This is a genomic window from Citrobacter sp. CK202, assembly GCF_030333225.1.
GTDB lineage: Bacteria > Pseudomonadota > Gammaproteobacteria > Enterobacterales > Enterobacteriaceae > Citrobacter_B > Citrobacter_B koseri.
Map to the genome: position 1 here is coordinate 115,344 of NZ_JAOWGI010000029.1, position 185,227 is coordinate 300,570.

The following is a 185,227-nucleotide window of genomic DNA, read 5'->3' on the forward strand; positions in this document are numbered from 1 at the left end:
TGATTTAAGGCAGTTAAAGGCGTATTGGTTACACCTATAACTGGGTAACAATTTCGTATCGAATTGTTGATTTACGCCGCTATGTCGTTTATCTGATATGGCAAAATAACGGGATTATTGAAACAGGGAGTAAAGCTCGTGTTGGATAAACTGCGTTCACGCTTAGTACATTTTGGCCCGTCTCTGATGAGTGTTCCGGTTAAACTGACGCCCTTTGCGCTGAAGCGCCAGGTTCTGGAACAGGTTCTGAGCTGGCAATTTCGTCAGGCACTGGCAGATGGGGAGCTTGAGTTCCTCGAAGGCCGTTGGTTAAGTATTACGGTGCGTGATATTAACCTCAGATGGTACACCTCTGTTGAGAACGGCAAACTGATTGTCAGTCAGAACGCTGAGGCCGATGTGAGCTTTAGCGCCGATGCCAGCGACTTGTTGATGATTGCGGCGCGTAAGCAGGACCCTGATACGCTCTTCTTCCAGCGTCGTCTGGTCATTGAAGGCGATACAGAGTTAGGGCTGTATGTGAAAAACCTGATGGACGCCATCGAACTGGAGCAGATGCCGAAAGCGTTACGCATTATGCTGCTGCAACTGGCGGATTTTGTTGAGGCGGGTATGAAAACCTCGCCAGAAACCAAACAGACCTCGGTAGGTGAACCATGCTGATTCGAGTTGAAATTCCCATTGACGCGCCCGGTATCGACGCTTTGCTGCGCCGCACGTTCGAAAGCGATGCGGAAGCGAAGCTGGTGCATGACCTGCGCGAAGATGGCTTCCTGACGCTGGGGCTGGTCGCCACTGACGACGAAGGTCAGGTGGTTGGCTATGTGGCGTTTAGTCCGGTCGATGTACAGGGTGAAGACCTGCAATGGGTGGGAATGGCGCCGTTGGCGGTAGATGAAAACTACCGTGGACAAGGGCTTGCGCGCCAACTGGTCTACGAAGGACTGGATTCACTCAACGAGTTTGGCTATGCGGCGGTCGTCACGCTGGGCGAGCCGGCATTGTACAGCCGTTTCGGTTTTGAACTGGCGGCGCATTACGATCTTCATTGCCGTTGGCCGGGCACCGAAAGCGCTTTCCAGGTACACCGCCTGGCGGAAGACGCGCTGGACGGCGTGACGGGCCTGGTGGAATACCACGACCATTTCAATCGCTTTTAAGCGTTGGGGTTTGCAGGCTGGCCAGTAACGCCTCAAACCCTTCACCTTCTGTCACGAGGCGCTCCTTCTGGCGCTTTGTGAGTCTCTTGATGCGATACTCCATGCGCAGGGCAAGCGAGCGCTCGCCGACCCGCGCCGAAAACGCCAGGGTGAGTTCCCCTTTTCCGCGCAACGCTTTTGCGCCTTTACCACTTTGATGCTGCTTATAGCGGCGCGCTACATCGGTCGTAATCCCGGTGTAGAGGGCATTGTCTGCGGTGCGGATCAGATACAGATACCAGGGTGTCATCATGACCATTAGCGTGTTAATTTTCAGATGCCCAGTATAAGAGAGAATAACGATGGAAACACTCACCGCGATAAGCCGCTGGCTGGCAAAGCAGCATGTGGTCACCTGGTGCGTTCAGCATGAGGGCGAACTCTGGTGCGCAAACGCGTTTTATCTGTTTGATGCGCAAAAGGTTGCGTTTTATGTACTCACGGAAGAGAAAACGCGCCATGCGCAGATGTCCGGCCCGCGCGCGCCCGTTGCCGGAACGGTCAACGGTCAGCCGAAAACGGTGGCGCGGATTCGCGGAATACAGTTTAAAGGGGAGATCCGCAAGCTTGAGGGAGAGGAAAGCGATGCGGCGCGTCAGGCCTATCTCCGCCGCTTTCCTGTCGCCAGAATGCTGCCTGCGCCAGTATGGGAAATCCGCCTGGATGAAATCAAATTCACTGACAACACGTTGGGATTTGGCAAAAAAATGCACTGGCTACGCAGCCCGATCCGTAGCCTATAGTTAGATTAATGGTTGAGGTTATGGAGCGCGCGATGACTCAGGTGTTAATTACAGGGGCGACGGGGCTGGTGGGAGGACACCTCCTGCGGATGTTGCTTAATGAACCCCGGATTCATTCGATAGCCGCGCCTACACGCCGCCCTCTGGCGGATATGGTCGGCGTTTATAATCCTCACGATCCTCAACTGACCGATGCGCTGGCGCAGGTGACCGATCCGGTGGACATTGTTTTTTGCTGTCTGGGAACGACTCGCCGCGAGGCCGGAAGCAAAGAGGCGTTTATTCATGCGGATTATACGCTGGTGGTGGATACCGCGCTGACGGGGCGGCGGCTGGGCGCCCGACATATGCTGGTCGTGAGCGCAATGGGCGCAAATGCGCGATCGCCGTTTTTCTATAACCGGGTCAAAGGTGAAATGGAAGAGGCGTTAATCGCCCAGCAATGGCCGCGCCTGACGATTGCGCGTCCCTCCATGTTGCTTGGCGATAGAGCTAAACACCGGATGAATGAAACGCTGTTTGCGCCGCTGTTCCGGCTGCTGCCGGGAAACTGGAAATCCATCGACGCCAGAGATGTGGCGCGTGCGATGCTGGAGGAGGCTCTGGCGCCGGAGCAAGAAGGCGTTACCATCCTGACCTCATCCCGGTTGCGGGAAAGGGCGTTATAGCATCTGTTCACTGCCGGATGGTGGCTAACGCCTTATCCGGCCTGGGATTTCGTGGCGTTCTCCAGGCCCGGTAAGCGCGAGCGCCACCGGGCATTTTGCCCCCATCCGATAAAAAACGACGTTTCCAAACATTTCCCAAAGGCGTAGTATTCACGGGCTTAATTATCTCAATAACTTCCTGGGGAATGCTATGGCTGGTCAGTCTTCATCTCAGGCGGTGACGCCATTTCAATGGTGGAAACCCGCACTCTTCTTTCTCGTCGTTATCGTTGGCCTCTGGTATGTGAAATGGCAGCCTTATTACGGCAAAGCCTTCACGGCTGCGGAAACGCACAGTATCGGTAAATCTATTCTGGCGCAGGCGGATGCGAACCCGTGGCGAGCGGCCTGGGACTACGCGATGATCTATTTTATCGCGGTCTGGAAGGCGGCGGTGCTGGGGGTGATCCTCGGTTCGCTGATTCAGGTGTTGATCCCGCGTGACTGGCTGCTACGTACGCTGGGGCAGTCGCGTTTTCGCGGCACGCTGTTTGGCACCCTGTTCTCGCTGCCAGGTATGATGTGTACCTGCTGCGCCGCGCCGGTGGCGGCGGGAATGCGTCGCCAGCAGGTTTCTATGGGCGGCGCGCTGGCGTTCTGGATGGGGAATCCGCTGTTAAACCCGGCAACGCTGGTGTTTATGAGCTTTGTGCTCGGCTGGCATTTTGCGGCTATTCGTCTGGTTGCCGGGCTGGCGATGGTGCTGGTGGTGGCGACGCTGGTGCAGAAATGGGTGAAAGAGTCGCCGCAGGTAGACATTCCTCAGGAGATCGCCGTATCTGAACCGCAGGGCGGATTCTTTGCTCGCTGGGGAAAAGCATTGTGGGCGCTGTTCTGGAGTACGATCCCGGTTTATATCCTGGCGGTACTGGTATTAGGCGCGGCGCGCGTCTGGCTGTTCCCGCATGCCGATGGCGCAGTTGATAATACGCTGATGTGGGTTATTGCGATGGCCGTCGCGGGATGCCTGTTTGTAATCCCTACCGCCGCAGAGATTCCGATTGTACAAACGATGATGCTGGCAGGAATGGGAACCGCGCCAGCTCTGGCGCTGCTGATGACCTTGCCGGCGGTGAGTCTGCCGTCGCTGATTATGCTGCGTAAAGCCTTCCCGGCAAAAGCGTTGTGGCTTATAGGTGTACTGGTGGCGATTTCTGGGGTGATAGTGGGAAGCATTGCGCTGGTGTGAAGTGGAAATGCCGGGGGCGCTGGCGCTTACTGGGCCTACAAATGGCACTTCCCGTAGGCCGGATAAGGCGAAGCCGCCATCCGGCGCAATGCCCGGTGGCGCTGGCGCTTACCGGGCCTACAAATGGCACTTCCCGTAGGCCGGATAAGGCGAAGCCGCCATCCGGCGCAATGCCCGGTGACGCTGGCGCTTACCGGGCCTACAAATGGTACTTCCCGTAGGCCGGATAAGGCACAGCCGCCATCCGGCTAAAACGGCGGGTTATTTGATAAACGTAAAGGCGGTGGTGACGCGTTTCACACCGCTGACCCGGCTGGCGATGTCCGCAGCGGCTTTTGATTCACGCTCGGTGACCAGACCCAACAGGAAAACTTCGCCATTTTCGGTCGTCACTTTTACGTTGGACGATTTCACCTGATCGCTGGTCAACAGCTGCGAACGCACTTTGGTGGTGATCCAGGTATCGTTCGAAGCCGTCCCAAGACCAATCGGCTGGCCCTGACGGATTTCGTTATACACTTCTGTCGCCCCATCGACACCCATCGCAATCTGTTTTGCCCGCGAGGAGAGTTCGCTATTCGGCGACTGACCCACCAGTAATACCTTGCCCTGATACGCCGTTACGTTGATGCGCGCTTCTTTCTTGATTTGTTCGTCTTTCGACAGCGCGCTGTTTACGCGCAGCTCCAGGGTTCCATCATCCACCTGGGTGCCAACGCTACGTGGATCGGTTGCGGCTTTCGTACCCACAGCGGCGGTTCCAACCACCGCGGCAGCGACGCAACCTTGCAACAGCAACGCAGAAATAAGGACTGCGAGTGGCGAAAATGCCTTCATATGTACTCCTTAATCATCCTGGTGAGGGAAAAGCGTGTTGTCGATCAAATCGCACAAGCAGTTTACCGTCAGCATATGCATTTCCTGAATGCGCGCGCTGTGGTGCGAGGGAATACGGATTTCAACATCCTGCGGCCCTAATAACCCGGCCAGCTCGCCCCCGTCATAGCCTGTCAACGCCACAATGGTCATATCCCGAGTGACGGCGGCCTCAACGGCCTTAACGATATCGCGACTGTTGCCACGCGTAGAAATCGCCAATAAAACATCACCGGCATGGCCCAGCGCACGGACCTGTTTTGCATAGATTTCATCATGCAGGCGATCGTTGGCAATCGCTGTTAAGACCACATTATCGGTATTAAGTGCAATAGCGGGTAAACTGGGACGTTCTGTTTCAAAACGGTTGATCATGCTGGCAGCAAAATGCTGTGCGTTGGCGGCGGAAGTACCATTACCACAACAGAGAATTTTGTTGCCGTTGAGCAGGGAGTGAACCAGCGTCATGGCGGCACGGGAAATTGCATCCGGGAGAGCTTCTGCCGCAGCAATTTGCGTTTGAATGCTTTCTGTAAAGCAGACTTTAATTCTATCGAGCACGCTAATCCTTAAATCTTCAATTATGAGCGGTCGTTAAAGGCATCCTTAAACCACTCAACATCATTTCCGGTGAAGGCTAACACATCGAACCGGCAATCCACAGTATCAAAACTCCCATTGTGGCGAGCAAGCCACAAGCGGGCGGTCTGTAATAATTTGTGTTGTTTGCTCCAGGTCACACTGGCGGCCGCGCCGCCAAACTGTGCCGAGCGGCGATAACGAACCTCAACAAAGACCGTGGTTTTTCCGTCACGCATTATCAGATCGATTTCGCCGCCGCGCTCACGCACGTTGGCGGCAATAAAACGCAGTCCCTTGCTCTCCAGCCAGCGGCGTGCGGCGGCTTCCCACACGTCGCCGGTCTGTTTACTCGTTAACTGGCGGGGACGATTTGCCCTTGCTGGTATTTGAGCCATGATAACTTCCTGTTAATCACGCAATCCTGTGTGGCGGTTAACGCCCCGGTATTACCGTTAATTTCGAAACCCGGCACCTGGCGCATCTGCGAGAAGTGGTTCGCCAGCGACCACGCGTCTACGCCCATCGCGTACATACGGGCAAGGGAGTAGTCGTTGCGTACGGCGCCGAGCGCCTGCTGCATTAACGGCATGTTGCTACCGGCCAGCATTGGGATCTCGCTGTACTGCAAGCCTTCCATCTCCAGACGGAAGTCGGGGCCGGAAGTGCCCTGCGTGCTGCGCGAGCTGGCGTACAGCGTTGCGCCGCTTTGGCTGCCGTTACGCATGGCGATCATCGGTTTAATGAACCCGATCTCTTCCGGCGTCGCCAGAATGTAGACCGCGTCAACGCGACCGCCGCTGCCAGTGATCTGCGCGTCTGTCGGCGGTGCCGGAATCGTCAGGCCGCCAATGGTGACGCCCGGCTGTGAGGGCTGGCTTGCGGCGACAGGGCTGCCCGTCAGGGCAATGCCGGAGCCGCCGTTGACGCCCATTCTCAGTTCAGCGGTAGAACCGAATTTCTGCTGCAACACCGTGCCGCCGCCCAGCTTCTGCCACTCCTGAGCGAAAGCGTTCGCCACGCGATCGCCCAGCCCGCTGCGTGGAATCAGCAACAGCGGATTTTGTTTGCCCTGGTCGTGAATATGATGCGCCGCGTCGCGGGCTTCATCTTCAGGTGAGAGGGCAAAGTAGCAAATATTGGCGTGGTTCTGCACTTTTTCTGGCTGATTAAGCGCCAGGACATTCAGCGGCGTATTGCTTTTGATCAGCTCTTCAACGTTATTTTTCAGCAGCGGGCCGACAACAATGCTGGCGCCGTCCTGCTGAACCTGCGTGAGGATCTGATCCAGCGGTTGAGAGGTGGTGTCGTAGATTTTCAGTTCAGCGGAAGGGTTGGCCGGCGCGCTCGCCGTAGCGGTCTGCGCCGGGGTGCTTACCGGTTGTTCGGCAGGCTGCGTTTGTTCGTCGCCGGTCAAATCGTTCACCGCCGCCTGAGAAGGGCTGGCGACGCCGTCAGCGGCTTGCGGCTGGGCAGGTTCTGCCGACGCTGTCGGTTCCGCGACAGGCTGCGCGTCCACCGGTTGCGTCCCCAGATTTTTCGCCGCTTCAAAACCTTGCTGAATGGTGCGGCCAAAAATGGCGGCCTGGCCGTTCAGCGGCAGCAGCAGGGCGATTTTGCTGGTGGAAGCCGGTTTAAAGCTTTGCACATTGACCAGTTGTGTAGGCAGCAGTTTTGCCCCTGGGTTTTGCGGGTAGCGTTTTTGCCAGTCGGCAATCCCGGCTTTCATCATGTCCGGGTCGTTACGGTTATCGAACCAGACACGCTGTAAATCCAGCCAGCCTTGCAGGACGTTTTCATCGGCGTTAATGACCAGCGCCTGAGCCTGTTCCTGGGTCATAGAGGAGAGCGCTTGCCAGGTGGCGTCCATGTTCTTCTGCTTGTCTTTTGCAGACAGCAGCGGCTCCTGGGCGATTAACGCGCGCAGCAGTGAAAGAGAAGGGCGGCCCTGGCTGGCATCAATTTTCGCCTGCCAGTAACGCGCCTGTTGGTTCTGATCCAAATCAGCCGGAGTGAGTTTTTCCAGCAGCGCCTGCGCGCCGGCGATATCTTTCTGCGCCAGTTTGATCTCAACCGCCAGCAGCGACTGTTCGCGACGCTGCGCATCGTTCAGGTTTTGCGGCAACTGGTTGAATAATTCGATGGCATGCTGGCTTTTGCCTTCTTTCAGCAGTGCACGAATGGCGAGTAATTGCCAGTTGGTCTTGCTATCATCTGAACTTTGCTGCATTTGTTGCAGATAAAAGCCGGAATCAGCTTGTGCCGTGCCCTGCATATGGGCAGCACTTTGATCCGGCGCCTGGGTGCCACAGCCCGCGAAAATCAATGCTGCCAGAATGACAGGCAGCGCGCGCGCGGCTTTCAAACGAGAAAATGTTGAGGGTACCATACTGTATCCAGTGATATTTTTTACGCAATGCTCAATATTAAATCGGCAATACGGACGACACAATGAAACAAAACGAATCGGCGGATAATTCTCAGGGCCAACTCTATATTGTACCTACTCCTATCGGGAATTTGGCTGATATTACCCAACGAGCGCTAGAAGTTTTGCAAGCCGTTGATTTAATTGCCGCTGAAGACACTCGTCATACCGGACTATTGTTACAACACTTCGCGATTAACGCCCGCTTGTTCGCTTTACATGACCACAATGAGCAGCAAAAAGCCGAAACGCTGGTGGCGAAGCTGAAAGAGGGGCAGAACATTGCGCTGGTTTCTGATGCCGGAACGCCATTGATCAATGATCCGGGTTACCATCTGGTGCGCACCTGTCGTGAAGCCGGCATCCGTGTGGTTCCGTTGCCGGGGCCGTGCGCCGCGATTGCCGCGCTGAGCGCCGCCGGGTTGCCGTCCGATCGTTTTTGCTATGAAGGTTTTCTGCCCGCGAAATCGAAAGGCCGCCGTGATGCGCTGAAAGCGATTGAAGCAGAACCACGGACGCTGATTTTTTATGAATCCACACACCGCTTGCTGGACAGCCTGGAAGATATGGTCGCCGTGTGGGGAGAATCTCGCTATGTGGTGCTGGCGCGTGAGCTGACCAAAACCTGGGAGACCATTTACGGCGCGCCGGTCGGCGAACTGCTGGCATGGGTGAAAGAGGACGAAAACCGCCGCAAGGGGGAAATGGTACTGATTGTCGAAGGGCACAAAGCCCAGGACGATGCGCTTCCCGCCGACGCGCTGCGAACGCTGGCGTTGTTACAGGCGGAACTGCCGCTGAAAAAGGCCGCCGCTCTTGCCGCCGAAATCCACGGCGTGAAAAAGAACGCGCTGTATAAGTATGCGCTGGAGCAGCAGGGGGAGTAACAGTGAGCACCTACCAACCACCTTTCGTCATCACTCCATTGATCCTCAATCAAGTCATTGAGGTTGGTGAGTTGATGGGGCATTGGGCTGCGATGGCTGGTAGGACATCTCCTCTTTTGCGCAAAGAGAATCGTATTCGCACTATTCAGGCCTCTTTAGCGATTGAGCATAATTCGTTGACTACGGAACAAGTCACCGCTCTGATGGAGGGGAAACGTATTCTGGCTCCTGCTAAAGATATACAGGAAGTTAGAAATGCGATTCTGGCCTATGAAAAGATGTCGGAATGGAAAAGTGAAAAATTATCTGACCTTTTACAAGCACATCGGGTCCTTATGCTCGGTCTGGTCGATAATCCGGGCCAGTTACGTACCGGAAATGTTGGTGTTTACAGGGAAAAACAGCTTATTCACATGGCTCCTCCGGCCTCACAAGTTTTTCGTTTGATGAATGATTTACTTGGCTGGTTAAAAACGACAGAGCTCCACCCACTGATTGCTGGTGCTGTTTTCCATTATGAGTTTGAATTTATTCATCCTTTTGCCGACGGAAATGGACGTATGGGGCGGTTGTGGCAGACATTAATCCTACGTGAGTGGCGATCGGAATTGGCGTGGCTACCTGTAGAGACGCTGATCCACTACCAACAGGACCGATATTACCAGGTGTTAGGGCAGTGCGATCGGCAAAGTAGCTGTACGCTATTTATAGAATTTATCCTGGAAAACATCATCTCTGCTTTGCAGGAGGGATTGGGAAAATCACCAGCCCTGTCGGAAGAAATGTCGGAAGAAATGTCGGAAGAAATGTCGCCTGATTTACTGGATATAGAAAAACGCATTCTACAAATCTTGTCGAATCATCCGGGCAGATCCGCCAAAAGTATCGCTGATGAGTGTGAGCTCTCAGCCCGAACCGTAGAACGCTATCTGAAAGCGTTGCAGCTAAAAGGCAAACTGCAACGCGTTGGCGCGACAAAAGGGGGGATGTGGCGGGTAATTTAAACGACCAGCAGTTCAACGCCTGTTTTGGCCAGCGCTGATTTATCCTGTTTGCTGATGCTGTCGTCGGTTATTACACAGTTAATCTTCTCCATTGGAAGTACCTGATTAAAACCACGTCGGTTAAATTTTGTCGCATCCAGTACGGCAATGACCTTATGTGCCGCAGCAGCCATCACGCTACTAATCGAATAGCCTTCATTGAAAGTTGTAATGCCGTTAGTTGCATCAATCCCATCAGCCCCAACAAACATGAGATCCGCACTGATCCCATGTAGCGAGCGTTCCGCAATTGTGCCATGCATGGAATGCGTTTTGTGTCGCACGGTACCACCACAAACGACCAGGGTCAGGTCTTTATTGTCGGATAAGGTAAATGCGGCAGGTAAGCTATTTGTGATAACGGTGATATTGCTTTTTCGGGTTAATGCTTCAGCAATCAGCAATGTCGTACTTCCGCTATCCAGAATAATGGTCATCCCTTCTTCAACCATCGAGGCTGCGGCCTGGGCAATCCGTTTTTTAGGGTCGCTGGCGAGTTGATAGCGATCTTCGAGTATGACTTCCTGATTGTCGCCTTCAGCCAGATGACTTCCAGGTTTTGCCGCGCCGCCATGAAAACGTGTGACAAGCCCTTTTTCTTCCAGCAAACGCAGGTCGGCGCGGATAGTGACTTCAGAGATACCAAAGGTATTCGAAAGATCCATAACCAGTACGCTACCCTGCGTATTAATCAGATCGACAATTTTGTTCCTTCTCTCAAATGAGTTCATATTGATTTGCCTGACAATTAACTGTGACTAGTTTAATCGAAGGATTGCGAAAGGTGAACGCTAAATTTCGAAAGTAATTGTGAGCCAGCGCAGGTTGCTGGCTCATGATGTCAGGAGAGCTTAAGTAAGATTTTTCCCTGCATTGGCGCGCCGTTAAGCGCTTTCACTGCGTCGGCAAAACTATCAGCATCACCGCGATGGGCAATTAACGGTTCAAGTTGTAGACGTTTTTCCGTGAGTAAACGCGCTGCGGTTTCCCACTCTTCACCAGGCCAGGGACTGGAATAGTTCATCCAACTACCAAGTATTGTTAACTCTTTACGCAGAATTTGCCCAAACACGCCTGATGTCAGCGTCAGGTCATGGTGCAATGTTCCTACCAGAGCTAACTGGGCGCGTGGCCCTGCTATTTCGATGGTCAGGGAGACCGTTTGCGGCGTACCTGCTGTCTCCAGAATCAATTGATCAAACTGAATATCAGATAGTGCGGTGTAGATCTCTGACGCGGTCATTTCACGACTGTTAAAGGTGTACGTTGCGCCCAGCTCTTTAGCCAGTTCAAGTTTCTGGGGATTAATATCAATTGCTGTAACGCTTTTGGCTCCCAACTCACGGGCGCACTGCATCGCCAGCAGTCCAATGGTACCTGCCCCTACGATAATAACGTTTTTACCTTTACAGCCTTGCGCCAGGTGAAAGGCGTGTAACCCTACGGTGATGGGTTCGATAAATGCGCCATCTTCAATTGGCATATCGGAAGGAAGCCGGAAGAGGTTGGCGCGTTTAACGACAACGTATTCAGCATTGCCCCCTTCACTACGTGAACCGACAAACTGGTATTGCTTGCATAATGAAAAATATCCCTGTTCGCATTGCGGGCAGTGAAAGCAAGGAAGAAGCGGAACACAGGCGACAGCATCGCCAGGCTGCATATCGGTAACACCTGAACCATAAGATTCAACGTAACCGCTAAATTCATGGCCTAACGTGATTGGATAATAATGCGCTCCGTGGGCGAAAATACGGGGGATATCTGAACCACAAAGACCCGAGCTGATAACCTTGATTAATACATCATCATCGGCCTGTATTTGCGGTATGGGACGTTCTTCAACGCGCACGTCTCCCTCAGCGTGAATCACCACTGATTTCATAAGTTTCTCCAAAGATGTTAAGGGGGAGCGAATGCTCCCCTGGAATTAAGAGGCTGTTTGACTTTGCTGGGTAGCTGCTGCTTTTTCAGCGGCCATAAAGTTACGGGCTCTGCGCCAGGTCAACAGAACGCCGGTAAAGTAGATGGCACCGATAACCACGAGACCAATAACATTTTGCCAGGTGAAAAGTTCAATGAGTAACCAGGTGACTGGAGAACCCCCCTGGTCCATGGAAGCTACCATGCCGCCAGTCTTCAGAGCCCCGGCATTAGCGGCGAGTTGGGTATGCAGGCCGATAGTTTGTGTGGCGATCCATAGCGTGATACCCATGATAATGACACCGGATATCAACGTGCGGAACAGGTTACCCTGATGTACTGCTACCGCCATTGCGACAAAGAAACCGATAGTGGCGAGATCACCGAATGGGAGTACCTGATTACCGGGCACCAGTACCGCGATCAGAATAGTCAGCGGAATAAAAATCAGGCTGGCGGAAACCACTGAGGTGTGGCCTAGTAATAGTGCAGGGTCCAGGCCAATCAGGAATTCCTGCCCGCCAAATTTAGCTTGCAGACGTTTGCGGGCATGCCTGGCAATAGGCGTTAAACCATCCATGATCGGTTTAATCACCCGTGGCATCAGGAGCATGACTGCTGCTGTTTTTACAGCCAGTTGCAGCACGCTTTTCACGTCATAGCCTGCCAACATACCGATAACGAGCCCCATGACGAAACCGACAGTAACGGGTTCTCCGAAAGGACCAAAGCGTTTTTGTACATCATCTGCGCTGAAGTGAATGCGATTCAGACCCGGAATTTTTTCAATGATCGTATCAACCAGTACCGCTATCGGGCCAAGATAAGCAGACGAACCATGTGGGATGGCGATCCCCTCCAGACCAAAGAAATCGCGGGTATCTTTGGCAAACCAGTCACCCAGTTTGTAGACAAAGGCGGCATGAACAACGACGCCCAGGATACCCAACCAGTAAGAACCTGTCGCAAGATGCAGCATGGCGCCAGTAAATGTCATGTGCCAAATATTCCAGATATCGACATTCACAACGCGTGTCATTCGCGTGATCAGCATGATGACATTAACGCCAATAGCGACAGGGATGGCGATCAGTGCAATTTGCGACGCCCAGGTCATCGGAGACGAACCCGGCCAGCCGATATCAATAACATGCAGGTTTATCTGGAACTGTTCTGCCATGGCTTTTGCCGCAGGTCCGATAGAGTCGAGCATCAGACCAATCACCAGCCCAATACCAACAAAACCAATGCCGATGTGCAGACCGGATTTAAAACAATCCCCGAGCTTCATCCCCAGTAATTTAGAGAAGACGATAATCACTAGAGGCAGCATTACCGTGGGTCCTAAGTCCAGGATATAACGCATTATTTCGCTAAACATGACGTTACCCCTTAAGGATGCTCAGGATTTTTTGCTGCAATGCTTCAATACCCACGCCAGAAACAAATGGCATGCCGTGAACGACCGGGATATCGCCAAAGGTACGGTCAACGCGGGCGGTGGTACAAATAAGATCCGCGCCATCCATATAGGTTTCGATCTCCGTGACCCGGCATTGCACGAGATCAAGATCGATATTGTGAGCTTCACATAATTCTTTAATTTCTTCTGCGGCCATGGTTGAGGTCGCTACCGCACCGCCACAGGCCACGATTACTTTACGTTTCATAGGGTATTCCTTTTATTATCAGTTTGTTATTAGGCCTGGGCGCACGGCTCAGACTCAAGGATGGTTTCCCGGAAGAGCGTAGCCAGCTCGGAATCAGGTGCGCTCAGCAAGGCGTCAAGAATGCTCGGATTTTGTAGCTCACTAAAAAGACGGCGCAGAAGCTTCAGCTGTGCCGCAGGGTTTTCAACGATAAGTGCGATGATTAAAGAAACGGCGATCTCTTCGTCATCGTCGGCCTGTTGAAACTTCACCGGATTATCCGGCCGAATCAGATAGATTGCGGGTGATTTAGCATGAATGGCTTCGCAGTGCGGAATGGCGACGGCATGGCGTTCCAGCGCGATCCCTGTCGGGAAATTCGCCTCGCGTTCTACCAGTGCCTGCGGATAGCTTTCATGTACAACACCTTTTGCCAGCATCTCCTCTCCAATGTGTGCCAGCACTTGCTGGCACGAGTTAAAGTCAATTCCGGTTCGGACAAAAAGTTGGCTCATATATTCTCCGAATATCAGGCGGTTTCAGGCACACAACCAAAGCGGTAGGCACGCAGAACGTCCTGGATTTTGTCGATAATCAAGTTATGAGGTGTGGCGGTTAGTACCCCTTCGGACAGACGTTCAAACTGTACGGGCATAAACTGACTGATGAGTCCTGGCGGTAATGAAACCCCGTTCAGATTGGCAATTAATTTCTCCACACTTTGACGAATGCGTGGATGCGGCCAGTAGTAGCGAATACGATCGGATAAGCTGAAGTGAATATCGATCATCGCCTGGCTCCAGGTCGGACGATAATACTTCTTCCAGTAACCTGGCTCGTTAAGCATCACTTCATCGATCACTTCCAGTACCCGGCTGCGTTGTTCTGGAGAAATCAGTTCGTTCTCCATTTGCGCGAGTGCAAAAATCGCTTCACGTAAAGCAAAGGTCAGTGCCGGGCCGACTTTCAGAATGGCGTAGTGATCGCGTACCAGTGCGCGGTAGGCGTGACGTGTTTGATAGTCGGTAGAGTGGGCCTCATACACCATCGGCGTGTCTTTAATCCATGCGGAAAGCGCTTCAGCGGCCTGCGGTTGATAATGAATAATTTGGGAGTGATCGAATTCCACGCCAGGCTGTACCACAATGGCGATAATGCGAGTTAATGCTTCCTCGAGCCCTAATGCGCGAAAGGCGACCTGGTGCGTTTCCAGCGTACGGGCGGCATCTTCTTCACGCGTGACGTGAACGCGGCCGATGCTACTGGCTTCACCGCCGGGAACAGGAACTTCAGTGCCAATGACATAGGTTAAATGGCGCTTTTGTTCTTCAGTGGCCGTTGTTTCAGCGGCCTGGCAAAGTACAGCTGCGCGTTGGGCCACGACCATAGGATCAAGTGGGGTTGGATCGTCGGCACATGACATTGATGCATCCAGGTGGATTTTGCTAAAACCTGCGGCGACATAAGCCTTAATTAACTCAACAGATTTCTCCATTGCGGCGGCTGCGGATTCATTCTGCCAGCAGTTAGGCCCCAGGTGATCGCCACCCAGAATCAATCTTTCACGCGGGAATCCTGTTTCCTGTGCAATGTTATAAACAAAATCGCGGAAGTCGGCGGGTTTCATGCCGGTATAACCGCCGAACTGATTAACCTGGTTGGATGTTGCTTCAATCAAAACCTTATTGTTTGTCGCGAGATCAAAGCGTAGCGCCGCTTCAATCACTAACGGATGTGCTGAACAGACGGAACAAATGCCTGACGCTTCACCTGCCTTATGACGAGAGATTATCTCTTTCACATCTATCTCCGATATCTTTTGTTTATCTTCATAATATTTTTGGATTGAAGGCAAAGGGTAAAAGCGACTTTCGTGATCCAGCTATAAAAAGATACCCCTGACCAAAATCCTTACAATTCATGTAAATGAATGAGTTAAGAGGCTGTGATATAGCAGCCTTATAGCCTTCCTTCGCAACCGCAGTCGGTGATGACTTTACGTACGACATCTTTCATTGCGGCTTTGGCCGGAACCATGTAGTGCCGTGGATCGCTGGCATCGGAATGTGTACGCAAATAATTTTTCAGGGCGTCGGAAAAAGCGATTTTTAGCTCGGTTGCGACGTTGACTTTACAAATACCCAGTGAGATAGCCTTGCGAATATCACTGCCAGGTAGCCCTGATGCGCCATGTAAAACTAAAGGGATATCAACATGCTGTCGGATCTCTGCCAGGCGTTCGAAATCCAGTTTCGGTTCTGCGGTATACAGACCATGTGCGGTGCCAATCGCTACGGCCAAAGAGTCGATACCTGTTTTAGCTACAAATTCTTGAGCCTGTTCTGGATGGGTATACAAAGCATCTTTGCCATCCACGATGAGATCATCTTCCTGTCCGCCCAGACGCCCCAGTTCTGCCTCAACACTGACGTCATAACGATGGCAGTAATCCGTTACGTTTTTCACTAAGGCGATGTTGTCTGCAAACGGCAGGTGCGAGCCGTCGATCATCACTGAGCGAACGCCTGCCCTGACTTTCTCTTCGATATCCATTGTTTTCTCATGATGATCGAGATGAATGGCCAGAGGATGGTTCCAGGTTTTTGCCAACTCGCTGGCAATTGCCACGATATTACTGACGCCAGCGTAGCTGAAGGTTCCTGGTGTTCCGGCAACGATCAATGGCGCGCGCATTTCAGCGGCGGTTTCCACCACGACCTGTAATGTTTCGAGGTTGTGGATGTTGAATGCGGGCACCGCGTAACCTTCACGCTGAGCTTTCTTTAGCATCGTTTTGGTTGAAATGATAAACATCCTTCCTCCGAATTCTTTCGTTTGTTTTCTTCGAAAGAAGATATAGGGTTTCGTAATGTTGTTTTGTGATTTTGATCTAATAAATGAAAGTTTCGAAAGTATCTGGAGGGTTGCGAAAGTCGTGCGATGAAAAGCGCTGTAAGAATGAAGCAAGGGTTGGGGGGCTTATCAATTCAGACGTAGAGAGAGGGAGGCAGCAGAAGATATAAAATGTAGGTCTTCAAAATGGAGAGTCTTTAAAAAGCGTTGCCGGATGGCGATGCGATCCACATCCGGCCTTTTTTCGTCATCAGGTCACTGGCGCGGGGTTAAACACGGCCAGCTGGTTATGCAGCCCCCATTGGTCTGAGAAGGTTTTCTTACGACCGCTCGCGACGTCCAGAATAAAGTGGAACAGCTTCCAGCCCACGTCCTCAATGCTCTCTTCCCCTGTGGCAATGGTGCCCGCGTTGATGTCCATCAAATCAAACCAGCGATTCGCCAGTTCTGTGCGGGTCGCCATTTTGATTACCGGAACCGCCATCAGGCCATATGGCGTTCCGCGACCGGTTGTGAACACCTGCACGGTGATCCCGGAAGCGACCTGCTGCGTGCCGCAGACAAAATCACTGGCGGGCGTGGCGGCGTAAATTAAACCGCGTTTTGTCGGTCGCTGACCGGGGGACAGCACTTCCACAATCGCGCTCTGCCCGGATTTTGCGATAGAGCCCAACGCTTTTTCCACCACGTTCGCGAGACCGCCTTTTTTGTTGCCCGGCGACGGGTTGGCGCTGCGGTCGGTTTTCCCCATATCAAGATAATTATCGTACCAGGCCATCTCTTCCAGCAGGCGTTTGCCGACCTCTTCGTTAATTGCGCGTGGCGTGAGAAGGTGGATCGCATCACGGACTTCGGTGACTTCCGAGAACATCACCGTCGCGCCGCAACGCACTAACAGATCCGAGGCGTAACCCACCGCCGGGTTGGCCGTCACGCCGGAAAACGCATCGCTGCCGCCGCACTGCATTCCGACCACCAGTTCGGAAGCCGGGCAGGTTTCACGCTGGCGCTGGTTGAGCTTCGTCAGGTGGCGTTCGGCCACCTGCAAAATATCCTCGACCATCGACTTAAAGCCGACGTGCTGCTCATCCTGCAAACGCACAATACTGGCGCTGTCCACCGGAATCCCTTTCACATCTTCCGTGCCTTCCAGCAGACGTTCCGGCTGAAGTTTTTCACAGCCAAGGCCGATGACCATAACTTCGCCGCCGAAGTTCGGGTTCAACGAGATGTTATGAATGGTGCGGATAGGAACCACGGCCGCTGGCGCGTTGATCGCCACACCGCAGCCGTACAAGTGGTTCAGACCGACAACGCCGTCTACGTTCGGGTATCCAGGCAGCAGGTCACGCTCAATGATCTTCACGACATAATCCACGACGCCCGCCACGCAGTGTACGCTGGTGGTGATGCCGAGCAGGTTTTTGGTGCCGACGCTGCCATCCGCGTTGCGGTAGCCTTCAAACGTGTAGCCTTCCAGCGGCGGCAGCGGTTCCGGCACTTTCGTCGCCAGCGGCAGGGTGTGTAACGGCGGCGCTTTCGGTAGCTCAACCAGCGACTCATCTATCCAGCTGCCGCGTGCGATGTCGCGAACGGCATAGCCGATCACCTCGCCATAACGCACGATTTCGCCGTGGGCAGGAATCGCCTCCAGCGCCACTTTATGCCCCTGAGGAATATGTTCAACCAACGCCAGACCGTCCGGGAAACGCGTTCCGGCTTGCAGACCATTGTCATTAACAATAATTGCCACGTTATCGGTGTCATGCACTTTAATATAAAACGCGGTTGGCGATTCTTGTCTAATTTCGATATCGGCCATTGTCCAGTATTCTCCAGCCAGGTGGTGATAATAAATGTGTTAAAGAGAACAACTGCTTTTTATTGTCAGAATTAAAAATACGTTGCTGCTAAATAAAGAATGCCAGGAGTTTTTGTTTAAAAATGTGATCGCGATCGGCCATTATTCCCGATGGTACGGGCGCTGGGCGAGTAATGTACAAATCTGTGCATCACCGCCCATGACGTTGTGCAAATGCTCAAAATATTATTCATTGTGAATATTAAAATTGAGCAATACAACAATGTTTAGCGGCGTAAGTATGATTATACTGATTCACGACTTTCATTATCCGCTATCGATAAAATATCAGCGTAATTCCTTAGATGAGCAAATCGAAATATCTCCCGGAATTGCGGAAATAAATAATGATTCATCCAGGGTATAAATGATGAGTAACGATATCTTCCCGAACAAATTTAAAGCTGCGCTGGCAGCGCAACGCATTCAGATCGGCTGTTGGTCCGCGCTGGCAAACCCCATCAGTACGGAAGTGTTAGGGCTGGCAGGTTTTGACTGGCTGGTGCTGGATGGCGAACATGCGCCGAACGATATCTCAACTTTTATTCCACAACTGATGGCGTTGAAAGGCAGCGCCAGCGCGCCGGTGGTACGGGTGCCGACGAACGAGCCGGTCATTATTAAGCGTCTGCTGGATATCGGTTTCTATAACTTCCTGATCCCGTTTGTCGAGACGGAAGAAGAAGCCGTTCGCGCCGTGGCCTCGACGCGTTATCCGCCGGAAGGCATCCGTGGGGTCTCCGTTTCCCATCGCGCCAATATGTTTGGCACCGTGCCGGATTACTTTGCCCAGTCAAATAAGAACATCACCATTCTGGTGCAGATCGAAAGCCAGCAGGGGGTGGATAACGTTGATGCTATCGCGGCCACTGAAGGCGTTGACGGTATTTTTGTCGGCCCAAGCGATCTGGCTGCGGCGTTAGGTCATCTTGGTAACGCCTCTCACCCGGAAGTACAGAAAACCATTCAGCATATCTTTGCCCGCGCCAAAGCCCACGGTAAACCGTGCGGCATTCTGGCGCCGGTCGAAGCCGACGCGCGCCGCTATCTGGAATGGGGCGCGACGTTCGTTGCCGTGGGGAGCGATTTGGGCGTGTTCCGCTCCGCCACGCAAAAGCTGGCTGACGCCTTTAAGAAATAACCACCACTGAAACAAGAGAGAGAAGATTATGACGATGAAAGTAGGTTTCATTGGCCTGGGCATCATGGGTAAACCAATGAGCAAAAACCTCCTCAAAGCCGGTTACTCGCTGGTGGTTTCTGACCGTAACCCTGACGCGATTGCCGAAGTTATTGCCGCAGGCGCAGAAACCGCAGCCACGGCAAAAGCCGTTGCCGAACAGTGCGATGTGATTATCACCATGCTGCCGAACTCGCCGCATGTGAAAGAAGTGGCGCTGGGCGAAGGCGGCATTATTGAAGGCGCGAAGCCAGGCACCGTTTTGATCGATATGAGCTCTATCGCTCCGCTGGCAAGCCGTGAAATCAGCGACGCGCTGAAAGCAAAAGGTATCGATATGCTGGATGCGCCGGTAAGCGGCGGCGAGCCGAAAGCGATCGACGGCACGCTGTCGGTGATGGTTGGCGGCGATAAAGCGATTTTCGATAAATATTACGATCTGCTAAAAGCAATGGCCGGTTCCGTGGTGCATACCGGTGATATCGGCGCGGGCAACGTGACCAAACTGGCTAACCAGGTGATTGTCGCGCTGAACATCGCAGCCATGTCTGAAGCGCTGACGCTGGCGACCAAAGCGGGGGTGAACCCGGATCTGGTGTATCAGGCGATTCGCGGCGGTCTGGCGGGTAGCACCGTGCTGGATGCGAAAGCGCCGATGGTGATGGAACGGAATTTCAAACCGGGCTTTCGCATCGATCTGCATATTAAAGATCTGGCGAATGCGCTGGACACCTCTCATGGCGTAGGCGCGCAGCTGCCGCTGACCGCCGCCGTGATGGAAATGATGCAGGCGCTACGTGCCGATGGTCTGGGCACGGCCGACCATAGCGCCCTGGCCTGCTACTACGAAAAACTGGCGAAAGTGGAAATCGCTCGCTAATGACGTCATGCCCGGTCGCGCGCGGCGGTCCGGGCCTATGACCCTGGCCGGATAAGTGAAACGCCATCCGGCGTTGTGCAGTAACAGGCTACAACTATGAAAATCGTAATCGCCCCAGACTCTTATAAAGAAAGCCTTTCTGCCGCTGAAGTTGCGCAGGCGATAGAAAAAGGATTCCGGGAAATTTTTCCCGATGCGCAGTATGTTTCTATCCCGGTCGCTGACGGCGGAGAGGGAACGGTCGAGGCCATGATTGCCGCCACGCATGGAACGCAGTATACCGCTTTTGTGACGGGGCCGCTGGGGGAGACCGTCATGGCCAACTGGGGCATGTCCGGGGACGGCAGCACCGCGTTTATTGAAATGGCGGCGGCCAGCGGGCTGGCGCTGGTTCCGCCAGAAAAGCGTAATCCGTTGATTACCACGTCGCGCGGCACCGGAGAGCTGATCCTGCATGCGCTGGAGCACGGCGCCAGAAGCATTATCATCGGCATTGGCGGCAGCGCGACCAATGACGGCGGCGCGGGCATGGTGCAGGCGCTGGGCGCCCGATTAACGGATGCGAACGGTACTGAAATTGGGAACGGCGGCGGCAGCCTGAACAGCCTGAATTCGATTGATGTCTCTGGTCTCGATCCGCGTTTAAAAACGTGTGCTATCCGGGTGGCCTGCGATGTGACCAATCCACTGACGGGCGAAAATGGCGCGTCGCGAATCTTTGGGCCGCAGAAAGGCGCGACCGAAAAGCTCATTCATGAACTGGATGGCAATCTTGCTCATTATGCCGACATGATTAAAAAGTCGCTGCGCGTGGATGTGGAAAATGTCCCCGGCGCGGGCGCGGCTGGCGGGATGGGGGCGGCCTTAATGGCTTTCCTCGGCGCAGAGTTGCGCAGCGGCATTGAGATAGTCACCACGGCGCTCAATCTGGAAGAACATATCCACGACTGCGCGTTAGTCGTCACCGGCGAAGGGCGCATCGACAGCCAGAGTATTCACGGCAAAGTACCGATAGGCGTCGCCAGTGTGGCGAAAAAGTATCATAAGCCAGTAATTGGGATCGCGGGGAGTCTGACGCATGATGTGGGAGTGGTGCATCAGCATGGTATTGATGCCGTGTTCAGCGTGCTTACCCGCATTGGCACGCTGGATGAAGCCTTTCGCGGCGCGTTTGATAATATCTACCGCGCCTCGCGAAACATCGCCGCAACGCTGGCGATAGGAATGCGCAGTGCAGGGTGACAATGGCGTACAAACCCTCTATACTGCGCGCCGAAGCTGACCAGACAGTCGCCGCTTCGTCGTCGTCCCTTTCGGGGGAGACGGGCGGAGGGGAGGAAAGTCCGGGCTCCATAGGGCAGGGTGCCAGGTAACGCCTGGGGGGCGCAAGCCCACGACCAGTGCAACAGAGAGCAAACCGCCGATGGCCCGCGCAAGCGGGATCAGGTAAGGGTGAAAGGGTGCGGTAAGAGCGCACCGCGCGGCTGGTAACAGTTCGCGGCACGGTAAACTCCACCCGGAGCAAGGCCAAATAGGGGTTCATAAGGTACGGCCCGTACTGAACCCGGGTAGGCTGCTTGAGCCAGTGAGCGATTGCTGGCCTAGATGAATGACTGTCCACGACAGAACCCGGCTTATCGGTCAGTTTCACCTCTTCATGTAAAAACCCGCTTCGGCGGGTTTTTGCTTTCATAGCGTTTGGGTTCCCGGTACTGCCTGATGGCGCTGCGCTTATCAGTCCTGTGGCAGAGTGCTTTGGTAGGCCGGATAAGACGCGTGAGCGTCGCCATCCGGCGGATTCCCCGCAGAAGGTGCCCGATCTCGCTGCGTAACATAATCTCCCCGCCAAAAGATATTTCTTGTTCTGTGACCACTAACACAAAACGCTGCGTGGTGATTTTTTAACCGGATAAAAGATTGGCAGTTGATCGCTATCACAAAATTACGCGCTACAAAAATTGACAATCACAGTGTTAATATATTGTTGGTAATGATAATGGCGTGTATTAAATGAATTAAATATTCGTGTGTGTAATGTTTTTTTACAAACAAATAAGAAGAAAAAATGTGATATGCCACAATATTTAATCCCAATAAGGGCGTAATTGTACTTATTTTTGATTAATTGTCCGTTAAATTTAAACGTAAATCTGCGTGTTAATTATGCGATAATTGATTGAATTATCGTCTTTCCCGATTTTGTAAAATAGCGAATGAAACGCATATGTTATCGCCATAAAATATTGTTATCCCCTCATGATTTTTTGACAAAAATCATGATAAAGTGCAGTCGAGTTCTTTCAACTTGTTGATAATAAATGGTTTATTTTTTAAAAAATAAGCTTACAAAATGTAAGGTCAGTTAATTTGTGAGTAGTCGCACATAACCATGTAACCTTTATTTGGTACACTTCATGCCGTCAACAAAGTAATTAGTGCAGGTCGATATGAATACTATTCTTCTCCCTAAAACACAGCACTTGGTGGTCTTTCAGGAAGTCATTAGAAGTGGTTCTATCGGTTCTGCCGCAAAAGAGTTAGGGTTAACTCAGCCTGCTGTAAGTAAAATTATCAATGATGTTGAGGCCTATTTTGGCGTTGAGTTAATCGTTCGCAAAAATACCGGTGTCACGTTAACCAGCGCAGGTCAGGTGCTGCTTACCTGGTCTGAATCCATCACCCGTGAAATGAAAAACATGGTGAACGAGATGAACAGCATGACCTGCAACACGGTGGTCGACGTTTCGTTTGGTTTTCCTTCGTTGATTGGCTTTACCTTTATGTCTGACATGATTCATAAATTTAAAGAGGTGTTCCCAAAAGCGCAGGTGTCGATGTATGAAGCGCAGCTCTCCTCGTTCCTGCCCGCGATTCGCGACGGACGCCTGGATTTCGCTATCGGCACGCTCAGTGATGAGATGAAACTACAGGATCTACACGTGGAGCCGCTTTTTGAGTCAGAGTTTGTCCTGGTGGCCAGTAAGTCCCGAACATGCACCGGCATCACCACACTGGAATCGTTGCAGAACGAACAGTGGGTGTTGCCACAAACGAATATGGGCTACTACAGCGAACTCCTCACCACGTTACAAAGAAATGGCATCAGCAGTGAAAACATCGTTAAAACAGATTCCGTTGTCACTATTTATAATCTTGTTCTCAATGCTGATTTTCTGACCGTCATTCCCTGCGATATGACATCTCCATTCGGTTCAAACCAGTTTATTACGATTCCAGTAGAGGAAGATTTACCGGTCGCGCGTTATGCCGCGATCTGGTCTAAAAACTATCGGATTAAAAAAGCAGCATCGGTTTTGGTGGAATTAGCCAAAGAATATTCATCTTATAATGGTTGCAGACGAAAGCAATTAATAGAAATTAAGTAACGGATTAAATTTAATTTAATCAAAAACTGATGCCATCTGTCTGAATATCAGACGTTGGTACTGACTATTTATTTTACCTTAATACCCAGGTTAAGAGGTTATAATGCATATTACATACGATCTCCCGGTTGCGATTGAAGATATCCTCGAAGCGAAAAAAAGACTTGCGGGGAAAATTTATAAAACAGGTATGCCGCGCTCTAACTATTTCAGCGAGCGCTGCAAAGGCGAAATATTCCTTAAGTTCGAAAATATGCAACGCACGGGCTCTTTTAAAATCCGCGGTGCGTTTAACAAACTCAGTTCATTAACGGAAGAAGAAAAACGTAAAGGCGTGGTGGCTTGCTCTGCCGGTAACCATGCGCAAGGGGTGTCTCTCTCCTGCGCGATGCTCGGTATCGATGGCAAAGTCGTGATGCCGAAAGGTGCGCCGAAGTCCAAAGTGGCGGCCACCTGCGACTACTCCGCTGAAGTGGTGCTGCACGGTGACAACTTCAACGATACCATCGCCAAAGTGAGCGAAATTGTTGAGACTGAAGGCCGCATTTTTATTCCACCTTATGACGATCCGAAAGTGATTGCCGGGCAGGGAACGATTGGCCTGGAAATTATGGAAGATCTGTATGATGTCGATAACGTCATTGTACCAATTGGCGGCGGCGGTCTGATTGCCGGTGTCGCGATTGCTATTAAATCCATTAACCCGACAATTAAAGTTATTGGCGTACAGTCCGAAAACGTACACGGCATGGCGGCATCTTATCATGCAGGAGAAATAACCACTCACCGAACGACCGGCACCCTGGCGGATGGTTGTGATGTTTCTCGCCCGGGTAATTTAACGTATGAGATTGTTCGTGAATTAGTGGATGACATTGTCCTGGTCAGCGAAGATGAAATTCGTAACAGCATGATTGCATTAATTCAGCGCAATAAAGTCGTCACTGAAGGCGCTGGCGCACTGGCATGTGCCGCATTATTAAGCGGGAAATTAGATAGCTATATCCAGAACAGAAAAACGGTCAGCATTATTTCTGGCGGCAATATCGATCTTTCTCGTGTATCGCAAATTACGGGCTTAGTTGACGCTTAAACCCGGCTATTAATCTTTTCGTTGAGGATAGGATATGAGTACTACTGATAGCATTGTATCCAGCCAGACAAAACAGTCGTCCTGGCGTAAATCGGACACCACATGGACACTGGGACTATTTGGTACTGCCATCGGCGCCGGGGTGTTGTTCTTCCCTATTCGCGCAGGATTTGGCGGGCTGATCCCGATTCTTTTGATGCTGGTGTTGGCCTACCCCATCGCGTTTTACTGCCACCGTGCGCTGGCGCGCCTGTGTCTTTCCGGTTCTAACCCTTCCGGCAACATCACAGAAACGGTAGAAGAGCACTTTGGTAAAACAGGCGGCGTGGTCATCACGTTCCTGTACTTCTTCGCTATCTGTCCGCTGCTGTGGATTTATGGCGTAACCATTACCAACACCTTTATGACCTTCTGGGAAAACCAGTTGCAGATGCCGGCGCTTAACCGTGGCTTTGTGGCGCTGTTCCTGCTGCTGCTGATGGCTTTCGTTATCTGGTTTGGTAAAGACCTGATGGTTAAAGTGATGAGCTACCTGGTATGGCCGTTCATTGCCAGCCTGGTGCTGATCTCTCTGTCGCTGATCCCTTACTGGAACTCTGCGGTTATCGATCAGGTGGATCTCAGCAATATCGCGTTAACCGGGCATGACGGCATTCTGGTTACCGTGTGGCTGGGTATCTCCATCATGGTGTTCTCCTTTAACTTCTCGCCTATCGTCTCTTCTTTCGTGGTTTCCAAACGTGAAGAGTATGAGAAAGACTTTGGTCGTGAATTTACCGAGCGTAAATGTTCACAGATCATCTCCCGCGCCAGCATGCTGATGGTGGCCGTGGTGATGTTCTTCGCCTTCAGCTGCCTGTTCACGCTCTCTCCGGCCAACATGGCGGATGCGAAAGCGCAGAACATTCCGGTGCTCTCATATCTGGCGAACCACTTTGCGTCGCTGTCTGGCACTAAATCAACGTTTGCTACGGTTCTGGAGTACGGGGCTTCCATCATCGCACTGGTCGCTATCTTCAAATCATTCTTCGGTCACTATCTGGGCACGCTGGAAGGCCTGAACGGTCTGGTGCTGAAGTTTGGTTACAAAGGCGATAAAACCAAAGTTTCACTGGGCAAACTCAACACCATCAGCATGATCTTCATCATGGGTTCCACCTGGGTTGTGGCATACGCCAACCCGAACATCCTGGACCTGATTGAAGCAATGGGTGCGCCGATCATTGCCTCGCTGCTCTGCCTGCTGCCGATGTACGCCATCCGTAAAGCGCCGTCACTGGCGAAATACCGTGGTCGTCTGGATAACGTGTTTGTGACCGTGATTGGTCTGCTGACCATCCTGAATATCGTGTACAAACTGTTCTAATCCTTTAGCTCAGGATGAGCGGAGTAGTGAAATGAATGAATTTCCGGTAGTTCTGGTGATTAACTGTGGATCGTCTTCCATTAAGTTTTCAGTACTGGATGCAACCCATTGCGATGTGTTAATGGCAGGAATTGCGGACGGTATTAATTCTGAAGATGCGTTTTTATCCGTAAATGGAGGAGAGCCAGCTAAGCTGGCTCACCACAGCTACGAAGGCGCATTAAAGGCGATTGCGTTTGAACTGGAAAAACGTAATTTAATCGACAGCGTGGCCTTAATTGGCCACCGTATTGCCCACGGCGGAAATATCTTTACGGCATCAGCCATTATTACGGATGAAGTTATCGAGAATATCCGCCGGGTTTCTCCTTTAGCGCCGTTACATAATTACGCCAATTTAAGCGGAATTGAATCGGCGCAGCATCTTTTCCCGGGCGTACAGCAGGTGGCGGTATTTGATACCAGCTTCCATCAAACGATGGCGCCTGAAGCGTATTTGTACGGCTTGCCGTGGAAATATTTTGAGGAGTTGGGCGTCCGGCGCTATGGCTTTCATGGCACCTCGCACCGCTATGTCTCGCAACGTGCGCATGACCTTCTTGCGCTACAGGAAGAGGACTCGGGTCTGGTTGTCGCGCATCTGGGCAATGGCGCTTCTATCTGTGCCGTTCGTAACGGTCAAAGCGTCGATACCTCTATGGGGATGACCCCGCTGGAAGGGCTGATGATGGGCACTCGCAGCGGCGATGTGGACTTCGGCGCGATGGCGTGGATTGCCAGCGAAACCAACCAGACGCTGGGCGATATGGAACGCGTGGTGAATAAAGAATCTGGTTTGCTGGGGATTTCCGGTCTGTCATCTGACTTACGTGTGCTGGAAAAAGCCTGGCATGAAGGGCATGAACGTGCGCAACTGGCGATTAAAACCTTTGTGCACCGTATTGCCCGCCACATTGCCGGGCATGCCGCATCGTTACACCGTCTGGACGGTATTATTTTTACCGGGGGGATTGGCGAAAACTCCGTGTTAATTCGCCGTCTGGTCATTGAACATTTGGTTGTTCTGGGCGTGAAATTAGATCACGAGATGAATAGCCTGCCTAATTCTCACGGTGAAAGAATTATCTCCAGCAAAGACACCAACGTTATTTGTGCCGTCATTCCAACGAATGAAGAAAAGATGATTGCCCTCGACGCTATTCATTTAGGCAAAGTTAACGCACCTGTGGAATTTGCATAATTTATTTGTTGTTCTGTAGAGAGACTATTTTTCATGAAGGTAAATATCGATACCAGCGATATGCTGTATGCCGAAGCCTGGCTTGGCTTTAAAGGTACGGACTGGAAAGAAGAAATTAATGTCCGTGATTTTATTCAGCACAACTATACACCCTATGAGGGAGATGAATCCTTCCTCGCGGAAGCCACGCCTGCGACTACCGCATTGTGGGAAAAAGTTATGGCGGGTATTCGTATTGAAAACTCGACGCATGCGCCAGTCGATTTCGATACCAATATTGCGACCACCATTACTGCCCATGACGCGGGTTATATTGAGCAGGAGCTGGAAAAAATCGTCGGTTTGCAAACCGATAAGCCACTCAAGCGCGCGCTGCATCCGTTTGGCGGCATCAACATGATCAAAAGCTCATTCCAGGCGTATGGTCGTGAAATGGATGCTGATTTTGAATATCAGTTTACCGAGCTGCGTAAAACCCATAACCAGGGTGTATTCGACGCGTATTCGCCGGATATGCTGCGCTGCCGTAAATCCGGGGTGCTGACCGGCTTACCGGATGGCTACGGCCGTGGGCGCATTATCGGCGACTATCGCCGCGTTGCGCTGTACGGTATCCGTTATCTGGTGCGCGAGCGTGAGTTGCAGTTTGCCGATCTCCAGTCAAATCTGGAGTGGGGGCAGAACCTTGAAGCGACGATTCGCCTGCGTGAAGAACTGGCCGAACACCGCCGTGCGCTGCTGCAAATGCAGGAAATGGCCGCCAAATACGGTTGCGATATCTCCCGTCCGGCGCGTAACGCGCAGGAAGCCGTCCAGTGGCTTTACTTCGCCTATCTGGCAGCGGTGAAATCGCAGAACGGCGGCGCAATGTCGCTGGGCCGTACCGCGTCGTTCCTCGACATCTACATTGAGCGAGACTTCAAAGCCGGGATCTTAACGGAAGAACAGGCGCAGGAACTGATCGACCACTTCATCATGAAGATCCGCATGGTGCGCTTCCTGCGCACGCCGGAATTTGACACGCTGTTCTCCGGCGATCCGATTTGGGCAACCGAAGTGATCGGCGGTATGGGGCTGGATGGCCGTACGCTGGTGACCAAAAACTCCTTCCGCTATCTGCATACCCTGCACACGATGGGGCCTGCGCCAGAGCCGAACCTGACCGTGCTGTGGTCAGAAGCGCTGCCGGTCGCCTTTAAAAAGTATGCGGCCCAGGTGTCGATCGTCACTTCATCTTTGCAGTATGAAAATGACGATCTGATGCGTGCTGACTTTGACAGCGATGATTACGCCATTGCCTGCTGCGTCAGTCCAATGGTCATCGGTAAGCAGATGCAGTTCTTCGGCGCCCGCGCCAACCTCGCTAAAACGCTGCTGTATGCAATCAACGGCGGTGTGGATGAGAAGCTGAAAATCCAGGTTGGGCCGAAAACGGCGCCATTAATGGATGAAGTGCTGGATTACGACACGGTGATGGAGAGCCTTGACCACTTCATGGACTGGCTGGCGGTGCAGTACATCAGCGCGCTGAATATCATCCACTACATGCACGACAAGTACAGCTACGAAGCGTCGCTGATGGCGCTGCACGATCGTGACGTTTATCGCACGATGGCATGCGGCATCGCGGGGCTGTCCGTGGCGGCGGATTCGCTGTCCGCCATTAAGTACGCGAAGGTGAAACCGGTGCGCGACCACAACGGGCTGGCAGTCGATTTTGTCATCGAAGGCGAATATCCGCAGTACGGCAACAACGACGAGCGCGTGGACAGCATTGCCTGCGATCTAGTTGAACGCTTTATGAAGAAAATTAAAGTGTTGCCAACCTACCGCAACGCGGTGCCGACGCAGTCCATTCTGACCATCACCTCGAACGTGGTGTACGGCCAGAAAACCGGGAACACGCCGGATGGACGTCGTGGCGGTACGCCGTTCGCGCCGGGTGCGAACCCGATGCACGGCCGTGACCGTAAAGGCGCTGTCGCTTCGCTGACTTCCGTCGCGAAACTGCCGTTCACCTATGCCAAAGACGGGATTTCCTACACCTTCTCCATTGTGCCTGCGGCGTTGGGCAAAGATGACGGCGTGCGGAAAACCAATCTGGTCGGCCTGCTGGACGGATACTTCCATCATGAAGCGCATGTGGAAGGCGGTCAGCACCTGAACGTCAACGTGATGAACCGTGAAATGCTGCTGGACGCCATCGAGCACCCGGAAAGCTATCCGAACCTGACGATCCGCGTGTCCGGCTACGCCGTGCGCTTTAATGCGCTCACCCGCGAGCAACAGCAGGATGTGATTTCACGTACCTTTACCCAGGCGATATAACGCCGGAGGCGCTATGAGAAAGATTATTGCCACCCAACATGCACCGGGAGCCATCGGCCCCTACGTACAGGGTGTGGATTTGGGCAGTATGGTGCTGACCTCAGGTCAGATCCCGGTATGCCCGCAAACGGGCGAGGTCGCGGAAAATGTCGTCGATCAGGCGCGTCAGAGCCTGGAAAACGTCAAAGCGATTGTGGAAGCTGCGGGCCTGAAAGTGGGCGATATCGTGAAGACCACTGTGTTCATTACCGATCTGAACGATTTCACCACCATCAACGAGGTGTATCAGCAGTTCTTTGATGAGCATCAGGCGACTTACCCTACGCGCAGCTGTGTGCAGGTCGCCCGTTTGCCGAAGGATGTGAAGCTGGAGATTGAAGCTATCGCGGTGCGTGGCGATACGCTGTAACCCCCTGCGGGGCGATCGTCAGGATCGCCCCGATCCCAAAAACGAGTGTGAAACTATTTGATGTCTGGTCTCCACTGAACGGCAATCCGAGGTTCTGGATATGATTAGCGCATTCGATATTTTTAAGATTGGCATTGGACCTTCCAGCTCCCATACCGTAGGGCCGATGAATGCAGGAAAATGTTTTATCGATCAACTGACCAGCAAGGGTGATTTACTTTGCACGACGCGTATTACGGTTGATCTGTATGGATCGTTATCGCTGACCGGGAAAGGTCATGCGACGGATACCGCCATCATGATGGGGCTGGCAGGTAACAGCCCGCAAAACGTGAATATCGACGCGATTCCCACCTTTATTGAAGACGTAACGCGCAGCGGACGCCTGCCGGTGGCCGAGGGAGCGCACGTTGTTGATTTCCCGGTAGCAGACAGCATTCTCTTTCACGCCGAAACGCTACCGCGCCATGAAAACGGGATGCGTATTACGGCATGGAACGGGCAAGAGACGCTGTTGAGCAAAACCTATTACTCCATCGGCGGCGGGTTTATCGTCGAAGAGGAGCGTTTCGGGCAGGCGCATGATGTCGAAACGCCTGTGCCTTATGATTTTCACTCGGCCAGCGAACTGCTGAAACTGTGTGAGCGAAACGGGCTTTCGGTCTCTGGCCTGATGATGCAAAACGAGCTGGCGCTGCGCAGCAAAGAGGAGATTGACGCCGGATTCGCGCGCATCTGGGATGTGATGCACGCCGGGATTGAACGCGGTATGAACACCGAGGGCGTACTGCCGGGGCCGCTGAATGTGCCGCGTCGCGCCGTTGCGTTAAGGCGTCTGCTGGTCTCCAGCGACAGCCTCTCCAGCGACCCGATGAACGTTATCGACTGGATCAACATGTTTGCGCTGGCCGTCAGTGAAGAGAACGCGGCAGGAGGACGGGTCGTAACGGCGCCAACTAACGGCGCATGCGGCATTATTCCAGCTGTACTGGCCTATTACGATAAGTTCCGCCGTCCGGTGAATGCCAACTCGATTGCCCGCTATCTGCTGGCTGCGGGCGCGATTGGCGCGCTGTATAAGATGAATGCGTCTATCTCCGGTGCGGAAGTGGGCTGTCAGGGTGAAGTTGGCGTCGCCTGCTCGATGGCGGCGGCAGGGCTGACGGAACTGCTGGGCGGTAGTCCATCGCAGGTTTGCATTGCGGCGGAAATCGCGATGGAGCACAACCTGGGATTGACCTGCGATCCGGTGGCCGGGCAGGTGCAAATTCCTTGCATTGAACGTAACGCGATTAATGCGGTAAAAGCGGTGAATGCGGCGCGAATGGCGCTGCGGCGGACGTCTGAGCCACGGGTGTCGCTCGATAAAGTGATCGAGACGATGTATGAAACCGGCAAGGATATGAACGATAAGTACCGCGAGACTTCGCGCGGTGGGCTGGCGATTAAGGTCGTTTGTACCTGAGGTGAATAGCCGTGCCTGATGGCGCTGCGCTTATCAGGCCTACGGTTTACGTACGTTTGCAGGCCGGAGAAGGCGCAAGCGCCGCCATCCGGCAATGAATTAATCAACATGGCATGATAAAAAGGTGCACTTTAGTGCACCTTTTTTGTTGTGATCTGCTTCAAAAATAGAAATTCAATTCTTTATTTTGCCGTAAAAGAGAAAATATTTCTTAACTTTTAGAAATTACAGGGGTTTGTTTGTGAAGTTTTTCTCTGATCCTGCGCGTATGATTCCCTCACTACTCCAATAACTCGCCTGCGCACGATGTACCGCGTATCGCCTTGATGCGGCACGGAAAAATAATAAAAAACTCTACCTACATATTAAGCGAGAACGTAATGGAAACGGCAACGAATAACAGCGTAATACTCGACGCATCAGCTCCGGCGCGCCGGGCAGGGATGACCGAAAGCGAATGGCGCGAAGCCATTAAATTCGACAGCACCGACACGGGCTGGGTCATCATGAGTATTGGTATGGCGATCGGCGCGGGGATTGTTTTTCTCCCGGTGCAGGTCGGTTTAATGGGGCTGTGGGTCTTTTTACTCTCCTCTATTATCGGCTATCCCGCGATGTATCTGTTCCAGCGCCTGTTCATCAACACGCTGGCGGAGTCCCCGGAATGTAAAGACTACCCGAGCGTCATCAGCGGCTATCTGGGGAAAAACTGGGGCATCCTGTTAGGCGCACTCTACTTTGTGATGCTGGTGATCTGGATGTTTGTCTACTCCACCGCCATCACTAACGACAGCGCCTCTTATCTGCACACCTTTGGCGTCACGGAAGGTTTGCTCTCCGACAGCCCGTTTTATGGACTGGTGCTGATTTGCATTCTGGTGGCGATCTCGTCACGCGGTGAGCAGCTTCTGTTCAAGATTTCGACCGGCATGGTGCTGACTAAACTGCTGGTGGTCGCGGCGCTCGGCGTCTCAATGATCGGGATGTGGCATTTGTACAACATTGGCGCGCTGCCGCCGATGGCGCTGTTGATTAAAAACGCCATCATCACCTTGCCGTTTACGCTGACCTCCATCCTGTTTATCCAGACCTTGAGTCCGATGGTGATCTCTTATCGTTCACGCGAAAAATCCATTGAGGTCGCACGGCATAAAGCGCTGCGCGCCATGAACATCGCGTTCGGCATTCTGTTTGTTACCGTCTTTTTCTACGCGGTCTCTTTCACCCTGGCGATGGGGCATGACGAAGCGGTCAAAGCCTACGAGCAGAACATCTCTGCACTGGCGATCGCCGCGCAGTTTATTAGCGGCGCGGGTGCGGGCTGGGTGAAAGTGGTCAGCGTGATCCTGAATATCTTTGCCGTTATGACCGCGTTCTTCGGCGTTTACTTAGGCTTTCGCGAAGCGACTCAGGGAATTGTGATGAACCTGCTGCGCCGCAGAATGCCTGTCGAGAAGATTAACGAACGCTTCGTGCAGCGCGGCATTATGGTTTTCGCCATCTTACTGGCCTGGAGCGCCATTGTGCTGAATGCGCCGGTGCTGAGTTTCACCTCTATCTGTAGCCCGATCTTCGGCATGGTGGGATGTTTGATCCCGGCCTGGCTGGTCTACAAAGTTCCTGCACTGCACAAATACAAGGGCGCGTCTCTGTATCTGATTATCGTCACGGGTTTGCTGCTGTGCGTTTCTCCGTTCCTGGCATTTGCTTGATCTTCCTGAAAGTAAGGTTGTTGTTATGTTTGAGTCTACAGAAAATCCGTTATGGCAGCGTTTTATCCTCGCAGTACAGGAAGAGGTAAAACCGGCACTGGGATGTACGGAACCTGTCTCTCTGGCGCTGGCGGCGGCGGTTGCCGCGGCTGAACTTGACGGCGAAGTTGAACGCGTTGACGCGTGGGTCTCGCCGAACCTGATGAAGAATGGCCTGGGCGTCACCGTGCCGGGCACCGGGATGGTTGGGCTTCCCATTGCGGCAGCGCTGGGGGCGCTTGGCGGCGATGCCAGCGCGGGGCTGGAAGTGTTGAAAAACGCCTCTTCGGGGGCGATTGCGGATGCGAAAGCGATGCTGGCTGCCGGGAAGGTGTCGGTGATGTTGCAGGAGCCATGCGACGACATCCTCTTCTCACGCGCTAAAGTGTACAGCGGCGATGCGTGGGCCTGCGTAACGATCGTCGGCGGGCACACCAATATCGTGCGCATTGAAACTCACACTGGAGTGATCTTTACGCAGACCGAAAGCGTGCAGGGGGAGGCGCAAGAATCGCCGCTGTCGGTCTTATCAAAGACCTCGCTGGAAGAGATTCTGGCGTTTGTGAATGCGGTGCCGTTTGCGTCAATCCGCTTTATTCTGGAGGCCGCCAGACTGAACGGCGCGCTGTCGCAGGAAGGATTGCGCGGCACCTGGGGGCTGCATATCGGGGCTACGTTGCAAAAGCAGTGTGCACGCGGTCTGCTGGCGGACGATCTGTCAACGGCGATCCTGATTCGCACCAGCGCAGCCTCGGATGCGCGGATGGGCGGCGCGACGCTGCCAGCCATGAGTAACTCCGGCTCCGGCAATCAGGGGATCACCGCGACAGTTCCCGTAATGGTGGTGGCGGAGCATGTGGGAGCGGATGACGAACGTCTGGCGCGCGCCCTGATGCTCTCGCACCTGAGCGCGATCTACATTCACCATCAGCTTCCACGCCTGTCAGCGCTCTGTGCGGCGACCACGGCGGCAATGGGGGCGGCGGCAGGAATGGCGTGGCTGATGGATGGCCGCTATAACACGATTGCGATGGCGATCAGCAGTATGATCGGCGACGTGAGCGGGATGATATGCGACGGCGCATCGAATAGCTGTGCGATGAAGGTATCGACCAGCGCGTCTGCGGCCTGGAAAGCGGTGTTAATGGCGCTGGATGATACGGCGGTGACCGGCAACGAAGGAATTGTGGCGCATAACGTCGAGCAATCTATTTCGAATTTGTGCGCGTTGGCCTGTCATGCAATGCAGCAAACCGACCGTCAGGTTATCGAAATTATGGCCAGTAAGGCGCATTAACCCGGTGGCGCGGGTTTGCCTGATGGCGCTGCGCTTATCAGGCCTACGGTAACTTGTGTTTGTAGGCCGGATAAGGCGTTTACGCCACCATCCGGCATTGCGTTTATCGGAAATCAGAAGCCGCCTTTTCAGGCGGCTTCATCTTCTTCCGCTAACCGGATCTCTGCATCCGCGACGATAGCTTCCAGTTCGGTTAGCATCTCCTCGTAGCCAAATTTCCCGGGCGCGTTTGCCGCATCCTGTGCTGCGGGTTGGGTTACGGATTGATGCTTTTTAGCCGATTTTTTGCTCACAGTCATAACTCCCTTATTTTTTCTGACTACACAGGCAAATCTATCAGTAAAGCGCGCAATGGCGTGTCGGCAACTAACGTTATGTTAGCTTCATCACGAATAAATGCGCCGTCGCCGCAGGTAAGCGCTTCTCGCTCCTCGTTATGCGTGACCGCATGAAACGTACCGTGAATCGACTGCAAATAGGCGCGTGGGCCATGCAGTTGAAAGCTCAGCGACTCGCCTTTTTTCAGCTCAATATGGTGCACCCAGACCTGCTGGCGTAATTGCAGGCTGTCCTGTTCTCCATCCGGGGAGGCGAGGAGTTGCTGTTTGCCCGCGGTTAGCGTGGTTTTCTGTACCAACGGGTTTTCCCGCTCAGGACAGGCGTCCAGCCATAGCTGCATCCTGGTAAGCGACTTATCTTTACTGAGATTATGCTCGCTATAGCTAATGCCCGGCTGCGTGGCGAGCAGCAGGGCTTCGCCCGCTTTCGCCTGGACATGATTGCCTTCGCTGTCGCGATATTCCGCTTCGCCTTCCAGAATCAGGTTTAAAATATCCACCTTCGGGTAGGTGCGCGGCTGGAAGGAGGCGCCCGGCGCCAGCACTTCCTGGTTGAGTACGCGCAGGGAGGCATAGCCCAGCAGTTTAGGGTCGAAGTAGTGTCCAAAGGAGAAGGTATAACGGGCCTGCAACCATCCGTAGTCTGCCTGTCCGCACTGTTTGGCTGTTCGGGTAGTAATCATAATTCTTGACCTCTCTTTACTTCCTTTTATGTTAAGGGGCTGGACGCTGCATTGTTAGCCAGATATTCTGCCCGGTATGTTCAAATTTCCTGAATGAGAACGATATGGCCAAAGAAAGGGCGTTAACACTGGAAGCGTTACGCGTCATGGACGCAATAGATCGACGCGGGAGCTTCGCGGCGGCGGCAGATGAGTTAGGTCGCGTACCATCCGCGCTCAGCTACACCATGCAAAAACTGGAAGAAGAGCTGGATGTGGTGCTGTTTGACCGTTCCGGCCATCGGACAAAATTCACCAACGTGGGGCGTATGCTGCTGGAACGCGGGCGCGTATTGCTGGAAGCGGCAGACAAGCTGACCACCGATGCCGAAGCGCTGGCGCGCGGTTGGGAAACGCACCTGACGCTGGTGACAGAAGCGCTGGTGCCGACCTCAGCCTTCTTCCCGCTGATTGACCGACTGGCCGCGAAAGCCAACACCCAGCTTTCGGTGATCACGGAAGTGCTGGCGGGCGCCTGGGAGCGTCTGGAGCAGGGGCGGGCCGATATTGTGATTGCACCGGATATGCATTTCCGCTCGTCGTCAGAAATTAACTCCCGCAAGCTGTATACGCTGATGAACGTCTACGTGGCGGCGCCGGACCATCCGATTCATCAGGAGCCGGAGCCGCTGTCTGAAGTGACCCGCGTGAAATATCGTGGTGTGGCGGTGGCGGATACCGCCCGCGAGCGACCGGTATTGACCGTGCAGCTGCTGGACAAACAGCCGCGCCTGACGGTGAGTACCATTGAAGACAAACGTCAGGCTTTGCTGGCCGGGCTGGGCGTCGCGACCATGCCGTATCCGCTGGTCGAACAGGATATTGCACAAGGAAGACTGCGGGTCGTCAGCCCGGAATCGACCAGCGAAATTGATATTATTATGGCCTGGCGACGCGACAGCATGGGCGAGGCGAAAGCCTGGTGCCTGCGGGAAATCCCGAAACTGTTTGCCAGCAGATAAGAGCGCAAGCCCGGTTTAGCCGGATGGCGGTGCAGGCGCTCGCGTAGGCCTGATAAGCGCAGCGCCATCAGGCATCTACTGGCTTCACTTCAGGGCAGAATTTTAGGGTCCTGCCCGAAGCGGTTTTCGCCTGGCGTACCGTTCTGGCAGTTAAAGAGGATGATGACCAGCCAGCCAATAACAGGGATGAGGAGCAGTAACAGCCACCATGCGGAACGATCGGTATCATGCAACCGACGGAACTGTACTGCCCACCACGGTAAGAAAATCAGAATGCCATAAATGGTTGTCAGCACGCCTTCACCCCCGGCGCGTTGCCAGCCAAACATCTTGTCCAGCACGCCCAACACGAACGTAAAAATGACGTTGACCAGAATAAACATCCAGTACTCTTTACGACGCGCGCGTCCGCCAAAGCCGATATAGTTCTTCAATACTTTTAAATACCAGTCCATTTTCGCCTCAACATACGGTCAATCACTTGTTTTTAAATAAGAATAGCCGTGAATGGAATGGTGGTAAATATTCGAATGATTAATGTGTTTAATGCATCGGGCGGGTAAGGCGAGTTAGCGCCGCCACCAGGCTGTTTCCTGGTGGCGGCGTAAGGGGATTATCCCGCTTTTGCAAAGCGGACGTCGCGCCCGTGAGGCTCATTGAGATCCTGCAACGGGCCAATGGAGATAATCCCCGTCGGGTTGATGGTTTTGTGGCTACGGAAGTAGTGGTTACGGATATGGTCGAAGTTGACGGTTTCCGCAATGCCGGGCATCTGCCAGATATCGCGCAGGAAACCATAAAGATTCAGGTAATCGCTGATGCGGTATTTGTCGCACTTGAAGTGCGTAACGTAAACCTGGTCAAAACGCACCAGCGTGGTCCACAGGCGAATGTCCGCCTCGGTTAACTGGTCGCCGGTCAGGTAACGGTGCTGCCCCAGGATTTGCTCCAGACGCGCCAGTGATTCGAACACTTTCTCTACGGCTTCATCATAGGCCTGCTGGCTGGTGGCAAACCCGGCTTTGTACACGCCGTTGTTGACGTTGTCATAAATCCAGCTATTGAGTTCGTCAATTTTTCCGCGCAGGGCCGTCGGGTAGTAATCCCCGGCTTTGGCGCCCAGCGCATCGAATGCGGTATTGAACATGCGAATGATTTCCGCCGATTCATTACTGACGATGGTGTGATTCTTTTTATCCCACAATACCGGTACGGTGACGCGACCGCTGTAGTGCGGATCGGCATGCAGATAGAGTTGATACAGAAACTCGTGTTGATACAGCGTATCACCGGTTGCCGCCGGGAAATTATCATCAAACGTCCAGCCATTCTCCAGCATCAGCGGATTCACAACAGAAACGGAGATAAACGGTTCCAGCCCCTTGAGCTTACGCAGGATCAGTGTGCGATGCGCCCACGGGCAGGCAAGTGAAACATACAGGTGATAGCGATCTTTTTCGGCGGCAAAGCCCCCTTCGCCAGTCGGGCCCGGCGCGCCATCAGCGGTGAGCCAGTTACGGAAAGCCGATACAGAACGTTGAAATTTCCCCCCCGTAGACTTGGTGTCATACCAGGTGTCATGCCATACGCCGTCAATCAGTTGTCCCATTTTCTCTCTCCTCCAGATAGCAAAAACGAGGAGAATATCCCCTCGTTTTTTGATTCAGTATAGCGTGCTTACCACTTTTTATTCAGGACGCGGTCGATGCTGAATGCACCCGGCCCCGTGATAGCCAGCAGCAGGAAACCGCCTGCGATGGTCAGGTTTTTCATGAACATCAGTGAGTTAACGCCTTCCGCAAAGTTGCTGTGGAAGATGAACGCGGTCAGCAGGGTAAAGCCTGCGGTAAACAGCGCCGTTGTACGGGTCAGGAAACCGAACAGAATCGCCAGACCGCCGCCAAACTCAAGCAGGATAGTCAGCGGTAACAGGAACCCCGGAACCCCCATCGCTTCCATGTATTGTTGGGTACCCGCATAACCGGTGATTTTTCCCCAACCTGCGGTGATAAACAGAATGGGCATCAGAATGCGCGCTACCAGTACACCAACATCTTCTAATTTTTTCATTTTACTCTCCAGGGAACCACTCAGGCTGCTGATTTCATTTTTTGTGCAATCACGCGGAATGTCGCGTCGTTGCGGTTGATGGAGAGAATCATAAACGTGACATGTAACAATTGTTAGCAAGGAAAACTGTCAATAATTTTCAAAAATTTTGAGTGACAGGGCACAGATTGCCGAATGGCGGTGTAAACACCTTATTGGATTAACAACAATACGTAGGCCCGATAAGCGTAGCGCCATCGGGCGTTATGCCGGATGGCGAGGAGGAAGGGGGCAGGAATCAGCCGCGCAGCTGCTGTTTTCGGATCGTGCTTTTGACCAGCCGCCAGGCGCTCCAGATGCCAAAACCGCGTTTTGCCCAGCGCACCAGCAGATTCGGGTGGCGAATTGTCCAGATAGCCATAACGCTGCTGCCGACCAGCGCCCAGGAACGCAGGCTGATCAGCGTGTTCCAGCCGCGATCCCAGCTGTCCGTCGCTTCCAGCCAGTCGCGACGACCGGCTGAAAGGTCCAGCCTTTGCTGCTGGATTTGGCTGAGCAGCAACGCCTTACGCTTTTGACGTTCGACTTTACTGCTCACGGCTTATCATCCTCCAGAATTTGCCGGTCGTTAGCCAGTTCATGACGCGTATGGCGTAACAGCGTTGACTGGCGGGCTTTGTGTAACGTCCAGAGTCCGCCGATCAGCGCCAGAACCAGCAACACAACGGTGGTGGCGATCATTGCATTGAGGCGATACTGAGGGTCAACCGCCCAGATGATAAGCACCATCAGGCTCATCAGACCGAACGCCGCGAAAAGCATGGTCAGCCCCAGCATCAGCAGAAGCTGAAAGAGATTCGCTTTTTCCTCTTCCAGTTCCACAACCGCCAGTCGCAGCCGGGTTTCTACCATCTCAACAAGGATAGTGACAATCCGCTGCCCGATGCCCAGAACGCTTTTGCCTGGCCCCTGCGCGTGATGAGAATCCGCCATAATTAACGACGCGTCAGCAGTACGCCCAGCACCACACCAACGGCTGCGCCAATGCCGACGCCCGTCCACGGGTTCTCGCGTACATAGTCGTCAGCGCGCGCTGCGGCTTCGCGGGTTTGTTTGGCAATCGCATCGCCGGTTTCGCCCAGACGGTTGCGGCTTTCTTTCAGCGCGCGCTCGGCTTTGCTACGAATCTTACTCAACTCTTCTTTCGACTTATCGCCAGAGGAGCTAAGCACCTCTTCGAGCGTATCAGCCAGGGATTTCAACTCAGCGCGCAGATGTTCCGTAGTGTTATCTTTCGACATAGTTTTCTCCAGGTGAGTGAGTCGTTAACGTTTGATTTGACTTAGTAGTCGCGTGCCTCAAGCTTTTTCAGGTCATCCTGAGCTTCAGCCAGCTTGCGTTCACGTTTCGCAATTTTATCCGCATCGCCTTTTTGTTTTGCTTCGACCAGATCACGCTGACGTTCAGCAATCTCATCTTTTTGTTTTGCGATCTTTTTCTGATGGTCAGCACGCAGTTTACTGTCGGTGCAGTTTGCTCTGAGTTCGCTGAGCGCTTTATTCAAACCATTAATGCGGTTCTGGTTGTTGTGCTTTTCGGCGTAGCTAATTTCCTTCTGTATATCCTGCTCTTTTTCCTGACAGAGGGTATTGGCATAGCTGCCTGCACTGAGCGTGAAAAGGGTAATGGCGAAAGCGATGCGGTATTTCATTCTTGAACCTTCCATTGTGATTCGAACCCGTTACCGGGGGACGATGATCCAGGTCATAACACGGCGGACAATAAGTCCGCCTTATTAATCATAGTCAGTAAACGGCGAAATCACCAAAGTGGGTGATATGATTCGGATTCCTGGACATTAACCGAAGCGATGTGGGTTATCCCGTAAGCGGGTCAACCACTGTACGGCCTGGCTGTCGCCGTTCTGTTGGGCGATGATATAGCCATGCGGCAACGTTCTGTCCAGCACGGCCTTAGCCGCCGCGCTTTGCGCGCTGGAGTCAAACGTAATAAGCAGCGCGTCATTTTGTGGCGTGATGCTTTTGAAGCGAATGCCGTTAGCGTCCAGATGATGCCAGATGGAAAAGCCGTCCGGCATACTGACGCCCTGATGGATGGCGCGAATGGCCAGCGTGGATTCCTGCTGGCGAATGGTCGACCAGACGAGAAAAAGCACGCTCATCAGCACGAGAAAAGAGGTTGTCCAGGCCAGTTGTCGAAGCGTTATGTGTGGTTTCACCATACTCTATCCCCGATTTCCGTATTTCTTTTTCCAGAGCACCACCAGCGAACCCGCCAGCCCAAAGACCAGCAGTACCACCGGCAGCAGCATCAGACATGACATCAGTTGGTCTTCATACTTCAGGAATACAGGCGTTTTGCCCAGCAAGTAACCCAGCGAGGTCAGGATCAGGACCCACAACAACCCGCTCATCCAGTTAAAGAATTGAAAGCGCGCGTTATTAAGGCCGGACAGACCCGCGATAGTGGGTAACAAGGTACGAACGAAAGCGATAAAACGGCCAATTAACAGCGCGGACAGACCATGTTTATGGAACAAATGGTGAGCGCGCTGATGATAATGCGCGGGCAGATGCGACAGCCAGTTTTGTACAATACGCGTGTTGCCCAGCCATCGCCCCTGAATATAACTGACCCAGCAGCCCAGGCTGGCGGCCACGGTTAACAGCAGGAGCGTTTGCGGAAACCCCATTGCGCCTTTGGCGATAAGTACGCCGACCAGCACCAGCAAACTGTCACCAGGTAAAAAGGCGGCAGGAAGCAACCCATTTTCCAGGAACAAAATCATAAATAGTACGAAATAAAGCATGCCAATCATGGAAGGGTTGGCGAGTGTTTCAAAATCCTGAGCCCACAGGGCATTCAGTAATTGAGTCAGTAGTTCCATTCAGTATTCCTGGAGAATCGGTTAACGTCACGCCGGTTTTTTGAGTTTGCAATACCGCAACATTATTCATTTTTTACTTGGGTTGCGGACGGGCGCAAAATCGCGGCCTGAACCATTCCTTGTTAAGTTGTGAAGTAAGCAAGCACTAACACACAAAAATTCAAAATGCATCTAATTGTAACAAAGGTCGACGTAGTCCGTTATAGAAATCGCACGTCGTTAAAATATGATTTTGCTTATCACAAAGGTGGGTGGCGAGAGGATTTACACAGGCTGACACTTTATATCTTACGCTTACTGAGCGGCGTCGCAGACAGGCGCCCTGATGCGCCTGCCAGCGTAAGATTGTCTATTTTGCCCCGTTAGCGGCGGTGTCCAGATGAACAACGGGATTTTCAGCAAAAAGATAGCGGTCGGCGTTAAATTCGAAATCGTCGCTGGTTTCGTTAAACAGCATCTGTTTGGTGTTCTCCAGATGCTGCCACATTGCCAGTTTCGCGGCATGAGGATCTTTGCGAATCAGCGCCTTGAGAATATGGTCATGATCGTCGCACCAGTTATCGACGGTGCGTGAATCAATATGATCGTGCAGTTTTTTCCAGTACGGGTTATGTACGCGCTGAGTCCACATTTTTTCGACAATGGCGGCCAGCGCGGTATTTTGCGTCGCCAGCGCGACCTGCACATGGAACTGGAGATCCCATTCGGAGTCGCGGAAACATTTTTCGTTACGCGCTTTCTCCTGGATTTCCATCAGCTTCATGATGTCCTGTTTCGTCACCTGCGTGGCGGCAAACTCGGCAATATTGCTTTCTATCAACTGGCGCGCCTGGAGAAGTTCGAACGGGCCATAATTGGCGAACTCAAGGTTTTCATCCGGGGCGACATAATATTTCGGTTGATTTGAAATGACGTGGATGCCGGAACCTTTGCGGACTTCTACGTAGCCTTCGACCTCCAGCATGATAATCGCTTCACGAACCACCGTACGGCTGACGTTTTTCTCATCGGCAATAAAGCGTTCGGCAGGGAGTTTATCGCCCACAAGGTAGACGCCCTGTTCGATGCGCTCTTTCAGGTCAGCAGCAAGTTGTTGATACAAACGTCGTGGTTCGGTGATTTCCATATGCGCTCCAGGCATAAGACGGCAGACTATATTTGTTATACCACTTTTGCGAGGCTGGCTCCACTTGTACCGTTGAAAAAGCCGCCTGTTTAACAGGCGGCTTTGGATGAGTAAACCTTGTTGGATGATGGCGCAGGTCAGGTCAACTTTGCGTTGCGGGGTGATTGACCTGCGACCCTGGCCCCGCCTCGCTGGCCGGTTTGTTTTGCAGCACCGTCCAGATAACCAGCGCGCCGAGCAGGTCGAACACCGCCAGTACCGCGAACAGCGGGCTGAAGCCGATGGTGTCAGCCAGCGCGCCGACCACCAGAGCAAACAATGTGCTCGCCAGCCAGGCGGACATCCCGGTCAGGCCATTCGCGGTAGCCACTTCATTACGGCCAAAGACGTCAGAAGAGAGCGTAATCAGCGCGCCGGACAGCGCCTGGTGAGCGAAACCGCCGATGCAAAGCAGCATGATGGCGATATACGGGCTGGTGAACAGGCCGATCATGCCTGGGCCAATCATCAGCAGCGCGCCCAGGGTAACGACCATTTTACGGGAGACGATCAGGTTTACGCCGAACCAGCGCTGGAACAGCGGCGGCAGATAACCGCCGATGATGCAGCCTAAGTCGGCAAACAGCATGGGCATCCAGGCGAACATGGCGATCTCTTTCAGGTTAAAGCCGTACACTTTAAACATGAACAGCGGGATCCAGGCGTTGAAGGTTCCCCATGCCGGTTCCGCCAGGAAACGTGGCAGGGCGATACCCCAGAACTGGCGGTTACGCAGGATCTGCGCGAGAGACATTTTCTTCGCAGTATTGTCTTTGTGCTGCGCTTCCTGACCGCCAATGATGTAGTCGCGTTCTGCATCCGTCAGCTTTTTCTGGTCGCGCGGGTGTTTATAGAACACCAGCCAGGCCATTGCCCAGATGAAGCTCAGCACGCCGGAAATAATAAACGCCATCTGCCAGCTATGCATCACGATAGCCCAGACGACCAGCGGAGGCGCAATCATCGCGCCGATGGAAGAGCCGACGTTAAAGTAGCCGACCGCAATAGAGCGTTCTTTTGCCGGGAACCATTCAGAGCTGGCTTTCAGGCCCGCCGGGATCATCGCGGCTTCAGCAGCGCCGACCGCGCCGCGCGCCAGCGCCAGGCCGCCCCAGCTTCCAGCCAGTGCGGTTGCGCCGCAGAATACGGCCCACAGAACGGCGAACATGGCGTAACCCACCTTCGTACCGAGAACATCCAGTACGTAACCGGCTACGGGTTGCATGACAGTGTAAGCAGCAGAATAGGCTGCGATGATATAGGAATACTGTTGTGTGGAGATGTGTAACTCTTCCATCAGCGTTGGCGCAGCCGCCGCCACAGTGTTACGCGTCAGATAGCCCAGCACGGTGCCTAATGTCACCAGTGCAATCATATACCAACGTAACCCTTTAATTTTACGCATGTAAAACCTCATCGTTTTGTTATTTCCGCAACAATCGCGGTTATCTTCCTGCGCTGAGCGGGGAAGTTATTGACGACGGGATAACCGAAAAAAAGCCGGTACGCCCCGAACGTTGCCATGAGTCATCGTGCTAATTCGGTTTCCGTACCGGTCAATTCGATGTCTTAACCATCGATAACTTTGCATTCCGTCGGCTTATGTATCGCGACGGCCAGAAAGATAACTTGTCATACAACTTCAAAAGGTGAGTGACATCACAAATGCAGGATTCTTAGTGTGGTCATTATTTCGATTTAGAAATACCAGCAATGGCGCGGCCTGGAGCGCTGTTTACTCTTTTAGGGGTAATTTATTTGTTGGTTTTTATTGATCCAACTCACGAAAATATCTTCAGGGTCTGGAAATTGGTGTGATAACTTTGACAACATCAAAACATAAGCAATCTGACGCACTCGTTGAGAGGAAGACGATAATGACCCCGTTTATGACTGAAGATTTTCTGCTGGATACCGAGTTTGCCCGCCGTCTGTACCATGATTACGCAAAAGATCAGCCCATCTTCGACTATCATTGCCACCTGCCGCCGCAGCAGATCGCGGAAAACTACCGTTTTAACAACCTGTATGATATCTGGCTGAAAGGCGACCACTATAAATGGCGGGCGATGCGCACCAATGGCGTTGCTGAGCGTCTGTGTACGGGCGATGCGTCCGATCGTGAGAAGTTCGACGCCTGGGCCGCCACGGTGCCGCACACGATCGGCAACCCGTTATATCACTGGACGCACCTTGAACTGCGTCGCCCATTTGGTATTACAGGTAAGCTGCTGTCGCCTGCGACGGCAGATGAGATCTGGGATCGCTGCAATGAATTGCTGGCGCAGGATGCATTCTCCGCGCGGGGAATCATGCAGCAGATGAATGTAAAAATGGTCGGCACTACCGACGATCCTGTCGATTCGCTGGAGCACCACGCCACGGTCGCGAAAGACAGCACGTTCACCGTTAAAGTGCTGCCGAGCTGGCGCCCTGATAAAGCGTTCAACATTGAGCAGGCAACCTTTGGCGATTACATGACGAAGCTGGGCGAAGCATCGGATACCGATATTCGCCGCTTCACCGATCTGCAAGCCGCGCTGACTCAGCGTCTGGATCATTTTGCCGCCCACGGCTGTAAGGTTTCTGACCACGCGCTTGACGTCGTTATGTTTGCTGAAGCCAGCGAAGCTGAACTGGACAGCATTCTGGCGCGCCGTCTGGCGGGCGAGACCCTGAGCAAGCATGAGGTCGCGCAGTTCAAAACGGCCGTACTGGTGTGGCTGGGCGCGGAATATGCGCGTCGCGGTTGGGTACAGCAGTACCACATCGGCGCGCTGCGTAATAACAACCAGCGCCAGTTCAAACTGCTGGGGCCGGATGTCGGCTTCGATTCCATCAACGATCGTCCGCTGGCGGAAGAGCTGTCAAAATTGCTGAGCAAGCAGAATGAAGAAAATCTGCTGCCGAAAACCATCCTGTACTGTCTGAACCCGCGCGATAACGAGGTGCTGGGCACCATGATCGGCAACTTCCAGGGCGAAGGGATGCCGGGCAAGATGCAGTTTGGTTCCGGCTGGTGGTTCAACGATCAGAAAGACGGGATGGAGCGTCAGATGACGCAACTGGCGCAGCTTGGCCTGCTGAGCCGCTTCGTCGGTATGCTGACCGACAGCCGCAGCTTCCTGTCTTATACCCGCCATGAATATTTCCGTCGCATCCTGTGCCAGATGATAGGCCGCTGGGTTAATGCGGGCGAAGCGCCGGCGGATATCCAGTTGCTGGGTGAAATGGTACGAAACATCTGCTTCAACAATGCGCGCGACTATTTCGCCATTGAACTGAACTAAGGTCTGGGGTTGATATGCAATACATCAGGATCCATACGCTGGATAACGTTGCGGTAGCGTTGGCCGATTTAACGCAGGGCGCTGAGGTCAGCGTCGATAACCATTCCGTGACGCTACGTCAGGATGTCGTACGCGGTCATAAGTTTGCCTTACGCGATATTGCGCAGGGGGAGAACGTCATCAAATATGGTCTGCCTATCGGCCATACGTTGGTGGACGTCGCGGCGGGTGAGCATATTCATGCCCACAATACCCGGACTAACCTCAGCGATTTGGATGAGTACAGCTATCAACCCGATTTTCAGGCCCCTGAAGTACAACCGGCGGATCGCGATGTACAGATTTACCGCCGTGCCAACGGAGACGTCGGCGTGCGCAATGAGCTGTGGATCTTGCCGACCGTCGGCTGTGTCAACGGCATTGCGCGGCAGATCCAGAACCGTTTCCTGAAAGAGACTTTTGATGCCGAAGGAACTGACGGCGTTTTCCTCTTCAGCCACACCTACGGCTGTTCTCAGCTTGGCGACGATCACATCAATACCCGCACCATGCTGCAAAACATGGTGCGTCACCCGAATGCGGGGGCGGTGCTGGTGATTGGACTGGGTTGCGAAAACAATCAGGTGGATGCCTTTCGCGAGACGCTGGGCGAGTTCGACCCTGAACGCGTTCATTTCATGACCTGCCAACAGCAGGACGATGAAGTGGAGGCGGGCGTTGAGCATCTTCATCAGTTGTATAACGTGATGCGCCATGACAAACGCGTGCCGGGCAAACTGAGCGAACTTAAGTTTGGTCTGGAATGCGGTGGTTCAGATGGGCTGTCCGGTATTACCGCGAACCCGATGCTGGGGCGCTTCTCCGACTATGTTATCGCTAACGGCGGGACGACGGTGCTGACGGAAGTGCCGGAAATGTTCGGTGCAGAACAGCTGTTGATGAGCCATTGCCGTGATGAAGAGACGTTTGAAAAACTGGTGACAATGGTCAATGACTTCAAGCAATACTTTATCGCTCATGACCAGCCGATTTATGAAAATCCGTCGCCGGGTAACAAGGCGGGCGGGATTACGACGCTGGAAGACAAGTCTCTGGGGTGCACGCAGAAGGCGGGTTCCAGCCAGGTTGTGGATGTGCTGCGCTACGGTGAGCGCCTGAAAACGCGCGGTCTGAATCTGTTAAGCGCGCCAGGCAACGATGCGGTCGCCACCAGCGCGCTGGCGGGCGCGGGTTGCCACATGGTGCTGTTCAGTACCGGCCGCGGTACGCCATATGGCGGGTTTGTCCCGACGGTGAAGATCGCCACCAACAGCGAACTGGCGGCGAAGAAGAAGCACTGGATCGATTTTGACGCCGGGCAGTTGATTCACGGTAAGGCGATGCCGCAGTTGTTGAATGAATTTGTGGATACGATTGTGGCGTTTGCCAACGGCAAGCAGACCTGCAATGAACGCAATGATTTCCGTGAGCTGGCGATTTTCAAAAGCGGCGTAACGCTGTAAAAAAATGCCGGATGGCGACGTGAACGTCTTACCCGGCCTACGAGTGGGAGTCGTTGTAGGCCTGATAAGCGTAGCGCCATCAGGCTTGTGGTTATTTAGCTACGCAGCGCGCTTTTCGCTAAACGCGCGTCTTCCGCCTGACATACTGCGGCGGTAAACATAACGTCGGTAGAGGAGTTGATTGCGGTCTCGCAGGAGTCCTGCAACACGCCGATAATGAAGCCAACCGCAACCACCTGCATGGCGATTTCGTTCGGAATACCGAACATGTTGCACGCCAGCGGAATCAGCAACAGTGAACCGCCCGCCACGCCAGAAGCGCCGCATGCGCACAGTGATGCCACCACGCTCAGCAGCAGCGCCGTCGGCAGATCAACCGGAATACCCAGCGTATACACCGCCGCCAGCGTCAGCACGGTAATCGTGATTGCCGCACCGGCCATATTGACGGTCGCTCCCAGCGGGATGGAAACAGAATAGGTATCTCTGTCCAGATTCAGTTTTTCGCACAGCGACATATTCACCGGAATATTTGCAGCGGAGCTACGGGTAAAGAAGGCGGTCACGCCGCTTTCACGCAGGCAGGTGAGAACCAGCGGATACGGGTTGCGGCGGATCTGTAAAAAGACCAGCAGCGGGTTGATGACCAGCGCCACAATCGCCATACAGCCAATCAGCACCAGTAACAGTTGCGCATAGCCCCACAGCGCTGAGAAGCCCGTAGTGGCGAGCGTTGAGGCGACCAGGCCAAAGATACCGATCGGCGCGAAACGAATCACCAGTTTCACAATAAAGGTGACGGCGTCGGACAGATCGTTCACCAGATTTTTGGTGGTTTGATTACTGTGGCGCAGCGCAAAGCCCAGGCCGATAGCCCACACCAGAATACCGATGTAGTTGGCGTTGATCAGCGCATGGATCGGGTTCGCAACGATGCTCATCAGCAGCCCGTGTATCACCTGGACAATGCCGCTCGGCGGCGTGATATCCGTGGCGCCAGTCGTCAGTTGCAGCGTGGACGGAAAGAGGAAGCTCACCACAACCGCCGTCAGCGCGGCTGAAAATGTGCCGAGCAGATACATCCACAAAATCGGGCGAATATTGGTTTTCTGACCGTGTTGATGGTTGGCGATAGACGCCATCACCAGCGTCAGTACCAGAACCGGCGCGACAGCTTTCAGCGCACCAACGAACAGGGTGCCCAGCAGACCCGTTGCCTCTGCGGCAGGTTTTGAAACTAAAGCCAGTAAAATTCCCAGTATAAGCCCAATTAAAATTTGTTTAACCAGGCTCCCTTGAACCAAACGCTGGAGTAGCCCCGATGAACGTTGCGTAGTCATTTCATGATCCTTTCAGTGTGATGTTGTTCATCCTTTGCACGCTCTGTTGGCGTATCTTTCAGGATGTAACAAAGTGTTTGCCTGAGTGAGTATAAGGAAAGATGGGGATTGGGAAAGCGTAAAATGCTGGAATTTACGTACTACGTCATATTTTTTAACTAAACATTTACATGTTATCGGGTAGTGCTGCGTGTACTCAACCCACGACCGTGGTTTTTGTAAGCCCGGCAGACATAGCGCTGCCGGGCAGGATCTTACTGTAGCTGCTGCTTTTTATCGTTCTGGCGATTTACCCACGCGTTAACAATCAGCGTGATCACCAGAATACTGAACACCACGCCCAGCGAGATGGCGATCGGAATGTGGTAGAAATCGACGATCAGCATCTTAATACCGATAAAGACCAGAATGACGGCCAGACCATATTTGAGCATCGAGAAACGCTCCGCTACCCCTGCCAGCAGGAAGTACATGGCGCGCAGACCCAGGATCGCAAACAGGTTGGAGGTCAGGACGATGAACGGGTCGGTAGTCACGGCAAAGATGGCCGGAATGCTATCGACGGCGAAAATCACATCGCTCAGTTCCACCAGAATCAGGACCAGCATCAGCGGCGTCACGAACAGCAAGCCATTCTTACGCACAAAGAAATGCTCGTTTTCGATGGTGTCGGTCATGCGAAGGTGGCTACGCAGCCAGCGAACCAGCGGTTTGTCGCCGATGCCGGATTCGTCCTCTTTCACCAGCGCCATCTTCACGCCCGTAAACAGCAGGAAAGCGCCGAACAGGTACAGTATCCAGTCGAACTGGGCGATCAGCCAGCTACCGGCGAAAATCATAATCGTACGCAGAACAATGGCGCCAAGTACGCCATACACCAGAACCCGGCGTTGCAGGGCAGGCGGAACAGAGAAGTAGCTGAACAGCATCAGCCAGACAAAGACGTTATCAACGGCCAGCGATTTTTCGATCAGATAACCGGTGAGAAACGCCAGCGCCTGCGGATCGGCCACCGCCCGACCCTGGGTCTCCGCCAGATACCACCAGAAGGCGGCGTTGAACAGCAATGAAAGTGTCACCCAGACCAGAGACCAGGCCGCCGCCTGCTTCATGGACATCGTATGTACGCCACGACGCCCCTGCAACAGAAGGTCGATAGCCAGCATAATCACCACAACGACAGCGAATCCGCCCCATAACAACGGTGTGCCGACAGTATTCATAGAATTTCCTTACACATAAAAAAAACGGCCAACGTCGAAAGACGTCAGCCGCTGCTTTTTATATGCATAGACCTCGCCTTCCGGCAAGGTCTCACTTACAACAAGAAAGTGATATGTACTCACTCCACGGGTGATGGCGAATCGGCTTCGTCATCAATCAAAGACATGAAGGCACATCACTTTCTTATTGCCCGGCGACCGGATGTGGTTTTTCACACATCGTAATGACGATCGACCGACAATGAAGTTACTCCCCTTTGCACGTAACAAAATATGACAGGCCATACGATCAGTCAATGGCCTGTTACATCTGTTTTACATTGTTTTACGCTGTGGCGTCATCAGCGGGGAAGACGACGCCCGTCTGCCGACGAATCTCCGTGAGCAGTTTGGCCGTGATACGGCTGACGGTCAGCTCGGGATGGTTCACCTCGTTGGTCTCGACCAGGTGTGCAAAGCGTTCCGCCTCATACAGCATCGTATTGATATGCTGAGGAACGGATAAATCCTGTGTTTTTCCGCCGCGTGGAATGAAGCACACTTTCTGACATTCCGAAATTTTCTCGATGACCAGAGAACCGGCTTCGCCCTGGATTTCGCTGGGCAGTACGGAATCACTCACTTTGGAATGCTGTAGGGTGACGCTGAAGTCGCCGTAATCCAGCACCGCCACGCCATGCGCATCGACACCGCTTTCCAGCAGACTGGCGGACGCCTGAACGTTTTGCGGTTCTCCCCAGAGCGCAACCGCTGACGCCAGACAGTAAAAACCGATATCCATAATGGAGCCATTCGAGAAGGCCGGATTAAAGGTATTGGGGTTTTCGCCGTCCAGATAGCGCTGGTAGCGCGAAGAATACTGGCAGTAGTTGATAAGGGCTTTGCGCATTCTTCCTGCTTTCGGCAGCGACTGCTGTAGCAACTGAAAATTAGGCAGGCTGGCGGTTTTAAAGGCTTCGAACAGGACGACCTGATTTTCACGCGCGCACGCGATGGCGGCGTCGACTTCGGCCAGATTCGAGGCCAGCGGCTTCTCGCAGATCACATGCTTTTTGTGGCTTAAAAAGAGCTGGGTCTGGGGGAAATGCAGCGAGTTCGGGCTGGCGATATACACCGCATCAATGGCGTCGCTTTGCGCCATTGCTTCAAGCGAAGTGAATAAATGCTCGACGGGATAATCATTGGCGAAGGTTTGCGCCTGTTCGAGGCGACGGGAATAGACTGCGGTTAACTTATATTTGCCGGTTTCATGGGCGGCATCGACAAACTGGCGGGTGATCCAGTTTGTGCCAATAACAGCGAAACGTATCATAAACGCCTTCAGGCTCCATAAAGGGATTCTTTCGTCAATTTAGCATGCCTTTATGACAAAGCCAGTGCGCTACTGCTCAGATTGCTTTAACGAAAGATGCGTTAACCACAGGCGGGTATCAAACTCAAGCTGGTGGTACTGCGGCTCCATATGACAGCACAGTTGATAAAACGCTTTGTTGTGCTCTTTCTCTTTCAGATGCGCCAGTTCGTGAACCACGATCATTCGCAGAAAAGGTTCCGGCGCATTGCGAAACACGGTAGCGACGCGGATCTCGGCTTTCGCCTTCAGCTTGCCGCCCTGTACGCGCGAAACGGCGGTATGCAGCCCCAGCGCATTTTTCAGCACATGGATCTTGTTGTCATACATCACTTTGTTGATCGGCGGGGCGTTACGCAGAAACTGGCTTTTCAGATCCTGGGTATACTGCCAGAGCGCTTTATCGGTCGCAAAATCATGCGTTCCCGGATAGCGTTTTTCCAGCACTGCGCCCAGACGCTGTTCAGCAATGAGCGTGCGTACCTGAGACAGTAAATTCTCCGGGTAGCCGTGGAGATAAGTAAGTTGACCCATCAAAGCCCCAAATTAAATCTAAAAAAAGAGTATACTCACGCACCCTTTCAGGGATAACAGCGAAATTTTACCATTCAGGAGGGCCGATGAGCCACGTAGACAACGGTTTCCGTTCACTGACACTGAAACGTTTCCCGGAAACGGATGACGTTAACCCACTTCAGGCGTGGGAAGCGGCGGATGAATATCTGCTGCAACAGTTAGACGACACGGAAATCAGCGGCCCGCTGCTGATCCTGAATGATGCCTTTGGCGCATTAAGCTGCGCGCTGGCTGAACATACACCATACAGCATCGGCGACTCGTATTTAAGCGAACTGGCGACGCGCGAAAATTTACGCCACAACGATATCGCCGAATCCAGCGTGAAGTTTCTCGACAGCACCGCCGCGTACCCGCCGACACCGGGCGTCGTGTTGATTAAGGTGCCGAAAACGCTGGCGCTGCTGGAGCAACAGTTGCGCGCGTTGCGCCAGGTCGTGACTCCGCAAACCCGTATTATTGCGGGAGCAAAGGCGCGTGACATTCATACCTCCACGCTGGAACTGTTCGAAAAAGTGCTCGGCCCCACGACCACGACGCTGGCCTGGAAAAAGGCGCGCCTGATCAACTGTACCTTCAGTAAGCCTGAACTGGCGGATGCGCCGCAGACGCTGAGCTGGAAACTGGACGGCACCGACTGGACTATCCACAATCATGCGAACGTTTTCTCGCGTACCGGCCTGGATATCGGCGCGCGCTTCTTTATGCAGCATTTACCGGAAAATCTGGAAGGGGAGATCGTCGATCTCGGCTGCGGTAATGGCGTGATTGGCCTGACGCTGCTGGCGAAGAACCCTCAGGCGAGCGTCGTGTTTGTCGATGAATCGCCGATGGCGGTCGCGTCCAGCCGTTTGAATGTGGAAACCAACATGCCGGAAGCGTTGGATCGCTGCGAGTTTATGATTAACAACGCCTTGTCCGGCGTGGAGCCTTTCCGCTTTAACGCCGTGCTGTGCAACCCGCCGTTCCATCAGAAACATGCGCTGACGGATAACGTTGCCTGGGAAATGTTCCACCATGCGCGCCGTTGCCTGAAGATCAACGGCGAGCTGTACATTGTGGCGAACCGTCACCTGGATTATTTCCACAAGCTGAAGAAGATTTTCGGTAACTGCACCACCATCGCCACCAATAACAAATTCGTGGTGTTGAAAGCGGTCAAAACCGGTCGCCGCCGCTAATAGCGTGTGCCGGATGACGGCTAACGCCTTATCCGGCCTACAACGTGCTACCCCGTAGGCCGGATAAGCGTAGCGCCATCAGGCAATGCCCCTTAAATCGCCAGCGCTAATTTTGTTCCCTGCGCAATTGCCCGCCGCGCATCCAGCTCCATCGCCACGTCGCATCCGCCAATCAGGTGTACCGTTTTCCCTGACGCGCGCAGCGGCTCCGCCAGTTCGCGCCGTGGCTCCTGCCCCGCGCAGATCACGACATGATCGACGTTCAGAAGCTGCGGTTCGCCGTTGATCAATACGTGCAATCCGTCATCGTCGATCTTCTGATAACTGACTGCCGGGATCATTTTTACGCCGCGGGACAACAGCGTTGCGCGATGGATCCAGCCGGTGGTTTTCCCCAGCCCCTGACCGGGTTTACTGGCTTTACGCTGTAGCATCACAATCTGACGTGGGCTGCGAGACAGATGCGGCCCTTCCGGGCGTAACCCGCCGGGCTGTTGCAGGCTGGTGTCGATCCCCCATTCCACGCAGAACTCGGCAATGCTCTGGCTGCTGGGATCGCCTGGCTGGCTGAGGTACATCGCGGTATCAAAACCAATCCCGCCGCAGCCGATAATCGCGACACGTTTCCCGACGGGAGTTTTATCGCGCAGCACCTCAAGATAGGTCAGCACTTTCGGGTGATCGATGCCCTCGATCGACGGTTTACGCGGTTCGATCCCGCAAGCGAGGATCGCTTCATCAAACGGTTGCAGATCGTCTGCGGTGACAAACCGGTTGAGCTTCAGCGTCACGCCGGTCACTTCGATCATCCGGCGGTAATAGCGCAGCGTTTCATAAAATTCTTCTTTGCCGGGGATCTGTTTAGCGATGTTGAACTGCCCGCCGATCTCGGCCAGGGCATCAAACAGCGTAACGTCGTGCCCGCGCGCCGCCGCGTTAATGGCAAATGCGAGACCCGCCGGGCCTGCGCCGACGACGGCCAGGCTTTTCTTATGTTCAGCCGGAACTATCGGCATTTTGGTTTCGTGACAGGCGCGTGGATTCACCAGGCAAGAGGTGACTTTACCCACGAAGATCTGATCCAGACAGGCCTGGTTGCAGCCGATACAGGTGTTGATCTCATCCGCCCGCCCTGATTGCGCTTTCGACAGCAGCTCGGCATCCGCCAGGAACGGGCGCGCCATCGACACCATATCCGCATCGCCGCGCGCCAGAATATCGTCTGCTACTTGCGGATCGTTGATCCGGTTGGTCGTGACCAGCGGAACGGTGACGTGGCCTTTCAGTTTGCGCGTTACCCAGCTAAAGGCGCCGCGCGGAACCGGCGTGGCGATCGTCGGGATACGCGCTTCGTGCCAGCCAATACCGGTGTTGATGAGCGTCGCGCCAGCCGATTCAATGGCCTGCGCCAGCTGTACGGTTTCGTCGAACGTCCCGCCGTTTTCCACCAGGTCGAGCATCGACAGGCGGTAGATAATGATAAAATCGCTGCCCACGCGCTGACGTACCGCCCGTACCACTTCCACCGCGAAACGCATACGCCTGGCGTAATCGCCGCCCCATTCATCGTCGCGCTGGTTCGTGCGCACGGTAAGAAATTCGTTGATCAGATAGCCTTCCGAACCCATCACCTCGACGCCGTCGTAACCCGCTTCCCGCGCCAGCTGGGCGCAGTGGGCGAAATCGTCAATCAGTTGCAGGATTTCATCGTGCGTGAGTTCGTGCGGCGTAAAACGGTTGATGGGTGCCTGGATCGCCGAAGGGGCGACCAGATGCGGCTGATAGCTATAGCGTCCGGTATGCAGGATCTGCAACGCAATTTTCCCGCCTTCCTCATGAACGGCGTCCGTGATCACGCGGTGGTGCGGCAGCTGGCTGGCGTCATTTAACGTGGCGCCGCCTTCCATTCCCACCCCGGACAGTGCAGGGGCAATCCCCCCGGTGACGATCAGCGCGACGCCATGCCGCGCACGTTCGGCGTAGAAAGCCGCCAGCCGTTCGGCGCCATCGGGGTATTCCTCCAGCCCGGTATGCATCGAACCCATTAGCACACGGTTTTTAAGCCGGGTAAAGCCCAGATCGAGCGGGGCGAAAAGCGACGGATAGCTCATAAGTGTGTCCAGTATGTAAAATTATTGTTATGTGGTCGGATGAGTTAATAATTTAGCCGTCGCGGCGTAAAAGGGAAAAGGGGAATGCGATGATTGTGATGGGATTCAAAAAAGGAGCGGGGGCAGAGAACGAATTTGCCGGATGGCGACGCTGGCGCGTCTTATCCGGCCTACGGATCGGATTCCTGTAGGCCGGATAAGCGTAGCGCCATCCGGCACGCATTTCAGATTACAGTTTCCTGAAGAAGTCGTTATATAGCATATACAGGTGCGCGGCGCTCCAGGAGAAGTTCGGCGCGCCCTGCTGTGCGCCGGTCAACGGGTTGTAGTTTTCCTGAATCGGCCCGTCGGCGGTCAGCCCTTTCGCATGCCTGAAGAAAGTATCCGCCAGCTTCAGCGCATCATCACGATAGCCGTAACGCGCCATGCCTTTTAATCCGAACCAGAACTGATCCACCCACACGCGTCCACGCCAGTAAATATCCGCGCCGAACGCCGGATTAGTCAGCGCGGCGGTGCCGAGCGGTACGAAAGTATTGAACTCTTTCGGGTCAAGCATCACCTTCACAACCGCATCGGCGTGAGCCTGCGTCGCAGCGCCGTTAAACAACGGCGACCAGCCTTCCGGCCCCTTGCCACGCTCAACGATCGGTTTCCCCGCACAGCCGTTTGCCAGCGGCTTTTCTTCAATCCGCAGATCATAGAAGAAGTGTGTTGCCGGATCGAACATACAGGTGTTGATGTAATCCGCGAGCTTTTGCGCCAACTGGCGATAGTGCTGCGCCTCGTTCGGCTTATTGAGGAGGGTCGCCATTTCCGCCAGATAGTGGTTGTCGCTGTACATGTAGCTCGCCTGATCGACTGACTCCTGTCGCAGCGAATAGCCCAGCAGCATGCCGTCCTGGCGACGGTTTTCCGCAAATTTCACCGTCCAGTCGCTGCGTTTGCCGCCGTTTGCGACATATTTATCCAACTGCGCTTTATCAATAAAACCGAACACTGCGGCGTCATCACGCCCGGACTCCCAGGAGGCGGCGACCTGCGCCGGAATTTCCAGGCTGTCGTACTGGCCTTCGCTGATGATGCGGGCATAGTTTCTCAGCCCGGATAACGTCTCTTCCTTGTCGCCCTGTTTTACCGTAAACAGCATTTCGCCGGTGTCGGTATTGTGGGCTTTGTCGCGGGTTGCGCCATATTCCGGGACGCCATTGCCGTTGTGATCGCGGTTACGCAGCCACCAGTCATGGTATGCCACCAGTTTCGGGTACATCTCTTCAAGCCAGGCTTTGTCTTTGGTGACGTTGTAGACTTCCATCACTGACCATGCCGCGAGGCTTGGTTTGGTGTTGCGCTCGTTCCAGTTGCCGCCATCGCCGCCGCGTTCCGGGCTGAGATTCCAGGCGATCAGGTCGGGAACGAAGCCCGCATCCTGTGGGCGAAGCGGATCGTCGGGTTGAATCTGCCAGGAGAAGACGGCGCGAATATTCTCTTTGGCGATTTCCGGGTTGAAATGCGCCATCGCAAAGGCCTGCTTCCAGGTGTCCCACGGCCAGGTCTGATTACCGGAAAACCAGCGGCCAGTGACCGATGGCGTCACGGTATGGTGTTTGATCGCGCCGCCTGGCGAGCGCCAGTTGCCGTTCAGCGTTTCAATGGCTTTAACCGCAACCCGCGTCTGTTCTGGCGTGGCGTCCGGGTTGGTTAAGCCTTTTTGCAGATAGCCCTCCCAGCGTTTTTGTGATGCGCTGAGATAGTCAGCCGGGCGAGCCAGAATGTCGCGGATCTGCGCCTGCTCGTTATCCACTTCCTGCGCGGTGAGCAGATGCGACCAGGTGGTATAAAACGTGGTGGAACCGTTGATGTGCGCCTTGCTGGTAAAGCGGTGGCCGTTGACCTTTGTGTCTGTCGGCAGGGACTTATGTATCTGATATTCAGATTCGCCGGAAGTGAGCAGATCCCAGGTGGAACGCACTTTGCCGAAGGTGACTTTCAGACCATCACGGGTGGCGATGATTTTTCGCTGATAGTCCGGGTATTCTCCATCAATGGTTTTATCGGAGATCGCTTTTCCCTCTTTCGCTTCCAGTTTTTCCAGTAACTCGCCATCCCACACCAGATCCAGCGGCGTCTTGCTGGTGATTTTCGTTTCCAGCAGGGCCGTGCGCGAACTGGCGAAGCGCAGCGTCATCTCAACCTGCACGTCCTTTGAGGATAATTTTTGGATCAGCGCGCCGGGAATGCTGTAAGCCTCAAGCGCAAAGTCAACCTGTTGGCCGTTTTGATACACCGACAGACGGTCAAAATGGGTGGCCATAAAGTTGATGTACTCTTCCGTCAGCAGTGCGACGCCGGGAAAGCCGCCCATCGTGGCCTTGCTGTCTGGCAGCAGGTATCCATGCCACGCGCCAAGATCGAAAAACGGATTAAAACGCTGGTGATCATCGTAATCGTAATCATGCATATAGCCCGGCGCGCCGGTGCGGTTAATGACATTTTTATAATCGTCCGCAGTGGCGGCATGTGCGGAGAGGCTTATCAGCAAAGCGCAGGTCAGCGGCGTCAGGGTCGTCGTGATTTTCATGGTGTTCATGTCCTTATTACCAGTAGAAATATTGCATCAGGAAAATCTGGTCGCTGGGATCGCCAGATGCGTTTTGCATATAGAACCGGCTGTCGAAGGCGGTGGCGAAACGCCCGCCGCCGTATTCGTACCAGACGCCAAACTGCATAAAAGAGGTGGTTTCGTCTGCGGCATGGTCTGGCCGGTGTCTGGCATAGCTGTAGGCCGTAGAGAGATAAACGCCTTTTAGCGCTTCGTACATGGCGCTGACCATAAAGCCGGTTTCGCTGCCCGGCACGTCCAGACCGTCGGCGCGACCAGTGTGGTGCCAGGCGCGGGCGGCCAGATTGGGAGAGAGAACGCCGGTCAGAAACAGTTGCCCGGTGCCGTCGGTAACTTCCAGGCCGTTCATCCAGGTGACGCCTTCGACAAGATCGTACTGGATATAACCGTTGATCATCGCCGGATAGGTGTATTTATCGTCATAGCGATCGTATTTGCCGAAATGCAGCCAGGCTTTCCCCTCATCGTGATGCCCGGCTGGCGTGGCGGTGACGCTATAACGGAAGGCGCCGCTCAGATTCTGCACCTTAATCGCGGTCATGATGTCACGGGTATTGGGGATGACGTAGCCCAGATCCGGCGTAAAATCGCCCCACCATTGCAGGTCATCCAGCGAGGAATCCTGACGCAGGCTCAGCATCAGTTCCGTGCCGTCATCAGTACGATAACCGCCATAAAAACGGTTGATACCGCCTTCGAACCCGCCCCAGCTATGATCGGGAACCCAGGCGTTACCCTGATGGTCGGCCTGCACCGTCCAGCCTTCGCCGTAAATCAGGCCAAACCATGAGCCGTATTTCATCTCCAGGCCGCCTTCAATATAGGTGCCGTCACTGTATTTATGTTTATCCTGTCCTTCTAAATCCATATATCCCCCCAGCCCCATCTCGCCGTAAAAACGAAAGGAGGGAGAGGTGACGGCTGGCGTTTTTGTGTCGTCATGTTCTGCCGGATGAACGTCTTCCGCAGCCAGGGGAAAAACACAGAGGAAGGGCAGGGCAATTATTGCCCTGCGAATATTTTTCATCATTTTCATGCTTCTGTCCTAAGCCAAAATAAATATTTTTTATTGTTATAGCCAATGTGAAAATGGTTCTTATAGTTATAAAATCAATCTGTTAATTAATGTTTGATGCGGGTGCGGCTTCAATATCCTGTTCTTCTTTTGTGAGTCCTTTAATGTATCGGCTGTATTTCCACCAGGCGAATCCGAGGAAAATAACAATACCGCCCACGTTATAGAAAACAATGGTCATAATATTGCCGCCGGTTGGGAAAGTGGAGGCAATAAATCCGATGGTAAATATAACAATTAACATCGACACGACGATAATACCGGTTCTTTGCGATCCCATACGGAAGTCTCGCGGTAAGTGCTCCATTTTTGCCCGCAGATTCAGGTAGGCCAGCATAATAAACAGTGGAGGCAGCATGGAGGCCGCTGCGGTCATATTAATGATGGTGTTCATTAATTCCTGAACGGTATTCGAGCCGAGCATCGGGATAATCATCAACGGAATGACAATCAGGAACTGAATCCAGGCGGCGCGGGCGGGGACGCCGTTTTCATTCAGTTCGACGGTTTTTTTGCCAAAAATCCCTGCGGGAATTTCGGAGAAGAAAATTTTAACCGGCGTTGCAGTCCACATCAGCAGGGAGCCGAACATCGCAGTAAAAGAAACCAGACCGACAAAGCGGTTTATCAACAGTTCGGGCAGACCAAACCAGGCTGCCAGACCGTGGAAGACCTGTACTGAACCGCCGGTAAATTTCAGCTCTTTACTGCTTACGAATACGTTGATCAGTACCGACGAAATGGAATAAAGCACGCCGATGAAAATCCCGGCCAGGATGATCACTTTTACAAATGATTTTGATCCGCCTTTTACGTCGTTAACATACACCGCAACGGATTCCGCGCCGCCTGCGGCCATAAAGATCCAGGTCGTAATACCGAGGAACGCCCAGTTAACGTTCGGGATCATCGCCTCCACGGTGATCGGATCGGCAGGCTGAACGCCGCCCACCAGCGCCGTACCGGCCAGTAAAATATAGGAAAGCGTCAACAGGAGCATCAGCGTGGAGGTGACGGAGGTGATTGGCCCCAGCATTTTCGCCCCGTTGGTGGAAACCCAGGTTGAGAAGGCGAACAGCACCATACTCAATACGGTTGTTGCGACCGGCGTCAGAATATATTCGTAGCCCAGGAACGCATATGAGGCATAGGCAATTACGCGCGGGAGCAGCGAGGTGAAAAAGAACAAGTTAACGAACCAATAGGTGTAGGCGGTAATAAATGCCCAACGTCCGCCGAGGGAGCTTTTTACCCAAGCATAAACGCCAGCTTCAGAGTTTTTATTTAATGAAACGAATTCTGCAATAATTAAACAGAAGGGGATAAAGTAGAAAATCGTTGCCAGGAAAAACATCGGCGCCGATGCCAGCCCCAGCTCAATATTATTATTGATAACGTTATTAAAACTGTAAACGGCGGCAAAGGTAAGCGAGAGTAAGCCGAATTTGCCGATTGTATTACGTTTGGTATCAGACATAACACATCTCCGATTCCTGATTTTTGTAGGGTAGTCAGCGGCACATCACAGGTGCCGCCCGTTATTTTTATTTGTTATGAAAATAACCATCTTCAATGGTCACTTTGAGTACGACTTTTTTTACCGCGTGATTACAGATAAAGCGGTAGGCTTCATGGTTGTCGCAAATCACCATCTGTCCTTCGTGAACCTCTACGGTGTTTCCGCAACCTTTCAGATATTCGCGATCGGTTTCATCGCGATAATATTCAACGACCTGCAACGTATCTTTGGCGGCATATTCAATTTTTTGTCGCCCTTGCAGGTAGTAATGCACTTCAACGTAACGGCGATGCCCGGTAAACAGCGCATCGGCGGCAGAGTCGGTTTCCACGCGATACGTCAGAGAATCTCCGATGGAGTGAGCGACGCCGGGCTGAATGTTGTCGATATTTTCAATCGCTTCAACGCAGCGCTGCCATTTGCGACCAGAGGCGTAGACCTGCCGGAACTGTTCTAAGTTATCGAGGAGCCTCATTTTTCATTCTCGCTATGCAAATTTGTGGAAAAGAAGTCCGTGCCGAAGGCATGGCTGGCGATAGCCTGGGCGGTCGCTTCGCCGCCAGACACCGGCAGCAACGTAAAGCCATAACGGAATGACCGGAACCAGACGCGCCAGGAATCGAGCACTTCGCTTCCCCAGGAGTTGGAACCCAGTCCAAGCAACTGATGATCCAGATTCAGGGTGATGTCGTCGCAGTGCTGCAATTCATTGCAGTGCTGCGCGGCAAAGAGGTTTTCTGGCGTGTAATGCCAGGCGCTGAAGTTGATGGGGCGTTGCGGTACCACCAGCAGACCGTTGCCGTGGCGGTTGGTTAGCGTCGCCCAGCGTACATGCTGGCGATTACCGTTGTTCTGCGGGAACGGGTAATTCTCAAACATGTCATCCACGGTGGAGCGCCAGATGTCGATGATGTTGGCCTGCTGACTGTCGGCATAGTTTTCTCCCGGGCCGCGACCATACCAGGCAACCTGATCGAAGGCGCCATTGATTCCCATCGTGAAGCCAATACACGGAATAATGTGCGGATATTCGCCGTAGGGTTCGCCGGAAAGCGCGACGTTTACCTGACCATCCATCGCAATGCGCCAGCGATACGTACAGCGCATGCCGAAATCAAATACCGGCGGAGCAATAAGGGTGTGGCTGGTAATCAGCACCGCATCTTCCGTTTGCTCGACGGTAAACGCCCGCAGATGCTCCTGCATGATGTGCAGATGGTTTGGTTGCCAGAGCCCGTCGAACTCCTGCTTGTGGTTATCAATTGTCGGCTTAAAGAAATTGATTTTTGGCGCGCGGGTCAGCAGCGCTTCACCATTAACGTTCCAGGCGGTTGGCTTCCCGTTCAGTTTTGAGAACGTCAGATGGAAGTTGTAGCCGCGCACGGTGCAACTCAGACGATCGTCTTCCAGCGTCAACGCGCGCGCGTTTGGCTGGCTAAACGGTACAGGAGGCACCGTTCTGGCCTTCAGCGGGAACTGACAGGCGGAGATATGATGCCCTGCGTCGCTGTAGAGTGTGGGGGAGTCTTTGGTCACGGTGACGTTAAGAAACGTTTCTCGCCCATCCAGCGCTGGCAACGTGCAGTGCAGTAACGCCTCGCTATTCGGCGCGACGTCGCGCAGTTTGATCTGCTGCGTGGAGAGCGTCTCCCCTTCGGCACGAACGTCAATATGCAGGGTATAGTCGTCAAGGGAGGTGAACCACAGCTTGTTTTCTACTTTCAGTTCGCCACGTTCCAGATCCTGCGCGTGGATTTTTACAGGTGCAATGACCTGCTTGTACTCCTTCAGACCCGGGCCCGGCGTCTGGTCAGGGTAAATCAGACCATCAAGGCAGAAGTTGTAGTTATTCGGGTAGTCGCCGTAATCGCCGCCAAATTTGTACCACACGTTGCCATCGTCGTCTTTCGCCTGAATACCGTGATCGCACCATTCCCAGACGTAGTGCCCCTGAATGCAGTCGTGCTGGTAAAAGACATTCTGATATTCGGTTAGCCCGCCGGGGCCGTTGCCCATCGCGTGGGCGTATTCGCAGATGATGCGCGGCTTCGGATGCGGGTACTCACCAAACTCGTTCATTAGCGGCACGCGGGTATACATGGTGGAGATGATATCCACCACTTCGGCGTCGCGGTCTTCTTCGTAGTGAATCAGGCGCGTGTCATCCAGCGCTTTGGCGGCGTGGTACATCGCGCGAATATTACAGCCGTACCCGGATTCGTTGCCCAGCGACCAGATGATGATAGAAGGGTGGTTTTTCTGCGCATGGATATGGCGCACGATGCGCTCGACGTAGACCGTTTCCCACGCCGGGTCGTCGGTGATGCGGCTGATATCGCCGATGTTAGCGAATCCGTGTGACTCGACGTCGGTTTCCGCCATCACAAACAGGCCGTAGATATCGCAGAGCTCGTAGAAACGTGGATCGTTAGGGTAGTGCGCGGTTCGTACCGAGTTGATGTTGTGTTGTTTCATTAACCGCAGATCTTTTTCAACGCGATCCATGCCGACAGCCCGACCTTTAAGATGATCGTTATCGTGGCGGTTGACGCCGTGCAGCATCACATAGCGGTTATTGATGTAAAACAGCCCGTCGCGAACCTGAATATCGCGAAAGCCCACGCGTTGCGGCACCACTTCAAGAGTATTGCCGTTAGCGTCTTTCAGGGTCATCACCAGGTGGTAGAGATACGGCGACTCAGAGGACCACTGGTGCGGAGTGCGAACGCCAACAGCAAAGTCGGTGCTGATGCGCTGGTCAATGGTCAGTGCGTTGATGGCGCCTGCATGTACAACATCCTCACCGTCAAACAGCGCATACTCCAGAGAAGCGATTGCCGGGTCGGCGGTCAGGTTTTCCAGAACCAGCTGGCAGGAGAGGGTGGCATTGCGATAATCGTCGTCAAAATCGGTGCGAACGGTGAAGTCCTGAATGTGGACGGTGTGTTTACCAACCAGATAAACGTCGCGGAAGATGCCCGCCGACCACCACATATCCTGGTCTTCAACATAGGTGGAATCTGCCCACTGCATCACGCGGACGCATAACAGGTTGTCGCCCGTCTTCGCGACTGCGCTGATGTCGAACTCTGTCGTCAGGCGGCTGCCTTTGCTGAATCCCACATAATGGCCGTTCACATAAACTTCGAAATACGTTTCGACGCCGTCGAATTTAATCAGCGTTTGCTTTCCTTGCCAGCCTTCGCTCAGCGTGAAAATGCGTTGATAAGCGCCGGTGGGGTTATCGCTGGGGACGTACGGTACATCGATCGGAAACGGGAAGCCTTCGTCGGTATATTGCAGCTTGCCGTGGCCTTCCATTTGCCACATCCCTGGAACGGTAATTGTTCCCCAGTCACGCATATACTCTGAGGTAAAGGCTTCCGGCACCTGAAGCGGGTGGTCGAAGAACTGAAAGTTCCACTGACCGCTTAGCGGCAAAAAATAGCTGCTGGTTTCGCGGGCGAATGTACGAGCCTGGGCTATTGAGTCATAAGAAAAAAAGTAGGCGCGTGGCGCCAGTCTGTTTTCGTGGGTCAGCTGAATGTTTTCCCAGCGATTCATAATGCCTCCCTGTGGAGCGAAGTCGGAACCCTTCAAGGCGATGGTAAGTGTGCGTTATGGGAAATGATTTTAGTAAAATATTTACTAAAATGTAGTAGGTAAAATGATTTACTTTAACTGGATCACGAAAATAAGCAGTGAGAAGAAAAACGGCGAAAAGCGGAATGCGCCCGGCTATCAGGAAAACCGGGCGGCGGAAAAGGGGGGTTAGCGGCTGGTGCCGCGCAGTTTAAGTTTACTGGGAACGAAGACCAGCAGCGGCAGTGCACGCCCGTCACGGGCTTTTTCGTACACCAGATTTACGCCCTGGCTGCCCATCATTTCGGAATGAATGCGCACCGTGGAAAGCGGTGGGAAGGTGAATCGCGCCGTCGGAATGTCATTCACGCTTATCAGGGAGATGTCGCGTGGGATCTCAAGGCCATGCTCATGGATTGCGCGTAACACGCCAATGGCTATCGAGTCGGAGGCGACAAACAGCGCGCGCGGATAATCCGCTTTAGCCAGCATTTGTTTCGCCAGTTCGTAACCTGATGAACTGGAAAAACCACCGCGCCAGATATCGTCTTCACGCACGACCTGCTTCAGGCGGCCATATTCGACAAACGCGGCTTCGCGGATATCGGCTTTGCCGGGCTCATCCTCCCCGCCAATAAAACCGATACGGGTTGCGCCTTGAGCAATGAAAAAGTCGATGATCTCTTTGCTGATGCGGGACAAATCGATATCGACGGCATCGTATTCACTGCCTGATTCGTGAAAGTCGATAAAGCAGATATTGTCAGTCAGCGCGGCGGCGGCGTCGCGTAAGGCGGCTGAAGGCTTGCCGACAATGAGAATGCCGGTGATGTTTTTAAGATCCGGCAACCCGCTGTGTTCGTAGCAGTTGGTCAGTTCAATCCCCAGTTTTTCACACTGTGTCTCAATCCCGTGGCGGATTGCCAGATAGTAGGGATCGTTAATTTCCAGCTCTTGCTGATAACTGTAGATGGCAAGGATGTGTTGCAGGCTGACCGTACTATTCTGGCTCTTACGGGCGCTGCTGGTTTTGTACTCCAGCTTTTCCGCGATTTCCAGAATGCGGTGTTTGGTCTCTTCTTTGACATTCAGCGTGGGGTCGTCGTTTAAGACCCGCGACACTGTCGCCAGGGATACGCCAGCTTCAATTGCGATATCTTTAAGTGTTGCCATGATTACCTTTTTCGACTTTCCCCTGAGTAGCCTTTTCATTGTAAAGGAAGTGCTTATCTATGCATCTGTTTTCAGTAAATAAAGCGCGTTTATTTGACGTGCCAGGGGTAAATTTCAGCTTAAAGAGTGTGATAAACGCAGCATTTCCCCTTTTTTAAGAACAGTGCCTGGAAAAATCATTGCTATGATTTAGTAAATTTTTACCAAAAGGAGAAAAAGATGGAGACGGTGGCCTTTGCGGATTTTGCCCGACTGGAGCTGCGTGTTGGAAAGATTGTACAGGTAAAGCGTCATGATAATGCCGATAAGCTTTACATTGTGCAGGTGGATGTGGGCGAGCGTACGCTGCAAACGGTAACCAGCCTCGTACCTTATTACCGAGAGGATGCGCTGATGGGGAAAACGGTGGTGGTACTGTGCAATCTGCAAAAAGCCAAAATGCGTGGTGAAACGTCAGAATGCATGTTGCTGTGCGCCGAAACCGATGACGGCAGTGAAAGCGTATTGCTGACGCCGGAACGCGTAATGCCTGCGGGTGTGCGGGTTGTGTGAACTTGCCGGATGGCGATGCTGGCGCATCTTATCCGGCCTACGGATCGGATTCCTGTAGGCCGGATAAGCGTAGCGCCATCCGGCGGTGTGTTATGTTTCCTCCACGCTCACCCGTAACGCCGCCAGAGCCTTGCGGGTCGCCTTTAACACCTGCTCACACTGCTCAATTGTTAATGTCAGCGGTGGTTCGATGCGAATCGTTTTCGAGTTGTTGAGCGTCCCGGCAACCAGTACCCGCTGGCGGAACATCTCGCTGGCGAAGTTGTAGCCGATTTCGTTGTCAACAAACTCAATCGCCATCAACATCCCTTTTCCGCGAGCGTCCTGCACCAGGTCAGGGTATTCCCTGGCAAGCTGGAGGAAGCCGTCCAGCAACATATCGCCTTTCTGCTCCGCCTGTGCCGGTAGATTCTGCTCCAGCAACACGTTAATGGTCGCTAATGCTGCCGCACAGGCCAGCGGGTTGCCGCCAAAGGTTGTGGTGTGCAGGAACGGATTATCGAACAGAACGGAGAACACCTCTTCGGTAGCGATGGTTGCCCCAACCGGCATCACGCCGCCGCCTAACGCTTTTGCCAGACATAAAATGTCAGGCTGCACGTTTTCATGTTCACAGGCGAACATCTTACCGGTGCGCCCCATGCCGGTCTGGACTTCATCCAGAATCATCAGGGCGCCAAACTCATCGCAGAGTTTACGCACGGCGGTCAGATAGCCCTGCGGCGGCAGGATCACGCCGCCCTCGCCCTGAATTGGTTCCAGAATGACGGCTGCCACATCGTCGCCGGTTTTTTTACACTCGCTAAGTGCAGTACGCATGGCCTCAATGTTGCCAAACGGTACATGGCGGAAGCCCGGCAGCAGCGGCATAAACGGCTTGCGGAACGTGGATTTCGCCGTGGCGGAAAGCGACCCCAGCGATTTACCGTGAAACGCGCCGCTGGTAGCGATAAAGGTAAACTTACCGCGCGGCGACTGATACGCCTTCGCCAGTTTCAGCGCCGCTTCCACCGATTCGGTGCCGCTGTTGCTGAAAAAACTGTACTTCAGTTTTCCAGGCGTGAGCGCTGCGAGCGTTTTAGCCAGCATGGCCCGGAGCGGGTCCAGTAACTCCTGGCTGTGCAGAGGTTGTTTTGCGAGTTGATTCTGTACGGCGGATACGACAACTGGATTACGGTGCCCCACGTTGAAAATGCCAAAACCACCCAGACAATCAATAAATTCCTGTCCCTGGGTGTCGACAAGCGTATTCAGACTTCCCGCTTGCCACTCTACGGCTCCGTAATCCCCGCCAGCGGTCACAGATTTTCGATACTCTAAAAACCCCGGATTAACATGCTCTTTGAAGTAATCAATCACCTCTCGGTTCAGTGCTTTCATTTCCTCATGATCAAGCGTTCGCTTTTCAATGAGATTCAGTGCGTGTGCGCTACAGGCCAGGGCCGATGCGCTGGAAGGTAACCTGTTCAAAATATGCTCCCGGAACTCGCGTATCACATGATACTGAGTTAAGTATTGCAGGGATTGCGCCATATCGGCGTGGATCATGAAAATCGGGATAAACACCAGGGAAAATATCAAGTGTGCAATATTTAATCTCATTCATTAACAATTGGTGATGTTTTGCGCAGTGCGTGTGTGGGGACGCGGGGGCTGACGGGCGGGCAGTCGCACCAGAACGGTGCGAGCGGTGTGCGTATATGGGGCGGAAGTTATAGTGGAACTGAATAGTTACTTAATGAAAGTATTTTAAATCAATGAATTAGAAAACATACAAATATTACGGTTTAAACGCAAATTGCGATCTAAATCAAATTTAACAACTAAAGATAAACAAATTATCGCCGAAATAACATCTGACAGAAAAGTTAACATTCAAGTAACCTGCACAGGACGCAACCATGTCTTCTCATCCCTACGTCAGCCAGCATAATTATCCGCTGGATGATGATACAACCCTGATGTCCACAACTGACCTGCAAAGCTATATCACCCATGCAAATGATACCTTCGTTCAGGTAAGCGGCTTTACGCTGAATGAACTGCTTACGCAACCGCATAATCTGGTACGCCACCCGGACATGCCGAAAGCCGCGTTTGCGGATATGTGGTACACCCTCAGGCAGGGTGAGCCGTGGAGCGGCATCGTGAAAAACCGACGGAAGAATGGCGATCACTACTGGGTGCGGGCGAATGCGGTGCCGATGGTGCGGGAAGGGCGCGTGACCGGCTATATGTCGATTCGTACCCGCGCGACAGATGAAGAGATTGCTGCCGTTGAGCCTTTGTATAAGGCGCTGAATGAAGGCCGCAGCAACAAACGTATCCACAAAGGACTGGTGGTGCGTAAAGGCTGGCTGGGGAAACTGCCGGCAATCCCCATTCGCTGGCGTGTACGCAGCGTTATGGCGCTAACGGGCGTGGTGCTGATGGCGGCGATGGCGCAAATGGGCGTTGCGTGGCCAGCGCTATTCGTGAACGCCCTGCTGATGCTGGCGGGAACGGCGGTGTTTGAATGGCAGATTGTGCGTCCGATCGAAAATGTCGCCCGGCAGGCGTTGAAAGTCGCAACGGGCGAGCGTAACAGCGTATCGCATCTTAACCGTAGTGACGAACTGGGGCTGATGTTGCGCGCGGTAGGCCAGCTTGGGCTTATGTGCCGCTGGCTGATTAATGACGTCTCAAGCCAGGTTTCCAGCGTCAGAAACGGCAGCGAGACGTTAGCGAAAGGCAATGACGATCTGAATAAACACACCCGCCAGACGGTGGAGAATGTGCAGCAGACGGTGACGACTATGAACCAGATGGCGGAGTCCGTGAAGAAAAATTCCACCACCGCGTCCGCCGCCGATAAATTATCCAGCGCGGCCAGCAGTGCGGCGACGCAGGGCGGAGAGGCGATGGAAACCGTCATTAAAACGATGGATGACATCGCTGACAGCACGCAGCAGATTGGCACAATCACTACGCTGATTAACGATATTGCTTTCCAGACGAATATCCTGGCGTTGAACGCGGCGGTTGAAGCGGCGCGAGCGGGCGAGCAGGGTAAAGGATTTGCCGTTGTCGCCGGGGAGGTTCGCCATCTTGCCAGCCGAAGCGCCAGCGCGGCGAATGATATTCGTAAGCTCATTGACGCCAGCGCAAGCCGGGTACAGTCCGGTTCCGAACAGGTTCATGCGGCAGGACGCACGATGGATGATATTGTGGCTCAGGTGCAAAATGTCACTCAGCTTATTGCGCAAATCAGCCACTCGACGCTGGAACAGGCGGACGGACTCTCCAGCCTGACCCGCGCCGTGGATGAGTTAAACCATATCACGCAGAAAAATGCCGAGCTGGTGGAGGAGAGCGCTCAGGTTTCAGCGATGGTTAAACATCGCGCCAGCCGTCTGGAAGACGCGGTAACGGTTCTGCATTAAATCAAATTCCCTTTATTTCTGCCGACAAACGCTTATCGAAGCCGATAAGCGTTTTGTCATAATATTGGGCTAACAATGTTAAGCACATATTAAATATTTACCATTTCGAGCTATTTCCTTATTTAAACCCGCTGCGTTATTTTGTGTGATTCTTCATTTTCCCGAACCTGAAAAATGAATTGTACAACGATCGGTCTGCCGATATTCATCGTTGAAAACTATTTACTGTAATAACTTGAAATAAAAAACGATCAATATCATAAAGTTAGCGCAACCGTAACCGATAACGAACCCTGTATAGAGGAAAAACAATCTCCAGGGGGAAATATGCTTTTGCATAACATGAAGATCCGCTCGAAATTATTTATTGCGTTTGGTTTGTTTATTGTACTGATGATCGTGAGTTCTGGCCTTTCGTTGTTCAGCCTGGATCGAACGAATACCAGTATGCAGAACATCATTACTCACGATTATCCCACAACGGTGAAAGCCAACCTGCTGATCGATAATTTTCAGGATTTCGTTAGCACGCAGCAGCTGATGCTGCTGGATGAAGAAGGACGCTGGAGCCAGGAGTCGCAAAAGCAGCTGGATGCGATTAGCCAGCGCATTACGGTATTGCTCGATGAGCTGTCCGCCAGCCGTCATGACGAGGCCTCAAAGGCCATTATCGCCGGAATTCGCGATGTACGTCAGCAGTATCTGGCCTCCCGGTTCCGTATTTTGCAGGAAATTCAGAACCATAATCGTCCGGCGGCGATACAGGAAATGATGACGACCACCGTCAACATACAGCAGGCGTATAAAGCTAAAGTACAGGAGTTGATCGCTATTGAAGATACGCTGATGCGCAATGCGGGCGCGTCGGTTGACCAGGATTTTCGCACCAACCGGGCACAGCTGATTCTCCTGGCGCTTATCAGCATTGCCGCCGGAGTGATAATGGGATGGTACATCGTGCGTTCCATTACCCGGCCGCTTAATGACGCCGTGCAGTTTGCCGGGGCGATTGCGGAGGGGGATTTGACCCGCACGATTCATATCGCGCAAAAGGATGAAACCGGCGTGCTGTTGCAGGCGCTGATGGAGATGAAAAACCGTCTGCTGGTGATCGTGCAGGAAGTTCAGAACGGCTCTGAAAATATCTCCAGCGCGGCGGCGCAAATTGTCGCGGGCAACCAGGATCTGGCGGCACGTACTGAAGAACAGGCCAGTTCTGTTGAGCAAACGGCGGCCTCTATGGAGCAGATTACCGCCACTGTCAAAAATACGGCGGACCACACCAGCGAAGCGACCCATCTTTCTGCCGATGCGGCCAGCGTGGTGAAAAATAACGGTGAGATGATGCGTCAGGTCACGCAAAAAATGCGCGTGATAAATGAGACCTCTAACCGCATGTCCGACATTATCAACCTGATTGATTCTATTGCCTTCCAGACCAACATTCTGGCGCTTAACGCCGCCGTGGAAGCCGCTCGCGCCGGGGAACACGGGCGTGGCTTCGCGGTCGTGGCGGGGGAAGTTCGTCAACTGGCGCAAAAAAGCGCGTCGTCGGCCAGTGAGATCCGCCACCTGATCGAAGACTCTACCAGCCAGACGCAGGAGGGGATGCAACTGGTGGAAAAAGCCAGTGCGTTGATTAATGGTATGGTGGATAACGTTGAAGAGATGGATGTGATTCTGCGTGAAATCGGCCAGGCCAGTCGCGAACAAACCGATGGGATTTCGCAAATCAACAGCGCGATTGGGCTGATTGACGCCACCACGCAACAGAACTCGTGTCTGGTTGAGGAGTCCGTTGCGGCAGCGGCGTCGCTGAATGAGCAGGCCCGGCACTTAAAAGAGATCGTGAAAGTGTTCCGCATCCGTGCGGAGGACGTACCGCCTGCTTAATCCAGTTGGCTGATTTCCAGCGCCGCGCGATCGATAACGCCGATTATCTGCTTAAGCTGCGCGTCGCTGATCCCGCCCTGATTCACCCGCAGATCCAACACGGCTTTGAAGTTGTCCAGCGCCCGTTTCATCTGCGGGTTCTTACGCAGTTCAAAGCCGACGCAGCGCGCTTTCATGCGTTCGTGGATGTGCTCCAGGTGTTCACGGTTCTCTTCCAGCCACCGTTGCCCCAGCTCTGTAATGGTGATCTGCTTACGCCCGCCGTCCTCTTCTTTGATAGTGATAAATTCCTGATCCTGAAGAAAATCCAGCGTTGGGTAAATCACGCCTGGGCTTGGGGTGTAGTTGCCCAGCGTCAGGTTCTCGATGGCTTTAATCAATTCGTAACCGTGGCTGGCCTCGCGGGTCAAAATTTCCAGAATCACCAGGCGTAGTTCGCCGTGGCCAAAAAAGCGCTGGCGACGTCCGCCGCCGCCGCCCCGGCCATGACGGTGCTCGCAGCCATGTTCATGGCCGTGGTGATGCTCTCTCTCGCAACCTTCATGATGATGTCGCATGATGTACTCCTGTTTTATTTAGATATATCTAATTTATATCTAAAACTTGTAATCTTGCAAGTCGATCGATTTTTATTTTTTTTAATTTATTGATTTTAAAGTGATTAGAATTGTTTTATATCGTGAGATATATCGAAGATTACTGTATCAAAAAAGTGCTTGCAATCTTCATAACTAACAATCATTATCATTTAAAATTTAATTTAGATATATCGTATTATCTGCATGAAGGCGAAAAAATGATAAATACATCCTCACGCTACCCACAGCGCGTTCGTAACGAACTGCGTTTTCGTGAACTTACCGTTCTGCGCATCGAGCGTATTAGCGCCGGTTTTCAGCGCATTGTTCTTGGCGGTGAAGCGCTGGAAGGCTTTAGCTCGCGCGGCTTTGACGATCACACCAAAGTGTTTTTCCCTGAACCGGGCAGCCTGTTCGTTCCTCCGACGGTAACTGACGAAGGGATTGTCTGGGGAGAGGGCGTACGTCCTGCTTCCCGCGATTACACGCCCTTATATGATGAAGGGCGGCACGAGCTGGCGCTGGATTTCTTTATTCACGACGGCGGCGTGGCGAGCACATGGGCAGTAAACGCTCGCGAAGGCGACACGCTCACCATCGGTGGGCCGCGTGGATCGCTGGTGGTGCCGGAAGACTATGCATATCAGGTTTATGTCTGCGATGAGTCAGGGATGCCAGCGCTGCGCCGCCGCCTGGAAGCGCTCGATCGCTTGTCCGTTCGCCCGCATGTTACGGCGCTGGTCAGCGTACAGGATGCCGCATATCAGGATTATCTGGCGCATCTTGATGGCTTTGCCATTGAATGGGTGGTCGGACACGATGAGCAGGCGATTGATGAGCGACTGGCGCAATTAACGGTGCCGGAAGCGGATTATTTCATCTGGATCACGGGTGAAGGGAAAGTGGTTAAGCATCTGAGCCGTCGCTTTGAGACGGAACAGTTTGATCCGCAACGGGTGCGCGCCGCAGCATACTGGCATCGTAAGCCGGCTTAATCATTCCTTATAGGTGGAAACTTAACCGGGCCACAGCGGGCCCGGTTTTCTGCTGACTATCAGGCGTTGTGACTTTCCGCCAGCGCTTTAAACACCATTGCCACGGCGTGTGCGCCAGGGTCCATATTGCCAAGCAGGCTTTCGCTGCTGAGGTAGGATGCGCGTCCGGCGTTGGCTTTGCTGGACTGACAGGTACGTTCTGCGCCATTTTGCGCGGCGGAAAAGGCCGCGTGCAGATCCTGTGGCTGCGCAAGCAGCGATGTCAGGGCCGGCTGTAAAGCATCGATCATGGTACGATCGCCTTCATCCGCGCCACCGTAATACTTCATCTGCGCCAGACCGGTATTCAGCGCTTCCGCCACACTGGCGCCTTGCTCCAGTTTCTGCCCCGCGGCGGTAAAGAAAATGGACATCAGCACACCGCTGGAGCCGCCCATGACGACGGTCAGGCGTTCGCCAATGAGTGCGAACAGCGTGGCGAGATGGTCGAGCGGCAACTGCTGGCGGTGTAGCAGGCCCGCGATTTCACGCGCGCCTGCCGCAAAAGTTGAGCCGGTATCGCCGTCGCCGACTTTGGCATCCAGCGCGTTAAGATCCATTTCCAGATCGGACAGCGTGCGGGTGACCTGCTCAACAATCCCGGCAACTAACGCGTTCTCTGAAGGCTGAAACTCTACCCGTGCGCTTTGCAATGAGGATGGCATAATGGTTATCTCACGCGGCGGCACCGGCGTTTGCCAACTGCTGGTTTCCACCCCGGAGAGCAACGCTTTTTCGATACTTTCTTCCAGCACCATTGCCGTCAGTGAAAAACCTTTCATGTCCAGCGCAGTCACTAGCGAAGCCGGGCCGATAAGCCAGTCGATGCGTTTATGTAGCGGGCTGCGCGCCAGTTCACGCGTGATGATGGCCATTTCCGCGACGGAGACGCCGCCAAGGTTATTGACCATCACCGCCAGCCGACCGGTCTCAGGCAGAGCGGAGAGGAGTTTGTCGGCCATCAGGCGCACAATCTGCACGCTGTTTTGGGTATCAATGACTGATGCGCCGGGTTCGCCGTGGATCCCCATGCCCAGCTCAGACTGATTAGGATGATGGCGTGGCGCGTTCTCCGTCTCCTGCGGCAGATGGCAACTGGAAATCGCAACGCCAAGACTCACGGTATTGTTGGCGGCATACTGCGCTTCACGCAAGACGGTCGCCAGGTTGTAGCCGCGTTCGGCAAAATAGCCAGCGACTTTATGAACCAGAATGGTGCCCGCGATACCACGCGGGTGCTTATTGTCTGGCAGCGAAATGTCATCCCCGACAATCAGCATTTCAACGTTGTAGCCCAGACGGCGCGCTTTCTCTGCCGCAAGGCCGAAGTTCAGACGATCGCCGGTATAGTTTTTTACGATTAACAGGCAGCCTGCGTCGCCAGTGACCGCCTGAATAGCGGTCAGCACTGCATCGACGCTGGGGGAGGCAAACAGATCGCCGCAGACGGCAGCGGTTAACATGCCTTTCCCGATGAAGCCAACGTGGGCAGGTTCGTGCCCGGAGCCGCCGCCGGAAATCACCGCGACGTTGCTACGGTTCAGATCGCGGCGAACCACGACACGAATCGCCGGATCGCTCTCCAGGCGCACCAGATTGTTCCACGGGCTGGAGATAATCGTTCCTTCAATGACGTCGTTGACGAGATGGGGTCGCTGGTTAAAAAAGAATTGAGTCATAACGGTTCCTGGAGAGTGGGAAAAACAGACCCCCGGCTGCACATTATGGTTGCGGAGGCGCTCATCATCGGGACGCTGCGGGGCAGGTCGGCGATGAGGAGATTCTGGCTGAGTTCATGAAGAAAAAAATTTGAGGAAAATGAGTTTCATTACGAAACGAAATTATTCTTTTACGTTCCGTAATGAAACGTTTTCTGATGAAAAAAAGCCAAAATGCGAGCCGGAGCGCGCCTTTTTCCCGCTCATTCACGCAGAAAAGTTGGCCAGGCAGAAAAATATTTTCCTGTTTTGTCGGCAGTCGGCGGCGAAAACCACGCATGATTCCGCTTTTTTCAGATGCATTATGAGAAGGCTGAACGGATCGGGATCGCAATCCTGCCGTTTTTTAGGGTTTATTGTTCCACTATGAAACGTGATGAATTTTTCTGTGTTCCATTTCAGAACAAAAAGAGGAAAGATTTTTTTGGCGATGCCTCGTCCTACAGTGATTGCATCGCTCCGGTATCGCTCCGTTTTCGCCATTAACACAGGGCCAAACAGAATAACGCCAGGGCTCACCATGTAAATACATGCACTTATTTGAGGATGACAGGAATGCTAAAAGTTATTCAATCTCCAGCCAAATATCTCCAGGGACCTGATGCTTCTGTCTTATTCGGTCAATATGCCAAAGACCTGGCGGACAGCTTTTTCGTGATTGCAGATGACTTCGTCATGAAGCTGGCGGGAGAGAAGGTGCTGAATGGCCTGAATAGCCACGAAATCCGTTGCCACGCAGAACGTTTCAATGGCGAATGCAGCCATGTTGAAATCAACCGTCTGATGGCCATTTTGAAACAAAAAGGCTGCCGTGGCGTGGTGGGGATCGGCGGCGGGAAAACGCTTGATACGGCAAAAGCCATTGGCTACTACCAGAAACTGCCGGTCGTTATTATTCCGACTATTGCGTCCACCGATGCCCCGACCAGCGCATTGTCGGTTATCTATACCGAAGCGGGCGAGTTTGAAGAGTATCTGATCTACCCGAAAAACCCGGATATGGTGGTGATGGACACGGCAATCATCGCCAAAGCGCCGGTGCGTTTACTGGTGTCCGGGATGGGGGATGCGCTTTCCACCTGGTTTGAAGCGAAAGCCTGCTATGACGCCAGAGCGACCAGCATGGCGGGCGGGCAGTCTACGGCGGCGGCCTTGAGCCTGGCGCGCCTGTGTTATGATACATTGCTCGCAGAAGGTGAAAAAGCGCGTCTGGCGGCTCAGGCTGGCGTTGTGACTGATGCGCTGGAACGTATCGTTGAAGCCAACACCTATCTCAGCGGCATTGGCTTTGAGAGCAGCGGTCTGGCCGGGGCGCATGCGATTCACAACGGTTTCACTATTCTGGAAGAGTGCCACCATTTGTATCACGGCGAAAAGGTCGCGTTTGGCACGCTGGCGCAACTGGTATTACAGAACAGCCCGATGGAAGAGATCGAAACCGTTCTGGGGTTCTGCGAGAAAGTGGGACTGCCGATTACCCTCGCGCAGATGGGCGTGAAAGACGGCATTGAAGGGAAAATTCAGGCGGTGGCGAAAGCGACCTGCGCGGAAGGCGAAACCATCCACAATATGCCGTTTGAGGTGACGCCGGACAGCGTTTATGCCGCGATTCTGACGGCGGATCTGTTAGGTCAGCAGTGGCTGGCGCGTTAATCCGCCTTGAGTTACGTTCTCTTCCCGAGATGAAAAGGCAGTTTCTCCTCCCCTCTGACCGTTCCGGCCGGAGGGGTTGTCTATGGTAAAACAGCGGAAAAGGATATGACGGCTCAGACGCAGGACATCGGGAAGGAAGTATCTTCCGTCATCGCTCAGTCATGGCATCGTTGCAGCAAGTTTATGCAGCGAGAAACCTGGCAGACGCCGCACCAGGCGCAAGGGCTGACCTTTGAATCGATTTGCCGACGCAAAACGGCGTTGCTGACGATAGGCCAGGCTGCGCTGGAAGATGCCTGGGAGTTCATGGATGGACGACCTTGCGCGCTGTTTATCCTGGATGAATCCGCCTGTATCTTAAACCGCTGCGGCGATCCCGGGACGCTGGAGAAACTGGCGGAACTGGGCTTTCTCGACGGCAGCTACTGTGCGGAAAGCATCATCGGCAGCTGTGCGCTGTCGCTGGCAACCATGCCGGGGCAGCCAACCAAAACGGCCGGAGAGCAGCATTTTAAACAGGCGCTGCACCCGTGGTCATTCTGCTCAACCCCGGTATTTGATAATCACGGCCGCCTGTTTGGCTCCATTTCGCTCTGCTGTCTGGTGGAGCACCAGTCAGTCTCTGATTTATCGCTGACGCTGGCGATCGCCCGTGAAGTGGGAAATTCACTGTTAACTGATAGCCTGTTGGCCGAGTCTAATCGTCATCTGAATCAGATGTACGGGCTGCTGGAAAGCATGGACGATGGCGTTATGGCGTGGAACGAGCAGGGCGTGTTGCAGTTTCTCAACGCGCGGGCGGCCACGATGCTGCATCTGGATACGCAGGCCAGCCAGGGGAAAAACATCCATGATCTGGTCAATTTGCCTGCCTTGCTGCGTCGCGCCATTAAACACGCCCGCGGGTTGAGCCATGTCGAAGTGACTTTTGAAAGTCAGCATCAGTTTGTTGATGCCGTCATTACCCTGAAACCGATTGTTGAGGAGCAGGGCAACAGCTTTATTCTGCTGCTGCACCCGGTGGAGCAAATGCGCCAGTTGATGACCAGTCAACTGGGGAAAGTGAGCCATACCTTTGAACAGATGTCGACGGACGATCCAGAAACGCGTCGGTTGATCCACTTTGGCCGCCAGGCGGCAAGGGGGAGCTTCCCGGTTCTGCTGTGTGGTGAAGAAGGAGTGGGCAAAGAGCTTCTCAGCCAGGCTATCCACAACGAAAGCGAACGCGCGAGCGGGCCTTATATCGCCGTAAACTGCCAGCTCTATGCCAATAGCGTGCTGGGGCAGGATTTTATGGGCAGTGCGCCAACCGATGATGAAAATGGTCGTCTGAGCCGCCTTGAACTGGCGAGCGGTGGCACGCTGTTTCTGGAAAAAATTGAATATCTGGCGCCGGAGTTGCAGTCCGCGCTGCTGCAAGTGATCAAGCAGGGCGTGTTAACCCGCCTTGACGCGCGACGTCTGATCCCGGTGGATGTGAAAGTGATCGCGACGACCACCGTTGATCTGGCGAATCTGGTCGAGCAGAACCGCTTTAGCCGTCAGCTTTACTATGCCCTGCATTCGTTTGAAATTATTATTCCTCCGCTGCGCGCGCGGCGTAACAGCATCCCTTCGCTGGTCTATAACCGGCTGAACGGCCTGAAAAAACGCTTTTCAACCAGCCTGAAGGTGGATGATGATGCGCTGGCGCAATTGGTGGCCTATTCCTGGCCGGGCAATGACTTCGAGCTGAACAGCGTCATCGAAAACATCGCTATCAGCAGCGATAACGGCCACATCCGCCTGAGTAATCTGCCGGAATATCTGTTTTCTGAACGCCCCGGCGTGGATACGACATCATCGCTGCTACCCGCCAGCCTGACGTTTACGGCTATCGAGAAAGAGGCGATTATCCATGCCGCCCGCGTCACCAGCGGACGGGTGCAGGAAATGTCTCATTTGCTGAACATTGGCCGCACTACGCTGTGGCGTAAGATGAAGCAGTACGACATCGACGCCAGCCAGTTCAAGCGCAAGCATCACGACTAGACCGGCTTTCGCCGGGTGCTCCCGGCGATATCCGCGAATTTTTCCGGGTTACAGCCCGCCCAACAGTTTGCAGCGTTCGCCCACAACCGAAATGGTATTGGGGCCGAAAAAGTTCACATTTGGCACCAGATAATCAAACATACGATAGCTCATAATAAGACCATCCAGGGTTCGGATGAGCATTCAGAGGAACAGCGCAACGTAGTTTCTGCCAATAACATATCCTGCTACGACGTACAGGGCTGAGGCCGCGATGAATTATCGCGCGGTGGTAAATGTTTTATTTCGAGTTCTTTATTTTGTCGCTCTCAGGTATTAAGTCAACAGGATAAAAATTGCTCAATTGATAACGCAATTATCTTCCGAACGTATTTTTTGATTAATGTCATTCGACATGATCACACTTTTCTCTACAGACCATTATTTGTGTTTCATACTGAAACTCATATTTTTAGAGGCGTATCAAACTGGAGCGTAATTAATTTTGTTTTTTCTCTCGGTGAACCCGGCACTGACCGCCTCCTCACCAGGCGTCTAATCCCCCCACACTTGCTGCGCTTGTTGTCTCCAGCCTTGCGGGCTATCTCGTTGATCTGTGGAGCAGAAGACGGATGGTGTTGTGACTCACCTCGAAACCTGGTTGAAAGAAAAGGATAAATTTAATGATTTCTTTGATATTAAGTTCAATCCAGGGGCATATTAGAGAGGTGTTTTTCAGATGGTTAATTTTAAGGACAAAAGTATGCCAGCAGTCATTGATAAAGCCTTAGATTTCATTAACGGTATGAATACATCCGCTTCAGTCCCACACCCAATGGATGAAAGTACAGCCAAGGGGATTTTTAAATATTTGAACGAGTTGGGGGTTCCGGCGAGAGCAGCAGATGTGGCAGCCCGAGGCGATCGGGAAGGGTGGAATGCCGGGTTTACGGAAAAATTGGTCGGGTGGGCTGAAAAAATTGCGTCAGGAGAACGGGTGCTTATTAAAAACCCTGAATATTTTTCTTTATATATGCGTGAGCAGCTTCGGGCACTGGTATAAGCTGAGCGCGCGCAAAAAGATCTATCTGCCCCGATGCTCTCGCCTTCAATTCGGGAGCATCTATTCCGGCCACCCAGAAAAAAGGACCTGCGATTTCTCGCAAGTCCTTGATATTTGGTGGCCCCTGCTGGACTTGAACCAGCGACCAAGCGATTATGAGTCGCCTGCTCTAACCACTGAGCTAAGGGGCCGTGGCGGTGGATTATAAAGTAACTCCGTGTTGCAATCCAGCCATAACCGTACGGATGCTGTTTTTATAAACAACGTATTTTCAATCCGTTATACTTTCAGCCTGATGTATCGTTCAGGAGTTAATATGGTTAAGGACATACTGGCGCGGGAGCTGAGAGTGGTATTTTGCGGCATCAATCCCGGCCTCTCTTCTGCGGGGACAGGGTTCCCGTTCGCGCATCCTGCCAACCGTTTCTGGAAGGTAATCCACCTTGCCGGATTTACCGGGCGTCAACTGAAACCGGAAGAGGCGCAGCATCTGCTGGATTTCCGCTGTGGCGTTACCAAATTTGTCGACAGGCCTACCGTGCAGGCGAACGAAGTTAAGCTTCAGGAGATGCGTAGCGGCGGCCATAAGCTCATTGAGAAGATTGAGCACTATCAACCTGCGGCGTTGGCGATTCTGGGCAAGCAGGCGTTTGAGCAGGGATTTAGCCAGCGCGGCGCGCAGTGGGGAAAACAGACGATGACCATTGGCGATACGCAGATCTGGGTGTTGCCGAATCCCAGCGGCTTAAATCGCATCAGGACGGAAAAGCTGGTGGAGGCGTATCGGGAACTTGATGAATCGCTGGTGGTTGATGGACTGTAAGCGGTAAAAAAAACGCCACCTTGCGGTGGCGTTGATGCTTATGCGGCGAGATTAATCGTCCAGGAAGCTACGCAGCACTTCAGAACGGCTCGGGTGACGCAGTTTACGCAACGCCTTCGCTTCGATCTGACGGATACGTTCGCGGGTAACGTCAAACTGTTTACCCACTTCTTCCAGCGTATGGTCGGTGTTCATATCGATACCGAAACGCATACGCAGCACTTTTGCTTCACGCGCCGTCAGGCCAGCCAGCACGTCGTGCGTTGCGGCACGCAGGCTCTCGGTGGTGGCAGAGTCCAGCGGCAGCTCGAGGGTGGTATCCTCGATGAAATCCCCCAGATGCGAATCTTCATCGTCGCCGATCGGCGTTTCCATGGAGATAGGCTCTTTGGCGATCTTCAGCACTTTACGGATCTTGTCTTCCGGCATCAGCATGCGCTCGGCCAGCTCTTCTGGCGTCGGCTCGCGACCCATTTCTTGCAGCATCTGGCGGGAGATACGGTTGAGTTTGTTGATGGTCTCAATCATATGCACCGGAATACGGATGGTGCGCGCCTGATCCGCGATAGAGCGGGTGATCGCCTGGCGAATCCACCAGGTGGCATAGGTGGAGAATTTGTAACCACGACGGTATTCGAACTTGTCTACCGCTTTCATCAGACCGATGTTGCCTTCCTGAATCAGATCCAGGAATTGCAGACCACGGTTGGTGTATTTTTTGGCGATAGAGATAACCAGACGCAAGTTCGCTTCAACCATCTCTTTCTTCGCACGGCGGGCTTTCGCTTCGCCGATGGACATGCGACGGTTGATGTCTTTTACCTGCTCGATGGTCAGGCCGGTTTCTTCTTCAATCTGTTGCAGTTTTTGCAGGCTGCGCTGAACGTCTTCAGTGACATCGTGCAGCTTTTCGGACCACGGCTTGTTCATCGCAATGGCGGCATTGAACCAGGTTTCGCTGGTTTCGTTGCCGGTGAACAGGGTGATGAAGTTTTTCTTCGGCATTTTGCACTGCTCAACGCAGAGCTTCATGATCAGGCGTTCTTGCGTGCGAACGCGATCCATCATGACGCGCATGCTGTTCACCAGGTAGTCGAACTGCTTCGGCACCAGGCGGAACTGCTTAAACACTTCAGACAGCTTCAGAATTTCGGTCTGCGCATCGGCGTGGCTGCGACCTTTCGCTTTGATGGTGTCACGGGTGACTTCGTACTGCGTACGCAGCTCTGCGAATTTTTCGCGCGCCAGTTCCGGGTCGATGCTGTTGTCGTCATCGCTGCTGTCGTCGTCTTCTTCTTCGTCTTCATCATCGTCGTCGTCCATCTCTTCCTGAGAGAGTTCAGAACCGACGTGCGTGGCGGTAGGCGCCATATCTTCTTCAGCGTTCGGGTCAACAAAGCCGGTGATCAGATCTGACAGGCGAGCTTCTTCGGCTTCAACGCGATCGTACTGTTCAAGCAGATAAGTAATCGCTTCCGGGTATTCGGCAACGGAGCATTGAACCTGGTTGATCCCGTCTTCGATACGTTTAGCGATGTCGATTTCGCCTTCACGGGTTAACAGTTCAACCGTACCCATCTCACGCATGTACATGCGTACCGGGTCAGTGGTACGACCGATTTCAGATTCAACACTGGATAAAACTTGAGCAGCAGCTTCTTCCGCGTCTTCGTCGGTGTTGTTGGTGTTTTCAGCAAGCAGCAGATCATCGGCATCCGGTGCTTCTTCCATCACCTGAATACCCATGTCGTTGATCATTTGGATGATGTCTTCGATTTGATCTGAATCGACGATATCTTCCGGCAGATGGTCATTGACCTCGGCATAGGTCAGATAGCCTTGCTCCTTACCACGGGTGACAAGAAGCTTCAGCTGTGACTGCGGGTTTTGCTCCATAAGACGGTATCCACACTTATTTCGTTTGATTGGTGTCGGCGGTGTATCTGCCAACCTTTAAAGCGAGGGCGTACTTATATTTTTGCCGCTGCCTCTCAGTGCGGCTGTCGGGGGCTTCCCGATCGCTATTCGGCACTTAAGCCGTTAAATACGTCATCCTTCAAGTTGTCTCTGCGTTAGCTGCGTTCTCTTGCTGCCTTAATACAACTTGAACGATTTTGTCTATCAATTCATTTTTTGGCCAGTTCCTGGTTCAGCGTCCAGAGTTCCCGGCGTTCTTCGTTGCTTAAACCGTGTGTGCGATCGCGAGCAATCAACTCTTCCTGGCGCAGCTTAAGCATCGAATCAAACATATGGTTGAGTGAGTCGGTGAAGGTTTTTTCAGCAATGTCCTTATCAGCTATATCGTCCCACATCGACAATTTTTCAAGGGTCGCAGCACTATTTGTGCCGCGATAATGTTCTAAAAGTTGGCCGGTGGTCAGACCTGGTTGAGACAAACAAGTGTTGACCAGTTCTTCAAATAAGCCAAGCCCGGGCAGCTTTTTTTGATCCAGACCGCCTAGCGGTGGTACTAACGGCGCCAAATCCGGGTTTTGTACCAGTAACCCTATAAGTATACGCATGGTCGTGCGTTTTAGCTGCGGAGCTGGGCGTACCGTGCCACTTTCTGCCTGTTTTGGCATTAAGCGGTCAAGCTGGCTATCGTCAAAGATGCCTAATTTCAGCCCCAGCATCTGTCGTAGCTGGATCCTGTGTGTATCTCCGGGAACCTGGTTAATCAGCGGCAGCGCCAGCGCGGCAAGCTGCGTACTTCCATCCGGCGTACTCAAATCAACCTGCGGCAAGAGGCTATTGAAGAGAAACAGAGAGAGCGGCAGAGCCTGCTCCATCCGTGCTTCGAATGCTTCTTTGCCCTCTTTACGCACCAGCGTATCCGGGTCTTCGCCATCAGGCAGGAACATAAAGCGCAACTGCCGTCCGTCGGTGATATAGGGCATTGCCGTTTCAAGCGCTCGCCATGCCGCATCGCGTCCGGCCCGATCGCCGTCATAACAGCAAATCACATTGTTAGTCGCCCGGAATAACATATGGATATGGTCGGCTGTTGTCGATGTCCCCAACGATGCCACGGCGTAGTTAATGTCGTACTGCGCCAGCGCGACAACGTCCATATAGCCTTCAACAACAAGCAGTCGCTGCGGTTCAGCGTTATGTTGCTGAGCTTCATAAAGGCCATACAGCTGTCGACCTTTATGGAAAATATCGGTTTCCGGGGAGTTCAGGTATTTCGGCGTATCGTTACCGAGTACGCGACCACCAAAACCAATCACCCGTCCTCGTTTATCGCGAATCGGGAACATCACCCGATTACGGAAACGGTCATAGGTTCTGCCCTGGTCATTGTTGACCAGCATTCCGGCATCCAGTAACAGCGCTCTGTTGTCGCTATTATTACCGAAACGTTTTAATGCGTTATCCCAGCCTGGCGGAGCGAAACCAATCGCGAAGCGTTGAACGATTTCAGCGCTAAGGCCGCGTTTTTGCAAATATTGGCGCGCAGGCTCTGCTGTGGGGTGGGCGAGCGACTGTTGATAAAACGCATTCAGCCCGTCCATTAACTGATAGAGGTTTTGCCGTTGATGGCGCTCTATCTGGCTAAGACCTGTCCCTGCTTCGTAGGGAATTTCCAGGTTGTGCATTGCAGCCAGTTCTTCGACGGTTTCCACGAAATCGAGCTTGTCGTAGTTCATGAGGAAATCGATCGCGTTGCCGTGTGCGCCGCAGCCAAAGCAGTGGTAAAACTGTTTTTCACCGTTCACGGTGAAAGAGGGGGTTTTTTCGTTATGGAACGGACAGCACGCGTGAAAATTCTTGCCCTGCTTTTTCAGCTTCACCCGCGCATCGATCAGATCGATGATGTCGGTGCGTGCCAGCAGGTCATTGATAAATACGCGTGGGATTCGTCCAGCCATATGCCCCTTTTATACACTTCATCTTTCAGGCGCCGCTTTGCCGCATCCTGAATGATTTTGTATATATGCCAATGCATAAACGAAAATAAGCCGCGCATTCCTTTCGGAAGCACGGCCTTACAACTACTACTCGGTCTGAATCGAGAGCTTACGCCCTCAACGCATTAGTACAGACGAGTGCGGCGTGCGTTTTCGCGAGCCAGTTTCTTCGCGTGACGTTTCACTGCTGAAGCTTTAGCGCGCTTACGTTCGGTAGTCGGTTTTTCATAGAACTCACGACGACGAACTTCCGCCAGAACACCTGCTTTTTCACAGGAACGCTTGAAGCGACGCAGAGCTACGTCGAACGGCTCGTTTTCACGTACTTTAATTACCGGCATGTGCCTCTCACCTTTGATTAAATCGGTTTGCCGCTGGCATCAGCGCCAGCTTATTTCAAAATGGTGCGGAATTTTACTGCAATTGCTGCTGCTTTGTAAAGCACCGACGCCTTTTTTGAAAGGGACTTTTATAAGGGTGAGGAGTATACACGAGGCTGTCGCCAGGGGCGAACAAAGTTTTACATCAACCCGCATTGGCCCTACACTGCGCGGTATCAGAGTGAGGTAAAACAAGTCATGCGTGTACTGGGTATTGAGACATCCTGCGATGAAACCGGCATCGCTATTTACGACGACGAAAAAGGTCTGTTAGCCAACCAATTGTATAGTCAGGTGAAATTACACGCTGACTACGGCGGCGTAGTGCCTGAACTGGCCTCGCGCGACCACGTACGCAAGACCGTGCCGCTGATCCAGACGGCGTTGAAAGAGTCGGGTCTGACGGCGAAAGAGATTGATGCCGTGGCCTATACCGCAGGGCCGGGTCTGGTGGGGGCGCTGCTGGTCGGCGCGACCGTTGGCCGTTCGCTGGCGTTTGCCTGGAATGTTCCGGCGATTCCGGTACACCATATGGAAGGGCACCTGCTGGCGCCGATGCTGGAAGACAATCCGCCGGAATTTCCGTTCGTGGCGCTGCTGGTCTCCGGCGGTCATACCCAACTTATCAGCGTGACCGGGATTGGTCAGTATGCGCTGTTAGGCGAATCCATTGACGATGCGGCCGGTGAAGCGTTTGATAAAACCGCCAAACTGCTGGGACTGGATTACCCTGGCGGCCCGATGCTGTCGAAAATGGCGGCGCAGGGCACCGCAGGGCGTTTTGTCTTTCCGCGTCCGATGACCGACCGTCCTGGGCTGGATTTCAGCTTCTCCGGGCTGAAAACGTTCGCCGCAAACACGATCCGCAGCAACGGTGATGATGAACAGACCCGCGCCGATATTGCCCGTGCGTTTGAAGATGCGGTGGTGGATACGCTGATGATCAAGTGTAAGCGAGCGCTGGATCAGACCGGCTTTAAGCGTCTGGTGATGGCCGGCGGGGTGAGCGCCAACCGCACGCTGCGTGCGAAGCTGGCGGAAATGATGCAAAAACGGCGTGGCGAAGTGTTCTACGCGCGGCCAGAGTTTTGCACCGATAACGGCGCGATGATCGCCTACGCCGGTATGGTGCGCTTCAAAGCGGGCGCAACGGCGGATTTAGGCGTGAGCGTGCGTCCTCGCTGGCCGCTGGCGGAGTTGCCTGCGGCGTGATTTTTTGCCCGGTGGCGGCTTCGCTTACCGGGCTTACAATACCGTAGGCCGGGTCAGGCGAAGCCGCCTCCCGGCGATAAAAAACGCTATACCCGCAACATCCCTTTATCTTCCAGAAACGCAATAATCGTCGCCAGGCCGTCACCGGTTTTCAGGTTGGTAAACGCCCACGGCCGATCCCCGCGCATGCGCATTGTATCGCGCGCCATTACCTCCAGCGACGCGCCCACATACGGCGCCAGATCCGTTTTGTTGATCACCAGAAAATCGGATTTGGTAATCCCCGGCCCGCCTTTACGCGGGATCTTCTCGCCTTCGGCCACGTCGATCACATAGATCGTCAGATCGGCCAGCTCCGGGCTGAAGGTGGCGCTCAGGTTATCGCCGCCGCTCTCGACAAAGATCAGATCCAGGTTGCCGAATGTCTCGCTTAATGCTTCCACCGCCGCCAGGTTCATTGAGGCGTCTTCGCGAATGGCGGTATGCGGACAACCGCCGGTTTCCACGCCGACAATCCTCTCCGGCGCCAGCGCGCCCGCTTCGGTAAGAATGCGCTGATCCTCTTTGGTATAAATATCGTTAGTCACCACCGCCAGTTGATACGTATCGCGCATCGCTTTGCATAACGCTTCCAGCAGGGCGGTTTTACCGGAACCCACCGGACCGCCCACGCCGACGCGCAGGGGATGTTTATAGTCGTTCATCGTGTCTCCTCAGGAGCGAAATAATCGGCAATATTGTGTTTCGTGACGGGCAGAAGCGATGGCGGTCAGCGGCGTGGATGAGCCCAGATCCGCATCCGGGCGAGCCAGCGCCTGCGCCATACCCTGCGCGTAATGGTCGCAAAGTGAAAGAATGAGTTGCTGCGCCGCCTGTTGTCCGAAGGGCACCAGCTTCACCCCCGCCATCACCGCGCTTTCTAACCAGCTGTAGCCGAGGCTTAACGCCAGATCCGTCAGCGGGATGCGCCAGCGCACGCCCAGCCACGCCATACCGCAGAGCTGGCTGTCGGCAAAAAGCGGACGCCACGTCTGCGGGCAGTCCGGCACCCAGTCCACCACCAGGCGTGTAAACGCCGCCCCCCGGCTGCGCTCTTCTTCGCGCAGTTCCCGGGTTTCCCGACAGGCCAGCAGATATGCGCTCCAGCGGCGAGCGGCGGTAACGTCATTCCGTTCACAGGCGTGGTATAACCGGGCGAAAATCGGCAGGTCGACGGTAAAAAAGTTCTGCTCCAGCTGTTGCGTTTGCCAGTGCGCAAAGTCTTCCGCGTTTTTCACCCAGCCGATCTCCACCGCCCACTCCAGCCCCTGAGACCAGGTAAACGATCCCACCGGTAAACTGCTGCTGGCGAGCTGCATCAGGCGCAGCCGTTGTCTGGCGTCAGTCATCAGTGGGCGTGGCCGTGGTGATGGCCGTGAGATTCGCTGGCATATGCCCCCGCCTCCGGTTCAAAGGGCAGATGCGCGAAAGTCACCTCTAAGCTGAACTGGCGCAGCATGTCGTCGAGTACGTGATCGTGGTGATAGCGCAGCTCGTCAGGCAGAATTTGCAGCGGAACGTGGCGGTTGCCCAGGTGGTAGCAGGCTTTGGCGAGCAGGAACGGATCGGCGCAGCGCACGACCGAAACGGCTTCGTTTGCGGCGATGATCTCCACCACCTCTGCGCCATCTTCCGTGCTCAGGCGATCGCCGCCGCGTAACAGCAAACCGCGCGGCAGCAGTAAACCGGCTTCGCGTCCGTCGCCCAGCACTACCTTCGCCCGGCTTTTGACGCGGACATCAATGGGGAGCGTCAGCGTTGCCGTGACGGCGGCGGGCGTTTCAATACGTTGCGTCAGATACAGCATGTCGTCTCCTCAAAATAAAAAATAACGCTGGGCCATCGGCAACACGTCTGCCGGTTCGCTGGTGAGCGGCTCACCGTCAATGCGCACCTCGTAAGTCTGGGCGTCAACGGTGATGTTGGGTTGCAGGCTGTTGTGGATCATGTCGGCTTTTTTTACCGTCCGGCAGCCTTTCACGACGGCGGTGGTGCTGCGTAAGTTGAGCTGCTGCGCAATGCCGTTTTCAACCGCAGCCTGAGAAAGAAAGGTCAGGCGACAGTGATGACGCGCCGCGCCAAGCGCGCCAAACATCGGCCGGTAATGCACCGGTTGCGGTGTGGGAATCGAGGCGTTGATATCACCCATCGGCGCGCAGACAATCATCCCGCCTTTAATGAGTGTTGCGGGTTTTACGCCAAAAAAGGCCGGAGACCAGAGCACCAGATCCGCCAGCTTTCCGGCCTCAACAGAACCGACCTCATGGGCGATGCCGTGGGTTAGCGCCGGGTTTATCGTGTACTTGGCGATGTAGCGTTTTACGCGCTGGTTGTCGTTATCGCCCGTCTCCTCCGCTAACGGGCCGCGTTGTACTTTCATCCGGTGCGCCACCTGCCAGGTTCGCAGAATGACTTCGCCCACTCGTCCCATTGCCTGGGAATCCGACGAGGTCAGGGAAAAGGCGCCGAGATCGTGCAGCACATCTTCGGCGGCGATGGTTTCCCGACGAATCCGCGACTCGGCAAACGCCACATCTTCGGCGATATCCGGGTCGAGATGGTGGCAGACCATCAGCATATCGAGATGCTCGTCAATGGTGTTGACGGTATAAGGCAGCGTCGGGTTGGTGGAGGAGGGGAGAATATGGGGATGCGCGCAGGCGGTGATAATATCCGGGGCGTGACCGCCGCCCGCCCCTTCGGTATGAAAGGTATGGATCGTGCGATCGCCAATTGCCGCCAGCGTGTCCTCGACGAAACCGGACTCGTTTAACGTGTCGCTGTGCAGCGCGACCTGAATATCCATCTCTTCAGCTACGGTCAGCGCACAGTCGATCGCCTCAGGCGTCGCGCCCCAGTCCTCGTGGATCTTCAGGCCGATCGCGCCGGCGGCAATCTGCTCACGCAGCGCGTCCGGGTTCGATCCATTCCCTTTGCCGAGAAAACCGATATTCACCGGCAGGCTGTCCGCCGCCTGCAACATGCGGGCGATGTACCACGGGCCAGGCGTGCAGGTGGTGGCATTGGTGCCCGCCGCCGGGCCGGTGCCGCCGCCAATCATGGTCGTCACGCCAGAGACCAGCGCCTCTTCCGCCTGCTGCGGGCAGATCCAGTGAATATGCGTGTCCACGCCGCCTGCGGTAACGATCTTTCCTTCACCGGCGATCGCCTCCGTGCCGACGCCAATCGGGATCGTCACATTGGGCTGAATATCCGGGTTACCGGCTTTGCCGATGGCGAAGATCCTGCCGTCTTTGATGCCGATGTCCGCCTTGACGATCCCCCAGTGATCGACGATCAGCGCGTTGGTGATCACCAGATCCACACACGCGCGAGCACGCATCTGCCCCTGGCCCATACCGTCGCGGATCACTTTGCCGCCGCCGAATTTCACCTCTTCGCCGTAGGTCGTGAGATCGTTTTCGACTTCGATCCACAGTTCGGTATCCGCCAGACGCACCCGGTCGCCGGTCGTCGGGCCAAACATGTCGGCGTAAGCCTGCCGGGAAATCTCAGTCATTGTCTGCCTCCAGAGAGCCAATTACTTCGCCGCGAAAACCAAAAATACGCTGTGCCCCGGCGACGCGCACCAGTTCGACCTCGCGTTTTTGCCCCGGCTCAAAACGCACTGCCGTGCCTGCGGGGATGTTCAGGCGAAAACCGCGTGCGGCTTGCCTGTCAAAGCGTAATGCGGGGTTGACCTCGTAAAAGTGATAGTGCGATCCGACCTGAACCGGGCGATCGCCATGATTCTCAACCACGATCGTGCAGGTTTCTCTGCCTGTATTGATCGCGATGTTTCCCGTGGAGATCCTGTATTCGCCTGGAATCATGGTTCCTCCTTTATACGATCGGGTTATGAACGGTGACCAGTTTCGAGCCGTCTGGAAAGGTGGCTTCAACCTGAATATCCGGGATCATTTCCGGCACGCCCTCCATCACCTGATCGCGGGTCAACACATGGCGACCGTCTTCCATCAGTGACGCCACGCTTTTGCCGTCGCGGGCGCCTTCCATAATGAAAGCGCTGATCAGTGCCACCGATTCCGGGTAGTTCAGCTTCAGTCCGCGCGCCAGACGACGCTCCGCCACCAGCGCGGCGGTAAAGAGCAACAGCTTGTCTTTTTCTCTGGGAGTCAGTTCCATAGTGATTCTCTTATGTCTGCCAGATACGGGGCAGGAGTGGCGGTTTTTGGGTCAGTTGTGGTCGTAAGGATTGCCAGACGGCGCGCATAACGCGCTGGATAAGCAGGTTGTCGTGCCCGAGGAAGCGCAGGGCCAGCAGTGAATCAATCAGCGTCGCGCCAGCGTAGTCGCCGAGGGGGGCAATTTGCTCGCGTATGCCGTCCAGCATCTTTTCCGTGGCGGGATAACAGAGCAGCGTACCGCTCCAGGGATGTCTGGCGACGGTGTGCAGGTTTCCTCCCTCAAGATGCAGCCTTTCTATTAATAGAGGCGTACCGTCCCGCCATACTTCCAGGCGGTTGCGCAGTGTGCCGTGGCTGAAGGTCTCCTGCATCACCGGTCGCCCCAGACAGAGCAGATCCCAGGCCAGCAGCCGGCTCTCTTGCGCCAGATGAAAGACCGACTGGATGTTAGCGTTCGCGCCGGGAAAAAGGATCGTATCCTGCGGCAGCCACTCCAGCGTGGCCTGCGGGGCGAGATAAAAATCCTGCCGCAGCTGCGCCTGAGGGCCGCGACTGCGGTAAAACTTCCCTGCGCCAGGCTGGGTGATTAACGCATGGCTGTCTGTTGCAAGCGTGGCGGAAATCGTGAGTTCATCGCCCCCGACAATGCCGCCCGGCGGATGAAGCAAATAGAGGTGGCAAACGTCGTCTTCCGGGTAAAACGGACGCTGTACCGTCAGCGGGCCGACGTGTCGCGCCGAAGTGAGCACTGTTTTATGCGCGGCGCGGGTAAACCGCAGATCCAGTTCGGCCTGCCAGCCCCGTGTGAGAGTCTTGTGCGCAACGGTGTCCAGAGCGTTTCCCTTATCAGCGTGAGGGGAGTGCATACAAAAAAGTATGCCTCAGCGCATCGGGAAAACGGTCATACGAGAAGCTTATGGAAAAAAGAGGCGACGTCATGCCGCCCCAACGAGGTTTACAGCAAAACGAGAGGCATCCAGATAAGGCCGGTTATTACCAGCAGAACCAGGAAGATCAGGCCAAAAATAGCGCCCAGCCGCCAGTAATCCACCGTCGGCAGATAACCGCTACCGTAGTAGATGGGGCTTGGGCCGGTCGCATAGGGGGTGAGAATGCTGCCCAGACCAATGGCGGCGCCGACCATCAGGCAAAACACCGGTAGGGGGATGTCCGGCATCGCCAGCGCGGCGGCAATCATCATCGGCGCCAGTGCGGAGGTATAAGCGGTGGCGCTGGCAAAAAAGTAGCGTAACAGATAAAACACCACGATGAGCGCGACCATCACCATCATCGGCGAATAGCCGCTTAGCCCGTTTGCCAGCAGTTTGCCAAACCAGGTGATAAAGCCAGTATTGTTCAGTCCGGTGGCGAGCGTAATCAGCGAAGCCAGCCAGAAGAAAACGTTCCATGCCGCTTTATTGCTGACGATGTCATCCCAGGAGATGATGCGTAATACCAGCATCAATGCCACCACGCTGTAACCGACCATTGCGGCATCAATGTAATCGCCGCCGAAGATCCACAGCACCAGCGCGCCGACCATCAGCACCAGCATCTTTTTCTCGCGCGAGCAGAGCGGGCCCATCTCCTTTAGCTCAGCTTCCGCCCAGCGCGGCACCTGGTCGCCCGATTTCAGCACCGGCGGATACAGCACGTAGGCCAGCCACGGAACCAGCAAGACCAGCAGAATGCTTAGCGGCAGCATTCCTGAGAACCAGTCGCCCCAGCTTAGCGCCGTATGGGATGCGTTTTTCATCAGGCCAATCAGCAACAGGTTAGGCGCCATCGCCGTCAGGAAAATGGCGCTGGTAACGCAGTCGGCGGTGATGCCCATCCACATAATATACGAGCCAATGGAGCGGGAACTGGCGTCGTTAGGCTGCGAGTTATAGAGCGGCGGCAGGTTGCGGATAATCGGGTAGATGATCCCGGCGCCGCGCGCGGAGTTAGACGGCGTGACCGGGGCGAGAATCAGCTCGGAAAACATCACCGCATAGCCAAGAAACAGCGTGCGATGGCCCATCTTTTTTACCAGCATCAGCGCAATTCGCCGACCGAGACCGGTTTTTTCATAGCCGGTGCCAAACATAAAGGCGGCGAAAATCAGCCAGATAACCGAGTTAGAAAAACCAGACACCGCCCACGAGAGGGCTTTGGCGGTAAATTTGAAGCCTTCCTGCGCGAGCTGATCGGGGCTGAACAGCAGCCACGGCGACAGAACGGCAATGATCGAAATCCCGATCATCGCCACGACCGCGCCCGGTACAGGTTCCAGAATGAGTCCCACAATGACGCCGGTAAAGACCGCAAAATAGAGCCAGGTGTGGCTCTCAAGACCGGTGGGGACGGGCAAAACAGCAATAATGGCGATGACCACCAGTGGAGCCAGGTATCGCCACCAACCAGATAAAGGTGCCATTGTCGTATCCCTGAGAAAAGGGAGAGGCGTAGCGCCTCTCCTGAAGGGTTATTTGATGTAGTGCACGTACTCGCAGATCTCGTCAACGATGGGACCGCGACGCTCGGCGAACTGTTTTTTGTTGTCGGCGATCAGGTTGTTGCCGTGGGTATCGATAGAGACAATCAGCGGCCCGAACTCTTTCACCCGGCAAACCCACAGCGATTCCGGCATGCCGAGTTCCGTCCAGTGCACCTCTTCTATCTCTTCGACCTGGGTCGCCGCCAGCACCGCGCAGCCAGCCGGGAAGATGACGTGCAGCGCTTTGAATTTCTGGCAGCCTTCTTCGGTCAGCGGCCCCATCCCGCCTTTTCCGACCACCAGCTTCACGCCGGTCTGCTCAATGAACTCTTTTTCAAAGGCTTCCATACGCATGCTGGTGGTCGGGCCGACGGAGACCATCTCCCATTTATCACCATTTTTACGCACAATCGGCCCGGCGTGGAAAATCGCTTTGCCGTTGAGATCGTAAGGAATGGGGCGCTTGAGTTCGATCAGGCGGCGGTGACAAACGTCGCGACAGGTCACCAGCGTTCCGGTCAGGTAGATCACATCGCCAACGCGGATATCTTCCAGGTCTTCGGCTTTGATCGGGGTAGTGAGGATCTTTTTCATAACGCGCTCCGGGTGTGGGACAGGTTTTCGAAGGAGAGGTCAGAATGAACCAGCAGCGTACCGCGACGGTGCGCCCAGCAGCCGGTGGAGACGGCCACGCCAATGGTTGACGGATGACGGGCGGCGGATTCGATGTGTACGCCCATCACCGAGCTGTTGCCGGTCAGCCCTTGTGGACCGATTCCCAGGCGGTTTAGCCCTTCTTCCAGCCGCAGCTCAAGCTCTGCCGCCTTTGGATTCGGATGACGGGTGCCTATCGGGCGCAGAATCGCTTTGCGGGAAAGCACGGCGGCGGTTTCGACGGAGGTTGCGATGCCCACGCCGACCAGTACCGGCGGACAGGCATTGACCGCCAGCGTGGAGATGTTTTCAAAGACGAATTTCACCACGCCTTCGTAGCCTTCGGAAGGCATCAGCACTTTGGAACGCCCCGGCAGCGTGCAACCGCCGCCCGCCATATAAACTTCAATTTCCGCATCGTCGCCATCGGGAATAATCTCCCAGGTGACCCACGGCACGCCGCTGCCGGTGTTTTTGCCGGTATTCACTTCGTCGAAAATTTCGACCGCGTTATGGCGTAGCGGCGCTTTTACGGTGGCGTCTTCCACGGCCTGCTTAAGAATACTTTGCAGCTCGCCCAGCAGCGGGAAGCGGGAACCGGCCTTCACGAAGAACATAATTTCACCCGTGTCCTGGCAGGCCGGGCGGTTCAGGTCGATTGCTTTCTGCATGTTATCGAACATCGTGTGGTAGATAATGTTTCCCATCGATGAGGTTTCGGCATCACGCAGCTGTTTTAATTTATCGACGACGTCGTCGGGCATTCGGGTGGAGATCATGGCGGTAAAATTAGCGACAATATCCGTCAACGTAGTAACCGCATTTTGGTTATTTTGATTGCTCATCATATCAACTCCAGTTCTTTTATTAATCTGGAAATAAATTCTCTGGAGTAAACTACCACTAAAGGTGTGGTTTTATATTTTTTGTCACTGTGTATATACAATTAACAGTTCGTGAATCACACCACAGAAAGGTGATGAAAATTGAGCAAAGGCAGGGTTTAACGACGTTAAGAGATTTACACTGCGCGTATTAAAATCACGGATAACCGACAGATGCTGAACAACTATCCCTTAGCCAAAGACCTACAGGTTTTGGTTGAAATTGTCCACACGGGAAGCTTTAGCGCGGCAGCGGCGGCGCTGGGGCAAACGCCCGCGTTCGTGACGAAACGGATTCAGATTCTTGAGACAACCCTTGCCACCACGCTGCTGAACCGCTCGGCAAGAGGTGTTGCGCTGACGGAAAGCGGGCAACGCTGCTATGAACATGCGCTGAAGCTCCTCACGCACTATCAGCGGCTGGTGGATGAGGTGACGCAAATTAAAACGCGCCCGGAGGGAATGATTCGCATTGGCTGTAGTTTTGGTTTTGGCCGCAGTTATATTGCACCTGCCATTACCGACCTGATGCGCAATTATCCTGAATTACAGGTCCACTTTGAACTCTTCGATCGGCAAATTGATTTGGTACAGGATAATATCGATCTGGATATTCGGATTAACGATGAAATTCCTGATTATTATATTGCGCATTTGTTAACAAAGAATAAAAGAATATTATGCGCGTCTCCCGCATATCTCCAGAAATATCCTGAGCCGAAAACCTTACAAGAATTAAGCGGTCATGATTGTCTGGTGACAAAAGAACGTGATATGACCCACGGCATATGGGAACTGGGGAACGGGCAAGAGAAAAAATCAGTGAAAGTAACCGGACACCTCTCTTCCAATAGCGGTGAAATTGTTTTGCAGTGGGCGCTGGAGGGCAAAGGGATCATGCTGCGTTCAGAGTGGGATGTGCAGCCGTTTCTGGCGAGCGGTAAACTGGTGAGGGTATTGCCGGAGTATGCGCAGAGCGCCAATATCTGGGCGGTCTATCAGGAACCGCTGTACCGCAGCGTAAAGTTACGGGTATGTGTGGAGTTTCTGGCGGCATGGTGCCAGAAGCGACTCGGCAAGCCAGACGAGGGATATCAGGTGGCGTGGTGAACCAATCTGTAGGCCGGATAAGACGCTTTGCGTCGCCATCCGGCGATGCGTATGTGCCTGATGGCGGCTTCGCCTTACCTGGCCTACGGCGTGGTGTAAAAAGCTACTGCGGATCTTTCTCGCGCTTCTTCTTGAGTTTCGTCCAGATCTTCGTCTCCTGACGACGCCACAGGCGCTGGATGTTGTCATGGTGGCGCAGCAAAATCAGGCAAGACAGCATAGAGACCGGGAAGGTGAACTGGGGTTTAAACCACCACACGTAGAATGGCGCAATCAGCGCGCTGACGATCGCGCCCAATGACGAGTAACCGCTCAGTAAGACGGTCAGCAGCCAGGTACCCGCCATCACGCCAGTTAAGTCCCAGCCGATGGGCGCGATCGCGCCGAATGCGGTCGCGACGCCTTTTCCGCCTTTGAAGCCAAAAAAGACCGGCCAGATGTGCCCCAGACAGGCGGCGATGGCAATCAGGCCCAACCAGAAAGGGGTTACACCTAATGCATAAGCGCCCCAGACCGGCAGCATGCCTTTGAGGACGTCGAAAATCAGTACCGCTACGGCTGCTCCCTTGCCCCCTATGCGTAACACATTGGTCGCGCCAGGGTTACCGGAGCCACTCTGACGCGGGTCGGGTAAACCTGCAATGCGGCAGACCAGAATGGCACTGGAAATTGAGCCGCAGAGGTACGCGAAGAGGATCATTCCAGGCGCGATTGCACTCATAAGCTGTTCCGTTTTGAAAATGTCGTGTTAAACGCTACTTCTGTGGATAATACGCATATTTCGCCGGAAGTGGTATCCGGGTTAGCCAAAAAGCAGGCAGGTCGTGATGGATATTGTATTTATAGAGCAACTTTCGGTAATCACCACTATCGGTGTTTACGACTGGGAGCAAACTATCGAACAGAAACTGGTGTTCGATATCGAAATGGCGTGGGACAACCGTAAGTCAGCCAGAAGCGACGACGTTGCGGATTGTCTGAGCTACGCCGACATTGCCGATACGGTAGTCAGCCATGTGGAGGGCGGCCGTTTTGCGTTAGTCGAACGCGTAGCGGAAGAGGTGGCGGATCTGCTGCTCAGCCGCTTTAACTCTCCGTGGGTGCGCATCAAGCTCAGCAAGCCCGGCGCCGTAGCGCGTGCGGCGAATGTTGGCGTTATCATTGAGCGTGGCAATAATCTGAAAGAAAATAATTAACTTCATAGTTTTTAAACCAAACGGCGATATATGGGTCTTAAAGCTGGAGTCATAACTGCTGTTCGTTTTTTTTGATTTAGGGGTTTATTGATGAGCGATATACACTCGCTGCTGGTGGCGGCAATTTTGGGTGTGGTCGAAGGATTGACGGAGTTTTTGCCCGTCTCCAGCACGGGCCATATGATCATTGTCGGTCACCTGTTGGGTTTTGAAGGCGATACGGCAGAGACGTTTGAGGTGGTAATTCAGCTGGGATCGATCCTGGCGGTGGTGGTGATGTTCTGGCGGCGTTTGTTCGGCCTGATCGGCATTCACTTTGGCAAACAACCGCATGAAGGCACCGGAAAAGGACGGCTGACGTTAGGGCATATTGTGCTGGGGATGATCCCGGCCGTGGTGCTGGGCCTGGTGTTCCATGACACCATTAAGTCTTTGTTTAATCCCGTCAACGTGATGTATGCGCTGGTCGTGGGCGGTCTGCTGCTGATTGCCGCGGAATGCCTGAAGCCGAAAGAGCCGCGCGCGCCGGGCCTGGACGATATGACGTATCGTCAGGCGTTTATGATTGGCTGCTTCCAGTGTCTGGCGCTGTGGCCGGGCTTTTCCCGTTCCGGCGCGACCATTTCCGGTGGGATGTTGATGGGGGTGAGCCGCTATGCCGCATCGGAATTCTCATTCCTGCTGGCCGTTCCGATGATGATGGGCGCGACGGCGTTGGATCTCTACAAGAGCTGGTCGTTCCTGACGGTGGAAGATATCCCCATGTTCGCCGTGGGATTTGTGACTGCGTTCATTGTGGCGCTGATCGCCATCAAAACCTTCCTGCAATTGATTAAGCGCATCTCGTTCATTCCGTTTGCGATTTACCGCTTTATCGTGGCTGCTGCGGTCTACGTTGTTTTCTTCTGATAACGCTTGATGCCGGATGGCGGCGTTTACGCCTTATCCGGCCTACGGTTCGATTTTGTTGCCGGATGGCGGCGTAAATGCCTTATCCGGCCTGCGGTTCGATTTTGTTGCCGGATGGCGGCGCAAATGCCTTATCCGGCCTACGGTTCGATTTTGTTGCCGGATGGTGGCGTAAATGCCTTATCCGGCTTGCGGTTCGATTTTGTTGCCGGATGGCGGCGTAAATGCCTTATCCGGCTTGCGGTTCGATTTTGTAGGCCGGATAAGCGGAGCGCCATCCGGCAACAAAACGGTGAGCTTACGCCTCGGGTTTCGGGCAACGCCGTTCCTTCCAGTTCGCCACCGCTGCAATTCGCCGTCTGGTGAGTTCTTCGCGGATCTCCGCGCCTTTAAAGCCTGCCTCCAGCACCTCTTTTGTCGGCACCGCCTGTGCGACCTGCCACGCTTCGCGCAGCCAGCGGCCTTGCGGATAGTCAGACGCCTCAAAACCGGTACGACCGCGCACGTCGGCCTCGCTGGTCAGGGCGATTTGCTCTACGCGCTGCGGCTTACGCCAGGCGTCAATCGAATCGAACAGCTCCACGATCGTTTTCGGCTGCAAAATCGGGAAGGTATGGATGAGATCGTGGAATTCCGCCACCAGTTTGGCTAAATCCCGAATCTCATTCGGCACACGCAGACGCTGGCATAACTGCTCGACCAGCTTTACGCCTGCCGGGCCGTGACCATGATGGCGCGGCCAGAGCGCTTTGGGCGTCAACCCTTTTCCAAGGTCGTGACAGAGCGTGGCGAAACGCACATCAACGTTCGGGCTGAGCATGGCGGCCATTGATAACGTCATCAATGTGTGGATGCCGGTATCGATTTCCGGGTGCCACTTTGCCGGAGCCGGAACGCCAAACAGCGCGTCCACTTCCGGGAACAGAACGCGTAGCGCGCCGCAGTCGCGCAGCACCTGAAAGAAAACCTGCGGATTGCGCGTGGTTAAGGCGTTCTCGGTCTCCTTCCATACGCGCTCCGGCGTGAGGTGTTCCAGTTCGCCTGCGGCGGTCATGTCGCGCATCAAGGCCAGGGTTTCATCAGCGATGCGGAAACTGAGATGCGCGTAGCGGGCGGCAAAACGCGCCACGCGCAACACGCGCAGCGGATCTTCGCTAAAGGCGGGGGAAACATGGCGCAGCAGGCGATTGTCCAGATCGCGACGCCCCTGATAGGGATCGACGATATGGCCGTCGTCATCCTGCGCGAGGGCATTAATGGTGAGGTCGCGACGTTGCAGGTCTTCTTCCAGCGTCACGTCCGGCGCGGCATAGCAGGTAAAGCCGGTATAGCCTGAACCGGATTTACGCTCGGTGCGCGCCAGCGCATACTCTTCACGTGTTTGCGGATGAAGAAACACGGGAAAATCGCGGCCTACCTGCTGGTAGCCCGCGTCAAGCATCTCCTGCGGCGTGGCGCCAACCACCACCCAATCTTTATCTTTGACCGGTAGCCCTAACAACGCATCCCGAACAGCACCACCGACCAGATAAATCTTCACGCCACTTTCCCTTCCTGAAAAAAATCATCCCTTAATCATATGTCAGTGCGGCAGAGAAGGCGATTTAGTTCATCCAGCGGTCCTTGCGTTTACGGCTTGGGATCATGTGCGGGAGAACCAGGCCGAGCAACAGGCCGAGCCCCAGCACGCCGCCGCCATACATAAACCACTGCATAATGATGGTGCGCTGCTTGTCATCAAGTTGCAGATTGGCGGCGCTGACTTTCTTCTGCGCCACGATCAGCTCGTTTTTCAGCTTCTGGTTTTCTTCTTTCAACCCGTTAATCACGCTGTCGCTCTGCGACACTTTTTGCTGCATGTCGGCCGTGCGCTGATTCCAGGTGGTATCAATATTGTTCAGCTTGTCGGTCAGCGTCTTAACCTGATTTTCCAGATCCGGTACGCGGATACGCAGGCTGGGCGAGCTGTTCAGCTCTTTCATCGGGATCCAGGCAGTACGACCTGTACTGTCTTTCACCTGAGCGTAATTCGTGTTGGCGTCAGTCTGTAATAATGTCACTTCCTCGCCGGCATTCACCGTACCCACGAGGCGATAATTATCTCCCGGACCGCTGCGGACCCAGGTATTCAGTTCGTCAGAGACATAGCGCTTCTCTTCTGCGTGGGAGACGGCAGTGGCGCTAAGTGCAAGTAAAGTTAATCCAATCAGGCGTAATTTTGGCATCAGGCTGTCGTTTTTGTCATAAAAAGTGGAACGATAGTAGTGGCATCAGTGTCTCTACGCAAAGCATTCGACATCAATCGGAATCATCTGTGTCATCTTTGCCACTGTTTTAAACTTTTACGCCCGTCAAATTGCTCGTTGCATGGCAATTTGGCGCAAAATACTATCTACTGACAAAAAAGAACGCGTTAAGTTCGCCGTCATTCTTCCCATATGTGACATAACCCATAAGTACAAGGCAATGGCTCAGGAAATCGAATTAAAGTTTATCGTTAATCACGACGCTGTAGACGCGTTGCGTGACCATCTGCAAACACTCGGCGGCGAGCACCATGCGCCCAGCCAGTTACAGAACATTTACTACGAAACGCCGGACAAGTGGTTGCGTGGCCATGATATGGGTCTGCGCATCCGTGGCGAGAATGGTCGTTATGAAATGACCATGAAAATCGCCGGTCGGGTTACGGGGGGCCTGCATCAACGGCCGGAATACAATGTTGCGCTGAGCGAGCCGACGTTGGATCTCGCACAGCTCCCGCAGGAGGTCTGGCCGAACGGCGAGCTGCCTGCGGATCTCGCTTCACGCGTGCAGCCGCTGTTCAGCACCGATTTTTACCGTGAGAAATGGCTGGTGGACGTTGACGGCAGCCGTATTGAAATCGCGCTCGATCTTGGCGAAGTGAAGGCCGGAGAATGTGCCGAGCCAATTTGCGAGCTGGAGCTGGAACTGTTAAGCGGCGAGACCCGTGCGGTGTTGAAACTGGCAAACCAACTGGTGTCGCAAGCGGGTCTGCGTCAGGGCAGCCTGAGCAAGGCCGCACGGGGATATCATCTGGCGCAGGGGAATGCTCCGCGTGGGATCAGACCTACTGCGGTGCTGAAAGCGCCAGCCAAAGCCAGCATTGAGCAGGGGCTGGAAGCGGCGCTGGAGCTGGCATTGTCGCAATGGCAGTACCATGAAGAGCTGTGGGTGCGTGGAAATGACGCCGCCAAAGCGGATGTACTGGCGGCGATGGGGCTGGTTCGCCATGCGCTGATGCTGTTTGGCGGTATTGTACCGCGTAAAGCAAGCGCTCACTTACGCGATTTGCTGACGCAGTCGGAAGCGACCCTTGTCTCTGAGGTTTCAGCCATCACGGCTATCTATAGCACGCAAACGGCGATGGCTAAACTGGCGCTGACCGAATGGCTGGTCACCAAAGCCTGGCAACCGTTCCTCGACGCCAAAGCGCAGGCGAAAATGGCCGATTCTTTCAAACGCTTTGCCGATATTCACCTGTCGCGCCACGCGGCGGAGCTGAAAGCGACTTTCGGGCAGCCGTTGGGCGATCGGTATCGCGATCAGCTTCCGCGCCTGACCCGCGATATCGACAGTATTTTGCTGCTGGCAGGTTATTACGACGCGAATGCGGTACAGGCCTGGCTGGAGAACTGGCAGGGCCTGCGCCACGCGATTGTGACAGGGCAGCGCATTGAAATTGAACACTTCCGCAATGAGGCGATCTTTCAGGAACCGTTCTGGCTGCATAGCGGAAAACGATAACCAGTAACGCCTGATGGCGATGCTGCGCATCTTATCAGGCCTACGGCGCACAGGTTTTGTAGGCCGGATAAGACGTTACGCCGCCATCCGGCAATGTCAGCGCCAGATGGCGATGCTGCGCATCTTATCAGGCCTACGACGCACAGGTTTTGTAGGCCGGATAAGGCGTTACGCCGCCATCCGGCAACACTCATCGGGATTAGTTAGCCATCTGAGGACACACCTTAAATGAAGCCGCTTTCTTCACCGTTACAGCAGCACTGGCAGACCGTGGTTGAGCGGTTACCAGAAATTCTGGCTGAAGCCACGCTTAGCGTTCAGGCGAAGTCAGTACTTACATTTAGTGACTTTGTGCAGGACAGCGTGATTGCGCATCCCGAGTGGCTGACTGAGCTGGAAAGCGCGCCGCCGCAGGCCGATGAGTGGCGGCATTATGCCGCGTGGTTACAGGATGCGTTGGCGCAGGTGACTGATGAAGCGGCGCTGATGCGTGAGCTTCGCATATTCCGTCGCCGCATCATGGTACGTATCGCCTGGGCGCAGGCGCTGTCGCTGGTGGAAGAAGAAAACATTCTGCAACAGCTAAGCCATCTGGCGGAAACGTTGATCGTCGCCGCGCGCGACTGGTTGTATGACGCCTGCTGTCGCGAATGGGGGACGCCCTGCAACCATGATGGCGTACCTCAACCGTTGCTGATTCTGGGGATGGGAAAACTGGGCGGCGGCGAGCTGAATTTCTCCTCGGATATCGATCTGATCTTCGCCTGGCCGGAGCACGGTTCCACCCGGGGCGGTCGGCGCGAGCTGGATAACGCGCAGTTCTTTACCCGCATGGGGCAGCGTTTGATCAAAGTGCTGGACCAGCCGACGATGGACGGCTTTGTGTACCGGGTGGATATGCGTCTGCGCCCGTTTGGCGACAGTGGCCCGCTGGTGCTGAGTTTTGCCGCGCTGGAAGATTATTACCAGGAACAAGGGCGCGACTGGGAGCGTTATGCGATGGTCAAAGCGCGCATTATGGGCGCTGCCGACAGTGCGTATGTCGATGAACTGCGCGCCATGTTGCGACCTTTCGTGTTCCGCCGCTATATCGATTTCAGCGTGATCCAGTCCCTGCGTAATATGAAAGGGATGATTGCCCGTGAAGTGCGCCGTCGCGGTCTGAAAGACAATATTAAGCTTGGCGCCGGCGGTATTCGTGAAATTGAGTTTATCGTGCAGGTGTTCCAGTTGATTCGCGGCGGACGGGAACCCTCGCTGCAATCGCGCTCGTTGCTGCCGACGCTGAGCGCGATTGATGCGCTGCACCTGTTGCCAGAAAATGACGCCGGACAGTTACGCGCGGCCTATCTCTTCCTGCGCCGTCTGGAAAACCTGCTGCAAAGCATCAATGATGAGCAGACCCAGACGCTGCCGGGCGATGAACTGAACCGGGCGCGCCTGGCCTGGGGAATGCGCACGGATGACTGGTCGCAGCTCACCGACATTCTGGCGGCGCACATGGCTAACGTGCGTCGGGTATTTAACGAACTGATTGGCGATGACGAAACCGATACTCAGGAAGATACGCTGTCGGAACACTGGCGCGAACTGTGGCAGGATGCGCTACAGGAAGATGATACCACGCCGGTGCTGGCGCATCTGTCCGACGACGATCGCGGACGCGTGCTGGCGTTAATTGCCGACTTCCGTAAAGAGCTGGATAAGCGCACCATTGGCCCGCGCGGGCGGCAGGTGCTCGACCATCTGATGCCGCATCTGCTTAGCGACGTGTGCTCGCGCGAAGATGCCTCTGTGCCGCTGTCGCGTATTACGCCGCTGCTGGTGGGGATCGTTACGCGTACCACCTACCTTGAATTACTGAGTGAATTTCCCGGCGCGCTGAAGCACCTGATTTCGCTGTGCGCCGCTTCGCCGATGGTGGCGAGCCAGCTGGCGCGTTATCCGCTGTTGCTCGATGAACTACTGGACCCGAATACGCTGTATCAGCCAACGGCGACCGACGCTTATCGCGATGAGTTACGCCAGTATTTGCTGCGTGTGCCGGAAGATGACGAAGAGCAGCAACTGGAAGCGCTGCGCCAGTTTAAACAAACGCAACTGTTGCGCATTGCGGCGGCGGATATCGCCGGTACGCTACCGGTGATGAAGGTCAGCGATCACCTGACCTGGCTGGCGGAGGCCATTATCGACGCCGTTGTCCAGCAGGCGTGGGGGCAAATGGTGGCGCGCTATGGGCAGCCGACGCACCTTGCTGAGCGCACCGGACGCGGGTTTGCGGTGGTGGGTTATGGCAAGCTGGGCGGCTGGGAGCTGGGCTACAGTTCCGATCTTGATCTGATCTTTTTGCACGATTGCCCAATGGACGTGATGACCGACGGCGAGCGTGAAATCGACGGCCGCCAGTTCTACTTACGCCTGGCGCAGCGCATTATGCACTTGTTCAGCACCCGCACCTCTTCCGGTATCTTGTATGAAGTGGACGCGCGGCTGCGCCCGTCCGGCGCGGCGGGAATGCTGGTCACGTCGGCGGAAGCCTTTGCCGATTATCAGAAAAACGAAGCCTGGACATGGGAGCATCAGGCGCTGGTGCGCGCCCGTGTGGTTTATGGCGACCCGCAACTGACCTCGCAGTTTGACGCAGTGCGTCGCGATATCATGACCCTCGCCCGCGAAGGCAAAACGTTGCAGACCGAGGTGCGCGAAATGCGTGAGAAAATGCGCGCGCATCTGGGCAACAAGCATCGCGATCGTTTTGATATCAAAGCCGACGAAGGCGGGATCACCGATATTGAATTTATTACCCAATATCTGGTGCTGCGCTATGCGCATGAAAAGCCGAAGCTGACGCGCTGGTCCGATAACGTGCGCATTCTGGAACTGCTGGCGCAAAACGACATTATGGATGAACAGGAAGCGCAGACGCTGACGCTGGCCTATACCACGCTGCGCGATGAGCTTCATCACCTTGCGCTACAGGAGCTTCCGGGGCATGTGGCGCAAGAGTGCTTCAGCAAGGAACGCGCGCTGGTGCGGGCAAGCTGGCAGAAGTGGCTGGTTGCCGGGTGAAGTGTGCTATTATCGCGCGCAAATTTTAAGACCCTCAGAGAATCTCTCAGGAGACAGGAATGAAAGTAACGCTGCCAGAGTTTGAACGTGCAGGAGTCATGGTTGTTGGTGATGTGATGCTGGATCGCTACTGGTACGGGCCGACCAGCCGTATTTCCCCCGAAGCGCCGGTGCCCGTTGTCAAAGTGGACACCATTGAAGAACGTCCGGGCGGCGCGGCGAACGTGGCGATGAACATCGCTTCTCTGGGCGCAAACTCGCGTCTTGTGGGTCTGACCGGTATTGACGATGCGGCGCGCGCGCTGAGCAAAACGCTGGCGGATGTGAACGTAAAATGCGACTTCGTTTCTGTGCCTACGCATCCGACGATTACCAAACTGCGTGTACTTTCCCGTAACCAGCAGCTGATTCGCCTGGATTTTGAAGAAGGCTTTGAAGGCGTCGATCCGCTGCCATTGCACGAGCGTATTAACCAGGCGCTGGGCTCAATTGGCGCGCTGGTGTTGTCTGATTACGCCAAAGGCGCGTTGGCCAGCGTTCAGCAGATGATTCAGCTTGCGCGTAAAGCGGGCGTCCCGGTACTGATCGACCCGAAAGGCACCGATTTCGAACGTTATCGCGGCGCCACGCTGTTGACGCCGAACCTGTCTGAGTTCGAAGCGGTGGCGGGTAAATGTAAAAGTGAAGAAGAGATTGTCGAACGCGGTATGAAGCTGATTGCCGATTTCGAATTTTCTGCGCTGCTGGTGACCCGTTCCGAGCAGGGAATGACGCTGCTGCAACCGGGTAAAGCGCCGCTGCATATGCCGACCCAGGCGCAGGAAGTGTATGACGTTACCGGTGCCGGGGATACGGTGATCGGCGTACTGGCGGCCACATTAGCGGCGGGGAACTCCCTGGAAGAGGCCTGCTATTTCGCGAACGCGGCAGCAGGCGTTGTCGTCGGTAAACTGGGAACATCAACCGTTTCGCCAATCGAACTGGAAAATGCGGTGCGCGGTCGTGCGGACACCGGCTTCGGCGTGATGACGGAAGCCGAGCTGAAACAGGCCGTGGCCAGCGCGCGTAAACGCGGCGAGAAAGTGGTCATGACCAACGGCGTTTTTGACATTCTGCATGCCGGACATGTGTCTTACCTGGCGAACGCCCGCAAGCTGGGCGATCGCCTGATCGTCGCGGTGAACAGCGATGCCTCCACCAAACGTCTGAAAGGCGAAACTCGCCCTGTGAATCCGCTGGAACAGCGAATGATCGTGCTGGGTGCGCTGGAGTCCGTTGACTGGGTGGTTTCTTTCGACGAGGACACCCCGCAGCGGCTGATTGCTGGCGTGCTGCCGGATCTGCTGGTGAAAGGCGGTGACTATAAGCCAGAAGAGATTGCCGGTAGCGAAGAAGTCTGGGCCAACGGCGGCGAAGTGCTGGTGCTTAACTTCGAAGACGGTTGTTCGACCACCAATATCATCAAGAAAATCCAGAAAGACAGCGATAAATAACCGCTGAACAGACGGCCCGATACGCACAGCGCCATCGGGCATCTGGCTTGTTCCCAAAGTGTGATGTCAGGCAACTGATATGCGCACTTTTTGCACAACCGTTCAACACATATAAGAGAATACTGAAATTAGAAAAAGCATATGGCCTTAACAGATATTTGATAACTGGAGGGTATGCTGATGAACGACAAGAACGTATATTCGTTAAACAATTTTGATTTTCTGGCGCGCAGTTTCGCCAGGATGCAGGCTGAGGGCCATCCTGTTGATATCCAGGCCGTTACCGGAAATATGGATGAGGCGCACCGCAGCTGGTTTTGCAAACGCTATGCGCTTTACTGCCAACAGGCGACACAGGCTAAGAAGTTAGAACTCGAACACTGAAAATATCAACGGGCCTTACGGCCCGTTGTGGTTTTTACTCTTGCGGATCGACAGGCGGGATGGCGGGCGCAGGTTTAACATCTACAGGTTTCTCACGCGCTTCCAGCTCGCTGAGGCGTTGCTCCAGCAGCGCCAGCTTTTCGCGGGTGCGCAGTAAGACCTGAGTCTGCACGTCAAACTCTTCACGGCTCACCAGATCGAGACGCGTCAGCTGCGATTGCAGCGTCTGACGGATTTTCTTCTCGATATCTTCCCCGAACTCCCGAACCCCTTTCGGCATCGACTCGTGAACCTGACGAGCGAGTTGCTCAATTTTTTTCGGGTCAATCATTGTGGTTTCCCTGAACTGGTAAGTGTCAGAACACATTGTAGTGCGATATGCAGGCGTCATAAACCAGAATTGTGTGTCGCTTAGCGGAGTAAAGGCGTTGATGAAGGTAATCAATAGCGTTATAGTTAACTCGCTTATTCTCAGGGCGGGGCGAAATTCCCCACCGGCGGTAAATCAGCGTATGGCCAAAAGATTTCGCGTTGCGGCAATGCAGCAGCGGCGTGAAAGATGAAGGACAGGTTGAAAGCCCGCGAGCGCTTCAGGTGCAAATCTGAAGGTCAGCAGATCCGGTGTAATTCCGGGGCCGACGGTTAAAGTCCGGATGGGAGAGAGTAACGATCCAGTCGGGCATGGGCCCGCTCACGTTATTTTTTTGCCGCTTGTCGGTACTCCTAAGACTGCCCTGATTCTGGTAACCATAATTTTAATGAGGTTTTTTTACCATGAATCAGACGCTACTTTCCTCTTTTGGTACGCCTTTTGAACGTGTGGAACATGCGCTATCCGCGCTGCGTGAAGGACGCGGTGTGATGGTGCTTGACGATGAAGATCGCGAAAACGAAGGCGATATGATTTTCCCGGCCGAGACCATGACCGTTGAGCAGATGGCGCTGACCATTCGCCACGGCAGCGGCATTGTTTGTCTGTGCATCACTGAAGATCGTCGCAAGCAGCTCGATCTGCCGATGATGGTGGAGAACAATACCAGCGCCTACGGCACCGGTTTTACCGTGACCATTGAAGCCGCAAAAGGCGTGACTACCGGCGTTTCTGCCGCAGACCGCGTAACGACCGTTCGCGCAGCCATTGCCGATGGCGCGAAACCTGCCGATCTGCACCGTCCAGGCCACGTTTTCCCGCTGCGCGCGCAGCCGGGCGGCGTTCTGACCCGTGGCGGCCATACTGAAGCCACCATCGATCTGGTGACGCTGGCCGGGTTCAAACCTGCTGGCGTACTGTGCGAGCTGACGAATGACGATGGCACAATGGCGCGCGCGCCGGAATGCATCGCGTTTGCCGGTAAACACAACATGGCAGTAGTGACGATCGAAGATCTGGTGGCTTACCGCCAGGCGCACGAGCGTAAAGCCAGCTAATTCTGTAGGCCTGATAAGCGAAGCGCCATCAGGCGATGAGATGATAATAAAAACCGAAGCCGGTTCGCAGGCTTCGGTTTTTTGTGTTTACAGAGGTCATTAATCCCGCCGTTTATCCCTTATATTTTACTTTTTTAAACATCCCATCTGTTAATAAAAGCCCAACCTTTTTCTCTATGATCAAAATCATATTCTCGATTTCATACTGTGCCAGTATATAGGGCTACCTCAATATAGGTAGAAAAGGTTTTAACGCTAATTGTTTGGTAATATTAGATTTTAAGGGTAAGAGGATGTTTATCGCCTGGTATTGGCTCGTCTTAATTTTTCTGGTGATCGTAGGGTATTTTTGCCATATGAAACGCTATTGTAAGGCGTTTCGGCAGGACAGAGATGCGCTGCTGGAAATCCGCAATAAATTACTTCGTCGCGATGATGAAGAACGCGTTATGACCAAAGAGCAGGAATAAGCGCTTCCTGCTGCCTCTGTTATCCGATTCCCATCGCCTGAAGCACGACAAGACTCAACCCCATCACCGACATTCCACACAGTACGCCGTAGCTGGGATTATTATTAGGGTCGATCTCTTTTGCCAGCGGCATCAGCTCATCAACGGATAATGCCACCATAATTCCCGCGACGGCGGCCATGATGGACGCCATAACGACCGGTGAGATCAGGCTGCCCAGAATAAGCCACGCCATCACACCGCCAAGAATTTCCGCCATCCCGGAGATACCGGCCCAGAAAATTGCTGTCCGTTTTGAACCGGTTGCGGCGTAGACTGGCCCGGCGACCGCTAATCCTTCAGGAATATTGTGCAAGGCGACCGCCAGGGCAATGCCAAAACCCAATTCGAGGTTGCTGCTGGCGGTGACGAAGGTAGCGATACCTTCCGGGAAGTTGTGCAGGCTGATGCCCAGCGTCAGCAGGATGGCGGTGCGTTTTATCGAGCCGGGGAGAGGACGTGCGGTTTTTTGCACTAAATCTTGTGGATGGGCGTGGGGAAGCAGCCTGTCGAGACCGAAATAACCCAGCAAGCCGATAATAAACATGCCGTAACCCAGCACCGGAGACATGCCATCTGCCGCCAGCGCGGCTGGCAGCATCTCCATCAGCGAGATCAGCAGCATAATGCCTGCGGCGAATCCCAGTGAAAACGCCAGTACGCGGTTGGACGGTTTTTGCCCCAGCACGCCAAGAAACGCGCCAATAAAGGTGGCGGCGCCCGCCAGTAAGGTCAGAATTAAAGGTACTGACATCGACAACTCCTTATGATTCAACTGTCCGAACCTGACCTTCAAAATAACTGATGATCTTCATCATGGTTATCTGAGTTCTTCATCCATCGAAAAAGCGTATTGTGATGATATCAAAATGACTCCCTCAGTAAGGATATCATCATGTCTTCAACACGTATGCCAGCATTGTTTTTAGGTCACGGTAGCCCGATGAACGTTCTGGAAGATAATGTGTATACCCGCGCCTGGCGGCATCTGGGGGATACATTGCCGCGTCCAAAAGCGATTGTCGTTGTCTCGGCGCACTGGTTCACGCGAGGGACGGGCGTGACGGCGATGGAAGCGCCAAAGACGATCCATGATTTTGGCGGCTTTCCTCAGGCATTGTATGACACGCACTATCCTGCGCCCGGTTCGCCGGAACTGGCGCAACATCTGGTTGAGTTGCTGTCGCCGACGCCGGTCGCGCTGGATAAAGAGGCGTGGGGCTTTGATCACGGCTCCTGGGGCGTGTTGAGCAAGATGTACCCGAATGCGGATATCCCGATGGTGCAGTTGAGCATCGACAGCACCAAACCGGCGGCCTGGCATTTTGAAACAGGGCGCAAACTGGCGGCGTTGCGGGACGAAGGCATTATGCTGGTCGCCAGTGGCAACGTGGTGCATAACCTGCGCACGGCGCGCTGGCATGGCGAGAATACGCCCTACCCGTGGGCAACGTCATTCAATGAGTATGTGAAAGCGAATCTGACATGGCAGGGGCCGGTAGAACAGCATCCGCTGGTTAATTACCTCGATCATGAAGGAGGATCGCTGTCGAACCCAACGCCGGATCACTATCTGCCGCTGCTGTATGTGTTAGGCGCATGGGATGGCAAAGAGCCGGTGACGATTCCGGTTGACGGCATCGAGATGGGCAGCCTGAGTATGCTGTCGGTACAGGTGGGATGATTAATGCCCGATGGCGCTACGCTTGTCGGGCCTACGGCACGAATTGTAGGCCGGGTAAAGCGGAGCCGCCACCCGGCACAAGAGACTATTCGACAAAGATATGCGGGTAGAAGCGGGACAGATCCTGGGTGATCAACGCTCTGTCTTCGCGAATACCGATCCCGGCTGGTTGATCGTTGATCAACCAGCTGCCAATCAGCATATAGCTGTCGCCAAACTTTGGCAGCGGACAGAACTGCTGCACAATCATGCCTTCTTCGCCGTAAGGGCCTTCCACCGCTTCGATCGTTTTCCCGTTCTCAATGATGGAGACGTTAGCGCCTTCACGCGAGAAGATCGGTTTGACGACGAATTTTTCCATTTGCGGATAGTCATCTTCCGCAAAATAAGCCGGCAGCAGGTTAGGGTGATCCGGGAACATTTCCCATAACATTGGGAGCAGCGCTTTATTGGAGATAATGCTCTTCCAGGCCGGTTCCAGCCAGCGAACGCCAGCATCTTCCAGCTTGGTGGAGAACATTTCACGCAGCATAAATTCCCACGGATAGAGCTTAAACAGATTGGCAATCACCTGATCCTGCAAGTCCGAAAACTGACCTTTTTCACCCAGGCCGATATCTTCAATGTAGAGGAACTCGGTGGCGATTTCAGCTTCGGCGGCGCAGTCCTGTAGATACTGGATCGTCCCGCGATCTTCCACGGTGTCGCGACAGCAGGTGAGGTGCAGCAGTTGGAAGCCATACTGCTCACGCAGCTCGGCGAAGCGTTCGATCAGCTTTTCTTGCAGACTGTTAAACTGATCGCTGCCTTCCGGCAGGTTGCCCGCATTGAGCTGGTCTTCCAGCCAGATCCACTGGAAAAACGCGGCCTCATACAGTGAGGTCGGCGTATCGGCGTTATTTTCTAAAAGCTTAGGCTCCCCCGTGCCATCCCACGCCAGATCGAGGCGGGAATAGAGCGACGGCTGCTGCGTTTGCCAGGACTGACGTACAAAGCCCCAGGTATGCTTAGGAATGCGAAACTTCGTCATCAGCTCATCGCTGGCGATCACTTTCTCCACGACCTTAAGGCACATCTGGTGCAGTTCAGCGGTGACGTCTTCCAGCTTCTCAACCTGGTCGAGCGTCAGCTTGTAGTACGCGTCTTCACACCAGTACGGTTCCCCGTACATCGTGTGAAAATTAAAACCGTATTCGGTGGCTTTCTCGCGCCAGTCCGGGCGCTCAGTAATACTGATTCTTTCCATGCGTCTTAGCCGCCCATCGAACGATTCGAGGTGCCGGTGGCGCTACGCTGCATCGTGCTTTGTTTTGCCACTGATTCGCCAAAACCACCACGGGTAACGGTTGTGGTTGTGGCGGGCTTCGGCGCCATCGCGGTTTTCGGTACGGTCATGGTACGGCCAGGCTGTGCGGCGCCGTAGTTCTTGCCGCTGGCGTCGGTGTATTTACCGTAGGCCGGGCTGGCCGGGTTTTTTGAACTGAACAGTGGTTGCTGAGCAAAGCCCGCGCCGCCGCCCATCATTCGGCCCATCATATAGCCCGCCATCAGCGGCATCCAGAAGCTGCCGCTGGATTGCGCCTGCGCCTGATTTTCCGGCGCCATGCCTGCCTGAGCCGGCGCCTGCTGGCACTGGCCTTCGCCGAATTCAGCCACGCAGTCTTCACGCGTCGCGTATTTCGGCGCGGTACGTTCCGCTTCTTTCAGGGCATTGTTGAATGCGGTCGTACATTCAGCGTTTTTGCCCGGATTCGCCGCCGAGCAGTCGTCGGCGTTTTGATACAGCGAAACCGTTTCGTCGCTTTTTTCACAGCCGGCCAGCATAAAGACAGCGGTAACCGCCAGAGCAACCGGAGTAAGATGACGTGCGCTCCAGCTTTTGCGGAACGAGGCGTGATGTATAGATTTTGTCCGTTTCATTTTTGTCTTCCAGGACCCAGTGGTAAACACAATAAATAATGCTCAGGATAGTGGATGGCTGGTCGAAATTGAAGCGAGAAGAGGCGAGAATGCGGCAGAATGGCGGGATCTTTACGTTGCCTTACGTTCAGACAAGGTTTAGCGCCCGGTGGCGCGACGCTTACCCTGCCTGCGATCAGGTAGGCTCAATAAGCGAAGCGCCATCGGGCAATTCATCAGTTACGGAACGGGTTGTTACCGTTGCTGCTGGTGGAACGTGCTGAAGCTGGCTGAACCGTACTGGCATTATAGCCATCCGCCGCTGCATCCTGCTGCGGGGTTTCCGGCGCGACGTTGTCCGGGGATGTCGAGATCGGTTTACCCAGCGCATTGTTCAGCGCCACCAGATCCTGCTCGTTCAACGTACCGAGAGCATTCTTGATGTTCAGCTGGTTAATCAGATAGTTATAACGCGCATTCGCCAGTTGTTGCTTCGCTTCATACAGCGCGGTGGTGGCATCCAGCACGTCAACAATGGTACGCGTACCCACGGAATAACCGGCTTCGTTTGCATCCAAAGAGCTTTGCGCGGAAACAACGGCCTGTTTGTAAGCGTTAATGCTGCTGATAGAAGCATTAATGTTGTTGAAGGAGGAGCGCACGGTCTGCACGACGCTGCGGTGCGCGCTTTCCAGCTGTTCGCTCGCGCCAACAAAGTTGTACTGCGCCTGTTTCACCTGAGAGTTGACCATCCCACCCTGATACAGCGGCAGCGAGAAGCTCAGGCCGATTTTGTTCTGGCCCATATTGCTGTCGTCATACTGCGTGCTGTTATGGGTTTTAGAGCCGCTATAAGAGGTGTCAGACACGCCGGTAGAAGCGGTTAAATCCAGCGTTGGCAGATGGCCGTCCTGCGCCTGGCGGATTTGCTCGCGCGCCAGATCCTGGCTCAGACGCGCCTGCAACAGCGTCAGGTTACGGTTTTCGGCCTCTTTCAGCAGCGCGTTAACGGCCTGCGGCTTATCGGTTTTAAAGTTCGTGACATTCAGCGAAGCCAGTTCCGGGTAGTAGTTACCGGTGACCTGGCGCAGTTCTTCTACGGCGTTATCCAGATTGTTGCGGGCGGTGACTTCGTTCGCCAGCACGGTATCGTATTGTGCACGGGCGTTTTGCACGTCAGTGATAGCGACCAGGCCGACGTTAAAACGCTGGGTGGTTTGATCTAACTGACGATAAACGGCTTCTTTCTGCGCCTGCGTATAAGAGAGAACGTCAATGGCGTTCAGGACTTTAAAGTAGGCGCTCGCCGTATTGAGGATCAGCGTTTGCTGATCGGTCTGGAACGTGACGTCCTGGATACCTGCGGATTTTTCCTGCAACGTCAGCGCGCGCCATTTTGACATATCAAAAAGGGTCTGGGTTAATTGCAGAGAGGCGCTGGTGGCGTTGGAGTTGATGCCATTCGCATCACGATAGCCGTTGCTGTAGGTGTAATCGGCACCTAAACCCAGTTGCGGCAGTAAAGGACTACGCGCTTCGTTAATTTTTTCGAATGCAGCATCGCGATCGGCGGCGGATTTACGCAATTCCGGGTTGCTCAGGCGTGCTTGCTGATAAACTTGCATCAGGTTCTCTGCCTGGCTCAGTGTGCTGAACCCCGTCAGGCTCAGGCCGATAAGGATGGGGAGCAATTTCTTCATTTGCATTCCTTGTTGTGAAGCAGTATTTAGCGCTGATCAAATTGTAAAAATAATTGCTGATTCTAGCAGAATCCGCCACTGCAAAAAGTTGGCGTTACGTGCCATCCGGCGTTAATTTGCACCAATTTATCACAAGGTCGCTGAAACGGCAGTCAAACGCCCTTGAAATTCACATTTTAATCACTATTGGTACCAGGACAGCACAATGCATAAACCAGACAACTCGCCAATGACTTTCTCCAAAAACGATGTAGAAATTATTGCACGAGAAACGCTATATCGCGGTTTTTTTTCACTGGATCTCTATCGTTTCCGCCACCGCCTGTTCAACGGTGAAATGAGCGGTGAAGTGAAACGCGAAATTTTTGAGCGCGGCCACGCCGCAGTGTTGCTACCCTTTGACCCTGAGCGCGACGAAATTGTACTGGTCGAACAGATTCGTATCGCGGCGTATGACACCAGCGAGACTCCGTGGTTGCTGGAAATGGTCGCCGGGATGATCGAAGAGGGCGAAACCGTTGAGGAGGTCGCTCGTCGCGAAGCAATGGAAGAGGCCGGACTTGAGGTCAAACGGACGAAACCGGTCATGAGTTACCTGGCAAGCCCCGGCGGCACCAGCGAGCGTCTTTCTATTTTAGTGGGCGAAGTGGATGCCACGACCGCAAACGGGATTCATGGTCTGGCCGATGAAAACGAAGATATTCGTGTTCATGTGGTAAGTCGGGAGCAGGCTTACCAGTGGGTAGAAGAGGGGAAAATCGACAACGCGGCTTCTGTCATCGCTTTGCAATGGCTGCAACTGCACTATCAAGAGTTAAAACACGAGTGGAAAAAATGAAGCGTTACACACCTGACTTCCCTGAAATGATGCGCCTGTGCGAAACTAATTTTTCGCAATTGCGCCGCCTGTTGCCGCGCAATGACGCACCCGGCGAAACAGTAAGCTATCAGGTGGCCAACGCGCAATATCGGTTAACGATCGTTGAATCGACCCGATACACTACGCTTGTTGCGATCGAGCAGACGGCGCCAGCCATTACGTACTGGAGCCTGCCGTCACTTACGGTGCGCCTGTACCATGACGCGATGGTGGCCGAAGTGTGTTCAAGTCAGCAGATCTTTCGCTTCAAAGCGCGGTATGATTATCCAAATAAAAAGTTGCATCAACGCGACGAAAAGCATCAAATTAATCAGTTTCTGGCCGACTGGCTGCGTTACTGTTTAGCACATGGAGCGATGGCGATTCCGGTTTATTAGCGTCGTGAAACCTAAGGACACCATTTGGAAAGCCTGTTAACCCTTCCTCTGGCTGGTGAGGCCAGAGTCAGGATCTTACAAATTACCGATACTCACCTGTTTGCCGAAAAACATGAAACGCTGCTGGGCGTGAATACCTGGGAAAGTTACCAGGCGGTGCTGGATGCGATTCATGCCGGGCAGCACGAATATGATCTGATCGTGGCGACAGGTGATTTAGCGCAGGATCAAACGGCTGCGGCCTATCAGCACTTTGCTGAAGGTATCGCAAGCTTTCGCGCGCCTTGCGTTTGGTTGCCGGGTAACCATGACTTTCAGCCCGCGATGTACAGCGCGTTGCAGGAAGCGGGGATCTCCCCGGCCAAACGCGTGTTTATCGGCGATCAATGGCAAATCTTGCTGCTGGATAGCCAGGTTTTTGGCGTACCGCATGGTGAATTGAGCGACTTTCAGCTTGAATGGCTGGAGCGCAAACTTGCCGATGCGCCGGAGCGCCACACCTTGCTGCTTTTGCATCACCATCCATTGCCTTCGGGATGCAGCTGGCTGGATCAGCACAGCCTGCGTAACGCGGCCGAACTGGACAGCGTGCTGGCGAACTATCCACGCGTCAAATACCTGCTGTGCGGTCATATTCATCAGGAGCTGGATCTTGACTGGAATGGCCGCCGCCTGCTGGCGACGCCGTCCACCTGCGTCCAGTTCAAGCCACACTGCGCGAACTTCACGCTGGACACGATAGGGCCAGGCTGGCGGACGCTGGAACTGTACGCCGGGGGTTCTCTGGAAACGCAAGTGCATCGTCTGCCGGGGACTCAATTCCGACCCGATACCGCTTCGGAAGGATACTGATGTCTACGCTTCTTTATCTGCATGGGTTTAATAGCTCTCCGCGTTCGGCAAAGGCATGTCAGCTTAAAAGCTGGCTGGCGGAGCGCCACCCTCATGTTGAGATGATCGTGCCGCAACTGCCGCCGTATCCTGCCGATGCGGCAGAGTTGCTGGAATCTATCGTGCTTGAACACGGTGGAGCGCCGCTCGGCGTCGTTGGATCGTCGCTGGGCGGCTATTACGCCACCTGGCTGTCGCAGTGTTTTATGTTGCCTGCGGTGGTGGTGAACCCGGCGGTGCGGCCGTTTGAACTGTTGACCGACTACCTCGGTCAGAACGAGAACCCCTACACCGGGCAGCAATATGTGCTAGAGTCTCGCCATATTTACGATCTTAAAGTCATGCAGATTGACCCGCTGGAAGCGCCGGATTTGATCTGGCTGCTGCAACAGACGGGGGATGAAGTGTTGGACTACCGCCAGGCGGTGGCGTATTACGCCTCCTGCCGCCAGACCGTTATCGAGGGCGGAAACCATGCATTCACGGGCTTCGAAGATTATTTCAACCAGATTGTCGATTTCCTTGGACTGCACAGTTTCTGACAATCAATTCGAATTGCTAATTTAAATCATGACGCAAACTTATAACGCTGATGCCATTGAGGTACTCACTGGGCTTGAGCCGGTACGCCGCCGCCCGGGGATGTACACCGATACAACCCGCCCGAACCATCTTGGGCAGGAAGTGATTGATAACAGTGTGGATGAAGCACTGGCGGGTCACGCAAAACGCGTGGATGTGATTTTACATGCCGATCAGTCACTGGAAGTGATTGATGACGGCCGTGGGATGCCGGTGGATATCCACCCGGAAGAGGGCGTTCCGGCGGTTGAACTGATCCTCTGCCGACTGCATGCGGGCGGTAAGTTCTCCAACAAGAACTACCAGTTCTCCGGCGGTCTGCACGGGGTGGGGATTTCCGTCGTCAACGCCTTGTCAAAACGCGTGGAAGTCACCGTGCGTCGTGATGCCCAGGTCTATAGCATCGCCTTTGAAAACGGCGAGAAAGTGCAGGATCTTCAGGTTGTCGGGACATGCGGTAAACGTAATACCGGCACCAGCGTTCACTTCTGGCCGGATGAAACCTTTTTCGACAGCCCGCGTTTTTCCGTCTCTCGCTTAACCCATATCCTGAAAGCGAAAGCGGTGCTGTGCCCTGGCGTTGAAATCACCTTTAAAGATGAGGTCAACAATAGCGAGCAGCGCTGGTGCTATCAGGATGGCCTGAACGACTATCTGGGCGAAGCGGTTAACGGCCTGCCGACCCTTCCTGAAAAACCGTTTATCGGTAATTTTGCCGGTGATACGGAAGCCGTAGACTGGGCGCTGCTGTGGCTGCCGGAAGGCGGCGAGCTGCTGACAGAAAGCTACGTTAACCTGATTCCGACAATGCAGGGCGGCACTCATGTGAACGGGCTGCGCCAGGGTCTGCTGGACGCGATGCGTGAATTCTGCGAATACCGCAATATTCTGCCGCGCGGCGTGAAGCTGTCTGCGGAAGATATCTGGGATCGCTGCGCTTACGTGCTCTCGGTGAAGATGCAGGACCCGCAGTTCGCCGGGCAGACCAAAGAGCGTCTCTCTTCGCGCCAGTGTGCGGCGTTTGTGTCGGGTGTGGTGAAAGACGCCTTCAGCCTGTGGCTGAATCAGAACGTTCAGTCTGCGGAGCTGCTGGCGGAGATGGCCATTTCCAGCGCCCAGCGTCGACTGCGCGCGGCGAAGAAAGTGGTGCGCAAAAAGCTGACCAGCGGCCCGGCTCTGCCGGGTAAACTGGCGGACTGTACCGCGCAGGATCTCAATCGTACCGAACTGTTCCTCGTGGAAGGGGACTCGGCGGGCGGTTCCGCCAAGCAGGCGCGCGATCGTGAATATCAGGCGATCATGCCGCTGAAAGGTAAAATCCTCAACACCTGGGAAGTATCTTCCGATGAAGTGCTGGCATCGCAGGAAGTACACGATATTTCTGTGGCGATCGGCATCGATCCAGACAGCGACGATCTGAGCCAGCTGCGTTACGGCAAGATCTGTATCCTGGCGGATGCGGACTCCGATGGTCTGCACATCGCCACGCTGCTCTGCGCCCTGTTTGTGAAGCACTTCCGCACGCTGGTGAAGCACGGGCACGTCTACGTCGCGCTGCCGCCGTTGTACCGTATCGATCTCGGCAAAGAGGTCTACTATGCGCTGACGGAAGAAGAGAAAGCGGGCGTGCTGGAACAGTTGAAGCGTAAGAAAGGCAAGCCGAACGTGCAGCGCTTTAAAGGTCTGGGTGAAATGAACCCGATGCAGCTACGCGAAACCACGCTCGATCCGAACACCCGTCGCCTGGTGCAGCTCACTATCAGCGACGAAGACGATCAGCGTACCAACGCCATGATGGATATGCTGCTGGCGAAGAAACGCTCCGAAGACCGCCGCAACTGGTTGCAGGAAAAAGGCGATATGGCGGATCTCGACGCGTAATCGACCATTGAATGCCTTATCCGGCCTACGCTCGCATTGTGCCCGTAGGCCGGATAAGCGAAGCGTCATCCGGCGTTACTGTCTATGCCGCTTGCGATACTGTAACGGCGTTTCGCCAATCCCTTTGCCAAAGGCACTAATAAAGTACGTCACGTCTGAAAACCCCACCTGTCGGGCAATCTCCCGCACACTCTCCTCGCTGTGTAACAACGCTTCGCAGGCTTTGCGTAACCGAAGGGTATTAAGATAATTGAGGATGCTTTCACCGGTTTCAAAATGAAAGCGCCGGGAAATGTAGCTTTTTGATTTTCCTGACTCTTCTGCCAGCTCGCTGAGGCTGAATTTACGGGTGTAATTCTCATCCAGCCAGAACATCACCTGGCTTGCTATTCCGGTGCCAATCTCCGTCATATTGACGTTATCTTCGGGCAACAGGCTAAATAAACTCAATAACAGGCAGGAAATCTGTTCGGCGTTAAGCGGCTTGAGCGCTGCCATTTTCTCGTAACGGCTGAAGAGAAAATCAACGTGCGGGTGAATATCCGCCACATCGAATACTCTGGCCTCGCCGCCACGTACGGTCAGACTTTGCAGACGCTGTTGATTAAGCGGAAAATCGCGCAGCACTTTCAGTACCGCATGCTGATCGAGGTGAATAATGGTTCGGCGGTAGTGGTCTTGCGCCTGCTCATCCACCATGATTTTATGCAGGGTAAAGGGCGGGAAAAAGAACAATCGACCTGGCCGCATGGTGTATTGCTGGTGATCGACGATCACCACGCCAAATCCTTCCTCCACATACAGCACCTCCAGACACTGATGCCAGTGGTGATAGCGAACCGAGTTAGCAAATAATCGACTAAATGACGCAATGGCGTCATTGAGCGCGATCAGCTCCAGATGTTCCTGAGATGAGGGTGCATTCATAGTGCAACAGATCTAAATTTTTGCCGCTGAATTCTGGTTTATAAACCTTGTTTTTAAATTTTTTCAATCACTGTTTTATTTTAATTCTATTGGTGTGATTGAGATAACATTTCCGCTTGTCGGCGATTCACTATCCTTTAGCCACTTAATTCAGAGGGGCAGAGTATGTGGTCGGCAACTGAAGAAAAATCAAATCCATTGTCATTCCGTGAAGACGTAATCAGCGCCGTCACAACGATGCTGAGCGCGCTGGATAAACAGTTTCCCGCAGGGGCGGCGCAGTTTTCACTGGGTGACACCTGCGCGCACTACAGTGTGGATATCGCCTGCATGGAAGGGCTCTCCAGAGCGTTATGGGGTCTGTTTCCTCTGATGGCTGGCGGCGCTGAGGTGCCGTTTGCTGATAAGTATATTCAGGCGATTAAACTCGGCACCAATCCACTCAGTCCGCACTACTGGGGCGATACCGACCCTTACGATCAGCGCCTGGTTGAGATGGCCGCCTACGGCCTCGGCCTGGCGTTGCTGCAAACGCGTTTAACCGACAAGTTCAGCGAAACGGAACTGGCGAATCTTCATCGCTGGCTAAACCAGATCACCGACGCGCAAATGCCGGACAGCAACTGGAACTACTTTGCGATTATCGTCCAGTTGGGTTTCAAACGTGCCGGGCTGCCGTTCGATCAGGCGGCGATCGACCGCCGTTTTACGATGATGGAAGCGTACTACCTGGGTGACGGCTGGTATGCCGATGGCCCCGGTCGCCCAAAAGATTACTACATCTCGATGGCTTTCCATTTTTACGGGCTGCTGTACGCCACGCTGAACCCGGAAGATGCTGCCCGTGCCGCCACCCTGCGCGAACGCGCTCGCCTGTTTGCCGCTGATTTTATCTACATGTCGGCAGCAGATGGCGCATCCGTACCGTTTGGCCGCAGTCTGACCTATCGCTTTGCGATGGTCGCGTTCTGGAGCGCGGCGGCGTTTGCTGAGCTGGATGTCTTCTCGCCGGGCGTGATTAAAGGGGTGATCCTGCGGCATCTGCGCTGGTGGCAGCAGCAGCCGATTGTCGATCGTGACGGCATTCTGACGCTGGGGTTTGCTTATCCGAATCTGGCGATGTGTGAAGATTACAACTCGCCGGGCTCCCCTTACTGGGCGCTGAAGGTTTTTTTGATCCTCGCCTTGCCGGACGATCACGCTTTCTGGCAGGCCGAAGAACTCCCGTTGCCGCAATGCGCAGAAAAACACGTTATTCCCCATGCCGCACAAATTTTGCAGCACAGTGAGAATTCGGACCATGTCACGATGCTGACTTCGGGCCAGCTTGAACTGAATAACTACGTTAACACCGAAGCGAAATACACGAAGTTTGCCTACTCCAGCCGTTTTGGTTTCACCATTGAACGCGGACGCTATGGCCTTAAACATGCGGCGTGCGACTCCATGCTGCTGCTGGCGGATGGCGACAACTATTTCCGTGGCCGCCGTTGCTGCGATGAAGTGCGGGTCGATGAGAACTTTATTTTTTCCCGCTGGTCTCCGTGGCATGACGTCACAGTCGAGACCTGGCTGGTGCCCTTCGGCGAGTGGCATCTTCGCCTGCACCGCATCCACAGCGCGCGAACGTTGCAAACCGTGGAAGGCGGCTTTGCGGTGATGAAAGCGGCGCATCAGCTCAGTGAGCGCGGATGCTACCTGGCGGCGGAGAACGGATGCAGCACGATCGTCGATCTGTCGCCCGCGCTGGCCCGCCAGCCGGACAGCATTATTACGCCGCCGAACAGCAGCATTATGTTTGCACAATGCGCCGCGATTCCACTGCTTACCACAGAAATTGCACAGGGAGAAAGCTGGCTGTGTTGCGCGGTTTCTGCTTCCGGGCAACAGAAAAAATATACGGCAATTCCGCAACTGCAAATAAACGATAACCAGGTGGTTATTCGCGAACCAGAAAGCGCACGCCAGTTATCGTTCTTTTTATAAAACTCTGGCCCCTACACGTTGGCGAGGATGGTATGAAAAATTGTTCAACAAATAACAGAACTGAATATTATAAAATCAGTAGCTTTATATTCCTCTATTTCTTTACCTGGTCTGCCAGTATTGGTTTACTGGCCATCTGGCTGGGGCAGAAAGCACAGCTAAGCGGCACGGTTATTGGTACGGTGTTTGCGGTAAACGGTATTTTTGCGGTCATTCTGAAGCCCATTTATGGCTACATTCTCGATAAAATCGGCATGAGCAAATACCTGCTCTATTTTGTTGTGATGATATCGGCACTAATGGCGCCATTCTTTATTTATGTTTATCAGCCATTATTGCTTTCAAACACCATGCTGGGCATTGTTATCGGCGCGATTTACCTGAGCTTTGCCTGGTATGCTGGCGTGGCGGCTTGTGAATCCTACTCTGACCGCTTCAGCCGTCTTAACGGCATGGAGTTTGGCCAAATACGCATGTGGGGCTCGCTGGGGTGGGCGGTGGCGTCGTCGTTTTCCGGCCTGCTGTTTAACCTCTCTCCGGCGTATAACTTCATTATGGGCAGCGTGGCGTCGGTGGTGATGCTGGTGGTACTGCTGAGTCTGAAAGTGAATGTGAATGCGGCAAACGCAGCGGACGTGCTGACAAAAGAGAAAATCGTCCCGGCGGATGTCTACGCTCTGTTGCGCAGCCGTAAGTTCTGGGCGTTCTGTCTGTATGTCGCCGGCGTGGCGTGGATGATGTTTATCGCAGAGCAGCAGTTCTCCCGCTACTTTGTCACCTTCTTCTCTGACGTTCATGAAGGCAACGCGGTGTTTGGCTATCTGGGAACCGTGCAGTCGGGAATGGAATTTGTCATGTATATGGTGGTTCCATTATTTGTTAACGCGATCGGCGCTAAACGCGGTTTGTTGATTGTGGGGGCGCTGGTTGGCGCGCGTCTGATTATTTCCGGGCTGTGTGATTCACACCTGCTCATCTCCGTACTGAAGCCGCTGTATGGTCTGGAAATCTGTCTGCTGTTGGTTTCGGTCTTTAAATACATTGCTGAACACTTTGATAAACGCGTCAATGCGACCATGTATTTATTGGGCTATCAGGCGATGCTGTATGTCGGCAATGTGGTGATCTCTTCACCTGCCGGATTAATGTATGACCGAATTGGTTTTGAGAAAACGTATATCATCATGGGGATGATTGCGCTGACCTTTACGCTTATTTCGGCATTTACCTTATCGGCATGTCAGAGTAAATCCCGCCATCGTACTGCTATTGAGATCGCCGAAAATAATACGGCGCATTAAATTTCATTGGGTTTAATTTAGAAGGAACCGAAATATGTTAAATCATATCGTTGAGGAAACGTTGCGCGCATTTCCTGGCAGCCCGGTTGACGCCGGAACTTTTCAGGATGAAATGATCGGCGCGCGTGAACACGTCCTCGAACTGATTAGCCGTCATTTAACGGAATTCGGTGAAAAATTTCCTGCCGAAACCTGCGTTAAAGGTTATTACCCGTTAACTGACAACGTTGAGTGGACTACCAGCTTCTGGACCGGGCAACTGTGGCTGGCGTGGGAGATGAGCGGCGAGGCGAAATATCGTGAACTGGCGGAAAAACATGTGCGTTCTTTTGGCCTGCGTATTGCCGGACGCCATGACACCAACACCCACGATCTGGGGTTCCTTTATACCCTGTCCTGCGTCGCAGCCTGGCGACTGACGGGCAACCGCGATGCGCGTGGTTTTTCGCTGATGGCGGCGGAAGCGCTACTGGAGCGTTTCCATGAAAAGGCGCAGATTATCCAGGCGTGGGGCGATCTTAACGATCCCGAACAGGCCGGGCGGATGATCATCGACTGCAACATGAACCTGCCGCTGCTGTACTGGGCGAGCGAGCAGACGGGCGATCCGCGTTTTGCCGAGGCGGCAAAAGCCCATGTGGCGCAGGCCGCGAAATACCTGATTCGTGAAGATGCGTCTACCTTCCATACTTACTACATGGATGTGAAAACCGGCGCGCCGCGTTACGGCAACACCCAGCAGGGTTATGCGGATGATTCATGTTGGTCGCGCGGTCAGGCGTGGGGGATTTATGGCTTCCTGCTGAGCTATATCTACACGGGCGACAAAGAGATGGTGGCGCTGTCGAAAAAGCTGGCGAACTATTTCCTTAATCGCCTGCCGGAAGACGCGGTCTGCCATTGGGATCTGGCGCTGGTGGGGACAGACGCGCTGCGTGACGCCTCGTCGGCGGCGATTGCCGTGTGCGGCCTGCTGGAGTTGATCAAACACCTGCCCGTGACCGATCCGGATCGTGAGCGTTATCAGCAGTGGGCGATGGGAATAATGTCATCGCTAACGAAGCGCTATCTGATGGCGAAAAATGAGAAGGGGAACGGGCTGTTGAAACATTCGGTGTACCACCTTTCGAGCAACAAAGGGGTCGATGAGTGTGCTAGCTGGGGGGATTATTTCTACGTGGAAGCGTTAACGCGTTTTACCCAGTGCTGGAAGCTGTACTGGTAACCATATTGCCCGGAATTGCCTGGAATTGCCCGGTGGCACTGCGTTTACCGGGCCTACATTCAGGGAATGCGCTGTCGTGCTGTAGGCCGGATAAGCGAAGCGCCATCCGGCATTTAGCGCAAAACTTAAACGCCTGACTCCAGAATACGGATACTTGTTTCCAGCACGTCGCCTTTAACGGCTTCGGCGTAGGCTTTCATATGCGGGGTTTGCAAATGCGCTTCGAGATGCGCAACGCTTTCCCACTGTTCAACCATCACGATTGAGTCAGGTGCGGTCGTCTGAAAGGCCACGCCCGCAGCGTGATCGACCATCGGCGCGTAGCCGTGGCAACCCTCTTCTTTCAGCACGGTCGGAATGATTTTGGCAAACTGATCCAGTACCGCCTGACGGTGATGTTGACCTGGACGGGTACGGATTTCAGCAATGACAGTAAGCATGGTTAACTCCTTCTAATTCCAGGCTACTAGTTAACCAAAAATCTCGCTCAGATGCTTGCGATATTCTGCGATATAACGCGGGACATCCGGCATTTTGATGACGTCATTGGTGATAAAGGTCGGCAGCGCTTCCATTCCGAGGAACTGATTGGCCTTGTGGAACGGCAGGTATACGCCATCCACGCCAACGCCGTGGAAGAACTGATCGTTGTCGGTGAAGGCCTCCATCGGTGCGTTCCAGGTCAGAGAAAGCATGTATTTTTTCCCCTGAATCAGACCGCCGGAACCGTATTTTTTTGACGCGTCCGAACGGGTGCGGCCATCGCTGGCGTACAGCGTACCGTGGCCTTCGGTAAAGACGTCATCCATGTATTTTTTCACGGTCCACGGCGCGCCCATCCACCAGCCAGGCATCTGCCAGATAACCACGTCAGCCCAGACGAAGTGCTGGACTTCGGCTTTGACATCGTAATCACTTTCAGCGCGGACGATTTTGACATCATGCCCGAGGTCGCGCAGAAGGCCATCCGCCACTTCGGTCAGGGTGTCGTTTAACTGACCATTGGAGTGCGCAAATTTTTTCGCCCCGTTGATAATCAGAATGTTGCTCATTATTTGTCCTCTCAGGAATGCGTTTGAAACAGATTTTACGCAGATGAGCGGCCCGGCGAAATGAGCAAAATGTGCAAAGTCTTTTGCTCATCGCGCAATAATCTCGCGATCACCAGGTTACTACGGCTTCAAAGCCTCCTTCCGGCGCATTGCCAAACGAGACGCTCATCCCATGCAGCGAGGCGATGCGGCGGACAATCGACAAACCCAGACCACTGCCGGTGACGCTCTGACCTGGCGGGCGATAGAATCGTTCGCCGATACGCGCCAGCACCGCCGGCGAAACGCCGGGGCCATTATCCCGGACGGTAAAATACCGGGCATTCAGCGTCACGTTCACCACGCTGCCCTGTGGGCTGTAACGAATGGCGTTATCCAGCAAATTGCGCACCAGCAGGCTGAGCAGCAGCGGTTGGCCCGTGCGCGTGACGTTGTGGGCGTTAACGTGCAGACGCACGTCAATATGCGCCTGCTGGGCCGGTTGCCAGATATCCATCACGGCGGATTGCAGTAGCGCCTCCAGCGAGACTTCCGCGACATCTTGCAGGTTATCGAACGAGTCGAGCCGTGAAAGAGTTAAGAGTTGGTCCACCAGGCGCGTGGCGCGCTCAATCCCCGTATGCAGTTGCATGAGCGCTTTTTGACGCGCCTGCGGGTCGTCGTCCGAGAGTTGCGCCACCTCGGTTTGTACTTTCAGCGCAGTGAGCGGGCTGCGTAACTCATGCGCCGCGTCTGACGTGAATTGCCGCTCGCGCACCATCATCGAATGCGTACGGGCAAATAACTGGTTGAGCGCGCCGACTAACGGACGAACCTCACTTGGCACACCCTTATCGTCAAGCGGCTCTTCCGATTCCGGGGAGCGCAAACGTAGCGCCTGGGCGAGCTTTTTCAGCGGCCTGAGCTCCCGGCTAAGCAGCACAATCAGGATGAGCAGCATCAGCGGAAGCGCGATCAGCCACGGCGTTAGCTGCGCGGTGACAATCGCCAGAGCCATATCCTCGCGATACTCCAGCTCCTGAGCGACGACGATACGGTACTTGCCATCCGCAGAGGTCAGCCAGACAAAACGCCATTTATCATCATCGCCATTCAGGTATCCGTCATCAAAACCTTCCCGACGGTAGCTGTAGGGAATATCCCGGCCATTATCGCCATCGTTCAGCACCATCCTGCCGTCGGCGGTATACACCGCAAAGGCCAGCACATCGTCATCGACATGACCATGCTTCAATTTTTTCGGCGTCTGCGCCATCCGTTCAGGCGCCGAGATTTCGTTGACATCCAGAGTAATAAGGCGCTTCGCAAACAGCATGAGCTGGGTATCAAACAGCTCGTCGACGTTGTCGGTCGTCTGTTTCCAGGCCACGAAGCTGGAGGCCACCCAGGTGATGGCGGCCAGGATCAGAAAAATAAGCGTGAGCCTGACGCGCAGGCTGAGACGTTGTGTGAGTTTCATGGGTTGCCCAGGGTGTAGCCGATCCCGTGTACGGTGCGGATAAAATCACTGCCCAGCTTACGGCGTAAGTGATGAACATGTACCTCAATGGTATTGCTGGAGACATCTTCGTCCCAGGTATACAGCTTCTCTTCGATGAGCTTACGCGGCAACACGCGCCCGACGTTGCGCATCAGCAGCTCCAGCAGGGCAAACTCTTTCGGCTTCAGGGGCAGCGGATCGCCTGCCAGCGTCGCGACCAGATTACCGGGATTGAGCGTAACCTGGCCGTGGCGCAGTTCGTTGCTCACCTGGCCGTTAGCGCGGCGTAACAGCGCCTCCAGGCGGGCGGCGACTTCAATCAGCGCGAAAGGTTTGCACAGATAGTCGTCCGCCCCCAGACGCAGCCCCTCCACGCGCTCCGCCAGTGCATCGCGCGCCGTCAGAATCAGTACGGGTTCGCGTTTTCCCTGTTCACGCCATTCGCGCAGGATATCCCGTCCGTCCATCCCCGGTAGCGTAAGGTCGAGGATCACAGCATCATAAGGCGCGCTGTAGAGCGCTTCTTTACCCTGACGACCTTCGGTGAACCAGTCGACGCTGAATCCCATTTTGCTTAAACCCGCCTTGATGCCGTCGCCAATCAGCGCGTCATCTTCTACCAGTAAAATACGCATATGTTCATCCCTGCGGTGACTCTTTCTCTCGCCAGTAAACCCTGTCGTGGCGCGCGTTGTACAGAAAAAAAAGTATCTTTTTTTGCCTTAAGAAGTTGTTAAGGATTACCTTATTTAATTGAGACGAAACAGCGTAAAAAGGGAGAGAGAGTCATGAAAAAATTGGCTGCAATGGTTGCCGTAATGGCGTTGTGTTCCGCTCCGGTTCTGGCGGCTCAGCAAGGTGGATTTTCTGGCCCGACGGCGACGCAAAGTCAGGGCGGCGGGTTTGTTGGCCCGAACGGGAGTAATACGACCGTAGAAAGCGCGAAATCAATGCGTGATGACGCCTGGGTCACGCTGCGCGGTAACATCGTTGAGCGTATCTCCGACGATCTGTATCTGTTCAAGGACGCCACCGGGACGGTGAATGTCGATATCGACCACAAACGCTGGAACGGCGTTACCGTAACGCCGCAGGACCTGGTTGAAATCCAGGGCGAAGTGGATAAAGACTGGAATTCCGTTGAAATCGACGTGAAGCAAATCACCAAAGTCGCCAAATAAACCCCATCAGGGCCGCACTCGCGGCCCTTTTTCTTTGTGACTCAACGCGCCAGATAAGGTAGTATCTGCGGCAATATTGCCTGACGGATACTGGGTTATTGTTCAGGCTAACAGTTGAGGAACCACGATTAATGAGCGATATGGCAGAGCGCCTTGCGCTGCATGAATTCACGGAAAACGCCTATCTGAACTACTCCATGTACGTCATCATGGACAGGGCGTTGCCGTTTATTGGTGACGGACTGAAGCCGGTTCAGCGTCGCATCGTGTACGCGATGTCTGAACTGGGGCTGAATGCCAGCGCCAAATTTAAAAAATCCGCCCGTACCGTCGGCGACGTGCTGGGTAAATACCATCCGCACGGCGACAGCGCCTGTTATGAAGCGATGGTGCTGATGGCGCAGCCGTTCTCTTACCGTTACCCGCTGGTTGACGGGCAGGGGAACTGGGGCGCGCCGGACGATCCGAAATCCTTCGCGGCGATGCGTTATACCGAATCCCGTCTGTCGAAATACGCGGAAGTCCTGCTGAGCGAACTCGGTCAGGGGACGGCGGACTGGGTGCCGAACTTTGACGGCACCTTGCAAGAGCCGAAGATGCTGCCTGCGCGTCTGCCCAATATTCTGCTCAACGGCACCACCGGCATCGCCGTTGGGATGGCGACAGACATTCCGCCGCATAACCTGCGCGAAGTGGCGAAAGCCGCGATCACCCTGATTGAGCAGCCGAAAACAACGCTTGAGCAGGTGCTGGATATCGTGCAGGGGCCGGACTACCCGACCGAAGCGGAAATCATCACCTCCCGTGCGGAAATCCGTAAGATTTACGAAAATGGTCGCGGCTCCGTGCGTATGCGCGCGGTATGGAAAAAAGAAGATGGCGCGGTGGTGATTACCGCGCTGCCGCACCAGGTGTCCGGCGCTCGCGTACTGGAGCAGATCGCTGCCCAGATGCGGAACAAAAAGCTGCCGATGGTTGACGATCTGCGCGACGAGTCCGATCACGAAAACCCGACTCGTCTGGTGATCGTGCCGCGTTCCAACCGCGTGGATATGGAGCAGGTGATGAACCACCTGTTTGCGACCACGGACCTGGAAAAGAGCTACCGCATCAACCTGAACATGATCGGTCTGGACGGTCGCCCGGCGGTGAAAAACCTGCTGGAGATCCTGACCGAATGGCTGGCGTTCCGTCGCGATACCGTACGCCGCCGCCTGAACTATCGTCTGGAGAAAGTCCTCAAGCGCCTGCATATTCTGGAAGGTTTGCTGGTGGCGTTTCTCAATATCGACGAAGTGATTGAGATAATCCGCCATGAGGATGAACCGAAACCGGCGCTGATGTCGCGTTTTGGCATCACGGAAACTCAGGCCGAAGCCATCCTCGAACTGAAACTGCGCCATCTCGCCAAACTGGAAGAGATGAAGATTCGCGGCGAACAGGATGAGCTGGCGAAAGAACGCGATCAATTGCAGGGCATTCTGGCCTCCGAGCGCAAAATGAACACCCTGCTGAAGAAAGAGTTGCAGGCGGATTCAGACGCGTATGGCGACGATCGCCGCTCCCCACTGCGCGAGCGTGAAGAAGCTAAAGCGATGAGCGAGCATGACATGCTGCCGTCTGAACCGGTGACGATCGTGCTGTCGCAGATGGGCTGGGTGCGTAGCGCCAAAGGCCATGATATTGACGCGCAGGGTCTGAACTATAAATCGGGCGACAGCTGGAAAGCCTCGGCGAAAGGCAAGAGCAACCAGCCGGTGGTGTTTATCGACACGACCGGGCGCAGCTACGCCATCGACCCGATTACGCTGCCGTCGGCGCGTGGTCAGGGCGAGCCGTTGACCGGTAAACTGACGCTGCCGCCGGGCGCGACCGTAGAGCATATGCTGATGGAAGGGGATGAGCAGAAACTGCTGATGGCCTCGGACGCAGGCTATGGTTTCGTCTGTACCTTTAACGATCTGGTCGCCCGCAACCGCGCGGGTAAAGCGCTGATCACGTTGCCGGAAAACGCGCACGTTATGCCGCCGGTGGTGATTGAAGATGAAACCGATATGCTGCTGGCGATCACCGCCGCCGGGCGTATGTTGATGTTCCCGGTCAGCGATCTGCCGCAGTTGTCGAAGGGGAAAGGGAATAAGATCATCAACATTCCGTCTGCGGAAGCGGCCAGAGGCGACGATACGCTGGCCCAGCTCTACGTTCTGCCGCCGCAAAGCACGCTCACGATTCATGTCGGCAAGCGCAAAATCAAACTGCGCCCTGAAGAGCTGCAAAAAGTGACCGGCGAGCGCGGTCGTCGCGGTACGCTGATGCGCGGTTTGCAGCGCATCGATCGTATTGAGATTGACTCGCCACGACGCGCCCGCGACGGCGACAGCGAAGAATAAGGCGATTTTAAGCGCCATCAGGCCATCTCATTGTGCCGGATGGCGGCGTAAACGCCTTGTCCGGCCTGCGGTTTTAACGATGCTGTCAGGCCGGATTAACAATAAAATTTCCCGTAAAACCGTTGTTTATTCGCGCATTGCGATTAACAATACGCTTTTCCAGAGAGCCGCTCTTAACAAAGCCCTAACCTGATATCAGGTGACGTAGAATGCGACGCTCTTAGGCCTTCAGAGGTTGTTATGCTATATATCTTTCGTCTAATCATTACCGTTATTTACTGCATTCTTGTCTGCATTTTCGGTTCGATCTACTGCCTTTTCAGCCCGCGTAACCCGAAGCATGTCGCGACGTTTGGCCATATGTTTGGCCGTCTGGCGCCGCTTTATGGCCTGAAGGTGGAGTGCCGTAAGCCTGCTGATGCCGAAAGCTATGGCAACGCTATCTATATCGCTAACCATCAGAACAACTACGATATGGTGACGGCAGCCAACATTGTGCAACCGCCTACGGTGACGGTCGGCAAAAAGAGCCTGGTCTGGATCCCGTTTTTTGGCCAGCTGTACTGGTTAACCGGTAACTTGTTAATTGACCGAAATAATCGTGCCAAAGCGCACGGCACAATCGCGGAAGTGGTGAGCCATTTTAAAAAGCGCCGTATCTCTATCTGGATGTTCCCGGAAGGAACGCGCAGCCGTGGCCGTGGCCTGCTGCCGTTTAAAACCGGCGCCTTTCATGCCGCTATCGCCGCCGGTGTTCCGGTGATTCCGGTGTGTGTTTCCAATACATCGAATAAAATTAAGCTTAACCGACTGAATAACGGTCTGGTGATTGTAGAGATGCTGCCGCCGGTGGACATCAGCCAGTTTGGTAAGGATCAGGTTCGTGAACTGGCGGCGCATTGCCGCTCGTTGATGGAACAAAAAATTGCAGAACTCGATCAGGAAATTGCAGAGCGCGAAGCGACCGGCAAAGTCTGAATCAGTGTGATCGCGTTTTTGTGGGAAACGACTTCCTGCGCACTCTTTGTCTGTTTTAAATGGAGCTTATATGTCACTCAGTCGGCGTCAGTTCATTCAGGCTTCGGGGATCGCACTGTGTGCCGGTGCCGTTCCGCTGAAGGCTAATGCAGCCGGTCAGCAGCAGCCTCTGCCCGTTCCGCCGCTGCTGGAGTCCCGTCGCGGGCAGCCGTTGTTTATGACGTTGCAGCGCGCGCACTGGTCCTTTACGCAGGGTACGCGCGCGCCCGTCTGGGGGATTAACGGGCGTTACCTGGGGCCGACGATTCGCGTCTGGAAAGGGGATGACGTTAAGCTCATCTACAGCAACCGCCTGACTGAAAATGTCTCCATGACCGTCAGCGGATTGCAGGTGCCGGGGCCGCTGATGGGCGGCCCTGCGCGGATGATGTCGCCCAACGCTGACTGGGCGCCGGTATTGCCGATTCGTCAGAACGCCGCCGTGCTGTGGTATCACGCCAATACGCCAAACCGTACCGCGCAGCAGGTCTATAACGGCCTTGCCGGGATGTGGCTGATCGAGGATGAGGTCAGCAAATCGCTGCCGATCCCCAATCATTACGGCGTGGATGATTTCCCGATCATTATCCAGGATAAGCGGCTGGATAATTTCGGTACGCCGGAGTACAGCGAACCGGGCAGCGGCGGGTTTGTTGGCGATACGCTGCTGGTCAACGGCGCGCAAAGTCCTTACGTGGAAGTTTCCCGCGGCTGGGTACGCCTGCGCTTGCTGAATGCGTCGAACTCACGCCGTTACCAGTTGCAAATGAGCGACGGTCGCGCGCTGCATGTTATTTCTGGCGATCAGGGCCTTTTACCCGCGCCGGTGTCCGTCAAACAACTGTCGCTGGCGCCCGGTGAACGCCGGGAAATTCTGGTCGATATGACCAACGGCGATGAGGTGTCGATCACCTGCGGGGAAGCGGCCAGTATTGTCGATCGCATCCGTGGCTTCTTTGAACCTTCCAGCATTCTGGTCTCTACGCTAGTGCTGACCTTACGGCCAACCGGGCTGCTGCCGCTGGTGACTGACAGCCTGCCGATGCGTTTATTGCCCACGGAGATTGTCAGCGGCGCGCCGATTCGCAGCCGGGATATCAGCCTCGGGGACGATCCCGGCATTAACGGGCAATTGTGGGACGTCAACCGCATTGATATCACCGCCCAGCAAGGTTCCTGGGAGCGCTGGACCGTTCGCGCCGATATGCCGCAGCCCTTCCATATTGAGGGTGTCTCTTTCCTGATCCGCAACGTCAATGGCGCCATGCCGTTCCCGGAAGATCGGGGCTGGAAAGATACGGTATGGGTGGACGGGCAGGTGGAATTGCTGGTTTATTACGGACAGCCTTCCTGGGCGCACTTCCCGTTCTACTTCAACAGCCAGACGCTGGAAATGGCCGACCGGGGGTCTATCGGACAAATGCTGGTGAACCCGGCACCGTAAATCTTCCCTCGCCCGCAAGGGCGAGAAGTGAATACCTTTCTCTTTCGTTCCGGCATATAATCCCCGGCCTTTGATTATTTTTTTACCATTTTTTTGGAAGCATTATGAGCGCAATATCCCTGATCCAGCCAGACAGAGATCTTTTCTCCTGGCCTCAATACTGGGCGGCCTGTTTTGGTCCCGCGCCTTTTTTGCCGATGTCACGCGACGAAATGGATCAACTTGGCTGGGATAGCTGCGACATTATTCTGGTTACCGGTGATGCGTATGTCGATCATCCGAGCTTTGGGATGGCGATTTGCGGTCGTATGCTGGAAGCGCAGGGTTTCCGTGTCGGCATCATTGCCCAGCCGGACTGGAACAGCAAAGATGATTTTATGCGTCTGGGGAAACCGAATCTGTTTTTCGGCGTCACAGCGGGCAACATGGACTCGATGATCAACCGTTATACCGCCGATCGCCGACTGCGCCATGACGACGCCTATACGCCGGATAACGTGGCGGGCAAGCGCCCGGATCGTGCGACGCTGGTCTATACCCAGCGCTGTAAAGAGGCCTGGAAAGACGTGCCGGTGATCCTCGGCGGTATTGAAGCCAGCCTGCGTCGTACCGCGCACTATGATTACTGGTCTGATACCGTACGCCGCTCGGTGCTGGTGGATGCGAAAGCCGATATGCTGATGTTCGGCAACGGCGAGCGCCCGCTGGTTGAAGTTGCGCACCGCCTGGCAATGGGGGAGCCGATCGGCCAGATCCGCGATGTGCGTAACACCGCGATTATTGTTAAAGAAGCCCTGCCGGGCTGGAGTGGGGTTGATTCCACGCGTCTGGATACGCCGGGGAAAATTGATCCGATCCCCCATCCGTATGGTGAAGATCTGCCGTGCGCGGATAACAAACCGGTTGCGCCGAAAAAGCAGGAAGCCAAAGCCGTGACCGTTCAGCCGCCGCGTCCGAAGCCGTGGGAGAAAACCTACGTGCTGCTGCCGTCCTTTGAGAAGGTGAAGGGCGATAAGGTGCTGTATGCGCACGCGTCGCGTATTCTGCATCACGAAACCAACCCTGGCTGCGCGCGTGCGCTGATGCAAAAGCATGGCGATCGCTATATCTGGATCAACCCGCCCGCCATTCCGCTCTCTACCGAAGAGATGGACAGCGTTTTTGCGCTGCCGTATAAGCGCGTGCCGCATCCGGCATACGGTGACAGCCGCATTCCGGCTTACGAAATGATCCGCTTCTCGATTAACATCATGCGCGGGTGTTTCGGCGGCTGCTCGTTCTGCTCGATTACCGAACACGAAGGCCGCATTATTCAGAGCCGTTCAGAAGATTCGATCATCAATGAGATCGAAGCGATCCGCGATACCGTACCGGGCTTTACCGGCGTGATTTCCGATCTCGGCGGGCCGACGGCCAACATGTATATGTTGCGCTGTAAGTCGCCGCGCGCGGAACAAACCTGCCGCCGCCTGTCGTGCGTGTACCCGGATATCTGCTCGCATATGGATACCAACCATGAGCCGACGATCAACCTCTATCGCCGCGCCCGCGATCTGAAAGGCATCAAGAAGATCCTGATCGCCTCCGGCGTGCGTTACGACATTGCTGTTGAAGATCCGCGTTATATCAAAGAGCTGGCGAGCCATCATGTGGGCGGCTATCTGAAGATTGCGCCGGAGCATACCGAAGAAGGGCCGCTGTCGAAGATGATGAAGCCGGGCATGGGCAGCTATGATCGCTTCAAAGAACTGTTCGACCTTTACTCAAAACAGGCCGGGAAAGAGCAGTACCTGATCCCGTATTTTATCTCTGCGCACCCCGGTACGCGGGACGAAGATATGGTGAATCTGGCGCTGTGGTTGAAACGCCATCGCTTCCGTCTGGATCAGGTGCAGAACTTCTATCCGTCGCCGCTGGCGAACTCAACGACCATGTATTACACCGGGAAAAACCCGCTGGGTAAAATTGGCTATAAGAGTGAAGACGTGGTGGTGCCGAGAGGCGACAAACAGCGTCGTCTGCATAAAGCGCTGCTGCGTTACCACGATCCGGCGAACTGGCCGCTGATTCGCCAGGCGCTGGAAGAGATGGGGAAAAAGCATCTGATTGGCAGTCGTCGCGAGTGTCTGGTTCCGGCGCCTACGCTGGACGAGATGCGTGAAGCCCGTCGTCAGAACCGCAACACGCGCCCGGCGTTGACTAAGCATACGCCAGTGGTGCATCAGCGTCAGACGCCTGCAAGCAATAAAAAACGCAGCAAGGTAGCCGGACGTTAAACCCGTTAGCTGTTTGCCGGATAAGGTGCCTGCACCGCTATCCGGCAAACGGACGGATTACGCGTTCGCTTCACGAATTCTGGCGGCCAGCGCTGCCAGTTTTTCGTCATCCGCTCGCTCGTGGTCATGCGATGACAAATAGCCTTCGTACTGTTCAAAGAATTTCGCCTGCCGCGATTCAATAGGCTTCCATTCGCTCAGGTTAGCGGTGCCGTGCATCGGGCTGAGCTTGCTGTGCACATGATCCACGCCAAATCCTTCAAAAAACATTCCCGTACGTCCCACGTCCGGGAAGGCGTTATCCAGCTTTTTCGCCACTTTTTGGGTGGCAAGCATCAGATCGGCCAGCGCCTGCGGCGGCAAGTCGAACGCATAGCTGGGATAATGCTTCTTCGGGATCACCACCGTAAAACCGTCGGTGTTCGGGAAGATGGAAAGGAAGGCCAGATGATGCTCGTCTTCCCAGATCTTATGGCAGGGGGCTTTACCCTCAACGATTTGGCAAAAAATACAGCTCATTCCTTTTCTCCGTTGCTGAGTTCACAATTTGCGTCGCGTACAGACTCAACACTTTCTACCAAACCCGCCTGGTAGTCAAAAAGCCCGACAGAAATGTCGGGCCGGAAAGGAAGGTTAGCCGCCGAATTGATCCGGGTCCGGCCCCAGGCGTTTACCCTGGTCAAGTTTGGCCACTTCGCTTAATTCGTCTTTGTCGAGACGGAAATCCCAGACGTCGAAGTTTTCCGCAATACGTGAAGGGGTGACGGATTTAGGGATCACCACCAGCCCGTTATCCAGATGCCAGCGGATCACAATTTGCGCCGGAGATTTACCGTACTTATCCGCCAGATCGCGAATGATTTTCTGATCGAAAACGCCTGCGCCGCCTTGCGCCAGCGGGCTCCAGGACTCGGTCTGGATCTTGTGCGTCGCATTCCAGGCATGCAGCTGACGCTGTTGCATCAGCGGATGCAATTCGATCTGGTTGATCACCGGTGTAACGCCGGTTTCATCGATCAGACGCTGGAGGTGGTTTACCTGGAAGTTACACACGCCGATGCTTTTCACCAGCCCCTCTCTTTGCAGTTCAATCATCCCTTCCCAGGCGTCAACATAATGGTCGATAGCCGGAACGGGCCAGTGCATCAGATAGAGATCGAGGTGATCCAACTGGAGCTTATCCAGGCTTTCCTGCAAGGCTTCTCGAGGGCGTTTCTGATCGTCATTCCACAGTTTGGTGGTAATAAACAGTTCTTCCCGGTCGATACCGGCATCTTTTAACGCTTTTCCGACGCCTTCTTCATTCTTGTACGCCGCAGCGGTATCAATGGAGCGATATCCCACTTCCAGCGCCTTATGAATGGCGGAAATTGCTTCCTCGTTGCTTGCCTTCCAGACTCCCAGGCCCAGTTGTGGCATTACGTTGCCATCCTGTAGCTTGATAACGGTTGGATTAGCCATGCGTTCCTCCTTTATGCGATCTCACCGGAGCAAACTCCGGTGAGGTTGTGTGACTTAAGTCTGGACGAAATGTCCAAAAACGAAAGCCAGAGGCGAAAAAACCTTAGCGAGCCGCTTCGTAAATCCGACGGCTGACATCCAGCGTAATGTCCTGATGTTCACCCAGATTTGTGCCGCCGTGCGCTTCCAGTTTTGCCAGCAATGCCGGAATGGAACTGCCGTCCAGACCGTAATCAGACAGGCGAGTCGGTACGCCCATTTGCTCAAAGAAGCGGCGGGTGGCGGCGATGGCGGCATCAATACGCGCATCGTCGGAACCGTCGGTGATATTCCAGACTCGCTCTGCGTACTGCAACAGTTTGGCGCGTTTGGTATCGCGTTTTTCATTCCACAGCGCAGGCAGGACGATAGCCAGCGTCTGCGCGTGATCAAGGCCGTGCATTGCCGTCAGCTCATGACCCAGCATATGCGTTGCCCAGTCCTGCGGGACGCCCGCGCCGATCAAACCGTTCAGCGCCTGAGTGGCCGCCCACATTACGTTGGCGCGAACATCGTAGTTTTCCGGCTCTTTCAGCGCTTTCGGGCCTTCTTCGACAAGCGTCAGCAGGATACCTTCGGCAAAGCGATCCTGAATTTTTCCGTCAACCGGATAAGTGACATACTGCTCAACGGTGTGAACGAATGCATCCACAACGCCGTTAGCAACCTGGCGCGGCGGCAGGGTGTAGGTATAAACCGGATCGAGCACCGCAAACACGGGTTGGACGAACGGCGTCATAAAGGCCAGCTTATCGCCGGTGGTTTTACGGGAAATCACCGCCCCGGAGTTAGATTCTGAACCCGTTGCCGGCAACGTCAGCACCGATCCCATCGGTACGGCGCTTTTCACGTCGTTGCCGCGGGTTTCCAGAATGCGCCACGGGTCCACGCCTTCGTCATATTGCGCCGCCGCCGCGATAAATTTAGTGCCATCCAGCACGGAACCGCCGCCGACCGCCAGCAGGAACGTCACTTTCTCATCACGTACAATGTTGACGGCGTTCATCAGCGTTTCATAAGACGGGTTTGGCTCGATGCCGCCAAATTCCAGCACGTCCAGACCTTTCAGCGCGTCATGTACCTGATCCAGTACGCCGGTCTTTTTCACGCTGCCGCCGCCGTAGGTGATCAATACGCGGGCGCCCTGAGGGATTTGATCGCGCAGATCGGCAATCGCGCCTTTACCAAACAGAATGCGGGTTGGGGTATGCAGATTAAAGTTGTTCATTGCTCGTTCCCTTATGTGGGTAAAAAAGTGGGCAGGCGAATGTCTGCCTGATGGTGAACATTGTGGTCGCCAGCCGCCTTCCTCTCAATGCTCATTTCTGCCAATGTCTTGCCCATTTCTCCAGAGCACTGGAGAAAAAAGATAAATTTGCGCACAATCAACGCGTCGTAAACCGATGAGAAAAAAGCGCGCCATGAACCGTGAAGCCATCTGCCTGTTGCTGACAGATAAAATTAAGCAGCTGATAAACAATCAAAATAACCTGAATGACTGCCTGCCCGACGTGCGTCTGCTCTACGGCACGGAGCCGGGGTTGCGCACGCCTGTGATGTATCAGCCTGGCATCATATTTCTCTTTTCGGGGCATAAGATCGGTTATATCAATGAACGCGTATTTCAGTACGATGCCAATGAATATCTGCTGCTGACAGTACCTTTACCCTTTGAATGTGAAACTTATGCGACGCCGGAAGTGCCGCTCGCGGGGATTCGTCTGAATGTTGATATCCTGCAATTGCAGGAGTTGCTGATGGACATTGGTGAGGACGATCTGTTTCAACCGTCGATGGCGGCAAGCGGGATTAACTCCGCCACGCTGTCGGATGACATTCTTTGTGCGGCGGAACGCCTGTTAGATGTGATGGAAAGGCCGCTGGATGCGCGCATTCTGGGGAAACAGATTATTCGCGAAATTTTGTATCACGTTCTGATGGGGCCGCGTGGCGGCGCGCTGCTGGCGCTGGTCAGCCGCCAGACCCATTTCAGCCTGATTAGCCGGGTGCTGAAGCGGATTGAAACCAAATACACCGAGAACCTGAACGTTGAGCAACTGGCGGCGGAAGCCAACATGAGCGTCTCGGCGTTCCATCATAATTTTAAATCCGTTACCAGTACCTCGCCGTTGCAGTACCTGAAAACCTATCGTCTGCATAAAGCGCGGATGATGATCATTCACGACGGGATGAAAGCCAGCGCCGCTGCGATGCGCGTCGGCTACGAGAGCGCGTCGCAGTTCAGTCGGGAGTTCAAACGCTATTTTGGCGTAACGCCGGGGGAGGATGCGGCACGAATGAGAATGATGCAGGGAAGCTAATCATGTGTAAGCCGGATAAGCGTGGGCGCCATCCGGCAATCAGCAAATCAGGCGCTGCAATACTTCTTCTTGATCACGACGAATAATGTGCCGATCAAACCGGCGGCCAGCAGGGCAATCGGCAGGATCATCAAAAACGTCATCACCTGATCCTCATGACGTTTCACGAACGGGATCATGCTGAGCGCGTAGCCGAAACTGGTCACCACGCCGACCCACAGCAGCCCACTCAGCCAGTTAAAAAACTGAAACCGGCGACTGGACAACCCTGAAATCCCCGCCATTGTGGGCAGCAGGGTGCGCACAAACGCCAGAAAGCGCCCGGCAAGCAGCGCCAGCAGGCCGTGCCGGTCGAACATACAGGTCGCGCGCTGATGGTATTTAACGGGAAGCTGCGCCAGCCAGCCTTTCACCGTTTGCGTATTTCCCAGCCAGCGCCCCTGAATATAGCTCAGCCAGCAGCCGAGACTGGCGGCTGTCGTCAGAATAAGGATCGTGGGGACAAAGTCCATGACACCTTGTGCAACCAGCGCGCCTGCCAGTAAGAGCAGGCTGTCTCCGGGTAAAAAAGAGGCCGGGAGCAGGCCATTTTCTAAAAATAGCGTGGCAAACATCACAAAGTAGACAACGCTAACAACGTGTGGGTCCGCCAGCGCGGCAAAATCGTGTTGCCAGAGCGCAGCGATAATATCTTGAATGACAGCCATGGACTTTCCTGTGGAACCGCGTTTATGGGGCTATTGTACTCCTGAATTGCCCGGGATGCCTTGATCCCGGACGCAACAAATGCAGACTTTTCTGCCCGGAGTGTCTGCAATTCTGTCCATGACCGGAAACTTTACACAATACGCGTGAATCCTGCGGCTAAATCTGCAATCAGATCGTCAACATTCTCTAAACCGATGTGCAAACGGATCAGCGTGCCGGTGAAATCAACGTCGCCTTCGGGACGAATGGCGGCGATATGTTCCGGCTGGTTAGGCAGAATTAAGGATTCAAAGCCGCCCCAGGAGTAAGCCATGCTGAACAAGCTGAAATTATCCAGATAAGCGGAAAGCGCCTCATTGCTCAGCCTTTTATTCAGCACAAACGAGAACAACCCGCTGCTGCCCGTGAAATCGCGCTTCCAGAATTCGTGGCCTTTGCTGCCAGGAAGGGCGGGATGATTAACGCGGGCGACCTGAGGGTGATTCGCCAGCCACTCGGCGACTTTCAGGCTGCTTTCATGATGCTGGCGTAAGCGCACGCCCAGCGTACGTAGCCCACGGCTGGTCATATAAGCGGTATCCGCGTCCAGCATTTGCCCCATCAGATAGGCGTTTTCGCGTAATTGCTCCCAACAACGCGCATTAGACACGGCTGTGCCGACCATCGCATCCGAGTGACCAATCAGGTATTTCGTTCCTGCCTGGATGGAGATATCGATCCCGAAATCCAGCGCCTTAAACAGCACGCCCGCCGCCCAGGTGTTATCAATCATAATGACAGCGTCTGGCGCAACGCGTCTTACCGCGCCGACAATCGCCGGGATGTCATGCACTTCCATCGTGATGGAGCCAGGGGATTCGAGAAACACTACTTTCGTATTGGGCTGAATATGCTTCACGATATCCGCGCCGACCAGCGGATCAAACCAGCCGGTCGTCACGCCGAGTCTGGCGAGAACTTTGGTGCAAAAATCCTGACTGGGTTCGTAAGCGGTGTTGGTCATCAGGACGTGATCGCCCTGTTCCACAAAGGCCAGAATCGTGTTGGCGACAGCCGCCGCGCCGCAGGGGAAGAGCGCGCATCCGGCGCCGCCTTCCAGTTCGCACATGGCTTCCTGTAGCGAAAAATGGGTTAGCGTTCCGCGACGGCCATAGAAAAGTTCGCCATTGGCGCGGTTGCGGGTGGCGTGCTTTTTGGCTTCTACGGTGTCAAATACCAGCGAGGAGGCGCGCTGAATGACGCTGTTCACCGATCCCAGCGTGTATTTTTTGCTGCGTCCTGCGCTCACCAGTTTGGTTTCAAGATGTTTTTCTGCCATGTTGGAGTACCCATTTTTATACGTCTGGATGTCTAAACTATCATGAATGATGAGTGACGCATCCTGAAGAATCGGCATAAAGCAGAAAATTTTCTCAAAATGACATCTGGTGACTTTTTTACTGCGTAAGCGCAAGGAAAAGAAACCAAAGGTGCGGCACTATGTAAATAGTAATGAGAACGACTATCAATTCGACGTCGTTTTGATATTATTACGCTCAGAATTTGTGATTTGCGTCCTGGAGATACAGAGTGGGTAATAATTTGATGCAGACGGATCTCTCCGTCTGGGGTATGTATCAGCACGCCGACATCGTGGTTAAGTGCGTGATGATTGGTCTGATTCTGGCGTCAGTAGTCACCTGGGCTATCTTCTTCAGTAAGAGTCTTGAGTTCTTTACGCAGAAGCGTCGGCTCAAGCGTGAACAACAGCAGCTGGCTGAAGCGCGTTCTTTAGACCAGGCCAGCAATATTGCCTCCGCATTCGCGGCAAAAAGTTTAAGCTCACAGTTGCTCTATGAAGCGCAGAACGAGCTGGAACTGTCGGAAGGCAGTGAAGACAACGAAGGTATTAAAGAGCGTACCGGGTTCCGCCTGGAGCGTCGCGTAGCGGCGGTTGGCCGTCATATGGGACGCGGTAATGGCTACCTGGCGACCATCGGCGCCATCTCTCCGTTTGTCGGTCTGTTTGGTACGGTATGGGGCATCATGAACAGCTTCATCGGCATCGCGCAAACCCAGACCACCAACCTCGCGGTTGTCGCGCCGGGTATCGCGGAAGCGTTGCTGGCTACGGCGATCGGCCTGGTCGCGGCAATTCCTGCGGTCGTGATTTACAACATTTTCGCACGTCAGATCGGCAGCTACAAAGCGACGCTGGGCGACGTGGCGGCACAGATTCTGCTACTGCAAAGCCGCGATCTGGATCTGAACGCGAGCGCTTCCGCTCAGCCGGTACGTACCGCGCAGAAATTACGTGTAGGATAATGCTCCATGGCAATGCGTCTTAATGAAAATCTGGACGATAACGGTGAAATGCATGAAATCAACGTGACGCCGTTTATCGACGTCATGCTGGTTCTGCTGATTATCTTTATGGTGGCCGCGCCGCTGGCAACGGTGGACGTGAAGGTGAATCTTCCTGCGTCCACCAGCACCCCGCAGCCGCGCCCGGAAAAACCGGTTTATCTGTCCGTGAAGGCCGACAACAGCATGTTTATCGGTAACGATCAGGTAACGGATGAAACCATGATCGGCGAGCTGAACGCGTTAACCGAAGGGAAGAAAGACACGACGATCTTCTTCCGTGCGGATAAAACCGTTGATTATGAAACAATGATGAAAGTGATGGATACGCTGCACCAGGCGGGTTACCTGAAAATTGGTCTCGTGGGTGAAGAGGTCGCGAAAGCGAAGTAATCGTTGTTGCTGATGGGCAGACAGACAGGCCGGGTAGGGCGCAAGCCGTACCCGGCTTTTTTATTGCCTGATGGCGCTGCGCTTACCAGGCCTGCATGATGTGGTATCGCTGGATTGCTGACTCGCCAGATTACTTCGTCGTGGAGAACCGTTTTTCATTCAGCGCGACGGTGGTGATATTGGTCGTTCGGTAATCGCCATCGGATAGCTTACGGGTCAGGCGTAGGGTCGCCGTTTCTCGCGCCAGTAAGTGTTGATATGTGCTCTCCAGGCGCGCCATGATTTTGTCCCGCATCTCGGGATGTTGCTCAATAATCGTATTGATAACCGAACCGTAGATCTCTTCTTTGACCTGGAGCGCATAGATTTCACGGCGATTTTGCCATTTCAGCCGCACTAACGCGGCGGGAATCGACACGATCTCCTGCGCCACCTGTTCGAGGGTCGCGTTTTTATTGGCGATAAGCGCTTTAAGATTTTGCTTTAAGATAAATTCATCGCTTTTATTATTATCTAAAGCTAAATAAACATTATTATCTTCAACGTCTTTCATATTATTTCTCTTCCAGAGAATAAAAAACGGGAGAGTTTTTCTCTCTGGTTATGAGATTAAGCCAAATTTCATTGCCGTGATCGTTTATTTTTGTTGTGGCATCTGCCAGAATTTTACTTAATGCCTGAGCATCAACATCGCCTTCCGCCTGTAGGCTATTAATAAGACGAGCAAACGTCTCAATTTTAGCTACGCGATAAAGCCGGTCTTTTAAATGACGGTCACGTTCTTCAAGTAACATGTTTTTAGATTGACCAGTCGGTGTGGCGCTAATTAAAATATCTGGCTCGTAATCGCTCAGCGTTTTCTTTCCCTGAGTCAAATTTTCACTATTTTCTACGGTCTCAGCATCGCCTGGCGAGGCAGATAAATGAAAACGAGTCGGCACAAGATGCTCGGGAAGCATGTTGGAATGTCCTTTACTATCAATAGTATATTGTTTTTTATAAGGCAGGTCTCGTTGACAATAGCATGGTGTAATTTTAAAATCAAAAAAAATGGAGTCGACATATGAACAGCATTTTTTATTCTATTATCACTCTGCTATTACTCACTGGTGGCGTGCTTTTCTTGATGCACGAATTTAATAAACAGCGCTCTGCTGAGGCGTCTAATCCAGTAAATCAAGCGGAACCCTTGTCCAAAGAGGAGGGCGAAGATCATTTTTCGTCGCTCATGAATACTATTACACCGGTATGGTACTGGCGAGTCAATCACGAATATATTGATTTTCTTCACGCAACGATAAAGCGGATGACGATGGCGGAGCTAAACGGAACGCCGGGGTTATTTGATGCGCAGCGCCGTTGCAGCGATCTCAACTCTGCGGTCTATAAATATTATGACAACATTAAAAAGCGTTGTCTGAACGGGGAAAAGGTTCCGCATTCCGATCTGGATGTGCTTAACTTGCGGCAATGTTTCCGGGAATTTAGCCTGGAGGCGTATCCCTCCTTGGTTGCTCTGGTGTGGCCTGAATATCAGCGGCCGCTAATCAAACCGGAAGAGGTTTAATAAACGCGCCTGACGTTGGCCGGGTAAGGCGGAACCGCCACCCGGCGCGCGTGCCCGAAAGCGTTATTTATCCGATGAGGCTTGCCAGAGGTTCAGCTCGCCATCCGCGACATGTTTATCGATTTGCGCTAACTCGTCAGCGCTGAATGTCAGGTTCGACAACGCCTGCACATTTTCTTCCAGCTGCTCTGGTCGACTGGCGCCGATCAGCACTGACGTCACGCGATTATCTTTCAACAGCCAGCTAAGCGCCATCTGCGCCATTGACTGGCCGCGACGTTGCGCCATCTCATTGAGTAAACGCAGGCTGTTCAGATTCGCTTCCGTCAGCATATTCTCCGTCAGACCGCGAACTTTTTTCCCTTCACGCTGCATACGTGAACCTTCCGGGATACCGTTTAGGTATTTTCCGGTTAACAATCCCTGAGCCAGCGGTGTGAACGCAATGCAACCCATGCCGTTGGCCGCCAGCGTATCCAGCAGGCCGCTTTTATCCACCCAGCGGTTGAGCAGGTTGTAGGACGGCTGATGAATCAGCAGCGGGATTTTCCATTCGCGCAGCAGTTCCGCCATTCGTTGAGTTCGCTCAGGCGAATAGGAGGAGATGCCGACGTAAAGCGCCTTACCGCTTTGTACCGCCTGCGCCAGCGCGGATGCGGTCTCTTCCATCGGCGTGTTTTCATCGACACGGTGGGAATAGAAGATATCGACATAGTCCAGCCCCATCCGCTTCAGGCTCTGATCGAGGCTGGCGAGCAGGTACTTACGCGACCCGCCGGAGCCGTATGGCCCAGGCCACATGTCATAACCCGCTTTGGTGGAAACGATCAGCTCATCGCGATACGGCGCAAAATCTTCCCGCAGCAAACGGCCAAAGTTCTCTTCTGCGCTTCCCGGCGGCGGGCCGTAGTTATTGGCTAAATCAAAATGGGTGATGCCTGAATCAAAGGCTTTACGCAGCAGCGCACGCTGTGAATCCAGCGCCTGAACGTGGCCGAAACTGTGCCACAAACCCAGCGATAGCGCGGGTAAACGCAAACCGCTTTTACCGCAGTAGCGATAAAGCATCTGCTCATAACGTTCGGGGTTGGCTAACCAGGCCATGTCATCTCCTTAGAGAAAGTGAATTTCAAAACAACGTTTCTATTCTAGCGGCTCAGCGGGGTTTATCCCGTTCGTCAGGTCACATTGATGCGAAAAATTGGGCAAAAACACGTCATTATGCTTTGCTTAAAAAAACATCAATTCAGGAGTGAAACTATGCCGCGTCTGACTGCCAAAGACTTTCCGCAGGAGTTGCTCGATTACTATGACTACTATGCACATGGAAAAGTCTCTAAACGCGAGTTTCTTAACCTCGCGGCAAAGTATGCCGTCGGCGGCGTGACCGCGCTTGCGCTGTTTAATCTCCTGAAGCCGAATTACGCGCTGGCGGTGCAGGTGGAATTTACCGACCCGGACATTTTGCCGGAATACATTACGTATCCGTCACCGAACGGGCATGGCGAGGTGCGCGGCTATCTGGTGAAACCGGCGAAGGCGACGGGGAAAACGCCTGCGGTCGTGGTCGTACACGAGAACAGGGGGCTGAATCCCTATATTGAGGATGTCGCACGACGCGTGGCGAAAGCGGGTTATATTGCGCTGGCGCCTGATGGATTAAGCTCGGTAGGCGGATACCCCGGTAATGACGATAAGGGCCGGGAATTACAGCAGCAGGTTGATCCCACAAAATTAATGAATGATTTCTTTGCCGCGATTGAGTTTATGCAGCGTCATCCGGCGGCCAGCGGAAAAGTGGCTATTACGGGATTCTGCTATGGCGGCGGCGTATCAAATGCGGCGGCGGTGGCCTATCCAGAACTGGCGTGCGCCGTTCCTTTTTATGGTCGTCAGGCTCCGGCGTCAGATGTACCTAAAATTAATGCGCCTTTATTATTACATTACGCCGAGTTAGATACCTCAATTAATGAAGGTTGGCCTGCCTACGAAACGGCGCTGAAGGCGAATAATAAAGTCTATGAAGCGTATATCTATCCTGGGGTGAATCATGGTTTTCATAATGATTCGACTCCCCGCTATGATAAGGCCGCAGCGGATCTGGCCTGGGCGCGCACTCTGGCCTGGTTTGAGAAATATTTACAATGAAAAACAAATGATTATTTCAGGTGCGGCATATTGCTTTGCGGCATAATAATGCCGTTATGCTTTATAAGCATTCACAGGAATAGCGGGCTGACGATGATTCGTATACTTAGTTAAGTAAAAAAACAATAAAGAAAGTATATATTCTGCATTCTCTGCCGATAACGAGGATAAGTGTCGCCTGATGGCGAATCCCTCAAGTACGGCAAGGAAATTCTTATGCGTTTGCTGCAAAACTTCACTATTCGTATTGTCATGCTGACAATATTGGGGCTCTTCTGTCTTCTTTGGTCGGGCGTTGGTTTATTCAGCGTCCATGCATTATCTAAAGTGGCGGAAGGGAATGATATCGATCGTCATATTGTGCGTCAGATGACGGTGCTAAGTCAGGGGAACGATCAGTATTTTCGTTTTGTCACGCGTTTAAGCCGTGCGATGGACGTTAAAATCGGCGGCGGTACGCCCGATTTTGTACCAGTACAGCAGGCGCTGGACAATATGAGCAAAAAGCTGGAAGAGATGAAAACGCTCTCTCCAGGGCCGATGGACCCGGAGATCGCCGCTGCGGTATTGGCAAACTGGCAGGCGTTGCTTGATAAGGGCGTCGCGCCGCAGATGCAACTGGCGCAGCAGGGTACGCTCACCGAATTTGCAGAACAGGCGAATAATGTCACCCCCGCCCTGAGCCGCGCCTTCGGCGCCAGCGCAGAACGTTTTAACAGCGCGGCCGGCACGATGCTGGACAGCACCCGCGTGATGGTGGACGGCAAAACGTCAATTATCCGCACCCTGATTATCACCGCCGTTATTCTGGGAATTGTGATTCTCTTCTTTACCGACCGTTACCTGGTCACGATGTTAGTGAAACCGCTGGCGCGCATTCGCCAACAGTTCCGCCAGATTGCGCAAGGCGATCTGAGCCAGCCGATTGAAGAGTTTGGCCGTAACTGTGTCGGTCGTCTGGTGCCGCTACTGAGCGCGATGCAGGATAGTCTGCGAGAAGCGGTCAGTTCGATTCGTTCAGGCAGTGACAATATCTGGCGCGGCGCGACAGAGATCTCCAGCGGTAACAACGATCTCTCTTCCCGTACGGAAGAGCAGGCAGCGGCGCTGGAAGAGACAGCTGCAAGCATGGAACAGCTCACCGCGACGGTGAAATTGAATGCGGATAATGCGCGCCAGGCCAGTCAGCTTGCTGATGCCGCTTCCGCGACGGCCGGAAAAGGCGGCACGCTGGTTTCTGAAGTGGTTGAGACGATGGACGGTATTTCAGCCAGCTCCAGACAGATCGCCGAAATTACGAATGTCATCAACAGTATTGCCTTCCAGACCAATATTCTGGCGCTGAACGCCGCCGTTGAAGCCGCCAGAGCCGGTGAACAGGGGCGTGGGTTTGCGGTCGTCGCCGGTGAAGTGCGTAATCTGGCCAGCCGTAGCGCCGGGGCTGCCAAAGAGATTGAAACGCTGATCGCTGAATCCGTGCGTCGCGTCGAGCAGGGTGCGCAGCTGGTGCAGGAGACGGGCGCGACAATGGAGGCCATTCTGCGCGGAGTAACCGAAGTCACCACCATCATGAAGCAGATCGCCGCCGCTTCCGAGGAACAAAGCAAAGGGATCTCTCAGGTTGGTGTGGCGATAACCCAGATGGACAGCGTGACCCAACAAAACGCCGCGCTGGTGGAGCAAGTTTCTGCGGCAGCGGCGGCGCTGGAACGGCAAACGGAAGAGCTGCAACGCTCTGTGCAACAGTTCCGCCTTTCTCATAATGACGCGCAAATCAGCCCGGCGAAAACGGTCTCTCCAGTCAGTCCGCGTGGGGCGTCTGCCGCGAAGTCAGGCGATGAATGGGTCGCCTTCTGATCCGGTAAAAAAAAGTATGTGATACCTCTGGCGTTCGCTTAAAAAATCGCTATATAATTTGTTATATAGCGATTGGAGGTATCATGGACAATCATTTTGGTAAGGGCCTGATGGCCGGATTAAACGCAACGTGTGCCGATAGCGCGCGTAACGTGGCGGGTTTTTGTTCTGATTATAAGCGCGGATTCGTATTAGGATTTTCGCATCGCATGTTTGAAAAAACCGGCGATCGACAATTAAGCGCCTGGGAAGCGGGGATTCTGACGCGCCGTTATGGCCTGGACAAAGATATGGTGATGGACTTCTTTCGGGAGAATCAATCGAATACGACTATCCGGTTCTTTATGGCGGGTTATCGTCTCGAAAATTGATCCGAAGGGGGTATTACCCCGGTTTAATTAATTACACTATTGTCTTACTCCTTCGTTTTGTTGTTCCGTCAAAGTATCATGGTTCAATAACCATAAAGAAAGTGTGGTAAATGGCGCGCCGATCGCAATAAGTTATTTGTGAACGGTGCAAAATAGAGCCAGGTCTTTGCAACGGAATAACAATAAAATGACTGGAGATAATACTCTCATCACTTCTCACGGCGTTAATCGTCGTGATTTCATGAAGCTTTGTGCAGCACTGGCCGCAACTATGGGGCTCAGTAGCAAAGCCGCCGCAGAAATGGCCGAATCGGTTTCCCGTCCGCAGCGCCCGCCCGTCGTCTGGATCGGCGCTCAGGAATGTACGGGATGTACCGAATCGCTCCTTCGCGCGACCCACCCAACGGTAGAAAACCTCGTTCTGGAAACGATCTCTCTGGAGTACCACGAGGTCCTCTCCGCCGCCTTCGGCCATCAGGTTGAAGAGAACAAGCATAACGCTCTGGAGAAGTATAAAGGGCAGTATGTGTTGGTTGTCGATGGTTCCATCCCATTAAAAGATAACGGTATTTACTGCATGGTTGCCGGCGAGCCGATTGTGGATCACATCCGCAAGGCGGCGGAAGGCGCAGCGGCGATTATCGCGATCGGTTCCTGTTCCGCGTGGGGCGGCGTCGCTGCCGCTGGCGTGAACCCGACCGGCGCCGTCGGGTTGCAGGAAGTCCTGCCGGGCAAAACCGTTATCAATATCCCGGGCTGCCCGCCGAACCCGCATAACTTCCTGGCAACGGTTGCCCACATCATCACTTACGGTAAACCGCCGAAGCTGGATGCCAAAAACCGTCCAACCTTCGCTTATGGCCGTCTGATTCACGAACACTGCGAACGCCGCCCGCATTTTGACGCCGGTCGCTTCGCCAAAGAGTTCGGCGATGAAGGCCACCGTGAAGGCTGGTGCCTCTACCATCTGGGCTGTAAAGGGCCTGAAACCTACGGCAACTGTTCGACGTTGCAATTCTGCGATGTCGGCGGCGTATGGCCAGTGGCGATTGGGCACCCCTGCTACGGCTGTAACGAGGAAGGCGTTGGCTTTCATAAAGGCATCCACCAACTCGCCCATGTGGAAAATCAAACCCCGCGTTCCGAGAAGCCGGATGTCAACCTGAAAGAGGGCGGCCACATTTCCGCAGGCGCCGTCGGGCTGCTTGGCGGCGTGGTTGGGCTGGTTGCCGGTGTCAGTGTGATGGCGGTACGTGAACTGGGGCGTCAGCAGAAGAAAGATAACGCTGACTCACGGGGAGAATAACCGTGAACAGACGTAACTTTATTAAAGCAGCCTCTGGCGGGGCATTGCTGCTGGGCGCGTCGCCGTCCATCAGCCATGCGGCTGCGGAAAACCGTCCGCCTATCCCGGGTTCCCTGGGGATGCTGTATGACTCGACGCTGTGCGTGGGCTGTCAGGCGTGTGTGACCAAATGCCAGGATATCAACTTCCCGGCGCGTAACCCGGAAGGGGCGCAAACCTGGTCGAATAACGACAAGCTGTCGCCTTACACCAATAACATCATTCAGGTGTGGCATAGTGGAAGTGGCGTCAATAAAGATCAGACAGAGAACGGCTACGCGTACATTAAGAAACAGTGTATGCACTGCGTTGACCCTAACTGCGTCTCCGTTTGCCCGGTATCCGCGCTGAAGAAAGACCCGAAAACCGGCATCGTTCATTACAACAAAGACGTCTGTACCGGCTGTCGCTACTGCATGGTCGCCTGCCCGTACAACGTGCCGAAATACGACTACAACAACCCGTTTGGCGCGCTGCACAAGTGTGAACTGTGCAACCAGAAGGGCGTTGAACGCCTGGACAAAGGCGGTCTGCCGGGGTGCGTTGAGGTATGTCCGGCGGGCGCGGTGATTTTTGGTACGCGAGAAGAGCTAATGGCGGAGGCGCAAAAACGCCTGGCGCTGAAGCCTGGCAGCGAATACCACTATCCGCGCCAGACGTTGCAGACTGGCGATACGTATCTGCATACCGTACCGAAGTATTACCCGCATCTGTACGGTGAAAAAGAGGGCGGCGGCACGCAGGTGCTGGTGCTGACCGGCGTTCCTTACCAGAATCTGGATCTCCCTCAACTGGCCGATCTGTCAACTGGCGCGCGTTCTGAACACATTCAACACACCCTGTATAAAGGCATGATGCTGCCACTGGCTGTGCTGGCGGGCTTAACCGTGATGGTTCGTCGTAATACGAAAAACGAGCATCACGACGGAGGAGACGATCATGAGTCATGATCCTAAACCGCTGGGCGGGAAAATAATCAGTAAACCGATCATCATCTTCGGGCCGCTTGTCGTCCTGTGCATGCTTCTTATTGTGAAACGTCTGGTCTTCGGGCTGGGATCGGTCTCCGATCTGAACGGCGGCTTCCCCTGGGGCGTGTGGATCGCTTTTGACCTGCTGATCGGCACCGGCTTCGCGTGCGGCGGTTGGGCGCTGGCGTGGGCGGTGTATGTCTTCAACCGGGGGCAATACCATCCGCTGGTACGCCCGGCGCTGCTGGCAAGCCTGTTCGGTTACTCTTTGGGCGGGCTGTCGATCACCATTGACGTTGGTCGTTACTGGAACCTGCCGTATTTCTACATCCCAGGGCACTTCAATGTGAACTCGGTGCTGTTTGAAACGGCGGTCTGTATGACCATCTACATCGGCGTGATGGCGCTGGAGTTTGCCCCCGCGCTGTTTGAACGCCTGGGCTGGAAAGTCTCGCTTAAGCGTCTGAACAAAGTGATGTTCTTTGTTATTGCCCTCGGGGCGTTGCTGCCGACCATGCACCAGTCGTCAATGGGATCGTTGATGATTGCCGCCGGTATTAAAGTACATCCGCTGTGGCAGAGCTATGAAATGCTGCCGCTGTTCTCATTGTTCACCGCTTTCATCATGGGTTTCTCCATCGTTATTTTTGAAGGCTCTCTGGTGCAGAGCGGCTTAAAAGGCAACGGCCCGGATGAGAAAAGTTTGTTTATCAAGCTGACCGGTACTATCAGCGTTTTCATCGCGCTGTTCCTCGTGTGCCGTTTCGGTGAACTGATTTACCGCGACAAGCTCTCTTATGCGTTTGCCGGTGACTACTACTCCTTGCTGTTCTGGGTTGAAGTCCTGCTGATGGTCTTCCCGCTGGTGGTGCTCCGTCTGCCGAAACTGCGCGGCGACTCGCGGATGTTGTATCTGTCCGCCCTCAGTATGCTGCTGGGCTGCGCAACGTGGCGTATGTCCTACTCGCTGGTGGCGTTCAATCCCGGCGGCGGCTACCACTACTTCCCCACCTGGGAAGAACTGCTGATTTCTATTGGTTTTGTGGCTATTGAGATTTGTGCATACATCTTACTCATTCGTCTACTGCCGATACTTCCTCCATTAAAACAAAACGATCACAATCGTCATGAGGCGAGCAAAGCATGAGCCAGAGAATTACTATTGATCCGGTAACCCGTATTGAGGGGCATTTACGCATCGACTGCGAAATCGAAAACGGTGTGGTGTCAAAAGCATGGGCATCCGGCACCATGTGGCGCGGCATGGAAGAGATCGTGAAGAATCGCGATCCGCGCGATGCCTGGATGATTGTGCAGCGTATCTGTGGCGTATGCACCACGACCCACGCGATCTCTTCCGTTCGTGCGGCGGAGAGCGCGCTGAAGATTGACGTTCCGGTCAATGCGCAGTACATCCGTAACATCATTCTGGCGGCGCATACTACCCATGACCATATTGTGCACTTCTACCAGCTTTCTGCGCTGGACTGGGTGGATATCACCTCTGCGCTGAAGGCCGATCCGGCGAAAGCGTCGGCGCTGTTGAACGGTGTGTCGAGCTGGCACCTGAATAGCGCGGAAGAGTTCACGAAGGTGCAGAACAAGATCAAAGACCTCGTTGCCAGCGGCCAGTTAGGGATTTTCGCTAACGGCTACTGGGGACACCCGGCGATGAAACTGCCGCCGGAAGTGAACCTGATTGCGGTCGCGCACTATCTGCAAGCGCTGGAATGCCAGCGTGACGCCAACCGCGTGGTGGCGCTGCTGGGCGGTAAAACGCCGCACATCCAGAACCTGGCGGTGGGCGGGGTGGCGAACCCGATCAACCTCGACGGTCTCGGTGTGCTGAACCTTGAACGCCTGATGTACATCAAGTCCTTCATCGACAAGCTGAGCGACTTTGTTGAGCAGGTTTACAAGGTGGATACGGCGGTAATCGCGGCGTTCTATCCAGAATGGCTGGAGCGCGGAAAAGGCGCGGTTAACTATCTGAGCGCGCCGGAATTTCCGACCGACGGTAAAAACGGCAGCTTCCTGTTCCCTGGCGGCTATATCCAGAATGCGGATCTGTCGACGTATCGCCCGATCGCCTCGCATTCCGATGAATACCTGATTAAAGGGATTCAGGAGAGCGCGAAGCACGCCTGGTACAAAGACGAAGCGCCGCAGGAACCGTGGGAAGGGACTACCGTCCCGGAATACACCGGTTGGTCTGATGACGGTAAATACTCGTGGGTTAAGTCCCCGACCTTTTACGGCAAAACCGTTGAAGTGGGGCCGCTGGCCAATATGCTGGTTAAACTGGCGGCGGGACGCGAGTCCACGAAGACCAAACTGAATGAAATCATCGCGATCTACCAGAAACTGACCGGTAAAACGCTGGAAGTGGCGCAACTGCACTCCACGCTGGGGCGTATCATTGGCCGCACCGTTCACTGCTGCGAATTGCAGGGTATTCTGCAAAACCAGTACAGCGCGCTGATCGCCAATATCGGGAAAGGCGACCACACCACGTTCGTTAAACCGGATATCCCGGCGACAGGTGAGTTTAAAGGGGTGGGCTTCCTTGAGGCGCCGCGCGGTATGCTCTCTCACTGGATGGTCATTAAAGACGGCATTATCAGCAACTACCAGGCGGTGGTTCCGTCCACCTGGAACTCCGGTCCGCGTAACTTTAACGATGAAGTGGGGCCGTACGAGCAGTCGCTGGTGGGGACGCCGATCGCCGATCCAGAAAAACCGCTGGAAGTGGTGCGTACCATTCACTCCTTCGACCCTTGCATGGCGTGCGCGGTGCACGTAGTGGACGCTGACGGGAACGAAGTCGTCTCAGTTAAGGTTCTGTAATGCGGATTTTAGTGTTAGGGGTCGGCAATATTTTGCTGACCGATGAAGCCATCGGGGTGCGTATCGTTGAAGCATTAGAACAGCGGTACATCCTGCCGGATTTCGTGGAGATCCTTGATGGCGGCACGGCGGGAATGGAGCTTCTCGGCGATATGGCGGACAGAGATCACCTGATCATCGCGGACGCCATCGTGTCGAGAAAGAACACGCCGGGAACCCTTATGATCCTGCGTGATGATGAGGTGCCTGCGCTGTTCACCAACAAAATCTCACCGCATCAGCTTGGCCTGGCCGACGTTCTGTCGGCCCTGCGCTTCACTGGTGAGTTTCCGAAAAAGCTGACGCTGATCGGCGTGATCCCGGAATCGCTGGAGCCGCATATCGGCCTGACGCCAACGGTTGAAGCGATGATTGAACCTGCTCTGGCGCAGGTTCTTGCCGCGCTGCGCGAGTCAGGCGTTGAGGCTATTCCACGGGAGGCTGCGCATGTCTGAGGAAATTTCAGGGTTCCCGTCCTCTCCGAGAATGCAGGTTCAGGCGGCGTTTGAAGAGATTGCCCGACGCTCAATGCACGATCTCTCGTTTTTGCACCCGAATATGCCGGTGTATGTCTCTGACTTCACCCTGTTTGAAGGGCAGTGGACGGGCAGCGTGATCGCGCCGTGGATGCTGAGCGCGCTGATTTTCCCCGGCCCCGACCAGCTCTGGCCGGTACGCAAAGTCAGTGAAAAACTCGGATTACGTCTGCCGTATGGCGCGATGACCTTTACCGTTGGCGAACTGGACGGGGTTTCGCAATACCTCTCCTGCTCGCTGATGTCGCCGCTCAACCACGGTATGTCGGCGCAGGAGGGGATGCGTCTGGCGGACGACTGCGCGCGGATGCTGCTGTCGCTGCCGGTCAGCGATCCCGATGCGCCGCAGCTGGCAGGGCGTCGTGCGCTGCTGTTTGGACGCCGGAGCGGCGAGCATGCATGAGCTGTCCCTGTGCCAGAGCGCGGTTGAGATTATCCAGCAGCAGGCGGAACAGCATGGCGTGACGCGAGTCACCGGCGTATGGCTGGAAATTGGCGCGCTCTCGTGCGTTGAAGAGAGCGCCGTGCGCTTCAGCTTTGATATCGTTTGCCAGGGTACGCTCGCGCAGGGGTGTGCGTTGCACATCGACTATAAACCCGCTCAGGCGTGGTGCTGGGATTGCAGCCAGGCGGTTGAAATCACGCAGCATGACGCGCAGTGTCCACACTGTCAGGGCGATCGCCTGCGGGTGGATACCGGCGACTCGCTGAAAGTGAAAAGTATTGAAGTGGAATAACGTCCAGGTGGTTAACTATGTGTATTGGAGTCCCGGGGCAGGTTCTGTCCGTTGGTGAAGATATTCACCAGCTTGCGCAGGTTGAAGTGTGCGGCATCAAGCGTGATGTGAATATTGCCCTGATCTGCGAAGACAGCCCTGCAACGCTGGTGGGGCAGTGGGTGCTGGTGCATGTGGGATTTGCCATGAGCATCATTGATGAAGAGGAAGCCAAAGCCACATTAGACGCGCTACGCCGAATGGAGTATGACGTTACCAGCGCCTGATAATCCCTGAAGGCAATCTATCAAGCGGCCTTGCAATCGTTGTATACTAATATATATATCGATTGTGAGGACATCTCCCATGTTTAAATCCTTACGCCAGCTCTCCCTGCTGGCGTTGCTTTTTTCCCTGCCGTTTATGGCTCAGGCCGAGCGTACGTTTACCGATCAGATTGGTCGCCAGGTTACCGTCCCGGATACGGTGGATCGCGTGGTGGTACTCCAGCATCAGACGTTGAATTTGCTGGTGCAGATGAATGCTACCGACAAAATTGTTGGCGTGATGGCGAACTGGAAACAACAGCTTGGCGACGGTTATACCCGCCTGGCGCCGGAGCTGACAACGAAAGCCGCGTTGGGTGATTTAACCCACGTTGATGCGGAAAAACTGGTCGCGCTGCATCCGCAGGTGGTGTTTGTCACTAACTATGCGCCGCAGGAAATGATCGACAAAATCAGCAGCCTGGGCATTTCGGTGGTGGCGATTTCTCTGCGCCATGATGCGGCGGGCGAACAGGCTAAAATGAATCCGACGATGACGGATGAAGAGCAGGCTTACGATCAAGGGTTGCGTGAAGGTATCACGCTGATCGGCGATATCGTCAATAAACCTGACGAAGCAAAAGCGCTGATTGCCGCAACGGATAAGGGGCGCAAGATGGTGAGCGATCGCCTGAAAAACATCCCGGAAGATCAACGCGTTCGCGCCTATATGGCGAACCCGGAACTGACCACCTACGGCTCCGGTAAATATACTGGCCTGATGATGGCGCACGCGGGGGCGTTGAATGTGGCGGCATCGACCATTAAAGGCTTTAAGCAGGTCGCAATGGAGCAGGTTATCGCCTGGAATCCGCAGGTGATTTTTGTTCAGGATCGCTATCCGAAAGTGGTGGATGAGATCCTGCAAAGCCCGCAGTGGCAGGTGATTGATGCGGTGAAAAATCATCGCGTCTATCTGATGCCGGACTACGCGAAAGCCTGGGGCTATCCGATGCCGGAAGCGATGGGCATTGGCGAGCTGTGGATGGCGAAAAAACTCTATCCGCAGAAATTCCAGGATATTGATATGCGCAAGGTCGCCAATGACTGGTATCAGCGTTTTTATCGCACTGACTATCAGGGCGTTGACTGATGAAAATCCTTGCCGCAGGCAGCCTGCGTGCCGTCTGGCAACCGCTAATGGCCTGTTTTCAGGCAGAGACGATCCGCTGTGATTTCGGCCCGGCGGGATTGCTGCGTGAACGGATTGAAGCCGGTGAGCCGTGCGACTTTTTCGCCTCGGCTAATGTGGCGCATCCGCAGGCGCTGCTGGCGAGCGGGCGGGCGTTGTCGGTTTCGTCCTTTGCGCTGAATCGCCTCTGCCTGACCGTGCGTGCTGACGCTATGCGGGAGGGCGACGACTGGCGGTCGCTGCTGATGCGCGAGGATCTGCGAATTGGCACATCAACGCCGGGCTGCGATCCTTCCGGTGATTACACGCAACAGCTTTTTTCGCGAATGGGAGCCGTCGGCGAGGCGATCCGCTCGCGTGCTGTGGCGCTGGTCGGCGGCCGGGATCCTTTGCCGCTTCCCGCCGGAGCGCTGGCGGCGCAATGGTTAATCGACCACGATCACACGGATGTTTTTATTGGTTATGCCAGCTATGCCCCCAGACTGCGGCAAATCAGTACCCTGCGCGTGGTTGATATTCCTGAACCGTATAATCCGATCGCTGAGTACGCGTTTGCCTGTCTGACGGCGCGCGGAAAACCGCTTGCCGAATTTCTGCTTTCCACTCCGGCAGGACTGATTCTCGTGCAACATGGGTTTAATTAAACGCCGACTATCACAAACCCGTGGGCCTGATAAGCGAAGCGCCATCAGGCAATATAACGCCTGATGGCGACATTAAAATCTCATCCGGCATCACGGTTTAGCTCTGACGCTTATCTTCGGTTTGTGTGTCGAAGTCGCTGGCGTCGTGACGCTCATGAAGCTGCTCGTTGAGCGGCCCGTTGGTGCGGTTCACAATGCGCCCGCGTTTGACCGCCGGACGTTCCGCAATCTCTTTCGCCCAGCGCTGTACGTGCTTATAGCTTCCCGCATCCAGAAATTCTGCGGCGTCATACACGTTGCCGAGCACGACATTGCCAAACCACGGCCAGACAGCCATATCGGCAATGGTGTACTCATCGCCCGCCACATACGGATGACGCGCCAGCTGCTTATCCAGCACGTCCAGCAGACGCTTGGCTTCCATCGTAAAACGGTTGATCGCGTACTCTATTTTCACCGGCGCGTAGTTGTAGAAGTGACCAAAGCCGCCGCCGAGGAACGGCGCCGCCCCCTGGAGCCAGAATAACCAGTTCAGGGTTTCGGTACGTTTAGCGAGATCCTGCGGCAGGAAATAACCAAATTTTTCCGCCAGGTAGAGCAGGATTGCGCCGGACTCAAAGACACGCAGCGGCGGGTTCTGCGAGTGGTCGCGCAGCGCCGGGATTTTTGAGTTTGGGTTCACATCGACAAAACCGCTGGAGAACTGATCGCCGTCGCCAATGCGAATCAGCCAGGCGTCATACTCTGCGCCCGTCACGCCCTGCGCCAGCAACTCCTCCAGCATGATGGTCACTTTCTGGCCGTTTGGCGTTCCCAGGGAGTAGAGCTGTAGCGGATGCTTGCCGACGGGCAACGTCTTGTCGTGAGTCGGGCCAGAAACGGGACGGTTGATATTGGCGAATGCGCCGCCGCCTGCGGATTTATCCCACGTCCATACTTTTGCGGGTTGATAAGTATTCTCTGACATGTTGACCTGCCTTCTGGGTTGGTGTGTTGAAGCAGTGTAGCAGTCGGAGGCCATGCGGTTTAACAGATTGGGACATTAAGCGCCGGTTTTTTCGCTGGAAGGGGAACACAATATAACTCGTTAATTGTAGCCCGCCTGTACTCCATCAAGAGGAAATCAATATCAGACGGAAATTGTTACCGTACTCGCCATTAAAAATTGGCAGTGAATAAGCAGTAACAATGAAAAATGGTGTTCCAGGAGTAAGCGGTTATCAGGGCCCGGCGGGCGGCTGGGGAGCCGTGAAGGCAGTCTCTGCGTCGGTGTTTTCCCAAAAGGCCGTCACGCGCGATATTATCGCGATGTTCAAAATGAATCAGGTCAAAGGCTTTGACTGCCCTGGCTGCGCATGGCCTGACCCTGGCCATCGGGCGCCGATGGAACTTTGTGAGAATGGCGTCAAAGCGGTCTCCTGGGAAACCACCAGCAAGAAAGCCTCACCAGCGTTTTTCCGTCGTCATCCGGTGTCCACCTTATGGCAGTACAGTGATTACGAGCTGGAAAATATTGGCCGCCTGACGCACCCGATGAAATATGATGCCGTAACCGATACCTGGCAAGCCGTGGAATGGGACATCGCGTTTCAGGAAATCGGCGAACGCCTGCGCAGCTACGATTCCCCGGAACAGGTAGAGTTTTATACCTCCGGCAGAACCTCGAATGAAGCGGCGTTCCTGTATCAGCTGTTTGCCCGCGAATACGGCAGCAACAACTTCCCGGACTGTTCCAATATGTGCCACGGCCCGACCAGCGCAGGGCTGACGCGCGCTATTGGTCTGGGGAAAGGCACCGTTGAACTGGCGGATTTTGACCACTGCGATCTGGTGATTTGCATCGGGCATAATCCGGGAACCAACCATCCTCGTATGCTGACCACGCTGCGCGATGTGGCAAAGCGCGGCGCCAAAATTATCGCCATCAATCCGCTGGCGGAACGAGGACTTGAACGCTTTAGCTTCCCGCAAAGCCCTAAAGAGATGCTCACCGGCCAGGCGACCGAACTCAGCAGCAGCTACTACCAGGTGAAAATGGGCGGCGATGCGTCGCTGCTCAAAGGCATGATGAAGGCGCTGATTGAAATGGATGAGGCGCGGGTGCTGCTAAACCAGCAGCCTTGCCTCGATCATGAGTTTATTGCTACGCATACCGCCGGTTATCAGGCGCTGTATGATGACCTGCGCCAGTGCAACTGGGCGGAACTGGAAGCGGATTCAGGTCTGACGCGCAGCCAGATGGAAGATTTAGCGCACAGCTACAATAAATCGCGCGCCACCATCATTTGCTACGGCCTGGGGATCACCCAGCATAAAAATGGCACCGGGAATGTGCAGCAACTGGTTAACCTGCTGTTGCTGAAAGGCAATATCGGAAAGCCGGGCGCGGGTATCTGCCCGTTGCGTGGGCATTCCAATGTGCAGGGCGACCGTTCGGTAGGGATTAACGAAGCGGCGTCAGACGCCTTCCTGCAACGCCTTGAAGCGCGTTTTGCCATTACCGTTCCTCGTCAACATGGCCGCGCCAGCGTGGAGAGCATTCGGGCGATAGAGCGGGGCGAGGCTAAGGCGTTAATCTGCATGGGCGGCAATCTGGCCGTGGCGATGCCGCAGCCGCAGCGGACGTTTGCGGCAATGCAAAAGCTGGATATGCAGGTGCATGTGGCAACCAAACTGAACCGCTCGCACCTGCTGCTGGCGAAGCATAACTATCTGCTGCCCGCGTTGGGCAGAACGGAGCGCGACCTTCAGGCGACGGGGATTCAGTCCGTCACCGTCGAGGATTCGATGTCGATGGTGCACGCCTCCTGCGGCTCTCTGAAACCGGCTTCGCCGTGGCTGAAATCGGAACCTGCGATTGTGGCGGGAATGGCACGCGCCACGCTTACGCGCTCGCCGGTGAACTGGGAAGAGATGGTGGGAAACTATGCTCTGATCCGCGACGCCATTGAAGCCGTTATTCCGGCGTTTCATGACTACAATGCCCGCATTGCCGCGCCGGGCGGATTTCGCATGGACACGCCTGCCTCGCGCCGTGAGTGGCATACCGGGAATGGCAAAGCCAACTTTGTCGTTAGCCAGCAGCGCGCCGTTGAGCGTCAGCAGCAACCCGCTGATGCGCTGGTGCTGGCAACGCTGCGCAGCCACGATCAGTACAACACCACCATTTATGGTCTGAATGACCGTTATCGCGGCATTACCGGCCGCCGTGACGTCGTGTTTTTAAATGCGGCGGAAGCCAGGGCGCGCGGGCTGGCGCAGGGCGATGTGGTGACCATTCAGGCGCTGGACGATCATGGCCGCCCCTGTGAGGATCGCGCGATGTGCGGGCTGACGGTCGTGATCTACAACATGGCGGCAGGATCGATTGGCGCCTATCTACCGGAAGCGAATGTGCTGTTGTCTCTGGATGCGGTCGATAGCGAAAGCCTGACGCCAGCCTATAAGAGCGTGCCGGTGGTTATCAATAAAACATAACATCGTTCCCGCTATGAATTTTTTGTCTCTGTGCGCCGTCTGGCCGGGTAGAGGTGTATGATGAATCGACCTCTGTCCGGTTAGTGTTATTGAGCAGGCAAGCAGAGCGAAAAATTCACGCCATACTGCTCAGGCTGTATTGTTTTGAGGTAAGGTGCATGAGCAAAGGAACGACCCGTCAGGATGCCCCATTCGGGACATTATTGGGCTACGCCCCCGGTGGCGTAGCAATCTACTCTTCAGATTACAGCTCCCTCGACCCACGGGAATACAGCGATGATGCCGCGTTTCGCAGCTACATCGGCAACGAGTATATGGGCCATAAATGGCAGTGCGTTGAGTTCGCCCGCCGCTTTCTCTTTCTCAATTATGGGGTTGTGTTCACGGATGTCGGCATGGCGTGGGAGATCTTCTCGCTGCGTTTCCTGCGCGAAGTGGTGAACGACAACATCCTGCCGTTACAGGCGTTTCCCAATGGTTCGCCCCGTGCGCCGGTCGCTGGCGCGCTGCTTATCTGGCAAAACGGCGGCGAGTTTAAAGATACCGGCCATGTGGCGATCATTACCCAGTTGCTGGACAACAAGATCCGTATCGCCGAACAGAATGTGATCCACACGCCGCTGCCTCCAGGGCAACAGTGGACCCGCGAGCTGGATATGGTGGTGGAAAACGGCTGCTATACCCTGCGCGATACCTTTGACGACACCACGATCCTCGGCTGGATGATTCAGACCGAGGACACGCAGTACAGCCTGCCTCAACCAGACATCGCCAACGATTCACTGAAGATTCGCGGCGCGCGGCTGGAAGAGAAAGGGCAGTTTGACGGCAAATGGCTGGATGAGCGGGACCCGCTGCAAAAAGCCTATGTGCTGGCGAACGGGCATGTGATTAATCAGGACCCGCATCAGTATTTCACCATTACGGAAAGCGCCGAGCAGGAGCTGATTAAAGCCACCAACGAGCTGCATCTGATGTACCTGCATGCCACCGACAAGGTGCTGAAAGACGATAACCTGCTGGCGCTGTTCGACATTCCGAAAATCCTCTGGCCGCGTTTGCGCCTCTCCTGGCAGCGTCGTCGCCACCATATGATCACCGGTCGTATGGATTTCTGTATGGATGAACGCGGCCTGAAGGTGTACGAGTACAACGCCGATTCCGCATCATGCCATACCGAAGCGGGGCTGATCCTCGAACGCTGGGCCGAAAAGGGCTACACCGGGAAGGGGCATAATCCGGCGGAAGGGTTGATCAACGAACTGGCGGGTGCATGGAAACACAGCCTCGCGCGTCCTTTCGTCCACATCATGCAGGATAAGGACATTGAGGAGAACTATCACGCCCAGTTTATGCAGCAGGCGCTGCGCCAGGCCGGGTTTGAAAGCAAAATTCTCCGGGGACTGGATGCGCTGCGTTGGGACGATGCCGGTCAGCTGATTGACGGCGATGGCCGCCTGGTGAACTGCGTCTGGAAAACCTGGGCGTGGGAAACCGCAATTGAACAGGTGCGTGAAGTCAGCGAGACGGAATACGCCGCCGTGCCGATTCGTACCGGCCATCCTGAAAATGAAGTGCGGTTGATTGATGTGCTATTGCGACCGGAAGTGCTGGTGTTTGAACCGCTGTGGACGGTGATCCCCGGCAATAAGGCTATTTTGCCTATCCTGTGGTCGCTCTTCCCGCATCACCGCTATTTGCTGGATACCGATTTCACGGTTAATGACGAACTGGCGCGCACCGGTTATGCGGTGAAACCGATCGCCGGGCGCTGCGGCAGCAATATCGATCTGGTGAGCCATCAGGAAGAGTTACTCGATAAAACCAGTGGGAAATTTGCCGCGCAGAAAAACATTTATCAGCAGTTGTGGTGTCTGCCAAACGTGGCCGGGAAGTATATTCAGGTCTGCACTTTCACCGTTGGCGGCAACTATGGCGGTACGTGTCTGCGTGGCGATGATTCGCTGGTTATCAAAAAAGAAAGCGATATCGAGCCGTTAATTGTGGAAAAAGGGGAATAGCCTCTTCTGAAAAAGAGCCTTGGGCGTGATGCGCCAGCGTCCGCCCTGGCCATTCAATGCCCGGAGATTCGTGACAGACGTTCTGTCGGGAGTATCAGGCAATCATCCGGCAGGATTAGGCTCACTCTGCCATTCATCAAGCCGCTACAGTTTCAGGTGGAAAACAAACAACTGGAGCTGCTATGAAAACCATCGGTTATGCTGCATTAAACGCGACTACGCCACTGGCCCCTTTTACGTTTGAACGACGCGCATTGCGTGCCAATGATGTGGCGATCGAGATCCTGTGGTCAGGCGTCTGTCACAGCGATCTGCATCAAACCCGTGACGACTGGAAAGAGTGGGGCGCGACGATTTACCCCTGTATTCCCGGACACGAAATTATTGGCCGGGTGATTGATGTCGGCAGTAAAGTGACGCGTTATCAGGTCGGGCAACAGGTGGCGGTCGGAACCCTTGTCGATAGCTGTCAGGAGTGCGATCAGTGCCGCAGGCACGAAGAGCAAATGTGCCGTGAGTTTCCGACGGTGACCTATAACGGGCGTGACCGCATCTCAGGAGACGTCACTTACGGCGGTTACTCGAAACATATCGTGGTTCGCGAGGAGTTTGTCCTGAATCTGCCGGAAGGCCTTGATCCGGCCAGAGCGGCGCCGTTGCTCTGCGCGGGCATCACCGTTTACTCGCCGCTGCGGACCTGGAACGTTGGCCCCGGCTCGCGCGTAGGGGTGATTGGCATCGGTGGCCTGGGGCACCTTGCGGTTCGTCTGGCGGCCGCTTTGGGCGCAGAGGTGACGGTTATCACCCGCAGTGAGTCAAAAGCGAAAGAGGCGCATGAGCTGGGCGCCGAACACGTTCTGCTCTCGACTTCCGCAGAGGCGATGAATAACGCGGCGTCCTCTTTTGATGTGATTATTGACACCATCCCGACGCGCCATGATGTTTCACCCTACGTTCAGCTACTTGATGTGGAAGGGGCGCTGGTTATTGTCGGTAATCTGGGGAATATGGAAGGGTTCAGTACCTTGCCGCTGATTCTGGGGCGTCGTCGCATCACGGGTTCACCGTCTGGCGGGATTGCACAAACGCAGGAGATGCTGGATTTCTGCGCCCGCAAAGGTGTGTACCCGGAGTGTGAGATCATCGATATCCAGCAGATTAACCAGGCTTTTGAGCGTATGGAGCGGGGTGATGTGAAATACCGCTTTGTGATTGATATGGCTTCACTGTCGAACTGACGGTAAGCAACGCATATCGGATCGGCTGTTTTGCGGTCCGATATGCGTGTATCAGCGCGGTATCCCGGTCAGCGTTCCCGCTTCCCGGACGCGTTCTGCGCCTTTCAGCGACTGCACTTTATCGCCGATTGGCGTGATGCCGAACAGGCGTTTGTACTCCCTGTGAAACTGACTGACGCTTTCATAACCCACTCTGATGGCCGCTGTCGAGGCATCCACATTATCTGACAACAACAGGCGTCTGGCTTCATGGAGCCGTAATTGCTTCTGATACTGCAACGGGCTCATGTTGGTCATGCGACGAAAGTGGTGATGCAGCGTCGAAACGCCCATTCCTGCAATCCCGGCCAGATCCTCCATTTTTAACGGTTGGGAATAGTGCGTGCGTAACCAGTTGATTGCGGAAGATATCCTCTGGCTGCTCGATCCCGTCAGTACGGTTTCCCGCAGCGTCATACCTGCCGGGCTGGTTAAAATGCGATACAGAATTTCCCGATGAATCAGGTTGCCGATATACCCTTTATCCTGCGGGTGTTCTGCGAGCGTGATGTAGCGCAGTATGGCGTCAAACAAAAAGCGGTCGGCATGGCTGAGCGAAAGTCCTTCGCCTGCGAATCCCACGTCATTGCCGTGCTGTTCCATATCAACCAATACTTCGCGCACAACAGATAAATCCAGTTCCAGCAACAGCGATATAAAAGGACGCTCGGTGCTGGCCTGCATCACTTCGGCGACGGTTGGCAGATTGACCGCCGTCAGAAGAAAACGGGATTCGTTGTACACATAGGCCGTATCGCCTAACGTGACGCGCTTTTCTCCCTGGAGGATCAGCGACACGCTGGGCTGGTAAATATAAGAAAGCGGCGGCATTGGGCCGTGGAGTTCAGCTACGCTCAGACCGGGGAACGGGCAGACGACCCGCTCCTGATGTTCGGTATATGTTCTGACTTTTGCGGTAATTTCGTGACGCAACGATGCGGTGTCCTGCCGCAGGCGATCATCCTGTGAGTTCGGGCGGTGATCCAGCATGGTCAGACTCCTCAACATAGGTTCGTATGTTTTAAACTGGAATGCAGCCGCCCGCGACTCCTTTTTTTGCTAATTGACTTGCCAGCTCATCCGTCGTGGTTGGTACATCAGCTATTCACAAAGGCCAGCAGGTCGGCGTTGACCCGATCTGCATGCGTGGTGGGGATGCCGTGCGGGGCTCCCTTGTACGTATTCAGCGTACCGTTTTTGAGCAGCCCGGCTGAAAGTACGCCGGAATCATGGTAGGGAACGACCTGATCGTCATCGCCGTGGATAACCAGAACCGGGATAGTGATGCGCTTGAGATCTTCCGTGAAATCCGTCTGCGAGAACGCGACGATACCGTCGTAGTGCGCTTTGGCTCCCCCCATCATTCCCTGACGCCACCAGTTCCAGATGACCGCCTCAGACGGACTGGAACCCGGACGGTTGTAGCCATAGAAAGGACCCGCAGGGATATCGTAATAGAACTGCGCTCGACTGGCGGCCAGCTGTGCCTGGAAGTCGTCAAACACCGACCGGGGCGTACCCTGCGGATTGCTGTCGGTTTTTACCATCAATGGCGGAACTGCGCTGATCAGCACGGCCCTGGAGACGTTATCTTCGCCGTGACGCACGATATAGCGCACGACCTCGCCACCGCCGGTTGAATGCCCGACGTGCATTGCGCCCTGGACGCCTAAATGCTTAACGACTGCGGCAACGTCATCGGCATAATGATCCATGTCATGACCGTCCCACACCTGGCTGGAACGTCCATGACCACGCCTGTCGTGCGCGACGACCCTGAACCCCTTGTCCACGAAAAACAGCATCTGAGCATCCCAGTCGTCGCTGGAGAGCGGCCAGCCGTGGTGGAAGAAGATCACTTTTCCCTCTTTCGGTCCCCAGTCCTTATAGAAAATATCAACGCCATCGCTGGTTGTTACGTAACCCATATCGTTTCTCCGGTTCAGTAAGTTGTTAAAGGGAGAGACTTGTCTTGCGCGTAGCGCCAGGACGTTGGCTCCCGGAAAAAGGAGAAACGTCAGGGCCTGCGCGCGCGTCCGGCAACGATCTTCTGTTGACCGTTTAGAGAGTATAAGTTTAAAGTTAACTTTAAGGTCAAGAGAGGTCTGTAAACGGTATGAAGATTGGTGAACTGGCAAAAGTAACGGGGCTTACGCCCTCCCGTATTCGGTTTTACGAAGCAGAAAGGCTGATCAGTCCTCCTCAGCGTCAGAGCAACGGGTATCGTAATTATTCGGCGGAGGTGGCGAATCTGCTGAAGATTATTGATAACGCTCAGCGTGCCGGTTTTTCACTTGAGCAGATCCGCTGCTTTTTACCGCAGGAGCAGAAAAAGTGGGATCATGAGGGGCTGATACAATCCCTGGAGAAGCGTATCGCGGAGATCGAACTCATGCAGAAGCAACTTGAAGAGAGCAAGAGCGAGTTGCTGAGTCTGATCGCCAGTATTGCAAACCGGCCTGACGGGATTTCCTGTGAGGACAACATGCAGCGGCTGATAGGGCAATTGCGTAATCCGGCGACCGCCACGGAAAACCGGTAAAATAAATGACGAGGGGACGTGGTTCAGCTTCGGTCTTGCCGCCCCCTCACTGTCTTATTGGTATGTCATGGTAAATGACAAAACGCCATTTGCTGCACCGGTCGTGATGGTGTCTCCGGTCTGGTAATAACGCGCTTTCAGCGGCACCGTGAATCCGCCGCCGGAGGATGAAGTGCCAACGGCGACATCAGAACCCAGCGCCATCGGCTGATTGTTATAAAGTAATTGGATTCCCACGCCCGTGGCGGCATTATTTCCGCCAATGGTTTTCAGCACGCCTTTGCTCGCATCAAAAATATCGCCTTCCATCTTAACGCTGACCTTTGTTCCGGCATTACAAACCATCGGCAGATCGAAAGACTGCGTGTGCGCGTCTCCCGGCGTGGTGCCTTTGCCATTAAAGGCTTGTTTATCCACGTCCTGCATATTCACGGGGATAAACGTCGTTTGTAGATTACAGGCTGGCGTGGTAACCGTGAACGCGTTGATATTGACGGAAGATTCGGGTGAATGCCACAGCAGCGCGTTATTTAACATAACCAGCGATCCCACGGTTCTTGCCGTTATGGTTCCAGACCCGGTTTCGGCTGCCGTCTTATAAAACGTCACGATAACCACGCCATCCAAATTGCTGTTTACCATCCCCGCCATATTTTCACAGAGCTTAGCGGTATTTATGTCTCCCCGTATGGTATTGCTTCCCGTAACGGTCACGATGCCTGCGGCACATTTTGTCGTTGCGGCGGACAGGGAATACCCCACGCCGCTAATGTTCGTTTTATATATCTGACGCCCGTTGAGTGACGAATCGAATGTGCCAATGGCTCTGATACCAAAAATCTGCCTGGATATAACGCCCTCAGCGGAGTCCCAACAGTTAAAGGCATTAATTGTCGGTGTAATAACCTGTGTTCCTATTATCGAGCCTACAGGGAGATCCCGCGAGATAGTTATATTCTGCGGCGAGATCGTTGTTGTTGACGTAACCGTAGTGCAGTTCCACGCCAGGGCGGTGTGTGAAAATAATCCTAGCGAGGTAAAAATTAAGCTGATTAAAATTCGATACATTTTTCTTTCTCTCCAGATCAGTGGCATTGCGCGATGACTGTTTGCGGTTTGTCAGCGATCTGCGTTATCTGATACGTTGCCTGACAACTTCCCTCGGCCCAGTTAACGATCACGGTTCCGTTTTCCGGTACGCCGTTGAGCCAGACGCGTTTGCGATCGTCAACCATTCCTTCTGGAATGTTGTCGTGATTTTTAATACGGGTCGTCGCGCCAAACGGAATCTCTTTCCCGGTGAACTGAAGCATGACCTTATAACCGGTGACGGTAGGATAATCAGCCAGCGCCAGCGCGCCTTTGGTCGGTACAACGGTGTAGGTGTCATTCAGCACATCGGTATGCGGGTTCAGCGATGCGGTATCCAATGACAGACTGTTCTGCCGATACGGCGTGACATACGGCACCACGGCAAAACCTCTGCTGTCGGTGTAAATCCCGCTGTTATTCGCCACTTTTACATCCGCCGCGTTGTCCGCTTTCACCAGTGCCATAGTTTCGCCAAGAGGCTGCGTGGCCGAGACGCCGTAAGGGTGAACCACAATGCCGCCCATCGCCCCAACCGACATCTGGCGGTTATCGCGAGAGTAGTTGTAACCAAGCTGATACTCGCCATGACGTCCCTTGTAATTGACGGAAGCGCTTCCCATCGCATCCGAGCCTTTGCTGTTGTAGCCCTGCTGCACGTTCCAGCTCAGGTTTTTATCTTCCAGCGCTGAACCGGATAACCCCACCTGCGAAGTCGTGTCGCCTTTTTTGTTGCTGTTCCCGGATACCGTCATCCAACTGTCTGGCAGGAAACGTGAGAGCGGAATCTGCATCGTCAGAGAGACGATATGATCGTTTTCATTGTGCCAGGGGCCGCGTGAATAGCTGTAGTTCAGGCCGTAGTTGATATTGTTTATGCTGGTGTTGTAACCCACGTTAACGCTGCGCTCGGTGTCGCCGCCCCAGTAATCCTGTTGCCAGGCGGAGAGGTTTATATTTCCCCAGTCGCCAAGTCGCTGGTTCAGCGTCACCTGTGCCTTGCTGCGTTTGTTCCGTTCATAGCGCCAGCTGTTGCCTTCACGTATTGTGTCGCTCCCCATTCGAAAGGTATTCACGTCCCCGTTCGCTTCCTGGAAATCACGAAAACCTGATGAGGAATAGCGATAGCCCATCAAACTGAATGAGGTGCCTGTCGAAGCAAAGTCTTTGGCGTATTGCGCGCGTAACGACACGCCTTCTTCTGTCTTGCCGGGCAGTTGCGTACGGGCGAAAGTGGCGTCAAAAGAGAGCGAGCCGAATTCACCGAACCCTTTTCCGATCCCCAGTGCTCCGGCCCAGTAATCTGCGGATGCCAGCGTGCCGCCATATATCGTGCTATCCCAGGGTAAACCGTAGCTCAGCGTGCCCTGTAGAAATTCCGGCTCTTTATCTTTGCTGTTTGCCGCGCGATATTTCCCTGCTGCCAGCGCATATTTGAACTGACCTTCGCGTTGCATCACCGGCACCGCGGAAAATGGCTGAATAAACTGATGCACCGATCCATCCGCCTCACGTACCGCCACTTCCAGATCGCCGCTGGCGGTGGTCGGGTACAGATCGTCAATCGCGAACGGGCCTGGCGGCACATAAGATTGCCAGATAACGTTGCCACCCTGACGAATGGTGACCTGCGCGTTGGTTTGTGCAATACCGCGTACCACGGGAGCAAAACCACGGACGCTTTCCGGCATCATGCTGTCATCTGAATAAAGCTGCGCGCCGCGAAAATTCACGCTGTCGAACACACCGGCCTGCGTATAACCATCGCCTATGCTGAACTGACTTTTCAGAGCCTTAATGTCACGCTCCAGCGATGTGCCAAGGGTGTTCCAGTGACCAGCGCCATCGTTGTTGTTATAAGTGGCGTAATGACGCAATCGCCAGGGCCCAACGTTAATACCGCTACGCAGGTTCAAATAGCTGTCGTTACTCGACTTGCCGCTGCCATGCGTGTTAGCGCCTGAGAAGTTGTAGTTCAGGAACAGCATATTCAGTCCATCATCCCACCGCTCAGGCGATACCGACCCCCGGGGATCGCGCTGTAGATACGCCTGCGGTACGGAGAGATCCAGGCGCATCCCGTCAAACTGGAAAATAAGCTGGCTGCCGGGAAGCAGTTTGCTGAGGTGTTCAACGTTCGCGGTATCTGCCATGTGCATCCATTCAGGTTGTGCATTGCGCTTAACGCCCCATTGCACCAGATCTGCACGAGTCAACACCGGTATTAACCCACTCTTACTGTCAATAAATGAAATATCCTGTGATGCCAGATAATTTCCATTTACATAGACATCAACGTGATAGACGCCAGGCACCTGCCCGTCAGCTTCATTAAAACGAGAAATATCAATATCACGCGGGATATTTCCACGGGTTTCAATAAAATCTGGAGAGAAATAATCGCCAGCCAGTACAGCAGGAGTATGCGTACACAGATAAATAAGTGTGGATAACCGAGTTAATTTAGCAAAACCCGAAACTGCATTGACATGAAACATGGCTTTGTAACCTACATTTTAAATTTATGTTCAGTCGTAATGCCTCCGAAGTCATTAATCGCACGCCACGATACTTCACCACCCGTTACCGCCGACTGAGGTAGCGATACCGTTTGAAATGGTAAAACCATTGGAGGTTTTGCTAGTTGTTTCCCATTCACCTTGATGTCGTATAGCGACACGCTATACGGCGAGGGGTTATGCACACTTAACTTTCCACCCACGCTTGAAAACGTTAGCTGCTGATACGCAAGCGAAGGGTCGCCTTTTAATCCTGCCGGACGATAAAACAGCTTCATTTTACTTTTGACCGCAATCAATAATTCATTTTTAGCATCCGGTGATGACGAAGGGATTGCTTTAATATTCAACCAGTAAACACTTTCTCTGTCCGTAGGGAGTGTGTCGCCTGATAACATAACGCGTACTGAATTCTGCGCCTGCGAATTTAATTTGAACAAAGGCGGTGTGGTGATGAATGCATTGTCACTGTCGTCGCCATTTTCACTTTTGCTTACCCATGACTGAATTAAATACGGCTTGTTATCTGGATTGTTAACGCTGATTGCCGCCTGATTGCCACTGCCGTTATAAATAAGCCGGGTGCCGCCTATTTCCACACCGCTTATTGCCGTTGCGGAGATAAACAAAAGACCAGCGGCAATCTTTTTATAGACTTTCTGAAACATGAAGAGATCCTGAGTGAATTACTCAGGGCCGCGAAGGGCCCTGCTTTTACTGGTAAATAACGGTAAACGCGGTTGAAGAGTTTGCCGTACCCGCGCCAACAGCGCCGGTTGCCATATATTTGGCAAAGTAAGTCAGTGTGTTATCAACATCTTCTTCCAGCGCTACGCTGGAGGATGCGGAACCCACGGGGATCAACGTTGAGTTGTCCTGCTCATAAATCGCGACACCAACATTCGATGCTGTCTGCCCATTGCTCAGTGCTAAAATAGAAGGGTTAATCGTGTCGGTGATGCCATCAAAACGAATACTGGCGTTGGAAATGCTGGCCGGGCAGGATTTCAGCACAATATTAAAACGCTTCGCCGCCGCCGTTGCTCCGCTACCGCCTGAGAATGCGGTTGTCGCGACAGTCCCCAGGTTGACAGGCTGCGCAATCGCAGAGGTATCCACAACACAGGCCGTACCGGTGATGCTGCCAGTAAAACTAATTACGCCGTCAGCAGCATTTGCTGCCTGAAATACAGAGAGCGATAAAATCGCGGAAATCAGTGCAATCTTTTTCATATAAGATCCAGTTAGTTAAGTTAATATTTAAGAAATAATATACTGATGCTTTAAATGTTAATTAATAATGTGCTAATTCCCTCCAGTGAAATACTTATCTGACGAATGACATTGTCTGATTAACGAAATGCTGTGTTCGCAGGTGTCCTGCTTATAACTTTCTACTCGTGCGATAGTTCGGTACAAAGATATACGATTGCCGACCTGAAGTTTAAAAACCAAACTGCGCCGGTGGGCATAAAATGTCTTAACCGTCATACCTAATTGTTTACCAATCTCATTCGCATCAAGCCCTTTTTGCATACATGAGAGCACTTCGCTTTCTCGCATTGAAAGCGTGTACTTCACCCGATAAATATATCGGGAATCATTGACAAACAGGCAGGACAGAATTTCATTAAGTCGGCTTCGCTTATCAACAAACGTAATACTCCGTAGATGTTTTAATGCATAGTAGTCAAGATCATTGCTTATAAACGCAATAATCTTCCTGTCTGCAAAAAAATGCTCTTTAACCTGCAGGAGGTTTGTTGTCTCAACATCTACTATGTAGTAATTTTCATCAATCAACTCCGATGTTAACAGCGTACTGATACCGACGATAAAAAAATAATCATCAGAAAAAACGGAGTTTGACAAATCCATAAAACTTCCCTTTTTGGCATGCCCTCTTTGGTTATTTAACGCCAGAAATTCACCTCATGTTTCTTTGTGAAATTTACAGAAAATAAAATCAGATGACACCACAAAAATAATGGATTTCGAATATAATCATAAAAACGATCGTTTCTTCTATTTGTTCCCTTTCAAAAGAACAACGATCCAGTGATTGCCGTCTTTATTGAAATAAAAAACTATTTATGTGCCATAAAGATGAAATTTAACACTATCACTATTGATAGGTGTGGTTTAATGGTTTGATGTCATTTGATAGTTGAAACTTGAAATGACGGTAAAAATGGATTTTTCTTAGGAAATATCCCAGGTTTAATTAACGAAATATATTCCGTCAGAACAAGGCTAATTTTACCTGGTTAACAACGGGACAACATCAGCGGCACCTTATTTTTCTGTCAGGCGCCGCCTACGCGTGTAGGAAGGTTATGGAATGAATGTTGCGATAGCCTGATCTAATTCATCAAGTAAGGCGTCGATGCGATCAAGGTCTGTGGCAAGGTCTGCGGCGGAAATGGCGTCAGGTAGTTTATCTTCCAGCGACTGCGCTACCTTCATCAATGCCTTAACGCCCAGCAGTTGGGCAGTCCCGTTAATGCGATGAATATGGCGCTTCACGGTCAGATAATCTTCAGTATGCGCCGCTTGTCGGGCGGCGACTAAATCACGGCGGTTCTCCTGCTGTGCATCTTTTAACGCTGTAAGCATGAGCGCCCGGTTGCCTTGCGCCAGCATACCCAGCATTTCGATATCAAACATCGTATTGGCTGTCTCACACATCCCTGAAAGGAAGTGCGAGATTTGCGATAACGTAATCGGCTTGAAAATACAGGCATTCATGCCTGCCGCAAGACAGCGTTCGCGTTCATGTTCTTGCGCTGAGGCGGTCAACCCCCAGATGGTGAGGTCGCGATTAAATTTCCGTACCTGACGGGTAAGTTCAATGCCGTCCATTGCGGGCATATTGAGGTCGGTAATAAGCAAATCATAATGTTGTTGCTGAAGGTGTCGTAAGGCTCCTTCGCCGTTTTCGGCTTCATCCGCAACAATACCTGACGTTGCAAGCTGGCGTTTCAGGAGCAGTCGACTGGAGGGATGATCGTCAACGATTAATACCCGCAGCGTCCCCTGAATAACGGGAGGGGGTGGGGGCGCGTCAATAGATATCGGCGTGATATCACGCGAGGTTTGCACGGGCAGGTTCAGCGTCAGGGTGGTTCCACGGTTTATTTCGCTTTGCAGCGCGATGGTTCCCCCCATTTGCGTCATCAATGCCCGGCTGATCGCTAACCCCAGGCCCGAACCGCGATGATGCTTACCCGCTTTCCCCTGACTAAAGGCGGTGAATAAACGGTTCTGTTCTTCAGTGCTAATACCCGGACCGGAGTCGCTCACCGAGAGCGCCAGCATCGCGTTGGACTTTGTCGCCGAAATCCTGACATACCCTTGCTGCGTAAATTTAACCGCGTTGCCAATGAGGTTGGTGAGTACCTGCCCCAGTAACTGGGGGTCCAGATGCATCGCCTCTTGCGGATCCAGCTGCGAGTCATAACGCAGGTCGATCCCTTTTTGGGCCGCCAGTGCGCTAAACAGCGTCATTTTTTCTTTTATCAGAGCATCAACATTTACCCACTGCGGAACGGTGTCTAAGAGTCCTGATTCAATCTTTTCCAGATCGAGGATCTCGCCAATCAGTTTTAACAATGATCGCGAGGCCTGGGCGGCCTGATCCACCGATGCTTTATCCTCAGGGCTGAAGCGAGCGGGGGAGAGCTGCAAGAGTTCCAGAAATCCCATAATTGCACTGACCGGCGTTCGGATCTCGTGGCTCATATGGGAAAGAAACTCCCGCTTCTCTTCATTGGCTTGCTGTGCCTTGTTTCGTTCCGCTTCCAGTAAGCGTTGAGAACGCTTCCTTTGGCGGACTTTCCGCGACAGGTAAACGGCCCACAGCAAGCTGCTCACCACCAGCAACGTCGCCAGTATCGCCACCAGATAAAACGGTCTGTTATACAACTCCCAGGTATCAATTTTGACGTCCGGCAGGCGTATCCATTTACTGACGATCTGGAAAATCTCTTTTTGCGGAATATCATCCAGGGCTTTGTCCAGGATCTGCCGAAGTTCCGGTTCGGAACGGGGAACGGCAAAACTGATTGCCGCTGGCGCTTCACCGGCAATCGGGAGCCAGGCGAGCTGATCGGGATAATAATGCTCGCTCATATAGCGGGCCGTCAGCTGATTTGAAATGGCTGCGTCCACCTTTCCCGTCGCCACGAGATTCAAGGCTACGCTGGAGTTTTCCACCTCTTTCCATTGGATGCCGGGGTGTTGGGCTTTAAGCTTTGCCAGTAACGCGTGGTCGGCGCCGATCGCCACATTCATCCCTGCCCGTAGCGTGGTTTCCTGCGTATTCTCTTTTCTGACAACGGTGACGAATTGGGTGGTAATAAAGGGATGGGTAAAGGAGAGCGCGTTTTCACGGCTCAAGTCGTAGGTTGCGGCCTGCACAATATGCCAGTTGTTTTTCTTCATTTCAGAAACCATTTCTTCGTTCGATTTGACGACAATGGTTTCAAACTGCATACCGGTTTGCAGACCGATCAGATTCAGGATATCCCCCACCACGCCCCGCGTTTCCTGGTTACTGTCGACCATAGTGTAAGGCGCAAACCACGGGTTAATGATGACACGCAGTGTGTTATGACTTTTCAGCCACTGTTTCTCTCGGTTGGTCAGGTTAAGCGGCTCTAACAGAAAGGACAGATTGCCTTTATCGATCATTGACTGGGCTATTTGCCCATGCACATTTTCATCGATGGCGCTGAGCGTGTTATTCACAATTGTCAGCAGACGTTCCTGCGTTGGCAAAAATAAAAAGGCGCTTTTTTTCTGTGGTTCAGGCCAGTATTTCACCGTCGTCAACGCGAGGCTAAATTCCTGCGATAGCCAGGTGCTGGTTGTCAGTGAGTCGCCAACAAACCAGGCGTTTTGCCCATGCGCGACGGAGCTGAGCGCTTCCTGATAGGTGGGGTAATTAATGATCTCTGCGTTAGGAAATGACTGCTGAATAAACCCCTCATCAGGATAGTGATTCACAGTAGCGACCCGGGTGCTTTGCGCACTCTGCAAGGGAACCATGACATTGGCTAACGACGTCACTAAATTTGGCCAGGAATGTACCAGCGGCTGTGAGGACAGAATGCCTTCTTCGGCGAAAGGGCGACTCTCCAGACCGGTCAATACCATATCGACTTCGCCCGCTTTCAGCGCATGAATTGCCGATTCCTGATTTTTCCAGGCTGTCACGCTGATGTGGGTGTTGAGCGAATGCTGAATCAGCGCAAGATAATCGGCATTCATCCCACGGTAACGTCCTGTAAGCGTGGTCTGCACGAGAGGCGATTGCTCTGGTTGATAAACCGCAACCTTAAGCGTTTTTTTCTGCTTCAGCCAGCGCTTGTCATCCTCACTCAGATAAACAGGAACCGGCGTAATGTAATTGTAGCCCGACAACTCCAGCTCAACGGGTAGCTCATCCTGGGCATGAACGCCACGCCCGGTAATCGATAAAACCATGAGCACGAATATGGGCCATTTATTCATCATCAGGTCAGCTTATTTTGGTGGGCAAATGAGAGCAGCTCAATTAATGATTTGCAGCCTAACTTTTCCATTAACCGTGTTTTATAGGTGCTGACCGTTTTGCTGCTGATATGCATTGCATCGCCAATTTGTGAATTATCAAGACCATTAAGCATATAGCCCATCACCTTCATCTCCTGTGCCGAGAGGGATTCCAGGCGTTGTGCATCGGTTAACGCAACTGAGGGGGCTTCAAGGAAAAAAGGAAAATAGCTATAACCATTTTGCGCTGCATTAATGGCGGCCAGAATGTTTTCCATATCCTGTTTTTTACTGATGAAAGCGTTAGCGCCCACCTGAGCGCAACGTTTGCTGTAGTAATGATCGTTTTTCGCGGACACGACGATCAGCACTCCGGTGAACTGCCGTGCTCTGAGCTTTTCTACCAGTTCGACGCCATTCACTCCGGGGATCTCGACATCCACGACAACAATATCCGCAGCCGTTTTTGTTAACGCTTCCAGCGCAGTCGCCCCGTCTTCATATTCGTTGATTACAGTAATGCGCTGTTTCTCCAGCACTCCACGGATAGCCAGACGCGCGAGGGGATGATCATCCACGATAATTGCAGTGCGTAACTTACTCATATTCATCCTGAAAGTTGTCATTCTGAATACAATATATACTAACGATAATAGCCTAAACGAGACGGGAGATGGATTTATATCGTGATGACTCAGGTGGTCATTGGCTACCAGACATACTGCCGTAATCGACTGATCGGTAGCGGACCTGGGGCTCTGCCGGGCCTTGGTGCAGCCACATCTGCAATGGATGCGCTGTCAAAAGATGAGTAGATGAATTTGATCATACTGTTCGAGCCTTCCTGAGCTAGCTACAGCTAACCGGTTTTATCACTTTCTACAGTTTTTATAAAAAATATAACACTATATATGATGTGACTTTTGGGTGTGCCTACTGATGCTTTCGCTGATTTTAACTATAAAAAGTGATTTTTACCTGTAATGTCAGATGAAAGTACTATTTAGCTATGGTGGGCTATTCTGGTCGAACCAGCACCCTAAAATAGCAGTTAAGGGCTTTTCGTGAGAAATAAAATCCTGGGCATGACAGGAAAATGGGGTAAATGATCGATGTATTGCTGCAATATGAATATTTCAAACTGTTAAATCTTGTTTCAGCAGGCAAATCTAGTGAGAAGTGATTCTCATTTAAGTATACAGACCAAAATACCGTTTTATTTAATGTCGATGGAAAGAAAGTAAAAACAAAGGGAATGGATCTGATTTGAACGATGTTCTCCGCCCCAAACCGATTGCCACTATTGAGGTAACCACTAAGGGTAATTGCGGCTAATTTTTATTAGTGGGCATTCAGAGCGATGGCTGTATCTCATTATTAATATTGCGATAAACACCTTTTATGTTGAGAGCTCTTAGCAATGTTAATTTTTTATTTTTACCGATGTATCGAAAGGGCTACTCGGTTGGTGAATGATTGCCTGCATAACATTACATTTACTATTCACTAAGGACAAAGGAAATACCGTTTGAAAATAAATACATTTGCGATTTTTATCCCGGCGATATTTATGGTTTCTTCTGCACATGCCGTTGAAGGGGAAACCAGCTCGGTTGTGTTCACCGGCAATATCGTTGAAGCAACCTGTGAACTGTCTTCCGGCTCCCGTAGTAAGGCTGTCGAACTTGGAGACGTAGCCACGACGGCATTTATTGCTGGGGCAGGCAGTACCACTGCACCTAAAGATTTCACCATCGATCTGGAAAATTGTGGGGAAAGCGCGGGGTCGGCTAGCGTAACATTCTCCGGCGATGTTCTGGCTGATGGCGAAGATGAGACTCTGAACACATCTGGTTTTGCCACTACAGGTGTGGGGATTCAGATCCTCGAGAACGGCACTCCACTGAAACTGAATGGTTCCCAGGCATCCAGCGCAAAACCTCTTGATGAGGGTAACAATGTCCTGCCATTCTCCGCCCGTTATATTTCAACGTTGGCAATAACCCAGGCCGGTGAAGCAAATGCGGTTGCAAACTTTACTCTGAATTACGAATAAAAAAATTTCACTTCCCCCTCTCCTGGGAGAGGAGGAGAGAGGGAGGTGAAGGAGTATGATTATGTTCCTGTTGGTACCGAATGTATTTATAACGGCTATCCTGTTGTTCGCAGGTATGATTATGCCAGCATTATCATACGCTGGTGGGATAGTGTTGAATCAGACCCGAATTATTTACCCTCTGAATCAGAAACAGTCCAATATTACGGTTCGCAACACCTCAGAGCTGGAACGATATATGATTCAGTCATGGGTGGAAGATGCTTCCGGTGGGAAAAACCGTGACTTCATCCTGACGCCTCCACTTTTTGTCAGCAACCCAGGGGATGAAAATGCCCTGAGACTGATGTTTCTGGGAGGAACGTTGCCCACTGACAGAGAGTCGCTTTATCGCCTGACAGTAAAAGCCATACCAGCCGTTAATAAAGATGAAGTGAAAGAACGGAATGTACTGATGCTGGCCACAGCAATACGAATAAAATTGTTTGTGCGCCCGGATGGACTACTGCCGCCCGTTGAAAAAGCGCCTTCTGAGCTGAATTTTAGTCGCAATGGTTCAGAGATTACAGTCAGTAATCCGACACCGTATTACATAACAATGGTGAAGATAACAGTAAACGGAAAAGTAGTCTCAAAGAACGTCATGGTTCCTCCTATGGGGCATGAAACATTTCCCTCACCCACACATACCTCGGTACTGACCTATAAGGTCATAAATGATCACGGTGGAATGTCCAATGAATTGACTGGCGAAATAAAATAATTTGCGTACTGGCTGTTGACTTACAGGGCATCGTGTAATGTATTTATTCAGAACGATAGCAATATTTATTCCGGTATCGTTTTTTCTTTTCCTGAAACAAACTGCTGCCGAAATGATTTTCCCAAAGGAGTTGCTGAATATCAGTAATGGTTCCATTGCGGATATATCGAACTTCAGCGCGGACGGGACACAATTGCCTGGAACATATGAGGTTGATATTTATTTGAATGGCTCATTTATCAACCGAAAAAGAGTTGAGTTTAATTCTTTACCTGCTAATTCCATGTCTGAGGCAGGAGTGAAAGATAAAACAGGACTTTTCCCCTGCCTGACATCAGGGGACTTAGGCATTATCGGAGTCAGAACTGAACTTTTTCCAGATATGAATGGACAGCAAAATAGTAATTGTATATTGCTGGCTAAACAGATCTCTGGTGCATTTTATAAATTTAACTTCGCAGGGATGCGACTCGATATCAGTATCCCGCAATTGTATGTGCGAAACACTTCCAGAGGTTACATAGATCCGGTTTTCTGGGATGACGGTATTAACGCTGCTCTGCTGAACTACAATTTCAGCGGCAGCAACCGTTTTACCCGTTCGGAAAATGACAAAAACTACTTTCTGAGTCTCAACAGTGGACTGAATGTTGGTGCGTGGCGACTGAGAGATTTTCATACGTGGACCTATTACGAAAGTCGGTATGGTCGCCGTCAGCAATGGCAGCGTATAAATTCCTATGTGGAAAGACCACTGGTTTCGATTAAAAGTGCGTTGTTAATCGGGGAAGGTACAACATCAGGCGATATTTTTGATTCTCTTCGCTTCAGAGGGGGGCAACTGACAATAGACGACAATATGTATCCTGACTCGATGAGAGGGTTTGCCCCTGTTGTTCGGGGGATGGCTGACGATAACGCTGACGTTACCATCAGCCAGAATGGTTATGTCATTTATAAAGCCACGGTTCCACCCGGACCGTTTGAGATTAATGATCTGAATCCGATGGCGGCCAGTGGGGATCTCAGTATCACTGTCAGTGAGGCAAATGGAAAAGTGAATGTATTCACCGTTCCGTACACCTCTATGCCCATTTTGCTTCGCAAAGGTCGGATGAAGTATGGTCTGACGCTGGCACGTTTTCGTGGCATGAGTAGCCGGTATGGTGATCCATTGTTTATGCAAGGAACACTGGTGTGGGGCGGCCCGGGAGGTACAACGTTTTATGGTGGTGCACAGTATTCACCGGATTACCTGGCCGTTCAGTCCGGTGCAGGTATTGATATGGGACGGCCGGGGGCGCTTTCCGTCGATATAACACATGCCAACAGCACTCTCGCAAATGGAAAGGATTATCGCGGTCAGTCAGTGCGTTTTTTATATTCACGTATATTTAATGATACAGGCACCCGACTTCGTCTGACGGGATATCGGTACTCGACAAAAGGTTTCCATACTCTGGAAGAAACAGCACTCAGGAAGATGAGAGGACGTCTGTATGACCATGACGAACTGGATCGGTATGGTCGGCCGGTAACGGATACCCACTCTGATTATTACGACCTGACCAACAGCAAACGTGCCCGTTTTGAAGCCAGTATATCCCAGCCAGTATGGCGCTATGGCTCAGTGTGGTTGTCTGGTGTCAGGCAGACTTACTGGAAGAGTAACCAGAGCCGTGATTCTGTTCAGATTGGATACAGCGGCACGGTTGGTTCTGTTAATTATTCAATAAACTACGGGTATACCCGCCAGAAGAATGCTGCTGTGCCTTCCTGGACTGACCGTACGATAGGGCTGTCTCTTTCGCTTCCACTGGGAAGATTACTTTCACCTGACTCCGGGAATAACAACACATATGCTTCGTTTTACGGGAGTCGTGATGGGAAAGGCCGGAACAGCCAAATGGCAGGGCTGAGTGGCACGTTGCTCGAAGAAAACAACCTCAACTGGAGCGTATCACAGAACCTGAGTGGTCAACGGAATGGTTCTGGTAACGCCAGCCTGGCCTATAGGGGGACATACGGTAATACCGGTATAGGATACAGCTACGGAAATGATTTTCAGCAGTTTAGTTATAGCATGTCCGGTGGTGCAATCCTGCATCGCAACGGGCTGACGATCGGACAACCATCCGGTGAAACAGCTGTGCTTATTTCCTCCGGTGGTGTGCAGGGCGTCAGTATTCAGAACGAACCGGGTGTCAGAACAGACTGGAGAGGCTATACCATCAAGCCCTACACTACATCCTACCGCGAAAACCGTGTTTCTGTTGACAGTAAATCACTGGACGATCACACGGATATTGTTGATGCCGGTACAGCCAGAATAATCCCGACAAAGGGGGCAGTGGTTCGTGTTGATTTTAATGTCCGCCGTGGCTATCGCATATTATTTACGCTGACACGTAATGGCAAACCACTTCCTTTTGGTTCTGTTGTCACAGGGGGCAGCACAAGTGGTTTGGTCGGCGATGACGGGCAGGTTTATCTGTCTGGAATGCCTGAAAGTGGTGAAGTTCAGGTGAGCTGGAGTAAAGATGTGAATCAGTCATGTGTGGTCAGCTATCATTTGACTGAAAAGTTACTCGCCTCACCCGTTGCCCGCGTTGACGGAATATGTCGATGAATTAACAGGAAAATTTTGTAATGAAAGTCAGAGGGATGTTTGGTGCGTTCTATATCATCGCGGGTATGATCACCATAATGGATTTATCCGCTGCGGTGGCTGCAACAACCGCGTCAGAGAGTATAAAAATTGTCCGCAGATGGCCTGCATCGACCTGTAAGTTTACGAATGAGGTACAGACGGTGTTGTTTGATGATATCTTCGCGAATGCCTTTAAGCGTAAACCGATACAGGGTCTGAAGTCTTTTTCTGTTGGTATAAATTGCGGCACGAACGTCAGTAAAGTGAATATTGTGCCATCAGGGGACCCGGATGATGTCGATATCAGTGCATTCAAGAATATTGGAGGTGCCAGTAATGTGGCATTACGTCTAATGGACACCAACAGTAATATTCTGTTACCTGATGGTACCTCCCGTGTTTCACTCATTCCTGAGCCCGTAGGCGAGGAAACTAGCTACACTTTTATAGCCGGATATGTGGCGATAAAACCCGAAAGCGTAGGCGCTGGTACATTCACAGCCTGGGTGAACCTGACATTTGATTATGACTGACATATATTCCGGTTTCAGGAAAGTCAACAGCAATGAATGAATATATCTAAATATTTTTATTCGTTAATAATATTGCTCCTGACTTCTCTGAAAACGTAAGTTTATTAACGCCAGTTGTTTTTTGTGTGCAAAAGATTATTCGAGAACAGATGATTGCAATTATGTTACGTATTTCCATCCTGCTAACCTCCATGTTTTCATTCGTGGTTAATGCCAGTATATCGATCCAATGTAGTTATCCTGATTCGATAGCTGCGTTGAAAGTGCATGAACTGATTACATCATTAGAAACGAACCCAAACGAAATAAGAAATTTTTGTATTCAACGTAATGATGATGGCAGATATGTTGAACTACGACTCATCGATATATCCAGTGGAATATCTTTCGGTAAACATGCATATCCTGCATGCGATATGAATACTGAAACATTTACACCATGGAACCCGAGTCTGGCTGAAATTACGCAAATGTATGATTGGGACACTGTATTGATGTCCCTCGTGGTACGCGCATTTACTTACGATGCCGAGGACAATACGGAATTAAAGCATATAGGTCAAACGATTTTAGAATCACGACAAACTTCAACAGTTGCTATAATCTCTCCCCAGAATCAGAACCTGAAAGAAACGTGGTGGGAATTGACAAGTATCGGAACTGTTGAGGGGGATGGGGACGGACTGATTTCAATAGAAAAAATTGAGGGGGACGATCTTGAGTGGTATTTAAATGACCAGCCTATTGTTAGTGCAGGGGGGAAAAACACAACCGAAGGCGGCGGTGGTGAATTAAAATATGGCTACATATCTAAACCTGGTGTCGATGGCGCGTCTTCGACATATAAACTGACATTAGATTGCCCTTAACTGTATCACCAGTATTCGTTAGTGAATACTGGTTTTGGGGCTGCAACAACAGGAGGGCGAGTTTACGCGACACATATATCCCTATTGCAGTTCACTGTCCATTTTGAGCCCTCCCAAAACGCAAATTGTATGTCTGGTCAAGAGACTACAGATAGTTTCTGAACCATTCAGTCTGAATGCAGATTACCTGTCTGAAGTGTTCCCCGCTATAAATGTCGTAATGACGGGCTTCATTCTCTTCATACAGTTTTTTCTCTTTTGCACCGACAGCATCAAACAATGCCCGTCCCTGTTCGGGAGGATTAACGGTATCTTTACCGGCAATAACAATCAGCGTGGGGCAGCTCACCTGTGCGGCATTCAGTGCGGGTTTGTACTGGAGCGTTTCCTTCACCGTAAGGAATGGTATTTTGATGTCCATCTTCGGATACTGTGCCCGGTTTTCCTCAAAAAAGGCCTTTGACTCTGCATCGTTTAATACACGGGTAACTCCGACAAACATCTCTTTTCCGGTGTTCTTTTGCTTCTCTGACATTTTGTCGAGGGTTGCGATAAACGCCTCTTTCTCTGCTTCATTCATATGACCGGTGACGATAACCTCGCCATCTGCAAAGGCAAGCTGACTGACAATACACTTGATCCCCGAATCCTGGGCTGCGGCACCAAAGACGTGGCATCCACCAAATGATGTCCCCCAGAGACCGATTCTTTCTCCATCAAGACCGGGTTGTTCCCTTGCCCAGTTAATAACGGAAAGGATATCGGCAATTTGCATTGAGGGAACCAGACGGCCACGTTCACCGTCGCTGTCGCCAAACCCACGATAGTCAAATGTGATCGTGGAAAACCCTGCACGGGTAAAGGCTTCAGCGAACTCAGGTAACAGAATGTCCCTGATGCCACAGAAGCCGTGGCACAAAATAATCACTGGATTTTTTGTACTGCTCGCAGGTGAGCGATGTGTCAGAACGATACCGTCAGAAAGCGTGTGTGTTGATATTTCCATACAAATATGCACCTTATTAAGCTAATAATAACGTTGGAAACAAATATCAGGGAAGTAACTTTTTAATAAAGTAAAAATAATCTGAAATAGATGTACATATAAAGCAGATATTTCCCTGGAAAGTAACTCGGCAAAAAAGATACTTTATTTCTCATTGTTAATCAATTTGTTATGTTGTAATAAAGTTTTAAGAAAATATCTTTGTACAGTTAAGAATAGGGAATTGGCGGTCGCTTTATTTTAAAGTTTAAACCAGGTCAATTAACATGGCGGTTACGGGATGACATTATGTCTTCGCGTGTCAGCAGGCAGTTCCTTCTGTGCATGCAGAGCGGCCAGCTAGGGGGGGCAGTCGGTTGTACGGCAAGCATTCTTCGTACGCTTCTGGCCGAGTAATTTTTCTGATTCATTGACAATGCTAAAACGTTACTTCTGGTAGGCAGGGAGCCTGAACTTGCCCGTGCGTACTGTGGATGTATAAATCCTGACGACATCGTTGCGTTTACAGTTTATCACGCCGGTGTTTTCTTCGGAGAACGGCAGTTGGAGTATGTTGAAAGCAATCTGGATAAGGTCAGGGACATGCTGGCGGAGCTGGATGTGGCATAAGATGAATCTTAAATTAAATCTAAGTTAATGAAATTAAAAACAGAAAAATGGGGGGGGGTTACAAAAGATTGATGGAGGAGGATCTGAAGGTAGATGCGTTCGTGCAGTAAAAATGCGGATAATGATAAATCCAAAGGGTGTTCGTACCATCCTCTGGATTTAAGTCCCGTGTTCAACTGATGCGGTAACACAAGTACCATCATCACGCCGTTCGGGGACTGCTGTCTTGCCCATCTGACCGCGTCAAAAGTTCGTCCCAGGATTTCTGCAATCTTTGCTGTTGGAACAATACCATAGTAGGTCTTTACGAATTCCAGTTCTTCGGGCGTCCACATTTTTCGGTGACTCCTGGCCTGTGGTTTTCCCATCAATTTACTTCCCGGATGAAATTATGTATTACAAAAATAATATTTATTCTGAACGTTCTGTTCTCGAAAGAGGATACTCATTTTTTAAACCCTACAGTATCCAGTCATATTAAGAATCTTTTCACTGTGTTTTGTTTTGTTTTGAGGACGATAGTAGCTTTAACGTCGCTTCCCTCATCATTGTTTGGTTCTGTCATCGGAGTCTGTTTTATGGAAATATAGAAATCACTATTTCTATATACTGAGTTATTTTCACCTGACGATATTTGTTTCAATATAGCTATTTCCCCATTTAATTTCATGATAGCAGTGTACGTACAATTTCTTCCATCCGGGGGACAGATATCTCCTTCAACATAGTTATAGAAATCCACTTTCTTATTATTAGCCAGGCTCAGGGTGCAAACGGGGTGCCCCAGGTCAGGAATCTCACCAACCTCAAAACTATTCATGACAATGCTGTCTGACTGTATTTTATCTGGTTCCGCTGCAATACAAGCAACAATACCCGACGACATCAGAGTTAAAAGAAGCGTTATCTTTTGGAACATTTTTATCAACTCCTTGATATCAGGGTTTGGGAAGATTATTTATACAGAATATATTTACACTCTATTTCATTGTAGTCATAGTCTATTTGAATCTGAAAAGAGAGATTGCAAGATATTATTCTTGTCTCGTCTGAATGTAATTTATAAAAATTATAATCACTAAAAAACCCATTGCTTATTTTATATATTTCGCAAAACTTCCATTCTTCATCAATTAATAAATAAGAAGAAAGACCTGCAACTTTCTCTTTGATAAACTCAACAACTTGTTGATAGTTATCAATTTTCAATTTAGTTTTTGAACTTATTTCCTTCTCTTTGAGAAAATTTATAATACCATCAGTTTCTTCCAGGGTAAGAAACTTACCATCTTCAACAACACCATTGGTAAATGCTTGTATTTTATTAAAATAATCACTTTTGCATACATTGGCCTGAGCTTTTCTATAGAGCAATGCTCGTTTATATTCAGATACACTCATTTGCATCCTCCTTTATCATAATATGCTTTCCCTTTACCATTACGTAATTGAGGCCGCCCATATTTATTCATTCGGGGATTTCCAAAGTTATCTGTTTTAACTTGTCCTGCTTCCCAATGTGGCTTATCTAGATAGCTAATATCCATTGTTTGTTCTTGCACAGATGATAAGCCAGTACCGCCACTTGGTTTCGGTGTTTCGTAAGAATATTCTCGACCAGAGCTATTTTGTGATTGACTGATCGGTTGCTGGTTGGTGGGTATCCCTGCTTGCCTCATAGCTTCACGACGAGCAGCGCGAGAAGAACCAAATGGATTGTTCTCACTGCCTATCGGTTCTCCACTTAAACCAAGCGGATCGATCCACAAAAGAGGATTAGGCGCATACTGATAAAGATTTAACCCGCCAAGTAGCCCTATCGGGTCATCCGAACAATCCTATCCCCTGAATCAATAGTACCGTCAATCTGCACCATAATCTGCTAAAACGCCCGCATCATGCAGACATACTACCACCATACCCCGATACTCCATCGCACTATTCTAAGGCCAAAGACAGGGTTTCCAAAGCATAGTGCCGCTATAAAGGCCGGGAAGAGTTAATTTCTTACCCGGCTACTTTTATTTTAATATTTCAGCATAGAAAAATATTTCTTCATAAGAAAAAATTATATTTTTTGTATTCGGAATATAAATAATACTCGCTTCATCACTAGGATAGAAAAAATCATCCCATGCTTTTATAAAAATATCTGAAGAAATGACAATAGCCGCTGCTCTCCGCCCCCAAAAGAATAAAATATCGGAGAACCCTCTTAACTTCTCGCGAAAAAAAAATGCAGATTCTTCTGCCTCATCAAAATCTAATTCCATTTTTTCAATGATACGACATTGCGATGGTTTAATACTCATTAACATATCAAATGGAAAAACTAGATCCCAAAGCTTCTCAGACTCGTCCCCATTAAGAAGCACAATCTTTCTTTTCTCATCAGGAGATAAACGACAATCTTCTGAATTCAGACGCCAGGCTATAGGGTAGAGAGCTTCATCAAAAATGATATCAGTCATAAAAAATATGTCCTTTTCCGCTACCAGGAGCCTTCTTACCTGAACCGTAATCCGACCATTTTATATGTGGCAGGTTATTCTCTGGCGCATTTATAGTATGAGACTCATTAGGATGATGTTCAAAACCAGTTTTATCAGGATAATTTTTACTTCCAAAATACTCTGGATACTCCGGGATTTTAGGTTTGGAGTCTTTCAATAGACTTTCTGCAGTACTCTTATCTGCAACCCTAAAATTAGGTTTACTACTGCCATTATTCCTCATCGTATCAACAGCCTGTTTCCACTCTTTAGAACCAGGTTTTATAACAGGCAGATTCGAAGCATCACCAACCTCATTACCAGTCAGACCACATCTTAATAACCCAAGCGGATCGAGCCATGACAGTGGATTAGGTGCATACTGATAAAGATTCAGTCCCCCCGCCAGACCTATCGGGTCTGCACACAAATACTGCCCTGTCTCGCAATCATAGTACCTGAACCGGTTATAGTACAGCCCTGACTCCGCATCCTCATACTGCCCCGGAAA

General features: G+C 53.4%; 172 protein-coding genes, 1 tRNA gene, 1 other RNA gene, 4 pseudogenes and 1 riboswitch. Of the genes and pseudogenes, 83 read left to right on the forward strand and 95 right to left on the reverse strand.

Annotated elements, in window-relative coordinates:
- Positions 1-138: 138 nt before the first annotated feature.
- A complete protein-coding gene (ubiT, locus tag OGX84_RS20305) occupies positions 139-663 on the forward strand; it encodes a ubiquinone anaerobic biosynthesis accessory factor UbiT (RefSeq protein ID WP_024130981.1) in 525 nt (174 codons plus the stop codon).
- Entirely contained in the window at positions 657-1,160 is a 504-nt protein-coding gene (locus OGX84_RS20310; RefSeq protein WP_012135286.1) for a GNAT family N-acetyltransferase, read from the forward strand. The genes ubiT and OGX84_RS20310 overlap by 7 nt, the downstream gene beginning before the upstream one ends.
- On the opposite strand, the gene OGX84_RS20315 is transcribed toward OGX84_RS20310, so the two are convergent.
- Complete coding sequence (locus OGX84_RS20315; protein WP_058669124.1) at positions 1,147-1,449, reverse strand: GIY-YIG nuclease family protein; 303 nt, start codon at positions 1,447-1,449, stop codon at positions 1,147-1,149. The genes OGX84_RS20310 and OGX84_RS20315 overlap by 14 nt on opposite strands.
- Positions 1,450-1,501: 52 nt before the next feature.
- Between OGX84_RS20315 and OGX84_RS20320 the strand changes: the two genes are divergently transcribed.
- The 3 genes from OGX84_RS20320 (at position 1,502) to OGX84_RS20330 (ending at position 3,838) form a co-directional block, all read left to right on the forward strand.
- Positions 1,502-1,942 (forward strand): YhbP family protein, encoded by a 441-nt coding sequence (locus OGX84_RS20320; RefSeq protein WP_012135284.1) that lies wholly within the window; start codon positions 1,502-1,504, stop codon positions 1,940-1,942.
- Positions 1,943-1,974: 32 nt separating this feature from the next.
- The gene (locus tag OGX84_RS20325) at positions 1,975-2,610 is read left to right on the forward strand and encodes an NAD(P)H-binding protein (protein ID WP_058668149.1); all 636 of its coding nucleotides are present in this window, start codon (positions 1,975-1,977) and stop codon (positions 2,608-2,610) included.
- Between the two features lie 190 nt (positions 2,611-2,800).
- Positions 2,801-3,838 carry a permease gene (locus OGX84_RS20330; protein ID WP_112001518.1) on the forward strand — a complete coding sequence of 346 codons (1,038 nt, stop codon included), beginning with the start codon at positions 2,801-2,803 and terminating at the stop codon, positions 3,836-3,838.
- A 261-nt stretch (positions 3,839-4,099) separates the two neighbouring features.
- On the opposite strand, the gene dolP is transcribed toward OGX84_RS20330, so the two are convergent.
- From dolP to OGX84_RS20350, 4 genes are read right to left on the reverse strand one after another with little or no spacing between them, the layout of a single operon-like run.
- Positions 4,100-4,675, reverse strand: coding sequence for a division/outer membrane stress-associated lipid-binding lipoprotein (gene dolP / locus OGX84_RS20335; protein ID WP_012135280.1), 576 nt, complete (start codon positions 4,673-4,675; stop codon positions 4,100-4,102).
- A gap of 9 nt (positions 4,676-4,684) precedes the next feature.
- Positions 4,685-5,275 carry a DnaA initiator-associating protein DiaA gene (diaA, locus tag OGX84_RS20340; RefSeq protein WP_012135279.1) on the reverse strand — a complete coding sequence of 197 codons (591 nt, stop codon included), beginning with the start codon at positions 5,273-5,275 and terminating at the stop codon, positions 4,685-4,687.
- 20 nt (positions 5,276-5,295) lie between these two features.
- Complete coding sequence (locus OGX84_RS20345; RefSeq protein ID WP_112001519.1) at positions 5,296-5,691, reverse strand: YraN family protein; 396 nt, start codon at positions 5,689-5,691, stop codon at positions 5,296-5,298.
- A complete protein-coding gene (locus tag OGX84_RS20350; RefSeq protein ID WP_286458328.1) occupies positions 5,649-7,682 on the reverse strand; it encodes a penicillin-binding protein activator in 2,034 nt (677 codons plus the stop codon). The genes OGX84_RS20345 and OGX84_RS20350 overlap by 43 nt, the downstream gene beginning before the upstream one ends.
- Positions 7,683-7,744: 62 nt before the next feature.
- On the opposite strand from OGX84_RS20350, the gene rsmI reads away from it, so the two are divergent.
- Both rsmI and OGX84_RS20360 read left to right on the forward strand, forming a co-directional pair.
- Entirely contained in the window at positions 7,745-8,608 is an 864-nt protein-coding gene (gene rsmI, locus OGX84_RS20355; RefSeq protein ID WP_047461036.1) for a 16S rRNA (cytidine(1402)-2'-O)-methyltransferase, read from the forward strand.
- Positions 8,609-8,610: 2 nt separating this feature from the next.
- Positions 8,611-9,612 (forward strand): Fic family protein, encoded by a 1,002-nt coding sequence (locus OGX84_RS20360; RefSeq protein WP_115614387.1) that lies wholly within the window; start codon positions 8,611-8,613, stop codon positions 9,610-9,612.
- Here OGX84_RS20360 and OGX84_RS20365 read toward each other — a convergent pair.
- From OGX84_RS20365 to garD, 8 genes are all read right to left on the reverse strand, one after another.
- A complete protein-coding gene (locus OGX84_RS20365) occupies positions 9,609-10,382 on the reverse strand; it encodes a DeoR/GlpR family DNA-binding transcription regulator (protein WP_047461039.1) in 774 nt (257 codons plus the stop codon). The genes OGX84_RS20360 and OGX84_RS20365 overlap by 4 nt on opposite strands.
- 110 nt (positions 10,383-10,492) lie before the next feature.
- Positions 10,493-11,536 (reverse strand): galactitol-1-phosphate 5-dehydrogenase, encoded by a 1,044-nt coding sequence (gene gatD / locus OGX84_RS20370; protein WP_112001522.1) that lies wholly within the window; start codon positions 11,534-11,536, stop codon positions 10,493-10,495.
- A gap of 45 nt (positions 11,537-11,581) precedes the next feature.
- Entirely contained in the window at positions 11,582-12,955 is a 1,374-nt protein-coding gene (locus OGX84_RS20375) for a galactitol-specific PTS transporter subunit IIC (RefSeq protein ID WP_112001523.1), read from the reverse strand.
- Between the two features lie 4 nt (positions 12,956-12,959).
- Positions 12,960-13,244 carry a PTS galactitol transporter subunit IIB gene (gatB, locus tag OGX84_RS20380; protein WP_058668144.1) on the reverse strand — a complete coding sequence of 95 codons (285 nt, stop codon included), beginning with the start codon at positions 13,242-13,244 and terminating at the stop codon, positions 12,960-12,962.
- 29 nt (positions 13,245-13,273) lie between these two features.
- Positions 13,274-13,738: a PTS galactitol transporter subunit IIA gene (gene gatA / locus OGX84_RS20385; RefSeq protein ID WP_112001524.1), complete on the reverse strand. Its 465-nt coding sequence runs from the start codon at positions 13,736-13,738 to the stop codon at positions 13,274-13,276.
- Between the two features lie 14 nt (positions 13,739-13,752).
- Complete coding sequence (gene gatZ / locus OGX84_RS20390; RefSeq protein WP_112001525.1) at positions 13,753-15,024, reverse strand: tagatose-bisphosphate aldolase subunit GatZ; 1,272 nt, start codon at positions 15,022-15,024, stop codon at positions 13,753-13,755.
- Positions 15,025-15,182: 158 nt separating this feature from the next.
- A complete protein-coding gene (locus tag OGX84_RS20395; RefSeq protein WP_047461058.1) occupies positions 15,183-16,037 on the reverse strand; it encodes a tagatose bisphosphate family class II aldolase in 855 nt (284 codons plus the stop codon).
- 289 nt (positions 16,038-16,326) lie between these two features.
- On the reverse strand, positions 16,327-17,898 hold the full coding sequence (gene garD / locus OGX84_RS20400) for a galactarate dehydratase (protein WP_104868151.1): 1,572 nt from the start codon (positions 17,896-17,898) through the stop codon (positions 16,327-16,329).
- A 409-nt stretch (positions 17,899-18,307) separates the two neighbouring features.
- On the opposite strand from garD, the gene garL reads away from it, so the two are divergent.
- The 14 genes and pseudogenes from garL to OGX84_RS22875 form a co-directional block, all read left to right on the forward strand.
- The gene (garL, locus tag OGX84_RS20405) at positions 18,308-19,078 is read left to right on the forward strand and encodes a 2-dehydro-3-deoxyglucarate aldolase (protein WP_024130976.1); all 771 of its coding nucleotides are present in this window, start codon (positions 18,308-18,310) and stop codon (positions 19,076-19,078) included.
- A 28-nt stretch (positions 19,079-19,106) separates the two neighbouring features.
- Entirely contained in the window at positions 19,107-19,997 is an 891-nt protein-coding gene (garR, locus tag OGX84_RS20410) for a 2-hydroxy-3-oxopropionate reductase (RefSeq protein ID WP_112001526.1), read from the forward strand.
- A 96-nt stretch (positions 19,998-20,093) separates the two neighbouring features.
- Positions 20,094-21,239 carry a glycerate 2-kinase gene (gene garK, locus OGX84_RS20415; RefSeq protein WP_047461065.1) on the forward strand — a complete coding sequence of 382 codons (1,146 nt, stop codon included), beginning with the start codon at positions 20,094-20,096 and terminating at the stop codon, positions 21,237-21,239.
- A gap of 32 nt (positions 21,240-21,271) precedes the next feature.
- An RNA gene (gene rnpB, locus OGX84_RS20420) (RNase P RNA component class A) lies at positions 21,272-21,650 on the forward strand.
- A gap of 794 nt (positions 21,651-22,444) precedes the next feature.
- Positions 22,445-23,383 (forward strand): transcriptional regulator TdcA, encoded by a 939-nt coding sequence (tdcA, locus tag OGX84_RS20425; RefSeq protein WP_047461068.1) that lies wholly within the window; start codon positions 22,445-22,447, stop codon positions 23,381-23,383.
- A 103-nt stretch (positions 23,384-23,486) separates the two neighbouring features.
- Positions 23,487-24,476: a bifunctional threonine ammonia-lyase/L-serine ammonia-lyase TdcB gene (tdcB, locus tag OGX84_RS20430; RefSeq protein WP_012135254.1), complete on the forward strand. Its 990-nt coding sequence runs from the start codon at positions 23,487-23,489 to the stop codon at positions 24,474-24,476.
- Positions 24,477-24,510: 34 nt separating this feature from the next.
- Complete coding sequence (gene tdcC, locus OGX84_RS20435; protein ID WP_012135253.1) at positions 24,511-25,842, forward strand: threonine/serine transporter TdcC; 1,332 nt, start codon at positions 24,511-24,513, stop codon at positions 25,840-25,842.
- Between the two features lie 31 nt (positions 25,843-25,873).
- Positions 25,874-27,082, forward strand: a complete 1,209-nt coding sequence (gene tdcD, locus OGX84_RS20440) for a propionate kinase (RefSeq protein WP_275147639.1) — start codon at positions 25,874-25,876, stop codon at positions 27,080-27,082.
- A gap of 33 nt (positions 27,083-27,115) precedes the next feature.
- Entirely contained in the window at positions 27,116-29,410 is a 2,295-nt protein-coding gene (gene pflB, locus OGX84_RS20445) for a formate C-acetyltransferase (RefSeq protein WP_112001527.1), read from the forward strand.
- Between the two features lie 13 nt (positions 29,411-29,423).
- On the forward strand, positions 29,424-29,819 hold the full coding sequence (locus tag OGX84_RS20450; RefSeq protein ID WP_012135250.1) for an enamine/imine deaminase: 396 nt from the start codon (positions 29,424-29,426) through the stop codon (positions 29,817-29,819).
- Positions 29,820-29,919: 100 nt separating this feature from the next.
- The gene (gene tdcG, locus OGX84_RS20455; RefSeq protein ID WP_112001528.1) at positions 29,920-31,284 is read left to right on the forward strand and encodes an L-serine ammonia-lyase; all 1,365 of its coding nucleotides are present in this window, start codon (positions 29,920-29,922) and stop codon (positions 31,282-31,284) included.
- A gap of 380 nt (positions 31,285-31,664) precedes the next feature.
- A complete protein-coding gene (locus OGX84_RS20460) occupies positions 31,665-32,996 on the forward strand; it encodes an SLC5/6 family protein (RefSeq protein WP_024130973.1) in 1,332 nt (443 codons plus the stop codon).
- Between the two features lie 25 nt (positions 32,997-33,021).
- On the forward strand, positions 33,022-34,332 hold the full coding sequence (locus tag OGX84_RS20465) for an L-cysteine desulfidase family protein (protein WP_071257772.1): 1,311 nt from the start codon (positions 33,022-33,024) through the stop codon (positions 34,330-34,332).
- Between the two features lie 15 nt (positions 34,333-34,347).
- Positions 34,348-34,428, forward strand: a pseudogene (locus tag OGX84_RS22875) (hypothetical protein); the annotation flags it as partial.
- A 32-nt stretch (positions 34,429-34,460) separates the two neighbouring features.
- On the opposite strand, the gene OGX84_RS20470 reads toward OGX84_RS22875, so the two are convergent.
- On the reverse strand, positions 34,461-34,625 hold the full coding sequence (locus OGX84_RS20470) for a protein YhaL (protein WP_047463896.1): 165 nt from the start codon (positions 34,623-34,625) through the stop codon (positions 34,461-34,463).
- Positions 34,626-34,651: 26 nt separating this feature from the next.
- Positions 34,652-35,353 carry a pirin family protein gene (locus OGX84_RS20475; RefSeq protein ID WP_071257775.1) on the reverse strand — a complete coding sequence of 234 codons (702 nt, stop codon included), beginning with the start codon at positions 35,351-35,353 and terminating at the stop codon, positions 34,652-34,654.
- Between the two features lie 104 nt (positions 35,354-35,457).
- On the opposite strand from OGX84_RS20475, the gene yhaJ reads away from it, so the two are divergent.
- Positions 35,458-36,354, forward strand: a complete 897-nt coding sequence (yhaJ, locus tag OGX84_RS20480; protein ID WP_012135243.1) for a DNA-binding transcriptional regulator YhaJ — start codon at positions 35,458-35,460, stop codon at positions 36,352-36,354.
- 89 nt (positions 36,355-36,443) lie between these two features.
- Here the strand turns inward: yhaJ and OGX84_RS20485 are convergent, their stop codons facing one another.
- The 11 genes and pseudogenes from OGX84_RS20485 to OGX84_RS20535 form a co-directional block, all read right to left on the reverse strand.
- On the reverse strand, positions 36,444-36,809 hold the full coding sequence (locus tag OGX84_RS20485) for a DUF805 domain-containing protein (RefSeq protein ID WP_012135242.1): 366 nt from the start codon (positions 36,807-36,809) through the stop codon (positions 36,444-36,446).
- 158 nt (positions 36,810-36,967) lie between these two features.
- Entirely contained in the window at positions 36,968-37,963 is a 996-nt protein-coding gene (locus OGX84_RS20490) for a glutathione S-transferase family protein (protein ID WP_049010352.1), read from the reverse strand.
- A 68-nt stretch (positions 37,964-38,031) separates the two neighbouring features.
- Entirely contained in the window at positions 38,032-38,424 is a 393-nt protein-coding gene (locus OGX84_RS20495) for a DoxX family protein (RefSeq protein ID WP_012135240.1), read from the reverse strand.
- A gap of 277 nt (positions 38,425-38,701) precedes the next feature.
- Positions 38,702-39,001 (reverse strand): YqjK-like family protein, encoded by a 300-nt coding sequence (locus OGX84_RS20500; RefSeq protein ID WP_012135239.1) that lies wholly within the window; start codon positions 38,999-39,001, stop codon positions 38,702-38,704.
- Positions 38,991-39,396 (reverse strand): annotated as a pseudogene (locus OGX84_RS20505) (phage holin family protein). The gene OGX84_RS20500 and the pseudogene OGX84_RS20505 overlap by 11 nt, the downstream one beginning before the upstream one ends.
- Positions 39,397-39,398: 2 nt before the next feature.
- Positions 39,399-39,704: an ElaB/YgaM/YqjD family protein gene (locus tag OGX84_RS20510; RefSeq protein ID WP_012135237.1), complete on the reverse strand. Its 306-nt coding sequence runs from the start codon at positions 39,702-39,704 to the stop codon at positions 39,399-39,401.
- 41 nt (positions 39,705-39,745) lie between these two features.
- Positions 39,746-40,114, reverse strand: coding sequence for a DUF1090 domain-containing protein (locus tag OGX84_RS20515; protein WP_049010354.1), 369 nt, complete (start codon positions 40,112-40,114; stop codon positions 39,746-39,748).
- 147 nt (positions 40,115-40,261) lie between these two features.
- Positions 40,262-40,645, reverse strand: a complete 384-nt coding sequence (gene mzrA / locus OGX84_RS20520; RefSeq protein WP_012135235.1) for an EnvZ/OmpR regulon moderator MzrA — start codon at positions 40,643-40,645, stop codon at positions 40,262-40,264.
- 3 nt (positions 40,646-40,648) lie between these two features.
- Complete coding sequence (gene yqjA / locus OGX84_RS20525; protein WP_012135234.1) at positions 40,649-41,311, reverse strand: DedA family general envelope maintenance protein YqjA; 663 nt, start codon at positions 41,309-41,311, stop codon at positions 40,649-40,651.
- Positions 41,312-41,660: 349 nt separating this feature from the next.
- Positions 41,661-42,437 (reverse strand): transcriptional regulator ExuR, encoded by a 777-nt coding sequence (gene exuR, locus OGX84_RS20530; protein WP_012135233.1) that lies wholly within the window; start codon positions 42,435-42,437, stop codon positions 41,661-41,663.
- Positions 42,438-42,579: 142 nt separating this feature from the next.
- Positions 42,580-43,881, reverse strand: coding sequence for an MFS transporter (locus tag OGX84_RS20535; protein ID WP_047463898.1), 1,302 nt, complete (start codon positions 43,879-43,881; stop codon positions 42,580-42,582).
- A 472-nt stretch (positions 43,882-44,353) separates the two neighbouring features.
- On the opposite strand from OGX84_RS20535, the gene uxaC reads away from it, so the two are divergent.
- Both uxaC and OGX84_RS20545 read left to right on the forward strand, forming a co-directional pair.
- Positions 44,354-45,766 carry a glucuronate isomerase gene (gene uxaC / locus OGX84_RS20540; protein WP_275165160.1) on the forward strand — a complete coding sequence of 471 codons (1,413 nt, stop codon included), beginning with the start codon at positions 44,354-44,356 and terminating at the stop codon, positions 45,764-45,766.
- Positions 45,767-45,780: 14 nt separating this feature from the next.
- Positions 45,781-47,268: a UxaA family hydrolase gene (locus OGX84_RS20545; protein WP_275165161.1), complete on the forward strand. Its 1,488-nt coding sequence runs from the start codon at positions 45,781-45,783 to the stop codon at positions 47,266-47,268.
- A gap of 95 nt (positions 47,269-47,363) precedes the next feature.
- On the opposite strand, the gene sstT is transcribed toward OGX84_RS20545, so the two are convergent.
- The 4 genes from sstT to OGX84_RS20565 form a co-directional block, all read right to left on the reverse strand.
- Positions 47,364-48,608, reverse strand: coding sequence for a serine/threonine transporter SstT (gene sstT, locus OGX84_RS20550; RefSeq protein WP_012135229.1), 1,245 nt, complete (start codon positions 48,606-48,608; stop codon positions 47,364-47,366).
- A gap of 254 nt (positions 48,609-48,862) precedes the next feature.
- Complete coding sequence (locus OGX84_RS20555) at positions 48,863-49,831, reverse strand: TerC family protein (protein ID WP_012135228.1); 969 nt, start codon at positions 49,829-49,831, stop codon at positions 48,863-48,865.
- A 325-nt stretch (positions 49,832-50,156) separates the two neighbouring features.
- Entirely contained in the window at positions 50,157-51,143 is a 987-nt protein-coding gene (locus tag OGX84_RS20560) for a Gfo/Idh/MocA family protein (protein WP_012135227.1), read from the reverse strand.
- Positions 51,144-51,212: 69 nt separating this feature from the next.
- Positions 51,213-51,716 carry a M48 metallopeptidase family protein gene (locus OGX84_RS20565; protein ID WP_012135226.1) on the reverse strand — a complete coding sequence of 168 codons (504 nt, stop codon included), beginning with the start codon at positions 51,714-51,716 and terminating at the stop codon, positions 51,213-51,215.
- A gap of 86 nt (positions 51,717-51,802) precedes the next feature.
- On the opposite strand from OGX84_RS20565, the gene rlmG reads away from it, so the two are divergent.
- The gene (gene rlmG, locus OGX84_RS20570) at positions 51,803-52,939 is read left to right on the forward strand and encodes a 23S rRNA (guanine(1835)-N(2))-methyltransferase RlmG (protein WP_200092918.1); all 1,137 of its coding nucleotides are present in this window, start codon (positions 51,803-51,805) and stop codon (positions 52,937-52,939) included.
- A gap of 92 nt (positions 52,940-53,031) precedes the next feature.
- Here the strand turns inward: rlmG and OGX84_RS20575 are convergent, their stop codons facing one another.
- The 7 genes from OGX84_RS20575 to ebgR all read right to left on the reverse strand — a co-directional run bounded on the left by OGX84_RS20575 (position 53,032) and on the right by ebgR (position 65,022).
- On the reverse strand, positions 53,032-55,050 hold the full coding sequence (locus OGX84_RS20575; RefSeq protein WP_275165162.1) for an NADPH-dependent 2,4-dienoyl-CoA reductase: 2,019 nt from the start codon (positions 55,048-55,050) through the stop codon (positions 53,032-53,034).
- A 229-nt stretch (positions 55,051-55,279) separates the two neighbouring features.
- The gene (gene ygjK, locus OGX84_RS20580; RefSeq protein ID WP_275165163.1) at positions 55,280-57,631 is read right to left on the reverse strand and encodes an alpha-glucosidase; all 2,352 of its coding nucleotides are present in this window, start codon (positions 57,629-57,631) and stop codon (positions 55,280-55,282) included.
- 16 nt (positions 57,632-57,647) lie between these two features.
- Positions 57,648-58,703, reverse strand: a complete 1,056-nt coding sequence (gene ygjJ / locus OGX84_RS20585; RefSeq protein WP_410735571.1) for a protein YgjJ — start codon at positions 58,701-58,703, stop codon at positions 57,648-57,650.
- Positions 58,704-58,791: 88 nt separating this feature from the next.
- The gene (locus tag OGX84_RS20590) at positions 58,792-60,225 is read right to left on the reverse strand and encodes an amino acid permease (protein ID WP_104868161.1); all 1,434 of its coding nucleotides are present in this window, start codon (positions 60,223-60,225) and stop codon (positions 58,792-58,794) included.
- A gap of 67 nt (positions 60,226-60,292) precedes the next feature.
- Positions 60,293-60,742: a beta-galactosidase subunit beta gene (locus OGX84_RS20595; protein ID WP_110493776.1), complete on the reverse strand. Its 450-nt coding sequence runs from the start codon at positions 60,740-60,742 to the stop codon at positions 60,293-60,295.
- On the reverse strand, positions 60,739-63,831 hold the full coding sequence (gene ebgA / locus OGX84_RS20600; protein ID WP_286458338.1) for a beta-galactosidase subunit alpha: 3,093 nt from the start codon (positions 63,829-63,831) through the stop codon (positions 60,739-60,741). The genes OGX84_RS20595 and ebgA overlap by 4 nt, the downstream gene beginning before the upstream one ends.
- A 207-nt stretch (positions 63,832-64,038) precedes the next feature.
- Positions 64,039-65,022, reverse strand: coding sequence for a transcriptional regulator EbgR (gene ebgR, locus OGX84_RS20605; protein ID WP_049009429.1), 984 nt, complete (start codon positions 65,020-65,022; stop codon positions 64,039-64,041).
- Positions 65,023-65,241: 219 nt separating this feature from the next.
- On the opposite strand from ebgR, the gene OGX84_RS20610 reads away from it, so the two are divergent.
- Complete coding sequence (locus OGX84_RS20610; protein ID WP_049009430.1) at positions 65,242-65,574, forward strand: tRNA-binding protein; 333 nt, start codon at positions 65,242-65,244, stop codon at positions 65,572-65,574.
- A 90-nt stretch (positions 65,575-65,664) separates the two neighbouring features.
- Here OGX84_RS20610 and ygjG read toward each other — a convergent pair whose 3' ends face one another.
- A complete protein-coding gene (gene ygjG / locus OGX84_RS20615) occupies positions 65,665-67,044 on the reverse strand; it encodes a putrescine aminotransferase (RefSeq protein WP_111925746.1) in 1,380 nt (459 codons plus the stop codon).
- A gap of 431 nt (positions 67,045-67,475) precedes the next feature.
- On the opposite strand from ygjG, the gene OGX84_RS20620 reads away from it, so the two are divergent.
- The gene (locus tag OGX84_RS20620) at positions 67,476-68,996 is read left to right on the forward strand and encodes a methyl-accepting chemotaxis protein (RefSeq protein WP_049010696.1); all 1,521 of its coding nucleotides are present in this window, start codon (positions 67,476-67,478) and stop codon (positions 68,994-68,996) included.
- Positions 68,997-69,323: 327 nt separating this feature from the next.
- On the forward strand, positions 69,324-70,889 hold the full coding sequence (locus tag OGX84_RS20625; RefSeq protein ID WP_275165166.1) for a methyl-accepting chemotaxis protein: 1,566 nt from the start codon (positions 69,324-69,326) through the stop codon (positions 70,887-70,889).
- Here the strand turns inward: OGX84_RS20625 and OGX84_RS20630 are convergent.
- On the reverse strand, positions 70,886-71,446 hold the full coding sequence (locus tag OGX84_RS20630) for a PadR family transcriptional regulator (protein ID WP_275165167.1): 561 nt from the start codon (positions 71,444-71,446) through the stop codon (positions 70,886-70,888). The genes OGX84_RS20625 and OGX84_RS20630 overlap by 4 nt on opposite strands.
- A gap of 239 nt (positions 71,447-71,685) precedes the next feature.
- Between OGX84_RS20630 and OGX84_RS20635 the strand changes: the two genes are divergently transcribed.
- Positions 71,686-72,462: a siderophore-interacting protein gene (locus tag OGX84_RS20635; protein ID WP_275165168.1), complete on the forward strand. Its 777-nt coding sequence runs from the start codon at positions 71,686-71,688 to the stop codon at positions 72,460-72,462.
- 59 nt (positions 72,463-72,521) lie between these two features.
- Here the strand turns inward: OGX84_RS20635 and OGX84_RS20640 are convergent, their stop codons facing one another.
- Both OGX84_RS20640 and OGX84_RS20645 read right to left on the reverse strand, forming a co-directional pair.
- Entirely contained in the window at positions 72,522-74,180 is a 1,659-nt protein-coding gene (locus OGX84_RS20640; RefSeq protein ID WP_275165169.1) for a glycerone kinase, read from the reverse strand.
- Between the two features lie 246 nt (positions 74,181-74,426).
- Positions 74,427-74,741 (reverse strand): hypothetical protein, encoded by a 315-nt coding sequence (locus OGX84_RS20645; protein ID WP_275165170.1) that lies wholly within the window; start codon positions 74,739-74,741, stop codon positions 74,427-74,429.
- A gap of 33 nt (positions 74,742-74,774) precedes the next feature.
- On the opposite strand from OGX84_RS20645, the gene OGX84_RS20650 reads away from it, so the two are divergent.
- Both OGX84_RS20650 and dhaR read left to right on the forward strand, forming a co-directional pair.
- Positions 74,775-75,872 carry a glycerol dehydrogenase gene (locus tag OGX84_RS20650; RefSeq protein ID WP_024130968.1) on the forward strand — a complete coding sequence of 366 codons (1,098 nt, stop codon included), beginning with the start codon at positions 74,775-74,777 and terminating at the stop codon, positions 75,870-75,872.
- Between the two features lie 105 nt (positions 75,873-75,977).
- Positions 75,978-77,903 carry a dihydroxyacetone kinase operon transcriptional regulator DhaR gene (dhaR, locus tag OGX84_RS20655; protein ID WP_012135209.1) on the forward strand — a complete coding sequence of 642 codons (1,926 nt, stop codon included), beginning with the start codon at positions 75,978-75,980 and terminating at the stop codon, positions 77,901-77,903.
- A gap of 54 nt (positions 77,904-77,957) precedes the next feature.
- On the opposite strand, the pseudogene OGX84_RS20660 reads toward dhaR, so the two are convergent.
- Positions 77,958-78,056, reverse strand: a pseudogene (locus OGX84_RS20660) (hypothetical protein); the annotation flags it as partial.
- 565 nt (positions 78,057-78,621) lie between these two features.
- Here OGX84_RS20660 and OGX84_RS20665 point away from each other — a divergent pair.
- A complete protein-coding gene (locus OGX84_RS20665; protein ID WP_081353156.1) occupies positions 78,622-78,945 on the forward strand; it encodes a DUF1889 family protein in 324 nt (107 codons plus the stop codon).
- A gap of 115 nt (positions 78,946-79,060) precedes the next feature.
- Here OGX84_RS20665 and OGX84_RS20670 read toward each other — a convergent pair.
- A tRNA-Ile gene (locus OGX84_RS20670) sits at positions 79,061-79,136 on the reverse strand.
- Positions 79,137-79,261: 125 nt separating this feature from the next.
- Between OGX84_RS20670 and mug the strand changes: the two genes are divergently transcribed.
- Positions 79,262-79,768, forward strand: a complete 507-nt coding sequence (gene mug / locus OGX84_RS20675) for a G/U mismatch-specific DNA glycosylase (RefSeq protein WP_012135205.1) — start codon at positions 79,262-79,264, stop codon at positions 79,766-79,768.
- Between the two features lie 51 nt (positions 79,769-79,819).
- On the opposite strand, the gene rpoD is transcribed toward mug, so the two are convergent.
- The 3 genes from rpoD to rpsU form a co-directional block, all read right to left on the reverse strand.
- Positions 79,820-81,694: an RNA polymerase sigma factor RpoD gene (gene rpoD, locus OGX84_RS20680; RefSeq protein ID WP_256372597.1), complete on the reverse strand. Its 1,875-nt coding sequence runs from the start codon at positions 81,692-81,694 to the stop codon at positions 79,820-79,822.
- A 200-nt stretch (positions 81,695-81,894) separates the two neighbouring features.
- Positions 81,895-83,640, reverse strand: coding sequence for a DNA primase (gene dnaG, locus OGX84_RS20685; protein ID WP_012135203.1), 1,746 nt, complete (start codon positions 83,638-83,640; stop codon positions 81,895-81,897).
- A 164-nt stretch (positions 83,641-83,804) separates the two neighbouring features.
- Positions 83,805-84,020, reverse strand: a complete 216-nt coding sequence (rpsU, locus tag OGX84_RS20690; protein ID WP_001144069.1) for a 30S ribosomal protein S21 — start codon at positions 84,018-84,020, stop codon at positions 83,805-83,807.
- Between the two features lie 237 nt (positions 84,021-84,257).
- Between rpsU and tsaD the strand changes: the two genes are divergently transcribed.
- On the forward strand, positions 84,258-85,271 hold the full coding sequence (gene tsaD / locus OGX84_RS20695) for a tRNA (adenosine(37)-N6)-threonylcarbamoyltransferase complex transferase subunit TsaD (protein ID WP_286458339.1): 1,014 nt from the start codon (positions 84,258-84,260) through the stop codon (positions 85,269-85,271).
- 86 nt (positions 85,272-85,357) lie between these two features.
- Here the strand turns inward: tsaD and ureG are convergent, their stop codons facing one another.
- The 10 genes from ureG to ttdA all read right to left on the reverse strand — a co-directional run bounded on the left by ureG (position 85,358) and on the right by ttdA (position 93,439).
- Positions 85,358-85,975 (reverse strand): urease accessory protein UreG, encoded by a 618-nt coding sequence (gene ureG / locus OGX84_RS20700; protein ID WP_012135199.1) that lies wholly within the window; start codon positions 85,973-85,975, stop codon positions 85,358-85,360.
- A gap of 9 nt (positions 85,976-85,984) precedes the next feature.
- A complete protein-coding gene (locus tag OGX84_RS20705; RefSeq protein ID WP_112001534.1) occupies positions 85,985-86,659 on the reverse strand; it encodes an urease accessory protein UreF in 675 nt (224 codons plus the stop codon).
- Positions 86,659-87,117, reverse strand: coding sequence for an urease accessory protein UreE (ureE, locus tag OGX84_RS20710; protein ID WP_012135197.1), 459 nt, complete (start codon positions 87,115-87,117; stop codon positions 86,659-86,661). Before ureE ends, OGX84_RS20705 begins: the two co-directional genes overlap by 1 nt.
- 9 nt (positions 87,118-87,126) lie before the next feature.
- A complete protein-coding gene (gene ureC, locus OGX84_RS20715) occupies positions 87,127-88,830 on the reverse strand; it encodes an urease subunit alpha (protein WP_112001535.1) in 1,704 nt (567 codons plus the stop codon).
- Entirely contained in the window at positions 88,823-89,143 is a 321-nt protein-coding gene (locus OGX84_RS20720; RefSeq protein ID WP_286458341.1) for an urease subunit beta, read from the reverse strand. Before OGX84_RS20720 ends, ureC begins: the two co-directional genes overlap by 8 nt.
- Positions 89,144-89,153: 10 nt before the next feature.
- Entirely contained in the window at positions 89,154-89,456 is a 303-nt protein-coding gene (locus OGX84_RS20725; protein ID WP_042289336.1) for an urease subunit gamma, read from the reverse strand.
- 10 nt (positions 89,457-89,466) lie between these two features.
- Positions 89,467-90,324 (reverse strand): urease accessory protein UreD, encoded by an 858-nt coding sequence (locus OGX84_RS20730; RefSeq protein ID WP_197982138.1) that lies wholly within the window; start codon positions 90,322-90,324, stop codon positions 89,467-89,469.
- An 89-nt stretch (positions 90,325-90,413) separates the two neighbouring features.
- Complete coding sequence (locus OGX84_RS20735; RefSeq protein WP_286458343.1) at positions 90,414-91,877, reverse strand: anion permease; 1,464 nt, start codon at positions 91,875-91,877, stop codon at positions 90,414-90,416.
- 48 nt (positions 91,878-91,925) lie between these two features.
- Entirely contained in the window at positions 91,926-92,531 is a 606-nt protein-coding gene (gene ttdB, locus OGX84_RS20740) for a L(+)-tartrate dehydratase subunit beta (RefSeq protein ID WP_012135191.1), read from the reverse strand.
- A complete protein-coding gene (ttdA, locus tag OGX84_RS20745) occupies positions 92,528-93,439 on the reverse strand; it encodes a L(+)-tartrate dehydratase subunit alpha (protein WP_375379925.1) in 912 nt (303 codons plus the stop codon). The genes ttdB and ttdA overlap by 4 nt, the downstream gene beginning before the upstream one ends.
- A 210-nt stretch (positions 93,440-93,649) precedes the next feature.
- Between ttdA and ttdR the strand changes: the two genes are divergently transcribed.
- Positions 93,650-94,585 (forward strand): L-tartrate utilization transcriptional activator TtdR, encoded by a 936-nt coding sequence (gene ttdR / locus OGX84_RS20750; protein ID WP_012135189.1) that lies wholly within the window; start codon positions 93,650-93,652, stop codon positions 94,583-94,585.
- A gap of 103 nt (positions 94,586-94,688) precedes the next feature.
- Here ttdR and plsY read toward each other — a convergent pair whose 3' ends face one another.
- A complete protein-coding gene (gene plsY / locus OGX84_RS20755; RefSeq protein ID WP_012135188.1) occupies positions 94,689-95,306 on the reverse strand; it encodes a glycerol-3-phosphate 1-O-acyltransferase PlsY in 618 nt (205 codons plus the stop codon).
- Positions 95,307-95,412: 106 nt separating this feature from the next.
- On the opposite strand from plsY, the gene folB reads away from it, so the two are divergent.
- Positions 95,413-95,781: a bifunctional dihydroneopterin aldolase/7,8-dihydroneopterin epimerase gene (gene folB / locus OGX84_RS20760; RefSeq protein WP_012135187.1), complete on the forward strand. Its 369-nt coding sequence runs from the start codon at positions 95,413-95,415 to the stop codon at positions 95,779-95,781.
- Positions 95,782-95,871: 90 nt separating this feature from the next.
- Positions 95,872-96,690 carry an undecaprenyl-diphosphate phosphatase gene (gene bacA / locus OGX84_RS20765; RefSeq protein WP_012135186.1) on the forward strand — a complete coding sequence of 273 codons (819 nt, stop codon included), beginning with the start codon at positions 95,872-95,874 and terminating at the stop codon, positions 96,688-96,690.
- A gap of 180 nt (positions 96,691-96,870) precedes the next feature.
- On the opposite strand, the pseudogene OGX84_RS22880 reads toward bacA, so the two are convergent.
- From OGX84_RS22880 to OGX84_RS20775, 3 genes and pseudogenes are all read right to left on the reverse strand, one after another.
- Positions 96,871-96,993 (reverse strand): annotated as a pseudogene (locus tag OGX84_RS22880) (hypothetical protein); the annotation flags it as partial.
- A complete protein-coding gene (locus OGX84_RS20770) occupies positions 96,989-98,230 on the reverse strand; it encodes a multifunctional CCA addition/repair protein (RefSeq protein ID WP_112001539.1) in 1,242 nt (413 codons plus the stop codon). The gene OGX84_RS20770 and the pseudogene OGX84_RS22880, both read right to left, overlap by 5 nt.
- Positions 98,231-98,294: 64 nt before the next feature.
- Complete coding sequence (locus OGX84_RS20775; RefSeq protein ID WP_012135182.1) at positions 98,295-98,915, reverse strand: TIGR04211 family SH3 domain-containing protein; 621 nt, start codon at positions 98,913-98,915, stop codon at positions 98,295-98,297.
- A 241-nt stretch (positions 98,916-99,156) separates the two neighbouring features.
- On the opposite strand from OGX84_RS20775, the gene OGX84_RS20780 reads away from it, so the two are divergent.
- The 4 genes from OGX84_RS20780 (at position 99,157) to glgS (ending at position 105,404) form a co-directional block, all read left to right on the forward strand.
- Entirely contained in the window at positions 99,157-100,458 is a 1,302-nt protein-coding gene (locus tag OGX84_RS20780; RefSeq protein ID WP_286458344.1) for a CYTH domain-containing protein, read from the forward strand.
- 228 nt (positions 100,459-100,686) lie between these two features.
- On the forward strand, positions 100,687-103,527 hold the full coding sequence (gene glnE / locus OGX84_RS20785; RefSeq protein ID WP_198447681.1) for a bifunctional [glutamate--ammonia ligase]-adenylyl-L-tyrosine phosphorylase/[glutamate--ammonia-ligase] adenylyltransferase: 2,841 nt from the start codon (positions 100,687-100,689) through the stop codon (positions 103,525-103,527).
- Between the two features lie 59 nt (positions 103,528-103,586).
- On the forward strand, positions 103,587-105,020 hold the full coding sequence (hldE, locus tag OGX84_RS20790; RefSeq protein ID WP_012135177.1) for a bifunctional D-glycero-beta-D-manno-heptose-7-phosphate kinase/D-glycero-beta-D-manno-heptose 1-phosphate adenylyltransferase HldE: 1,434 nt from the start codon (positions 103,587-103,589) through the stop codon (positions 105,018-105,020).
- Positions 105,021-105,194: 174 nt separating this feature from the next.
- Entirely contained in the window at positions 105,195-105,404 is a 210-nt protein-coding gene (gene glgS / locus OGX84_RS20795) for a cell surface composition regulator GlgS (protein WP_012135175.1), read from the forward strand.
- A 34-nt stretch (positions 105,405-105,438) separates the two neighbouring features.
- Here the strand turns inward: glgS and ubiK are convergent, their stop codons facing one another.
- Positions 105,439-105,735, reverse strand: a complete 297-nt coding sequence (ubiK, locus tag OGX84_RS20800; protein ID WP_024130961.1) for a ubiquinone biosynthesis accessory factor UbiK — start codon at positions 105,733-105,735, stop codon at positions 105,439-105,441.
- Positions 105,736-105,867: 132 nt separating this feature from the next.
- A riboswitch (FMN riboswitch) is annotated at positions 105,868-106,073 on the forward strand.
- 105 nt (positions 106,074-106,178) lie between these two features.
- Between ubiK and ribB the strand changes: the two genes are divergently transcribed.
- Both ribB and OGX84_RS20810 read left to right on the forward strand, forming a co-directional pair.
- Complete coding sequence (gene ribB / locus OGX84_RS20805; RefSeq protein WP_012135173.1) at positions 106,179-106,832, forward strand: 3,4-dihydroxy-2-butanone-4-phosphate synthase; 654 nt, start codon at positions 106,179-106,181, stop codon at positions 106,830-106,832.
- A gap of 293 nt (positions 106,833-107,125) precedes the next feature.
- Positions 107,126-107,302: a hypothetical protein gene (locus OGX84_RS20810; RefSeq protein ID WP_012135172.1), complete on the forward strand. Its 177-nt coding sequence runs from the start codon at positions 107,126-107,128 to the stop codon at positions 107,300-107,302.
- Between the two features lie 19 nt (positions 107,303-107,321).
- Here the strand turns inward: OGX84_RS20810 and zupT are convergent, their stop codons facing one another.
- Positions 107,322-108,095: a zinc transporter ZupT gene (gene zupT / locus OGX84_RS20815; RefSeq protein ID WP_024130960.1), complete on the reverse strand. Its 774-nt coding sequence runs from the start codon at positions 108,093-108,095 to the stop codon at positions 107,322-107,324.
- A gap of 141 nt (positions 108,096-108,236) precedes the next feature.
- On the opposite strand from zupT, the gene ygiD reads away from it, so the two are divergent.
- Positions 108,237-109,025, forward strand: a complete 789-nt coding sequence (gene ygiD, locus OGX84_RS20820) for a 4,5-DOPA-extradiol-dioxygenase (RefSeq protein WP_275165176.1) — start codon at positions 108,237-108,239, stop codon at positions 109,023-109,025.
- Positions 109,026-109,110: 85 nt separating this feature from the next.
- Here the strand turns inward: ygiD and OGX84_RS20825 are convergent, their stop codons facing one another.
- The 3 genes from OGX84_RS20825 to tolC form a co-directional block, all read right to left on the reverse strand.
- Positions 109,111-110,271, reverse strand: a complete 1,161-nt coding sequence (locus OGX84_RS20825; RefSeq protein ID WP_012135169.1) for a glutathionylspermidine synthase family protein — start codon at positions 110,269-110,271, stop codon at positions 109,111-109,113.
- Positions 110,272-110,276: 5 nt separating this feature from the next.
- Entirely contained in the window at positions 110,277-110,945 is a 669-nt protein-coding gene (locus tag OGX84_RS20830) for a DUF1190 family protein (protein ID WP_012135168.1), read from the reverse strand.
- A gap of 215 nt (positions 110,946-111,160) precedes the next feature.
- On the reverse strand, positions 111,161-112,630 hold the full coding sequence (tolC, locus tag OGX84_RS20835; RefSeq protein ID WP_012135166.1) for an outer membrane channel protein TolC: 1,470 nt from the start codon (positions 112,628-112,630) through the stop codon (positions 111,161-111,163).
- A gap of 199 nt (positions 112,631-112,829) precedes the next feature.
- Between tolC and nudF the strand changes: the two genes are divergently transcribed.
- Genes nudF through parE form a run of 5 tightly spaced genes read left to right on the forward strand, consistent with a single transcriptional unit; the run spans position 112,830 to position 117,235 of the window.
- A complete protein-coding gene (gene nudF / locus OGX84_RS20840) occupies positions 112,830-113,462 on the forward strand; it encodes an ADP-ribose diphosphatase (RefSeq protein ID WP_024130957.1) in 633 nt (210 codons plus the stop codon).
- The gene (locus OGX84_RS20845) at positions 113,459-113,881 is read left to right on the forward strand and encodes a DUF1249 family protein (RefSeq protein WP_012135164.1); all 423 of its coding nucleotides are present in this window, start codon (positions 113,459-113,461) and stop codon (positions 113,879-113,881) included. Before nudF ends, OGX84_RS20845 begins: the two co-directional genes overlap by 4 nt.
- A gap of 24 nt (positions 113,882-113,905) precedes the next feature.
- Positions 113,906-114,733: a 3',5'-cyclic-AMP phosphodiesterase gene (cpdA, locus tag OGX84_RS20850; RefSeq protein WP_112001543.1), complete on the forward strand. Its 828-nt coding sequence runs from the start codon at positions 113,906-113,908 to the stop codon at positions 114,731-114,733.
- Positions 114,733-115,314 (forward strand): esterase YqiA, encoded by a 582-nt coding sequence (gene yqiA, locus OGX84_RS20855; RefSeq protein ID WP_012135162.1) that lies wholly within the window; start codon positions 114,733-114,735, stop codon positions 115,312-115,314. The genes cpdA and yqiA overlap by 1 nt, the downstream gene beginning before the upstream one ends.
- A gap of 28 nt (positions 115,315-115,342) precedes the next feature.
- Positions 115,343-117,235, forward strand: coding sequence for a DNA topoisomerase IV subunit B (gene parE / locus OGX84_RS20860; protein ID WP_012135161.1), 1,893 nt, complete (start codon positions 115,343-115,345; stop codon positions 117,233-117,235).
- 75 nt (positions 117,236-117,310) lie between these two features.
- Here the strand turns inward: parE and OGX84_RS20865 are convergent, their stop codons facing one another.
- On the reverse strand, positions 117,311-118,162 hold the full coding sequence (locus OGX84_RS20865) for a helix-turn-helix transcriptional regulator (protein WP_012135160.1): 852 nt from the start codon (positions 118,160-118,162) through the stop codon (positions 117,311-117,313).
- A 165-nt stretch (positions 118,163-118,327) separates the two neighbouring features.
- Between OGX84_RS20865 and OGX84_RS20870 the strand changes: the two genes are divergently transcribed.
- Genes OGX84_RS20870 through OGX84_RS20880 form a run of 3 tightly spaced genes read left to right on the forward strand, consistent with a single transcriptional unit; the run spans position 118,328 to position 122,674 of the window.
- The gene (locus OGX84_RS20870; RefSeq protein WP_286458346.1) at positions 118,328-120,148 is read left to right on the forward strand and encodes a DUF2264 domain-containing protein; all 1,821 of its coding nucleotides are present in this window, start codon (positions 118,328-118,330) and stop codon (positions 120,146-120,148) included.
- Positions 120,149-120,180: 32 nt separating this feature from the next.
- Positions 120,181-121,449: an oligosaccharide MFS transporter gene (locus OGX84_RS20875; protein ID WP_058668117.1), complete on the forward strand. Its 1,269-nt coding sequence runs from the start codon at positions 120,181-120,183 to the stop codon at positions 121,447-121,449.
- A 34-nt stretch (positions 121,450-121,483) separates the two neighbouring features.
- The gene (locus OGX84_RS20880; RefSeq protein ID WP_047461167.1) at positions 121,484-122,674 is read left to right on the forward strand and encodes a glycoside hydrolase family 88 protein; all 1,191 of its coding nucleotides are present in this window, start codon (positions 121,484-121,486) and stop codon (positions 122,672-122,674) included.
- A gap of 125 nt (positions 122,675-122,799) precedes the next feature.
- On the opposite strand, the gene OGX84_RS20885 is transcribed toward OGX84_RS20880, so the two are convergent.
- The 4 genes from OGX84_RS20885 to qseB all read right to left on the reverse strand — a co-directional run bounded on the left by OGX84_RS20885 (position 122,800) and on the right by qseB (position 125,841).
- Entirely contained in the window at positions 122,800-123,114 is a 315-nt protein-coding gene (locus OGX84_RS20885) for a putative quinol monooxygenase (RefSeq protein WP_012135156.1), read from the reverse strand.
- A gap of 30 nt (positions 123,115-123,144) precedes the next feature.
- Positions 123,145-123,726, reverse strand: a complete 582-nt coding sequence (locus tag OGX84_RS20890; protein WP_047461170.1) for an NAD(P)H-dependent oxidoreductase — start codon at positions 123,724-123,726, stop codon at positions 123,145-123,147.
- 109 nt (positions 123,727-123,835) lie between these two features.
- Complete coding sequence (qseC, locus tag OGX84_RS20895) at positions 123,836-125,185, reverse strand: quorum sensing histidine kinase QseC (protein ID WP_286458348.1); 1,350 nt, start codon at positions 125,183-125,185, stop codon at positions 123,836-123,838.
- On the reverse strand, positions 125,182-125,841 hold the full coding sequence (gene qseB / locus OGX84_RS20900) for a quorum sensing response regulator transcription factor QseB (protein WP_012135153.1): 660 nt from the start codon (positions 125,839-125,841) through the stop codon (positions 125,182-125,184). The genes qseC and qseB overlap by 4 nt, the downstream gene beginning before the upstream one ends.
- 153 nt (positions 125,842-125,994) lie before the next feature.
- Here qseB and OGX84_RS20905 point away from each other — a divergent pair, with 153 nt between their 5' ends.
- The 5 genes from OGX84_RS20905 to OGX84_RS20925 all read left to right on the forward strand — a co-directional run bounded on the left by OGX84_RS20905 (position 125,995) and on the right by OGX84_RS20925 (position 133,514).
- Positions 125,995-126,387, forward strand: coding sequence for a YgiW/YdeI family stress tolerance OB fold protein (locus OGX84_RS20905; RefSeq protein ID WP_012135152.1), 393 nt, complete (start codon positions 125,995-125,997; stop codon positions 126,385-126,387).
- A gap of 131 nt (positions 126,388-126,518) precedes the next feature.
- The gene (gene parC, locus OGX84_RS20910; protein ID WP_012135151.1) at positions 126,519-128,777 is read left to right on the forward strand and encodes a DNA topoisomerase IV subunit A; all 2,259 of its coding nucleotides are present in this window, start codon (positions 126,519-126,521) and stop codon (positions 128,775-128,777) included.
- 240 nt (positions 128,778-129,017) lie between these two features.
- Complete coding sequence (gene plsC, locus OGX84_RS20915) at positions 129,018-129,755, forward strand: 1-acylglycerol-3-phosphate O-acyltransferase (RefSeq protein WP_047461176.1); 738 nt, start codon at positions 129,018-129,020, stop codon at positions 129,753-129,755.
- Between the two features lie 70 nt (positions 129,756-129,825).
- Complete coding sequence (gene ftsP / locus OGX84_RS20920; protein WP_012135149.1) at positions 129,826-131,238, forward strand: cell division protein FtsP; 1,413 nt, start codon at positions 129,826-129,828, stop codon at positions 131,236-131,238.
- A 104-nt stretch (positions 131,239-131,342) separates the two neighbouring features.
- The gene (locus OGX84_RS20925) at positions 131,343-133,514 is read left to right on the forward strand and encodes a YgiQ family radical SAM protein (protein ID WP_275165184.1); all 2,172 of its coding nucleotides are present in this window, start codon (positions 131,343-131,345) and stop codon (positions 133,512-133,514) included.
- A gap of 57 nt (positions 133,515-133,571) precedes the next feature.
- Here OGX84_RS20925 and OGX84_RS20930 read toward each other — a convergent pair whose 3' ends face one another.
- The 3 genes from OGX84_RS20930 to yqhD form a co-directional block, all read right to left on the reverse strand.
- On the reverse strand, positions 133,572-134,033 hold the full coding sequence (locus tag OGX84_RS20930; protein WP_012135147.1) for an HIT family protein: 462 nt from the start codon (positions 134,031-134,033) through the stop codon (positions 133,572-133,574).
- A 114-nt stretch (positions 134,034-134,147) separates the two neighbouring features.
- Positions 134,148-134,975, reverse strand: a complete 828-nt coding sequence (gene dkgA, locus OGX84_RS20935) for a 2,5-didehydrogluconate reductase DkgA (RefSeq protein WP_012135146.1) — start codon at positions 134,973-134,975, stop codon at positions 134,148-134,150.
- 103 nt (positions 134,976-135,078) lie between these two features.
- On the reverse strand, positions 135,079-136,242 hold the full coding sequence (gene yqhD, locus OGX84_RS20940; RefSeq protein ID WP_012135145.1) for an alcohol dehydrogenase: 1,164 nt from the start codon (positions 136,240-136,242) through the stop codon (positions 135,079-135,081).
- 193 nt (positions 136,243-136,435) lie between these two features.
- On the opposite strand from yqhD, the gene OGX84_RS20945 reads away from it, so the two are divergent.
- A complete protein-coding gene (locus OGX84_RS20945; RefSeq protein WP_137675730.1) occupies positions 136,436-137,335 on the forward strand; it encodes an AraC family transcriptional regulator in 900 nt (299 codons plus the stop codon).
- A 47-nt stretch (positions 137,336-137,382) separates the two neighbouring features.
- On the opposite strand, the gene yghB is transcribed toward OGX84_RS20945, so the two are convergent.
- Together yghB and metC are read right to left on the reverse strand one after the other, a co-directional pair.
- Positions 137,383-138,042 carry a DedA family general envelope maintenance protein YghB gene (gene yghB / locus OGX84_RS20950; RefSeq protein WP_012135142.1) on the reverse strand — a complete coding sequence of 220 codons (660 nt, stop codon included), beginning with the start codon at positions 138,040-138,042 and terminating at the stop codon, positions 137,383-137,385.
- A gap of 131 nt (positions 138,043-138,173) precedes the next feature.
- Positions 138,174-139,361: a cystathionine beta-lyase gene (gene metC / locus OGX84_RS20955; protein ID WP_024130955.1), complete on the reverse strand. Its 1,188-nt coding sequence runs from the start codon at positions 139,359-139,361 to the stop codon at positions 138,174-138,176.
- 251 nt (positions 139,362-139,612) lie between these two features.
- Here metC and exbB point away from each other — a divergent pair, with 251 nt between their 5' ends.
- Entirely contained in the window at positions 139,613-140,347 is a 735-nt protein-coding gene (exbB, locus tag OGX84_RS20960; RefSeq protein ID WP_024130953.1) for a tol-pal system-associated acyl-CoA thioesterase, read from the forward strand.
- Between the two features lie 6 nt (positions 140,348-140,353).
- Positions 140,354-140,779, forward strand: coding sequence for a TonB system transport protein ExbD (exbD, locus tag OGX84_RS20965; protein ID WP_012135139.1), 426 nt, complete (start codon positions 140,354-140,356; stop codon positions 140,777-140,779).
- Between the two features lie 130 nt (positions 140,780-140,909).
- On the opposite strand, the gene OGX84_RS20970 is transcribed toward exbD, so the two are convergent.
- Together OGX84_RS20970 and OGX84_RS20975 are read right to left on the reverse strand one after the other, a co-directional pair.
- Positions 140,910-141,332 carry a hypothetical protein gene (locus tag OGX84_RS20970; protein WP_012135138.1) on the reverse strand — a complete coding sequence of 141 codons (423 nt, stop codon included), beginning with the start codon at positions 141,330-141,332 and terminating at the stop codon, positions 140,910-140,912.
- A 1-nt stretch (position 141,333) separates the two neighbouring features.
- Positions 141,334-141,738 (reverse strand): hypothetical protein, encoded by a 405-nt coding sequence (locus OGX84_RS20975; protein ID WP_012135137.1) that lies wholly within the window; start codon positions 141,736-141,738, stop codon positions 141,334-141,336.
- Between the two features lie 104 nt (positions 141,739-141,842).
- Between OGX84_RS20975 and OGX84_RS20980 the strand changes: the two genes are divergently transcribed.
- Positions 141,843-142,346, forward strand: coding sequence for an ESA_00282 family adhesion-associated protein (locus OGX84_RS20980; RefSeq protein WP_012135136.1), 504 nt, complete (start codon positions 141,843-141,845; stop codon positions 142,344-142,346).
- 63 nt (positions 142,347-142,409) lie between these two features.
- On the opposite strand, the gene OGX84_RS20985 is transcribed toward OGX84_RS20980, so the two are convergent.
- On the reverse strand, positions 142,410-143,450 hold the full coding sequence (locus OGX84_RS20985) for an aldo/keto reductase (RefSeq protein ID WP_047461193.1): 1,041 nt from the start codon (positions 143,448-143,450) through the stop codon (positions 142,410-142,412).
- A gap of 156 nt (positions 143,451-143,606) precedes the next feature.
- On the opposite strand from OGX84_RS20985, the gene yghX reads away from it, so the two are divergent.
- The 13 genes from yghX (at position 143,607) to OGX84_RS21050 (ending at position 155,278) form a co-directional block, all read left to right on the forward strand.
- Positions 143,607-144,494 carry a YghX family hydrolase gene (yghX, locus tag OGX84_RS20990; protein ID WP_147491762.1) on the forward strand — a complete coding sequence of 296 codons (888 nt, stop codon included), beginning with the start codon at positions 143,607-143,609 and terminating at the stop codon, positions 144,492-144,494.
- Positions 144,495-144,710: 216 nt separating this feature from the next.
- Positions 144,711-146,351 carry a methyl-accepting chemotaxis protein gene (locus OGX84_RS20995; protein WP_071257849.1) on the forward strand — a complete coding sequence of 547 codons (1,641 nt, stop codon included), beginning with the start codon at positions 144,711-144,713 and terminating at the stop codon, positions 146,349-146,351.
- Between the two features lie 83 nt (positions 146,352-146,434).
- Positions 146,435-146,722 carry a DUF2623 family protein gene (locus OGX84_RS21000; RefSeq protein ID WP_012135131.1) on the forward strand — a complete coding sequence of 96 codons (288 nt, stop codon included), beginning with the start codon at positions 146,435-146,437 and terminating at the stop codon, positions 146,720-146,722.
- A gap of 187 nt (positions 146,723-146,909) precedes the next feature.
- Positions 146,910-148,028, forward strand: a complete 1,119-nt coding sequence (hybO, locus tag OGX84_RS21005) for a hydrogenase 2 small subunit (RefSeq protein ID WP_012135130.1) — start codon at positions 146,910-146,912, stop codon at positions 148,026-148,028.
- A 2-nt stretch (positions 148,029-148,030) separates the two neighbouring features.
- Positions 148,031-149,017, forward strand: coding sequence for a hydrogenase 2 operon protein HybA (hybA, locus tag OGX84_RS21010; protein ID WP_024130950.1), 987 nt, complete (start codon positions 148,031-148,033; stop codon positions 149,015-149,017).
- Complete coding sequence (gene hybB, locus OGX84_RS21015; RefSeq protein ID WP_012135128.1) at positions 149,007-150,185, forward strand: Ni/Fe-hydrogenase cytochrome b subunit; 1,179 nt, start codon at positions 149,007-149,009, stop codon at positions 150,183-150,185. The genes hybA and hybB overlap by 11 nt, the downstream gene beginning before the upstream one ends.
- Positions 150,182-151,885 carry a hydrogenase 2 large subunit gene (hybC, locus tag OGX84_RS21020; protein ID WP_071257850.1) on the forward strand — a complete coding sequence of 568 codons (1,704 nt, stop codon included), beginning with the start codon at positions 150,182-150,184 and terminating at the stop codon, positions 151,883-151,885. The genes hybB and hybC overlap by 4 nt, the downstream gene beginning before the upstream one ends.
- The gene (locus tag OGX84_RS21025; RefSeq protein WP_058668111.1) at positions 151,885-152,379 is read left to right on the forward strand and encodes a HyaD/HybD family hydrogenase maturation endopeptidase; all 495 of its coding nucleotides are present in this window, start codon (positions 151,885-151,887) and stop codon (positions 152,377-152,379) included. Before hybC ends, OGX84_RS21025 begins: the two co-directional genes overlap by 1 nt.
- Complete coding sequence (gene hybE / locus OGX84_RS21030) at positions 152,372-152,863, forward strand: hydrogenase-2 assembly chaperone (RefSeq protein WP_012135125.1); 492 nt, start codon at positions 152,372-152,374, stop codon at positions 152,861-152,863. The genes OGX84_RS21025 and hybE overlap by 8 nt, the downstream gene beginning before the upstream one ends.
- Positions 152,856-153,197, forward strand: coding sequence for a hydrogenase maturation nickel metallochaperone HypA (hypA, locus tag OGX84_RS21035; RefSeq protein WP_012135124.1), 342 nt, complete (start codon positions 152,856-152,858; stop codon positions 153,195-153,197). Before hybE ends, hypA begins: the two co-directional genes overlap by 8 nt.
- A gap of 17 nt (positions 153,198-153,214) precedes the next feature.
- The gene (gene hybG, locus OGX84_RS21040) at positions 153,215-153,463 is read left to right on the forward strand and encodes a hydrogenase maturation factor HybG (RefSeq protein ID WP_012135123.1); all 249 of its coding nucleotides are present in this window, start codon (positions 153,215-153,217) and stop codon (positions 153,461-153,463) included.
- A gap of 79 nt (positions 153,464-153,542) precedes the next feature.
- A complete protein-coding gene (locus tag OGX84_RS21045) occupies positions 153,543-154,595 on the forward strand; it encodes an ABC transporter substrate-binding protein (RefSeq protein ID WP_112001552.1) in 1,053 nt (350 codons plus the stop codon).
- Complete coding sequence (locus OGX84_RS21050; RefSeq protein ID WP_112001553.1) at positions 154,595-155,278, forward strand: molybdate ABC transporter substrate-binding protein; 684 nt, start codon at positions 154,595-154,597, stop codon at positions 155,276-155,278. The genes OGX84_RS21045 and OGX84_RS21050 overlap by 1 nt, the downstream gene beginning before the upstream one ends.
- 97 nt (positions 155,279-155,375) lie before the next feature.
- On the opposite strand, the gene yghU is transcribed toward OGX84_RS21050, so the two are convergent.
- Positions 155,376-156,245, reverse strand: coding sequence for a glutathione-dependent disulfide-bond oxidoreductase (yghU, locus tag OGX84_RS21055; protein WP_049011849.1), 870 nt, complete (start codon positions 156,243-156,245; stop codon positions 155,376-155,378).
- A 221-nt stretch (positions 156,246-156,466) separates the two neighbouring features.
- On the opposite strand from yghU, the gene OGX84_RS21060 reads away from it, so the two are divergent.
- The 3 genes from OGX84_RS21060 (at position 156,467) to OGX84_RS21070 (ending at position 162,014) form a co-directional block, all read left to right on the forward strand.
- A complete protein-coding gene (locus OGX84_RS21060; RefSeq protein ID WP_112001554.1) occupies positions 156,467-158,755 on the forward strand; it encodes an FdhF/YdeP family oxidoreductase in 2,289 nt (762 codons plus the stop codon).
- Positions 158,756-158,913: 158 nt separating this feature from the next.
- On the forward strand, positions 158,914-160,776 hold the full coding sequence (gss, locus tag OGX84_RS21065) for a bifunctional glutathionylspermidine amidase/synthase (protein WP_012135118.1): 1,863 nt from the start codon (positions 158,914-158,916) through the stop codon (positions 160,774-160,776).
- A 182-nt stretch (positions 160,777-160,958) separates the two neighbouring features.
- A complete protein-coding gene (locus tag OGX84_RS21070) occupies positions 160,959-162,014 on the forward strand; it encodes an NAD(P)-dependent alcohol dehydrogenase (protein WP_012135116.1) in 1,056 nt (351 codons plus the stop codon).
- A gap of 51 nt (positions 162,015-162,065) precedes the next feature.
- Here OGX84_RS21070 and OGX84_RS21075 read toward each other — a convergent pair whose 3' ends face one another.
- Positions 162,066-163,043 (reverse strand): AraC family transcriptional regulator, encoded by a 978-nt coding sequence (locus tag OGX84_RS21075; RefSeq protein ID WP_286458350.1) that lies wholly within the window; start codon positions 163,041-163,043, stop codon positions 162,066-162,068.
- 107 nt (positions 163,044-163,150) lie between these two features.
- Positions 163,151-163,981, reverse strand: coding sequence for an alpha/beta fold hydrolase (locus tag OGX84_RS21080; RefSeq protein WP_012135114.1), 831 nt, complete (start codon positions 163,979-163,981; stop codon positions 163,151-163,153).
- A gap of 188 nt (positions 163,982-164,169) precedes the next feature.
- Here OGX84_RS21080 and OGX84_RS21085 point away from each other — a divergent pair, with 188 nt between their 5' ends.
- The gene (locus tag OGX84_RS21085; RefSeq protein WP_112001555.1) at positions 164,170-164,595 is read left to right on the forward strand and encodes a MerR family transcriptional regulator; all 426 of its coding nucleotides are present in this window, start codon (positions 164,170-164,172) and stop codon (positions 164,593-164,595) included.
- A gap of 54 nt (positions 164,596-164,649) precedes the next feature.
- Here the strand turns inward: OGX84_RS21085 and OGX84_RS21090 are convergent, their stop codons facing one another.
- The 7 genes from OGX84_RS21090 to evgA all read right to left on the reverse strand — a co-directional run bounded on the left by OGX84_RS21090 (position 164,650) and on the right by evgA (position 174,343).
- A complete protein-coding gene (locus tag OGX84_RS21090) occupies positions 164,650-165,690 on the reverse strand; it encodes a fimbrial protein (RefSeq protein ID WP_012135112.1) in 1,041 nt (346 codons plus the stop codon).
- Positions 165,681-168,182, reverse strand: coding sequence for a fimbria/pilus outer membrane usher protein (locus OGX84_RS21095; RefSeq protein ID WP_286458351.1), 2,502 nt, complete (start codon positions 168,180-168,182; stop codon positions 165,681-165,683). The genes OGX84_RS21090 and OGX84_RS21095 overlap by 10 nt, the downstream gene beginning before the upstream one ends.
- An 11-nt stretch (positions 168,183-168,193) precedes the next feature.
- Positions 168,194-168,871 (reverse strand): fimbrial biogenesis chaperone, encoded by a 678-nt coding sequence (locus tag OGX84_RS21100; RefSeq protein ID WP_049011855.1) that lies wholly within the window; start codon positions 168,869-168,871, stop codon positions 168,194-168,196.
- Positions 168,872-168,917: 46 nt separating this feature from the next.
- Positions 168,918-169,436: a fimbrial protein gene (locus tag OGX84_RS21105; protein ID WP_012135109.1), complete on the reverse strand. Its 519-nt coding sequence runs from the start codon at positions 169,434-169,436 to the stop codon at positions 168,918-168,920.
- A gap of 72 nt (positions 169,437-169,508) precedes the next feature.
- Positions 169,509-170,081 carry a helix-turn-helix transcriptional regulator gene (locus OGX84_RS21110; RefSeq protein WP_012135108.1) on the reverse strand — a complete coding sequence of 191 codons (573 nt, stop codon included), beginning with the start codon at positions 170,079-170,081 and terminating at the stop codon, positions 169,509-169,511.
- Positions 170,082-170,537: 456 nt separating this feature from the next.
- Entirely contained in the window at positions 170,538-173,720 is a 3,183-nt protein-coding gene (locus OGX84_RS21115) for a response regulator (protein WP_286458352.1), read from the reverse strand.
- Positions 173,720-174,343 carry an acid-sensing system DNA-binding response regulator EvgA gene (evgA, locus tag OGX84_RS21120; RefSeq protein ID WP_410736646.1) on the reverse strand — a complete coding sequence of 208 codons (624 nt, stop codon included), beginning with the start codon at positions 174,341-174,343 and terminating at the stop codon, positions 173,720-173,722. Before evgA ends, OGX84_RS21115 begins: the two co-directional genes overlap by 1 nt.
- Before the next feature lie 923 nt (positions 174,344-175,266).
- Here evgA and OGX84_RS21125 point away from each other — a divergent pair.
- From OGX84_RS21125 to OGX84_RS21145, 5 genes are all read left to right on the forward strand, one after another.
- Positions 175,267-175,794, forward strand: coding sequence for a fimbrial protein (locus tag OGX84_RS21125; protein ID WP_012135104.1), 528 nt, complete (start codon positions 175,267-175,269; stop codon positions 175,792-175,794).
- Positions 175,795-175,855: 61 nt separating this feature from the next.
- Positions 175,856-176,557: a fimbria/pilus periplasmic chaperone gene (locus OGX84_RS21130; protein ID WP_161800003.1), complete on the forward strand. Its 702-nt coding sequence runs from the start codon at positions 175,856-175,858 to the stop codon at positions 176,555-176,557.
- A 37-nt stretch (positions 176,558-176,594) separates the two neighbouring features.
- Entirely contained in the window at positions 176,595-179,186 is a 2,592-nt protein-coding gene (locus tag OGX84_RS21135; protein WP_286458357.1) for a fimbria/pilus outer membrane usher protein, read from the forward strand.
- 20 nt (positions 179,187-179,206) lie between these two features.
- Entirely contained in the window at positions 179,207-179,740 is a 534-nt protein-coding gene (locus OGX84_RS21140) for a fimbrial protein (RefSeq protein ID WP_200073961.1), read from the forward strand.
- Positions 179,741-179,865: 125 nt separating this feature from the next.
- Entirely contained in the window at positions 179,866-180,609 is a 744-nt protein-coding gene (locus tag OGX84_RS21145) for a hypothetical protein (RefSeq protein ID WP_153257862.1), read from the forward strand.
- Between the two features lie 145 nt (positions 180,610-180,754).
- On the opposite strand, the gene uilS is transcribed toward OGX84_RS21145, so the two are convergent.
- The 7 genes from uilS to OGX84_RS21180 all read right to left on the reverse strand — a co-directional run.
- Positions 180,755-181,615: a UilS family quorum-quenching N-acyl-homoserine lactonase gene (gene uilS, locus OGX84_RS21150; RefSeq protein ID WP_153258544.1), complete on the reverse strand. Its 861-nt coding sequence runs from the start codon at positions 181,613-181,615 to the stop codon at positions 180,755-180,757.
- Between the two features lie 617 nt (positions 181,616-182,232).
- A complete protein-coding gene (locus tag OGX84_RS21155; RefSeq protein WP_286458359.1) occupies positions 182,233-182,592 on the reverse strand; it encodes a hypothetical protein in 360 nt (119 codons plus the stop codon).
- A gap of 104 nt (positions 182,593-182,696) precedes the next feature.
- Positions 182,697-183,143: an adhesin gene (locus OGX84_RS21160; protein WP_233594388.1), complete on the reverse strand. Its 447-nt coding sequence runs from the start codon at positions 183,141-183,143 to the stop codon at positions 182,697-182,699.
- Positions 183,144-183,178: 35 nt separating this feature from the next.
- Positions 183,179-183,625, reverse strand: a complete 447-nt coding sequence (locus OGX84_RS21165) for a hypothetical protein (protein ID WP_153257860.1) — start codon at positions 183,623-183,625, stop codon at positions 183,179-183,181.
- The gene (locus tag OGX84_RS21170; protein ID WP_286458360.1) at positions 183,622-183,993 is read right to left on the reverse strand and encodes a hypothetical protein; all 372 of its coding nucleotides are present in this window, start codon (positions 183,991-183,993) and stop codon (positions 183,622-183,624) included. Before OGX84_RS21170 ends, OGX84_RS21165 begins: the two co-directional genes overlap by 4 nt.
- A gap of 252 nt (positions 183,994-184,245) precedes the next feature.
- The gene (locus tag OGX84_RS21175; protein WP_180961895.1) at positions 184,246-184,695 is read right to left on the reverse strand and encodes a hypothetical protein; all 450 of its coding nucleotides are present in this window, start codon (positions 184,693-184,695) and stop codon (positions 184,246-184,248) included.
- The coding region (locus OGX84_RS21180; RefSeq protein WP_286450524.1) for an RHS repeat-associated core domain-containing protein at positions 184,688-185,227 on the reverse strand (540 nt) is incomplete at its 5' end. The genes OGX84_RS21180 and OGX84_RS21175, both read right to left, overlap by 8 nt.

Excerpts from the sequence above, each read along its gene's own strand:
- evgA (WP_410736646.1), bottom strand. The coding sequence starts at position 174,343 with ATGAGTAAGTTACGCACTGCAATTATCGTGGATGATCATCCCCTCGCG.
- folB (WP_012135187.1), top strand. The coding sequence starts at position 95,413 with ATGGATATTGTATTTATAGAGCAACTTTCGGTAATCACCACTATCGGT.
- OGX84_RS20845 (WP_012135164.1), top strand. The coding sequence starts at position 113,459 with ATGAAGCGTTACACACCTGACTTCCCTGAAATGATGCGCCTGTGCGAA.
- ebgR (WP_049009429.1), bottom strand. The coding sequence starts at position 65,022 with ATGGCAACACTTAAAGATATCGCAATTGAAGCTGGCGTATCCCTGGCG.
- parC (WP_012135151.1), top strand. The coding sequence starts at position 126,519 with ATGAGCGATATGGCAGAGCGCCTTGCGCTGCATGAATTCACGGAAAAC.
- OGX84_RS20635 (WP_275165168.1), top strand. The coding sequence starts at position 71,686 with ATGATAAATACATCCTCACGCTACCCACAGCGCGTTCGTAACGAACTG.
- ftsP (WP_012135149.1), top strand. The coding sequence starts at position 129,826 with ATGTCACTCAGTCGGCGTCAGTTCATTCAGGCTTCGGGGATCGCACTG.
- OGX84_RS21160 (WP_233594388.1), bottom strand. The coding sequence starts at position 183,143 with ATGTTCCAAAAGATAACGCTTCTTTTAACTCTGATGTCGTCGGGTATT.
- OGX84_RS20560 (WP_012135227.1), bottom strand. The coding sequence starts at position 51,143 with ATGATACGTTTCGCTGTTATTGGCACAAACTGGATCACCCGCCAGTTT.
- yghB (WP_012135142.1), bottom strand. The coding sequence starts at position 138,042 with ATGGCTGTCATTCAAGATATTATCGCTGCGCTCTGGCAACACGATTTT.
- tdcD (WP_275147639.1), top strand. The coding sequence starts at position 25,874 with ATGAATGAATTTCCGGTAGTTCTGGTGATTAACTGTGGATCGTCTTCC.
- OGX84_RS20485 (WP_012135242.1), bottom strand. The coding sequence starts at position 36,809 with ATGGACTGGTATTTAAAAGTATTGAAGAACTATATCGGCTTTGGCGGA.
- OGX84_RS20395 (WP_047461058.1), bottom strand. The coding sequence starts at position 16,037 with ATGTTTATCATTTCAACCAAAACGATGCTAAAGAAAGCTCAGCGTGAA.
- bacA (WP_012135186.1), top strand. The coding sequence starts at position 95,872 with ATGAGCGATATACACTCGCTGCTGGTGGCGGCAATTTTGGGTGTGGTC.
- OGX84_RS20930 (WP_012135147.1), bottom strand. The coding sequence starts at position 134,033 with ATGAGCTGTATTTTTTGCCAAATCGTTGAGGGTAAAGCCCCCTGCCAT.
- OGX84_RS21085 (WP_112001555.1), top strand. The coding sequence starts at position 164,170 with ATGAAGATTGGTGAACTGGCAAAAGTAACGGGGCTTACGCCCTCCCGT.
- garK (WP_047461065.1), top strand. The coding sequence starts at position 20,094 with ATGAAAATCGTAATCGCCCCAGACTCTTATAAAGAAAGCCTTTCTGCC.
- plsY (WP_012135188.1), bottom strand. The coding sequence starts at position 95,306 with ATGAGTGCAATCGCGCCTGGAATGATCCTCTTCGCGTACCTCTGCGGC.
- ureC (WP_112001535.1), bottom strand. The coding sequence starts at position 88,830 with ATGACTGAGATTTCCCGGCAGGCTTACGCCGACATGTTTGGCCCGACG.
- OGX84_RS20825 (WP_012135169.1), bottom strand. The coding sequence starts at position 110,271 with ATGGAAAGAATCAGTATTACTGAGCGCCCGGACTGGCGCGAGAAAGCC.
- OGX84_RS20490 (WP_049010352.1), bottom strand. The coding sequence starts at position 37,963 with ATGGGACAACTGATTGACGGCGTATGGCATGACACCTGGTATGACACC.
- rsmI (WP_047461036.1), top strand. The coding sequence starts at position 7,745 with ATGAAACAAAACGAATCGGCGGATAATTCTCAGGGCCAACTCTATATT.
- OGX84_RS20640 (WP_275165169.1), bottom strand. The coding sequence starts at position 74,180 with ATGACTCAATTCTTTTTTAACCAGCGACCCCATCTCGTCAACGACGTC.
- OGX84_RS20780 (WP_286458344.1), top strand. The coding sequence starts at position 99,157 with ATGGCTCAGGAAATCGAATTAAAGTTTATCGTTAATCACGACGCTGTA.
- OGX84_RS20565 (WP_012135226.1), bottom strand. The coding sequence starts at position 51,716 with ATGGGTCAACTTACTTATCTCCACGGCTACCCGGAGAATTTACTGTCT.
- OGX84_RS20630 (WP_275165167.1), bottom strand. The coding sequence starts at position 71,446 with ATGCGACATCATCATGAAGGTTGCGAGAGAGAGCATCACCACGGCCAT.
- OGX84_RS21140 (WP_200073961.1), top strand. The coding sequence starts at position 179,207 with ATGAAAGTCAGAGGGATGTTTGGTGCGTTCTATATCATCGCGGGTATG.
- OGX84_RS20450 (WP_012135250.1), top strand. The coding sequence starts at position 29,424 with ATGAGAAAGATTATTGCCACCCAACATGCACCGGGAGCCATCGGCCCC.
- OGX84_RS21060 (WP_112001554.1), top strand. The coding sequence starts at position 156,467 with ATGAAAAATGGTGTTCCAGGAGTAAGCGGTTATCAGGGCCCGGCGGGC.
- OGX84_RS20890 (WP_047461170.1), bottom strand. The coding sequence starts at position 123,726 with ATGAGCAACATTCTGATTATCAACGGGGCGAAAAAATTTGCGCACTCC.
- OGX84_RS21075 (WP_286458350.1), bottom strand. The coding sequence starts at position 163,043 with ATGCTGGATCACCGCCCGAACTCACAGGATGATCGCCTGCGGCAGGAC.
- metC (WP_024130955.1), bottom strand. The coding sequence starts at position 139,361 with ATGGCAGAAAAACATCTTGAAACCAAACTGGTGAGCGCAGGACGCAGC.
- OGX84_RS20375 (WP_112001523.1), bottom strand. The coding sequence starts at position 12,955 with ATGTTTAGCGAAATAATGCGTTATATCCTGGACTTAGGACCCACGGTA.
- OGX84_RS21130 (WP_161800003.1), top strand. The coding sequence starts at position 175,856 with ATGTTCCTGTTGGTACCGAATGTATTTATAACGGCTATCCTGTTGTTC.
- ygjK (WP_275165163.1), bottom strand. The coding sequence starts at position 57,631 with ATGAAAATCACGACGACCCTGACGCCGCTGACCTGCGCTTTGCTGATA.
- gatD (WP_112001522.1), bottom strand. The coding sequence starts at position 11,536 with ATGAAATCAGTGGTGATTCACGCTGAGGGAGACGTGCGCGTTGAAGAA.
- tsaD (WP_286458339.1), top strand. The coding sequence starts at position 84,258 with ATGCGTGTACTGGGTATTGAGACATCCTGCGATGAAACCGGCATCGCT.
- OGX84_RS20720 (WP_286458341.1), bottom strand. The coding sequence starts at position 89,143 with ATGATTCCAGGCGAATACAGGATCTCCACGGGAAACATCGCGATCAAT.
- uilS (WP_153258544.1), bottom strand. The coding sequence starts at position 181,615 with ATGGAAATATCAACACACACGCTTTCTGACGGTATCGTTCTGACACAT.
- rlmG (WP_200092918.1), top strand. The coding sequence starts at position 51,803 with ATGAGCCACGTAGACAACGGTTTCCGTTCACTGACACTGAAACGTTTC.
- yghX (WP_147491762.1), top strand. The coding sequence starts at position 143,607 with ATGCCGCGTCTGACTGCCAAAGACTTTCCGCAGGAGTTGCTCGATTAC.
- zupT (WP_024130960.1), bottom strand. The coding sequence starts at position 108,095 with ATGTCAGTACCTTTAATTCTGACCTTACTGGCGGGCGCCGCCACCTTT.
- OGX84_RS20465 (WP_071257772.1), top strand. The coding sequence starts at position 33,022 with ATGTTTGAGTCTACAGAAAATCCGTTATGGCAGCGTTTTATCCTCGCA.
- OGX84_RS20535 (WP_047463898.1), bottom strand. The coding sequence starts at position 43,881 with ATGCGTAAAATTAAAGGGTTACGTTGGTATATGATTGCACTGGTGACA.
- ebgA (WP_286458338.1), bottom strand. The coding sequence starts at position 63,831 with ATGAATCGCTGGGAAAACATTCAGCTGACCCACGAAAACAGACTGGCG.
- OGX84_RS20865 (WP_012135160.1), bottom strand. The coding sequence starts at position 118,162 with ATGAATGCACCCTCATCTCAGGAACATCTGGAGCTGATCGCGCTCAAT.
- nudF (WP_024130957.1), top strand. The coding sequence starts at position 112,830 with ATGCATAAACCAGACAACTCGCCAATGACTTTCTCCAAAAACGATGTA.
- OGX84_RS20555 (WP_012135228.1), bottom strand. The coding sequence starts at position 49,831 with ATGAATACTGTCGGCACACCGTTGTTATGGGGCGGATTCGCTGTCGTT.
- OGX84_RS20325 (WP_058668149.1), top strand. The coding sequence starts at position 1,975 with ATGACTCAGGTGTTAATTACAGGGGCGACGGGGCTGGTGGGAGGACAC.
- OGX84_RS21095 (WP_286458351.1), bottom strand. The coding sequence starts at position 168,182 with ATGTTTCATGTCAATGCAGTTTCGGGTTTTGCTAAATTAACTCGGTTA.
- yqiA (WP_012135162.1), top strand. The coding sequence starts at position 114,733 with ATGTCTACGCTTCTTTATCTGCATGGGTTTAATAGCTCTCCGCGTTCG.
- garL (WP_024130976.1), top strand. The coding sequence starts at position 18,308 with ATGAGTAACGATATCTTCCCGAACAAATTTAAAGCTGCGCTGGCAGCG.
- hybG (WP_012135123.1), top strand. The coding sequence starts at position 153,215 with ATGTGTATTGGAGTCCCGGGGCAGGTTCTGTCCGTTGGTGAAGATATT.
- OGX84_RS20315 (WP_058669124.1), bottom strand. The coding sequence starts at position 1,449 with ATGACACCCTGGTATCTGTATCTGATCCGCACCGCAGACAATGCCCTC.
- ygiD (WP_275165176.1), top strand. The coding sequence starts at position 108,237 with ATGTCTTCAACACGTATGCCAGCATTGTTTTTAGGTCACGGTAGCCCG.
- hybE (WP_012135125.1), top strand. The coding sequence starts at position 152,372 with ATGTCTGAGGAAATTTCAGGGTTCCCGTCCTCTCCGAGAATGCAGGTT.
- OGX84_RS20330 (WP_112001518.1), top strand. The coding sequence starts at position 2,801 with ATGGCTGGTCAGTCTTCATCTCAGGCGGTGACGCCATTTCAATGGTGG.
- parE (WP_012135161.1), top strand. The coding sequence starts at position 115,343 with ATGACGCAAACTTATAACGCTGATGCCATTGAGGTACTCACTGGGCTT.
- qseB (WP_012135153.1), bottom strand. The coding sequence starts at position 125,841 with ATGCGTATTTTACTGGTAGAAGATGACGCGCTGATTGGCGACGGCATC.
- OGX84_RS20995 (WP_071257849.1), top strand. The coding sequence starts at position 144,711 with ATGCGTTTGCTGCAAAACTTCACTATTCGTATTGTCATGCTGACAATA.
- OGX84_RS20810 (WP_012135172.1), top strand. The coding sequence starts at position 107,126 with ATGTTTATCGCCTGGTATTGGCTCGTCTTAATTTTTCTGGTGATCGTA.
- OGX84_RS21080 (WP_012135114.1), bottom strand. The coding sequence starts at position 163,981 with ATGGGTTACGTAACAACCAGCGATGGCGTTGATATTTTCTATAAGGAC.
- rpsU (WP_001144069.1), bottom strand. The coding sequence starts at position 84,020 with ATGCCGGTAATTAAAGTACGTGAAAACGAGCCGTTCGACGTAGCTCTG.
- OGX84_RS20310 (WP_012135286.1), top strand. The coding sequence starts at position 657 with ATGCTGATTCGAGTTGAAATTCCCATTGACGCGCCCGGTATCGACGCT.
- OGX84_RS21050 (WP_112001553.1), top strand. The coding sequence starts at position 154,595 with ATGAAAATCCTTGCCGCAGGCAGCCTGCGTGCCGTCTGGCAACCGCTA.
- ygjJ (WP_410735571.1), bottom strand. The coding sequence starts at position 58,703 with ATGATGAAAAATATTCGCAGGGCAATAATTGCCCTGCCCTTCCTCTGT.
- exuR (WP_012135233.1), bottom strand. The coding sequence starts at position 42,437 with ATGGAAATCACCGAACCACGACGTTTGTATCAACAACTTGCTGCTGAC.
- OGX84_RS20725 (WP_042289336.1), bottom strand. The coding sequence starts at position 89,456 with ATGGAACTGACTCCCAGAGAAAAAGACAAGCTGTTGCTCTTTACCGCC.
- ribB (WP_012135173.1), top strand. The coding sequence starts at position 106,179 with ATGAATCAGACGCTACTTTCCTCTTTTGGTACGCCTTTTGAACGTGTG.
- OGX84_RS20875 (WP_058668117.1), top strand. The coding sequence starts at position 120,181 with ATGAAAAATTGTTCAACAAATAACAGAACTGAATATTATAAAATCAGT.
- OGX84_RS20735 (WP_286458343.1), bottom strand. The coding sequence starts at position 91,877 with ATGGCACCTTTATCTGGTTGGTGGCGATACCTGGCTCCACTGGTGGTC.
- yghU (WP_049011849.1), bottom strand. The coding sequence starts at position 156,245 with ATGTCAGAGAATACTTATCAACCCGCAAAAGTATGGACGTGGGATAAA.
- OGX84_RS21070 (WP_012135116.1), top strand. The coding sequence starts at position 160,959 with ATGAAAACCATCGGTTATGCTGCATTAAACGCGACTACGCCACTGGCC.
- ureE (WP_012135197.1), bottom strand. The coding sequence starts at position 87,117 with ATGCTGTATCTGACGCAACGTATTGAAACGCCCGCCGCCGTCACGGCA.
- OGX84_RS20870 (WP_286458346.1), top strand. The coding sequence starts at position 118,328 with ATGTGGTCGGCAACTGAAGAAAAATCAAATCCATTGTCATTCCGTGAA.
- tdcA (WP_047461068.1), top strand. The coding sequence starts at position 22,445 with ATGAATACTATTCTTCTCCCTAAAACACAGCACTTGGTGGTCTTTCAG.
- qseC (WP_286458348.1), bottom strand. The coding sequence starts at position 125,185 with ATGAAACTCACACAACGTCTCAGCCTGCGCGTCAGGCTCACGCTTATT.
- OGX84_RS21100 (WP_049011855.1), bottom strand. The coding sequence starts at position 168,871 with ATGTTTCAGAAAGTCTATAAAAAGATTGCCGCTGGTCTTTTGTTTATC.
- OGX84_RS20980 (WP_012135136.1), top strand. The coding sequence starts at position 141,843 with ATGAACAGCATTTTTTATTCTATTATCACTCTGCTATTACTCACTGGT.
- OGX84_RS20345 (WP_112001519.1), bottom strand. The coding sequence starts at position 5,691 with ATGGCTCAAATACCAGCAAGGGCAAATCGTCCCCGCCAGTTAACGAGT.
- yqhD (WP_012135145.1), bottom strand. The coding sequence starts at position 136,242 with ATGAACAACTTTAATCTGCATACCCCAACCCGCATTCTGTTTGGTAAA.
- OGX84_RS20365 (WP_047461039.1), bottom strand. The coding sequence starts at position 10,382 with ATGAACTCATTTGAGAGAAGGAACAAAATTGTCGATCTGATTAATACG.
- glgS (WP_012135175.1), top strand. The coding sequence starts at position 105,195 with ATGCTGATGAACGACAAGAACGTATATTCGTTAAACAATTTTGATTTT.
- OGX84_RS20645 (WP_275165170.1), bottom strand. The coding sequence starts at position 74,741 with ATGGTGAGCCCTGGCGTTATTCTGTTTGGCCCTGTGTTAATGGCGAAA.
- OGX84_RS20925 (WP_275165184.1), top strand. The coding sequence starts at position 131,343 with ATGAGCGCAATATCCCTGATCCAGCCAGACAGAGATCTTTTCTCCTGG.
- garD (WP_104868151.1), bottom strand. The coding sequence starts at position 17,898 with ATGGCCGATATCGAAATTAGACAAGAATCGCCAACCGCGTTTTATATT.
- OGX84_RS20595 (WP_110493776.1), bottom strand. The coding sequence starts at position 60,742 with ATGAGGCTCCTCGATAACTTAGAACAGTTCCGGCAGGTCTACGCCTCT.
- OGX84_RS20460 (WP_024130973.1), top strand. The coding sequence starts at position 31,665 with ATGGAAACGGCAACGAATAACAGCGTAATACTCGACGCATCAGCTCCG.
- OGX84_RS20970 (WP_012135138.1), bottom strand. The coding sequence starts at position 141,332 with ATGAAAGACGTTGAAGATAATAATGTTTATTTAGCTTTAGATAATAAT.
- ttdB (WP_012135191.1), bottom strand. The coding sequence starts at position 92,531 with ATGAAAAAGATCCTCACTACCCCGATCAAAGCCGAAGACCTGGAAGAT.
- OGX84_RS21025 (WP_058668111.1), top strand. The coding sequence starts at position 151,885 with ATGCGGATTTTAGTGTTAGGGGTCGGCAATATTTTGCTGACCGATGAA.
- OGX84_RS20590 (WP_104868161.1), bottom strand. The coding sequence starts at position 60,225 with ATGTCTGATACCAAACGTAATACAATCGGCAAATTCGGCTTACTCTCG.
- OGX84_RS20650 (WP_024130968.1), top strand. The coding sequence starts at position 74,775 with ATGCTAAAAGTTATTCAATCTCCAGCCAAATATCTCCAGGGACCTGAT.
- OGX84_RS20545 (WP_275165161.1), top strand. The coding sequence starts at position 45,781 with ATGCAATACATCAGGATCCATACGCTGGATAACGTTGCGGTAGCGTTG.
- gss (WP_012135118.1), top strand. The coding sequence starts at position 158,914 with ATGAGCAAAGGAACGACCCGTCAGGATGCCCCATTCGGGACATTATTG.
- pflB (WP_112001527.1), top strand. The coding sequence starts at position 27,116 with ATGAAGGTAAATATCGATACCAGCGATATGCTGTATGCCGAAGCCTGG.
- dkgA (WP_012135146.1), bottom strand. The coding sequence starts at position 134,975 with ATGGCTAATCCAACCGTTATCAAGCTACAGGATGGCAACGTAATGCCA.
- mug (WP_012135205.1), top strand. The coding sequence starts at position 79,262 with ATGGTTAAGGACATACTGGCGCGGGAGCTGAGAGTGGTATTTTGCGGC.
- gatB (WP_058668144.1), bottom strand. The coding sequence starts at position 13,244 with ATGAAACGTAAAGTAATCGTGGCCTGTGGCGGTGCGGTAGCGACCTCA.
- OGX84_RS20975 (WP_012135137.1), bottom strand. The coding sequence starts at position 141,738 with ATGCTTCCCGAGCATCTTGTGCCGACTCGTTTTCATTTATCTGCCTCG.
- uxaC (WP_275165160.1), top strand. The coding sequence starts at position 44,354 with ATGACCCCGTTTATGACTGAAGATTTTCTGCTGGATACCGAGTTTGCC.
- OGX84_RS20610 (WP_049009430.1), top strand. The coding sequence starts at position 65,242 with ATGGAGACGGTGGCCTTTGCGGATTTTGCCCGACTGGAGCTGCGTGTT.
- sstT (WP_012135229.1), bottom strand. The coding sequence starts at position 48,608 with ATGACTACGCAACGTTCATCGGGGCTACTCCAGCGTTTGGTTCAAGGG.
- OGX84_RS20885 (WP_012135156.1), bottom strand. The coding sequence starts at position 123,114 with ATGCTTACTGTCATTGCTGAAATCCGTACCCGTCCAGGTCAACATCAC.
- hldE (WP_012135177.1), top strand. The coding sequence starts at position 103,587 with ATGAAAGTAACGCTGCCAGAGTTTGAACGTGCAGGAGTCATGGTTGTT.
- OGX84_RS21165 (WP_153257860.1), bottom strand. The coding sequence starts at position 183,625 with ATGAGTGTATCTGAATATAAACGAGCATTGCTCTATAGAAAAGCTCAG.
- OGX84_RS21175 (WP_180961895.1), bottom strand. The coding sequence starts at position 184,695 with ATGACTGATATCATTTTTGATGAAGCTCTCTACCCTATAGCCTGGCGT.
- ureG (WP_012135199.1), bottom strand. The coding sequence starts at position 85,975 with ATGAACGACTATAAACATCCCCTGCGCGTCGGCGTGGGCGGTCCGGTG.
- dnaG (WP_012135203.1), bottom strand. The coding sequence starts at position 83,640 with ATGGCTGGACGAATCCCACGCGTATTTATCAATGACCTGCTGGCACGC.
- OGX84_RS20775 (WP_012135182.1), bottom strand. The coding sequence starts at position 98,915 with ATGCCAAAATTACGCCTGATTGGATTAACTTTACTTGCACTTAGCGCC.
- OGX84_RS20320 (WP_012135284.1), top strand. The coding sequence starts at position 1,502 with ATGGAAACACTCACCGCGATAAGCCGCTGGCTGGCAAAGCAGCATGTG.
- hybO (WP_012135130.1), top strand. The coding sequence starts at position 146,910 with ATGACTGGAGATAATACTCTCATCACTTCTCACGGCGTTAATCGTCGT.
- hybB (WP_012135128.1), top strand. The coding sequence starts at position 149,007 with ATGAGTCATGATCCTAAACCGCTGGGCGGGAAAATAATCAGTAAACCG.
- tdcG (WP_112001528.1), top strand. The coding sequence starts at position 29,920 with ATGATTAGCGCATTCGATATTTTTAAGATTGGCATTGGACCTTCCAGC.
- OGX84_RS20665 (WP_081353156.1), top strand. The coding sequence starts at position 78,622 with ATGGTTAATTTTAAGGACAAAAGTATGCCAGCAGTCATTGATAAAGCC.
- yhaJ (WP_012135243.1), top strand. The coding sequence starts at position 35,458 with ATGGCCAAAGAAAGGGCGTTAACACTGGAAGCGTTACGCGTCATGGAC.
- OGX84_RS21000 (WP_012135131.1), top strand. The coding sequence starts at position 146,435 with ATGGACAATCATTTTGGTAAGGGCCTGATGGCCGGATTAAACGCAACG.
- OGX84_RS20625 (WP_275165166.1), top strand. The coding sequence starts at position 69,324 with ATGCTTTTGCATAACATGAAGATCCGCTCGAAATTATTTATTGCGTTT.
- OGX84_RS20830 (WP_012135168.1), bottom strand. The coding sequence starts at position 110,945 with ATGAAACGGACAAAATCTATACATCACGCCTCGTTCCGCAAAAGCTGG.
- OGX84_RS20880 (WP_047461167.1), top strand. The coding sequence starts at position 121,484 with ATGTTAAATCATATCGTTGAGGAAACGTTGCGCGCATTTCCTGGCAGC.
- OGX84_RS20515 (WP_049010354.1), bottom strand. The coding sequence starts at position 40,114 with ATGAAATACCGCATCGCTTTCGCCATTACCCTTTTCACGCTCAGTGCA.
- glnE (WP_198447681.1), top strand. The coding sequence starts at position 100,687 with ATGAAGCCGCTTTCTTCACCGTTACAGCAGCACTGGCAGACCGTGGTT.
- hybC (WP_071257850.1), top strand. The coding sequence starts at position 150,182 with ATGAGCCAGAGAATTACTATTGATCCGGTAACCCGTATTGAGGGGCAT.
- plsC (WP_047461176.1), top strand. The coding sequence starts at position 129,018 with ATGCTATATATCTTTCGTCTAATCATTACCGTTATTTACTGCATTCTT.
- ttdR (WP_012135189.1), top strand. The coding sequence starts at position 93,650 with ATGCTGAACAACTATCCCTTAGCCAAAGACCTACAGGTTTTGGTTGAA.
- dhaR (WP_012135209.1), top strand. The coding sequence starts at position 75,978 with ATGACGGCTCAGACGCAGGACATCGGGAAGGAAGTATCTTCCGTCATC.
- OGX84_RS20620 (WP_049010696.1), top strand. The coding sequence starts at position 67,476 with ATGTCTTCTCATCCCTACGTCAGCCAGCATAATTATCCGCTGGATGAT.
- tdcC (WP_012135253.1), top strand. The coding sequence starts at position 24,511 with ATGAGTACTACTGATAGCATTGTATCCAGCCAGACAAAACAGTCGTCC.
- OGX84_RS20985 (WP_047461193.1), bottom strand. The coding sequence starts at position 143,450 with ATGGCCTGGTTAGCCAACCCCGAACGTTATGAGCAGATGCTTTATCGC.
- OGX84_RS20510 (WP_012135237.1), bottom strand. The coding sequence starts at position 39,704 with ATGTCGAAAGATAACACTACGGAACATCTGCGCGCTGAGTTGAAATCC.
- OGX84_RS21090 (WP_012135112.1), bottom strand. The coding sequence starts at position 165,690 with ATGCCACTGATCTGGAGAGAAAGAAAAATGTATCGAATTTTAATCAGC.
- OGX84_RS20730 (WP_197982138.1), bottom strand. The coding sequence starts at position 90,324 with ATGCACTCCCCTCACGCTGATAAGGGAAACGCTCTGGACACCGTTGCG.
- OGX84_RS21155 (WP_286458359.1), bottom strand. The coding sequence starts at position 182,592 with ATGGGAAAACCACAGGCCAGGAGTCACCGAAAAATGTGGACGCCCGAA.
- hypA (WP_012135124.1), top strand. The coding sequence starts at position 152,856 with ATGCATGAGCTGTCCCTGTGCCAGAGCGCGGTTGAGATTATCCAGCAG.
- exbD (WP_012135139.1), top strand. The coding sequence starts at position 140,354 with ATGGCAATGCGTCTTAATGAAAATCTGGACGATAACGGTGAAATGCAT.
- gatA (WP_112001524.1), bottom strand. The coding sequence starts at position 13,738 with ATGAGCCAACTTTTTGTCCGAACCGGAATTGACTTTAACTCGTGCCAG.
- ttdA (WP_375379925.1), bottom strand. The coding sequence starts at position 93,439 with ATGATGAGCAATCAAAATAACCAAAATGCGGTTACTACGTTGACGGAT.
- OGX84_RS20905 (WP_012135152.1), top strand. The coding sequence starts at position 125,995 with ATGAAAAAATTGGCTGCAATGGTTGCCGTAATGGCGTTGTGTTCCGCT.
- OGX84_RS20475 (WP_071257775.1), bottom strand. The coding sequence starts at position 35,353 with ATGATTACTACCCGAACAGCCAAACAGTGCGGACAGGCAGACTACGGA.
- OGX84_RS20350 (WP_286458328.1), bottom strand. The coding sequence starts at position 7,682 with ATGGTACCCTCAACATTTTCTCGTTTGAAAGCCGCGCGCGCGCTGCCT.
- OGX84_RS20495 (WP_012135240.1), bottom strand. The coding sequence starts at position 38,424 with ATGAAAAAATTAGAAGATGTTGGTGTACTGGTAGCGCGCATTCTGATG.
- OGX84_RS21135 (WP_286458357.1), top strand. The coding sequence starts at position 176,595 with ATGTATTTATTCAGAACGATAGCAATATTTATTCCGGTATCGTTTTTT.
- garR (WP_112001526.1), top strand. The coding sequence starts at position 19,107 with ATGACGATGAAAGTAGGTTTCATTGGCCTGGGCATCATGGGTAAACCA.
- ubiK (WP_024130961.1), bottom strand. The coding sequence starts at position 105,735 with ATGATTGACCCGAAAAAAATTGAGCAACTCGCTCGTCAGGTTCACGAG.
- OGX84_RS20575 (WP_275165162.1), bottom strand. The coding sequence starts at position 55,050 with ATGAGCTATCCGTCGCTTTTCGCCCCGCTCGATCTGGGCTTTACCCGG.
- OGX84_RS20945 (WP_137675730.1), top strand. The coding sequence starts at position 136,436 with ATGAACCGTGAAGCCATCTGCCTGTTGCTGACAGATAAAATTAAGCAG.
- mzrA (WP_012135235.1), bottom strand. The coding sequence starts at position 40,645 with ATGGTGAAACCACACATAACGCTTCGACAACTGGCCTGGACAACCTCT.
- OGX84_RS21045 (WP_112001552.1), top strand. The coding sequence starts at position 153,543 with ATGTTTAAATCCTTACGCCAGCTCTCCCTGCTGGCGTTGCTTTTTTCC.
- dolP (WP_012135280.1), bottom strand. The coding sequence starts at position 4,675 with ATGAAGGCATTTTCGCCACTCGCAGTCCTTATTTCTGCGTTGCTGTTG.
- yqjA (WP_012135234.1), bottom strand. The coding sequence starts at position 41,311 with ATGGAACTACTGACTCAATTACTGAATGCCCTGTGGGCTCAGGATTTT.
- OGX84_RS20705 (WP_112001534.1), bottom strand. The coding sequence starts at position 86,659 with ATGACTGACGCCAGACAACGGCTGCGCCTGATGCAGCTCGCCAGCAGC.
- OGX84_RS21110 (WP_012135108.1), bottom strand. The coding sequence starts at position 170,081 with ATGGATTTGTCAAACTCCGTTTTTTCTGATGATTATTTTTTTATCGTC.
- OGX84_RS21105 (WP_012135109.1), bottom strand. The coding sequence starts at position 169,436 with ATGAAAAAGATTGCACTGATTTCCGCGATTTTATCGCTCTCTGTATTT.
- tdcB (WP_012135254.1), top strand. The coding sequence starts at position 23,487 with ATGCATATTACATACGATCTCCCGGTTGCGATTGAAGATATCCTCGAA.
- OGX84_RS21115 (WP_286458352.1), bottom strand. The coding sequence starts at position 173,720 with ATGATGAATAAATGGCCCATATTCGTGCTCATGGTTTTATCGATTACC.
- tolC (WP_012135166.1), bottom strand. The coding sequence starts at position 112,630 with ATGCAAATGAAGAAATTGCTCCCCATCCTTATCGGCCTGAGCCTGACG.